This is a genomic window from Brevibacterium ihuae, assembly GCF_900184225.1.
GTDB classification, from domain to species: domain Bacteria; phylum Actinomycetota; class Actinomycetes; order Actinomycetales; family Brevibacteriaceae; genus Brevibacterium; species Brevibacterium ihuae.
The window spans coordinates 1,258,297-1,486,490 of sequence record NZ_FXWZ01000003.1 but is presented as its reverse complement, the minus strand read 5'-3'; the positions used below and the strand labels follow the sequence as shown (position 1 = coordinate 1,486,490).

Genomic DNA, 228,194 nt, shown 5'->3' with positions numbered 1-228,194 from the left:
GACGATCCGCCGGAGCTCGAAGAGCTGATCAGGCCCGGCCATCGCCCGCCTCGATCCCGGTCCGTCGCACAGCCGCACCGGTCCCGCACCGGGGCACGGGTCGCGGCGCTGGATTCATCGAGCGCTCCGCGCGAGCTCGAGGAGGGAGCGGAGCCGCTCGGTCCCGTCGCCGGCGGCGAGCTGCGGACGCAGGGCGGCGAGTGCACCGCTGCCGTCGGCGAAACCCGCGCGGAGGCGCGCCAGCGCGGGTGCGGGAGCACCGGTGAGCCCGGCATCGAGCGCGGGCGGCGTCCCCTCAGCGCGTCCATCGCCGTGCTCGGATCGTCCGCGGGGCCGCGACAGGCGCATCGCGTCGAGCTCGCCGATGCGGTCGATGACCGGGCCGACACCCGCCCAGACGGCGGCCCGGTCGCCGCTCTCGCCGCCGGGGGCGAGGGCGGTGAGCAGCAGGACCACTGCCACGGAGAGGCCGGCGGCGGCCTGCGCCCAGTCGCCGACGAGCAGGGCGGCGATCGCGAGGGTGACCGCCACTGCGATGACGGTGACCGTGTAGGCGTCGGCGACGCTGCGCAGCTCCTCGTACCAGGCATCCGCCACCACATCGTCGATCGCGGCCCGGATCCGGCCGGCGGCGTCCTCGGCCGCGCGCTCGGCCTCGTCGACGAGCGCATCGAACTCGGCCCGGAGGTCGCTGAGCTCGGCCTCGTCCCGCTCGCGCTCCCGGTCGGAGTCGAGGCGCTCCTGCCCCGGAGCCCGTCCGGAATCCGAGCGACCCGCAGACCGGGATGCGGAGCGCGTTCCCAGCGCCCGGGCCTCCTCGACCTTCTCCTCGGCCCGTGCGATGAGGGGGTCCACGTCGTCGATGAACGCACCGAGCGCGGCAGCTGCGGCGGTGAATCGCGGATGCGTGTCCTCGAGGGACCGGTGGATGCGCGCCGCGGTCCCCGCGAACTGCGTCGCGGCCGCGGATTCCCAGGTCGAGGCGTGCATGAGATTCGACAGGTGGGCGGCGGCGTCGGCGATGAGATGACCGGTGCGCGCGAGGTCGTCCTGCGCCACGGCGAGCGCCTCGATGTCGACGGGGAACGGGGATTCGGGGGTTCCCGCTGGGCCGCCCGGGTGGAGCGGGGACCAGGTCATGTCAGCCTGCTTTCGGGGAGTCGGCTCGGTTCGGGGATGGTGTCGTGGTCGGGGTGCGGATCAGTCTACCCGGCGCCGCCGGGACAGGAGGGGGCTCGGCTCACTCCGGGGCGGACCAGCCCTGCGCGGTCTCGAGCTCCAGGGTGCCGATCGTGGCCAGGAGAAGACGGACCAGCGGTTCGAACGCCGACTCCTGGACCGTGGTCAGATGGAAGACGAGCGCGCGCGTCGATCCCGGGACGGGAACGGTGACGGTGAAGGAGCAGCGGAGCTTCGACCGTGCTCGGATGTGCGCCCGCTCATCGCCGTCGAGTCGCGCATACTTCGCGGACAGCTCGGACGGCAGAACCGCCATCGCCTCGGCCTCGAACTCCTCATCCGTCGAGAACCCGTGATCCTCGTCGAGGGACTTGCGGGCGGTGGCCGTGGCCCACCCGCCGGTCTCGAGCTCGAGCACCGTGTGTCGTTCCCCGGCCTCGGCGTCCCGGTTGGCACGCTGGACGTACTCCTCCGCCTGTGCCCGATCCTGCAGGTCGAATCGGGTCGAGCTGAGGATCACCGATCCGGAGACGTAGGCGCCGTCGATCTGCAGATCGAGCAGGAAGAACTCCTCGGCATCCGCCGCGTATCCCTTCCGGAATGCCTGCTCGAGATGCTCCTGAGCGCGTCGGCGGGCCGACGCCGTCACGTCGCGCGGCTGATCGGACGAACGGCGGAGGAGGAACGTCCGGAGGAACTCCGCGCGCTCGTCGGGCTCGGCGGGCACGCGCAGGTACGCCCGCGGGATGAGGAAGCGGTAGGAATCGCTGCGCACCCGTCGCGCCTGGAACAGCGCGATCGGCTCACTCATCGCCGAACTCCACCCGCAGTGCTCCGGCGAGATCGGAGAGGCCCGGACTCAGCAGCGCCTCGGTGACGAAGCTCGAGAACTCGGCGGTCATGAGTGCGAAGATGCCGTCCCGGAGCGCCCACAGGTGGACGAGGTGGATGAACACATCGTCCGCCTCAGGTCCGTCCGCAGGTGCGTCGCCGGCGGTCTGCACGCTCTTGATGCGGACGCACTCGCCCATGACGGTGTCGAGGACGTCGACGACCGGAGCGAGAACTCCCTGCTCGGATTCCGACGTCATTGCTGCCGCTGCGCTGTCGAGCGTGTGGTCCGGACCGAAGTTCGCCAACCACACCGTCGGTGCGGCCATCGGAATGCCGTCGCTCCCCTCGGGCGCGAAGAACGCCTGACCGAGGAGCAGCGAGCTGCCATCGGCGGATTCGGTCGTCCGCGCTCGTGCGATGATGCCCGCGCACCCGTCGGCGACCTGGTCGAGGACGCCGCTCGGCGGAGCGTGGCCGAGCGCAGACCATGCGAGGCGTTCGAGCTCCGCCCGCAGCAGCGCGGGATCGTCGATGGCGTCACCGGTGAGCATCGCCCACTGGGACCGGAGCGCTTCCGGCACCTGCACCGAGCAGACTGCGGTCACGTGAAGAGACCCTTGATCCCGCGGAGGATCCCGATGAGGCGGGACGTGTCCGTCCACTCGATCCCGTCGAGGACCTGATACCCGCCGACGACCGGGTTGGCGATGAACGAGATCCGGGTCGCGTTCGCCGCCGCGTTGGCGCTGCTCGTCGTCTGCGCGAGGTTCCCGAGGATCTCGTTGACATCGGCCAGGCGCGTCGACCGACTGATGTAGCTGAGGTTCGCGAGGTCGTCGAGAGCGCTCGCGTTGGTCATCGAACCGGCCCGGAGGTTGTCGAGCAAGGTCTGGGGCCGGGCGATGCGCTCGAGGAAGATGTTCCCCATCCGGGTGGTCGGCGAGTTGACGACGAACGTGGCGACATCATCGATCATGCTCGTCGACGCCGGGGTCATGGAGTTGACGAAGTTCAGCCGGAAGTTCTGGAACGGCGTGAGGATCGCATGACGACCCGTCGTGGGCCGCAGGAGGTTGAGCACGAAGTCGTCGACGACATTGCTCGAACCGCCGATCGTCCCCTTGACCGACGCGATCTTCAGCGCGCTGAACGCGCCGAGGCCGGCGAGTGCGACGCCGACACCGGCGAGGATGACCTCGGTGAGCGTCGCATCGTGGTTCTGGTACTGCCACAGGGTGATGACGAAGACCGCGAGGGCGATCACCAATCCGATGACGGCGAGCACCCACCCGCCGAAGATGAACGCTGCGATCGCGACGATGATCCCGACGACGAGGAGCACGATCTTGAGCACTTCGAGGAACGGCCGGAGGAAATCGTAGAGCCCGTCCTTGACGTCGTCGTCGATCGCCTGCTGGATGGCATCGGCGGCGACCTGGGCGGCCCTCTCGGCATCCTCGACCAACCCGTCGAACTCGCGCTGCAGACGGTCGAGATCGGCCTGCGCGTTCTCGCGCGCAGTGTTGGACGCCTCCTGCTCGGGCGTGAGCGGATCGCCCCCGGACGCGGTCTGCTCCGGATTGGAGGCGATCGTGGACTCCGCTTCCTGCGCTTCGTCGACCTTGGCCCGGGCACTCGCGAGGAGGGAATCGTCGACCTCGCCGAGGAAGGAGGTGAGCGCAGCCGCCGATTCGGTGAACCGGGGGTGCGTCTCATCGAGCTTCTTCTGGAGCTTGCCGGCGGTGTCCTTGTAGGCGTCGGCCGCCTTCGACGTCCACGAATCGCCGTCGGTGAGGTTGCGGAGCATGTTCGCCGCTTCGAGGATGAGTTCGCCTGTGGTCTGCAGCTCGTTGCGCGAGATCTCCAGCTGTCCCCGATCCGCAGGGAACGGCGATCCCGGTGTGCCCTCGGCACCTCCTCCGTGCAGAGGCGTCCATTCAGCGGTCATGGGTGTACTCCTGATCGAGGGGATGGGGGATGAGGGGGCGCGGGCGGATCGTCAGCGATGGTCGATGACCGTCGAGGGTCACTTCTCCCGCAGCTTGGTCACGCCGTTGTCGTCATATTCCTCGAGCTGCGCCACGATATCCGCCAGGCTCGTGTGCGCGCCTTCGAGATCCTCGAGCTGCTTCGCACGGTTCCTGCTCCAGTTGTCGGAGAAGTCGTTGAGCGCCCCGGCCAGCGAGGAGTACCCCGCCGCCGCAGCTGCCGTGTCCATGCTGCCGTCGATGCCGGAGTAGTCACCGTGGATGGTCTGGAGATTGGAGACCAGATTGTTCAGACTCTCCAGGTCGTAGTGAATGGTCATCGGCACCCCTCAGTACGGACGGATCGGGAATCGGACTGACGGTGACCAACGTAGCAAAGCGCCGCGGCGTTCCCTCTGTGACTGTTCGAAGAATCCCACGTCCCTGCGTGAACACTCGATGAACGGACCACCCGCCTTCTCGATCATTACACTCGTGATCCCAGCCCCCCGCTCGCGTCCGGGCCACCGGTCGGCGGCGTCGGTCGCGGCGACAGCACACCCTCACCCAGGAGAACGTCGCGCTCGGCAGCTTCGTCGCCTCCCTCGCCTCCGTCGGTGCTGTCGCCGCAGGGCTCGGCGCCGCACTCGGGCTCGTCGTTCTCGCTGCGACCGTGTTCACCGGACCCGACCTGAGGTTCGCCCTTCCGCCGGGTATCGCCGCCATCGCTTCGATCTGCTGCCTGCTCGCACTGGTCGTGCTCTCCATCCCCTTCACGCTCTGGGCCGTCGGTCGTGATCGCCGTCTGCTCACCGAGCTCGCGCGGGGACCGGAGCGGCACGAGGAGATGCTCGGCCTCCGGGGCAGGAACGCGTTCGTGGCCGGCATCGCCTACGCGGTCCCGCTGTTCTTCCTCGGATGCACCGCGGTCACCTACGGCTGGCATCTGCTCCGGGGAGGCGACTGGAACGTCTGGGCGATGATGTGAACTGCGCGAGCACGGACACAGCAGGGTCGAGGACCGAGCATCTGCTGCTGCGGATGTGACGTTCCGAGAACCCGCACATCATGCGCTGCCGAGCCCGTCCGTCCCGCGGAGCATGATCTCAGCCGCCGCCGAGCTCCCCGCCGTCCTCCGGCGGACCGGGCTCGCCAGGCGGCGGGTCCGGCTCCCGCGGGTCCGCCGGACCGGGGTCGACAGGCGGGTCCGCCGGCCCGGGATCGGGAACTCCGGGCTCACCGGGACCGGGCTCCCCCGGCTCCCCGGGATCCTCGGGCAGGTCCGGGCGCGGCGGCGCGGGCGACCCCGGCGCCTCGGTGCCGCCTCCGTCCTCGACGTCGTCGTCATCGCGCGGGACATAGCCGGAGTCCGGCTGGTCGTCGACCTCGCGAACCCCTTGGAACGGGCGGGCGCGGCCGTCCCCCGAGGCGCGCAGCTCGCGCACCCCGACCATCGACAGCAGGCTCGCCGACGTCGACATCTCCACGTGCACCGCGACGATGAGCGGCTGGTCCCCGTCGTCCGGATCGGGCAGGATCCCGCGGAACTCGCACGAATCGACCGCGCCGTCGGCGACGACGGCGTCGCAGTAGACGTCGACCTCGTTCTCCACCCGCTCCGGGATGAGCACGAGCTGGGTGCGGGACGGATCGATCTGCGAGGCTCCGGCGCGCGCGGCCTCCTGGGCGTAGGCGATCGCCCGGGCCCGGAGGTCGAGCTGGCGCCCCGCGTCGATGACGAGCCCGCCGAGCAGCAGGATGACCATCGCCATGACTGGCAGGACCGGCGAGATCGATCCGCGGTCGTCACGCGGCCGCACGCTCACGGGGTCACCCCCTCGATGCCGCGGTTGGGATCGAGCGGCGAGGTGAACTCGCTCGTGAAGGTCATGCTCCCCGGCAGGAAGCCGAGGACGTCGACCATCGGGTAGTCGCAGCTCGCCCGCACGGTCACCGGTCGACCCGGCTGGAAGGTCGCGATCCGCTCGACCCGCAGCGTATCGGCGCATCCCTCCGAGGCCCGCCCGGTGGCCAGCGACAGGCTGCGCTGGGCGGCGTCGTAGGCGTCGTACACATTGCGCTCCTGGGTCGCTGCGCGGGCGGCGTCGCGCACGCCGGCATCGAAGTTCGCCGACACGATCGACACCCGGGCGAAGGCGAACACGAGGGCGAGCACGGCGAGCAGCATCGGGAGGATGAGGACGAGCTCGATCGACATCGATCCGCCGTCCGCGCGCCTTCCCCGGCTCGCCGCAGCGTCGGCCGCGCTCACGGTGCCGCCCCGGTGTCGCTCTCGAAGCGCTCGATCTGACCCGACGCCTCGCCGGTGGCCCGGAGGTCGAGGCCCGGGACGAGGGTGATGACGGTGCCGGTGACCTGCACCGTCACCTCGCCGGTCTCCGCGTCGTAGTCCGACACGACTTCGGGTCCCATGAGGGATTCGCCGCCGAGGCGCTGGGCGAAGGTCTCCGTGTACTCGAGCACGGCCGGGGACCCGGCGGCATAGGACTCGGCGTCGGGGAAGAGCCGGAGCTGGGACAGCCCCTCGCGAGCGGCCTGCACGGCGATGTTGCGGCCGTAGAAGTAGAGGCCGGCCTGGATGGAGAAGAAGATGATGACGATGAGGACCGGCCCGAGGAAGGCGAGCTCGATCGCCGAGGCCCCCCGGTCCCCGCGCCCGAGCTCCCTGGCCCGCCGGATGACGGATCGCCGCGCCGACGGGCGGTCGCGCAGGGCGCGACCGCACCGGTGCGCGGTGCGGCGGGTGCGGGGCGGGGAGGTGCGGATCATCGCGGAGGGGATGCGGCGGTGCGGAACCCGGAGCTCAGCACTCCTGGCCGGAGGTGGCGCTGTTCGCGCAGTCCTCGAGCTGGCTCGAACGCTCGCGGACGATGTTGAGCACGATCGCCGCGACCACGGACACGGCGATGACGAGCACCGCGGTGATGACGACCCACTCGATCGCGGAGGCACCGCGGTCGTTGCTCTCGCGGAGTCGCCGGACGGTGCCGCGCCAGTTCATCACGTCGTCGAAAAGCTTCATCGAGGGTGTCCAATCGTGTCGGGGATGGGGGTCGGTGCGCGTCGCCGCGATCCACTCAGCAGTGTGGTCGACGGTCGGCTCATCCGCAAGAAATCCTAATGGACCGGGGGTGAACTCTGCTCCCGGGCCCGCGGTCGGAGCCGCCGGGACGATCGCTCCCGCTCGGATCGCTCACAGGCTCAGCAGCTGGCCGATGGCCGGATAGGCGAGGAAGAGGAGGAAGCCGGCGCTCAGCAGCATCTGGGCGAGCAGCATCGACTGCGAGCGCTCCCCTTCCTTGCCCTCGACCTCGGACAGCTCCTTGGCGCGCAGGGTGTCGGCGCGGGCGGAGAGCGAGGCGCGGATCTTCGCGCCGTCGTTCGCCGCCAGGCCGAGCGCCCCGGCGAGGTCGGAGAGCTCCTCGACGCCGGTCGCCTCGCCGAGCTCGCCGAGCGCCTCCCACGGGCTCACCCCGAGCAGGCGCGCGTTCGCGAGCGCCTGCCGGATCCTCACGAGGGCCCAGTGCTCGCTGATCGTCGCGGCGGCGAGGAGCGCCTCGGGAAGGCCGCGGCCGCCGGACAGATTCATCGACACGAGATCGAGGAAGATGCCGACGACCTTCCGGAAGTCCTTGCGCCGCTTGGCCGCCTCCTGCTTGAGGGACAGGTACGGGATCGCGAGGCCCAGCCCTCCGAGCACGAGGGCGAGCAGCATCGGGATGGCCCCGGGCATGCCGACGCCGGCGAGCTGGGCGATGCCCCACAGGATCGGGGCGAGGAGGAAGAGGAACAGCCCGGTGAAGAGCGAGGACGCGAGGAAGCCGCCGGGCGACTTCGACATGATCGCGAGGTCCTTGCTCACCGCTCCGAGCGTCCAGCCGCGCTCGGCCGCCATGGTCTCGAGCGCGTCAGCGGTGCGGCGGTACACCCCGTCCGCCCAGGACCGGGTGCGGCTCGACGCCTGCTCCATGTCGGTGAGCACCGAGGTCCGCATCGACTTCCGTCCGGCGTCGATCCGGGCGACGAGGGAGGCCACTCCCGGCTTCGGGTGGTAGAACACCCGGACGAGCAGGTACACGCCGAGTCCGACGACGGCGCCGGCGAGCATCGTCCACACGAGCGTCACGTCACCTCACCACCAGGAAGCGGTCGCGCGGTTCGGGCTCGCCGAGGCGCCGCAGCCACCACAGCCCGCCGATCATCAGCCCCGCGACGATGACGAGGACGACCTGTCCGAGCAGGGTGCCGTAGGGCTCGACGTAGTCGCGGTTGAACAGCGTCATCCCGCCCATGACGCCGAGGACGATGACGAGGACGATCTGCACGCTGCGGCGGATCCCTGCGCGCGAGGCGTCGACGCGACGGCGCATGTCGAGCTCGTTGCGGGTCGAGCGCGCGAGCGCGGTGAGGACGTCGCGCAGGCCCGGGCCGCGCAGCCGGGCGTTGAGGACGAGCGAGGCGACGATCATGTCCGCGCTCGGGTCGTCGAGGTCGTCGGCGAACTTCTGGAGCGCGTCCGGCAGCGGCTCGCGCACCCGGAGCCTGTCGACGAGGAGGTTGAGCTGCGGCCGGATGACCGGCGGGGTGGCCCCCACGCTCGCCGGGATGGCCTGCTCGAGGCCGACAGCTCCGGCGATGGTGTCGCGCAGGGACTCGGTCCAGGTGGCGAGCGCCTCGAGACGGAGGATCGCCTGCTTCTCGATCTTCGCGTTGCCGGCGATCCGGTCCCAGAACGCGGCGATGAGGCCGACGACGACCGCCGGCACCAGCCAGCGGGTGAGGAGGAGGACGACGAGGAACGCGAGCCCGCCCCACAGCACACGGGCGGACAGCGGCCTGGCACCGACCTTCTTCACCCGACGGCGGCCCGGCCGGCTCGGGTCCCCGACCGGCCAGCCGGCGATCGAGACGACGAGGAGGAACAGGGCGAGTCCGAACAGCGCTCCGGCGCCGAGCGCGGCCGGGACCTGCCAGCCGATGCCCTCGAGCCCGGGGATCATGTCACCACCGCCCGGTGATCTGCGGCTCGTAGCCGTGGGCGGCGAGGTCGGCGGCGGCCTCGATGGGCGCATGCGCCACCGCCGTGCCCTCGGGGCCGGGGGCGAACACCTCGCTCGACAGCACGCGGCCGTCGATGCCGGTGACCTCGCGGATCGACTCGACGACGCGCCGGGTGCCGTCGGCGAACTGCGCCCGGCGCATGAAGACGACGTAGTTGATCGACCCCGCGATGAGCATGTGGGTGGCTTCGACCGGCAGGTTCTCCTGCGCCTGGAGGGCATAGGTCGCGATCCGGTTGAAAACCTCCATCGACGAGTTCGCGTGGATCGTCGACAGGGACCCGTCGTTGCCCTGGCTCATCGCGTTGAGCATGGTGACGATCTCGTCGCCGAGCACCTCGCCGACGATGACGCGGGAGGGGTTCATCCGCAGCGAACGGCGCACGAGCTCGGCCATCGTCACCCCGCCCACGCCCTCGGAGTTCGGAAGCCGCTCCTCGAAGGCGACGACGTTCGGGTGGAGGTCTTCGAAGCTCTCGAGACCGAGCTCCATCGCGCGCTCGACGGTGATGAGACGCTCGGCGGGCGGGATGCAGTTGGCGAGCGCGCGGAGCATCGTCGTCTTGCCGGCGTTGGTCGCCCCGGCGATCATGATGTTCTTCCGCGCCGCGACGGCGGCGGTGAGGAACTCCGCGACGTCCGGGGTCATGGTGCCGGTGGCGACGAGGTCGGAGAGGAACACCTTGCCCAAACGGGCCCGGCGGATGCTCACCGCCGGCCGCGTGCACACCCCCATGACGGCGGACATCCGCGAGCCGTCGGGCAGCCGGAGGTCGAGCTGCGGGTTCGCGGCGTCGAAGGGGCGCGAGGACAGCCCGACGTTGGAGGCGAGGATCTGGATGAGCTCGACGAGTTCGTCATCGGACTCCGCAACGGGGTCGTGCATCTCCTCCGTGCCGTCGGCGTAGCCGACGAACACCTGGTCGCAGCCGTTGATGTCGATGTTCTCGACGTCGGGGTTCTCGAGGAGCGGCTGCAGCCGACCGACCCCGAACAGCGCGGCGTGGATCGCCTGGGCCACCTCGCCCTCGGATTCCGGGGAGGGAGGAGTGCGCCCGGAGGAGATCTCCTCACGCGCGTGGTCCTCGAGCACCTGGATGATGAGCGAGCGGGCGTACTGCCGCTCGTCCTCCGAGGACATCGCCGCGCGGCCGGCCATCTCGTCGGCGCGGCGCTGCTGGTTGAGCCGGTCGGCGACGCGGCCGCGCAGCATCCTCACCAGGTCGTTGCGATCCGCGGTCATGCGCGATCCCTCCTCTCACGGCGGGTGGGGTGCGGACCGGGCGGGGGCGCACTCGGCCGCGCCCCGGGACACCGTGCGCCGGGTCCGGGGGGCTCTGCGGCGGAGCTGCGGCACCCTGCGGCGCCTGCGGGGTCGACGGCCCGCGATCGGGGGTGGGGGCCGGATCCACCGGTGCGGATTCCCGCTCCTGCTCACGCTTCGCCCTGCGGTTCTTCATCCCCGTGCGCCGGGACGATGCCGGGATCGCGCCCGCATCGATCATCTGCTGCCGGTCGATCCGGATTCCCGCGGTGCGGGCGATCGCCTCGACGATCGGCATCCCCGAGCGCACGAGCTCGGTGCGTTCGGGCCGGTTGATCACGCTGCCCTCGAACATGCCCACGCCCTTCGGGTCGAGCGCCAGATGACCGAGGAACTCGGTGGTGCGGAGCACGTCCTCGCCGAGCGCGGCGTAGGCGGACCGGGCGTCGGCGGAGTCCCGCGCCGGGGCCACGACGACGACTCCGATGGCCGGCCCGGAGGCCGGGGAGGCCGCCTGCAGCCGGAGGATCCGGCGACGCAGGTGGAGGACGTCCGAAGGTCGCGGCCGGAGGACGAGGACGAGGGCGGCGGATTCGCGCAGGAGCGGGAAGTGCGGCGCGCCCGACCACACGCTTCCGAGGTCGGCGATGACGTCATGGCTGGTCAGTCGGGTGAAGGCCTGTCCCAGAGCCGGCCAGAGCTGCTGCACGGCCTGCGCCTGTTCGGGTTCGGAGAGCCCGGCGATGAACTCGGTGCCCCCGAGGATTGTCTGCGCGTGCTCGCCGACCGCGTCGGGGGAGATCTCCTTGCGGGCGAGGGGGAGGAGCGAGAGGAGTCCGCGGTCGGGGTCGACCGGACCGCCGGCGTCGAGCGGCATCCGGTAGGAGATGTCGCCGCCGCGGATGTCGGCGTCGACGAGGAACGCGGTGCGGGGCCACAGCGCGGCGGTGAGGAGGGCGAGGGTGGTCGCGCCGGGCGAGCCCTTGGCCGAGGCGAGGGAGACGAGTGCCATCGCGGCGCCTCAACCGGCCTGGAGGTCGACGCCGGGCTGCGTGCCCTGCGCGAGCTTCGTCGCGGCGACCTGGCCGGCGGCCGCGAGCGGCACGACGGTCGTCGCCTGATCGGAGCCGACGAGGACGGAGACGCTGAGGTTCCCGCCGGCGTCGCCGACGGACACGACCCGCGCCGCCTCGACGAGCACCTGTCCCGAAGAGCCTCCGGCCTCGGCGCCGGCGCCCTGGTAGAGCCGTACGACATCCCCGGACGCCAGCGGGTCGCTGGGGCGCTGGGTGGGGGTGAGGACGAGTCCGACGACCTCGCCGTCGGCGGGCATTGCGGAACCGGAGACGAACATGTCCTGGTTGACGACGGTGCCCTGCGGGATGAGCGACACGGCCTGCGAGCCGACGAAGTTCTCGAGCGAGGACGCCGGGATGATCCCTGCGGCGTCCGTGCCCACGCGGGCGGTGGTGAAATCGGCTTCGGTGATCGTCTGTCCCGGCCGGATGTCCCCGGCTGCGACGAGCACGTCCGCGCGGCTTCCCGCGCTGAAGGCGATGAGGGCGCTGCCGATCGCGCCGGCGAGGATGAGGACGATGGCGAGGGCCATCATGAGCGGGCGGCGATCGCGGCCGGCGGCGGGGAGCCTGGCCGCCTTCGGAGCAGGTGCGCTGGCGGGGGGATTGGGGGCCATGACCCCCAGGGTAATGCACGCGCGCCGTCGGGCGAATCCGGCCCCGGACGCGGCCGTTCCCCAGCGGCGAACAGGAGGCGAACGCAGGGGAACGGGACGCCCGGGGACGGTCCGGGGACCCGGGCGTTGCCGCCCCGCCCCGCACTCGGTACCATCAGCGGTGGAGCCCGGCGACAGGGCTCGCGGACGAGGGAGCAGTACCCGCACCACGACAAGACTGACTCACGGGAGAGTCCGTCATATGGCATGGTTCGTCCTCATCGCCTCCGGGATGCTCGAGGCCGTCTGGGCCGGAGCGCTCTCGGCTTCGCGCGGCTTCACCCGGTGGCAGCCCGTCCTTCTCTTCCTCGTCTCCGTCACCCTGAGCATGACCGGCCTCGCCTGGGCGATGACCTCGCTGCCCACGGGGACCGCCTATGCGGTGTGGGTCGGCATCGGCGCTTCGCTCGCGGTGCTCTGGGGGTTCGTCACCGGCCAGGAGCGCGCGACCGTCGCCCGGGTGCTGCTCCTCGTCCTCCTCATCGGGTCCGTCGCCGGACTCAAGGCGGTGAGCTGAATGCCGTGGCTCGTCCTGCTCATCAGCGCCGTGTTCGAAGCCGTGTGGGCGACCGCGCTCGGGATGTCCGACGGCTTCCGCGAGCCGGTGCCCACGTTCGTCTTCGCGGTCACCGTGATCGTCAGCATGCTCGGGCTGGGCTGGGCGGCGAAGCACATCCCGATCGGCACCGCCTACGCGGTGTGGACCGGCGTGGGTGCCGCACTCACCGTGGGCTTCGCGATGGCCACCGGTGCGGAGAGCATCTCCGCGGGCAAGATCGTGTTCCTCTGCGGAATCATCGGCGCGGTCATCGGGCTCAAGCTCGTCCCGAGCCCGCCCGCGGCGGATCCGCCTGCCGACCGATGACGCCCCTTCCCTCGCTCGACAACTCGCCGGACAGCGCGGCCCATCCCACCGGACGCGCGAGAAGTGGATCGCGGCGCCGGTATGCTCGAGGGATGACGCGTCCCGGAACCTCGTGGGCCGAGGTGCAGGGACGCTGGTGGTCCACCGATACTCTCCGCATCCTCGCCGTGCTCAGCGTGCCGGCGGCCTGGTGGTACGCCGGATTCGCCTCGGGCGCCTGCCTGTTCCTCGTGGTCGGCGGCGTCACGCTGGTCCGCTTCCTCGTACTGCCGCGCCTGCTCGACGGGGTGTGCCAGATCGTCTTCCTCGCCGCCGCGTGGGCCGCGGTGACCGGCCTCTACCAGCGCATCGGCTGGCTCGATATCCCCGCGCACGCGCTCGCCACTGCAGCCGCGGTCGTCATCGCGTGGCGGCTCGTCCTCCTGCGCGACCCCGCACACCGCATCTCAGCTCTCGGACGCGGCGCCCCGCAGGATGCGCTCGATGCATCTGCAACCGCGAGATCTGCGGGCGATGTCGCCCGCCGACCCCTGCCCTGGTGGTCGCTGCTGTGGAATCTCCTCGCGCTCTCGGCCTTGCTGAGTGTGCTGTGGGAGTTCGGGGAATGGGCGGGATTCGTCTTCATCTCCGAGGAGATCGGCGTCGGCTACCACGACACCATCGGCGACCTCGCCGCCGGGACGCTCGGCGGCGCGGGCCTCGCGCTCCCCTGCGCCCGGCACCTCGAGGACCGCGCAGCGACCGGACCGAACCCCGGGACCCGGGGCCGGAATGGTGCGCGCGCCGATCCCGCACCCGCCGCCGGATCAGCCTCGGCCACGCGCACCGACCCGGACGGTTCCCGCTCATGACCGCCGCGGTGTCCGTGATCATCCCCGTGCTCGACGACGCCCGCGCGCTCGCCGGCTGCCTCGCCGCACTCCGTGCGCAGACAGTGCGGCCGACTGAGATCATCGTCGTCGACAACGCACCTCCCGGGCCGCCCGACCCGACCACGGCCGAGGTGGCCCGCACCGGCGGCGCCCGCGTGATCCGGGAGATCCGGCCGGGAGTGGCCGCGGCCTCGGCGGCGGGGTACGACGCCGCGCGCGGAACGATCCTCGCCCGCCTCGACGCCGATTCCCGACCGCAGCCCGACTGGATCGAGGTCATCGTCAGCGAGATCGACGACCGCGGCCTCCACGCGGTTACCGGGCCCGGTCGCTTCTACGACATCCCCGGGGTCCGCGGCCGGATCGCCGCTGCGGCCTACCACTGGTCCCTCACCCTCGGCGTCGGCGCGGCGATGGGCAATGTCCCGCTGTGGGGGTCGACGATGGCGCTCCGACGCGAGGTGTGGCTGCGGGTCCGCGACCGGACCCACCACGCTGACCCAGCGGTCCACGACGACCTCGATCTCGCGTTCGCGCTCGGTCCGCTGGCCCGGATCGGCTGGAGCCGGAACATGGAGGTGGGTGTCGAGGGCAGGACGTTCGGATCCGTTCGGGCGCTTTCCGCCCGCGTGCGGCGGACGCTCTACACGTGCCGGCTCCACTGGGACCGGCAGAGTGCGGGCGAGCGCCTGCTCTGCGGAGTGACCCGCGGGCGCATCTTCCACAAGCCCGAAATCGCCCTCGTGTCCTGATGCCGTCCCGCGACCCCCGAAACCCGGTGGGCGCGGACGACGGACGCTCGAACCGCGGACGCTCACCCGCTCAACTGTGCAGTATCTGAAACCGAGCGCGCAATTGCGCGCGGATCAGCACATACCCCGCAGTACGCCCAGCGCAGGCAGCTGGCCGGCACCTCGGCTCCGGCGGCGCCTCGGTCACTGCTCGCACACCGTCAGACTGCGCGCACCGGAGCTTCGGCAGCTTCCGGCACGCAGTCGCCGCAGTGCGGATGGCGGCCGGCCTCCGTGCAGGACTCGCAGCGGAGGAAGAGCTTCCGGCATTCCTCGTTCGCGCAGTTGACGAACAGCGGCGTCGATCTGCCGCACTCCACGCAGCGACCCAGCGATTCCGCACCCTCACCGAACTCCATGTGCATCCTCTTGTCGAACACGTAGAGCGAACCGCCCCACAGACCGGCGTTGCCGAACGACTCGCCGTAGCGGACGATCCCGCCGTCGAGCTGATACACCTCGGAGAAGCCGCGGTTCCTCATGAGCACGCTGAGGACCTCACAGCGGATCCCGCCGGTGCAGTAGGTGACGACGGGCCGGTCCTTGAGCTCGTCGTACTTGCCGGACTCGATCTCGGCGATGAAGTCGCGGGTGGTGTCCGTGTCGGGGACGACCGCATCCCTGAACCGGCCGATCCGGGCCTCCATCGCATTGCGGCCGTCGAAGAACACGACCTCGTCCCCGCGCTCCTCGACGAGCCGGTGGAGCCGGCCGGGGCTGAGGTGCTCGCCGCCGCCCTGCACCCCGTCCTCGGTGACGGTGATCTCATCCGGGGCGTGGAAGGTCACGAGCTCGGGCCGCACCTTGACGCTGAGGCGCGGGAAGTCGTCGCCGGTTCCGCTGGACCACTTGATGTCCGCGCCCCGGAACGGTGCGTAGCTCTTGGTGATCCGCACGTAGCGCTTGACGTCGTCGATGTCCCCGCCGAGCGTGGCGTTGATCCCCTGGTGGGAGACGATGACCCGGCCGGTGAGTCCGCAGCCCTCGGCGAGCGCGTGCTGCCACAGGCGCACCGCCTCCGGGTCGGCCAGCGGGGTGAAGACGTAGAAGAGCACGATCTTGGAGAGGGACATGGGCCCATTCTAGGGAGCGCGGGCGCGACGGCGGTCAGCTGAAGCGGACGGTCGAGGCGATCGCGAGGAACAGCCGGCCGAGCGCATCGGCAGCCGGTCGAACCGAGGTCGAGAACGCGAGGAGGAGAGTGGCGTCGGTCCCCGGTACGGGCACATGGACATCGACGTGCCGCGACCATCCGGTCATATCGGTCAGGGCGCTGCGTGCGGCGTCGTCGACATCCGCATACCAGTCCTGCGCGCGGATGAAGGACAGCGTCGCCGATTCGACCGGTGAGCGGTGCTCGCGGTCATAGATCACAGCTGCTCCCGTGCCCCACGCGAACTCCACCGGCTCTTTGGCGATCAGGCCCGGTTCGGAGACCCCGTCGAGGAACGCCTCGCGGATCTCCGTGCGGGAGATGTCGACGGGCTGGAGCGAGACGAGGCCCGAGGCCGAGAGCGGGCGGCCTGCGACCTCCATCGTGCAGAGGAGCATCTCGACGGCGTGCGCCTCCGCGGCGTCGGACACCTGCGCGAGCAGGTCGCCGCGCAGAGCGCGCCGGATATGTGCCGTCCGGTCCCGCGAGAACCCGCTGTAGACCGCGCGCAGGAACGCGTCGATCTGCGCCGGAGCACGCTGGGGATCAGCGGAGATCCGATGCCAGTCGTCGGGCAGCACGAGCTCGAGGGTGGGGAGCGGTCCGCGATCGGGAGATGACATCACAGGCTCCTCCGATATCGACTCCGACGCCACCGATCACCCCGGCACGACACCGGTCCGCGACCGGGCCCGACCGCATGGTGGCACACGAACCCGCAGATCAGACGGGGTGCCCTTGCGGGCGAGATCCATTGCGCGCTCATCACCGACCACTATAGTGGGCTGTGTTCCCCTCGATCCCCACCCGGAGACACAGCGATGACGAAGAAGTACGACGTCGACGACCTCAACGGAATCTCCGAAGGGCTGTCGACCCTGAGCGGAGACCTCGCCGGTCTGTCCGAGGACTCCGGGAAGGCGCAGGGTGCGCTCTGGTCTCCGCCCATCGTCGGGGCCGTGCAGGAGTTCACCGACAACTGGGACAAGCACCGAATGGAGATCACCGAGAGCCTCGACGTCGCCTCCCAGGCGCTCAGCGACATCGCCGGGGCTTACGACGCCTACGACACCGACGCCGCGGGGAAGCTCGACGAGGAGTGATCACCCCTTCCTCGAACCTCCCCTCTCATCCTCCCCTCCCCAGGAGCCGACCATGACTGAACCGACCGACTGGACTCCCCTCTTCCCCTACGATCCGTTCGAGGCCGCGAACCCCGACACCGTCGCCGAGTTCGCCGAGGAGCTCGAGGCGACGCGGAAGCGGATCGAGGAGAGCGTATGCGAGCTCCGGAAGCTCGAGAGCGCCGAGCACTGGAGCACCGAGGCGGCCGATGAGTTCCGCGACAAGGCTCGGACGACCCGCGAATCGATCAGCCGGGCCGAGGGCCGCTACTCCACGACGAAGACCAACCTCGACGCCTGGGCGGAGACGCTCCGGGAGGGAAAGACCACCGCCGAGGGGCACCTCGCCGAGGCGAAGGAGAACCAGCAGGTCCTCGACTCCACCCCCGAGCCCGACGACGGCGGGCTGTTCACGCCGAAGGACCTGACACCGGAGGAGGAGGCGGACAAGCAGGCCCGCGAACAGGCGGAACAGCGGATCGAGGAGCTGCGCCAGAACGTCTACGGCGTCCTCGCCGGCCTTCATGAGGAAGCTCGGGTACTCGCGGAGAACATCCGGCGGGGTGCCGATGACGAGCTCACCGACAGCTTCTGGGACAACATCCAGCAATGGATCCAGGAGAATGCCGGCTGGCTCCGCGCAGTGGCGGAGGTCCTCAGCTGGGCGGCGGCGATCGTCGGGATCATCGCGATCTTCGTCTCCGGGGCCTGGATCGTCGCGCTCGTCATCGGCATCGCGAGCCTCGTCGTGACGCTCGTCCTCTTCGCCGGGGGCGAGGCATCTCTGGCCGAGGTCGGACTCGCGATCTTCGGCGTCGTGACCGCGGGGATCGGCAAGGCCGCGTCGAAGACCGCGACCACAGCCTTCAAGTCGGTCGCCGGACCGCTGCAGAAGACCCGCGGCGCAGCTGCGATGAAGACCGTCCTCGGAGCACCGCGGAACGTCTTCGGCCGCATGCCGGGGGGAAGGCAGATCGTCTCCGGCTGGCGACACCTGGTGTCCGGGCCGCTGGCCAGCCGGGCAGCGCAGAAGGCCGTGCCGGGCGAGCTCCTCGAGCAGGCCGGGAAGGTCCCGGTCAGTCGGTTCGTGTTCGGATCCCGCGAGACCGCTCAGCGCTTCCACATCGCCAAGGACTGGATGCGGAACCACCAGCACAGCTCGGCGCACATCCGGCAGATCGTCACGGAGCTCGGCGAGGGCGGTTCGCCCCACCTCCGCACGGCCGGTGAGACCCTGCGGAACGCCACGCGGGTCCAGGGGATCAACAACGTCGTCACCACGACGAAGTCCGGAATCGACATCAGCCAGGCCGACCACTCCGATCCCAAGCAGATCGTCAAGGACATCAACCAGATCCTCAAGCTCATCAAGATCGGCATCGGGAAGTGAGTCCGTCCATGCAGTTCGCCGCGACGATCCCCGAGGCCTGGCTCGACCTCCCGCTCGAGGCGGACGCTCCGCACACCTGGATGGAGAACACCCTCGTCCCGCGGCTGTCGCCCGGCGCGGACCCGGAGGCGACCCGGGTGCTCGTCGAGGCCTGGGCCGGGACGATCGAGGACATCCGCCGCACCCGGCAGCAGCCCACTTCCGTCACCGCGGCCGCATGGGCGCTGTGCCCGGCGTTCGCGGAGGCCGAGGCGACCGTGGAGCCCGCCGATCTCATCCCGGTGACCGTCGCCCGCCTCGAGGCGCAGCACTGGACTGGCACCCGGGAGAGCTTCGTCGACGCACTCGTCGTCCCGGACGCGGCGCGCTTCCGCGAACCGGCGATCAGCGAGCTCGCCGACGAGCCGCTGCCGTGGGTCCGCATCGAGCAGACGGTCCTCGGCCCCTCCACGGGCGACGACACCGATCCCGGCACTGCGGAACCCGCAGCGGATGCGGCCGCCGTCTCATCCTCGCTTGTCTACGTCGCGGAGATCGGTGAGGAGACCCTCGCCGTCGTCTCCGCCTGGTTCGAGAACCCCGCATACCTCGTCCTCTACGGCGGTGCGGTCGACGACGCCGTCCGCAGCCTCCGCTTCGCCCCGGATCCCGCAGCGTGAGCACCGGCTCCCCACACCCCGCGCAGCTCGTCCCCACCGGCCTCAGCGGTGCTGCGGTCGATTCCGTTAGGGGCATGCGCGTCGAGGTCGACAGTAGCGGGGCGATCCTGCTGCGCACTCCGGACTCCGAGCGTCGGCTCGCCGAACACCCGGAGATCACCGGGGTCCGGCTGCTCACCGACCTCCCGCCGTCCGAGCACCCCGCCGCGCGGCAGCACCACTCCGATTTCGATCGCACCGCCCTCCTCATCTCTCTCACCGAGGGCCGATCGATCGCGTTCCGGCTCAGCGAGTGGCTCCCCGCCGTGCAGTGGGAGTCGCCCCACCCACCCGTCGACTTCGCCGGATTCACCGCTTTCGCGCGCGCCCTCGGGCACGCACTCCCGTCGGCACCGAGCACGACCGGCGCCGGATCACCGATCCCCGACACCGGTTCCGCAGACCCCGCGCCCGCTCCGGTGCCCGCGGCGTCGATGATCTCGCCGCTCCCCCGCCCGCCGGCCTCCCATGCCGCATCCACGGTGCTCGCAGCCGGCGGGATCGTCGGTCTGCTGCTCGGCCTCGGCCTGGGACTTCTCGGCCTCACCGGCACCGCGCAGGCCGTGCTGTGGTGCGCCGCCGCGCTGAGCCTGGCGACGAGCGTCGCTGTCCAGAGCAGCATCCGACACCGGAACCGCTCGGCATTCCGGTCACCCCATCCGCCCGCGGACTCCCAGCGGATCCTCCCCCGGCCCGCACCGGAGTTCGGCGCCGACGCGGTCGAGGAGGTGTTCGCCTCCCCGGAGTGGATCGTCGTCCGGGCGTACCCGGCGCGCTCCGAGACGTGGATCCCCGGCCCGGTCCGCGGCGGGGCCCAGGCGCTCCGTGCGCTGGCCGATTCCGCGGGTGTCCTGCGCCGTCTCGTGCTCGTCGATGCCACGGGCGCGGAGCTCTGGGAGCCGATCGTCGAGCTGTGGACCGCTCCGGAGAACGCCGACGCCCTCCTTGCGGAGTTCGCCCGCGCCGGGCTCGAGGTGCGACGAGGCCGGATGGAGGAGCATCCGCGCTCATTCACCGTCGACCACGGCCCCATCGCCGATGCCGCGGAGATCGCGCGGAGCTCCGCCTTCACCCGCGGCCCCACCCTCATGGGAGCGGCGATCGGTCTCGCCGTCCTCGCGGCCGTCTCGTTCACCGTCTGGTCGTGGGCGACGATCCCGCTCGCGCTCGTCGCGCTGTTCGGCGGCATCGCCCTCGCGCGCACCGACGTCGAACGCACCCGGCCCGGATGAGCGCGCACCCGAGGCGGCGGGACCGCCGCGCGGAGGTCCGCCGGGATTCGCGCACCCGTCGGGCGTCTGCCGGGAGCGCGGCGCCGCGGTGACCGGGGCCGGAGCCGCGGTCACGCCGCGGACCCGCCCGGCTCAGCCGCGGGCGGCGTCCATCCGCTCCCGCGCGATCTCCTCGGCGACCTCGGTGGTGGTCCGCCCCTCGTGCTCGGCCTGTTCGAGCACCGCGGTCACCCGCCCCGCGAGGGTGAGGACGTTCTCGCGCGACGCCTCGAGCGTCGGCGCGGAGTAGATCATCGTCGCCGCCGCCATGACTCCCCCGGCGTTGGCGAGGAAGTCCGGCACGAAGGTGATCCCGCGGTCGCGGAGCATCCGCCCGTGCTCCGGGGTCGCGAGCTGGTTGTTCGCGATCCCGCTGACCAGCCTCGCCCGGATCTCCCCGACCGTCGCATCATCGATCACCCCGCCCATCGCGCACGGTGCGAACACGTCGACGTCCTGGGAGTGGATGTCCTCCGGGGCGACGGCCGCCGCGCCGCAGGCCTCGACGACGGCGTCCACCGCGGCCTGCGACACGTCGGCGACGACGAGCTCGGCACCCGCTTCGTGGAGCAGCCGCGACAGCTCCCGGCCCGTGCCGCCGAGGCCCTGCACCGCGACGCGGACCCCCTGCAGATCCCGCCCGTCCCACACGTGGGCGACCCCGGCACGCAGGGCGGTGTACGCGCCGAGCGCGGTGAACTGGGAGGCGGTGACGCCGGCGGGGAACTGGCTCGCCCGGGCGAAGATGAAGTCGCACTCCTCGGCGAGGACATCGGCGTCCTCGGGCCCCACCCCCATGTCGATCGCGGTCCAGAACCGGCCGGCGAGCGCCTGCACATGGCGCGAGAAGGCGCGGAGCACCTCGGCCTTGTCCGGTCGGTGCGGGTCCGCGATGATCACGCACTTGCCGCCGCCGAGCGGCAGACCGGCGATCGCGTTCTTGTAGCTCATCCCCCGCGACAGGCGCAGGACGTCGGTGAGCGCCTCCTCCTCCGAGGCGTACGGGTGCATCCGGCAGCCGCCGGCGGCCGGGCCGAGAGCGGTGTCGTGGATCGCGATGATCGCGCGGAGATCCGTGGCCGGGTCGTGGCAGAAGATCACCTGTTCGTGGTGGTCGAACTCGGGATGGGAGAAGAGGTTCACGGACTGCTCCTTCGTGCGGGTGCGGGGCGGCCGGGAGAGCGATCCGTGCCGCGGACGGACGCTGGCTCCGAGGTTACCCGCGTCGGCGGCCGCTCCGGCGTCGCGCACGCCGGAGCGGGCCGGCCCGAGGCGGACGGCACCGGACGCACGCGGGCCGATGGCGCCCGGCCGTCGGCGGTACGATGGACGCGGCGCTGTCTTCACGAAAGGACCACCCGAAGGATCATGACGAACACGCACGCGACCCCGGCCGCCACGAAGGTCAAGGAGACCGTCGAGTTCGCCGCCGCGAACCCCGACGTCGAACAGCCGTTCGCCGAGCTCGGGCTCAAGGAGAACGAGTACGCGAGCATCAGGGAGATCCTCGGCCGGCGCCCCACCTCTGCAGAGCTCGCGATGTACTCGGTCATGTGGTCCGAGCACTGCTCGTACAAGTCCTCCAAGGTCCACCTCCGCAAGTTCGGCGACTACGTCACCGAGGACATGAGGAAGAACCTCCTCGTCGGCATCGGCGAGAACGCCGGCGTCGTCGACATCGGCGACGACTGGGCCGTGACCTTCAAGGTCGAGAGCCACAACCACCCCTCCTACGTCGAGCCCTACCAGGGTGCTGCGACCGGGGTGGGCGGCATCGTCCGCGACATCATCTCGATGGGCGCCCGCCCCGTCGCGGTGATGGACCAGCTGCGCTTCGGCGCGATCGACCACCCCGACACCGCCCGCGTCGTCCACGGCGTCGTCGCCGGGGTGGGCGGCTACGGCAACTGCCTGGGGCTGCCGAACATCGGCGGCGAGGTCGTCTTCGATTCCGTCTACCAGGGCAACCCGCTCGTCAACGCCCTCGCCGTGGGTGTGCTCCGCCAAGACGACATCCGGCTCGCGAACGCCTCCGGCGTGGGCAACAAGGTCGTCCTGTTCGGGGCGCGGACCGGCGGCGACGGGATCGGCGGCGCCTCGATCCTCGCCTCGGAATCCTTCGACGACACCAAGCCGTCCAAGCGGCCGGCCGTCCAGGTGGGCGACCCGTTCGCGGAGAAGGTCCTCATCGAGTGCTGCCTCGAGCTGTTCGCCGCCGAGGTCGTCGAGGGCATCCAGGACCTCGGCGCCGCCGGCATCAGCTGCGCGACCTCCGAGCTCGCCTCGAACGGCGAGGGCGGCATGCACATCGCGCTCGACGACGTGCTCCTGCGCGACCCCTCGCTCACTCCCGAGGAGATCCTCATGAGCGAGTCCCAGGAGCGGATGATGGCGGTCGTCACGCCGGAGAAGCTCGACGAGTTCCTCGCGATCACCGCGAAGTGGGATGTCGAGACGAGCGTGCTCGGCGAGGTCACCGACACCGGCCGTCTCGTCATCGAGTGGCACGGCGACGTCATCGTCGACGTGCCCCCGCGCTCCGTCGCCCACGACGGACCGGTCTACGAGCGCCCCTATCACGAGCCTTCGTGGACGGAGCCCACCCGCGCGAACACCGTCGCTGCGGCCGGCCTGGCCCGGGCGGAGTCCGACGCGGAGCTCCGCGCCACGCTGCTGCAGCTCCTCGGGTCCCCGAACCTCGCCTCGAAGTCGTGGGTGACGAACCAGTACGACCGCTACGTCCAGGGCAACACCGCCCTCGCGTTCCCCGACGACGCCGGGGTCATCCGGGTCGACGAGGAGACCGGGCTCGGCGTGGCGATCGCCACCGATGCGAACGGCCGCTACTGCTACCTCGACCCCGCGGTCGGCGCGCAGCTCGCGCTCGCCGAGGCGCACCGCAACGTCGCGACCTCCGGCGCGCGGCCGATGGCCGTGACCGACTGCCTGAACTTCGGCTCGCCCGAGGACCCGGAGATCATGTGGCAGTTCGCGCAGGCCGTCGAGGGCCTGGCCGTCGGCTGTCAGGAGCTCGGCATCCCGGTGACCGGCGGCAACGTGTCGCTGTACAACCAGACCGGCGGCGTGGCGATCCATCCGACCCCGGTCGTCGGCGTCCTCGGCGTGTTCGACGACGTCACCCGCGCCGCGCCGTCGGGCTGGCAGGATGCCGGCCAGACGGTCTACCTGCTCGGCGCCACAGCGGACGAGCTCGACGGCTCCGCCTGGGCCGATGTCGTCCACGACCACCTCGGCGGCGTGCCCCCGCAGTTCCGCCCGGCCGCGGAGAAGGAGCTCGCCGAGATCCTCATCAACGCCTCGCGCGACGGCATGATCGACGCCGCGCACGACCTGTCCGAGGGCGGGCTCGCCCAGGCGCTGGCCGAGGCGTGCCTGCGCCGCGGGATGGGGGCGCGGGTATGGCTCGACGAGGTCGCCGAGCGCGACGGGGTCGACCTCTTCACCCTGCTGTTCTCCGAGTCGACCGCCCGCGCGATCGTCGCCGTCCCCCGCTCCGAGGAGGTGCGGTTCACCGACATGTGCACCGCCCGCGGCTTCCCCTTCGCCCGGATCGGCATGACCGACGCCGGCGAGGGCGAGGACGGCGCGGCGCTCGAGCTCGTCGATCGCTTCACCATCCCGGTCACCGAGCTCGCAGAGACCCATCGCGCGACGCTCCCCGCCCACTTCGGCTGAGCGGACACCCCTCGGCGCCGCGGGCATCCTTCGGCACCCTCCGGCACCTTCGTCGAGTGGTCATGTTCGGACGATTTCGGGCTCGAAACCGTCCGAACATGACCACTCGACGCATGGCACGTGGGCGGGCCGAAGTACTGGGACCCGGTGAGGTCGCTCAGTCCTCGGCGCTGCGGTACCGGATCTTCGCGCTGCCGGTGCGGGAGGACAGCGTGCCCTCCGGCAGGTGCGGCCGGCCGCCCCGAGCGGACGCGGCGGTGCTCCCGTCCTGCTCCGGGTCCTCGACGTAGGGGTCGGCGAGGACCGGTACGTCGTCCGCCGCCTCGGGCTCGACGACCGTGTCCGAGGTGTCGTGCTCGTCCTCGTCCCGGCGCCGGGCGTACTCCTCCGGCGGGAGCACCTTCTTCCAGCGGCGCGTCCGCATGGGCGGGAGCTCCCCGGCGTCCTCGCGCAGCGCGCGGTAGAGGGCGTACATCTGGAAGTACCCCATGACGAAGAACGGCAGCCCCACGAGGATGATGGTCTTCTCGAGCGCCTCGAGTCCGCCGCTGCCGGAGAACACGAGCAGGGTCGCGGTGATGACGCCGATCGACAGCGCCCAGAAGATCCGCTGCCCGAGCGGATTGAAGTCCTCGTGCCCGTTGGTCATGGTGTCGGTGACGAGCGCTGCGGAGTCGACCGAGGTGATGAAGAAGACCCCGACGAGCAGGATCGCGATGATCGACAACGCGAACGAAAGCGGGTAGTGGTCGAGGAAGGCGAACAGCGCACCCGGGATGTCGCCGTCAGTGACGACCCGGTCGACGAGGCCGCCCTCCCCGTTGAGCTCGATGTCGAAGGAGGCGAAGCCGAAGATCCCGAACCAGATGACGGAGAATCCCGAGGGGATCGCGAGGACGCCGGAGACGAACTGGCGGATCGTGCGGCCCTTGGAGATCCGGGCGATGAAAATCCCGACGAACGGCGACCACGTGATCGTCCAGGCCCAGTAGAACACCGTCCACCCGCTCTGCCAGCCGGTGTCGGCGAAGGTGTCGTTCCAGAACGCGAGCTCGGGGAGGTTGACGAGGTAGCTGCCGAAGGCCTCGATCGTCCCCTTGAGCATGAAGAGCGTCGGCCCGACGACGACGATGAATATCAGCAGCCCGATTGCGACGACGATGTTGACGTTCGAGAGCACCTTGATGCCCTTGTCGAGGCCGAGCGACACCGAGACCAGTGCGACTGCGGTGACGACGCCGATGATGATGAGCTGCCAGCCGGCGTTCTCCGGGATCCCGAACAGCTGGGACAGGCCGCCGTTGATCTGCAGGGTCCCCAGGCCGATCGACACGGCGATGCCGAACACGGTGCCGACGATCGCGACGACGTCGATGGCCTTGCCGATCGGGCCGTGGATCCGCTCGCCGAGGATCGGCTGGAAGATCGAGCTCACGCGCGGCGGCAGGTTGCGCTTGTGGATGAAGTACGCGAAGCACAGGGCCGGCAGGGTGAAGATCGTCCATGTGTGGAGCGTGAAGTGGTAGAGCGTGAAGTTCATCGCGTCGGCAGCGGCCGCGGGGGTTCCCGCCTCGATGCCGAGGGACGCCCCGCGCGGAGGTGCGCCGAAGTGGCTGATCGGTTCGGCCACGCCCCAGAACATGAGGATCGTGCCGATGCCGGCGGCGAACAGCATGGCGAACCAGGCGAGCCCGCTGTGCTCGGGCGGCTCGTCGTCCGGGCCGAGCTTGACCCTGCCGAACCGTCCGACGCAGATGAAGAGGAGGAACACGAGGAAGACGGACACGCCGAGGACGTAGAACCAGCCGAGGTGGGCGAGCAGCCAGTCGGATGCGGCGGTCACCGCGTTGTCGAGCGGATCGGTGAAGAGGATCGTCGCGGCGGCGAAGAGGATGATGATCGCCGCCGAGGTGAAGAAGATGACGGGCGAGGTCCGGAGTCGGAGGGCATCGTGCAGTCGTGTGAGCATCGTTTCGTCAAGTCCTGGTGTCGTCGTTCGGTCATCGCTCAGCGTTCTGCGGACCGGTGCCCGGACCGCACCGGGTCCACGCTACTCGGCGGTTCAAAAGGCGCAACCCGGTTCGCCCGGATGTTGCAGGCCTGTGACCTCAGGAGCGATCACCGACGGCCTTCCGCAGCGGCGGACTCACCTCGCGGCGATGTGCGCGAAGATCCAGCCCATCGCGTACACGAAGACCTCGACGGCGAGCGCGACGAGCCCGATCGTCACACCGACCACGGCGCCGCCCCAGACGGTCCCGAGGATCCCGCCGAGCACCGCGATGCCGGCGACCCACGGCAGGGAGCCGACGTAGATCATCGCCGCCCGGTGCCCGAGCTGCCAGGCCTCCGGCGAGCGCAGCGTCGTCGAGGTGCGCATCCCGCCGGAGCCATCCGGACCGAGGTCGCCCCGCGCGGCGGCGCGCACAGGGCGATAGATCACGACGGCCAGCCACACCACGGCGGCGAAGAGGACGACGAGCCCGAGGAGCGGGCCGAGACCGATCCCCGCACCGTTCACGAGGCGGCCCCGTCCGCGGAACCGATCTGCGCCGTGTCACCCTTTGCCGCGTTCCCGCCTGGTTCCTCGGCGCCGGCCTCGTCCCCGTCGGACGCGCCCGCGGGACGCGGGTCCGCGCCGGCGAGACCGAGCACGTCGAGCGTCCACGCGAAGTCGAAGGCGGTCTCGCGCCACGCGTCGTAGCGTCCGGAGGCGCCGCCGTGGCCGGCGTCCATCTCCGTGCGCAGCAGCGCGTCCGCACCCACCTCACGGAGCCGGGCCACCCACTTGGCAGGCTCGACGTAGAGCACCCGGGTGTCGTTGAGCGAGGTCAGCGCGAGGATCCGGGGGTACTCCTGCTCGGTGACGTTCTCGTACGGCGAGTAGCCGCGCATGTACGCGTACACCTCGGGGTCGTGGAGCGGATCGCCCCACTCGTCCCATTCGATGACGGTGAGCGGCAGCTCGGGCATGAGGATCGAGGTGAGCGCGTCGACGAACGGCACGTGCGCACTGATCCCGGCGAAGCGATCGGGGGCCATGTTCGCGACCGCGCCCATGAGCAGCCCGCCGGCCGAGCCGCCCATTGCGACCATCCGCGCCGGTTCCGCGCGACCGGCGGCGATGAGGTGGTCGGCCACGGCGACGAAGTCGGTGAAGGTGTTCTTCTTCGTCAGCGTCCGACCCTCCTCGTACCAGCGGCGCCCCATCTCCCCGCCGCCGCGGACGTGCGCGATCGCGTACACCACCCCGCGGTCGAGGAGCGAGAGCCGCGCCACGGAGAAGTAGGGGTCCATGCTCGCCTCGTAGGAGCCGTACCCGTAGAGCACCGTGGGGGCGGGGCGGCCCTCCGGGACCGCATCGCTGCGCCACACGAGCGATACCGGGATCTCGGTGCCGTCCTCGGCGCGCGCCCAGACGAGCTCCTGCTCGTAGTCGGCGACGTCGACCCCGCCGAGCACCGGCTGCCGCTTGAGCACGGTCCGTTCGCCGGTGGCGATGTCGTGGTCGAAGACGACCGACGGCGCCACCATCGAGGTGTACCCCAGGCGCAGGCGCGGCTGGGCCCATTCGGGGTTCGCCGCGACGCCCATCGTGCCGATCGGCTCGTCGGCAGTGATCTCGACCAGCGGCGAGAACGGCGTGTGCGGCTGACCCTCGAGCGTGCGACCGTCCTCGGGGTCCGGCTCCGGTTCGCCGTCGGGTCGGGGCGAGGGGATCCGGGCACCGCGGTCGGCCTCGGCTCCGGGCCTGGAATCGCCGAAGTCCGCGATGAGCTCCTCGGGGCTCTCGTCGTGGACCTCGATGACCCCGACGCGCGCGAATCCGCCTTCCCGGTAGGACACCGCGAGGTGGGTGCGGAAGGCGTCGACGTCCTCGATCCGACGCCCCTCGACATCCGGCAGGACCTCCCGCCCCTCCGATTCCGGATCGCTCACCGGGACATCGGTGATGTCGAAGTCCGCGCGGTCCCGGTTGTGGACGATGAGGAAACGGTCCTCACCGGACACGATCGCGTGCTCGACGGAGTACTCGACGCCCTCCCGGCGCGGCCACACCGGGCGCGGGGTGCCCGTCGGGTCGAGCGCGTCGAGGAACCACCAGCCGGTGGTGATCTTCGACGCCGTGACGAAGAACAGGTAGCGCTCCGAGCGGCTCACCCCCATGCCGACGACGTACCGCTCGTCGGACTCGGAGAAGACCTGCACGTCCTCGCTCACCGGGGTCCCCACACGGTGGCGCCACACCGTGTCCGGCCGCCAGGCGTCGTCGACGGTGGTGTAGAATACGTACTCGCCGCTGACGTCGAAGCATGCGCCCGCGAAGGTGTCGGGGATCTCGTCGGGCAGGTCCTCACCGGAGGCGATGTCGCGGATCCGCAGGGTGTAGCGCTCGTCGCCCGAGGTGTCCGCCGACCACACGAGCCGGCTGCCGTCCGGGGACACGGAGTACGAGCCGAGGGAGAAGAACGGGTGCCCCTCGGCCTCGACGTTCGAGTCGAGGACCACCTGCTCGCCCGGCAGCGGCGCCCCGTCCCCGACGGCAGGGGGCGTCCAGTCTGCGGGGTCGGCGACGGGGACCCGGCAGCGCGCGGCATACGCCTTGCCCGCGGTCGTGCGGGAGAAGTACCACCAGTTCCCGCGGCGCACGGGCACGGAGAGGTCGGTCTCCTTGACCCGGGTGCGGATCTCCTCGAAGATCGCCTCCCGCAGTCCCTCGAGATGCGCTGTGCGCTCCGCGGTGTACGCGTTCTCCGCCTCGAGGTGCGCGATGACCTCCGGCGACTCCTTGTCGCGCATCCACTCGTAGTGATCGACGAAGGTGTGGCCGTGGTGCGTGCGCTCGTGCTCGACCCGCTCGGGCACAGGGGGCGAGGAGGGGTTCTGCGATTCCAACATGGTCTCAGCCTAGCGAGCGCCCCGGACCCGACCCGGGTACAGACAACTCACATTGTGGAGTGGAAGACTCGGTACCCCGACGACGAAAGGCGACAGCCATGGGAATCCTCAACCGCATCCTCAACGGAGTCTCCTCGAGCCGCCGAGGCCGTCCGACCGGCCGCCGGGGCGGAACCGGAGGCGGACTGGGCGGAATGCTCCGCCGCGCGGCCTCGAACCCGCAGAATCGCCGCAAGGCCCAGCAGTCGTTCACGAACTTCCGCAACCGCCGCCGCCGCTGAGCAGACCCCGACTCACCACCGGCCCGCCGTCACCTGTGACGGCGGGCCGGTGTCGTCGTGCCTCACGTCCACGTCATCGGCATGCGGATCGGCGCTCACAGGCTGTCCCGCACGCGCCGCTCGAAGCTGCGCACGTGCTGCCGGGCGATCCGCGCGGCACCCTCCCCGTCGCCGTCGGCGATCGCGCCGAGCAGCTCGGCGTGCTCGTGGACGTGCCCGGACAGGTGCGGCAGCCGGTCGAGGACGAGGCTCCAGATCCGCGTCGCGAGGTCGTCGAGGCGGACGAGGGTGTCGGCGAGGTGCCGATTCCCCGTCGACCGGTAGATGAAGCGATGGATCCGGAGGTCGGCGGCGAGGAGCGTCCGCCGGTCCTCCTCGTCGGCGAGCGCCGAGAGGTCATCGATGAGCCGGCGCGCCTCCGCGGCGACCTCGGGATCGGGGTTCTCCGCGGCCCGGCGGGCGGCGAGGGGCTCGAGGTGCTCGCGCACCTCGGCGATCGCGGCGAGATCGGTGATGTCGACGGCGGCTGCGAAGGTGCCGCGCCGCGGATAGCTCACCACGAGGTGGTCGGCGGCGAGCCGCTTGAGCGCCTCGCGCACCGGGGTGCGGCCGACGCCGAGCTCCGCGGCGAGCGCCGCCTCGTTCACCGGGTCCCCGGGTCGGATGTCGAGCATGATGAGCCGGTCGCGCAGCGCTTCGTAGGCCTGCTGCGCGAGTGATCGCCGGTCCGCTCCGTGCGCCGTCGCCGGTTTCGTCATCCGCGTCTCCCTCCGCTCGTACCGTTCGTGTCCGCGGGACCGTTGACACGCCCCACCACCCATCCTAGGCTGATCCCATACTGATATATCAGTTGTCGACGTCACGCCGTCCGATCGGAGCCTCTCATGGCCGACCGTCTCCCGGAGCATCCCAAGTTCCTCTGGCGCAATCCCGAGCCCCGCCCCTCCTACGATGCGATCATCATCGGCGGCGGCGGGCACGGACTCGCCACCGCCTACTACCTCGCGGTCAACCACGGGATCACCCGCACCGCGATCCTCGAGAAGGGCTGGCTCGCGGGCGGCAACATGGCGCGCAACACCGCGATCATCCGCTCGAACTACCTGTGGGACGAGTCGGCGGCGATCTACGAGCACTCCCTCAAGCTGTGGGAGGAGCTGCCCGCGGCGCTCGACTACGACTTCCTCTTCTCCCAGCGTGGGGTGATGAACCTCGCCCACACCCTCCACGACGTCCGCGAGGGTACCCGGCGGGTGGGCGCGAACGTCCTCAACGGCGTCGACGCCGAGTGGCTCGACCCGCAGCAGGTCAAGGAGCTGTGCCCGATCATCAACACCTCCCCCGACCTCCGCTACCCGGTCCTGGGCGCGACCTACCAGCCGCGCGGCGGGATCGCCAAGCACGACCACGTCGCCTGGGCGCTCGCCCGGCAGTGCGACGCGATGGGCGTCGACATCATCCAGAACTGCGAGGTCCAGGGCTTCCTCACCGAGGGCGACCGGATCACCGGGGTGGAGACGAACCGCGGGCGGATCGGCGCGGGGACTGTGGGGATGGCCGTCGCCGGCGACAGCTGGGACCTCGCGCGGCGCGCCGGCATCCGCCTGCCGATCCAGTCCCACCCCCTCCAGGCCCTCGTCTCCGAGCTGTTCGAGCCCGTCCACCCGACGGTCGTCATGTCCAACCACGTCCACGTCTACGTGTCCCAGGCGCACAAGGGCGAGCTCGTCATGGGCGCCGGCGTCGACGGCTACACCGGGTTCGGCCGCCGCGGGAGCTTCCACATCATCGAGGAGCAGCTCGCCGCCGCGGTCGAGCTGTTCCCGATCTTCGCCCGCGCGCACGTGCTCCGCACCTGGGGCGGCATCGTCGACGTCACGCTCGACGCCTCGCCGATCATCAGCCCCACCCCGCTCGAGGGCTTCTACGTCAACGCGGGGTGGGGCACCGGCGGCTTCAAGGGCACCCCGGCCTCGGGCTGGACCTTCGCCCACACCATGGCCACCGGCAGCCCCCACCCGCTCAACGCCCCCTTCACGCTCGACCGGTTCGAGACCGGCCGCCTCATCGACGAGCACGGCGCCGCCGGCGTTGCGCACTGACCCTTCCGCCGCACCCCCAGGAGTTCCCGTGCTGCTCATCGAATGCCCCTACTGCGGACCGCGCGACGAGACCGAGTTCCGCCACGGCGGACAGGCGCATGTCCCCTATCCCGCCGACCCGGACGCGCTGAGCGACCGGGAATGGGCGGAGTACCTCTTCTACCGCGATAACCCGCGCGGCACCATCGCCGAACGCTGGCTCCACACCGCCGGCTGCCGGAAATGGTTCAACAGCATCCGCGACACGGAGACCTATGCGATCTCCGCGGTGTACCCGATCGGCGCCGAACGACCCGCCGGCCCGGCCGGCGACCGTTCCGGTTCCGATCCGACACCGGACCACAGCCCCAAGGGCAGCCCGGTCGCGCAGGCGATCGCCTCCTCGGGCTCGCACGCGCGGACCGCTCCCGCCCATACCTGGCCGAGCTCGCCCGGCACCCTGCCCGCACCGGGAACGGAGGACCCGCGATGACCGGGACGACCGCCCGCGGCCCGCACCGCCTCTCCGCCGAGGCGGTGCCGCACGCCCGCATCGACCGCACTGTCGTGCTCTCCGGCGAGCTCGCCGGCCGCCCGCTCCCCGGCCACCCCGGTGACACGCTCGCGTCCGCAACCCTCGCCTCGGGGATCCTCCGCTGCGGCGATTCGCTCTACCGCGCCCGCCCGCGCGGGATCATGACCGCCGGGGTCGAGGAGCCCAATGCGCTCGTCACCGTCGCCCCGCGCCGGGACCCCGAGGTCGCCGAATCGATGCTCACCGCGACGACCGTCGAGCTCATCGACGGCCTCCGCGCCGACTGGGTGTCCGGGCAGGGCGTGCTCGACCCGAACCCGGACGGGGCCGAGTACGACCACGTCCACGTCCACACCGACGTGCTCGTCGTCGGCGCCGGTCCCGCCGGGCTCGCCGCCGCCCGGGCCGCCGCCGCATCCGGTGCGCGGGTCATCCTCGCCGACGACCAGCCCGAGGCCGGGGGCTCCCTGCTCTCGATGCGCGCGGAGCACGTCGCCGGCACACCGGCCCCGGACTGGATCGCTGCGACCGTCGCGGAGTTCGACGCCGCACCGGAGGCGACCCGCCTGCAGCGCACCTCGGTGATCGGCAGCTACGACTCGAACCACTTCGTCGCCGTCGAGAGGCGCGCCGATCACCTCGCGGGTCCGGTGCCCGCGGGCATCTCGCGCGAACGGGTGTGGCACATCCGGGCCCGGCAGGTAGTCCTCGCTACCGGAGCCCTCGAGCAGCCGCTCGTGTTCGCCGGCAACGACCGGCCGGGCGTCGTCCTCGCCGGTGCAGCCCGCACCTACCTCAACCGGTACGCGGTCGCCATCGGCCACCGGATCGTCGTGGCGACGACGAACGACTCCGCGTACGCCGCCGCCGCCGACCTCCACGCCGCCGGGGTCGAGGTCGCCGCGATCGTCGACTCCCGGCCCGAGCTCTCCCCCGCCGCGGGCGCGGTCCGCGACCGCACCGGCATCCCGGTCCACACCGGATCGGCGGTGACGAGCACCCGGGCCGACGCCGACGGCAGCCTCGCCGGCCTCACCGTGCACGCGCTCGACTCCGCGGCGCAGCCCATCGGCGCACCGCTCGACCTCACCGCCGACGCGCTCGCCGTATCCGGCGGCTGGAGCCCGGCGGTCCACCTGCACAGCCAGCGCGGCACGGTCGAGTGGAGCCCCGAGCTCGCCGCCTTCGTCCCCGCGGAGCCGGTGCCCGACCAGCACGTCGCCGGCGGGATCACCGGCGCCCACGACGTCGCCTCGGCCGCCGCCCAGGGAGCCGAGGCCGGCGCGCGCGCCGCCCGGGACGCCGGCTTCCCGGCCCCCGGGGACGCGGACGCAGCCGGCGCATCCGACCCGGCCCCGGGGGTCGCAGTTCCTGCTCCCGCCTCGGCGGTCCGTCCGCTGTGGGCGGTCCCGGCGGAGCCGACCTCGGTCCCGGTGTTCGACAACCCGGTTGCCTGGGACGACCACTACGTCGACCTCCAGCGCGACCAGACCGTCGCGGACGTCCTCCGCGCCACCGGTGCCGGGATGCGCAGCGTCGAGCACATCAAGCGCTACACCTCGATCGGCACCGCGCACGACCAGGGGCGGACGAGCGGCCTCACCGCCGCCGGGGTCATCGCCCGGGCCCTCGGCGCGGACGATCCCGGTGCCATCGGCACCACCCGGTTCCGCGCGCCGGCGGTGCCCGCCTCCTTCGCGGCGCTCGCCGGCCGCCGCCGGGGCGACCTCTTCGAACCGGCGCGCACGACCTCGATCCATCCGTGGCACGTCGACCACGGAGCGGTGTTCGAGGACGTCGGGCAGTGGAAGCGGCCGCGGTACTATCCGCAGCCCGGGGAGGACATGGACGCCGCAGTGCTCCGCGAATGCGCCGCGGTCCGCGATTCCGTGGGATTCATGGACGCCTCGACGCTGGGGAAGATCGACGTGCGCGGCACCGATGCCGCGGAGTTCCTCAACCGGATCTACACGAACGGCTACACCAAGCTCGGGATCGGCCGCGCCCGCTACGGAGTGATGTGCACTCCCGACGGGATGATCTTCGACGACGGCACGGTGTTCCGGATCGCACCGGATCACTTCGTGCTCACCACGACGACCGGCGGGGCGGCGACCGTCCTCGACTGGCTCGAGGAGTGGCTGCAGACCGAGTGGCCGGATCTCGACGTCACGTGCACCTCGGTGACCGAGCAGCTCGCCACCGTCGCCGTCGTCGGTCCGCAGTCGCGTGCGGTCGTCGGCGCGCTGGCTCCGGACCTCGACGTGTCCCGGGAGGAGTTCCGGTTCATGGACATCCGCGACACCGTGCTCGACAGCGGGATCCCCGCCCGGATCTGCCGGATCTCGTTCTCCGGAGAGCTCGCCTACGAGATCAACGTCGAGGCGTGGTACGGGCACGCGGTGTGGGAGGCGGTCGCCCGGGCCGGCGCACCCTTCGGCATCACGCCCTACGGCACCGAGACCATGCACGTGCTCCGGGCGGAGAAGGCGTTCATCATCGTCGGCCAGGACACCGACGGGACGGTCACCCCGCAGGACGCGAACATGGAGTGGATCGTGTCGACGAAGAAGCCGTTCATCGGCAGCCGGTCCTTCACCCGGGCGGACAACGTGCGCTCCGACCGCCGGCAGCTCGTGAGCATCCTGCCCGCCGACCCGGACCGGCTCGTGCCCGAGGGCTCCCAGCTCATCGGCCGCGACACCCCGCTCACCCCGGAGGCGGGTCCCGTGCCGATGGAGGGGTTCGTCACCTCGAGCTACCGCAGCGCCGCGCTCGGACGGACGTTCGGCCTCGCGCTCGTGCGCAGCGGCCGCGCGCGGATCGGCGAGACGCTCCGCGCCTTCGTCGACGGCGACCTCGTCGACGTCACCGTGGGCGACCCCGTGCTCTACGACCCGGAAGGACACCGCCGCGATGGCTGAGACCACCCCCACCCCCACCGCGTTCCCCACGGTCGAGCGCCCCCCGGTCCACCTGCGGCGCAGTCCGCTCGCCCACCTCGCCGAGGCCATGGCCGCCGGCGGCACGGACGCTCGTTTGGAAGCCCGCGCGGGCGACACCGTGCTCACCCTGCGCGAGGTGCCGTTCCTCACCATGGTCGGGCTGCGCGCGGCACCGGGGAGCGCCTCGGCCCGGGCGCTCGCCGAGGCGCTCGGCACCCGGCTGCCGGAGCGCGTCGGCGAGGTCACCGGCACCGGAGAGGCCGCCGTCCTGTGGCTCGGGCCCGACGAGCAGCTCGTCATCGCCGCCCCCGACCTCCCGCTCGGCACCCGCCTGCGCGAGGCGCTCGACGGCCTCCCGGGGGCGGCCGTCGATCTGTCGGCCAACCGCACGACGCTCGAGCTCAGCGGGCCGCGCGCCGCAGACGTCCTGCGGAAGACGGTCCGCCTCGACCTCCACCCCCGCGCGTTCCCTGCCGGCACCGCGGTCTCGACGCTCCTCGACTCGGTGCAGGTCATCCTGTGGCGCACGACGGAGCACACCTTCCGGGTTCTGCCGCGCGCCTCCTTCGCCGAGCACGTCGCCCGCGTCCTGCTCGACGGGATGCGCGAGTTCACCGCTCCGGGAGGTGCGTGACCACCATCCATCCACAAGCCGAAGCGGCTGATTGCACTTTTGCCGCGAATGCATAGACTTGATCCGTCAGACCAGACGACCGACGAGTATCGCAGCGCACAGTTGCGCCCGTGTGCTCACCGTTGAAAGCAGTCCCCATGCATACTTTTGCCCCGGTGCCTGTCCGGCGCCCGCTCCCCCTGAGAATCCTCGCGATCGTGGCCGCCCTCGCCGTTGCGGCCGGGATGTTCGCCCTCGGCGCCTCGCCCGCCCTGGCCAAGGTCCTCGACAACCCCTTCGGCAACTGGTCGGAGCGCAACGGCGATCAGAACCCGATCACCATCACCACCGACACCGGCGACCTCAAGCTCTGGGAGCGCGCGGACGTCAGGGCGAACTGGGACATGACCGGCCTCGATCCGGAGGTCGGAGACACCTTCTCGCTCACGCTGCCGCCGGAGTTCGGCATCGGCGGGGACACCTTCACCCTCACCGCACCGGGCGACGAGAACTCCGGCGACGAGCGCTACGACATCGCCACCTGCCGGGTCACTCCGCCCAGTGGCGACACCCCCGCAGTCGTCACCTGCACGCTCATCGCGGATGAGGACCACGGCGACTACTGGTCGACCCACTCCAACATCTCCGGGAGCATCGCCCTCGACGTCCAGGCACGGGAGGAGACGACGGAGAGCGAAGTCGACTTCGGAGTCGGCGACGACACGATCTCCGTCCCGCTGCCGGGCGAGGAGATCGGCCCCCCGAACGTCGGACCCAAGCCCGATGAGATCACCAAGAACGGCTGGTTCAACAACGACCGGAGCCAGGTCACCTGGCGCGTCTACATCCCCGGTGAGGCGATCGACGACTCCGCTCTCACCGTCATCGACTCCCTCCCGGAGGGTCTGAACTTCGACGGCCTCGAGGTCGTCACGTTCGAGGACACCCAGGACGGCTGGGCCGACTACATCAACGGCAATCGCGACACCCGGCTCACCGAGGGCACCGACTACACGGTGACGGAGAGCGGTCGGAACGTCACCGTCGAGATCGCGGAGCCCGATCCCACCCGGTTCTACGCCATCGAGATCTGGACGACCGTCGACCCCGGCCTCACCGTCGAACCGGGTGACCAGTTCACCAACACCGTCGACGTCAACGGCGTCCGCGACGTGTCGACCGTCGAGTACCGGACCGCCGGCTCCGGCCAGGGCCAGGGGTACCAGAACGGCTTCCGGGTGACGAAGGAGTTCGCCGGTGTCGACACCGAGACGATCGGCGACGCCGTGTTCACTGTCGAGTACTCCTACGTCCCGGGCAACCTTCCGCCGACCGAGGAGAACACCCGCGGAGGCGAGCTGATCCTGTCGGCTGAGAACGAGTGGACCGCCGGCTTCGCACCGATCCCGACCGGGACCGAAGTCACCCTGAGGGAGATCGATACGCCGACGATCCCCGGCATCACGTGGGAGGACCCGGTGTTCTCCGGCGAGGGCGTCACGGTCAACGACGACGGCTCGGCGACCTTCACCATCGTCGAGGACGCCGAGGTGGCGATCACCCTGACGAACACCGCCGCCGCCTCCACGCCGACCCCGACCCCGTCGGAGACCCCGAGCGACGTCGGAGACCCGAGCGACGCCCCGACGGTCACCCCGGTTCCGACCCCCTCGGACACGCCGAGCGATGCTCCGTCCGCGTCCCCGACCCCGTCGGACGACGCGACCAACCCCGGCGGACCGAACCCGGAGAACCCCGGCGGACCGAACCCGGAGAACCCCGAGAACCCGGAGAACCCCGGCGGACCGAACCCGGAGAACCCCGGTGGCCCCGGTGACGACGACCGCGATTCCTCGCTCCCCCGCACGGGAGCCGAGGCCACCGCAGCGCTCATCGGCATCGGTGTCCTGCTCCTCGCGATCGGTGGAGGTGCGCTCGCCGTGAGCCGCCGCACCCGCACCGAGGTCTGATCGGCGGCGCCCGCACCGCTCGGACGAGCGAGGCGGGCGCCACGACCGGAACAGGTACGACCGAGGCCCGGGATCCCCAGCGGATCCCGGGCCTCGGTCGTGTCGTGTGGTCGCGCTGCCCCGGTCGTGCGCTGCCTCGCTCGTGTCGGCCGGCACTCCCCTGCCCCGGCGGCATCCGATGAGGGCTCGGCCCCGAGCACGTCGTCCAGGGGCAGCCGCTCACTCGGAGACGGCGTCGAACACCTCGCCGGCGCCGGACTTGGGACGGCCGTCGGAGTAGAGGATGCCGAAGTCCTGCTCCGAGCTCCCGCGGTCATCGCGCAGCTGGTACACGAGGATGGCCTGCGGTCCGGCCGCGTGGAGGGCGCGCACCGCAGCGGACACCCCCGCACCCTGCTGATCCGGGGTGAAGCACTCGGGACAGGTCTGCAGGCCGACCTCGGCGATGATCACCGGTTTGTCGTAGCGCGACCGCATCTGCTCGACGAGCCCGGGCAGCCGGTCGAGCGCCTGCGGGTCGAGCTGGGGATAGGCGCTCACCGCCAGCGTGTCGAGTCCGTGGGCGGTCGCGTCGAAGAACTCCTGCCAGTAGGCACCGGTCGACCCGTCGATCGGATAGCCGCTGACGTTGGTCGTCACCTGTCCGGCGGGATCGTGCTCCCCGATGATGCGCGCGGCGGCCTCCAGCCGGTTCCCGAGATCCGCGTAGTAGGCGGGGCGCCGGCTCTCCGGGATCTCGGCGCGGGTGCGGTAGTGGAGCCCGTCGGGCTCGTTGAAGATCTGCCAGACCGTGACCTCGCCGGCGAAGGTCTGTGCGAGCCCCTCCCAGTACGCGGCCATCGAGCGGGTGTACTCCGCGTCCGACACCGGCCGCGGGTCGCCGTCGGTGCTGATGAGGTAGACCTCGAGGCCGGCGTCGCGCGCATGCCGGGCGGCGCGCACGACGGTGTCGAGGCCGCTCGGGTCGAAGCGCACCCCGTCCTCGCCGCCCCATTCGGCGACGACGACCTCGGCGCGCACGCCGAAGCGGATCCAGGTGCCCCCGCCGTCGACGATGCGATCGACATCGGCCCTGAACGCCGAGAGCGACGGATCCTCTCCCGGGGCCGCGACGGTGAACCCGGCGCCCGCCCCGGCGGCACCGGGACGGCCGTCCGCGCCCCCGGGTGCGACGCTCAGGGCTGCGAGCAGACAGGCGGCCGCGCCGAGGGCGAGTCCCCACCCCCGGCGCGCACTCCGCCCGTCCGTCATATCCTCATGCTCGCATCCGCTTCGAACGCGCGTACAGCCGGTGCGCAGTCCGGTGGACCCGCCCGCCGGGGACCGCCGCGGCGAGCGACAGCGCGGCCTTCCCGTCCCCGGCGCGCACGGCGGTGAGCAGCGTCCGCGGGCCCGCAGCCCGCCGGCACCACCGCGTGACGTCGCGGCGCAGCGGTGTGTCGCGGTCCTCGAGCGCCGCCTTGTTGAGCAGCTGCGAGATGACGAGGACCTTCGCCAGCTCGACGAGCTCGGCGCGCTCGTCATCCGAGCACTGCCCGACGAGCGCGGCGTCGAGCTCGCCGGGGAGCAGGGTGAGATCCCAGATCGACTCCCGGAGTGCCCCGGACACCGAACCGGGATGGATGACGTAGTCGTAGAGGCCGTCGTCGACGTAGGCGACGACCGCGTCATCGACGAGGTTCCGGCACAGGAAGACGATGTCGCTGTAGGCGTTGCCCACCGGCGCCGGAGCGGTGAGCGACGTGCGCCGCAGGAGCATGTGCTGGTTGGCGACGATCGCACCGGAGACGATGAGGCGGATCGCCGTGAGCCCGTCGCTCACCTCGCACCCGGGGCGGAAGGCGAGGCTCGAGCGGACGCCTGCGGTGTCGACGGTGGCGATCCGGCCGAACACCATGTCGGCTCCCGCGCGCTCGCCGGCGCGGACATGGGCGGCGAGGTAGTCCGGCCGGACGGTGTCGTCCTCGTCGACGAAGGTCAGCCAGGTGCCGCGGGCATGGGCGACGGCGGTGTTCGTCATCCCCCCGTAGCCGGCGTTGCGGTCGTGCCGGAGGAAGCGGATCCGGGGGTCGGCCGGGAGGAGTGCTGCGACATCGATCCCGGTGTCGGAGCCGTCGTCGATGACGAGGACCTCGAGGTCCTGGACGGTCTGGGAGAGGATGGAGCTCAGCGCGCGTTCGAGCCCGTCGACGGAGTTGTAGACGGGCACGATGACGCTGACGAGGGGATGGTTCACGGGGATGGCTCCTTGTCGGTCGGGCCCCCGCGGGGATCGACGGGGGCGGTCCGCGGGACGGGTGCGGAGTCGCGGGAGGCCCGGCGACGGTCGGCGAGGAACAGGCAGAGCTGGAGGACTTCGGTGAGCACGATGGCGCCGGCGGCGCCGGCGGCGCCCCACATCCAGCCCGCGACGGCGACGAGGAGGACGTGGACGGCGGCGGCGGTCGCGGTGATGCGGGCGACCGGAGCGAAGCGGTGGCGGGCCTGGGCGAAGAGGATGAGCACGCCCGTCCCGCCGGCGAAGCACAGCCCCGCGCCGATGAGCTGGGTGACGAGGATCGCGGGGTCGAAGCCGGGGCCGAGGTAGAGCGGGATGAACCACGGAGCGATGACGGCGAGGGTGAGTCCGCCCAGGCCGTAGGCACCGGCGATCCCGCTGCCGATGAGCCGATGCAGGCGCGCACCCTCCGGGCCGTCGTCGGCGCGGGCGAGGCGCGGCAGCATGACGTTCCGGACCCCGTGCATGACTCCGCGTCCGGCGTTGCCGAACCGTTCTGCGGCACCGAGGAATGCGACCTGCGGCGCGGTCGACACGAAACCGAGGACCACCGCATTCGCCGATCCCATGCCGAGCAGCGCCATGTTCGACACGAACAGCAGCCGGCCGTCGGCGAGCGCGGACCGGACCCCGCGCGCCGACGGTCGGCACCGGGCGAGCGTGCCCGAGCGCAGCAGCGGAGGCCACGCGAGGAGCGTGCCGATGACGAGGGGCAGGAGCTGCCATACGAGGGCGAGCGGCAGATCGGAGGAGTCGCTCACGGTGAGGACGAGCCCGCTGAGGGCGAGGACCCGGCTCGCCGCCATGGTCACCGCGAACGTCCGGACCCGGCCGAGTCCCTGGAGCAGCCAGTCGGGATAGGCGAGGCTCAGCCCGATGCAGCCGAGGCCGAGCAGGTAGAGCAGCCAGTCGGGTCGCAGCTGCGGGAGGAGCACGACGAGGATCCCGAGGCCGAGCGCCGCGCCGAGGAACAGCACGAGCTTCGCCGCGAGCGTGTCCGCGACGATCGCCCCGCGGACCCGGGGGTCCGCGGAGAGCGCGATCCGACGCATGGCGGAGATGTTGAAGCCGAAGTCGACGACGTACGTGACGACCTGGAGGACGGCCAGGGCGAACACGAGGCGCCCGAAGTCGGCCGGACCGAAGGCCCGGGAGAGCAGTGGGAGCGAGACGAGAGGATAGAGGAAGGACAGCACGTAGGCGAAGCCGACCACGAGGGCGTCATGGCTCACCGCGCGCAGCCGGGTGTCGGCGCCCGCGGGCGGGGTGTCGTGCTGTCGACCGGTCACCGTCGGGGCCACCTCCCGCGCGTCGACATCCGCACGACCTGGAACGCCTCCGCGGCGCGCATGCTCTGCTGGCTCCCGCGGAACACCGCGAGCGCCTCGAGCGCCTCGAGCGTCCGCGGTCCCGGGTGCTCCTGGAGCTGGGACCGGAAGCACGCGAAGGCGTCGAGCTTGGCGCGCAGGGTGTCGCCGATGTCGACGAACCACGTCGGCGCGAAGGTCGGCTCCGCCCCGGGGGCGTTCCAGAAGGTCTCCGAGACCGTCTCGTAGAGCGCGACGAGACCGATGTCGGTACCGGGACCCACGGGACGGGCGGCGACCATCGCGGCGTCGAACACCGCGCGGTGATCGACATGGCGGTCGGGGAACGGGGCGAGCACGACGTCGGGCCGGAGCTCGCGCGCGCAGCGCTCGACCCCGCCGTTGAGCTCGGCCACCGGCAGCCGGGCGACCTCGACGGAAGGCAGGTCGAGGAACTCGCTGTGCGCGACTCCGAGCACTCGATGCGCCTCGCGGGCCTCGGCCTCGATCTCTGCGGCGAGCCCCTCCCGATAGAGCGGCGGCAGATCGGAGCACACGGTGAGGACGACCACCGTCGCGCCGGCGGCGGACCAGGCGGCGATCGTCCCGCCGCAGCCGAGCACCTCGTCGTCTGGGTGAGGCGCGATGACGAGGACGGTGTCCGGGACGGGATCGACGGGTGTCATCGAACACCTCCTGACGGTCGGGCCGGGTCGGCGAGCAGCGTGTCGAGGCGGTCGCACACGGTGCGGCAGCCGGCGTCGCCCACCGATGCGCCGGCGGGCACGAGGAGGCCGCGGCGGTAGAGGTCCTCGGACACCGCTCCCCCGTGGACGGGGTGGGCGGCGCGGTCGGCGTACACCGGCTGGAGGTGCATGGGTGCGAACATCGGCCGGGACTCGATCCCGGCCTCGTCGAGGGCGGCCATGAGCTCGGCCGGTGCGAGGGGGCACACCGCTGGATCGAGGAGGAGCGCGGTCATCCAGCAGTTCTCCCGGTCGTCGTCGTGCGGATCGCCGAGCACCGTCACCCCCGGCCAGGCGGCAGCGCGCTCGCGGTAGAGCTTCCGGTGCCGGCGCTTCGCCGCGATGAACTCGTCGAGGCGGGCGAGCTGGGCCCGGCCGAGCGCGGCGAGGAGATTCGACAGCCGGTAGTTGTACCCGATCTCCCGGTGCTCGTAGTGCGGCACCGGTTCGCGCGCCTGCGTGGACAGGTGGCGGACGTACGCCGCGGTCTCCGCGTCGTCGGTGAGGACGGCGCCGCCGGACGAGGTGGTGACGATCTTGTTGCCGTTGAAGGACACCGCGGCGAGCTCGCCGAACGAGCCGGCCGGGCGGCCGTCCCGCTCGGAGCCGAGGGACTCGGCGGCGTCGGACACGAGCACGGCCCCGTGGGCGGCGGCGACCGCGGCGAGCGCAGCGTAGTCGCACACGTGACCGAGCAGATCGACGGCGACCACCGCGCGGAACGGATCGCCCGCCGCGTGCGCCCGGGACAGCACGGAATCGAGGAGCACGGGATCGAGCGCTCCGGACCCGTCGCAGTCGACGAACTCCGCCCGCGCCCCGCTGTGGGCGATCGCATTCGCGGAGGCGACGAAGGTCAGGGTCGCGCATGCCACCCGGTCCCCGGGGCCCACCCCGGCCGCGCGCAGCGCGAGGTGGAGGGCCGCGGTCCCCGAGGACAGCGCGACGGCGTGGGACCGGCCGGTGCGCCGGGCGAGCTCCGCCTCGAACTCCGCGAGGTCCGGTCCGGCGGGTGCGACCCAGCCGGAGTCGAGGGCGGCGAGCACCGCGTCCTTCTCCGCACCGCCGACGACGGGCTTCGACAGGAGGATCCGGTCCATCACAGCGCCGCCCGGGCCGAACCGGCAGGGCCGTCGGAGGGGTTCTCCGTGCTCCGTCGCCCGCCGGACGGATCAGTCGCCCGTCCGGGTGCTCCCTCCGCGGCCGAGACGTTCCCGGCCGACCCGTTCGCTCGGGGCAGCCGGTGCACCGTCGCATCGGGTCGCTGCGCCGTGTCGAGCACGGAGACGGTGCCGTCGATCGGACCCGTCCCGGACACGAACTCCGCGGCGCGCTCGTCGGCGGAGAAGCCGGCCGACGGACGCAGACCCTCGATGCAGCGCTCGAGCTCGTCGAGCCCCGCCTGGGCAGCGGGCAGATCGGCGGGCGCGAGCGGCTTGACCCGCATGTGCCAGATCCGCTCGTTGTCCCCGCGGACGTGGTCGTCGCCGGGGACGAAGAGGTCCTCGTGGAGCTTCTCCCCCGGACGCAGGCCGGTGTAGACGATGTCGCACATGCGACCGGACAGGAACATCATGCGCCGGGCGACGTCGACGATCCGCACCTGCTGACCCATGTCGAGGATGAGCGTATCGCCGCCCGACCCCTCGGACGCCGCCTCGAGCACGAGGCTGCACGCCTCCGGGATGGTCATGAAGTACCGGGTGACCTCCGGATGGGTGACGGTGAGCGGACCGCCGGCGGCGATCTGGTTCTGGAAGGCGAGCAGCACCGAGCCGCGCGAGCCGAGGACGTTGCCGAAGCGCACGGACACGTAGCGGCGGCCGGTCCGGCGGGCGAACTCGCCGGTCAGCCGCTCGGCGATGAGCTTGGTCCAGCCGAGCCAGCTCGTCGGCGCGGCGACCTTGTCCGTCGACACGTTGACGAAGGTGTCGACCCCGACCTCCTCGCACGCCCGCAGGACGTTGAGAGTGCCGTGGACGTTGGTCTTCCACCCCTCGGCGGGGAACGACTCGAGCATCGGCAGGTGCTTGAGCGCCGCCGCATGGAACACGACCTCGGGCCGGTAGCGCTCCATGACCGCGTCGAGCGCCTCCCGGTCCCGGATGTCGACGAGTGCGAGGTCGGGGGCGTCCATGAGGGCGCGGCCGTACAGGGTGAGGCTGAGGGAATGGAGGACGGATTCGTCGCGGTCGAGCATGACGAGCTCGGCCGGCCCCTCGCGGTGGATCCGCCGGCACAGCTCGGAGCCGATCGACCCTCCGGCACCGGTGACGAGGACCCGTCGGCCCCGGACGAGCGCGGATGCGCCGGCCGAGGCGACGGGCAGCTCGACGCGGTCCATGAGGTCCTCGACGTCGATGTCGCGGATCGAGGCGAGATCGACGGTGTCGGACATGAGCTCGGTGAGCGAGGGCACCGTGCGGATCCGCACGTCGGTGCCCTCGAGCTGCGCGGTGAGCTTGGTGAAGAGCGCGACCGGTGCGTTGGCGATCGCGACGAGGACCCCGTCGGCGCGGGTGGAGGCGACGACGGAGGCGAGCGCGTCGCTCGTCCCCTCGACCGGCACCCCGTGGAGGCGCAGGTTGCGCTTGGCGGTGTCGTCGTCGACGAGTGCGACGGGGATGTAGGCCGAGCGCCGGTCGGCGATCATCTGGGAGATGAGCGACTCGCCGAGGGCGCCGGCTCCGACGACGACGATCCGCCGGCCCCCGCGGGGGCGCCGGTCCCGGTGGACGACGATGCTCACCACCTGGCGGGCGAAGATGATGATGACCCCGGCGAACAGGGACACGAGCAGCATGCGGACGAGCTCGAGCCGGCCGAGGGCGAGGAGCTCGATTCCCGCGCACAGTGCGAAGACCGCGGTGACGGTCGCACCGACGCGGAGCAGCTCTGCACCCGAGGCGATCCGGTAGCGGTTGTCGTAGAGGCCGAGCACGGCGCCGATGACCAGCTGGCCCGCGAGCGACATCGCGAGGAACTCGAAGGGCAGGGCGTCCCCGGCCAGTCCGGTGATCGCGGCGGTCGCGAGCAGCCAGGCGATGACCCAGGCGACGACGTCCATGCCGCCGAGGATGACGAAGCGCGCGAGCGGCGAATTGCGCTCGATGTTCCAGCGGCGCAGGAAGCGCGGCCAGTACGGCTCTTTCACGAGTGGTCCCTTCGTGGTTCTCCGTGCGCGGTCCCGGTGGGCACGCGCACGCTGGTGCAGATGATGATCAGGAGGTGGAGCGGGCGGACCCGGACGACTGCACGGCTCCCCGCACCGGTGTCGATGCGGCCCGCATCCGCTCGCGTGCCGCGTCGACGGCGGAGGCGAGAGGTTCGGCCCCGTACACGCAGACCGCGGAATCGGCCGCCGCGAGGAGCGCGGGGGCGCTCCGCGAGCCGCCGAGGTCGTCGACGACGAGGAGGGCGAGGTCACCGGTCCGCCGGACGGACTCGAGAGCGGATCCCGCGGCATCCGCGGTGAGAGCCGCCGGCCGCTGGCCCCCGGCGGAGGCCGGGACGAGGTCGCCGACGTCGAGGACGCGCACCCCGATCCCGAGGTCGCCGGCCGCTCGGCCGAGGGTCCACGCCGCCTGCCGGGGGTCGGCACCGACGTCGGCGCCGACGACGGCGACGATCTCGCCGCGGGCGGCGGGGTCGGCGAGGCCGAGGTCGGTGAACGCCGATACAGGGTCATCGGAGATCCCGGACCGGCCGTGGTCGCGCCGCGCGCGCCGGTTCGGCACGCCGCCGAGGCTGCCGACGACGCGGGCGCCGAGCCGCTCGCCCACCGAGTCCGCGGTGTAGAGCCGGGGGCGGCGCGACCCGAGGACGAGGGCGAGGAGGACACCGAGGACCGCACCGCCGAGGGCGCCGGCGAGCACCGCGGTGAGGAGGAACGGGGCGACGGGAGCCTGCGGCAGGGTCGCCTGCTGGGCGATCTCGACCGCGGTCCCGAGGTCGGACGGGTCGTCGGCGGTGAGCCGGTCGGCCGCCGCCTCCGCGACGGCGTCGGTGAGGGCGCGGGCGGCCTCCGGATCCGCCGCGCTGCCGGTGACGGTGAGGATCGCGGACCCTTCCGGATTGGCGATCACCACGTCCTCGGCGGGATCGGCCGCGGCACCGGAGTCCGCGAGCGCTTCGGCGGCGTCCTCGCTCACCCGGGCGGACCGGGCGTACTCGAGATAGGTCGCCATCCGGTCCTCGGGCATGGCCCCGGGCACCGGCTCCTCCTCCGTCGAGGCGACCCAGAGGAGCGCCTGCGATTCGTAGGTGCGCGGGAGCAGGAAGTACGCCCCGAGTCCGATGAGGGTCCCGAGGAGCACGCACGCGATGATGTGCAGCGCGTGCGCGCGGAGGACGGTGAGAGCACGATCGACGGTCATGGTGTCCTTTCGCCGGCGGCGAGCGAGCGGTAGGCGGTCAGGGAGCGGTCAGCGAGATCGGCCGCATCGAAGGCCGCACGGGCGCGGGCGGCGGCCGCGGCGCCGAGCCGGGAGCGCAGCGCGGGGTCGGAGAGGACCTCGATGAGCGCGGCGGCCAGTGCGACCTCGCCGGTGACGAGGCGTCCGGTGACGCCGTCGTCGACGATGTCGCGCAGGCCGGTGACGTCCGAGGCGATGACGGGCACGCCGAGGGTCTGCGCCTCGAGGACCGACATCGGCATCCCCTCCCCGGCGGAGGTGAAGAGCACGGCGTCCGCGCGGGCGAGCTCGGCGACGAGTACGGCGTGCGGCATCCAGCCCGAGACCTCGATCCCGTCGCCCAGCCGTGCGCGGTCGCCGTCGCCGAGCCAGCGGAACCGGACCGGGCCGAGCGCCGCGCGCACCCGCCGCGCGACCGCGGCGAACTGCTCGGGCTGCTTCTGCCCCTGGATGCGGCCGATGTGGACGACGAGCGGCGGACCATCCTCTCCGTTCCGGTCAGCGGCGGGTGCCGGAACCTCGGCGGTCTCCCCGGGCGTGCGCCCGACGGTGCGCTGGAGGGCGGCGACGTCGACGGAGTTGCGGAGGACCGCGGTGCGGACACCGGGGATGGCCCGGCGGGCGACCTCGGCCTCGGATTCGGAGACGAGCACGAGGCGGTCCCCGGCGCGCGCCCCGATCCGTTCGAGAGCACGGTAGACGGCGCGCGGCCCGGCACCGAAGTCGGACCGGTCGAACGCGAAGCAGTGGGGGCTGTAGACGGTGCGGTCCCGGTGGCCGCGCAGCGCCGCGACCGGCCGACCGAGGAATCCCGCACGGGAGGAGTGGAGGTGGACGATGTCGAATCCCTCCCTCCCGAGGGTGCTCCACAGCCGTCCGGTGAGGCCCGCGATCGCGGTGCGCCCGCCCCGGTGCCAGCGCCGGACCTCGACGGCCGGGCCGGTGAGCTCGGCAATGCCCGCCGGGGTCGGCGAATCGGGTCGGGGCACGTAGCCGAGGACGACGCGCTCGATGTCCGGATGCGCGGCCTGCGCCCGGGCGAGCGTGGTCACGGCGGTGAGCACCCCGGCCGAGGCGGCGTCGGTGACATGGAGGATCCTCATGGCGCGGCCTCCCGGGACGCGGGCGCGTGCCACCCGGACGGCGCATCACCGGCGGCGGCGTGAGAAGGTGCCGACGCCCCGTACCCGCGCGCGGCGGCCGCGCGGGCGGCACGCAGCCGGCGGTTCGTCGCCGTGGCCGGATGGCGGGCGACGACGACGACCATGAGCGGGAGCATCGGAGCGAGATGCTTGAGGTACGAGCCGTAGTCGGGTTCGAAGATCGCCTGGACGACGAGCAGCGCCAGGAGCAGCGCGGCGGCACGGGCCCGGAGCACCGGATCGGCGGCGTCCACCTCGCGCGGGCGCCGCCGGCAGGCACCGGTGGCGATCGCCGTGAAGGTGCACGCCCAGAGACCGAGGATGAGCAGACCGGCCGCGGTGTGGTAGACGGCTCCGCTCGTGAGCAGCCCCACGGGGACCACGAGGAGGAGGAGCACGAGGAGTGTGCCGAGCACCGCCGACACCGGCCCCTCGCCGGGCAGCGGCGCGGTGATGAGGGTGGCGACGTTGACGTCGGCCCGCTCCGCGTTGAGCCACGCGCGCTGACCGTCGAGATCGGTGCCGAGGGCGAGGACGAACACCGGCTGCGCGACGACGTACACCGCGAGCGCGAGCACCGGCAGCCACAGCGGGTTCCGCAGGCGCGGGAGGACCCACCGCCAGGCGACGTAGAGGACCGCGACGAGCACCCAGTACGGACGCATCGTCGCCGCATAGCCCAGACAGGCGAGCACGACGAAGAGGTCCCCGCCGCGCCGTCCGCCCCACACGAGCAGGCCGACGACGACGAGAGCGGTGACGAACTCCTTGCTGTACTGCGCGAGGTAGGCGACCCCGACGAGGAGCGCGGCGCCGAGCAGCAGCGCGTCGACGATCCCGATGTGGGCGAGGCGCTCGAACCCGATCGCGAGTGCGAGGGCGAGGACGAGGACCGCGACTCCGAGCAGCGCGGCGGCCTCGGGAGCGCTCCCCACGCCGATCGCGCGGTAGAACGCGGCGATCGCCTGGAACGAGGTGTTCTCCGGCGACACCTCGGGATCGTGGATCACGCGCTCGATATGGCCGTGGTCGAGGAGGAAGCGCGCGGGCAGGAAGGCCTGGGCGAACAGCGACGCGAGGAGCGCAGCGCCGGCGAGGAGGACGACGAGGAGCTGGGAACCGGTCACGCGCACGAGGACTCCCGGAGGGATCGGCGACCGTGCGCTCCGGTGGCGGACCGCGCCTCGCCGAGGTCGAGCACGGCGCTCCGGAAGTCCCGGACGAAATCGGGGACGCGGATCGCGCGGGCCCGGGCGCGGGCGGAGCCGAACGCCGCGGGATCGTCGACGAGGTCGGTGATCCGGTCCGCGGCGCGGTGGAGGTCGGCCTCGGTGACGTGCACCCGGTCCCCTGCGACGCGCCCGACGTGGATCGCGCCGTGCCCGTCGCGGGTCGTCGTCCCGACGTCGCCGACCGGGGTGACGACGGGCACGAGACCGACCGCGGACGCCTCGGTGGCCGACATCCCGAGCCCCTCGTGGTCGCTCAGCTGGACGAACAGATGACCGGTGCCCACCTGGCGGGCGAGCTCCGCCCGGTCGAGCGGACCGTGCCACGTGATGCGCTCGGCGACGCCGAGCTGTCGGGCGCGCTCGCGCAGCGGATCCCATTCCCCGTGGTCGGGGCCGACGAGATCGAGGGCGAATCCGCCCGGACGCCGCGCGTCGAGCAGCGCGAGCAGGTCGACGGTGCGGTCGAGCCGCTTCTGCCGGGCGAGCCGCCCCCAGAAGAGGAGCCGCACCGGGGACCCCAGGGGCGCCGGGTGCGGTACGTCGAGCGGCGCGGCGACCGGCCGGACGACGGCGGTGCGGCCCTGCAGCCGCGCGGGCACGAGAGCACGGCGGGCGGAATCGGAGTCAGCGAGGATCCCCGCCGCGCGCGGCAGGGCGAGACGATGCACGAGGGCGTCGAGGCGGTTGGTCCAGCGCGTGTTGTGGAGGTAGACCGCCCATGCGGTGCGCGCGGCGGGGAGGTTCGCCGCGAGTCCGACGAGCGAGGAGCGCCACAGGGAGGTGATGAGCACCTCGGGCTGGTCGGTGCGGAGTGCGCTGACGCACCGGGCGAGGGCACGGGGCGAGTCGAGCCCGCCCGCGGTGAGATCGGGATCGAAGGCCCGCGCACCGCGGGGAGCGGTGTCGGCGAGCGCCCACAGCCGGTAGTCGAGGTCGGGATCGCCCCGCAGCGCGCTCTGCAGTCGCGCGGCTGCGGTCTCCACTCCCCCGAGATCGGTGCTGTGCACGAGATGCACAGCACGGAGCCGCGCCATCAGACCGCCCCGGCTGCACGCACCACTGCGTTGAAGGTGCGGCACAGGATGACGAGGTCGAAGCCGAGCGACCAGTTGTGCGCGTAGTAGACGTCGAGCTCCTGCGCCTGCTCCCACGACAGGTCGGAGCGGCCGCTCACCTGCCACAGACCGGTCATCCCGGGCAGCACGCCCAGGCGGTGGTCGGCGGTGCCGGTGTAGAGGGCGACCTCCTCGGCCCGCTGGGGGCGCGGACCGACGAGACTCATGCTGCCGCCGAGGACGTTGAACAGCTGGGGGAGCTCATCGAGCGAGTAGCGCCGGAGGAACGCGCCGAGGCGGGTGATGCGCGGGTCGTTCGCGACCTTGAACAGCGGGGTGCCGTCGGTCTGCTGCTCGGCGAGGAGGCGGGCGAGTGCGGCGTCGGCATCAACGATCATCGAGCGGAACTTCATGATGCGGAAGGGCACGCCGTCCTTGCCGATCCGCTCCTGGAAGAAGAGCACGGGGCCGGGCATGGTGATGACGATGGCGAGCGCCACCGCGATCATCACCGGGGAGAGGACGAGGACGAGCGCGGCGGCGACGACGATGTCGAAGGCGCGCTTGGCGCCGCGCACTGCGAGCGACGGCTCCGGGGGCTCGACGACGAGAGCGGGCCGGCCGGGGTGGGAGATCACGTGCGCCCGGCCGGCGCTCAGCGCCGTCGTGCCGAGCCGGAGCGCCACGGGAACCCGCCGCCTGCGCAGCCGCCAGCTCAGCTCGGTGGCCGCCTCGGGATCGATCTCGCAGCCGATCTCGACGTGGGTGATGTCGTTGTCCTCGACGACAGGCACGACCGCGGCGGCGACCGCTCCCGGGTCCTGGCGCAGGTCCGCGCCGAGCGCGACGACGACCGTGGGCGATGCCGACTGCGCCGAGTCGCGGGGCCCGGACTCGTCGACGACGAGGGCGACGCGGGGCTTGAGGAGGATCGCGATCGCCGACCGGGCGAGCCCGATGACGAGCACGAGGAGGATGAGGCCGTTGACGAGGGAGGGGATGTCGGCGAATCCGACCGTCTCGGACAGCGGCTGCACGCCGAGGAAGGCGAAGCCGAGGGCGGCGGTGACGGTACCGGCCATGACCGGTGGCCGGAACGCCCCGCCGATCCCGCGGCGGATCTGCGTCCCGCCGAGGGTGAGGAGCAGTACGAGGAAGCCGCCGCCCCACAGCACGACCGTCGCCGGCGTGCGGCTGGTCAGGGCGATGAGCACGGTGGTGACGAGCCCGAGGCAGAGGGAGGAGATGACGACCGCCGCACGGGTGCGGGTGATCGCCGACGCCCGGCCGACCGGCGCCGTGGGGCGCCGAGAGCCGGGTCGGGGGGATGGTCGGCGGGTGCCGAGGGGGTCGTATCCGAGGTCGAAAGCAGCGATGGGGAACCTCCGGCTCGAATGTGGGGACAGGGGAGCCTTGTCCGCGCTGGGACCAATTCATCGTGCCAGATCAGTACTACGCGAACCGGACATTTGAGTCCTGGACTACTGAATCGAGTAGTTCGGGTACGAGAAGGTAACTACGCAGAACGGGTGCGTACGGGCCGTTCGGAAGCGGGAGGTGCAGCCGCTCGGCTGTGCGCGGGGGCCGCTCAGTCGCGGGAGGAGACGGAGGGGAGCTCGGTGCGCTTGCGGAGTCCGAGCTTCCGCAGCAGCCGGTAGACATGGCCCTCGACGGTCCGCACGGAGAGCTGCAGCTCCTCGGCGATCTCCGCGTTCGACAGCCCGGCGAGCACGCGGTCGCGCACCTCGTGCTCCCGGCGGCTCAGGCACGCGAGCGCCCGGTCGTCGGCCCGCACCGACACCGTGAGCGCCTGGTCGGAGAGATCGCTCGGGAGAGGCAGCGGATCCATCTCGCGGGCCACCCGACGGCATGCGATCGCGGTGAGCGGATGGGTGTTCCACAGCTCGCCGGCGAGGTCCTCGAGCTCCTGCGGGCTCCCCTCCTCGAGCGCTTCCCCGAGCCGCGCGAGGAGGACCGCGGCGGGATCGGTGGCTCCGGCGAACGCGCGCATCCGCGCCGTGTCCTCGAGCGCGCCGCAGCCGGCGGCGAGCAGGAGGATCCGGCACTCGATGTCACGGCTGCCGGAGAGCAGCGCGACGTCGGCGAGGGCGAGCAGCTCGCCGGCGTCGACCGGGGCGACCTCGGCCATCGACAGCGCGACGTCGAGCTCGACCCGGGCGAGCAGCCACTGGCGGCGCGCCCCGCTGGAAGAACAGCGTTCGAACCGGCGGGAGAATTCCTTCACCGCGTCGCGATCGTCGTCGACGGCCGCCGCATATGCCGAGGCTGCGAGGGCGGCCGCGAGCAGCTGGCACGGGTCGGACTCCTCGAGGACGGCGACGGCCGAGCGCAGCGCGGCGCGCGCGGCGCGCGGGTCGGCGGCGGCGAGCGCGCGCCGCGCACGGATGATGTCGAGCGCTCCGGATCCGTTGGCCGCCGCATCGAGGTCCCCCACCCACCGGTCCGACAGCGCGGCGTCGAGCTCGGTGTAGCGGCCCAGCCGCCCGAGTGTCTCAGCCCGGAGCGTCCAGACGAACCCCGGAACCCGGAAGCACTCCCAGCCGCCGACGTCGATGCGGTCGAAGAGGGCGGCCGCCTGTTCGGAGTCGCAGCGGCCGACGGCGGCGACTGCGGTGATGAAGTCGAGGGCGGAGCGGAGCACGCGCGGCATCGCGGCGCGGTCTCCGGCCGCGGCCGCGTCGCCGAGGTCGGGCTTGGCCGGCACCTCGCCGAACATCGTCGCGAACGCGGTTATCACCTCAGCGGCGGGGGCGGCCCAGGGTCCGGTCCCGGCGGATCGGATCCGCTCACTCCAGCCGATGAGGTGCTCCGCGAGGACGACGGCGGACTCGCCGAGGAGGAGCTCCGCGCGGAGTGCGGTGAGTGCACCGTGGAGGAGCCGGCCGACGTCGGTGAGATCGTCGCGGAGCCGCCTGACGATGTCGACCGCTTCGAGAGGCCTCCCGCCGTCGCAGTAGAGATGCGCGAGCGCGAGAGCGAAATCGGCGTCGTTCTGCTCGAGCGATTCGACGAGCCGGGTGGCGAGCGCGAACCGCCCGCGGCGATGGGCCTGACGCGCGACCTCATGACGATGCTCGGACGACGACTCCACTCCGCTCTCGAGGCTCCAGCGGGTCCACGCCTCGGCGAACTCCGCCGCGGGGTCGGGAGTCGCGACGTGCTCGGCGAACTCCCGGAACAGTCGGGCCCGGGCACGCGGAGAGATGCCGGCGCGCAGGATCGCGGCGAGGAGCGGCTGCGTCACGTGCACCGTCGGCTCCGACCCCGCGTCGAGGGTGAGCGTCCCGGCCTCCACGAGCAGGTCGGTCGCGTCCCCCCTCCCGGTGGCGAGCAGTGCGGAGACCGGCAGGCGGCCGGCGAGCGCCACCGGCACGAGGGCGTCGCGGAGATCACCGGCAGGGACCTCGAAGCCGTCCGCGCACAGCTCGACCGCAACCACGTCGAGCGCGAGGCGGGCGCCCCGCAGGACCCATGCCCCGTCGTGCTCGATGAGGTGTCCGTTGCGCCGGGCGGCGTCGACGAGCGCGAGGAGGGAGCCCGGATTGCCGCGCGCGTGGACGGCGAGCACACCGAGGACGTGTCCGCACACCGTCCCTCCGAGGCGCTGTTCGATGAGCCCACGGATCGCGCTCTCGTCGAGCGGAGCGAGCCGGATGCGTTCGAACTCGAGGCTGTAGACGAGTTCGACGAACTGCGGGACGAGTGGGGGGAGCAGCCGGGACGAGATGAGCAGGCGGATCGCCCCGATCGAGGCGTAGTGCCCGATCGCCTGCGCCGAAGGCGGATCGAGGAAGCATGCATTGTCGACGACCACGAGCGGACGCGCCTGCCCGGCGAGGTCGAAGACCCGATCGAGCCCCGGAAACGGGTCACCGGTCGCGAGGTCCGCGGTGTCGAGGATCGCCGCGAGCGCACCGTAGGGGTGCGCGGTGAGGACGCGGTCCGCGGCGATCCAGTGCTTGGGACCGTCCTCCGCGTCGTACACGGCGGTGACGAGCGCGGTCTTGCCGGCCCCGCTCTCCGCTTCGACGAGGGCACCACCGGGAGAGGTCTCGAGCGCCGCGCGGAGCAGGTCGAACTCCGCGTCGCGGCCGGCGAGTCCCGTCATCGCCGCACCTCCGTCCCGGTGATGCCGAGGGCGGCGCCGAGCGCGCTCCGATCGGTGACGTGGAGCTTGCGATAGATCCGGCTCATGTACCACTCGACGGTCTTGGGCGACAGGTGCGCCATCCGCCCGAGCTCGGCATTGCTGGTGCCGCGGGCCGCACCGCGCGCCAGCCGGCGCTCGAGGTCGCTCAGGCCGGCGCGTCCGGCGCTCGGTGCGGAGCCGGCGAGGAGCCGCTGCCGGCTGTTCCGGAGCACTCGCCGGGATTCGCGGGCGAGATCGTGCTCGCCGGAGTCGAGCGCGCGCGCGAGGGCGACCTCGGCGATCTGCCGTGACCAGCCGACCTCGTTGAGATCGGCCGCAGACCGCGCGGCCTCGAGGAGGAGCGGGACGTCGCCGTCGCCGAAACCCGCGGCGAAGCACTGGACGAAGTAGCCGAAGAGCGCGTCGATGCCGCCGGCCACGCCGGCGAGCTCGACGGCCGCGGAATCGTCCCCGAGGACCGCGGCGTCGACGAAGCACCGCGCAGCCGGCAGCGCCGCTCCCGTGCGGAGGGCGGCGAGCCCGAGCTCACGGAGCCGCACTCGTGCATCCTCCGGATCGAGCACCGCATCCGCGAGGTGCTCGAGGCGGACCGCTTCGTGGTCGAGGAGCCACGAGACGGCCGGTCGCTCGCCGGCGGACGGGACGCGATCGGCGTCGGCCGGAAGGCCCGCACTGCGGAGCACGTACCGCAGGCCTGCGATCACCGCGCCGAGCCCGCCGAGCGGGTCGGAGACGCGCATCGTGGCGTGCATGCAGCGCAGCGCCTCGATCGCATCGGAGGTCGCACCGGCGTTGAGCGACCAGCGGGCCCGGGCGATGAGCACCGGGAGATGGGACACCGAATCGGGCCGGAGGATGTGTCCTGTCGGCTCCCAGATCCCGGCGAAGCTCAGCGCGGCGAGGGCATGGACGCGGGCGATGTAGCTCTCGGCCGGGGACACCTCCGGGTGCTCCGCGACGCGCAGCGCGCGGCCGCAGTCCCGCAGCCCCTCGTCGAGCCTCCCCAGCGTGATGAGGGCGAGCCCGCGGAGGGCGTGCGTGCGTGTCCGGATCCCCGGGGGCAGCCGGTCCGATGCGAGCACCCGGTCGGCGCGGGAGGCGGACTCGGCGAAGTGCCCGCACCGCAGCTCCCAGTTCGTGCGGGCGACCTCGATGACGGTTCTTCCCGCATCGGACACGGCGGCGTCGAGGTGGGCACTCGGCCACGCGGGCTCCGCCGTCTCGGTGACCTCGCGGGCACCGAGCTCGACGGCACGCAGCCGAGGCAGCAGGCCGAGGACGTCGTCCGGCGACCCGGCTGCGGGGTGCCCTGCGGCGCGATCGTCCGGTATCGGATCGACGGCATCCGCGTGGTCCCCGTCGGCGCGGTCCGCGTGGTCCCCGTCGGCAGTCGCGAGGAGGATCGCCTCGGCCTGGGCGGTGAGCTCGCGCGCCGTCGCGCGATCGCCGAGCTCGACCCGGGCACGCGCGTGCTCGATGAGCAGTCCGGGGTGGACGAGACCGTTCGGCGGAGGATTCGCTGCGAGATCGAGCACGGTGGTCCAGCGTCCCAGGTCGCCGGCCACCGCGGCGGCCCGGGCGAGCACCGAGGGATCGACCTCGCCGCCCACCCGCACGGCCCATTCGGCGAAACCGAGCAGAGTCTCCCCCGCGAGCTCGCCCCAGGGAAGACGTTCCGAGCACTCCTCCCACAGCACCCGGCACTGCGCCGGGGGATCGACCGCTGACACGACACGGCTCATCACCCGGTCCCGCGCGGTGAGCACCGGGTCGAAGGACTGGTCGGCGGTGAGCAGCCCGGATTCGACGAGGGCATCGATGTCGCTGCACGGGACGAGGCGCTCGAGGAGCGAGGTGGGGACGGCATGAGCGAGGCAGACGATCCGCAGGACGCGGTGGAGGTCCGGAGCGACGCGGGCGAGCCGCTGCTCGACGTGATCGCGGCCGAGGGTCGAGAGGTCGGTGCGGTCGGTGAAGGTGAACACTCCGTGGTCGATGGCGATCGACCGCCGGGCACGGTGCCCGTGGAGCGCAGCGAGGACGAGCCGGGGGTTGCCTTCCGTGCACTCGTGGACCTCTTCGACGGAGCCGCACGCCACCGCACCGCCGAGCCGCTGTTCGAGCAGCTCCCTGGTCTGGTCGGGGGTGAGCCCCGTGACGGCGATGCGGTGGAGCCGGCCGGCGGCGCACAGACGGGTGACGAGATCGATCGGCGGGGCGGCGGTCTCGGAAGCGATGACGAGACGGATGTGCCCGTGGATCACGAGCTGGGTGAGCGCGGAGAGCGAGTGCGCATCGACGAGGTGAGCATTGTCGACCGCGACGACCGGGCGGAGTCGGCGCGCACCGCCGGGAGCGCGCAGCCGGTCACGCAGGGCGACGATGACGGCTGCGGCATCACCCGCGAGCGCCATCTCGCAGGCGCCGGCGAGCAGGAGGCGGAGGACCCCGTAGGGACGATCGGACTGCATCGAGCTGCCGGCCACCCGGACGATCTCGACGGCGGGTGCACCGGGCGGCTCATCATCGCCGTCGACTGCGGTCGGATCGATCTCGACCTGGTACTCCGGGTCGAGCACGGCTTCGATGAGACTCGACTTGCCCGCCCCCTCGGCCCCGGTGACGAAGACCCCGGCGAGCGAGTCGTCGGCGAGCGCGGCCCGCGCCTCGGCGACGAGTGCGTCGCGTCCGATGAGGCGGTGGGCGGCCGTGGTGCTGCAGGCGGTCCGCACCTCTGCCATGCTCGCCTCCTCCCACCGGGCCGACGTGACGGGGTGCCCGACTGTCGATGGTCATCATTCAAATGTGGCCTACATCATATGTACCGGCGGGTATCTCCGCAAATGTCCGAACTCCGCATGAAAGGGCCACCGAGCGGCGCCGGGGAGACGAAGCCGTCGAACCGGGGAGACGAAGCCGTCGAACCGGGGAGACGAAGCCGTCGAGTGGTCATGTTCGGTCGAATACTCGCGAGTATTCGACCGAACATGACCACTCGACGGTGGGGCGTCCAGGAGGGTGGGAGGGGGTGAACCGGCTCTCAGTCGAGGAGGTCGTGGCGGACGATCGACTGCTCGCGGTCCGGTCCGACGCCGATGACCGACATCCGGCAGCCGGACATCTCCTCGAGCGCGAGGACGTACTTCTGCGCGTTGACCGGCAGGTCCTCGAAGGTCCGGGCACCGGTGATGTCCTCGGTCCAGCCGTCGAAGTGCTCGAGGATCGGCTTCGCGTGGTGGAAGTCGCTCTGGCTCACCGGCATCTCGTCGTGGCGCACGCCGTCGACGTCATAGGCCACGCACACCGGGATCTGCTCGATGCCGGTGAGGACGTCGAGCTTGGTGAGCACGTAGTCGGTGAAGCCGTTGACCCGGCTGGCGTAGCGGGCGATGACCGCGTCGTACCAGCCGCAGCGCCGGGCGCGCCCGGTGTTGACGCCGAACTCGCCGCCGGTCTTCTGCAGGTGGACGCCCATGTCGTCGAACAGCTCGGTGGGGAACGGTCCGGAGCCCACGCGCGTGGTGTAGGCCTTGACGATCCCGACGACCCGGGAGATCCGGGTGGGGCCGATGCCCGAGCCGACGACCGCGCCGCCGGCTGTCGGGTTCGACGAGGTGACGAAGGGGTAGGTGCCGTGGTCGACGTCGAGCATGGTGGCCTGTCCGCCCTCCATGACGACGACCTCGCCGGCGTCGAGCGCCTTGTTGAGCAGCAGGGAGGTGTCGGTCACCATCGGCCGCAGCCGGTCGACGTACTCGAGGAAGTACTCGACGATCTCGTCGACCTCGACCGCGCGGCGGTTGTAGACCTTGAGGAGGAGCTCGTTCTTCTGCCGCAGCGCTCCCTCGACCTTCTGCCGGAGGATCGACTCGTCGAAGATGTCCTGCACCCGGATGCCCAGTCGGCCGGCCTTGTCCGAGTACGTGGGGCCGATGCCGCGGCCGGTGGTGCCGATCGCGCGCTTGCCGAGGAACCTCTCGGAGACCTTGTCGAGCACCTGGTGGTACGGGGCGACGAGGTGGGCGTTGGCGGAGATCCGCAGCTTCGAGGTGTCCGCGCCGCGGGATTCGAGCATCTCGATCTCCTCGAACAGCGCCTCGAGGTTGACGACGACGCCGTTGCCGATGACCGGCGTCACCGACGGCGAGAGGATGCCCGCCGGCAAAAGCTTGAGCTCGTACTTCTCCCCGGCGACGACGACCGTGTGCCCGGCGTTGTTGCCGCCGTTGGGCTTGACCACATAGTCGACGCGGGTGCCGAGGATGTCGGTGGTCTTGCCTTTGCCTTCATCGCCCCACTGGGCGCCGACGACCACGATTGCTGGCATGAGCTCTCATCACCTTGGAAGTTGCGGGCAGCCTGCACGCAGGCCTGACCACGACAGTCTACCGGCGGTCCGGGCCGCTCCTGCCGTCGCCCGCCGCCGTGCCCGCGCGGTCGCGCGGGAGGACCGCGCGGAGGCCGCGGGCGCACAGGTACACCCACAGCGGGCAGCCGCCTGGATTCAGCTCCGAATCAGATCGGTTCGGCGGCGATGCGGTCGATCGCCTCGGGATCGGATTCGCGGAGGAACTTCTCCACCCGCGCGGCCTCGTCCGCCTCGCCGATGGACGCCGCGGCCCGGCCGAGCGCGTAGAGCGCGCGGAGGAATCCGCGGTTGACCTCGTGCGCGTACGGGATCGGTCCCGCCCCGCGCCAGCCGGCCTGCCGCAGCGCGTCGAGGCCGCGGTGGTAGCCCACCCGGGCATAGGCGTAGGAATCGACCTTCCGCCCCTCGCTGAACGCCTCGTCGGCGAGCAGTGCCCACGCGAGCGAGCTCGCGGGCAGGTCGTGGGCGACGTCGATCGGCTCCTCGCCGGCATCCATCCGGCTCTTCGCCTCGACGTCGGGGTGGTCGTTCGGCAGGTGGGTGGGCTGGGGGCCGAGCTGTGAGGCGTCGAGGCCTCCGATGTTCACGGGGTTCCCGATGGGCTGGTTCATGGTGTCCTCCTGTGGGTGTGCGACGGGTGGCCGCAGCGAGCGGCTGCGGCATCCCCGCCGGTCGGGGTTCGGGTGGTCAGTCGGTCCGCACGTTCGAGGGCTGGATAGCGAACGGGTTCGCGGCCAGCGCTCCGAAGGCGCCGCGCTCCGCGAGGTCCGCGAGGGCGTCCTCGGATTCCACGCCGGTCACCCAGACGCGAACATCGGAGCCGAGCCAGTCGTCGAGCGCAGGATCGTCCGCGGGCAGCGCGGCCATGGTGATTCCGGCGGCGAGCAGCTCCTCGGGCGAGGTCCCGGACGGGTCGCCCGAGTAGAGAGCGGTGGCATCGCGGCCGACGGCGGCCTCGAGGACGCCGAGGTCGGAGGACCGCACGATCACCCCGTCCGTCCGGCCTGCCTCCTGCACGGGGTCGAGGACAGCGGGAACGTGGTCGGCGACGACGATCTCGGGCATGAGCACCGTCTCGTCACCGAACTCCTCGAGCGCGTCCTCCCAGGTGATCGGCGTGCCCTCACGGGTGGTCTCCGCAGACTCGGCCCCGCCGCCGTTCCCGGCGTCGTCGAATGCGGTGAGCGGTGCGGGGCGGACCCGCGCGTCGGCGAAGGTCGCGGCGTCGACCTCGGCGAGCGGGCGATCGAGGCCGAGCTCCTCGTGACCGGTCTCCGGATCGGCGACGACGATCGTGCCGTCGGACAGGGCGGCGATATCGACCGCGGGCAGGTAGCCGAACTTGACGTTCTCCGTGATCGCCTCGGCGGAGTTCGCGGGATAGATCCCCTCGCCGGCGCCGAGAGCTCCGACGACCGGGCTCTCGAGCGCATCGACGGTGAGCGGCTCCGGCTGGCGGACCACGCTGACGACGACGAGCGCGATGACGGCGAGGAGCGCGAGCGCCCCGGCGATGAGCGGGGCGGGGAACCGGCGAGCGCCGGCCGCCTCATCGGTCGACTGCGGATCCGCCGGGACGCTTCCCGCCGGCTGCCGCCCAGCAGGGTCGGCAGGGTGGTCCCGATGGCGCCGACGGCCGCTCTTCCGCTGGGCGCTCACGGGCGCATCCCCTCCGGCACTGCGGAGTCGGCGATGTCGGCGAGCCCGTAGCTCGCCCGCCAACCGAGCACCTCGTTGATGGCGCTGACGTCGGCGACGAGCTGCGGCGGGTCGCCCGCACGGCGAGCGGCGATCTCCGGGGTGAGGTGACGGCCGAGGGCGCGCGACATCGCATCGATGACCTCGAGGACCGAGGCGCCCCGCCCGGTGCCGACGTTGAACACGGACTCCGCGATCTCCCCGGCCCCGAGGTGGTCGAGGGCGGCGATGTGGGCGTCGGCGAGATCGGCGACGTGGACGTAGTCGCGGACGCAGGTGCCGTCCGGAGTGGGGTAGTCGTCGCCGAACACGATCGGCGCCTTCCCGGCGGCCACCCGGTCGAGGATGATCGGCACGAGGTTCATCACCGCCGTGTCGGCGAGGTCCGGCCAGCCCGCTCCGGCGACGTTGAAGTACCGGAGCTTGATGGCCTTGAGCCCGTGGCGCGCGGCGTTGTCGATCATCCACTCCCCCACGAGCTTCGTCTGGCCGTAGGGATTGATGGGGCGGCACTCGGTCTTCTCGCTGAGCAGGCCGCTGTCGGGCATGCCGTAGACCGCCGCGGAGGACGAGAACACCATGGTGTCCACTCCCGTCGCTTCCATCGCGCCGAGGAGGTTCGCCAGCCCGTCGACGTTGTTGCGGTAGTACCAGAGCGGGCGCTCGACGGATTCGCCCACCTGCTTCTTCGCCGCGAAGTGGATGACCGAGGTGACGTCGTGCTCCTCCATGACCGCGCGCAGCCGGGATTCGGCGTCCGGGGCGGACAGGTCGAGCTCGACGAGGACGGCGTTCGGCACCCGCGCGGGAATCCCATTGGAGAGGTCGTCGACGACGACCACCTGTTCGCCGCGCTCCTCGAGGAGGCGGACGACATGGGAGCCGATGTACCCGGCTCCGCCGGTGACCAGAGTGCTCATGTGCGCGTGCGCCTTTCATCCGTGGAGGTGGTGCGCGGTCGTGGGGGCCGCGCCCAGGTGGTGCCGCAGGTCCTGCCTTCGAGGATAGTCGCCGGGTCGGACACCGCGCCCGTGACCCTCAGCGGCTGCGGTCGGCTGCGGATCCCGCCCCGGCGAGCAGTCCGCGCAGGAACCCCGCGCCCCAGCTCAGATGCATCGTGGGCAGAACGAGCGCGAACCACGCCCGCTCCCGCCTGCCGCAGTCCTCGGCCCGGCCGGCCGCGGTGACGATGCCTGCGACGTAGGCGAGGCTCGGCACGTGGACGAGCGAGGTGAAGCGGCGGAGGAACCGCGGCCAGGTCCGTGTCGAGCCGGAGAGCTGGAGCAGGGCCTCGACGACCGAGGCGGCCACGCCGAGCACCAGGAGGGGCGGCGCGAAGTAGCGCCACGAGTTCTTGGTGCCGTGGCGGCGGATGAGCTCCGCCCGCCAGATCCCCGTGGCGTGGAACTGCTGGGCGATCTTCTTCCACGTGGTCCGTGGCCAGTACGTGACCTCGAGGCGCGGGTCGAACCACACGAGCCCGCCGGCCTCGCGGATGCGGAGGTTGAGCTCCCAGTCCTGCCCGCGGCGCAGCGAGGGATCGAAGCCGCCGAGGTGATCGAACACCTCCCGGCGGAACACACCGAGGTAGGCGGATTCGGACTCCTGCGGCTGGTCACCGGTGTGGTACGCCGGGCCGCCGAGCCCGATCCGGGACATGTAGGCGCGCGCGACGGCCTTCTGGAACGGGGTGCGGCCGCGGGCGAGCATGAGGCCGCCGCAGTTCGCCGCTCCGGTGTCGCGGAGCACCTCGATCGCGGTGTCGGTGTAGTCGCCGGTGAGCTCCGAGTGGGCATCGACGCGGACGACGACGGGATGCGCGGTGGCCCCGACGGCGAGGTTGAGGCTCGCGGGCGTGTCACCGGCCGGGTTGTGGACGACCCGGATGCGGGGGTCCGTGCCGGCGAGCGTGGTGACGATCGACGTCGTCTCATCGGTGGACGGGCCTAGGGCGACGACGATCTCCTTGTCGCCCGTGTACTCCTGATCGAGGATCGTCGTGATCGCCGCGGAGATGTGCTCGGCCTCGTTGAGCACCGGCATGATGTACGAGACTCCGGGCTGAGCCGGGAGCGGGGGCAGTGCGTCCGCGCTGAGCGGCTGGGATCGTCTGGGCACGGATCGATTCTCCCACAGCGCAGATGAGGGGCATCTGAGACGGATCTCAGATGCCCCTCATGCGATCACCGGTGCTTCTCATACTGCTTGACGACCGAGTCGGTGTCCCCGTCGGCGCGCAGCTCGCCCTTCTCGATCCAGATCGTCCGGTTGCACGTATCCCGGATCGATCGCATCGAGTGCGAGACGAGGAACACCGTGCCGGCGCGCTCGCGGATGTCGCGGATGCGCTTCTCGCTCTTCTTCTGGAAGTCGCGGTCGCCTACGCTCAGCGCCTCGTCGACGATAAGGATCTCGTGCTGCTTGGCGGTCGCGATCGCGAACTTGAGCCGCGCGGACATGCCCGAGGAGTACGTCCGCATGGGCATGTCGATGAATTCCTTGAGTCCGGTGAACTCGACGATCTCGTCGTACTGCGCCTCGATCTCGGCCCGCTCCATCCCCATCGCCAGACCGCCGAGGATGATGTTGTTGCCCCCGGACAGGTCCGGGATGAGCGCGGCACCGACACCGAGCAGGTTGGGCCGCGACTTCGCGTAGACCGCGCCGCGGGTGGCCGGGGTGAGCCCGGTGATCGTGCGCATGAGAGTGGACTTGCCCGAGCCGTTCGTGCCGATGACGCCGATCGACTCGTTCGCGTTCGCGACGAAGGACACACCCTTGAGCGCGTGGACCGTGCGCATGGTCCGGCCGCGCTGGAGCAGACCGCTCGTCACGCTCGGCTTGAGGCGCTTGCCGGTGGCCAGGGTGCGGAACTCGACATGGACCTCGTCGCAGATGACGACGGGCTGGCCCTCGGCCGGCTTCTCAGTGCTCTCGGCCATAGCGCTCCTCCGCCTTCCAGAAGAACACGGCGCCGACCACCGGGACGACGACCGCCCAGATCGCGAGCTTCCACCAGTAGTCCCACGGGATCGAGTACTCGTCGAGCAGGATGCCGCGCGCGATCGCGAGCACCTCGTTGAGCGGATGCCAGGCGTAGATCGCCTGGAGGGTGGGATAGGGCTCGAGCACGGTCCGCGGGTCGAAGAACACGCCCGAGGTGTAGAAGATCAGGCGGGAGATGAACGGCACGAACTGGCTGAGGTCGCGCACGTGCACGGTGAGCCGGGCGAAGATCAGCGCCACTCCCTGATTGAACAGGTAGAACAGCGCGATGAGCGGGATGAAGAGGAACCAGTACAGGTTCGGCCGGGCGCCCCAGAGCATGGTGAGGACGAACATCAGCAGCAGCGTCGGCATGAAGTTGAGGAGGTTCTGGAGCACCGTGGCGATCGGCAGCACCATCCGGGGGAACGGCAGCGACTGCACGAGCGCGGTGTTGCTGATGATCGACTTCGCCCCGCCGTTCATCGAGGTGTTGAAGAACTCGAGGAAGAACACGCCGATGATGAGGAAGGGGACGAAGTTCTCCGGCCGCTGCCCGGCGAGGATGAGGCCGAACACGAGCCCGTAGACCATCGCGGAGAAGATCGGTCGGAGCACCACCCACAGCATGCCCAGGCGGTTGCGCTCGTTCTCGCTCTGGATCCGGTACTTGGCCAGGGAGAACGTGAAATCCCGCCGGTGCCAGACCTCGGCGAGGTAGGCGAAGAACGATGGCCGGGCGCCGACCCGCTCGAGCGAGTTCACGGCGGCCAGTTCGGACATGCTCATAGACAGCTGAACACTCTCCAACGGGGACGGTGACCCGCCAAGTCTACGCGATCGGAGGCCTGCGACCGGGCAGGCGCGAGGCGGCGACGAGGTCGAACCCGGGAGCGCTCACCTGAGCCCGGGTGGGTACGGTGCCGGACGCGAGGAGCCGGCGGGCCGCGAGGTGCGGCTTGGGCGGCCCCAGGGTCTCGACGCCGACGAGCGGGGCGTCATCGGCCGCCGAGGCGAACAGTGCCACCTGCCCGCGCCCGGTGCTCAGGTCGCCGAGGACGACGGGCTCGCCCTGGCTCGCCTCGGCGGACAGGCCTGCAGTGAAGACGCGCACTGGGCCCTGGAAGCTCCAGTGCCAGGGGAGGTCGCTCCAGGCGGCGGTCGGCGCGGAGTGGCCCGGCTCCACGTGTTCGGAGGGGCCTGGCTCGGCGGGGCCCGGTGATTCGGCGTGGGTCGATGCGGCACCCAGGAACCGACCGAGCCACTCCCCCTGCGAGGCGGCCACCGGTTCGGATTCCTGGGGGCCGTAGGCCGCCATCGGGCCGTGCGCCACCTGCCCGCAGTCGCCGATCGCGTAGACCGCCCCCAGCGGGGCGCCGCCCGCAGCGAGGACCCGGAGGTGGGCGTCGGTGAGGAGCGCGCCCGTGCTCGTGCGCTGGACGCCACGGCCGGCGAAGTCCGTGGCGGCCTGCGCTCCGACGGCCGTGATCCAGAAGTCGCGGGCGACGTAGTCGACCGGTGTGGAGTGCGGGACGAAGCGGACGCCGGCGGATTCATGGAGCGCCATGACGGCGTCGCTCAGCGGTGCGCTGAGCCGGGGCATCGGGCGCGGCCCGTTGAGGTGCACGGTCGCCGTATGGCCGGCGTCCACCGCACCGCGGGCGAGCTCGAGCGCGAGGAAGCCGGAGCCGATGATGCCGATGTCCACGGGGGTGTCCTGGGCGGAACCGGAGCGGAGCGCCGCGAGGTGCTCGCGGATCGCCTGTGCGTCGGCGGCGGAGTGCAGAGTGAAGGCGGGGCCGCCGGGCAGGTCGATGTCGAGGATCCGGGCGGCGGATCCGGTGGCGATGACGATGGCGGAGCCGTGGACCCACTCCCCGGTGTCGAGCCGGACAGAGCGGGTGTCGAGGTCGAGCTCGACGGCTGCGCCCTGAAGAAGTACGACGCTCGAGCCGCTGGACACGGCATGGCCCGGAACGGAGTCTGCGGCGGCCGGGTCCACACTGTGCACGGTGAGCGTCAACGATTCCGCGAAGAGCGCCTTCGACAGCGGCGGCAGCTCGACGCCGGGCGAACCGTCGGGGGAGAGGACGACGACCGGTGCGCCCTTGCGGGCAAGTGCACCGGCCACCCGAGACCCGGCCTCACCTGCGCCGACGACGAGCACCGCACCGCCGACGGAGTCAGGGTGCAGGCCCGGAACGGCAGCGGAGCGGGATTCATCGCACATGGCACACCGACACTACCTGAGTTGGCCTCGCCGATCGTGACCGCGGTGCCTCTCCCCGCCCGTCGCGATCCGACGCCGACCTCGTCGCGACGACCGCTCAGATCACGCGCTCGTCGCGGGCCCGTTCGATCGCCTGGGTCCGATTGTCCGCTCCGAGCTTGTCGAAGATGTGCACGAGGTGGGTCTTGACTGTCGCCTCGGAGATGAACAGCCGGCGCGCCAGCTGGCGGTTGGTGGCACCGCCGGAGAGGAGTTCGAGGATCTCGATCTCGCGCGGGGTCAGGGCTTTCGCAGGGGAGGCGATCCGCTTCATCATCTGTGCGATGACGGACGGAGAGAGCACCGATCTCCCGGCCGCCGCGTCCTCCACGGCACGGGCGACTTCATCGGCCGGGCAGTCCTTGAGCAGGTAGCCGATGGCGCCGAATTCCTCGAGGCGCAGCAGCGCCTCCTCGCCCGTGCCGGCCTCGACCGCCACCGTCATGGTCTCGCGCCCGTCCACCAGGGCGCACAGACCTGCGCGCACGACGGGATGGTCATCGACGATCATCACCTGTACCCGCGGCACTGTGCCTCCCACCGGTGGATCGTGCGACGACGACGCTCGACGACCGATCTCCGCAGGGCCCGTCGCCCGTCTCTTCCGCGCGTCCGCACCCACCGGACCCGACGCGCCGAGCCGCCGATCCGCCGGCTCACCGCAGATGATACCTGCTGCCGCTCCGGATGAAGTCAACCGATCGGATGATCTCCACGTCGTCCGGATGATCCCTGCGGTTCAACCGGTGGGGCGATCCGCGCCCGCGTCCCCTCCACCATGATAAATGGACACCCGACATTCCTACCGACCTCGGAGAGCAGACATGTACCTGGCCTTCCGCGATATCGTCTTCGCGAAGGGGCGCTTCGCCCTGATCGGCGGCGTGGTCGCACTCATCACCCTGCTGCTCGTGCTGCTCACCGGTCTGACCGACGGACTGGGCCGGCAGAACACCTCGGCCCTGGAGAACCTCGGCGCGTCGCATATCGTCTTCGCCGCCCCGGACGACGACGGCGACGAGCCGTCGTTCACTGAGTCGGTCATCACAGCCGATGAGCTGCGGGCATGGAATGACGCAGCGAGCGGTCCGCGGGCTGAGCGCCTCGGTGTCACCCAGACCCGGGCCGAGGCCGCCGGCACCGGGGGCGGCTCGAACGGGCCGGCCGCTTCCGTCGCGGTGATGGGCCTGGAGACCGGCACCGCCCTGGCTCCCTCCCTGGAATCCATCGATGGCCGGACCCACCCGCTTGCAGGACAGGCCGTACTCAGCGAGGAAGCCGCGGCGGATCTCGCTGTTTCGCTCGGTGACACCATTCACCTGTCCTCGACAGAGCTCGACGTGGTCGGGATCGTCGGGGACGAATACTACAGTCACCTTCCGGTGGCGTGGACACCGATCGACGACTTCGCCGGCATCGCACATCTGGGCGATGGGCTCGAGGCGACAGCCCTCGCGATCCCGGCCGACCGCATCGCCGACTCGGCGGGTCCGCCCACCGAGGACACTCTCGCGTCGGCCGACGCGGCCGCCGGGACAGTGTCGAAGGACACCCGCACGGCCTTCTCCGCGCTGCCCGCCTACCAGTCCGAGCGCGTTTCGCTCCTCATGATGCAGGCATTCCTCTACGGCATCTCCGCCCTCGTCGTGGTGTCCTTCCTCACCGTGTGGACCATCCAGCGCACCCGGGATCTCGCCGTCCTCCGCGCATTGGGTTCCTCCCGCGGTTACCTCGTGCGGGACTCCATGACCCAGGCCGCCTTCGTCGTGCTCCTCGGAGCTGCGGCCGGAGGCGCAGCCGGCGCCGCCGGAGGAGCGGCGGTCGGCTCCGCAGTGCCGTTCGCGCTGACGCCGATGACCTTCCTCACGCCGGTGCTCGGCGTATTCGTCCTCGGTCTGATCGGGGCTGCACTGGCCACCCGGCGCGTGACCCGGATCGATCCCCTGCTCGCTCTCGGAGGGAACTGACCATGCACTCATCGACCCCTCCCCCGCACCCCACCGATCCGCTCCCGCGCTCCGGCTCGAGAACGTCAGCCTCGTCTACCCCGATTGCGTGGACGAGAACGGCGCACCCCGCACCATCCGCGCCCTGGACGCCGTCGATCTCTCCGCCGAGCCGGGAACCGTCACTGCTCTCGTGGGACCGTCGGGATCCGGCAAGTCCTCGCTCCTGGCCGTCGCGTCGACCCTCATCGGTCCGAGTTCGGGATCGATGCGCCTGGCAGGTCGCGAGCTCACCGGACTGCCGGAGAAGGACCGCGCGATGCTGCGGAGAACGCAGATCGGCACGATCTTCCAGCAGCCCAACCTGCTCCCGTAACTCACCGCGCACGACCAGCTCGTGCTCACTGAGCATCTGCGCGGGGCCCGGGGCCGGCAGCTGGCCCGTGCCGGCCAGCGGGCGCACGAGCTCCTCGAGGTCGTCGGTCTGGCCTCCGCCGCCGACCGGCGACCGCATCAGCTGTCCGGTGGTCAACGGCAACGGGTGAACGTCGCGCGAGCTCTCATGGGACGGCCGAAGGTCATGCTGGTCGACGAACCCACGTCTGCGCTCGATCACGACCGCTCGAGACCCATCATCGACCTCATCGTGGCGACGACCCGGCAGTTCGACACCGCAACGGTCGTCGTCACCCACGATACCGAGTTCGTACCTCTGGCCGACACAGCCTTGACGATCCGCGACGGCCGCCTGGTCTGACCTGTTCCCGGACCCGTGATCCGAGAGCTGCCGGTCGGGTCGAATCCCGCCCGGTGCGCAGAACCGATCACCGCGCGGAAAAAATCTCACGAAGTCCCGCATCCGGTCGGGGTTCGGCGAACTGGCACGATAGTTGGGGAGGCAGTGATGAGTGGAAGCGGAATCCCGCGCAGGCAGCCGCACCTCCGCCGGGAATGCGTGCGACGGTGTTGGGCCGCCTCGACGACCGGCGGCAGGACGCGCGCCGACAGCGTTCGACCGGGTGCCCGTCTGATCGACGTTCACGATCACCGTCGAGCCCGAGGGCGGGTCGGCGGCGCCGACCACGGATCCGATCGTGGCCATCCCGACCGGCTGATCCGCCGAATCGCCGCAGTGCACCGGCGGCATCGCCCGGCCGGCGCTCATTGCCGAACCGGCGTCCGCGTAATAGGTTGCTTCTACCCGAGGTGCTGGGCGCCCGCTCGGCGAGGGCCGCTGCGACTCGCATCGGCACCTCGGCCCTTCGACGACGAGGCGGCGGCCATGACGACATTCGGCATCGAGGAGGAGTACCTCCTCATCGATCGGGACACCGGACTGCCGGCCTCCCCCTCCCCCGAGCAGACGCGCACGCTCCACGCGCTCGAGGTCGCCGGCGGGAGCGCGACCGCCGAATGGTTCACCTGCCAGCTCGAGTACAACTCCCCCGTGCACACCGAGACCGGCCCGGCACTGTCCAAACTGCTCGGTTTCCGCCGCGCACTCGCCGCGACCGCGGACCGCATGGGGTTCGCTGTCGCGGCCCTGGGGACCGCACCGGACCACCCGCGCTCACCCTCCGAGGTGAGTCCCGGGGCTCATTACTCGGCCGTCGCCGAGCTCGCCCCGCGCTTCGCCGTCGACCATCATGTCAACGGCCTGCACGTCCACGTGGGTCTGGCCGACATCGCCACCGGCGTCCGGGCCCTCAACGGGTTGCGCCCCTGGCTGCCGGTGCTGGTCGCGCTCGGAGCGAACTCTCCCGTGTGGCAGGGCGCGGACACCGGGTTCGCGAGCTGGCGGACCATCCACTACCGGCGCTGGCTGGTCAACGGCATACCGCCGCGCTTCCACGACCTCGCTGACTACGAATCCCGCGTCGCCGCCCTCGTCGCACTCGACGCGGTCCCCGACCGCAACTGCCTGGGGTGGATCGTGCGGCTCTCCCCGCGCTACGGCACGCTCGAGATCCGCGCGTCCGATGCCCAGCTGCGGGCGGGGCAGACTGTTGCGCTCGCGAGCCTCGCCCGGGCCCTCGTGGTGATGTCCCTCGCAGCTCCCCTGCCCGGGGACCCGCCTCCGGAGCTGCTCGACACCGCGTGCTGGCAGGCGGCCCGGTTCGGGCTGTCCGGCACCCTGCTGGATCCGGTGAGCGGGACGCAGCAGCCTGCTGAGGCCGTGGTGCTCGGGCTGCTGCAGCGGGCACGTCCGCACTTCTCGGACGATGCGGATCGGGAGTGCGCGGAAGCCGGCATCGCGCGGTTGCTCGGCCAGGGCTCCGGGGCGGCGCGGCAGCGGCGCGCGCTCGGAGCGGGCGGGCTCCCGGGTCTGCTCGACTTCGCCGCCGCCGAGCTCACCGCTGCCGATGGGGAGTGAACCCCGCACCGCCATCTGCCACACCCCGGGGCTTCGCACCCGGGCCGCGGAATCTTCTCTATAATCAAGGTGCCTTGACTATTGAGACCATATTCTGCACCAGGGGGCAGACGATGAGCGAGACTCGATCCGCAGATCACCCGGCGGATGCTCCGCATCCCGAGGACGACCGGAAGCCCGACGATCCGACCGACCTCACGAAACCGTCGTGGAAGTACGTGCTCCGGACGACCATCCGCGAGTTCTCCGCCGACGGCTGCACGGACGTGGCCGCAGGGCTCACCTACCGCACCGTCTTCTCCGTGTTCCCTGGCCTCATCGCCCTGGTCTCGATCCTCAGCCTGTTCGGGCAGAGCGGGCAGACCGTCACCGCCGTCCTCGACCAGGTGCAGGGCGTGGTGCCGGGGGACACCTGGAACAGCGTGCGTCCCCCGCTCGAGTCGGTGCTCACCGCGCCGGCGCCCGGCCTCGGCCTGATCATCGGTCTGCTCGTCGCACTGTGGTCGGCCTCGGGGTATGTGAAGGCCTTCGGCCGCGCGATGAATACCATCTACGACGTGCCCGAGGGGCGTGGAGGCATCAAGCTCACCCTGCAGATGTACCTGCTCACGGCGCTCATCCTGGTGCTCGGTGCTGTCGCGCTGATGATCTTCGTGCTGTCCGGCCCGGTCGCCGAAGGAGTGGGCGATCTGATCGGCCTGGGTTCCGCCGCGGTGGGTGTGTGGAACGTGGCCAAGTGGTTCGTCCTGGCGTTCATCGTCGTCTTCGTCGTGGCGCTGCTGTACTACGCCACGCCGAATGTGCAGCAGCCGAAGTTCCGGTGGGTCAGCTTCGGTGCGCTGATCGCCATCCTCGTCTCCGTGCTCGCGACACTCGGGTTCTTCTTCTACGTGTCGAACTTCGGCAACTACAACGCGACCTACGGCGCGCTGGCCGGCGTCATCATCCTGCTGCTGTGGATCTACATCATCAATGCGATCCTGCTGTTCGGCGCAGAGGTCGACGCCGAGCTCGAGCGCGGACGCGAGCTGCAGGCCGGGATCCCCGCAGAGGTGGACCTGCAGCTGCCGCCGCGCGACACCGCTGCCAGCGACAAGAAGGCCAAGAAGTTCGACGAGGATGTGCGCCGTGCCCGCAGCCTGCGGGTGACCGCGGGCGGCACGCAGGAGCACCCCGTTGCAGCCGAGAGCGAGGAGACGGCTGCCGGAGAATCCTCCGTAACCTCGGAGGACGACCCGCGGCGGTGAGCAGCGCGGGGATGCCCCGCAGCGGGTGAGGCCCGCTCGGTGCGGGCCCGGGCGGGATGTGCTCCCGGCCCGGGCCCTCGCGTCCGATCACGGGCGGACGCCCTCGCTCACTTCAGGCGGTTGCCCGCCGAGCCGAGGTTCTGACACGCCTCGACGATGCGTTCGGCCATGCCCGCCTCGGCGGACTTGCCCCACGCCCGCGGATCGTACTGCTTCTTGTTGCCGACTTCGCCGTCGATCTTGAGCACGCCGTCGTAGTTCCGGAGCATGTGCTCGACGACGGGACGGGTGAAGGCGTACTGGGTGTCGGTGTCGATGTTCATCTTCACCACGCCGTGGCCCACCGCCGCGGCGATCTCCTCGGCCGTCGAGCCGGAGCCGCCGTGGAACACGAGGTCGAACGGCTTCTCCTTGCCGACCTCCGCGCCGACGGCGCTCTGGATCTCACCGAGGAGCTCGGGGCGGAGCTTGACGTTGCCCGGTTTGTAGACGCCGTGGACGTTGCCGAAGGTCAGGGCGGTGAGGTAGCGGCCCTTCTCCCCCGTGCCGAGCGCGCGGGCAGTGGCGAGTCCGTCCTCGGCGGTGGTGTAGAGCTTGTCGTTGATCGCGTTCTCGACGCCGTCCTCCTCGCCGCCGACGACGCCGATCTCGACCTCGAGCAGGGTGTTCGCCTTCGCCGACAGCGCGAGGAGCTCCTCGGCGATCTGCAGGTTCTCGTCGAGCGGCACGGCCGAGCCGTCCCACATGTGGGAGCCGAACAGCGGCTGCTCGCCGTTCCTCACCCGCTCGGTCGAGATCTCGAGCAGCGGCTTGACCCAGTGCTCGACGGCGTCCTTGGGCGCGTGGTCGGTGTGGAGGACGATGTTGACGTCGTAGCTCTTGGCGACCTCCTGGGCGAATACCGCGAAGGCCACGGCGCCGCGCACGCGGTCCTTGATCGTCGGGCCGGAGATGTACTCCGCGCCGCCGGTGGAGATCTGGATGATGCCGTCGGACTCGGCCTCGGCGAATCCGCGGATCGCGGCGTTGATCGTCTGGGAGGAGGTGCAGTTGACGGCGGGATAGGCGAAGCCGCCGGACTTGGCGCGGTCGAGAAGCTCGCTGTAGACCTCAGCAGTTGCAATGGGCATGTCGTCTCCTTGTTCCACCGGTGCCGCTCTCGGGATCGGCGGCGTACGGGTCCTGCTCCCGATGTTTTCACGTCAGACCGGCCGGTGCCAGTCATCGCGCGCACCCCGCTCGCGGGTCCCGGGAACCCGCGGCCGAGGCGCCCGCCCGGTTCCTCACCGAGCGGGCGCCTCGGGCCCGGGTCACCTGGGCCGGTTCACCCGGCCCGGGTCACTCGGGCGGCGGCACCGCGCGCTCGGCGCGCTCGGTTCCGCCGCCGGCTGCCCGCCGACCCCGGGTGAACGGACCGGTCGTGCGCGAGAGCCGGTAGTCGATCCGGTCATCGACGCGCGAGTCGACCTGGCGGCCGAAGGCGTCGTCGAAGTCCTCGGCGAGCTTGCCGCTGAGCATGGCGTAGCGCTCCTCGCGCTCGCGACGCTCGCGCAGGCCCTGATCGACCCGCAGGCTGCGGAAGGTGGCGACGCACATGAGGAGCATGACGACGCTGAACGGCAGCGCGGTGGCCAGCGCGGCGGCCTGGAGCGCCTGGAGCCCGCCGGCGATGAGCAGACCGATCGCGATCGCACCCTCGAGGAGGGCGAACATCACCCGCGACCACGTGGGCGGGTTCGGGTGTCCGCCGGAGGCGAGCATGTCGACGACGAGCGAGCCGGAGTCCGAGGAGGTGATGAAGAAGATCGCGACGAGGATGATCGCGGCCACCGACAGGATGGCGCCCAGCGGAAGTCCGGTGAGGACGTCGAACAGGGCGGCCTCGGCGACGACGCCGGCCTCCGGGTCGACGAGGTCGCCGGCGCCGAAGATCTGCCGGTACAGGCCGGCACCGCCCATGACCGCGAACCAGAAGAATCCGACGATCGTCGGCACGAGGAGGACGCCGGCGATGAATTCGCGCACCGTACGGCCGCGCGAGATCCGGGCGATGAACACGCCGACGAACGGCGCCCAGGAGATCCACCAGCCCCAGTAGAAGATCGTCCACGACGAGGCCCAGGTGGCGCCCTCTTCGCCGGTGTAGGCACCGGCGTCGAACGACATCTGGAACACGTTGGCGAGGTAGGCGCCGAGCGACTCGATGAAGTTCTGGAACAGGAAGAGCGTGGGTCCGAGGAGGAGCACGGAGATGAGGAGCGCGCCGGCGAGGCTGAGGTTGATGTTCGACAGCCAGCGGATGCCCTTGCCCAGTCCGGACACCACGGAGAGCGTGGCGAGGAGGGTGATGACGACGATGAGGATGACGAGGAGCACGGTGTCCGCGGTCTCGACGAGGCCGAGCGAGGACATGCCCGACGCGATCTGCTGCACCCCGAGTCCGAGCGAGGTCGCCACGCCGAACACGGTGCCGAAGATCGCGAGGATGTCGACGACGTCGCCCACCCAGCCCTTGACGCGGTCGCCGAACACCGGTTCGAGCGCCCAGCGGATGGAGATCGGGCGGCCGCGGCGATGGACCGCGTAGGCGAGCGCGAGGCCGACCACGGCGTAGATCGCCCAGGGGTGGAGGCCCCAGTGGACGAAGGTCTGCGCCATCGCCAGGCGCGCGAGCTCCGCCTCGTCCCCGGTCCAGCCGGGCTTGGGATCCGAGGTGGCGTAGGTCAGCGGCTCGCCGACGCCGTAGAACACGAGGCCGATCCCCATGCCGGCGGAGAAGAGCATCGCGAACCAGGACAGCAGGCCGAACTCGGGCTTCTCGTCGTCGTCGCCGAGTCGGATCCGGCCGAACTTCGAGAGCGCGATGCCCACTGCGAAGACGATGAAGCCGGTGATGATGAGCATGTAGTACCAACCGAGGTTCGTCACGATCCAGCCCTGCACCGCCTGGAGGACGGTGTCGGTGGGGCCGGGGGCGACGATCGCGATGACCGCGACGGCGAGGATGACGAGCATCGACGGCCAGAACACCGCCGGGGCGACGTTCCCGCGGCCCAGGCGCACGCCCTGGCGCTTGAGCTTCTCGGTGATCTGCTCGTCGGTGTCGTCGTCGGCGATCCTGCTGTGCTCGCCGCGCTCGGGAACGAGCGGGTCGGCGGCATCCGCGGCGCCGTCGTCCTCGCGCCGTCGGTCGGTCAGCAGCGTCCGACCGGAGTCGGCTCCCTCACCGCCGGCGGTGCCGTCCGGCACGTGCTGCCCTGCGGCCCCGGTCGCGGGGCTCGTCTCGTCGCGCGCGCCCTCGGGGTGGTCATCGGCTTCGGTCACATCGTCTCCTGGTTCTCGACTGCATCGGTTCCGTATGCCGCCGACCCTACTCGGGGAATTCACAGGATTCATCCTGCGGCCGCCTGCCGCGACCCGATCGTGACCTATCGCACGGCTAGAGTGCCCGGTATGGAAATCGTCGCCCCGGAACGCCCTGCTCCCCGTCGCACGGTGATCTCCTGGGCGCTCTGGGACTGGGGCGGCTCGGCCTACAGCGCGGTCGTCGTCACCTTCGTGTTCGCTCCGTACCTCACCTCCGGCGTCGCCGCCGACGAGACCTCCGGCAGCGCCGCGCTCGGTTGGACGACGGGAATCGCCGGCATCGTCGTCGCCCTCCTCGCCCCGGCCGTGGGCACCCGGGCGGACTCGAGCGGCCGCCACCGGCTGTGGCTCGGTGTCAACACCGCCCTCGTCGTCGGCTGCGTGCTCGGGATGTTCTTCATCGAGGACTCCCCCGGGTACCTGTGGCCGGGACTCCTCCTCCTCGGCCTCGCCGGGATCTTCTACGAGCTCGCCGAGGTGTTCTACAACGCGATGCTCACCCGCATCTCCACCCCGTCCACGGCCGGGCGGATCTCCGGGCTGGGCTGGGGGCTCGGGTACTTCGGCGGACTCGCGCTCCTCGTCATCCTCCTGTTCACCGTGATCCAGCCGGAGGTCGGGCTGTTCGGCGCCACCGACGAGGACGGTCTGCGCTACCGCATCGTGGCCGCCGCCTCCGGCGTGTGGTTCGCGGTGTTCGCGGTCCCGCTCCTCCTCTTCGCCCCGCGCGATGCGCGGCCGGGATCCGCTGAGCGCAGCGAACCGGCCGGCGTCGTGCGCCGGTGGGCGGCGGACTTCCGACGGGTCGTCGCCCGGATCGTCGACCTGTTCCGCACCGACCGCGAGACCCTCAAGTTCTTCCTCGCCTCGGCGGTGTTCCGTGACGGCCTCACCACGATCTTCGCCTTCGCCGGAGTCATCGCCGCCGGGTCCTACGAGTTCTCCGACGCGGAGATCATCTACCTCGGGGTGGCGGCGAACCTCGTCGCCGGCATCGGCGCGGTGTCCGCCGGGTTCTTCGACGACCGGTTCGGGCCGCGCGCGGTGATCATCGTCGGCCTCGTGTGCCTCATCGCCGGGTCGGTGCCGATCATCGTGAGCGACAGCCCCGCGGTGTTCTGGATCGCGGCGATGTGGCTGTGCCTCTTCGTCGGTCCGGTGCAGGCGGCGTCGCGCTCGTTCCTCAGCCGCATCACCGCACCGGAGCGGGCCGGGGAGAACTTCGGGCTCTACGCGACGACGGGACGCGCCGTGAGCTTCATCGGCCCCTTCATGTTCTCGACGTTCATCACGCTGCTCGGCTTCCAGCGGGCCGGCGCGATCGGGATCGCCCTCGTCCTCCTCGCCGGCCTCGTCCTGTTCCTCTTCGTCCGCACCCCGGCCGAGGTCCGGGCCGAGGACGGCTGAGCGCGAGACGGGCCATCGACCTGCCGTTTCTGCTCGATCCCACCATCGACCTGCCCTTTGTGCTCGATATTCGCGCCGAATCTCGAGCATGAGTGACAGCTCAATGCGGGAATCGAGCATGAGTGACAGCTCGACGCGGGTCAAGAGCGACCGCCGGGCGACGCACCTGGGGCGCGGGCCGGCACCGTGCGCCGCGCCCTTGACTTCGCTCCCGGACAGATGCTCAATGGCCCCATGACCTCTTCCGGAGCGGCACTCGACATGGAGGGGGTGACGAAGCGCTTCGGCACCGTCACCGCCGTCGACTCGCTGAGCTGGCAGGTGCCCGCTGGAGCAGTCGTCGGACTCATCGGCCCCAACGGAGCGGGCAATACCACGTGCAGTTTCTGACCCTATTAATCGGAGGTGGCTGCGGGTGCTGCGATGAACGTGTCGAGCGCGTAGATCGAGTCCGGCCTCCCCAGCGCCGGACCGCCGCAGATAGTGATCTAGAACGGCGGGAGCCTACGAGAGGGTCGGTATAACCATGCGTCATGGGCTCCGGGGAACCACCTACTGTGGTTCGAGCAACTTGCGCTGCTCGACGTCCCGTTCGCCGAGGCTAGTCAGAACGTGGCGGTCACCGTTGAGGTGGATCAGATCCTTGGCGTCCAGCGTGTCCAGGGTGCGCTTCAGGTTGGCTCGCATCGCTGCCCTCGCCCAGGATTGCAACTCGGTGAAAGTTGCACCCTCGGCACCGCGCCAGTAGAGCAAGGCGAGCATGTGGTCCGATGCCTTCAACTGCTTCAGCACGCGCGGGAAGCCGTCGAAGACCTGGATCAGCGGGACGTCCTTCGACACCAGGTCGACAATGATCCCGTGTGCCTCGGTGGCGGACACGTTGTGGTGGAGGCGCACAAGTTCGGCGAGCACCCACTCCATATTCCGAACGACCATCGTGGCGTCCTGTTGGTTCGGGTCGATGCCGTCGCCAAGGTGCGCCACGTCCCGCTTGTTCCGCACGTCGTAGATCAGACGGAGCGTGCGCGGGATGTGGAAGCGTACGCTTTCAGGCGCAGCCGTAGCCTGCTCTAACTTGCCCATCAGAGTCGGGACCTTGGGCAGGTTGCCGCCGAGCGGCGTGTACTGCTGCGTCGTCGCCCACTCGAGGATCCGGAACACGGCTTCTGAGAAGCGAGCGCCCTCGATTTCGGAGGGCCGCAGGTCGTCCCGGTAGAACCGCCGCTTCGTTTCGGCGAACGCCTCCAGCAGTTCCTTCACCAGTTCCGCGGGAATGCCCGCTGCGATGAAGCCCTGCTGGACGCGAACGTCGAGCGCGGTCACGACTCGCCCAGGACGCTGTCCACGAACGCGGGGAACCCGTTGATGCCACCTGACTTCGCCCGGATGTGGCGGTTGGTGCCGCTACCGATGATGAGGTAGCCGCTCAATACCTTGACCTGCGCCGAGAAGTTCGCCGAGTCGTAGCACTTGAGCCGTTGGGCCTCAGCCCGCACCAGTTCCAGCGACGTCTCGTTCTCGTCAAGACCGAAGCCGCGCACGATGGTGAGGATCTGCGCGATCGCCCGCGTCTTGTCGGCGTTGTTCTTGCCCAACTTGATGCCGGGGAGGCTGACCTTCAGGACCCCGTCGTCGAGGTGAACCAGTTCTTCCAGCTTTTCGCGGGAGACGCCCGTGTGCTGCTCGACCTTGTCGAGGATCGTGCTCTCAGCCTCGGTGATCTTGGACCCGTCGCCGTTGGAGCCCCCGCCGCTCGCGCCGCTCCCGGTGGACCCGCTCGTCGCGCCAGACTTCCCCGACTGGCCAGACGTACGCGGTGCGGCGGCAGGCGCAGCCGCACCTCCCTGAGTAGGGACGAGCAATCGCACCGCTTCGCGGAACGCAACTCCCTGAATATTCTCGGGCAGACCGGCATCCTCGACGGCAGTCCACGCCTTCTTGAGCGTCTCGCTCACGTCCATGCAGCACTCCTAACACTTGTGGACTCTCGAGAGTACCTGCCGCGACGGGATATGGCAAGAAGGTCCGTGGCGTGGCGTTTCCATGCATGCGCGCATACGACGCACAGCCGCGCGAACACGATGGATAAAGGCCCAGGTCAGATGTGCATTAAAAGAACAAAGAAGGAACCACGATCGATGGATCCATGACGGCATGGCGACGAGACGAGTCCATGAACACGTAGGATCCGAGGTGCGACACACAGTTTCTGTGGCAGAACAGAGTAGAACTGGCGAGTTCATGCAGTGCTGAGCGACTGATCCATGAGGACCATGTCCTTGTCTGCTCGCGAGTGTGCACGGTTCCATTCGGGCGATAACGCAGCGAGCCCCGACTCAAGAGGTGAGCGGGGGTTCGGGCGGTGGCGCGCAGCGGTCCGGTGGGCGCCCGATCAGCACCTGCGTCTCATCTGGCGGTGTGCCCGTCAGATGGCACGGCAGGGCCGTCCGGCGCGACCGCACCCTGAGCGCGGCGTGGCAGCGGCTGCAGTACTGGGCGGGCAACATGAAGCACTACGACCTCGGTCAGCTTGCCACCGATACGGTGTACCACGCGTAGTACTACGAGAGGTCGGCCACTGGCGGCTCGCCTGATCAGAGGCCACGTGTCGGCCGCTCCCGGTGTGGGCTGTCGCGCTGCGGTTCGCGCTCGAACGGGTCGAGTTGGCGTGTCCGCTGCCCGGCCTGCTGCCGGGTCTGCTTCTGCTGAGCGCGGTTGGTCTCGATGCGCCGGGCGGCGTCGGTCAACGGGAGGCTGCGGAGTTCGTCGGCCTCGGCGCGGATCAGCGCGGCTCGTCGGTGAGCGTCGTCGGCGTTGCGGTGCGGGTTGACCGCGCGCATGCCGAACTGGTCGCGGCGGGCTTGCTCGGCCCCGAACTCGCCGAGCAGCAATGCCATGCGCTCACGCCGGTGTCGCTGCTGGGTCACCTTCTGATCGGCGTGTGCCGTCTCGACGGCGCGGCCGGCGTCACTCACGCGGGGATCACCCTCGGCTCGGCGCGCTGCTGCCTGCGCCGCCCAGGCAGGGAGCGCTTCGGGAGTGCGGGGCGGCTCGGCATCCCAGACGTAGCGGACCTGCGCCCGGACGGTGCGGGTCTGTTCGGTCGCGGTGTGGTGCTCGGCGCGGGCCTTGCGCCTGCCGAACCGCCCCACCGTCGCGAGGCGCGCGTTCGCGGCCGCCTCGGTCTCGATGGCGGCGAGGTAAGCCGCACCGTCCGTCTCGGCCTGCATGGTCAGCTGCGTAGCGACCTTGGCGCGGAGGCCCACCGCCTCGTCCTCTGCCCTGCGGAGTACGGCGGTGTCCTCGTCGTCCTCGGCTCGGTGCGCGGCGCGCTGGGCGTCGAGGCGCGCGGCGGCTTCCTCCCACCGCTCCGCCTGCCGGTGGGCACGCTCGGCTTCCTTGTCGAGTCTGGCGAGTTCGTCGCTGACGAGCCGAACAGGGCCATCCGCCACGAGGCCGCGCACGGCCTCAACGTCCTGGGCGGTGGCGTGGTCGAGACCGCGGTCGGCAGGGTCGCGTTGCATCGCGTCGATGAACTGCGCCCGAGCCTCCGCGAGGTTCCCCGCGACGACGTGGAGGCGGTTCTGCTCGCGGCCTCGGGTCATGCCGACATAGACACCTGCCGCGCTCGTCGCGTCCGACAACACCGTGTGCGAGGCATCGACGGTCGCGCCCTGCACGCCGTAGGCAGTCGCGGCATACGACAGGTGCGCGTGCTCGGCCACGTACTCACTCGGCAGAACCACCGTGCGTAGGTGCTTCCGCTCACTGCCGATCTCTCGCGCGTAGACGGTGCCCTCGTCGGTGACGCGTTGCGCGATCCACTGTTGCCGGTTCGCCACGCCAAGGTCGCTGCTGTTCTTCCTCGTCTGGATCAGATCACCAGCACCGATGCTCAGACCGTCGCTGCCAGTCGCCGTCGCGGTGTCGTCGACCTCCCCACGCTCGACACGACAGGCACGGATGCGCTCGTTCAACTCGGCGGACTCGTCGTTCGTGGCAACCGTGATCGCCTCGCCGTCGTGGGCGTGAGTTGTGATGTGCTCGCGGGCCGCATCATCGTCGGCGTGCAGAGTCACGAAGTTCATCGCGGCGAGGCGGTCGAACACGTCGCCGGGGTGCTCCCGGTCACGCATCGCCAACGTCAGTGCCGCGTACTCGGGGTCGATGAAGCGGTGGAGTTCGGTCATGTCATAGGTACGGCCCCTGATCTGCGCGGCCATGTCGAGTACCCCGCCACGACCCACAGCGGGCAACTGTGCCCGGTCGCCCACCAGCGCGACCGACGCGCCCGCCTCGGCGGTGACGGTCAGGAGTGCGTGGGCGGTGTCTTGGACGAGCATCCCGGCCTCATCCACGATCACCCGCACGCCCCGAGTAAGTACCGCATTGCGCGGCGGGCCGCTGTAGATACTGCCGGTGTCGGGGTCGAGGTCGCCGGGGGCGAGTCGTGTCCATACGCCGTCGTCGTTCCATCGCCACCCATGCGCGTAGACGAGTGCGGCGACCGAGGTCGCAGGCACACCGTGAATCGCCCCGGGGATAATGGAGGCAGGGAGATTGGAAGAAGGAGTTTCTCTCATGCCAGTGAAGTACACCGACGAGCTCAGGGCTCGTGCAGTAGAGCTCGTCATTCACGCTCAGGCCGATCCCGCGACTGCCAACGGCTCGATTACTCGGGTCGCGAAAGAGCTCGGGTTGAGTAAGGAGACCTTGCGCGTGTGGGTGCGGAAGCACAAGGAATCCGGCAGGATCACACCGTCGGAGTCTGTGGATCTGGAATCGGAGAACCGACGCTTGCGGGCGGAGCTGGCCGAAGCCAGGCGAGCGAACGAGATCCTGCGCAGAGCATCGGCTTTCTTCGCGTCAGTACCAGAATGAGGGTATCCCGGCGGGGCTGGCTCGTTTATTCGCTGCTTTCGTAGCTTGTCCGCGATGTGCCGTCTCTCCGGGACCCGCGGTGCTGGAAGTGGGCGTGGCCTGATAGGAGCCTGCTGGTTCGACTGCCCAACTGAGGCGTGCCCGTCCGCGTTCGGCACCGCAGCTCGCGCAGTACCGGACTGGGAAGGGGACTGTCATGACTGTCATCGGTATCGACGCTCACAAGGACTGGCACACGCTCGTCGCGGTGGACGAGGTGGGCCGGAGAATCAAGGAACTCACGGTCGAAGCACGTGCCGTGGGGCATCGAAAGATCTTGACCTGGTTGGAAGGCTTCGAGACCGTCACCGTCGCGGTCGAGGACTGCCGCCACCTGACACGTCGGCTCGAGGCTGACCTGCTCGAGGCCGGACATCGAGTCGTTCGCGTGCACACCAGGTTGATGGCTGGCATGAGGCGCAGCAGCCGGGAACGCGGCAAATCGGACCCTATTGATGCGGAAGCCGTGGCCCGGGTAGCACTTCGCGAAGAGGGCTTGCCGACCGCTGAGCTGCCGGGTACTTCCAGGGACATCAAGCTTCTGTCGGACCATCGCAGGACCCTTGTTGCACGGCGCACGGCGATGCAGTCCAAGGCTCGCTGGTTCCTCCACGAAATCGATCCTGAGCTGGAGATTCCCTCTCGTGCTCTGCGCCGGTACCACCTCCTGGACGAGCTGATCGAGTACCTGGCGACAGCTGACGGAGCGGTCGCCGAGATCGCTCGCGACCTGCTGGTCGATATTCGCGAGCTGACCGTCAGGATCAACACGCTCGAGAGCCGCCTGAGCCGGCTGGTGCGGGCCAGTCATCCCTCACTGGTGGCCGTCCCGGGCATGGGAACCCTGGGCGCAGCGATGATCATTGGCGAGACAGCGGGGATCGCCAGGTTCCGCTCCCGCGATGCCTACGCGAGATTCAACGGGACCGCGCCGATCCCAGTCTGGTCAGGCAACAAGGTCCGCGTTCGACTCTCGCGTGGAGGGAACCGCACGATCAATACCGCCCTGCACATGGCTGCTCTCACTCAGATCCGGATGGGTGCGGAAGGCGCCACCTACTATGACAAGCTCATTGCCGCCGGCAAGACGCGCAAAGAGGCGCTGCGGCTCCTACGACGTCGACTCTCGGATCGCGTCTACGCCGCGCAGAGGGCCGACCTGGCCCCTGTCACCCAGACGCCCGAGGGTGGTGCTCCATTGGAGGGGCCGTCGACGATCGAACATCCTGCGTCGTTGATGCCGCTCATGGCCGCCTGAGCGATCCAACTTGACATAGGAGCATCGCGGAGCTCGACCGCCCATCAAGGTGATCGTCGACTTCATCGACGAGAATCGTGACGAGTTCGGAGTCGAGCCGATCGTGCGGGTCCTGCGCGGGACTGCTGCACGGATCGCTGTGAGCTCGTACTACGCGTACAAACTGCGCCGGCCCTCGGCCCGGGCTATTCGGGACTGCGATCTCATGGTCGTCATCCGGGACATCTACGAAGCGAACTACTCCTGCTATGGAGTGCGCAAGATGTGGAAAGCGATCAACCGTGATCACGCCGACCGGTTCGGGCCGGTGGCCCGCTGCACGGTCGAGCGTTTGATGCGCCAACTGGGCATCGATGGGGTGCGGCGCAAACGCAAACGTCCCAAGACGGCATCGGCCAGAGCCGAGGAGTGCCCGGAGGACCTCGTCGAGCGGGAGTTCACCGCGCCTGCACCGAACTGCTTATGGGTGGCCGATATCACCTATGTGCCGACGCGCTCGGGGTGGGTGTACACGACGTTCATCCTCGATGTGTTCCATCGCGAGATCGTCGGCTGGCAGGTGACGAACCATATGCGTGAATCCCTGGCCCGGGACGCGCTCACGATGGCTCTGGCGGCGAAGTACCGGGCCGGGCACGATGTATCCGGGCTCGTTCACCACTCGGATCGCGGAGTCCAGTTCCGCTCGATTCGCTATGGCGAGACGCTGGCCGAGTCTGCGATCGTGGCATCAGTGGGTTCGCGGGGCGATTCCTTCGATAACGTGATGGCCGAGGCGCTGAACTCGGTGTACAAGGCCGAACTGATCGACCGGCGGGAGTGGTCGGGAGTGGTCGGGAGTGATCGAAGTGATGGCCGAGACGTCGAAGTGGGTGGCTTGGTACAACCACGTCCGACTGCATTCGGCGCTGCACTACCGGCCGCCGATCGAGGCGCATTCTGATTGGATCAAACAGCAGACCACTACAGGCGTGGCCGCATAGGAAACCAAGAAAAGAAGCCTCTACCAAACCCAGGGCTTGACACCCGGTTCTGCGGGCTTGACGACGAGCGTGTCCACCAGGGCGGCGATGATCGCTCGCTTCTGCGGGATCGACCACTCCTGATCCCAGGCGTGCCGCAGCGCGGTTTCGTCGCCGATGGGTATGCCTTTCAACGCCGAGGACTTCGCGTTGCGCCCGAGGACGAGTTCGGCGTTGCTGATCGTCGCGGTGGCGGCGGTCTTCGCCGCGTGTAGCTCCGTGCGGGAGAGCAGCCCGGCTCCGTAGTCGCGGGCCATGTCCTCCATGCGCTGCCTCGCGGCGGTGATCTGCTCCATCGCCGCAAACACTCCCGCATCTTGACCCGGCGCGGTGGCGGGCATTGTGGTCGCGGCCAGGCGCGCGATCATGGCCTCGCTCACCAGTGTCTCGATGCCGTGGGCGGACACGACGAGTCCGCCCCGCTCGGGCCTTCCGGGGAGTGGCAGGCAGCGGTAGAAGCGTCGCTTCCCGATGGAGGTCTCGCCCCGGTGGAGACCCGAGGAGACGAGGGTGTTGCCGCACTTGGCGCAGGTGATCAGCCCAGCGAGGAGGCTCTTGGAGGAGCGGCCCACGCGCCGGTCGGGGTGGTTGAAGACCGCCCGGATACGCATCGTCTCTTCGGGGGTGATGATCGCCTCCCAGTTCCCCGGTCCGAGGATCGCCCGGTCCCGCCGCTCCCACGTCGCTGTCGTCTTGGAGGCCGGTTCGTAGGCCCGTTGCCCGGAGATGCGTGCCGAGCACAGGATCGAGCCGACGGTGCTCTCGTGCCACACGTTCAACCGGCTCTTCCCCTTCGACGGCGGTGTCGGGCCGTCGTCGCGGTTGAGCCACCTGGTGATCTGCCGCACCGACTGGCCCGCGAGGAACCGGTCGGCCATCTCCCGGATGACCGCTGCTTCCTCGGGGATGAGGACGCCGCCGATGCCGTACCCGTACTTCGGCCCGCCGTGCCAGTCACCACGTTCGGCCTTCTGCTGATTCGCCCGGCGGATGCGGTCGGCCTTGTGCCCGGACTCGTAAGAGGCGATCGCGACGAGCTGCCGGGCCATCAACCTGCCCTCGTGGGTGTTCAGGCCGAACGCGCCGCCCTTGACGGTCTCGATGCGGATCGGGTGGGCTTCCACGAGGTCGATGAGGTCTTCCAGCTCGCGGGGGCGACGGTAGAGACGATCCACATGCCACGCCACGATCCGCGACGGCCCCAGCTTCACCCGCTCCAACAAGTCGAGGTAGCCGGCGCGCTTCTTGCCCGAGTAGGCCGAGATGTCGTTGTCCATGAAGATCGCCGGATCGGTGATCCCGAGCCGAGCGCACATGTCCAGGCAGTCCTGCCGCTGCCGCTCGACCCCGGCCTCCGCACCGGTACGATCCTCACTGATGCGCAGGTACACCACCACCTGCTCCACGCCGTTGCTTGCTGTTGTGCCGTCCATGACGACCTCCCTTGTTGCCTGGTAGGTACGCCGGTCAAACCCGACACGTCGACAAGTCGACGACGATGCGGCTGCTCATCGACTACCTGCGCCCCACGACCGGGAGCATCCGGGTCCTCGGCGAGAACCCGCGCTCCGGCGGCCCGGCACTGCGCCGGCGACTCGGCTACCTGCCGGGCGAGCTCACCGCCGCCGGCACGGCGACCGGGCGGCAGGTCCTCGAGTTCTTCTGCCGGCTCAATGCCCCTGCGGCGATCGGGCAGATCGACGCGTGGTGCGAGCGCCTCGGCGTCGACCCGCACCGGCGGATCCGCACGCTGTCGAAGGGCAACAAGCAGAAGCTCGGCGTGATCCAGGCCTTCATCCACGAACCGGAGCTGCTCATCCTCGACGAGCCCACCTCGGGCCTCGACCCGCTGCTCCAGCACGAGTTCCTCACGATCACCCGTGAGGCGGCGGAGACCGGCGCGACGGTCCTCCTGTCCTCCCATGTGCTCGGCGAGATCGAGCACATCGCCGAGCACGCGGCGGTTCTCAACCGCGGACGCCTCGTGCGCGAGGCCTCCGTCGCCGACCTCCGCCGCGATGCCGGACACGATTTCAGCGCGCTCCTCCGCGAGCCCGACCGTGAGCTCCTCGCGAGGGAGTCAGAGCGACTGTTGGGCGCCGAGGTGGCCGCAGGTCTGAGCACCCGCGAGCTCGCCGCGGGGATCGTCGAGGTGACCGGGCAGGTCCCTGGGTCCGTCGAGGCCGACCGGGTCGTCGCCCTCCTCTCCGCGTTCGACGTCGTCGACTTCACGTTCCGGCAGCGCGATCTCGAGGACACGGTGCTCGATCTCTACCGGGAGCAGCCATGAGCGATCGACACTTCACCCAGGACAGCACCCCCGCCGCCGAGGCCCGCGTCACCGCTGGGACGCCGGGGACCGGCGGGGGGCTGACGCCGGGTGGGACGACGGAACAGGGCGGGCCACCGGCCTCGAATGAGCCGTCGGCACCAGCCGGAACCGCCCGGCGTGCCGCCCACGAACGTTCGGAGCGCCTCCACCGTGATGCCGCTCGGCGAGCTGCACCCCTCGCTCTGCTCCGCCTCACTCTGCGCAACGGGTGGCGGGCGCTGCTCCTGTGGTGCCTCGCGATCGCCGGGATCGGAACGCTCTACCTCGCGCTCTACGGCTCCATGGCCGAGGCCCTCACCGTCGACACCGCCCTCATGGAGTCGTTCCCGCCGGAGATCCTCAACGCCATCGGCGGAGCGGCCGCGCTCTCGTCGGGCGCGGGATACGTCCAGGCGACGTTCCTCGGTCTCCTCGGGTTCGCGGTGAGGTCGGTCGCGGCGATCGGCTGGGGAACGAAGGCGATCGCGGGACCGGAGGAGGCCGGGGACCTCGAGCTCCACCTCTCCCACGGGATCTCCCGCCTCGACTACGTCCTGCAGGCGACGGCGGCGGTCGTCGTCCGCTGCCTCGCGCTCGCCGCGACCGCGGCGCTCGTCATGGCGGTGCTCGACGGTCCGGGCGACCTCGGGCTCGAGACGACCGGGATCCTCGCGGCGGGGACCTCGTACTTCCTCCTCCTCGTCCTCGCCGGGTGCGCAGCGTTGGCGGGCGGCGCGGCCACGGGACGCCGGGTCGCGGCCACCGGGGCGGGCGCGGCGGTAGTCGTCGGGTCCTACCTGCTCAACGCCGTGGGGTCGCAGAGCGAGGACACTGCCTGGATGCTCGATCTGTCGCCGTACCGCTGGGCCTACGGCCACGAACCGCTCGCCGAGGGCTGGTCGGCCGCTCCCCTATGGGTGCTCCTACTGCTCGCGCTCGTGTGGGCGGCAGGAATCATCCGCTTCCTCCGCCGCGACCTCGGCCGCTGACGCGCGGCGGCACTGCGCGGGGCCGGCGTCGGACACCACCCGCACGGGCGTGACCGGGAGCACGGCACCGCCGCACCGTCACCGGACCCGGCACATGCGGGCACGGAGGCGGGGAGGCAGTGGCAGGTACGTGCTGAGCGGCTCGGCCCCTCCCGCACGAGGGAGTGTCGGGGACCGCGGGCTCAGTCGGGGACGTCGAGCGGCGCCTCCGGCTCCGGACCGCGGCGGAACCGGCGCCCGGAGACCTCGTCGGCGTCGAGGCGGACGAAGAACCGCTTGACGGTCGGCACGAACGGCCGGAGATCGAGCTCCTCGGCCGCATCGATCTCCGCCTCGGTCTCGAGCGTGCGCACCGGGCCGCGCACGATGACGCTCCACACCTCGTCCTCGGCGACGTCATCGACCTCGAACACCGCCCGGCCGGCGATGAGGCTGCCGGCGAGCTTGGTGCCCGGAGCGGTGCGGAAGGTGATCTCCCGTCCGGCCGCGTGGTAGTTGATGGGGAAGATCTCCACCTCGCCGCCGACGCTGAACACCAGCCGCCCGTAGTCCTTCCCTTCGAGGAGCGCGAGGCTCTCCTCCTCCGGCAGGTCCTGCACGGGATTCTCGCGGCTCATGGGTCCTCCTCGCTGGGGGGGTTCTCGAACACCTGCCCCCTCCTGCGGGGCGAGAGGCGCCCGGTGTGATGCACAGCACTCTAGCGCCGGCCGCCCGCAGGCGGGAGCCCATCCGCTCCGCAAGGCGATCCGTCTCGAAGTCGGCGCGGCCCAACGGTGCGGGACCTGCGGGCAACGACCGGCTACCAACCGGTAACCGTCAATTGTGACTGCCGCCACCCCACGCCGTACACTGGGGGCAGACCCCATCCCTGAACGATCGATCGAGGAAGATCCCATGGATAACCTGCTGAGCAAGGAAGAACTCGAGTTCGCACAGCACATGCGCGAGTTCTATCGCACCGAGATCCCCGAGGACATCCGTCGTCGCAATGCGATCGGCGAAGAGCTGAGCAAAGAGGACATGGTCACCTCGATGCAGATCCTCAACAAGCACGGCTACGCGGTGCCCAACTGGCCCGTCGAATGGGGCGGCCAGGACTGGACCCCCGTGCAGCGCCACATCTGGCTCGAGGAGATGCAGCTCGCCTCCGTGCCGTCCCCGCTCGCGTTCAACGCCTCGATGGTCGGCCCGGTGATCGCGACCTTCGGCAGCCAGGAGATCAAGGAGCGCTTCCTCCCGAAGACCGCCAACCTCGACATCTGGTGGAGCCAGGGCTTCTCCGAGCCGAATGCCGGGTCGGACCTCGCCTCGCTCAAGACCACCGCGGTCAAGCAGGGCGACAAGTACATCGTCAACGGCCAGAAGACGTGGACCACGCTCGGCCAGTACGGCGACTGGATCTTCATGCTCGTGCGCACGGATCCGAACGTCAAGAAGCAGGCGGGCATCTCCTTCCTCCTCATCGACATGACGACCCCGGGCGTGACCGTGCGTCCGATCCAGCTCATCGACGGCGGCCATGAGGTCAACGAGGTCTTCTTCGAGAACGTCGAGGTCCCGGTCGAGAACCTCGTCGGCGAGGAGAACAAGGGCTGGACCTACGCGAAGTTCCTGCTCGGCAACGAGCGCACCGGCATCGCCCGGATCGGCGCCTCGAAGGTCGCTCTCGCGCGCGCCAAGGCCTACGCCGCGACCACCCGCACCCCGCGCGGCACCCTGCTCCAGGACCCGCTCTTCGCGGCCCGCCTGGCCAAGGTCGAGGCCGAGCTCACCGCGCTCGAGTTCACCCAGCTGCGCATCCTGTCGACCCAGTCGGCCGGCTCCGACAAGCCCGACCCCCGCTCCTCGGTGCTCAAGCTGCGCGGCTCCAAGCTCCAGCAGGACATCACCGAGCTGCTCGTCGACGTGCTCGGCCCGCAGGCCCTCGACTTCGTCGACTCCCGCGAGGTCGCCGACGGCTTCACCACGCTGCCGCCCGGCGCCCCGGACGCCCTCAAGGCGTACTTCAACTACCGCAAGGTGACGATCTACGGCGGTTCGTCCGAAGTCCAGCGGTCCATCATTTCCAAGGCTCTGCTCGGCCTCTGAGCCACGACGCAATCGTAAGGAGAATCGCCCCATGGATCTCGAACTCAATGATGTCCAGCAGGAGCTCGGCTCGACCGTCGCCCGCCTGCTCAAGTCCAAGTACGACGCGGGCACCCGCGACGAAATCCTCGCCTCCGAGAAGGGCTGGAGCGAGGAGATGTGGAACCAGTACGCCGAGATCGGTCTCCTGGGTCTGCCCTTCGCCGAGGAGCACGGCGGCGCCGGAATGGGCTTCGCCGAGGTGGCCGTGGTCATGGAGGAGTTCGGCCGCGCCCTCGTGCTCGAGCCCTACCTCGCCACCGTCGTGCTCGGCGGCGGACTGGTGAATGCCGCCGGCACCGACGCGCAGAAGGCGGAGATCCTGCCCGGCGTGTCCGAGGGATCGACCTTCCTCGCCTTCGCCGGCCAGGAGCCGAACAGCCGCTACGACCTCACCGCCCCGGCGACCACCGCCGCCGTGTCCGGCGACGAGGCCACCCTCACCGGTGAGAAGTCCGGCGTGCTCGGCGGGGACGCCGCCACGCAGTTCGTCGTCTCCGCAGCCGTCGACGGCGGCGTGGGACTGTTCCTCGTCGACGCGCAGGCCGAGGGCGTGACCGTCGACGTGCGCACCCAGGCCGACGGCCTCAAGACCGCCTCGGTCCTCTTCGAGAACGCCCCGGCGACCCGCCTGGGCACCGGCGACGCGAGCGATGCGATCACCCGGGTCATCGACACCGCCAACGCCGCACTCGCGGCCGAGGCCGTCGGTGCGATGGAGGCCTCGCTCAAGATGACCGCGGAGTACCTCCACACCCGCGAGCAGTTCGGCGCGCCCATCGGCCGCAACCAGGTGCTCCAGCACCGTGCGGCCGACATGTACGCCACGCTCGAGGGCGCCAAGAGCATGGCGCTGTACTCCCGGCTCGCGGTCACCCAGGACGTCGACGGCACCTCGAAGTCGCGTCACACCGACGTCGTCGCCGCGAAGATCATCATCGACGACGCGGCCGAGCAGATCAGCCAGGAGTCGATCCAGATGCACGGCGGCATCGGCATGACGATGGAGTACCCCATCGGCCACTACGCCAAGCGCCTCACCGTCATCCCGCGCACCTTCGACGACCAGAAGTCGCTCACCGCGGAGCTCGCCGAGCTCGGCGGACTCATCGAGCCCGAGGCTGCCGACGTGAGCTGAGTCCCGCCGAGGTCCGCACGGGCCCAGTCGGAGCACGACAGAGCCCCTCGGAGACCCCGAGGGGCTCTGTCGTGCGCGCGGGCGATCCCGGCGGCCGGCGTCAGTGTCGTTGCATGGCAGTCAGGTCCGTTGCATGCAGGTCCGCAGGACGCCTGAGAGGCGGATGGCGAGCCTGCACCGCAACCCGGCACCGGACCCTGCGTGCCGGCCGCCGGGCCGGCCGGGCTCAGTGGCGCGGCGGGCGGAACCGGTCCTGCGGATCCTGGCCGGGAGGGTTCTGCCCCGGGAAGCCGCCCTGCTGGCCGGACGGGTACGGACCCGGCCCGTGCTGACCGGACGCGGGCTGACCGGGCATCTGCGTCCCGCCGTGCGGGTGACCTCCCGGGTGACCGGGGTTCGGCTGCCCGGTCGATGGACCGGCAGGTCCGCCGGAGCCGTACGGTCCCGGCTGCTGACTCCCCGCGCCGTACGGCCCGGGCTGCTGCTGGCCGGAACCGGGCTGCGGACCGGATCCGTACTGCCCCGGTGCGGGTCCGGAACCGTACGGACCGGGCTGAGCTCCCCCGTGCTGCCCCGGCACGGGACCGGAGCCGTACGGCCCCTGAGGACCGGACCCGTAGGGACCGGGTACCCCGCCCGAGGCGCCCGGGTATCCCTGTCCCCCGGGGCCACCGGGATATCCCTGCCCGCCGGGCGCGCCGTACTGAGCACCCGGAGCACCGAAGCCGACGCTCTGCTGCTGCCGCTTCTTCTTCCGCGACATCACGATGAGGACGATGACGAGCGCGGCGATGGCGAGGAGGACGACGGCTCCGACGACGATGAGGATCCACCAGGGGAAGCCGGAGGCCTCCGCCTGTGCGGTGAGCTCCTCGCCCTCGAAGGTCTGGAGGTCCCACGACGCGGTCGAGCCGTCGACCTGGGCTCCCGGTGCGTCGAGGACCTTGCCCGGGAAGGTGAAGGTCATCACCGATTCGTCGAGCATCGACCGCATGCTGTCGACCCCGCCGCCGCCGAAGCCGCCCGTCCCGCCGAAGCCGCCCGGCGAGGTCCCCATGTCGATCGCGGGCATGACCACCGGGTTCGGCATCGACATCGAGATCGTGCCGTCCTGCTCGGAGAGGGACAGCTGGGAGATGAAGCCGAGCTCGTCCTCGGTGAACTGCGAGGGATCGACGTCGTCGAGCGTGAACTCCACGCCGAAGTAGAGATCGTCGGTGACCTCCGCGAAGGTCACTCCGCGATCCGACATGTCAGGGATGTCCGCGGTCATCTCCGCGAGCGCGGTGTCCGGGGACTCGCCGAGGTCCTCGACGGCAGTCTTCTTCATCATCACCGACATCGTTCCGGAGAGCCGCAGCTCACGGCTGACGTCGACGTCAGCGTTGAGCTTGACGCAGCCGGTGAGGAGGACGAGCAGCAGAGCGAGGAGAGCGACCACGACCGGGCGGGAACGCCGCGGGACGACGACGCGGGAGTCGACCGGACGCAGGGACGGTGGGGAGACCGGGATCATGGCCGAACCTTTCGTCGATGAGTGCTGGCTCAAACCTATGCGGCAGGCGGCTTCCCGCGCCACCGTGAGCCCCGGGTCATCAGACGAGCCGGGCGGAGGAGCGGACGCGGCGAGCCCCTCGGGACCGGTCGGCACACATCGGAAGGAGGGCGGTCAGGATCCCGGTACGCGCTGGCCGAAGGCGTGCCGGCGGATCCACGCGTGCATCGCGATCGCGGCTGCGGCGGCCGCGTTCATCGAGCGCGTCGAACCGTACTGCTCGATCGACAGCACGGACTCGCAGGCGGCATGGGCTTCATCGGTGAGACCGGGGCCCTCCTGGCCGAACAGGAGCATGGCGGACTCGGGCAGGTCGAACGTCTCGAGCGGAACCGAGTCGGGGAAGTTGTCGACGCCGATGAGCATCAGACCGCGGTCGGCGCACCAGGCGGCGAGCGCCGCGGCGTCGGGATGGTGGTGGATGTGCTGGTACCGGTCGGTGACCATGGCGCCCCTGCGGTTCCAGCGCCGCCTGCCCACGATGTGCACGGCCGCCGCGTTGAAGGCGTTCGCGGTCCGCACCACCGAGCCGATATTGAGGTCGTGCTGCCAGTTCTCCACGGCGACGTGGAAGGCGTGGCGGGAGCGATCGAGGTCGGCGACGATCGCCTCGAGCCGCCAGTACCGGTAGGCATCGACGACGTTGCGCCGGTCGCCCTCGGCGAGGAGTTCGGGATCCCAGTGGTCGCCGTCGGGCCACGGCCCCTCCCAGGGACCGACGCCGACGGGCAGGCGCTCCGGGGAGCCGTCCTGCCCGTCGGTATGCGAGGTGGTCACCGCGCGCCCGGCTTCTTCCGCCTGGACGCCGCGGACGAGGAGCCGCCGGAGGTTGACTTCGTCGCCGCCGACTTCTTCGCGGTCGCGGATTCGCCGGACTTCGCGGTCGCCGCGCCGGACTTCGCAGCGGCTTTCTTCCCCGCCGTCGCCGACTTCGCACCGGAGGCGGTCTTCGCGGACGCCTTCGCAGCGGACTTCGCGGACCCAGCGGACTTCGCGGACTTCGCATCCTTCTCGTCCGCATCGGCGTCCTCGTCGGTGTCGGCCGCCGCAGCCGACTTCGCGTTCTTCGAGGACTTCGGCGTGGCTCCCGCGCGACCGGAGCCGCGGAGGAGATTGCGGCTGTAGGCGGCGGAGGCGAGCGCGAAGGCGATGAGGCCGGCCACGAGCACGGAGCCCAGCGCGATGAGCCCCTCCCACCACTCAGCCTGGGAGGCGAAGTAGCGCAGCGGGGTCGCCACCGGAGCGGTGAACGGGATCCACGAGAGCCACCGGAGCACAGCGAAATCGGCGAGGAAGAACAGCGGGGCGATCGCTCCGCCGAGGAGCAGGAGCACGACGAGACCGAGGCCGATCCGGCGTCCCCGGGGCTTCGCACCGGTCGCCGCCCAGAGGAACAGCGAGAGGAACAGCAGGTGGGCGAGGATGAATAGTCCGGCGAACCAGCCGAGACCGGGCAGCATCGAGACCGCGAGCGAGGTGCGCGAGGCGATCGACAGTCCGAGCAGCAGCACGCCGACGGCGATGACGAGGTAGCCGAGCGACAGGAGCGTCAGCCCGTAGACGCGGCCCCAGGCGGCGGATTTCGCAGGGATCGTCGCGGCGAGGATCTCCGCGATCCGGCTGCGCTTCTCCACCCGCATGTTCGCGTACAGCGCGGCACCGAGCGTGAGCACCGAGGCGATGAGGAGGAACGCCATGCCCCAGCCGAGCGCGGTGGCGACCTCGGTGTTGACCGCCGGGGGCTCGAGATAGGTCACCGGCATCTGCGGGGCGAACGTGTCGAGCACGGCCGTCGGCTCGCTGTTGAGGGCGACGATCGTGTCGTTGCCCTGACCGGTGACGTCCGGGATCAGCGCGGCGTCGACCTCGCCGCTGCGGACCATCTCCTGCGCGGCTTCGACGCTCTCCGCATCGACCACTCCCATGCCGAGCTGCTGCTCGAACAGGGGCGCCTGCTCGCCGATCCCGACGACGGCGATCGTCGAATCGGCACCGCCGCCGGTTCGCCCGGCGTTGCCGAGGCCGATGACGAGGGCCGCGAGCACGCCGAGGCCGACGATGAGGGCGGTGGCATAGAACAGCGGACTGCGCGAGGTCGTGGTGGTCTCGCGGTTGGAGACGAGCCAGGCGGCCTGCCGACCGGTGAGGTCGCGGAACTCCGAGACGAGGCCCGTGCGCGGCTCGGTCGCCGGGTCCTGACGCTCCTCGCGGAGCTCATAGGGCACGTCGTCGTCATCGTCGATGCTCGCGACCTCGATGTCGTCATCGGGATCCCCGGCAGCGTCGGCGTCGGCGACGGGCTCGTCGACGGCGGGGTCAGCCGGGTCGGCGGGATCCGCGGCGGCGGTCCCGGTCGCACCCGGCTCCGCGGCATCGGTGCCCGTGGTCTCGTCCTCGACGAGGAACTCGTCGTCCTCGAAGCTGCCGAGGTCGGAGGAGAGGTCGGCGTCCTTCTTCGGGCGACCCGTGTTCGCGTCCTTGGGATTCGTCATCACACCTTCTCCTTGAACAGTTCGGCGAGGCTCGGCTCGACGGTGGTGAAGCCGCGCAGGCCCGGCAGACCGCTCACCGCGGCGCCGGCGGAGTCGACATCAGCCGCCTCGACGAGCACCCGGGTCCCGGTGCGCCGGACGGAGGTGACGCCCGGGCTCGCGGCGAGGTGCGCCTCGGCGGCGGTGGCCGCGGACTCATCGGCGAAGTCGACGCGGTAGCTCCGGTGGTCGGCCCGGAGCTCGTCGAGCGTGCCCTGCTGGGCGATCGCCCCGTGGGAGAGGACGATGATGTCGTCGGCGGCGGCCTGGGTGAGATCCCAGCTGTCGGAGGTGAAGACGACGGGCACGCCGGAGTCGGCGTGGTCGCGGAGCAGGTCGAACACCTTCTCCGCGCTCGCGGCGTCGAGGCCGTCGAAGGGTTCGTCGAGGACGACGACGTCCGGGTCCGCGGCGAGGATCGCGGCGATGTCGACCCGGGCGACCTCGGTGCCCGACAGGTGCGACAGGGGCGCGTAGGCGCGGTCGGAGAGGTCGAGGCGCGCGAGCAGGGTGACCGCATTGCGCTCCGCGGCACCCATGGTCATCCCGTGCAGCCGCGCGAAGTAGACGATCTGCTCGAGGACCTTCATCGACGGGTAGCCGCCGCGCTCAGCGGGCAGGTAGCCGAAGTTCTGGCGGTCGCCGTAGCCGAGCTCGTGGCCTTCGAGGGTCACGGTGCCGGAATCGGGCTCGACGAGCCCCATGATGACGCGCGCGAGCTCGGTCTTCCCGGACCCGCGCGGTCCGACGATCCCGGTGATGCGCCGCGCCTGCGCGGTGAATGACACGTCCTTGAGCCAGGTCTTGCGACCCGACTTGAGCGTGATGCCTGTGAGTGTGAGCACTGATCGTCCTTCTTCTTCCCAGTGGCCGCGCACGAGTCCGACCGAACGGTGCGCAGAGTCAAGTGTGTCCCGAGGGTGGGACATGCCACAAACCGAGCACGGGTCCGATCGTCGATTCTCCGCTGATTCCCGGTTCCGTCCGCGGATCGGCCCCGCGGAACGGCTCAGTCGAGTCCGAGATCGGCGGTGGTGAGCGCGGTGAGGTAGGGAAGGCCCTCGGCTTCGACCCGCTCCCTGGCCCCGGTCCCGCGGTCCATGACCACGGCGACGGCGACGACCTCGGCGCCGGCTTCGCGGAGCGCCTCCACCGCGGTGAGCACGGAGCCGCCCGTGGTCGAGGTGTCCTCGACGGCGACGACCCGCTTGCCGGCGACGTCGGGGCCTTCGACGCGACGGCCCATCCCGTGCTTCTTGGCCTCCTTCCGCACGACGAAGGTGTCGAGCGGGGTGCCGCGCACCACGGACCGGTGCATGACGGCCGTGCCGACCGGATCCGCGCCCATGGTCAGGCCGCCCACTGCATCGATCCGGTCGAGGTAGCCCTCACGGCCGAGGAGGTCGAGGACGACGTCGCCGATGAGCGGTGCGCTCCGGTGATCGAGTGTGACCCGGCGGAGGTCGAGGTAGTAGTCGGCCTCCTTGCCCGAGGACAGCGTCACCCGGCCGCGGACCACGGCGAGCTCGTCGATGAGTTTCAGCAGCTGGGCGCGGGATTCCGCAGCGGAGGTCGGAGACATGCCCTCATTCTACGAGGACGACTGCGGAAGACTGCGCACCCGGGAAACATGGTGAATACAGAAGTCCCGGGGCGCGGATACCGCGACATCCCGGGACTTCTGCAGCACTCCCCTCGAGTACCCGGACGCATCCCCATACGTCCGCTTCATTCGTCCGATCCCCACCGGACGAATGATTCCATTCCACCACAGGAATCCGACGCGTGTAAACCAGGAGTTCACTTCATTCGGTTACTCTCAGGTAGTTCACAAGTTTGCATAGACAACTGCGCATCCGTGCGGGTGAGCGCGCCGCGGACCGGACCACCGCAGCCCCGGCGAGCGACCCCTACCCGCAAGTAGACGTCGCCGGTTCCCGGTTCGCCGTCCTCCCCGGTGAGCGGTTCGCGACAGGGCATCCTGCCGGATCGCACGGGGCCGCCGGCCCCGCTGTCAGGAAGGACGCCGGCGGGACCGCCGGGTCATTCGGACCGCCCGGAACCCGCTGCTCACGCCGCGGATGAGCGGCCGCGGCGCCGTCTGCGCGATGAGGTAGGCGATCTTGTACTGCAGACCGGGGACGGACACCGCCTTTCCCGCGCGGGCGTCGGCCAGCCCTTCGCGCGCGACGGTCCGGGCGTCGACCCAGGCCACCGACGGCAGCTTCGACATGTCCACGCGCATCCGGTCGTGGAACTCGGTGTGCACGTAGCCCGGCAGCACCGCGGTGGCGGTGACCGGCGTGCCGGCGAGCTCCCCGGCGAGGTTCTCGGTGAACACCATGGCCGCCGACTTCGCCGCGGCGTACGCCCCCATCGTGGTGAGCGCCGCCATCGAGGAGACGGTGATGATCCCGCCGCGACCGCGCTCGAGCATCCGCTGCGCGGCGTGCCACGAGATCTGCTGCACCGCGACGTTGAGGACGCGGTCGAGGGCGGCGAGCTCGGCCGGATCGCTGCGGAGCGCGGAGTACGGCAGGCCATAGCCGGCGTTGTTCACCACGACGTCGACCCGCTCGTGCCCGATGAACGCGACCACCGTCGCGATGCCCTGCTCGCTCGCGAGGTCCGCCGACAGGACGCGCACCGGCACCCCGAACTCGTCCTCGAGCAGATCGGCGGTCTCCTCCAGCCGGGGCAGCGTCCGGGCGACGAGCACGAGGTGGTAGCCATCGGCGGCGAGCGCCCGGGCGAACTCGAGGCCGATGCCGCTCGTGGCCCCGGTGACGAGGGCGACCGGGACGTCTGCCGGACGCAGGGCGGCGAACGGACGGGCAGACCTGCGGCGCGGTGCGGAATCCATGGGGACAGCCTACGACGCGCGCCGGACGCCGCAGGAGGCATACTCGCGGCTGGGTGGAAGCGTGCGGCAGGGCCGCCGGATACAGTGGGTGGCATGCGAATCGCCACATGGAACGTCAACTCGATCCGGGCCCGGGCGGACCGGATCGGCGCCTGGCTCGACCGCTCGGACACGGACGTCCTGGCGATCCAGGAGCTCAAGTGCCGCGACGACCAGTTCCCCGCCGAGGTGTTCTCCGACCGGGGCTACGAGGTCGCCTTCCACGGGCTCAACCAGTGGAACGGCGTCGCGATCGCGAGCCGCGTGGGACTGGCGGACGTCGAGATCGGGTTCCCCGACGTCCCCGGCTTCGGCGAGAGCGCCGACGTCGAGGCGCGCGCCATCAGCGCCGACTGCGACGGCGTGCGCGTCCACTCGCTCTACGTGCCCAACGGCCGCGAGCTCGACCATCCGCACTACGTGTACAAGCTCACGTGGCTCGAGGCGCTCCGCGCCGAGGTCGCCCGGACCCTCGCCGACTCCCCTGAGGCGCCCCTCGTGCTGTGCGGCGACTTCAACGTCGCCCCCGAGGACGACGACGTATGGGACATGGCCGAGTTCGAGGGCGCCACGCACGTCTCCGAACCCGAGCGCGCAGCGTTCGCCGCGCTCCTCGACAGCGGTCTCACCGACGTCGCCCGGCCGTTCACCCCGGGCCCCGGCGTCTACACGTTCTGGGACTATCAGAAGCTCCGCTTCCCCAAGAAGCAGGGCATGCGCATCGACTTCCAGCTCGCCTCCGCCGCCCTCGCCGAACGCGCCGCGGACGCCTTCGTCGACCGGGAGGAGCGCAAGGGCAAGGGAGCCTCCGACCACGCGCCGGTCGTCGTCGACTACACGGTGTGATCCCGCCGCCGCCCGTGTTCCAGTTCCGCCATACTCGCCGCCGCACGGTGGTAGGGCGGGCGAGCCGTGACCTAGGCTGGACGGCATGAGCTACCCCAGCGATCCCTACCGCCGTCCGAACCCTCCGCAGGTCAATCCGCAGCCGGGCTCGGGTCAGGGCGCGCAGCCGGGTCCTGGGGCACCGCATCCCGGCGCCCGGCCGGGCGGCCCCGCAGCCGGCCCGCAGTCCGGCGCTCCCGGCGCACCGTCCCCGGGCGGGCCTCAGCAGAGCGGTCCGTACGGCGCACGTCCCCCCGGACAGCCCGGACCGTACTCCGCTCCCGGCGGCCGGGGCCCCGCCGGCTCCGCACCCCAGGGCGCGCCGGTCGGCCCTCCGCACACCGGCTCACCCGGCCCCGGTCCGCACACCGGAGCTCCGGCAGGCTATCCCGGCGCCGCACCGACCGGGGCCGGCGGGCACGGATACCCCGGAGCAGCGGCCGGCGGCGGCTATCCCGGAGCACCCGCAGGACCCGGATACCCCGGTGGACCGGGCGGCCCGCAGCCGCCGCGGAAGAAGCGCACCGGGCTGGTCGTCGGCCTCGTCGTGGGCGGGTTCCTCGTCCTCGCGCTGCTCGTCGGCGGCGGACTGCTCGCCCGGAACCTCCTCTTCCCCGCGAACGAGCCCGAGCCGCCGGAGACCCCGGTCGCCCAGCCCACCGAGGAGCCTGCGGAGCAGCCCACGGAGGAGGTCACGCAGGCGGCGGGCAGCGAGCCCGACCTGGCCGTCGGCGACTGCATCGTCAACCCGGACGTCGCCGGGTCCCTGCAGACCGTCGACTGCGATGAGCCGCACTTCGCCCAGGTGTACGCGCAGCAGGAGGTCGAGGGCGACTCCTATCCCAGCACCGGGACCCTGACGGAGAGCGCCCAGTCGTTCTGCCAGTCCGGGACGGCCGGCGCCCTCGATCCTGCCAAGCTCAGCGACGACTTCACCGCGAGCTACGTCATCCCGACCGCGGAATCGTGGGGCACCGGCGATCGCCACATCCACTGCCTCGTCCACCGCACCGATGAGAGCGACTTCTCGGAGAATCTCCTCCCCAGCTCGTGACGGCCTGCGCGTCCGCACAGCGAGGAGCGTCCCCGCGGTGATGTCACCGCGGGGACGCTCCCTCTCCGTTCCGGAACCCGTTCCGGGTGCTGGCCTTGCTCAGCCCACCGGGGTGATGACGAGACCGCCGGCCGCGGGATCCGCGTCGCCGTCCGCCGGGCGATCGACCCGGATGGTGTCGCCGTCGTGGACGACGCCGCCGAGGATCTCCTTGGCGAGCCGGTCGCCGATCTCGCGCTGCACGAGGCGGCGCAGCGGCCGGGCGCCGTACGCGGGATCGTAGCCCTCGAGCGCCAGCCATTCCGAGGCCGCCGGAGTGATCTCCAGGGTGAGCCGGCGTTCGGCCAGCCGCTCCTGCATCGCCGCGATCTGCAGATCGACGATGCGGCTGAGGTCCTCCATGGACAGCGGGTCGAACATCACGACGTCGTCGAGCCGGTTGAGGAACTCCGGCTTGAACGCGCGGTGCACGACGTCCATCACCGCCGACTCCCGCTGCTCCTTCTCGAGCGACTGGTCGACGAGGAACTGCGAGCCGAGGTTCGAGGTGAGGATGAGGATCGTGTTGCGGAAGTCCACGGTCCTCCCCTGCCCGTCGGTGAGCCGGCCGTCGTCGAGCACCTGGAGCAGGATGTCGAACACGTCCGGGTGCGCCTTCTCGACCTCGTCGAGCAGCACCACCGAGTAGGGCCGGCGGCGGATCGCCTCGGTGAGCTGTCCGCCGGTCTCGTAGCCGACGTAGCCGGGAGGCGCGCCGACGAGCCGGGACACCGAGTGCTTCTCGCCGTACTCGCTCATGTCGATGCGCACGAGCGCGCGCTCGTCGTCGAACAGGAAGTCGGCGAGCGACTTCGCGAGCTCGGTCTTGCCCACACCGGTGGGACCGAGGAACAGGAAGCTGCCGGTCGGCCGGTCGGGATCGGACACGCCTGCCCGCGACCGCCGGATCGCGTCCGACACCGAGGCGACGGCCGAGGTCTGGCCGATGAGCCGCTGACCGATGATCTCCTCGGCGCGGAGGAGCTTGTCGCGCTCCCCCTCGAGCAGCCGGCCGGCGGGGATGCCGGTCCAGGCGGCGACCACCTCGGCGATGTCGTCGGCGGTCACCTGGTCGCCGACCATCGCACGGGCGGTTCCGGCCGCCTTCTCCTCCGCCTCGGCGGCGGCGATCTCCTGCTCGACGGCCGGGATCTCGCCGTAGAGCAGGCGGGAGGCCGTCTCGAGGTCGGTGTCGCGGCGGGCGATCTCGGCCTGCGAGCGCAGGTCGTCGAGCTTCTGCTTGAGCTCGCCCACCCGGTTGAGGCCGGCGCGCTGGGTCTCCCACGTCGCGTTGAGTCCCGCGAGCTCCTCCTGCTTGTCGGCGAGGTCCTCGCGGAGCACCGCGAGCCGTTCGACCGAGGCGGCGTCGCTCTCGCGCTCGAGAGCCATCTCCTCCATTTTGAGGCGGTCGACGGCCCGGGTGAGCTCGTCGATCTCGATGGGGGCGGAGTCGATCTCCATCCGCAGGCGGGACGCCGCCTCGTCGACGAGGTCGATCGCCTTGTCCGGCAGCTGACGGCCGGAGATGTAGCGGTTCGACAGGGACGCCGCGGCGACGAGCGCGGAGTCGGCGATCGTCACCTTGTGGTGCGCTTCGTAGCGCTCCTTGAGGCCGCGGAGGATCGCGATCGAGTCCTCGACGCTCGGCTCGCCGACGAACACCTGCTGGAAGCGGCGTTCGAGCGCGGGGTCCTTCTCGATGTTCTCGCGGTACTCGTCGAGCGTGGTCGCGCCGACGAGCCGCAGCTCACCGCGCGCGAGCATCGGCTTGAGCATGTTGCCGGCATCCATCGCGGAGTCGCCGGTGGCCCCGGCGCCGACGACGGTGTGGATCTCGTCGATGAACGTCACGACCTGGCCGTCGGAGGACTTGATCTCCTCGAGCACGGCCTTGAGGCGCTCCTCGAACTCGCCGCGGTACTTGGCGCCGGCGACCATGCCTGCCATGTCGAGGCTGATGAGCGTCTTGTTGCGGAGCGAGTCCGGGACGTCGCCGGCGACGATGCGCTGGGCGAGGCCCTCGACGACGGCGGTCTTGCCGACGCCGGGCTCGCCGATGAGCACCGGGTTGTTCTTCGTCCGGCGCGAGAGCACCTGGACCACCCGGCGGATCTCGGAGTCGCGGCCGATCACCGGGTCGAGCTTCCCCTCGCGCGCGGCGGCGGTGAGGTCGACGCCGTACTTCTCGAGCGCCTGGAAGGTGTCCTCGGGGTTCTCGCTCGTGACCTTGCGACCGCCGCGCACCTCCGGCAGCGCGGCGAGGAGGCCGTCGCGGGTGACCCCGTTGCGGCCCAGCAGGGAGCGAACCGGGCCGGAGTCGGCCGTGGCGGCGATGAGCAGGTGCTCGGTGGAGATGAACTGGTCGCCGAGGGCGGCCATCTCCTTCTCCGCGGTGGTGACGAGCTGGAGGCCGCTGCGGGAGAGGCTCGGCTGCGCCTGGTTGGTGCCGGACACGCTCGGCAGGCCGGCGAGGACCTGCTCGACCTCGGAGCGCACGGCGGCGGAGCTCGCGCCGAGATGCTCGAGGAGCGCGCCGGCGATGCTCTCCGGCTGGGTGAGCAGGGCGAGCAGGATGTGTGCGGGGTCGACCTGCGAGTGGCCCCGGTCCACGGCGTCCTTCACCGCGGCCGAGAGCACTTCCTGCGACTTCGTCGTGAACTGTGCGGTCATGGATGGTGTCCTTTCGAATCCGTGCCTTCTTCGGGCGTCTGATGGGACAACATCACCAGGGTTGAGTCTATTCCGCTCAAGTCTGTATCCGGACGGAAATTCGGTGCGCGGCGGCCGGATGTCGGGCACCGGCCGCCCGGGTGGGCAGATCGTGGCAGCTCCGGGAGGTGCGGGTGGCCCGGGACCGGACCGCTTCCGTCTCCTGTCCGGTTGCCTCAGGTCGCCCGGGCGACCTCGATGAGCGCCTCGGCGAGCGGGGTGGGGCGCGGCCCGCGCCACACCGCGCGGATCTCGCGGCCGAGGTCGAGGCCGACCACCGGGATCGCGATGAGATCGTCGCGCCGGAGCGGTCCGGAGATCACGAGCTCGCTCAGCACCGCGGGTCCCGCCCCGGCCGTGACGCTCGCGAGCACGGCGGCGTTGCTGCCCGACTCGAGCGCCGGCGGCACCGGATCGTGGGCGGCGAGCGCCTCGTCGAGCGTGACGCGCGTGCCCGATCCCGGCTCGCGGACGACGAGCGGCGTGGCCGCGAGCTCCGCCGGGGTGAGGCCAGCGGTGCGCTCGGCCCACGGGTGGGCGGGTGGCACGACGACCACGAGCCGGTCCCGGGCCACGACGCGGGTGCGGAGCTCCGGATGCGCGTGCGGGGTTTCGACGAATCCCAGTTCGCAGCTCCCGGAGGCGACGAGCTCGAACACGTGGGAGGAGTTGTGGACCCGGAGGCGCACCTCGGCCTCGGGGTGCCCGCGGCGCAGCTCGGCGAGCCACCCGGGCACGAGGTGCTCGGCGACGGTCATACTCGCCGCGAGGTCGAGGTGGGCGGCGCGCTCGGCCGACAGCGCCTGGGTGACGGAGACGAACTCGCGGCCGGCGGAGAGCACGCCGCGGGCCCAGTCGACGACGACCGCGCCTTCCTCGCTCAGTCGGGAACCGCCCGGCCGACGCACGAGCAGATCGACGCCGATCCGGCGCTCGAGCGCCCGGATCGCGCGACTCGCATTGGGCTGGGCCATCCCGACCGCACGGGCGCCGGCACCCAGGCTCCCGTGCTCACCGATCGCGGTGAGGAGCTCGAGGACCGCAAGGTCCGGCCAGCGCATCGTCATATCACCAGGATATGCCCGGATGCGGGAATCGGGTCTACCGGCGGCCTCCGGACTCAGAGAGGCTGGAACGCATGCCCTCGATCGCCCAGGCCCCGCACTCCCACGCCGGAGCGACCCGTCGCGTCGTCCCCGGTCTGGGGCTCGCCGCCGTCGGGGTCCTCGCGGCGCTCGGGATCGCCGCCCTCCTGCCGACGGTGAGCGTCCTGCTCATCGCGATCGTCCTCGGGATCCTCACCCGCAATCTTCTCCCCCTTCCCGAGCAGGTCGAGCCCGGGCTCGCCTTCGCCGCCAAGCGCCTGCTCCGGGCGGGCATCGTGCTGCTCGGGCTCCAGCTCGTGCTCGGCGACATCCTCGGTCTCGGCGCCGGGATCATCGTCACCGTCGTCGCGGTCGTCGCCGTGGGATTCGCAGTCACGCTGCTCGCCGGCCGGCTCCTCGGGCTGTCGGGGACGCAGACGCTGCTCATCGCCTCGGGGTTCTCGATCTGCGGGGCGGCCGCGGTGGCCGCGGTGGACGGCGTCGTGCGCACCGAGGACGAGGAGGAGGTCGTCACCGCAGTCGCGCTCGTCGTCGTCTTCGGCACGCTCATGATCCCCGCGCTCCCGCTCGCAGCGGCCGCCCTCGGCCTCGATGCGGATGTCACCGGACTGTGGGCCGGCGCCGCGGTGCACGAGGTCGCCCAGGTCGTCGCGATCGGCGGCACCCTGGGCGCGGCGGCCCTGAGCGCGGCCGTGCTCGTCAAGCTCGCCCGCGTCCTGCTCCTCGCGCCGGTGGTGCTCCTCGTCTCCGCCCATCGCCGCCGCACCCTCCGCTCGCGCGCGGACGGCGAGGCCGCGACCCTGCCGCCCCTCGTCCCGCTGTTCGTCGCCGGATTCGTCGCGATGGTCGCGCTCCGCTCCACCGGGATCGTGCCCGCCGCGGTCGTCGATGCCGCGGGACTCGTGCAGTCGGCGCTCCTCGCGGCCGCGATGTTCGCGCTCGGCGCCGGAGTCCGGCTGTCGCTCCTCCGCCGGGTGGGCGCCCGGCCGTTCGCGCTCGCCGCGATCTCGACCTTCGCCGTCGCCGCCACCGGGCTGAGCGGGGTGCTCCTCGCCTCCTGAGCGGGGCAGCGCGGCCTGTCGGGCAGTGCTGCGCGACTTCCGGAGCGCGGCAGTGCGGACTCCTGCACGGGTACCGCACCGCCTTCCATCCGGACGCAGTATGGCGGCGGACCGCTGACGGCGTCCGTGCCATCGGGCACACTGGATCCATGAGCGAAGAGATCGTCCTCCTCAGCGTCGAGGACACCGTAGCCACAGTCACCCTCAACCACCCCGCCACCCGCAATGCGCTCTCCCTCGAGCTCATGCGCTCCCTCATCGACACGTTCCGGGCGCTCGGCGAGCGCACCGACGTCCACGCGATCGTGCTCGCCGCAGCCGGGCACGTGTTCTCCTCCGGCCACGACCTCAAGGAGGTCGGCTGCGCCGAGCACCCCGAGCAGCAGGAGATCTTCGAGACCTGCTCCGAGCTCATGCTCCTCATCCAGGAGATCCCGCAGCCGGTCATCGCCCGGGTCCAGGGGGTCGCCACCGCAGCCGGCTGCCAGCTCGTCGCGACCTGCGACCTCGCGGTCGCCTCGAGCGAGGCGCGCTTCGGCACCCCCGGCGTGCGCATCGGGCTGTTCTGCTCGACCCCGATGGTCGCGCTCAGCCGCGCCGTCGACCGCAAGACCGCCCTGCGCATGCTCCTCACCGGGGACATGCTGTCCGCGGAGGAGGCGCTCGCCCGCGGCCTCGTGTCCGACGTCGCCGCCCCCGGCGAGCTCGAGGACGCGGCCGCCGCGCTCGCGGCCCGCGTCGCGCAGGCGTCCTCGGCGACGGTCGCGATCGGCAAGCGGGCGTTCTACGAGCAGATCCACCTGTCGACCTCGGACGCCTACTCCCGGATGAGCCGGGTGATGGCCGACAATGCGGTGATGCCGGACGCGCGCGAAGGCATCGACGCCTTCCTCACCAAGCGCGAACCGCAGTGGCGCGGCCGGTCCTGATGACCGGTGCACGCCGGCACCGCTCCTGAGCACCTGCGCGGCCCCGCGCCTCGTCGCCCGCGCACACCACCGTGCGCACGCGACCGTGCGACGCGGCACTCCGTGCAGGAGTGAGACCGTGTGACGCGGCGCTCCGCCCTGTCCTAGGATCGGAGCATCCCGGCCGCGGCGGACTCCGCGCGAGCACCCCGGCCGCAGCCCTTCCGCCACCAGCGTCAGGATCCCAGTGAAGTACGCAGACTCCGTTCTCGATCTCGTCGGCAGCACCCCGCTCGTCCGCCTCAACTCGGTCACCCGCGGCATCCGGGCCACCGTGCTCGCGAAGCTCGAGTACATGAACCCCGGCGGCTCGATCAAGGACCGGATCGCGGTGAGCCTCATCGCCGACGCCGAGGCCTCCGGACAGCTCCGCCCGGGCGGCACGATCGTCGAGCCCACCTCGGGCAACACCGGCGTGGGACTGGCGATGGTCGCCGCGATCCGCGGGTACGACGCGGTGTTCGTCACCCCGGACAAGGTCGGCAAGGGCAAGCGGGACCTGCTGTCGGCCTACGGCGCCGAGGTCGTCGTCACGAAGACCAACGTCGCCCCCGACTCCCCCGAGTCCTACTACGGCGTCTCCGATCGCCTCACCCGCGAGCGCGCGGGCGCCTTCAAGCCCGACCAGTTCTCCAACCAGGCCGGGCCCGCCGCCCACTACCGGACGACCGGACCCGAGATCTGGAACGACACCGAGGGCAGGGTCAGCCACGTCGTCATGGGGCCGGGCACCGGCGGCACGATCACCGGCACCGGCCGCTACCTCCACGAGGCGTCCGACGGCCGCGTGCGCGTCATCGCCGCCGACCCCGCGGGCTCGATCTACGCCGACCACTCCGCGCAGCTCCACGGCTACTACGTCGAGGGCGTCGGCGAGGACATGATCCCCGACACCTACGACCCGTCCGTGCCGGACGGCTTCGTCACCGTCGACGACGCCGCCTCCTTCGAGATGACGCGCAGGCTCGCCGTCGAGGAGGGGCTGCTCGTCGGCGGCTCGTCGGGCATGGCGGTCGTCGCCGCGCTCGAGGTCGCCCGCGACCTCGACGAGGACGCCGTCGTCGTCGTCGTGCTCCCGGACTCCGGCCGCGGCTACATCGACAAGATCTTCAACGACGAGTGGATGGACGAGCACGGCTTCGCCACCGCCGCCCGAACCGGCGGCGACGTCGTCCCGAGCGGCGGTGAGGTCGAGGACACCCGCGATGCGGGCCGGGCGAGCGGCACCGCCGTCGCGGACGTCGTCTCCGACCTCGGGCTCACGCCGGGTGAGTACGCCTGCACCGGACCGGACACCCCGCTTTCCCGCGCGGTGGCCGAGCTCTCCGGAGATGTGCTCCTCGTCGCGGACCCGGACGCCGCCACCGAATTCAACATCTACGGCGCCCTCGAGCGCACCGCGCTCACCTCCCTGCTCCTCGGCGACGCGCCGGTCGACGGCCGGACGGAGGTCGGGACCCTGACCGACTCGCTCATCGAGCTGCCGAAGGTCGGCACCCGCCAGGAGGCCGCGACGCTGCGCGAGAAGCTCCGCACCGCGCCCGCCGCCCTCGTCTACGACTCCGGGCGACCTATCGCCCTCATCGACCGCACCGCCTTCGCCCGCTGGGCCGCCGACCGAAAGGACTTCCAGTGACCGAGAACCCGATCGTCGACTCCTTCTCCACCAAGGCCATCCACGCCGGGCAGGACCCGGACCCGCGCACCGGTGCGGTGATCCCGCCCCTTCACATGAGCTCGACCTACAAGCAGGACGGGGTGGGCGGATTCCGCAGCGGCTACGAGTACTCCCGCAGCGCCAACCCCACCCGCGATGCTCTCCAAGCGCAGCTCGCCGCGATCGAGGGCGGCAGCCGGGCCTTCTCCTTCGCCTCGGGCCTCGCCGCCGAGGACGCGCTGCTCCGCGCGCTCACCGCGCCCGGCGACACCATCCTGCTCGGCAACGACGCCTACGGCGGCACCTTCCGGCTCATCAACGCGGTGTTCGGCCAATGGGGCGTCAAGCACTTCGCGGTCGACCTCACCGATGCGGGCACCGCCGCCGCGGCGATCGCCGCGCACCGTCCGAAGGTCGTCTGGGTGGAGACGCCCACGAATCCGCTCCTCAACGTCGTCGACATCCGCGAGACCGCGCGCCTGGCCCACGAGGCCGGGGCGATCCTCGTCGTCGACAACACCTTCGCCACCCCCTACCTGCAGAACCCGATCGCCCTCGGGGCGGACATCGTCGTGCACTCGGTGACGAAGTACCTCGGCGGCCACTCCGACGTCGTGGGCGGTGCGCTCGTGCTCGCCGACGACTCCCACGCGGAGGCGATCGGCTACATGCAGAACGCCGCCGGAGCGGTGTCGAGCCCGTTCGACGCGTGGCTGACCATGCGCGGGATCAAGACGCTCGCGGTCCGGGTCAAGCAGCACAGCGCGAACGCCGCGGCTCTCGTCGAGGCGCTCACGGGCCACCCGAAGATCGAGCGGATCCTCTACCCCGGCCTCGAATCGCATCCCGGCCACGCGGTCGCCGCCGGGCAGATGCGCGAGGGCCTGTTCGGCGGGATGATGTCGATCCAGGTGAGCGGCGGGCGCGCGGCAGCCCGGGACCTCGTCGCTCACACCGAGGTGTTCACGCTCGCGGAGTCGCTCGGCGGCATCGAATCGCTCATCGAGTACCCGTACGACATGACCCACGCCTCGGTCCAGGGCACCGACCTCGAGGTGCCGGAGAACCTCGTGCGCCTGTCCGTGGGGATCGAGGACGCCGAGGACCTCATCGCCGACCTCACCCGCGCCCTCGACCGCATCTGACCCGAACAGCAATTTCCGAAGGTTCCTGAGAGCCGATCCGCACTTCTTCGCAATCTCACGCGCGGTCGTCCAGCGCGGTCCTCAGCCGCCGGGCGCGCGGTCCGCGGCCGCGGGGCGTGGTCCACGAGCGCTGTCCTCGGCCGCCGGGCGCGCGCTGCCACGGACACACCGGCCAATGCCCTGCCCGGCAGCCCGAGCCGATTAGCCTGGGAGTGAAGAAGGGGAGTGCATGTCGATCGTCGTCACCGGAGCATCGGGGTTCATCGGGCGCGCCGTCGTCCAGCGGCTGCTGGACGAGGGCCGGCGCGTCGTCAGCCTGGGCCGCACCGACCCCGGGATTCCGGGCCTGGCGCACGTGACCTGGGATGTCCGTGAGGCCGCCGGCCCGGAGGTGCTCCGCGCGCTGCCGTACCTCGAGACGGTGATCCACTGCGCCGGGATCGTCGACGACTGGGCGGACGCGGATGAGCTCCACGCGGTCAACGTCATCGGGACACGGCACGTCCTCGACGCCTTCCCCGGTCAGCGCATCATCCATCTCTCCTCGACCGAGGTCTACGATCCGCAGCGGGACCACGACCGCCTCTACGAGGAGGCCGGCCCCGTCGCCGAGGCGCGCTACCCCTCGGGCCCGGAGCTCTCCAAGGCGCTCGCGGAGACCGTCATCCAGCGGGTGCGCCCGCAGACCCTCGTCCTCCGACCCTCCGTGGTCTACGGCCCGGGGGACACCACCCTGTTCCCCCGCCTGCGGGCGATCATCGAGGGCGGCCAGCTGCGGATCCCCGGCGGCGGGCGCAAGCGGATCACCCTCACCCACATCGACACCCTCGTCGAGGCCGTGCTCGCCGGGATCGCCCGGCCGGATGTCTCCGGCCCGATCAACGTCGGCGACCCCAAGCCCTATGTCCTCAAGGAGGCGCTCCTCACCTACCTGGCGCGCGCAGGCGAGGAGCGGGTCGTCCTCGACGAGGTGCCCGCGGACCTCGCGATGGCCCGGGCCTGGTATGCCGAACGGCGGGCGCGCAAGAAGGGCACCCGGCCCCCGATCACCCGCACCACGATCCGGCAGGTCATCCACGAGCGCACCTACGACCTCACCCGCCTCGAGCAGCAGCTCGGCTGCACCGGGGTGCAGCACCTGGCACCGCGCCGCGCCTGATCCGCCCCCGGGCGCCGAACCGGCGACGCCCGGGACACTCAGCGAAGGGAATCCGCCATGGACGAGCAGCAGACCCCGAATCCCGGCGCGAACGCGCGCACGGGCATGGACTCCGACGAACGCTCGGGAGCAGGCCCAGCCGGCGGCGGAACGGCCGGCGCGACGCTGAGCGAGGAGACGCGCTCCCGGATCCTGCGCGCCGTCGACGCCCGCTTCGACGACGAGGTCCGGTTCATCCAGGAGCTCGTCCGGCACCCGTCCCGGCGCACGGCGGAACGTTCCGCCCAGGACCTCATGGAACGCGCCATGGCGGAGCGCGGTCTCGAGATCGACCGGTGGGCGCTCGACCCGGTGGAGCTCTTCGCGCATCCGGGTGCCGGATTCGTCGAGGTGCCCTACGACGACGTGGAGAACGTCGTGGGCACGTATCGTCCGGTGACCGAGAGCGGGCGATCGCTCATCCTCAACGGCCACATCGACGTCGTCCCCGAGGGACCCGAGGACCAGTGGTCGCGCTCCCCTTGGGATGCGGAGGTCCGCGACGGCTGGTTGTACGGCCGCGGCAGCGGAGACATGAAGGCCGGCCTCGCGGCGAACCTCTTCGCGCTCGACGCGATCCGCGAGGCCGGGTTCGCCCCATGCGGCCGGATCCACGTCGAGTCCGTCGCCGAGGAGGAGTGCACCGGCAACGGCTCCCTGTCCGCGCTCATGCGCGGATACACCGCCGAGGCCGTGGTCATCCCCGAGCCCGAGGAGGACATGCTCGTCCGCGCGAACGTCGGCGTCATCTGGTTCCGCGTCCGCGTGACCGGGCGTCCCACGCACGTGCGCGAGATGGCCACCGGGTTCAACGCGATCGATGCCGCCTACTTCGTCGTCGGCGAGCTTCGCGCCCTCGAGGACCGGTGGAACGCGGAGAAGGCGCAGCACCGCCACTTCGAGGACCTCGACCACCCGATCAACCTCAACGTCGGGATGATCCGCGGCGGCGACTGGGGTTCGAGCGTGCCCGCCTGGTGCGAGGTCGACCTCCGGTGCGCGCTCTATCCCGGCACCAGCGCGGATGCCGGCTGGGCGGCCATCACCGAGGCGCTCGCCGCGATCACCGCGGACGCGAACGGGAATCCGATCACCGCCGCTGCGACCCGGACCGGCTTCTACGCCGAGGGCTACGTGCTCGAGGAGGGATCGGACGCCGAGGCGGTGCTCGAGCGCGCGCACCGCGCCGCGTTCGGGGCGGAGCTCGAGTCGTTCACCACCCCCGGGTACCTCGACGGGCGGGTGTTCGTCCAGTACGCCGACATTCCCACCCTGGTGTACGGCCCGATCTCCCGAGCGATCCACGGCAACGACGAATGCGTCGACCTCGAGTCGGTGCGGCGGATCACCGGATCGATCGCGCTCTTCATCGCCGAATGGTGCGGTATCGAGGAGCGCGCCGAGGGGGCCTGAACCACCCCCGGTCGCGGAACCGGCGAGGCCCGGGACGCCGTCAGCGACCGAACTCCGCCAGCGCCTCCCCGGTGAGGCGGAAGGTGTCCCATTCCTCCTGCGGGAACGCCCCGACGCTGCGGTAGAAGGCGATCGAGGGAGCGTTCCACTTGAGCACCGACCATTCGACGCGGGCGTAGCCGCGCTCCACCGCAGTGCGGGCGAGCTGCTGGAGCAGGGCCTTGCCGAGTCCGCCGCCGCGCGCCTCGGGCCGCACGAAGAGGTCCTCGAGGTAGATCCCGTGGACGCCCTCCCAGGTCGAGTAGTTGAGGAACCACAGCGCGAAGCCGTCGATCCGCCGCCCCGAGCCGGCGGGCGCCTCGGCGACGTGGGCGAAGATCGCCGGACGCGCGCCGAACAGCTGTTCGCGCAGCGTGTCCGCGGTGAGTTTGACCGTCTCCGCGGGCTCCTTCTCGTAGATCGCGAGCTCGACGACGAGGGCGTGGATCTCCTCGACGTCGGCGGGTTCGGCGGGGCGGACGACGACTGCGGTCATGGGTGGTCCTTCGGGTCGGGTCGGAGCGGGGAGAGAGCGGGTAGGGGACGCGAGCTCGGTGCGATGCCGCGCGGGCGGCGGCGCTGGCACCGTGATCACATCGGGGATCGCACCGGCCCGGCCACCGAGGTGCGGTCGACCGGGCCGGACGTGCGGCAGCTCCGCGAGCGGATCGCGGGACGCTGCGCGCAGCGGTGCGTCAGAGGCCGTCGTTGTAGCGCTCGGTGCGCTCGACGTTCCCGCCGCGGCCGTGCGGCGCGGCCGACGTCTCGCGGTAGGTCACCTCGGACCGGCGGCGCCGCGAAGCGAGGGTGACGAACCCGAGGATGAGGGCGAGGATGCCCACGCCGATGCAGATGTAGCCGACCATGGTGAGGTCCATGACGCTCCAGGCGTCCTGCACGGCGAACGCGAGGATGGCTCCGACGAGGATGAGGAAGACTCCGACTCCGAATCCCATGACTGTCTCCTGAACTGGGTGCACCGCAGAGGCTGGACCTCGATCCTCCCGGGCAGCGCCCTGGTTGGTTCGACCGTCCCCGGCGGGGACAATGCGCCTTACGGTGTAGTACGCCTCCACAGTATCCGCGACGCCGGGCCGCCTGACAACAGACACGGCGGTGAGCAGGCGGACCGGCGGCCGCGGACCGAGGAGCCGCAGACATCGCTTCCGCTCGCGGAGACGGCCCGTGAGATTGCGAAGAACTGCGGATCGGCTCTCAGGAACCTTTGGAAATTGAGGTCTGGGGTGGGGTGCGGATGTCGTCGAGCCAGGCGCGGGCCTCGTCGAACGCGGTGTCCGTGGTGCGCGGGTCGACGATCACCGTGTCCCCGGCGGCTGCGGGGTACGACCCGAGGAACTGCATCCGGCGCGCGACCCGGTGGACGCCCATGAGCGCCTCGGCCATCCGCGCCTCCGCGATGTGCCCCTGGAGGTCGATCGAGAACTGGTAGAGGCCCAGCCCGTCCCCGGTGGGACGCGATTCGATCCGCGACATGTTGACCCCGCGCGCGGCGAACTGCTCGAGGAGCTCGAGGAGCGCACCGGCGCGGTCGCTCGACAGCACCGCGACGATCGTCGTCTTGTCCGACCCCGTGGGCGCGGGCAGGTCGGCCGGGGTGCGCACGAGGACGAAGCGGGTGATCGCGTCGTCCCGGTCGCCGATGTCCTCGGCGAGCACCTCGAGGCCGTACCTCTCGGCGGCGAGCGCCGGGCAGATCGCCGCCTGGTACTCGACGTCGCCGGCGGCGAGGTCGCGGGCCGCGGCGGCCGTGGACGACGCCGGCAGATAGTGTGCGCCGCCGAGGTGCTCGCTGATCCACGCGCGGGTCTGCGCCTCGCCGTGGGGATGGGTGGAGAAGCTGCGCACCTCGTCGAGCGTCGTGCCCGGGCGCACCGCGAGGACGAAGGTCACCTGCACGAGCGTCTCCGCGACGATCTGCAGGTGCCCGTTGCGGGTGAGCGCATCGAGGGTGGCCGGCACCCCGCCCTCGAGCGAGTTCTCGATCGGCACGACCGCGCCGTCGAGCTCCCCGCGCGCGAGCCCGGAGAGCGCCGCCTCGGCGTTGTGCATGGGCACCCGGGTGGCGTCGGTGATGCCGCGCGCGGCGAGGAGCTGGATGAGCGCGGCCTCGGTGAAGGTCGCCTCCGGGCCGAGGTAGCCGAACGTCGTCATGACCGGGCACCGTCCTCGTCGACCGCGGAGCCGGGACCGGCTGCCGGGGTACCGGGACCCGCTGCCGGCGCTGTCGCGCCCCGGCTCCGCTTCCGCAGCCGGCGGACGAGGAGCGCCCGGGCGACATCGCGGTACTGGGCGGCGCGGTGGAGCTGGGCCTTGAGATCCTTGCCGGTGACGCGGTGGTGGAGGTCGCACTCGACCTCCTCGACGCGCAGGCCGGCGTTGATGACGTCGATCGTCATCCCGGTCTCGACACCCCAGCCGGCGGCGAACGGCAGGGCGGCGTCGAATGCTTCGCGGGTGAGGCAGCGCATGCCGGACAGCGGCTGGGTCGCCTCGAATCCGGCGAGTTCGCGGATCCCCCTCTTCGCCAGCCCGACGACGAATCCGAATCCGCCTCCGACGCGCTTCTGCGGGGGCAGGATCGCGATCGTCATGTCCGCTCGACCGGCGAGCACCGGAGCGGTGAGCGGCGCGGTGTTCGCCGCCGAGTCCTCGAGGTCGCCGTCGATGAACAGCAGGGCGCGGTGCCGCACCTTCTCGCCGGGAGCCAGTCCGGAGATCTCGCGATTGCGCACCGCGAACGCGCCGGTCATCATCGCCGCCGCCTTGCCGCGGTTCTTCCGGTGGGAGACGACCCGGGCGCCCGCCTCCGCGGCGAGCGCGGCGGTGTCGTCACCGGAGCCGTCGTCGACGACGAGCACGAGGTCGACGCCGGGGATCCGCCGCGCGGAGGCCACCGTGGCGGCGATGCGCCGCGCCTCGTCCTTGGCCGGGATGATCGCGGCGACCGCGACGGGCGCCGCGGGCACGGGCGCTCCGGGCTCCGGGTGTGCGCCGGTCATCAGCGGATGGTGAGCTGGCGGGAGACGACGCCGGCCTTCGCCCGCCGCTCCTCGAAGTCGAGGTTCCCCGTCTCCGCCATGGCCTCGGTGAGCTGCGTGTCGAACGCCGCGAGCGGCTCCTCGACCTCGTCGGGCTGGGTGCCGTCGGGCAGCTCCCACACCGGGATCACGATGCCGTGGGCGCGGAAGCAGCCGAGGTACTTGCCGATCCCGCCGAGCGTGTTGTCGCCGCGCGCGTGGAGGCGGGCGAGGCCGTTCATCACGGTGTCCTCGCCGTCCGTGCGGGCCCAGCGGACGTAGATCCGCCCGCCCATCTCGGTCCAGTACGCGGCATCGGCGGAGACGAGCTTCTCCGTCGGGCTGATGTTCTCGTTCGCCTGCTCGAGGGCGGCGGCGATGTCCTCGTCCTGCTGCGCGGTGTCCTCCGGCAGCCAGTAGTCGAAGGTCTCGCTCACGCTCACGGAGAACGGGACGGAGGTGTCGAGGATGTCCTGGAGGCGCGGACCCTCGCCCGGGTTCGAGTCGGCCTCGGCGTAGGCGCCGGGCTCGCGCTCCTTGACCGCGAGGACCGAAGCGGCGATGTCGCGCGAGGGGTCCGGGGAGGAGAACGGGACCTGGAGGCCGGCCATGATCACGCCGTCGGCGCGGTGGAGCGCCTGCCAGGCCGCCGGGAGGAGCGAGGCGAACGTGATCTCGTCGCCGCCGTACTCCTCGGTGAGCTTCGCGGTCGCCGTCGCGGCGGGCACGAGCTCGCGCAGGCACACGAGGTCGGCCTCGAACGGCAGCCCCTCGAAGGGGCGCTGGACGAAGGCGCCGGCCTGCGCCTTGGCGAGCCGCTTGGCGATGAGTTCTTCCTTGGACTTCTTGGACTTCTTACCCATGAGGTGCAGTCTACTGGGGCGGGTCAGTCCGACCGCGGCGACCCGTCGGAGTACTGCGCGGAGAGGTCCTCCCAGCCGACTGCCATCGCGTCCGTCCCGACGACCCGCTCGACGTCGATGCCGCGCAGCCGCAGGCTCAGCACGGCGAAGCACACGTGCCAGCCCTCGGCGGTCATCGCCGCCTCGGCGTCGGAGGCGAAGTCCTGTCCGATGCCGAGCGTGCACCCGTCCGGGCGCTCGACGATCGTCCAGGTGACGAGGCCGGGACCCCAGCGATGGGAGAGGTGGCGGGGCGCCTCGGCGGTGATGACGGTCGCGTCGACGGGGTCGTCACCGGGGTTCTCACGGGAGGCTGCGGGGCCCACGGAGTCGAGCGGTCGGTCCGGCACGATCGGCGACCACTGCGCGAGGAGCGCGGGGTCGGTGAGGTGGGCCCACACCTCGGCCGGGGAGGCGGTGAGCTCGAGGGTCTGGGCGAGCGCGAACGCCGGACCGGTGCGGTCTCCGGCCGTGATCAGCTCGGTGCGCAGCGGGAGCCCGTCGATCGCCTCGGCGACGCGGGTCCGGGTGGTGTCGGTGATCATGATGGGCCTTCCCTTCGATGACACCGCCAGCGTACCGGGACGGGCCGTCCGGGACCCGCGCCCCCTCAGCCGCGGGTGACGGTCGTGCGCACCGGCACCGGGTTCTCGATGATGTCGAGGACGGGGCAGTTGGCGTCGACGGCGGCGCGCAGCTCCTCGTAGCGCTCCTGGGTCTCCTCACCGTTGAGGGTGATGTGGATGCGGACCTCGGAGAAGCCCGGGCGCACCGAGTCGTCGGCACCGAGCAGGCGGGCGGCATCGAGGTCGGCCTCGGCGGTGACGGCGATCTCGTCGAACGGGATGCCGAGAGTCTGAGCGTAGAGCCGGTAGACCACGACCTGGCAGCCGGCGAGCGCGCCGAGCACGTAGTCGACCGGGCTCGGCCCGGCGTCGTCTCCGGCGAGGGCCGCGGGTTCGTCGACGATGAACGCGTGCCGGCCGGCGCGCACGGTGGTCGCGACGGTGCCGACGCCGGCTGCGGTCGCGCGACTGGTGAGGTGGGCGCTCGTGCGGTCGGCGGCGATGCGCTCGCCCCACTCCTGCCCGGCGCGGGTCAGGCGCTCGGCCCGCTCGGCGGCGGAGGTCGTGGGGACGGTGGTCGGGTGGGCCGTCTGGGCGGCCGGTGCTGTTGTCGTCATGGTGTCGATTCTCGCCGCCGAGGCGCGGGCGGGGTCGGAGTCCCGTCTTCTCCCGTAATCCGGCGTCACCGGATGTCATGTCCGGGCACGGCCGCTGCCGGCGGGGCGTGCTTCAGGGTGTGGGCTGTCCGACCGGGACCGGACGCACCGGTGGGCCCAGCCGGGTGTCGAATCGAGTGCTCGCCAACCGCCGCTCGGTGGCCGCCACGAGATCGAGGACTTCTGAGGCGATGTATGCGCGTCGACGCTTGCCGATCGATCGGGTCTCGAGGATTCCAGCGGCCTCGAGTTCGTCGAGCGCCTTGACCGCGGCTGCCGCGGTCACGTCATGGATCCGCTGCACGGTCGCCGGCGTGAGCACCGGCGATCCCGGGAGGTCCCGGAGCACGAGAGTCACGGCCGAATCGCTGCGCAGTCGGCGAGTCCTGCCTTCACGCCGGCGGTGCCCGTCCAGGCGCTCGTTCCACTGTCCGCGCAGCTCGTCGAGGTCCTCGGCGAAGCTCAGAGCCTGGATGCTCGCTTCGATCACCGCGTCGGCGAAGGTGGTGATCCACCGCTCCACGGCGTCGATGGCGTCGGAGGAACCGGGTGCACCGGCATGGCGGTAGGCGGTGAGCCCAGCGACGTACTCTCCGCTGAGCGTCGACAGCACGAGGCTGACCGGCAGCACTGCCCCGGAGGTCAGTCCGCGCCGGGCGAGCACCGTGTGGATGAGAGCACGTCCCACTCGACCGTTGCCGTCGGCGAAGGGATGGATCGTCTCGAACTGCGCATGGACGAGCGCCGCCTGGATGACCGGGGAGTGAGCCGCCCCGTTGAGGTAGGTGATCCAGTCGTCGAGCAGCCCGTGCACGCGCTGCGGCGCAGGGGGCACGAAGTCGGCGTCGAGCGGGTGACGGCCCGACCCGCCGATCCAGTTCTGGCGCGTCCGCACCCCGTGCATCCGGTGTGCATCCGGGAGCAGCGCGCGCTGCAGGCTGACCACGTCGTCGATCTGCACCGTCGGTGCGGCGACGAGAGCCGTGGTCGCGGACTTCACGATCGTCATATTGTTCGCGACGAGCTGCGCCTGCTCGCTGATCCCCGAGACATCCTCGGACAGACCGAGCTCCGCGAGCGCGACGTTCCGCGGATTCGGCGCGATCCCCTCGATGCGCGAGGAAGCAATCGCCTCCGAGCGCAGCAGGTACCGCGAGACTCCGGCCAGGTCCGCTCCCGCGCGCCGGTCGAGCCGGCGCACGGCCTGTTCGGCCTCGGCCACACGTGCGTCGACCTCGCGGCCGAGGACGAGCGGCATGCCCACGAGCGTGTCCGGAAGGTAGGTGCGGAAGCTCCCGGCCTTCCGGTCGCGCCGCGGGATGCCCGAAGTCTCAGCGGCGACCCATTCGGCCGACTCCCAGATTCCCACGTAGCTCCTAAAGTGAACGTTCGACCCCTGCTTGTTGAGTTTACGCCTTAAAGTAAACAACTGGAAGGGCGCCGGTCGGACGTCCGCCCCCGCGACGGCTGCCCCCTCCGCTCCGCCTCACAGCTCCGGCTGGGACCTCAGGTACCGCCCGAAGTGGGGCACGGTGAAGGCGATGCGGCCGCGCTCGGCGGAGAACACGAGTCCCTTCTTGATGAGGCCATCGCGGGCCGGGGACAGGGACTGCGGCTTGCGGCCGAGGTGCTCGGCGAGGTCCTTCGTCGCGACCCCGGCCGGGTCCGGTGCGACGCCCTCGCGGACCTCGAGATCGGCGAGGCCCTTCATGTACTCCCGCTCCGCCGGTGTGGCGCGCTCGTAGCGGGAGCCGAAGAAGCCGACGGCGAGCTCGTTCTGCGCCGCGGGTGCGGCGACGGTGATGTCCTCGGCGGTGATCGGGGACTTCGGGGCGACGTCCCAGGCCGCCTTGCCGTAGGCCTGGACGAAGTACGGGTAGCCGTCGGTCGCCTCGTAGAGGGCGGCGAGCGCCTCGGCAGTGAAGTCCGCGCCCTCGTCGAGCGCCGGGGTGCGCAGCGCGCGGTCCGCCTGCTCCCGGTCGAGCCGGTCGATGCGCCGGTAGTGGAACAGCCGCTCGGAGTACGACTTCGACGCCGAGAGCACCGCCGGCAGGTGCGGCAGCCCGGCCCCGACGACCACGAACGGCAGCCCGAGCTGTGAGATCTCATGGCAGGCGGCGCACAGCGCGGAGACGTCGGCGGGCTGCACGTCCTGCATCTCGTCGATGAACACCGCCACCCCCTTGCCGCCGTCCTGCGCGAGCCCGGCGATGTCGGTGAACAGCTCGACGAGGTCGATCTCGATATCGCCCGAGTCCGCCCGGCCCGTCACCGCCGGCGCGTCGATGCCCGGCTGCCACTTGTCGCGGAGCTTGGCGTCCTTGCCCGCGCTCCGCTGGGCGAAGGCCTTGAGGATGCCGAGGACGTGGGTGCGGGAGTCCTCGTCGCGGATGCCGAGCTCGCGCACCGCCTGGTGGAGGGCCGCCGACAGCGGGCGGCGCAGCTCGGAGTCCGGCCGCGCCTCGATCTTGCCGGTCCCCCAGCGCGAGCGCACCGCCGAGGAGCGCAGGCTGTTGAGGAGCACGGTCTTGCCGACCCCGCGCAGACCGGTGAGGACGAGGGAGCGCTCGGGCCGACCGCGCGCGATCCGCTCGAGCACGACCTGGAACATGTCGAGCTCGGTGTCGCGTCCGGCGAGCTCGGGCGGGCGCTGGCCGGCCCCGGGGGCATAGGGATTCCGAATCGGGTCCATGGGCACACGGTACCGGCCTCTAGCGCGCTCTAGCCCCAGCGACATACGGGGACCGCCGCCGAGGCGGGCGCCGGGACGCGGGCGCGGAGCGCCGCGCTACTGTGGCAGGCATGGCGATTCTCTTTCCCGGACTGCACAATGACGCGGTGAGGAAGCGGCACGTCCGCTGGGCGCAGGCGCTCGTGGACGACGGCCTGACCTTCGATCTCCTCGTCGACGAGGGCCGCGAGGAGGCGGCCGCGCTCGTCCGCGACGCGCTCGACGGCGCAGGCCCGGATCCGGCCGGACCGGACCCCGCCGAGCGGCCGTCCGCAGCCGCCGCATTCACCCTCGAGCCCCAGGACACGGGGCTCGTCGTCCGCGATGCCGCCGGCACCCTCGCAGGGGTTCTCGTCCTCACCGCGGTGAGCTACGACAACGGCACCGCACTCTTCGTGCGCGCGCTCGCCACCGCCCCGGGCTTCCGCTCGCGCGGTATCGCCACGGTGCTGCTCGGGCTCGCCCCGCAGGTCCTCGGCCAGGCCGGACTGTCCACCCGCGCTCTGCTCACCGGCGCCTGCCCGGAGTCGCTCACCGGCTTCGTCCACCGCGCCGGATTCGTCGTCCTCGAGCACGGGGACGAGCCCCCGTTCGCCTTCAGCGGGATCGAGGACGGGCTGCTCGCCACCTCGGCGACGGACCCGGGTGACCGCTGCTGGTTCTTCAAGGAGGTCGCATGAGACCCCGGCGCGGCGCGACGGGGGTCCGCTGATGCCCGAGGGCCACACGATCCACCGGCTGGCCTCCGCGTTCGACGAGGCGTTCCTCGGCGCCCGGCTCGCGCTGTCGAGCCCGCAGGGCCGGTTCGCCGCCGGCGCCGAGCGCCTGTCCGGGCAGTTCCTGGTGTCCTCGGAGGCCGTGGGCAAGCACCTCTTCCTCGGGTTCGCCCCCGGGGGGCGCGCGCTCGACGGCGGCTCCCCGGAGTCCTACATCCACGTCCACCTGGGGCTCTACGGCTCCTGGACCTTCGCCGGGGACGAGGCGTTCGCCCGGGTCCATGCGATCGGCGCGCCCCGCAGGCGCCTCGGCGAGCAGGAGAGCACCCCGGGCTCCTCGGGCGCGGGCCGAGGTGCGGGCCGAAAGGATTCCTGGCGTCACCTCGCTCCGGGGGAGAATGTGCGCCTGAGGGTCGTGGGACCGCACGGCCTCGCCGACCTCACCGGACCCACCGCCTGCGCAGTGATCGACCCCGTCGAACGCGCGGAGATCCTCACCCGGCTCGGCCCGGATCCCCTCCGCGCCGACGCCGAACCGCAGGCCTTCGTCGACCGGGTGCGCAGGTCGCGCACCGCGATCGGCGCCCAGCTGATGAATCAGGCCGTGGTCGCCGGGATCGGGAACATCTACCGCGCGGAGCTCCTGTTCCGCGCGCGGCTCGACCCGTTCGTCCCCGGCTCGGACCTCACCGCGAGCAACGTGGAGGGCCTGTGGGACGACCTCGTGCCCCTCCTCCGGTACGGTGCACGCACGGGCCGGATCGTCACCACGGAACCCGAGCACCGCGACATCCACCCGATCATCCGGGAGCGCTCGCGCGGCACCCGCCAGAACGGCGACGAGGACCCCGGCGTGGTCCCGAGGGAGAAGTCGTTCTACGTCTACCACCGGCAGGGGCTGCCGTGCCGCCTGTGCAACACCCCGGTGCGCGACGCCGAGATCGCCGGTCGCTCCGTCTACTGGTGTCCGCGCTGTCAGAGCGTGCGCAGGCGCCGCGCGCCGCGGCTCCGCGGAACCTGGCTCGACTGACCGGGCATCCGCGCGGCCGCCGCCGGGTCCTGCATACGTGGGCGAACGACCGCACGGGACCGGGCGACACCGCCCGACGCGGTCATACCCCCGGGCGACACCGCTCGGGGCGGTCATGACCGCGTCGGGCCGCACGTGCGCCGGCGCAGGCCGGGTCCGCCGTCGGTTCCGATTGACGCGCGGACCCGCGCACATAGGATGGTGAACAATCGTTCGGCACGGCTTCGAAGCGCCGTGTCCGCGCGTCCGCACCGCCCACCACTCGAAGGAGAGCACCCATGACCCGTCGGTTCGAGAACACCGTGGCCATCGTCACCGGAGCCTCGCGCGGCATCGGCCTCGGCATCGCCCAGCGCCTCGTCGACGAGGGCGCGAAGGTCGCGATCACCGCGCGCGGCCAGGAGGCGCTCGACGCCGCGGTCGAGACCCTCGGCGGCCCGGAGCACGCGATCGCCGTCGCCGGCAAGGCCGACCAGCCCGATCACCAGGACGAGGTCATCGCGAAGGTCACCGAGACCTTCGGCCCCGTCGACATCCTCGTCAACAACACCGGCATCAACCCGGTCTACGGCCCGATGATCGACCTCGATCTGGGTGCTGCCCGCAAGGTCGTCGAGGTCAACGACCTGTCCGCGCTGTCGTGGACGCAGAAGGTCTACCGGGCATCGTTCGCCGAGCGCGGCGGCCGGGTGCTCAACGTCGCCTCCGTCGCGGGCCTGGGCCAGCCGGAGAACATCGGCTTCTACGGCTCGTCCAAGGCGATGCTCATCCACATCACCCGCCAGCTCGCGATGGAGCTCGGTCCGGACGTCCGCGTCAACGCCGTGGCACCCGCCGTCGTCAAGACGAAGTTCGCCGAGGCGCTCTACGCGAAGGACGAGGAGGGGGTGGCCGCCGGCTACCCGATGAAGCGCCTCGGCACCCCGGAGGACATCGCCGCAGCGTCTGCGTTCCTCCTCTCCGAGGAGGCGAGCTGGATCACCGGCCAGGTGCTCGTGCTCGACGGCGGCAAGGGGCTCATCGGCGGGGTGTGACCCGCACGGACTCCTGTTCGCCCACGCTCGAGGCCGTCTGACCGTTTCCGGTGAGACGGCCTCGAGCGTGGGCGGCACCGGTCCCGCGCGGCTAGCGTGGGACCATCATGAGCCTTCTCCGCATGTCCGCGCTGGCGTCCGCGCTCGCCCTCTCGACCGTGCTCGGCGGGTGCACGCCCGGCGGGAACCGCGCGCCCGAGGACCTCGACCTCTCGCTCTACTCCGCAGCGCTCATCGGATCCGAGGCGGTGTCCGCGGAGGGGGACTCGGAGTACTCGCTGCTCATGATCCGCCCGGACGGCTCGTTCGACCGCTTCGAGCTGGGCAGGAGCGGCGCCGAGCTCGAACGGCAGGGCGACAGCCTGGTGCTCCTCATCGGCCGCACCCTCACCCGGTACGGACCGGATCCGGTGACCGAACGGTTGGGATCCTTCGGGGACACCGGCGACGGCAGCCTGCTCGGCCGGGAGGATTCGACGACGGTCGTCCGCGCGGGAGGGCCGGGCACCGAGGTCGTCGAGATCGGCGCGGACGGCGTCACCGCGGAGCACAGCGTCGAGGGCCGGCCGGTCGCCTCGGGCGCGTGCGGCACGATGACCGCCGTGCTCACCGAGGAGGAGGCCGCGGGCGACGCCTGGCAGCTCACGATGTTCCAGCAGGGTCGGTCGGACCGCCTGGCCGCGCCGATCGAATCAGGGATCCTCGAGGGCAGCACCGGGGATCTCCCCTGCATCGGCGGCCGGCTGTTCCTCACCGAGCGCGTCCACCCGGACGACGGTGTGGAGCAGGGCATCCGGATCCGCGCGATCGACACCGTCTCCGGATCCGTCGAGGAGCAGCTCGTCGACTCCGCCGGGGACGGATTCCTCGGCTTCGGCGAATCGCGCGGCGCTATCGCGGACGACACCGGGGATGCGCTCGTCTGGCTCGATCAGAACGGCACGTTCGAGCAGGTGCCGGCCGCCGAGGTCGACAGCGACCCGGAGCCGGTGCGCTCCCAGGTCCTCGAAGGTGACTTCTCCCCCGACACCGTCCACGGTGCATGGCTCGACGGCGCGGAGGCGGTCGTGGTCCATTGGGCGGAATCCGCCGAGCAGCTCGCCGGTGGCTCCCCCGTTCCGCAGCTCGAGTTCGTCGACCTCGCCGACCCGGCATCGAGCACGCGACTGACGGTGTCCGCGGAGCTCTCCGACTTCACCTTCCGGGGAGAGAACGCGGCCGTCGTCGACGCCGTCCGGCTGCCCTGACCGGGTCGTGCGGCGAGGCCTCCGGCGTCACTCCCCCGCAGCGGCCCCTGCGACGACCGCGAGGATCGCCTCGCCGTACTCGGCGCGCTTCTTGAGCCCGACGCCGCTCACCGTGCCGAGCGCACCGATCGAGGCCGGACGCGCCTCGACGATGCCCACGAGGGTCGCGTCGGAGAACACCATGTAGGGCGGGATCTGCTTCTCCCGCGCGGTCTCCGTCCGCCATTCGCGCAGCGCCTCGAACAGCTCCCGGTCCGCGCCCGCGAGCCCGTCCGCCGCCGAGGCGCGCGCACCCGACGAGCCGCTCGCACCTCGGGACCGGCGGGAGACCCGGGCGGGCTCCGGATCATCGCGCAGGTGCACGGTCTCCTCGCCGCGGAGCACCCCGGTGGCCCGCGGGCCGGGCACGAGGACGTTGTACTCGCCGGCCGCGGCGATGATGTCGGCGGCCATGAGCTGCCGGATGACCGTGCGCCACTGCTTCTCGCTCAGCTCCGTGCCCACTCCCCACACGCTGAGCTCGTCGTGCCGGGACTGCTCCGAGCGCAGATTGTCGCGGCCGAGCAGCACGTCGATGACCTGTCCGGAGCCGAACTGCTGGCCGCGCTCGCGGTCGAGCCGGATGAGCGCGGAGAGGAGCTTCTGCGCCGCGATCGTCGCATCCCATGTGCGCGGGGGTGCCAGGCAGGTGTCGCAGTTGCCGCAGGGGGTCGATTCCTGTCCGAAGTACCGGAGGAGCTGGACGCGCCGGCAGTCGACGGTTTCGCACAGCGCGAGCATCGCGTCGAGGTGGGCACGCTGGTTCCGCCGGAACTCCGGGGAGCCCTCCCCGGAGTCGATGAGCCGGCGCTGGTTGACGACGTCGCCGAGCCCGTAGGCCATCCACGCGGTCGCGGCGAGCCCGTCGCGCCCGGCGCGCCCGGTCTCCTGGTAGTAGCCCTCGATCGACTTCGGCAGGTCGAGGTGGGCGACGAACCGGACGTCGGGCTTGTCGATGCCCATCCCGAACGCGATCGTCGCGACCATGACGATGCCGTCCTCGCGGAGGAACCGGGCCTGGTTCCGGGCGCGATCGGCCGCATCCATGCCCGCGTGGTAGGGCAGCGCCGGGATCCCGCGGGCGTCGAGCGCCTGCGCGAGCGCGTCGACGCTCTTGCGCGACAGGCAGTAGACGATCCCGGCCTCACCATCGTGCTCGCGGGAGATGAAGTCGATGAGCTGCTTGCGCGGCTGGTCCTTGGGCACGATCCGGTACTGGATGTTCGGCCGGTCGAAGCTCGACACGAAGTGCCGCGCCCTCTCCATCCGCAGCCGCTCGGTGAGCTCCTCGTGGGTGGCGCGGGTGGCCGTCGCGGTGAGCGCGATCCGCGGGATCTCCGGGAACTCCTCGGCGAGGAGGGACAGCCCCAGGTAGTCGCGCCGGAAGTCGTGGCCCCATTGGGACACGCAGTGCGCCTCGTCGATCGCGAAGAGCGCCACGGGGGCGCGGTGGAGCAGGGCGCGGGTGCGCTCGAGGACGAGGCGCTCCGGGGCCATGTAGAGGAGGTCGAGCTCGCCGGCGGCGAACGCGGCCTCGACGGTGCGGGCCTCGTCGAGGTCGAGCGAGGAGTTGAGGAACGCCGCCCGGATGCCGAGCGCCTCGAGCGCGGCGACCTGATCGGCCATGAGGGCGATGAGCGGGGACACGACGATCCCGGTGCCCGGCCGCAGGAGCGCGGGGATCTGGTAGCACAGCGACTTGCCGCCGCCGGTGGGCATGAGGACGACCGCGTCCCCGCCCCCGGCGACGTGGTCGATGATCGCACCCTGGTCACCGCGGAAGTCCTCGTAGCCGAAGACCTCGGAGAGGATCCGGAGGGCCCCCGGGGAGCCGGGAGCCGGGGCGGATGCCGCGTCCCCGTCAGTCACCGACGCATCGCCGGGCACCGTGTTCCCGTCGGACACCGATGCCTCGCCGGGCACCTCGGGATCGCCGACGGCTGTCAGGGGTGCGGGCTCGCCGGGTGGCGCTGCGATGTCGTGGGGATGCGCGGCCTCGTCCATGCTCCCAGCCTACGGGTCGGCGCTGACGCATCGCGTGACGAGCTCCGCCGGCCAGGGACGAGAGCGTTCCCGGACACCCGCGGACCACCCCGTGCCGCCCCAGCGGCGCGTGCTGTCGGGCCTGGGTCCGCCTGCCTGATGCACCGGTCCGGGCGCACTCGCCTCGGCGGAGGCTGCCGGCTCAGGCCGGCTCGCGCACCGGCTCCACACGGCCGGCGGGGCCGCCGATGACCGTGGTGAGCAGGGCGACGAGCGCGACGACCGAGGCACCTGCGTACAGGAGGACCGGCGCACCGAGCGGGTAGATGAGCGCGGCCCACGCGTATCCGGTGGCCATGCCCATGAAGCGGGCGGTGTTGTGGAGGCCGAACGCCATCGAGTTCTTCGCCGCGAGCGAGCGCGAGATCGCGTAGGCCGCGATGCTCTGCCCGGCGTTGAGGCCGGTTCCGATGAGCAGGAGGAGCACGACGATCACCGCGACCTGGATCCCGGCGGAGTCCGGCTCCCGTGACGTCCACCAGCCGAGGACGAGCGGGGCGAGGATGAGCACCCCGAGGCCCGCCTCGATGACGGTGCGCATGGAGAGCTTCTCCGACAGCCACGCGGTGAACCTGCCGGACACCGCCATCGCGAACGCCATGGCGAACACGACGAGTCCCACGGGTCCGGGGGTGAGGCCCAGACGCTCACCGAGGTAGAGCGGCATGCTCACGAGGCACACCCCCATGATGAACATCGTCGACCCGGCCGACACCGTGCCGCGGATGTAGCGCTTCTCGAGCAGCGAGCGCGGTTCGAACAGGGTCTCCGGATACCGCGCCGCGAGGATGGCGTAGACGACGAGGCCGACCGAGGCGATGACCGCGACGACGATCTCGGTGAGCGGATCCGCCCGCTGACCGACGAGGGTGACGAGCAGCACCGAGGCGCCCATCGCGATCATGAGCACCGCCATCCCGACCCCGTGGATGGGGGCCCGTCGTCCGCGCACCTTGGGCACCGCGACCGCGATGACGACGGCGAGGATCAGGCACAGCGAGGCCTGGAGGATGAAGACGGCGCGCCACCCGAAGATCTCCGACACCACCCCGCCGACCGGCGGCCCGACGGCCTGCCCGACGCCGATCGCTGAGGCCCACGCCGCCATCGCCGCCTGCCCCTTCGAGGGCCACAGCGCGACGAGGGCGCGCTGCACGCCGGGCGGGAACGTCGAGCACGCGATCCCCTGCGCGACCCGGAGCAGGATGAGCATCTCGAGGTTGACCGAGAACGCGGCGAGCGCCTGCGCCACGACCATGACGGCGAGCCCGCAGAGCACGATCCGCACGGTGCCGAACCGGTCGCACAGCCATCCGGTGAACGGCACGAAGATCACCATGGACACGGTGAACGCCGACACCGCGAGCACGGTCTGGCTGTCGGTCGCCCCGAAATCCTGCTGGATCCGGTGGAGCGGGGCGTTGATGACGTTGCCGGACAGCGCGCCCACGGTCGTGGTGCCGAGCATCGCGAGGTACGCGAGTCTCCCCGGTTCGCGCTCCGGGGCGGAGGAGGACCCTGCGGCGTCGGTCACGCCCCTCAGGCCTCGGTGGGCGCGGCGCCCTGCTCCTCGTCGGGGCGGGTGTACTCCTCCTGCAGCCACCGGCGCACGAGCTCGGTGTCCTGGCCGAGGGCCGGCGGGGCGAGGTCGTAGACGACCGGCGACTTCGACAGCGAGATCGGATTGCGGACGGTGGGGATCGTGCGATCCCCGGTGGTCACCTCGACGACGGGTTCGAGACCGATCCGCTCGGCGAGCTGCACGCCCTGCTCGATCGTGTTGATCGGCGCGCAGGGCAGACCCGCGGCGGTGAGCAGCTCGTACCACTCCTGCGCCGTCCGGTGCGAGAGCGCCTCGATGAGGAGCGGTTCGAGCGCCTTGCGGTTGCTGTTGCGCGGGAAGGCGGTCGCGAAGCGCTCATCGGAGAGCCATTCGGTGCGCTCGACGGCATTCGCGAGCACCGCGAACTGGCGGTCGTTGCCGCACGCGATGATGAGGTCGCCGTCCTTCGTGGGCATCGGCTGGTAGGGGTAGAGGCTCGGGTGCTCGTTGCCCATGCGGTGCGGCACGACCCCGCCGGCCACGTACGCCGAGGTCTGGTTCGCCAGGCCCGACAGCGCGGACGACAGCAGGTTGGTGTCGACCTTCTGGCCCTCGCCCGTGCGGTTGCGGTGCTGGAGCGCGGCGAGGATGCCGATGGTGGTGTGGAGGCCGGTGATGACGTCGAAGATCGCGACGCCGCCGCGGTAGGGCGGGCCGTCGGCGTCGCCGGTGAGGCTCATGAAGCCCGACAGCCCCTGGACGAGCAGGTCGTAGCCCGGCTGCGGGTTGTTCGGTCCGAACCCGGTCACCGAGGAGTAGATGACGTTCGGGTTGGTCCGGGCGACGGTCTCGTGGTCGAGTCCGTACTTGACGAGGCCGCCGGGCTTGAAGTTCTCGACGACGACGTCGGCGCGGCGAGCGAGCTCGCGGGCGAGCTCGAGGTCGCCCGCGTCCCGGAAGTCGAGGACGACATCGGTCTTGTTGCGGTTGACCGACAGGTAGTACGTCGCGTCGTCCTCGCGCACCGGGGGCTTCCACAGGCGGGTGTCGTCGCCGCCGGGGCTCTCGACCTTGATCACCGTCGCGCCGAGGTCGGCGAGCAGCATCGTGGCGTAGGGGCCGGCGAGCACGCGGCCGAAGTCGGCGACGATGATGCCGGCGAGCGGACCGTTTCCGGTGCGCGAGAACGTCTCCCGCAGGTGCTGGGCCTTGCTGTCCTGAGCCGTGGTGACCACGTGTCTCCTCCTCGTGCTGCCCGCCGGAACTGCCGGCGAGCGATCGATCTGTCGGCCGGTACGGCCGTCTCGGGTGGATCCGCGCGCCCCGATCGCCCGGGTGCGCGCGGTGCGGGTGTCAGCGCAGATAGAGCCTGACGGTGTCGATCTCGTCGCGGAGCAGGCGCACCTGCTCGACGGTGGGCTCCGCCGTGGTCTGCACGTCCGGTGCCACGGCGAGGTCCCAGCCGGTGTTCTCCCGGACCTGTTCGACGGTGACGCCCGGATGGACGTGCGTGAGCACGAGCTCGCCGTACCTGTCGGTGCGCCGGAGCACGCCGAGCGGGGTGATGACGACGCTCACCCCGTGGCCGGCGGGCTGGATGCCCACCCCGGCCTCGCGGGCGCGGACGGGCGAGGGCGAGGTGACGAAGTCGACCTCGGCGGGGAACGCGGACGGATCGTGGCGCCGGATGATGACGAAGATCTCGCCGGCGTTGGCCATGATGTCCGTCGCTCCGCCCGATCCCGGGAGGCGCACCGACGGTCTGCCCCACTCGCCGATCACCGTGGTGTTGAGCGAGCCGTGCCGGTCGATCTGAGCGGCGCCGAGGAAGCCGACGTCGACATTGCCGCCCTGGAGCACGTAGCCGAACAGTGCCTGCATGTTCACGACCGCCTCGGCGCCGGACACGACGACGGAGTCGGCGATGCCCTCGGCCATCGCCTCCGGGTGGGCGCCGGAGACGCCGGATTCGTAGATCAGCTCGATGTCGCGGTTGATCGTGCGGTGCGCGAGGTCGACGGCGAGCGTGGGCAGGCCGATCCCGGCGAACACCGTGTGCTTGCCGGCGAGCATCTGGGCCGCCGCGCACACGATGAGCTCGGTCTGGGTGTAGTCCGGTGCGGTGGTCATGCCTGCCCTCCGTCTGCGGTGGTGTCCGGGGTGCCGCCTCCGACGTCGGTGCCCGCGGTGCGGGCCGCGGCGTGCTCCCCGGCCGAGGCGGCCGCGAGCTCGGTGCCGAGCAGCCGGCGGCCGTAGTCCACCGACCCCGAGGGCCGGGACCCCACGGCGAGGCCGGCCATCCGCTCGCGTCCGAGGACGTCGAGGTACTCGGCGTGGTCGGCGGTGGACCGCACGTGGGTGTCGAGCCACTCGCGGAGCCGCTGCGGGTCCTTGCTGATGGGCGACCACTCGCGGTAGAAGGCGCAGTCCCGGTCGTAGGAGCCCTGGACGTAGGACGGATGGGCGCCCTGCGGGACGACGCACACGGCATCGACGGCATGGGCGGGGATGAGGGTGCGGTTGGGGTCGGCGCGGATGACCTCGGGCTCGACGATCTCCTCGACGACGACGATCGCGCGCTTCGCGGCGTAGACGGCCTCCTGCTGGACCCCGGTGATCCCCCAGATCTGGGCGTTGCCGGCGGCGTCCGCGCGCTGCGCGTGGATGATCGTCACGTCCGGGTTGAGTGGCGGGACGACGTAGGTGGTGCCGCCGGAGTACGGGTCGGTGACGAGCTTGATGTTCGGGTTGATCGACGGGATGTCGGAGCCGGCGAAGGAGCGGATCGGCATGAACGGCAGGCGCGCGGCCCCGGCGTGGTAGCGGAGCACCATCGCGTGGTGGCTGTACTCCTCGACCTCGAGCGGCTCCGGGTCGTGCTGCTCGAGCCGGCGGCGGACCTCGTAGAGGCTGCCCGCAGAGCCGGAGGCGAAGAACGAGCACACGAGCTTCGAGATGCAGCCCGCGGCGAGCATCATGTCGCAGATGAGGTCTGGGGTCATACGGCAGAAGGTCAGATCGGTGATGCCCTGCCGGATGATCTCGTGGCCCGCGGCGAACGGGATGAGGTGGGAGAAGCCCTCGAGCGCGACGGTGTCGCCGGAATGGACGTGCGCGGCGATCGCGTCGGCGAGGTCGACCACTGTGTCTGTTTTCATGAGCACTTTCGCTGAGGTGTCCGATGGAGGCGCCCGCGATTCCGCGCCGCAGCGCAGGGCAGGACGAGAGCGGTACCGTGAGCTCCAGATTAAGTCATCGCCCGCACGAATACCACCCTCATTCTTCCCGGTTCGTGCAATAATTGGGCAGATCGCCACGGTCGGACCGGACCGGCCGAGGCCCGGCGGGCCGCACGCTCGATCGCCGTCGACCGCGCGTCGCGTCACCGACCATCCTCACACCCCCGAGCACCGCACACAAGGACGGGCAGCCCATGGAGATCCATCAGATTCGCGCATTCCTCGCCGTCGCCGAGGAGCTGCACTTCGGGCGCGCCGCCGACCGCCTCGGCATGGCGCAGCCGCCGCTGAGCCGCACCATCCGCCAGCTCGAGCGCGAGCTCGGCACGGACCTGTTCCGGCGCACCACCCGCTCGGTGAGCCTGTCGCCGGCCGGCGCCGCGCTCGTCGGACCGGCCCGGGCGGTCCTCGAGAGCACGCGCACCGCCCGCGAATCGATCAGGCTCGCCACCCTCGGCGACATCGGCCACGTGCGGTTCGGCTTCGCCGGCGCCTCGTCGAACAAGCTCGTCGCCAAGCTCACCTACGCCTCCCGGCAGCGCAAGCCCGGGATCACCCTCGACCTCGAGTCGACGACCTTCGCCAACGAGGCCCTCACCCGGGTCATCGACGGCAGCCTCGACCTCGCGCTCGTCCGCTGGCAGGCCAAGCCGCCGCGCATCTCCGGGCGACCGGTGATGATGGAGCGCCCGGTGGTCGCGGTGCACACCGATCACGCGTTCGTGGGCCGGAGCTCGATGGACATGGCCGACCTCGCCGAGGAGGACCTCATCCTCCTGCCCGCGGAGTCCGGCGCGAACATGCGCGACCTCATCGACCACTGGTGCTTCCGCGCCGGGTTCACCCCGAACGTCATCCAGGAGGCCCCGGACTCGTGGATCGTCATCGCCCTCGTGTCCGCGGGCCTCGGCATCACCATCACGTACGACTCGGTGGTCGCGAGCTTCAACGACCCCAACCTCGTGACGATCCCGCTCGACGTCGACCACGAGCCGATCAAGGTATACCTCGCCCACCGCGAGGACGACGACAACCCCGCCCTCCACGAGGTGCTCGCCGCCGCGGAGATCGCCCTGCCCACAGTGGGCTGAGGACGCCGGAGCGGGCCGAGCAGGGGATTCGAAGCCGGTCCGGGACCTCGCCTGCCTCGTCGACCTCGACCTGCCGATTCTGCTCGACCCCGCGTCGACCTGCCGCTCGTGCTCGAACCATGGCTCGAATCTCGAGCGCAAACGGCAGTTCGACGGTGAAATGACGCAGAAGCGGCAGGTCGACGGCCACGTTCCCCCTCGCCCCCGGCGCCACTCCCTCGGCCCCTCTGTCGCCGGGGTCGCACCGCGCCGTACGATGGGTTCCGACAGGGTGCGGGCGGCGGAGCCCGGAACCCACAGCGAGGTCCGAGGAGCGCCCATGGGTCCCACACCGACCGGTCAGCTGTCCGAGCGCCATCCGCTCACCGTGGAGATCGCGCGCGAGTTCGCCGTCGGCCCCGTCGAGCTGTGGGCTGCCGTCACCGAATCGAGCCGCACCGCCGCCTGGATCGGGCCATGGTCCGGGGATCCGAAGTCCGGGCGGATCGCGCTGCGCCTCAACGCGGAGGAGGGCGCCCCGGAGCAGACGGCGGACATCACCGACTGCGAGCCGCCGCACCACCTCGGCCTCATCATCGATGCCGGATCCGGACGGCCGTGGCACCTCACGGTCGAGGTCGCATCCGCGGCCGACGGCGCCCGGGTCACCCTCCTCCACCACCTCGACGATGCGGCCACCGCGGAGTTCGCCGGTCCCGGCTGGGAGTTCTATCTCGACCGCCTCGCCGCCGTCGTCACCGGTACCGCGGACCCCGCCGAGATCGAGTTCGAACCCGCCTACGTCCCGGGCATGTGCGCGCACTACCGGGCCCTCGTCCGTTCCGACGGCCGGCCCGAGGACTCCCCCGCACCGGATTGAGGGCCCCGCACCGCCGGCGGGGCGCACCGCCGGCCGATCCCGACACCCGGAACCCGTCACCCGCCCCTCTCGCCCGACCGCACTCCGGGCGGTCGTCGCCGACCCGATTACCCGTCGAAGAAGTATCAATCAAACGCGACTACCCCCTGGACAGGTATAGATAGCGCGTGACACAGTAGACACATACGGTTCACACCCCCGTCATCACCCATCGCCTCCAGGAGGGCACCCATGTCCGAAGACATCGTCATCTGCGAACCCCTGCGCTCCCCCGTCGGCGCCTACGGCGGCCAGTTCAAGGACATCGCCCCGGAAGAGCTCGGCACCCAGGTCGTCAAGGCCCTCATCGAGCGCACCGGCATCGCCCCGGACGTCATCGACGACGTGATCTTCGGGCAGTGCTACCCGCAGATGGAGGCCCCGGCGCTCGGCCGCGTCGTCGCGCTCAACGCCGGCCTGCCCACCACCGTCCCCGGCCGCCAGGTCGACCGCCGCTGCGGCTCCGCGCTGCAGGCAGTGATCGACGGCGTCTCCGCGATCGCCACCGGCGGCGCCGAGGTCGTCATCTCCGGCGGTGCCGAGACCATGAGCCGCGCGGCCTTCTTCAACGAGAACATCCGCTGGGGCATCCGCGGCGGCAACGTCGAGCTCAAGGACAGCCTCGTGCGCGGCCGCCTCACCGCCGGCGGCAAGCACTACCCGGTGCCCGGCGGCATGATCGAGACCGCGGAGAACCTGCGCCGCGAGTACGGGATCTCCCGCCAGGAGCAGGACGAGCTCGCCGTCGAGTCGCACCGCCGCGCCGCGGCCGCCACCGACAACGGGACCTTCGCCGAGGAGATCGTCCCGATCACCATCCCGGCCACCCGCAAGAAGCCCGAGCAGCAGATCACGCTCGACGAGCACATCCGCCCGGACGCCAACCTCGAGTCGCTGTCGAAGCTCAAGCCGATCATGGGCAAGCAGGACTCGGAGGCGACTGTCACCGCCGGCAACGCCTCGGGACAGAACGACGGCGCGGCCGCGACCCTCGTCATGACCCGCTCGAAGGCCGAGGAGCTCGGCCTCAAGCCGCTCGCCCGGTTCGTCAGCTGGGGCGTGGCCGGCGTCGAGCCGAACCGGATGGGCATCGGCCCGGTCCCCGCCGTCGAGAAGGCGCTCGGCCGCGCCGGGCTGTCGCTGTCCGACATCGACCTCATCGAGCTCAACGAGGCCTTCGCCGCCCAGGCGCTCGCCTGCACGCGGGAGTGGAACTTCGGCAAGGCCGACTTCGAGCGCACGAACGTCAACGGCTCGGGCATCTCGCTCGGCCACCCGGTGGGCTGCACCGGCGTGCGCATCCTCACCACCCTCGTGCGCGAGATGGACCGCCGCGGGGCCCGCTACGGCCTCGAGACCATGTGCATCGGCGGCGGCCAGGGCCTAGCCGCGGTGTTCGAGCGGATCGGGGCCTGATGGCTCTCGCGCCGCTTGCCGGGATCACCGTCTTCGAGAACGACTCGTTCGTCGCCGGTCCGTCCTCGTGCCTCGCGCTCGCCCAGCTGGGCGCCGAGGTCATCAAGATCGACCCGCTCCAGGGCGGACCGGACATCGACCGCTGGCCGATCACCCCGGAGGGGCGCTCGATCTACTGGGGCAGCCTCAACCGGAACAAGCGGTCGGTGGCGATCGACCTCCGGAGCGAGAAGGGCCAGGAGCTCGCTCAGGCGCTCATCACCTCGCCGGGTGAGAACGCGGGCGTGTTCGTCGAGAACAACGTCGGCCGCCCGTTCCTGTCCGACGAGGTGCTGCGCGGCAAGCGCGCCGACCTCATCCACGTCAAGGTCCAGGGCTCGGCCGACGGCGGCCCCGGCGTCGACTACACCGTCAACGCCGAGGCCGGCATCCCGCTCATCACCGGTTCGCCGGAGCTGGACGGGCCGACCAACCACGCCCTGCCCGCCTGGGACCTGCTGTGCGGTCAGGCCGCGGCCACTGCGGTGGTCACCGGGCTGCTCCACCGCCGGTCCACCGACGAGGGGCTGTACGAGGAGATCGCGCTCAAGGACATCGCGCTCGCCGCGATCGCGAACCTCGGGTGGTACACCGAGACCCTGCAGCCGGCGGGTGAGAGGGCCAAGCACGGCAACCACATCTTCGGATCGTTCGGCTCGGACTTCGCGACCGCCGACGGCCGGTACGTCATGGTCACCGCGATCACCAAGCGCCAGTGGGGCAACCTCGTCTCGGTCACCGGCCTGACCGACGTCGTCTCCGCCCTCGAGACCGCGCTCGCCACCGACTTCTCCCTCGAGACCAACCGGTACACGTACCGGGAGACCCTCGAAGCCCTCCTCAAGCCGTGGTTCGCCTCCCGCACGGCCGCGCAGATCACCGCCGACCTCGACGGGTCGGGAGTGCTGTGGGCGCCGTATGCCTCGGTCGGCGAAGTGGCGCAGGAGGTGCTCTCCGGGCAGGACGGTCCGGCCGGCCAGGGTGTGCTCCGCACGCTCGAGTCCGACGCGCTCGGCACCATGCTCGTGGGCGCCTCACCCATCCGGGTGAATGGGGAGTACCTCGCCGAGGACACCCCGACGGTCTTCGGGTCCGAGACCGACGCGGTGCTCACCGAGCGCCTCGGCTTGGGATCTGCTGAGATCGGCAGACTCCATGATGAAGGCATCATCGCCAGTTGATAACGTTAGAGAACCATCCCTTTCGAAGGTGCACGTCTTCGCGTTCGAACGGGTGCCAGGTTCTTCAGGAAGGATGAATCTCCACATGCGGATTGTCACTTTTGTCAAGTACGTCCCGGACGCAGCCGGTGACCGCTCGTTCGAGTCGGACAACACCGTCGATCGTTCGGTCGACGGCCTGCTCTCTGAGCTCGACGAGTACGCGGTCGAGGCCGCGCTCAAGATCGCCGAGGACTCCGACGACGCCGAGGTCATCGCCCTCACCGTCGGCCCCGACGACGCCGTCGACGCCGTGCGCAAGGCACTCCAGATGGGTGCGGACTCCGGCGTCCACATCCTCGACGACGCACTCGAGGCCTCCTGCGCCCTCGGCACCTCGAAGGTGCTCGCGGCCGCGGTGAAGAAGGTCGAGGAGGAAGAGGGACCGGTCGATCTCATCATCACCGGCCTCGCCTCCACCGACGGCCAGATGTCGGTCGTGCCGGTGCAGGTCGCCGAGCTCCTCGGACGCCCCGCCGCCACCCAGGCCTCGGCCCTCGAGGTCGACGGCGGCACCGCCAAGATCCGCCGCGACGGCGACACCGCCTCGCAGCACATCGAGGTCTCCCTGCCGGCACTCGTGTCGGTCACCGACCAGATCAACGAGCCGCGCTACCCCTCCTTCAAGGGCATCATGGCCGCGAAGAAGAAGCCGCTCGAGGAGTACGAGCTCGACGAGCTCGGCATCGACGCCTCCGAGGTGGGTGCCGCCGGCGCCACTACCGAGGTCGTCGAGCTGACCGAGCGTCCGCCCCGCTCCGCCGGTGAGATCGTCACCGACGAGGGAGACGGCGGCAACCAGCTCGTCGCATGGCTCGCCTCGAAGAAGCTCGTCTGATCCGCATCCGATACGCAGAGTCACCTCTGTGAGTAAGGGATTGAATACACACCATGTCTGAAGTTCTTGTTCTCGTCGACCATGTGGACGGCGACGTCCGCAAGTCCACCCTCGAAATGCTCACCTTCGCCAAGCGCCTCGGCGAGCCCACCGCGGTCTTCGTCGGCGATGCCGGCAAGGCCGAGGCCGCCGCCTCACAGCTCGGCGAGTACGGCGCGGAGAAGGTGCTCGTCGCCTCGGATCCGGCCTACTCGGAGTTCCTCGTGGCTCCGCAGGCCGAGCTCCTGGCGAACCTCATCGAGACCCGGCAGCCCGCCGGCGTGCTCGTGCCCGCCACCGCCGAGGCCCGTGAGATCGCCGCTCGTGCGGCCGTCCGCACCGGGTCGGGCGTCATCACCGACGCGAGCGACGTCGCCGAAGGCTTCGTCGCCACCCAGTCGGTGTTCGCCGGTTCGTACACCATCGCCGGTCGGGTCACCAAGGGCACCCCGATCATCGCCGTGAAGCCGAACTCGGTGGCCCCCGAGGCCGCCGCCGGCGCCGGTGCGGTCGAGACCGTCGACTTCGCCCCGAGCGATGCCTCGAAGACCGCCCGCGTCGTCTCCGTCGAGGAGAAGCCGCAGTCCGGTCGCCCGCAGCTCAACGAGGCCGCGATCGTGGTCTCCGGCGGCCGCGGCACCGCAGGCGACTTCGCTCCGGTCGAGGCGCTCGCCGACTCCCTCGGCGCCGCCGTGGGTGCGTCCCGCGCGGCCGTCGACGCCGGCTGGTACCCGCACGCGAACCAGGTCGGCCAGACCGGCAAGACCGTGTCGCCGCAGCTCTACGTGGCCGCGGGCATCTCCGGTGCGATCCAGCACCGCGCCGGCATGCAGACCTCGAAGAACATCGTCGCCATCAACAAGGACGACGAGGCACCGATCTTCGAGCTCGCCGACTACGGCGTCGTGGGCGACCTGTTCCAGGTCCTGCCCCAGGCGACCGAGGCGGTCAACGCCCGCAAGTGATGCGCTGAGCTGAGCCCCCGCGGCTCACTCGCCCACATCGCAGAATCCTGCGGTTCCTGAGAACGGAACCGCAGGATTCTGCAGTTTCACGCGGGCGCATGGCGAGTGCACGGGTTGTCTCGCCGCCGCCACCGCTGCGGAGGCGATTCGGGCGGCCGCTGCTGGGCCGTCCCGCTGCCTCTGCTGTGCCGGATCGGGCGGCTGCTGCAAGGCCGGATCGGCCGTGGCCGAGGCCCGGGTTCCGGAGCCCCGACCGCGGCCGCACGCTCAGGACAGCGAGGGCAGGGGGCTCCCGTGGTCGAACGGCACCCGCGCATCGATCGTGCCGTCGTGGCCGATGAGGGTGACCACGCCCTCGGCACCCCGGTCCGGGCCGGCCGCCACCCGCGCACCGGGGACGACGATGCAGTTGCGCAGGCGCACGCCCTGCTCGACGACGGCGCCGTCGAGCAGCACGGAGTCGCGCACCTCGGCGCCGGCCTCGACCCGGCAGTCGATGCCGATCACCGAGTGGACGACCGCACCGTCGACTGCGCTGCCCGCGCTCACCATGGCGCGCGCGACCTCGGCGGTCTCCCCCAGCCGGGCCGGCAGCCGCTGCGGCTGCGCCGACCACAGCCGCCAGTCCTCCCGATCGAGATCGAGCGAGTCGCCGTCGATGAGCTGGAGGTTCGCCGCCCAGTAGGACTGCAGGGTGCCGAGATCCATCCAGTAGCCGCCGAGGTCGTGGGAGACGACGGTGTGATTCTGCAGGAAGTGCGGCAGCAGCTCGTCGCCGTAGTCGGACAGCTGCCCCGTCCGCTCCTGCAGCTCCTCGAGCGCGTCGAAGAGCGCCGGGGCCCGGTAGAGGAAGATCTCGGTCGCGACATAGGAATCCGTCGCGCCTTCGGGCTTGTAGGCGAAGTCGGTGATCCGACGGTCGGAGCCGATCTCGACGACGCCGTAGCGCGACACGTCACCGGCCTGGTGGGTGGTCACCATCGTCAGGTCGGCCTCGTGCTGGAGATGCGTGTCGTAGACGTCGAGGAAGTTGAGGGTGTAGAGGTGGTCGGCGCTGAGCACGAGGACGTGCTCGGGATCGAACGCCCGCATCGCATCGAGCTGCCGGGCGAGCGAATCCGCGTTGCCCTGGGCGAAGCCCTCGCCATTGCCGCCCTCGAACGGCGGAGTGACGACGAGACCGCCGTGCGTCCGGTCGAGATCCCACGGACGACCGTTGTCGATGTAGAGGTTGAGCTTGTGGGGCTGGAACTGCTCGACCATCCACACATCCTTGATGTGGGAGTGGGCGAGGTTGCTCAGGGCGACGTCGATGAGCGTGTACGTGCCCCCGATCGGCAGTGCGGGCTTGGGCTGGTCGTGCGTGAGGCTGTCGAGCCGACTGCCCTTTCCGCCGGCGAGGACGAGTGCGAGGATTCGGGGGATGCGCACGGAGGGGACCGTCCTTCCAGTGGGAACGTACCTTGTCGGAACCTCACCCATCCTAGGGCTCAGGAGAGGCGGACGAGGCGGTTCCGCAGCCGTGAAATCGCCTAGACTTCCACTGTGAGCACCCAGTCGAAGCAGGACCCCCGCCAGGACCCTGCAACCGGACAGCACCCGGAGCGCGGCGCAGCGGACCGGAAGCGGGATGCCGGTTCCCGCGCAGGGACCGGCAGCACCGCCGAGCCCGCACCGCACAAGCTGACGAAGGCCTCGTGGAAGTATGCCTGGTCGCGCACCGTGCACCAGTACAAGCACAACCGCCGGCATCACACTGCAGCGACGCTGTCCTTCTACTTCATGCTGGCCCTGATCCCGGCGATCGTCGCGATCCTCTCGATCCTCAACGTCTTCGGCGAGGGCGAGCAGACCGTCACCCGGGTCATGGACTGGCTCTCCCAGGCGTCGGGCGAGGGGAACGTGCAGCAGCTCGAGCAGCCGCTCCTCGACCTGGCGCAGTCGCCCGCCGGCGGTGCCGCGTTCGGCATCGGCATCCTCGCCGCTCTGTGGTCGGCGAGCAAGTTCGTCCGCGCCTTCGGTGCGGCCGTCAACGACGTCTACAACATGGCCGAGGGCCGGTCGACGTGGGTGCGCTTCCTCCAGACCTATCTCGTCACCATCGTCGCGATCATCCTCGTCGTCGCGATCCTTCTGTGCCTGCTCGGCTCCACCGCACTGCTCGAACCGTTCGGGCTCGACGAGACCTTCGCGGCGGTGTGGCCATGGGTCCGCTTCCCCCTCGCGATCGTCCTCACCCTGCTCCTCATCACCCTCCTCTACGCGGGCACGAGCAACGTCCGCCGCGCGAAGTTCGCCCTGTCCACGATCGGCGCCGCCGTCGCTCTCGTCGCGTGGATCGTCCTCACCGGGGGCCTGTACCTCTACGCCGTCGTGTTCGGCGGGTTCGACTCGACGTACGGGGCCTTCGCCGGCGTGCTGATCTTCCTCTTCTGGCTGTGGCTGACGAACATGGCGCTCCTGTTCGGAGCCGAGTTCGACTCCGAGATCGAGAGGGCCCGACAGCTGCAGGCGGGCGTCCTCGCCGAGGACACCATCCAGCTCCCGCCCCGCTCGACGAAGAAGATCGTCGACGACGCCCAGGTGCATGCGCGCTTCCAGCGCAAGGGGCGCGCCCTGCGCGAGTCACGGGGCGCCTCCGACGGGGACGAGCATTCGCTGCCGGTATAGACTGGCGGGGAACCGGCAAGCGCATTCGCGCTCGATCGCGCGGAAGCAAGGGCGCTTGCCGTGGAATCGATGCGCCGAACGCGGCGCTGATCCCAGGGAGGGACAATGAAGAAGCGACTCATCCTGCTCACGGGCGTGGGCATCGGGTTCGTTCTCGGCTCGCGCGCCGGTCGCCAGAGCTACGAGAAGCTCAAGGCCCAGGTCGAGGAATGGTGGCAGGACCCGCGCGTCCAGGACTCCGTGACCAAGGCGACCGACACGGTCAAGGAGCAGGCTCCGATCGTGGCCGAGCGCGTCAAGGAGAAGGCTCCCGAGGTCGCCGGCCGCGTGCAGTCGGCCGCAGGTTCGGCCGTCGGCGCCGTGCAGGGCAAGGTCGAGGACGTCAAGACCAACCGGGAGCAGAAGAAGGCGGAGAAGTCCGCCGCCGCCGACTCCCAGGATCTCGACGCGAAGAAGGACGCCGAGGCGAAGGCCGCCACCGCTGCCACGCCGGCCGGCGGCAGCGTCGCGGATCCGTCGACCGGCGCCCAACAGGACACCGGGGTCGCCGCCGGAGCGGGCACCACCGCCGGCAGCGGCGTCACCACCCCGTCGGACAAGGCCACCGGCAAGGCGAGCGCCCCCGGGACGTCGACGGGAACCTCCTCGGACGCCGTCATCCTCGACGACACGATCTCCGACCCCTCGACCCCGCTCGAGGCCGAGGGTCCCACGACCCGCAACGAGAACTGACCGGTTCGCGCACAGCGCAGACCACGACGAGGCCCCGCCACCATCCGGTGCGCGGGGCCTCGCGCTGTGTGCACGCACTCCGTCCCGGCTCCGAAACCGGACATCGGGGCTTCCAGCCCAGGGCCCAAAGTTCCAGCTGGGAGCCCGGAAGCCGGAGCTGCCGACGGGCGCGGCTCAGAGCAGGGAGCTCGTCAGACGGCAGACGTTCTCGAGGTACTTCCGTCCGATCGACCGCTGCCGCCACGCCTCGACGTCGAGCTCGACGGAGTTCGCACGGTAGTCCTCGATCTCGAGCGCGTACATCCGGTCGGTGAACTCCTCGTCGACGATGAACAGCGTGACCTCCATGTTCATCGCGAAGGACCGCTCGTCCATATTCGAGGAGCCGATGAGCGTGACCTCGTCGTCGACGAGGAGGAACTTCGAGTGGAGCACCGTGGGCTCGTGGTACTGGAAGATCCGCACCCCCGCGTCGACGAGTTCGTCGTAGTACGACTCCTGCGCCTTCTGCGTGATCGCGTGGTCGCTCGTCGCGCCCACATAGAGGCGGACGTCGACCCCGGACAGCGACTCGGTGACGAGCGCGTGCATGAGGGATTCGTCGGGGACGAAGTACGGCGAGCACACGACGACGGTGTGGTTCGCGTTGTAGATGAGATGGTTGAACAGCCGCAGGTTGTTCTCGAGCTCGAACCCCGGCCCGCTCGGCACGACCTGCGCCATGATCCCGGTGTCGTAGGGGGATTCGACCTCGGAGTCGAACTCCTCGGTGAGCATGACCCCGGTCTCGGAGTACCAGTCCGAGGCGAACACCGCGTTGAGCTCCGCCACGACCGGCCCGGTGCACCGCACGGAGAGATCCTTCCACTCGAAGCCCTTCCGCAGGTTCGAGCGCTTGTTGTAGGTGCGGTGGATGACGTTCTGCGAGCCGGTGTAGGCCACGGCGCCGTCGACCACGAGGATCTTGCGGTGGTTGCGGAGGTCGGGCCTCTGGTACTCGAGCTTCCAGGGACGGATCGGCAGGCAGCGGCGCCAGCTCACCCCGGAGGCATTGAACATCTTGACGAGCTCCGCGTAGCCCGGATAGCCCAGCGAGCCGATGTGGTCGATGAGGATCCGGACCTTGACCCCGCGGGCGTGCGCCGCGAGGAGCGAGTCGAGGAGGGGCCGGGTCGCATCGTCGATCGCGACGATGTAGAACTCGAAGTGGACGTAGTCCGTGGCCTTGTCGACCTCGGCGGCCATGTCGAGCATGCACTGGTGGTTGTCCGGCTCGAGCGTGAAATCGTTGCCGTGCGTCATGGGAAGCGCGCCGAGCCGGTAGTTGAGCTGGGCGGAGGTCACGAGCTCCTCGCTCAGGTGGTCGTCACGCCCGAGGATCGCCTTCTCGTCGGACCGCTGCCGGATGATCTCATTGACCTCCCGCTGCTGGGCACGTCGGCTCTGCGGCAGCTTCGACGAGCCGAACAGGAGGAACGCGAGGATGCCGACGTAGGGGATGAGGAAGATCGCGAGCAGCCAGCCGAGGGCCACCGAGGGCTTCCGGCGGTACGGCACCCAGCCGAGCGCGACGATCCGGATGATGCCGTCGATGATGACGAGGACCGCGAGGACCCAGGTGGGCCATTGCGCGTCGACGGGGAAGAAGATGAAGGATTCCACAGGCTGTTCGTTCCTCAGGGTGCTCCGGTGGGGTTCCCACATCCTACTCCCGCGCCGCCCGGCACCCGCGCCGGCGACCGGAGAGCGGAACCACGGGAGCGCGCCCCGGTTCCCGGCCGGAACGCCGTCGACCCGGCGCTGGTGCTCGGAGTCCGGTGCGGTTCTCGAGCACGAGTGCCAGGTCGACGTGCGGAGCTCCGTGGCGGGGGCCGGGTGCGGTGCCCCGCGGCAGGAGCCGGGAGATCAGATGTGGCGGCCGCCGGCGATCTCGAGGACGGTGCCCGACATGTACGACGACATGTCCGAGGCGAGGAACAGCACGACCGAGGCGACCTCGCTCGGCTCGCCCGGGCGTCCCATCGGGATCTCGGCGAGCTTGGAGTCGATGACGTGCTGCGGCATCGCCGCGGTCATCGCGGTGTTGATGAAGCCGGGCTGGATCGCGTTGACGCGGACGTTCTTGAAGCCGACCTCCTTGGTCGCGGCCTTCGTCATGCCGACGATCCCGGCCTTGGCGGCCGAGTAGTTGGTCTGTCCGAGCATGCCGACCTTGCCGGAGATCGACGACACGTTGATGATCGAGCCGCCCTTGTCCTGGTCGCGCATGATGCCCGAGGCGGTCTTGAGCCCGTTCCAGGTGCCGCGCAGGTGGACGGCGATGACCTGGTCGAACTGCTCCTCGGTCATCTTGCGCATGGTCGCGTCGCGGGTGATGCCGGCGTTGTTGACCATGACGTCGAGGGAGCCGAACTTCTCCGTGGCGAGCGCGCAGAGCGCCTCGACCTCGCCGAGGTCGACGACGTTGCAGGCCTGGCCCACGGCGCGGTCGCCCACGCCGAGCTTCTCGGCGGCGGCGGTGACCGCCTCGGCGTTGAGATCGCCGAGGACGACGTTGGCGCCCTCGGCCACGAACGTCTCGGCGATGGCGTAGCCCAGTCCCTGAGCGGCGCCGGTGATGACGGCGGTGCGGCCTTCGAGCAGACCCATGATGTACTCCTTCGATCGGTGGTGCGGAAGCGGGTGCGGTGAGTGCGGTGGTGGTGCGGACGGGTGACGGACGGATTGCGGGAGGGAGCGGGGCCGGGCGCGTGCTCGGCCCCGCATTCCTCAGCGCCCGGTGAACTCCGGTGGGCGCTTCTCGAAGAAGGCGGTCTTGCCCTCGAGGAAGTCCGCGGTGAAGAACAGCTCGCGCTGCCCGGCGGCCTCGGCGGCGAGCGCCCCGTCGAGGCTCGGGGCGCCTGCGGACAGGGCCTCCTTGATCGCGCGGATCGGTCCTGGCGCCCGCGCGCCCATGCGGGAGGCGATCGTCAGGGCCGCGTCGAGCGCCTGCCCGTCCTCGACGAGCTCGTCGACGAGGCCGAAGCCCGCTCCGGCCTCGGCGCCGACGGGATCGCCGGCGAGCATGAGCCGCCGTGCTCGAGCGAGTCCGACCCGGGCCGGGAGCAGCGAGAGCAGCCCCCCGTCGGGCACGATGCCGAGCCGGGTGAACGGCAGCAGGAACTGCGCGCTGCGCCCGGCGACGATGACGTCGCACGCGCACGCGAGCCCCACGGAGGCTCCCGCGGCGGCCTTCTCGACCGCGGCGACGGTGACGACGGGCAGACCGCTGACGAGGCGGATGAACTCCGCGACGGCGGCCATCCGCGCATCGGACACCTCCGGGCTCTCCGGCGGCATCGAGGCGAGGTCGCCCCCGGCGGAGAAGACCCCGTCCGCTCCGGTGAAGACCACCGCGCGCACACCGTCCGGCAGCGGCGACAGCGCGTCGACGATCTCGGCCCGCATGTCAACGCTCAGGGGGTTGCGGCGCGCCGGCTCGTCGAAGGTGATCGTGAGGATCCCTGCGCTCAGGTCGGTGCGGACGAGGCCCATGCTCAGCGGCCTTCCTTGTGCGCGTCCTTGAGGAGCTGGCGCGCGATGACGAGCTTCTGGATCTCCGAGGTGCCCTCGTAGATCCGGAACAGGCGCGCATGGCGGTAGAAGCGCTCGACCGAGGTCTCGCGCATGTAGCCCATGCCGCCGAACACCTGGACGCCGCGGTCGGCGACGCGACCGAGCATCTCGGAGGCGAAGAGCTTGCAGGAGCTCGGACCGATCTTCTTGTCCGTGCCCTCGTCCCAGCGGCGAGCGGCGGCGAGCACCATCTCGCGGGCGGCGGACAGCTCGGCGTAGGACTCGGCGAGGAGCGCCTGGACGAGCTGGAACTCGCCGATCGCGCTGCCGCCCTGCTTGGCGACCTTGGCGTGCTCGATCGAGTCGTCGAGGATCCGAGTGGCCTGGCCGACGCACATCGCGGCGATATGGAGGCGCCCCTTGTTGAGGGAGGCCATCGCGGCCTTGAAGCCGACCTCCTCCTCACCGCCGACGAGGTACTTCGAGGGCACGCGGACGTCATCGAAGAAGATCTCGGAGGTCCAGGCGCCAGCCTGACCCATCTTCTTGTCGTGCGGGCCCACCGTGACGCCGGGGGCGTCGGTGGGGACGAGGAACACTGAGATCCCCTTGGTGCCCTTGGCCTCCGGGTTGGTGCGCGCGAAGACCATGAGGACGTTCGACAGCGCGGCATTGGTGATGAAGCGCTTGGCGCCGTTGATGACGTAGTCGTCGCCGTCCTTGACCGCCTTGGTGGTGAGGCCCGACGGGTCGGAGCCGGCGTCGGGCTCGGTGAGCGCGAAGGAGGCGACGACCTCGCCCGAGGCGATCTTCGGCAGCCATTCCTGCTTCTGCTCATCGGTGCCGTAGTTGACGAGCACCTGGCCGGCGATGCCGTTGTTCGTGCCGAACAGCGACCGGAAGGACGGGGTGGTGTAGCCGAGCTCGAACGAGAGCTTGGCGTCCTGGTAGGCGTTGAGGCCGAGCCCGCCGAACTCCTCGGGGATGGCCCAGCCGAAGAGTCCCATCTCGGCCGCGGCGTCGCGGATCTCCTTCGGGATCTCGTCGGTGTCCTCGATCTCGAGTTCGCGGGGGATGACGCGCTCGCGGACGAACTCGCGGACGGTGGACAGGATGTGCTTGAGATCGGAATCGTCCATGATCTGCCTTCTTTCGGGACGGGGCGGCACGCAGGGCGCCGTTCATGGGGTGGTTCGGCGGAGCGGAGAGAGCGCAGTGCCGCGCCGGCCGGTGCGGGACCGGCAGGCGCGGCGGCGGATCAGTCGTCCTCGATCATCAGGGTGACGGCCTCGGCGATGCACGCCGGACGGTCGGAGCCCTCGATCTCGATGACGTGATCCATGACGACCTGGATGCCGGAGCTCTTGCGGGCGATCTCCTTGAGGGAGACGACATCGCGGACCTTGGATCCGGCAGGCACCGGCTTGGGGAAGCGGACCTTGTTGAGTCCGTAGTTGATCTTCATCTTCATGCCGGAGACGTTCATCACCTCGGCGCCGAGCAGCGGCAGGAGGGAGAGGGTGAGGAACCCGTGGGCGATCGTGCTGCCGAACGGCCCGTCCTTGGCCTTCTCCTCATCGATGTGGATCCACTGGTGGTCGCCGGTGGCGTCGGCGAACTTGTTGATCCGGTCCTGGTCGACGGTGACCCAGTCGCTGGCCCCGAGCTCCTGCCCGATGTGCTTCTCGAGCTCTGCGATTCCCTGGAATTCTCGCACCATTGCGCGTCTCCTTGTCTGTGCGGCGGGAGTCCGAGCGGGGGCTGGCCCCGATCCGATTCTTACCTGAAAGCGCATCAATCGGGCCGGACTCATTGTGTTTTCTGCAACAGTCTAACCGGCTAGAGTGAACTTCGGTAGTACACCACCGGACTTCTTCGAAGGACTTCGCATGTCGAACACCGGCCAGTCGACCCCCGCCGCACCCGCGCGGCTCGACACCGCACAGGCCCTCCTGTTCGTGCCGGCGGCGCGGCCGGACCGCTTCGACAAAGCGCGGGCTTCGGGCGCGCATGCCATCATCATCGACCTCGAGGACGCCGTCGCACCCGAGGACAAGGCGAGCGCGCGCGACGCCGTGGGAGCCTGGCTCACCGCCGGCGACTGGCGGGACACCGCAGATCGCACCGCGGTCGTCGTGCGGATCAACGCCGCGGACACGGACTGGTTCCATCCCGACGTCGAGGCCCTCGCCGATGCCGCCGCACGCCTGAGCGCGGATTCCGACGGCCGCACGGGCCATTACGCCAGCTGCCCGTTCGGGATCATGATCCCCAAGTGCGAGTCCGAGGAGCCGGTGCACGAGATCCGCCAGCAGTTCACCCAGCACGGAGTCGCCGCACCGTACACGATCGGGCTCCTCGAGACCCCGCGCGGCATCGTCGCCGCGGAATCCCTCGCCCGGGCCCGCTCGGTGCACCGGTTCGCGTTCGGCAACTACGACCTCGGGCTCGAGCTCGATGCCCTCGTCGGCGCGGAGGAGACCGAGCTCCTGTTCGCCCGCTCCCGCGTCGTCATGGCCGCTCGCGCCTTCGGCATGCCGGGCCCCATCGACGGTCCGTGCGCCGACTTCTCCACCGAGGGGGCAACCGAGGCCTCAGCCGCGCGCGGTCGCGCGCTCGGCTTCGCGGGGAAGCTCGCGATCCACCCCCGGCAGCTCGCCGCGATCGACGCCGAGTTCGGCGACCCGGACGAGGACGTCGCCTGGGCCAGGCGCGTGGTCGCCGCTGCGGAGGACGCCGGCGGTGCCGCGGTCAACGTCGACGGCGCGATGGTCGACGCCCCGGTGCTCAAGCGCGCACAGCGGATCGTCGCCCGGTCCGGCCGCTGAGGCCCGAGCTCGGTCGTCGCCGCCAGGCCCCTCTCGCCGAAGCCCGTCCCGGAAGCTGAAGCGCGGCGCCGGACGGGACCGCGCTCGCCGTGGTCGTCGCGTGCCCGGGGCCCTCACCTGCCCGGATGACGGACCCGCGGCGTGACCTGGATCACCGCGCGAGTACAGTACGGATGGAGACCACCGGTCCGAGGGGGCTGCACCGAAGCAGTCCGCCGCGCCGGACCGGCAGAGCCGAAGGTGGAAGCATGGTGCGGGACCTGCACGACGAAGGACACGATCGATCCGACCGCGTGGGCACATCGCTCGCGAGCAACATCGCACCCCCCGGGGTGGAGATGCCGGTGAAGCCCGCAGTGAGCGTCATCGTCGGGCGCGACACCGCCGACGGCCTCGAGGTCTTCGTCCAGCACCGGGTCACCACCATGGATTTCGCCGCCGGCGTCCTCGTGTACCCCGGCGGGCGCGTCGACCCCCAGGACCACGAGATGGGTGCGGCGCTCGAGCTGCCGTCCGATATCCTCGACTCCCACGTCCGCGCCTGGTCGAAGACCGAGCTCGGCGGCGACCCGGAGTTCGCCAAGGCGCTCATCGCCACCGCACAGCGCGAGGTCGGCGAGGAGGCGGGCGCGACGATCGCGGCGACCGCGCTCAAGCCCTGGGCCAACTGGATCACCCCGCCCGGGCGCACCCGCCGCTTCGACACGTACTTCTACGTCGCCCGGGGTGAGGAGATCGGTGACCTGCGCCATCAGACGACCGAGGCCACGAACTCCGAATGGATGAACGTCGAGCACATCCTCGCCGAGGAGGCCGCCGAGCGCCTCAAGCTCATGCGCCCCACCCTCGTCCTCCTCAACGAGGTGCACCGCTTCGGTTCGGTCGAGGCGCTCATGTCCGCCGAGCGCGACATCGAGCCGGTGCGTCCGTTCGCACCGGGCAAGCACGGCTGACCGAGAGCCGTAGGTGTGGTGCGCGCGCGGATGGGGCAGACCCGCGCCGCGCGGTGGGGCCCAGCGGGCCTGATGGTCTCGGCGCCGGGCGGCCGACCGGATACACTGAGTGAGACCTGCGTCACGCTGCACGAAAGGGTCGCCGGTGAACCCGCCCCCGCCCCCGCCCCACGATCATTCCTCCGCCGATTCCGCGCCGCCGCATTCCGCTGACTCTCTCAGGCGCTCGGCGCCGCGTGCCTTCATGCGCCCGGAATCGGCGTCCCCGGCCGCGTCGCCGGGCGGGCCGGTGGACATCGGCACTCTGTGGGAGGCCGCGGTCCGCGACCGCGACCGTTCCCCGTTCCTCACCTTCATCACCCGCCCCGGCGACTCGAACACGTGGTCGTACCGGCAGTTCGGCCAGCTCGTCCGGCTCACCGCGGACCGTCTCCGCGCGGCGGGTGCCGCACCGGGACGCACGGTCCACCTCGACCTGCACAACTCCCCGGCCTTCATCATGTGCTGGCTCGCGTGCGCCTCGCTCGGTGCCGTCGCTGTGGGCTGCGAACCCGAGGCCGAGGTGCCGGAGCTCGTCGACCAGCTCGACCGCACCCGGCCGGTTCTCGGTGTGGTCGGTCTCGATCGGCGCTGGACGTACCGCAACGCGGTGAGCCGCTCAACGGTCCCCGAGCTCACCGTCATCGAACTCACGGAGGACGAGCCTGACACCCTGGCAGGTTCGCCGCTGCTCGGCGGAACGGCCCCCACCACCGCGGCGGAGGGTCCGGGAGCAGGTGCCGGCTCACATGAGATGCCGCCGGACGCGCTGTGCGCCTTCTTCACCTCCCCGGCCCATGCCGCGCTTCCCGCCGCGGCGCCGCCGCCGAACAGTCCTACGGCCGCCCCTCCCCCGGCACGGTCGGACGGGAGGGTGCTCACCCACGCGGCCTGCGCGGCGATCGCGCGTGAGCACGCGACGACGCACGGTCTCGATCCGAACAGCCGGTGGTTCATCACGGGAGACCTCCACGATCCCGCGACGCTGGCCGCGGAACTCACCGCAGTGATCACTGCGGGCGCCGCCGCGATCCTCGCCGCACGGTTCTCACCCGACACCTGGATCGATCAGACCGAACGGTTCGGAGCCACCCACACCCGATTCTCGGCGGGCCGGCTGAGCGCCCTCGTCGATGCGACGGCACGCGGGGGCGCTCCGGCACGCGGCGCTGAACCCGCCCGCCGGGACGACGATCCGGAGCGCGGTGACGCGGGCGCGGGCACCGCGGGTCTCGTGACCGATGTACCGCGCGCGAGCACTCTCGAGTCCGTCATCGTCGGCCCCGGTGCGGCCGACGCGGCGTTCGACCGGTTCGCGAAGCTCACCGGAGTGCGGCCCGTCGTCGCGAGCGGCACCGTCATCGCGGCAGCGGGCCTCCTTGCCCTGTCGTCGTCCTCAGAGGACATCCCCGCAAACGCGGGCACCCCAGTCTGAGACGCTCGCCAGCCATCTCTCTCGCGTGGGCGCGCACGAGTTCGGGTTCACGGCGGTGGGAAATCGGCGGCATCCCACGGAGCTGGCCGGTCACCCGGCGAGCGGAAGCACCCCCGCTTCGAAATCGAGGACCCACTGCTTGCGCGCATTCCCGCCGCGGTAGTTCCCGAAGGTGCCGTCGCTGCGCACGATGCGATGGCACGGCAGGACAAGAGGGATCGGGTTTGTCGCGCAGGCGGTGCCCACCGCGCGCACGGCCTTGGGGTTGCCCAGATGATCGGCCATCTCCGCGTAGCTCATCGTGGATCCGAAGGGGATGTCCGCGAGCGCCTGCTGGACGGTTGAGCGGAAGGCGCCGCGACTGAGCCTGAGGTCGAGGGCGACGTCGAACGTGCGTCGCTCACCTGCGAAGTACTCGCCGAGCTCGCGCACCGCCTGCGCGGTGATGCCGGCGTCCTCGACGATCACCGGGCCCACTGCGTCCGCCACCTCGGCGGCGACGGTGGCGAACTCCTCGGTGTCGAAAGCGATCCGGAGCAGCCCCCGCGCGGTGACGAAGACGAGCAGGTCACCCATGGGCGACTGCATGCGGGTGAACGCGGCGTCGACGAGCGGCGCGACATCGGAGCGTCGGATCACCGCGGCGTTGAGGTCCGCCACCATCGATTCCTCGAGCGCCGAGGCCGGGCCGGCGAGCGCCGCCTCCGGCCAGGCCGAATCGGTAGGAGCGGAACCTCGCGTGTCCTGTGTCATCATCGTTCCTCCGTCGTCTCCGTGTCCTCGATCGGCTCGCTTCGCCCGACCGTCCCCCTGCCTTCAACCGACTCCGCGGTCCGCCCTTCGCGGCTTCCCGGAATCCCGCGCCGCCGCGGACCCTCCCGCCGCGTCCTGCGCCAGCCGGATCGCTCCTGCGCCTCCGTGCCCGGCGGCGAGTCCTGGTGCCGCTCCGCTCGCTGCCGGACGACCATGATCCGCAGTGCGGCGATGCCGTCGGACGCGGCTCGCCGCACGGCGGCGGGAGAACCGCCGATGAGGGCGGCCACCTCGGTATAGGGCAGGCCCCACACATGGTGCCAGGCGATCGCCTCCCGCTGCCGGTCGGTGAGCAGCCAGAGCATGTCCAACACATCGATCTCTCGATCGGTCTCCCGTGCGGAGAGCAGTGCGCTTCCGTCGACGGTCGCACCGTCGGCAGTCCACCCGGGCTCCGGCAGGTGCTCGACCGGGATCGCCCGGCGGGCGTTCCTGCGGTGGACGTCGATGCAGGCATTGCGCGCGATCCGCACGAGCCAGGCCTCGATGTTGGCGTCGTCGGGCAGGGCCGCGTACCCGCTCAGGGCCGCGAGGAACGCCTCGGAATAGGCGTCCTCGGCATCGGCGAGCTGCACGTGCATGGACCGGCAGAACCGCAGGATGCGGACCGCGTACGTGCGGACCACGAGGTCGAACGGTGGCTTCTTCATCACCCTGCAGACGTCGGCCGGAGCTCAGATGTGAGGTGGGACCTCGAGGAGATGTCAGTCGTCGCCGAACAGCGCCTTCCCGACGGCATCGGAGATGTCGCCGGACCCCACCTGCGACAGGCCGCCGTCGACGAGGAACTGCGCGCCGGTGACATAGGCGCCGAGCGGGCCGGAGAGCACCGCGGCCATCGCCCCGATCTCCTCCTTGTCCGCGTACCGGCCGAGCGGCACAGCCTTCTTCCACATGTCGTCGCCGGTCGGGCCGGCCAGCCGTGCCATCCCCTCCGTCCCGGAGACCGGGCCGGGGACCAGGGAGTTCGAGCGGATCCCGTGGCGGCCCCATTCGACGGACAGGTCCTTCATGAGCATCTCGATGCCGGCCTTGGCCGCACCGACGTGCGCCTGGTAGCGGGTGGCCTTGAACGCCTGCGAGGCGGAGATGAAGAGGACCGAGCCGCGGGTGCGCTGCAGGTAGGGGAACGCGCACCGGGCGGTGTGGTAGGCGCCCATGAGATCGATGTCGACCACGGTACGGAAGGCGTTCGAGCTCATGTCCTCCGCCTTCGCGAAGAAGTTCCCGGCCGCGCCCGCGACCGCGATGCTGATGTCGCCGAGCTCGGAGGCGGCATGGTCCATGGACGCCTGGAGGGCGTCGATGTCGCGCACGTCGGCGGCGCGGTAGGCGACCTTCGCACCGAGGGCGGCGATCTCCTCGGCCGCCTCGGCGAGCTTCTCCTCGGTCCGTCCGCAGATCGCGACCGCCGCCCCGCAGCGGGCGAAGGCCTTCGCGATCCCGAGGTTGATGCCGGAGCCGCCGCCGGTGATGAAGGCGACCTGGCCGGCGAGCATGTCGGGCGCCAGGTGCCCGATCGGGTCGTGGACGGCCTCGGTCCCGGCTGCCTCCGGGGTGGTTCCCTGCTGTGCGCTCATCACTGTGCTCCCTTGCGTGCTGCGAGTGCGGCCATGCGCTTGTCGACGGCCTCGATCTGTTCGGGACCGCCCATGAGCTCGGCGATCACCTCCTGCTCCTTGTCGAACCCCTCGGCGAGGTCCGCAGTGCCGGCGAGGTCGACGAGCATCTTGGCCCGCACGAGCGCCGTGCGCGACTTGTCGGCGATGGCGCGTCCCACCTCGAGCGCGCGGGCCACCGGGTCCTCGACGACCTCGTCGGCGAGTCCGATCTCGCCTGCCCGCTCCCCGGAGAACACGTCGCCGGTGAAGATCAGGAGCTTCGCCTGCGACGGGCCGACGAGGCGCGGGAGCAGCTGGGTGCCGCACATGTCCGGGGCGAGCCCCCAGTTGATCTCCATCATCGACAGCTTGGTGTCCGGGGCCATGATGCGCACATCGGCGCCCATCGCGATCTGCAGACCGCCCCCGAAGGCGACTCCCTGGACACCGGCGATGACCGGCACCTCGATGACCTGCCAGATGTGGACCGCCTTCTGCGCGATCGCCTTGGCGGCGCCCATCCGTTCACCCAGGGACACCGCCGGATTCTTCTCCCCCGACTTCATCTTCCCGAACTCGCCGAGGTCGAGGCCGGCGCAGAATGCCCGCCCCGCCCCGCTGAGGACGACTGCGGCGACGGAATCGTCGCCCTGCAGCCGGGTGCCGATCTCGACGAGGTCCTCGAAGACATCGCGGGTGAGGGAGTTGAGCTTCTCGGGACGGTTGAGCTCGACGCGGGCGAGGCGGTCCTCGATCGTCAGGGTCACGGTCCCGTGGGATGCGGTCTCGGTCATCATGCTCCTTCGCAGTGACAGGTGAGTGGCAGGTGATCAGCGACGCGCATCCGATCGCGCGGCACTGGGGCGCACTCTCCGATCTTAAACCGAAACCGAACGATCGTTAAGAGGTGGGTGCGAATCGGGTCGACTCCCCCCGATCCGTGCACCCGCCCCGTAGTGACCGATCAGAGTGCAATTTCCGAAGGTTCCTGTGCGTGGAACCTTCGGAAATTGCACTCTACAGATCAGCCGATGAAGGCCGTGGAGAAGAACGGTACGAAGGTGACGATCGCGAGTGCCGTGAGGAGCGGAGTCATGGTCTGGAGTGTGATGTCGTATTCGTCTCCAGAGGTGCAACAGATAGAAGGATCAGCACAGCGAGCGATTCGAGATCGGAGCCGGACGTCGCGCACACCCAGCCCCTGGGGACATTTCGCAGGATTTCAGTATTCTTCTCTGAATGATACATGATCTTCGGGCCGGAGGATCCGCACCGTCGAATGACATGCCCCCACCGGACTGCACCCACCAGGGCGCGCACCCGCCTGCACCACCTCGGGAACCGCGCATCCATGACACCGGGACGATGACTTCGACCGAGGAGCCGAGGGGCTGGCAGCGAAGGCGCGAGAGCGCAGCGGGTGACGCGGCTTGAGATTGCACAAACGTGCGGATCCGCGTTCAGGAACCTTCGGAAATTGCTGTTTCAGTCGACGTCGATGTCGAAGGGGTCCTCGACCGGGCCGCCGGTGACCTGGGCGGCGAGATTGAGGAAGCCGTGGGCGATGTGCTCGCTCACCGTCCGCGCAGCCGCCTGCGGATCGACGGCCCGCACGGCCTCGACGATCGCGAGGTGCTCCCCCTTGACATCGCCGAGGCGTTCGGCGCTGTCGAGCGTGAGGTCCCACGGGAACGCCAACCACCGGGTCTCGATGTCGTCGCGGAGTCCCGGCAGGCCGCAGCGGTCGTAGAAGAAGAAGTGGAACTCCATGTTCTTCGCGTTCCGGGCCGCCGCATCGCCGGCCGCGGAGGCCTCGTCGAGCTCCTCGAGCAGCCGTTCGGCGGTCCGCAGCTCGTGCCGCGAGATCCGCGGGGTGGCGCGCTCCATCGCGTAGGCCTCGGTGAGGCGGCGCGTGATGTAGACGGCCTTGAGGTTCTCGAGATCGACCCCGGCGACCCGGACCCCGCGATGCGCCTCCGAGGTGACGAGCCCCTCCGCCTCGAGGGCGCGCAGGGCCTCGCGCACCGGGGTGATCGACGAGTCGAACCACTCGGCGACCTCGTCCTGGCGCAGCCGGGCGCCCCGCTCGAGCTCGCGGGCGAGGATCCGGCGCCGCAGACCGGCGATGATGACATCGCGCTTCGTCGCAGCCGGGGCTGCACCTCGGGTTGCGGTCACCGGTGACCTCCGCAGGAAGAATGGATGATCGAGGACGGACGATATGAAACCCGTCCCGTGCGCGTGCGCACACCCCTCGATCCTACCCTTCACCACCCCATTTCGGTAGTTCTGAGACATCTGTCTTGGAATCATGCATCATCTGTGGAATCATGTCTTCAAGTGGGTCGGACCGTCTCGTCGTCTCCCACGCGCGATCCGCGCCCCGGCGCCGCTCACCCGTGCACCGCGCCACCGCCGAGCCGCGGCTCCGGCCGGGCACCGCCGATCCTCACCGTGGAGGCACCATGACCACCGAGCTCCCGCTCGCAGGCATCACCGTCGTCAGCTGCGAGCAGGCCGTCGCCGCCCCGTTCGCCACGCGCCAGCTCGCCGACCTCGGCGCTCGCGTCATCAAGGTCGAGCGCCCCGGGGTCGGGGACTTCGCGCGCGGCTACGACACCACCGTGCACGGCCTGTCGAGCCACTTCGTCTGGATCAACCGCTCGAAGGAGAGCCTCGCCCTCGATCTCAAGGCCCCCGAGGCCGCGGACATCATGGACGACCTCGTCCGCGAGGCCGACGTCTTCCTCCAGAACCTCGCCCCCGGCGCCGCCGAGCGGCTCGGGCTCGGGGCCGAGCGCCTGCGCGGGGTCAATCCGCGCCTCATCCACGTCTCCGTCTCCGGCTACGGATCCGACGGCCCCTACCGCACCGCCAAGGCCTACGACGCGCTCGTCCAGTCCGAGGCCGGCCTCGTGTCGGTCACCGGCACCGAGGAGTTCCCCGCCAAGACCGGGATCTCCACCGCCGACATCTCCGCCGGCATGTACGCCTACGCCGGCATCCTCACCGCGCTCTACACGCGCGAGCGCACCGGCGAGGGCGCCTGCCTCGAGGTCAGCCTGTTCGACTCGCTCGTCGAGTGGATGGGCTTCCCCCTGTTCTTCACCCGCTACGGCGGCTCGCGGCCGGTGCGCGCGGGCACCTCGCACGCGGCGATCGCCCCCTACGGCACCTTCGCGTGCGGCGACGGCACGGACATCGTCCTCGCAATCCAGAACGAACGGGAGTGGGCGCGCTTTTGCGAGACCGTGCTCGCCCGCCCCGAGGTCGCCGTCGACCCGCGCTTCGACCGGGCCGCCCAGCGCTTCGCCCATCGCGAGGAGCTTGAGGCGCTCATCCACGCGGTGTTCGCCGCCTACACCGGGGACCGGTGCGAGCAGCTCCTCGCCGAGGCCCAGGTCGCCCACGCGCGCCAACGCGACATGTCCGAGGTCGCCGACCACCCGCAGCTCGTCGAGCGCGGTCGCTGGCGGCCCGTCGACACCCCGGCCGGTCCCATCGAGATGCTCCTGCCGCCGGTGACGATGTCCGGGGTCGAGTACCGGATGGACCCGATCCCTGCCGTCGGCGAGCACACCGCGGCGATCCTCGCCGACCTCGGACGCAGCCCGGAGCAGATCGTCGCCCTGCGCACCGACGGGACGGTGTGATGGCCGCGCCCGCACCGGAGTTCCGCTATTCGGAGATCCTCCCCACCGGCCGTTCCGCGGTGCCCATGCGTCGCCTCGACATCGCGGGCGTCGCACTCACCGAGGCCGAGGTGGCCGGCACCGCGCGGACCTTCCTCACCATCGAGCCGCACGTGTTCGAGGAGCTCGCCCGGACCGCGTTCACCGAGATCTCGCACTTCCTGCGCGCCGACCACCTCGCGAGCCTGCGGCGCATCCTCGACGACCCGGAGTCGAGCGACAACGATCGCTACGTCGCACTCGACCTCCTCAAGAACGCCGTCGTGTCCGCCGGGCGGGTCCTGCCGATGTGCCAGGACACCGGCACCGCGATCGTCTCCGCGAAGCGCGGCGCGGACGTCCTCACCGACGGCGCGGACGCCGAGCACCTGAGCCGCGGGATCCACGCCGCCTACCGCGACCTCAACCTCCGCTACTCGCAGCTCGCGCCCCTGTCCCTGTTCGAGGAGACGAACACCGGCACCAACCTGCCGGCGCAGATCGACATCGGCCTCGACGCGCACGCCGGCTACGAGCTCCTCTTCATGGCCAAGGGCGGCGGCAGCGCGAACAAGTCGTTCCTCTACCAGGAGACGAAGGCGATCCTCGACGAGCAGCGCCTGCTCGACTTCCTCGCGGACAAGATCTCCTCGCTCGGCACCGCCGCCTGCCCGCCGTACCACCTCGCGATCGTCATCGGCGGCACCACGGCGGAGGCGGCGCTCAAGACCGCGAAGCTCGCGAGCGCCCACGCCCTCGACACCCTGCCGGAGACCGGCGATGCCGCGACCGGCCACGGCATCCGCGACACGGCCTTCGAGGAGAAGGTCCTGCGGCTCACGCAGACGCTCGGCTACGGCGCGCAGTTCGGCGGCAAGCACTTCTGCCACGACGTCCGTGTCGTCCGGCTGCCGCGGCACAACGGCTCCCTGCCGGTGGCGATCGCGGTGAGCTGCTCGGCCGACCGCCAGCTCGTCGCCCGGATCGATGCGGAGGGGGTGTTCATCGAGGAGCTCGAGCACGACCCCGCCCGCTTCCTGCCGGCCGCCGGCACCGTGGAGGAGATCGAGTCCGGCGAGGTCACGCCGATCGACCTCGATCGCCCGATGGACGAAATCCGCGCCGACCTCTCCGCCCGGCAGGTGGGCGACCGCCTGTCCCTCACCGGCACGATGATCGTCGCCCGGGACATCGCCCACGCCCGTCTGCGCTCGATGCTCGAGGCCGGCGAGGAGCTGCCCGCCTACTTCCGCGACCACCCCGTCTACTACGCGGGCCCGGCGAAGACCCCGGAGGGCATGCCGAGCGGCTCCTTCGGCCCCACCACCGCGAGCCGGATGGACGCCTACGTGCGCGACTTCCAGGCGGTCGGCGCCTCGCTCGTCATGCTCGCCAAGGGTAATCGCTCCGCCGAGGTCACCGAGGCCTGCCGCGAGCACGGCGGGGTCTACCTCGGCTCCGTGGGCGGACCGGCCGCCCGTCTCGCCGCGGACTGCATCACCGAGGTCGAGGTGCTCGACATGGCCGACCTCGGGATGGAGGCCGTGTGGCGCATCCGGGTCGCGGACTTCCCCGCCTTCGTCGTCGTCGACGACAAGGGCACCGACTTCTTCGCCCGCACCCGCGACACCGGCCTGTCGCTGGGACGCACCCGCACCTCGGCCCGGGACGGTTCGATGATCTGAGCACCGCGATCCGACCGCCCGCGCACCACCGCCTAGTCTGAATACCGAACCCCACCCCGTGAGGAGCTCCCATGACCATCAGCAGCGAAGAGAAGATGATGATCACCACCGTCGCGGACTTCATCGACCGCGACGTCCGTCCCACCGTCAACGAGGTCGAGCACGCCAACGAGTACCCGACCCAGTGGATCGAGCAGATGAAGGAGATGGGCATCTTCGGTCTGGCCATCCCGGAGCCCTGGGGCTTCGGCAAGGTCTCGACCGAGGCCTACGTCCACATCACCCAGGAGCTCGCCCGCGGCTGGATGTCGCTCGCCGGCGCGATGGGAGGGCACACCGTCGTCTCCAAGCTCATCCTCGAGTTCGGCACCGAGGAGCAGAAGGAGAAGTACCTGCCCAAGATGGCCACCGGTGAGATCCGCGCGACCATGGCGCTCACCGAGCCCGGCGGCGGCTCGGACCTCCAGGCGATGCGGACCGTGGCGAAGAAGGACGGCGACGACTACGTCATCAACGGCACGAAGACGTGGATCACGAACGCCCGGAAGTCCGACCTGCTCGCGCTGCTGTGCAAGACCGACCCGGAGGCCGAGCCGCGCCACCGGGGCATCTCGATCATCCTCGTCGAGAAGGGCGAGGGCTTCAGCATCTCTCAAGACCTCCCCAAGCTCGGCTACAAGGGCGTGGAGAGCTGCGAGATCTCCTTCGACGGGCTGCGCCTGCCGCAGTCCCAGCTGCTCGGCGGCACCGAGGGCGTGGGGTTCAAGCAGATGATGAAGGGTCTGGAGATCGGCCGCATCCAGGTCGCCTCCCGCTCGCTCGGCGTGGCCCAGGCCGCGCTCAACGACGCGGTGAAGTACGCGCAGGAGCGCGAATCGATGGGCAAGCCGATCTGGAAGCACCAGTCGGTGGGCAACCACCTCGCCCGGATGGCCACCAAGCTCGAGGCGGCCCGCCAGCTCGTGCTCCATGCCGCCCGCACCTACGATTCGGGCGACCGGGTCGACATGGAGGCCGGCATGGCGAAGTACTACGCCTCGGAGATGGCCGCCGAGGTGGCCCTCGACGCGATCCGGGTCCACGGCGGCTACGGCTACTCGACCGAGTACGAGGTGGAGCGCTACTACCGCGACGCCCCGCTCATGATCGTCGGCGAGGGCACGAACGAGATCCAGCTCGGCGTCATCGCCAAGCAGCTCGTCAGCCGCAACAAGATCTGACACCTCCCACCCGACACAATGCAAAATCCTGCGGTTCCTGAGAACGGAACCGCAGGATTTTGCAGTCTCACGGGCCGCGCTGGGTCATGGATGGGGCAGTACCGCGGGCCGCGCCGGATCGCGGACGGCATGCATGCCCGGCCGGGGCGAACCGGACGGCTTCCCGCACCCCGGGGTAGGGGAAGCCCCCATGCCCGCAGGGTCTGCGGGGAGAAGAATCGAATCATGAGGAACCGGGATACGGACCCGGACCCCACCCGATTCGAGGAGCCACGATGAACGCCCCGACCTTCCCTCCCTCCGCCGACCCGCATCCCCGCGCGACTGGCCCCGCCGGCGGCACCGCCATCCCCGCCGATGCCGCGCCGGCCGGCCACGACGTCCCCGACGCCGAGGGGCGGATCCGCAGCTCGTACACCGCCGGCGGCCCCGAGGGGCGCGTCACCCATCACCCTCTGCCGCAGACCCACCCGTACGCCGGAGGGCAGCGCGCACACGGCTGGGACCGGCGCGATCAGCGGTCCTACCTCACCGCCGCCCTGCTCTCGATCCTCGTCGGAGCCTTCGGCGTCGACCGCTTCTACCTCGGGAAGATCGGCACCGGCGTGCTCAAGCTCGTGACCTTCGGCGGCTTCGGGGTGTGGTGGATCATCGACGCGGTGCTCCTCCTCGTCAACCAGACCCGCGACGCCGAGGGGCGCGAGCTCCACGGGTACGAGGAGAACCGGACCACCGTCTACATCGTCGCCGGGATCGTCGGCGGGCTCACGCTCATCAACGGGTTCTGGTTCCCGGTGTTCCTGATCTGACCCCCGGCCGGCCGAGCCCCCACCTCCGGCCGGCCCCGACCGGGGCTCCACCTCCGGGCCCCATCTCCCCTCCCGATCCCCGCACCCGCATCCACCATCCCCGAGGCGCCCGCCGGCACCCTGCCGGCGGGCGCCTCGGCGCGTGCCGAACGGGCGGATCGGGTTCACAACGGAGACGTGCAGGTCATCGCCCGCAGCGACCCCACCGCTGCGGGTCATCCGAAGGAGGACGCATCATGACCCGAACCGAGACCCATTCCGATCCCTATGCCCGGGCGGCCTCCCGCGCCGCAGAGGATCCGCAGGGCTTCTGGCTCGAGGCCGCCGAGCTCATCGACTGGACGACGAAGCCCACTCGAGCGCTCGACGACAGCCACGCCCCGATCTATCGCTGGTTCCCCGACGGCGAGCTCAACGTCTGCTACAACGCCCTCGACCGCCACGTCATCGCCGGCCGCGGGGAGGACACCGCACTCGTCTACGACTCCCCCGTCACCGACACCGTGCGCCGCTACTCCTACGCCGAGCTCACCGAGCTCACCGCACGCTTCGCCCGGGTCCTCGCCGACCGCGGCGTGGGCAAGGGGGACCGGGTGATCATCTACATGCCGATGGTCCCCGAGGCAGTCATCGCGATGCTCGCCTGCGCGCGCCTCGGCGCCGTCCACTCGGTGGTGTTCGGCGGCTTCTCCGCCCACGAGCTCGCCGTCCGGATCGACGACACCGCTCCGAAGGCCGTCGTCTCCACCTCGTGCGGGATCGAGCGCAATCGCGTCATCGAGTACAAGCCGCTGCTCGACCGCGCCCTCGAGCTCGCCGCCGAGACCCCGGAGTTCACCGTCATCGTCCAGCGCCCGCAGCACCGCTGTGCGCTCGTCGACGCGCGCGATCTCGACTACCAGGAGCTCATGGACGCGACCCCGGAGGGCGCGCCCTGCACCCCGGTGAAAGCGACCGACGAGCTCTACGTCCTCTACACCTCGGGCACCACCGGCCGGCCCAAGGGGATCGTGCGCGACGCCGGCGGCTACGCGACGGCGCTCGCATGGTCGCTGCCGAACCTCTTCGACCTCCATCCCGGCGACACGATGTTCACCGCCTCGGACGTCGGCTGGGTGGTGGGCCACAGCTACATCGTCTACGCCCCGCTCATCGGCGGTGTGACCACGGTGCTCTTCGAGGGCAAGCCGATCGGCACCCCGGATGCCTCGACGTTCTTCCGCATCGTGTCCGAGCACCGGGCGAACGTCTTCTTCGCCGCACCCACCGCGATGCGCGTCATCCGCAAGGAGGACCCGGACGGCGCGCTGATGAAGCAGCACGACATGTCGAGCCTCCGGGCGTGGTTCCTCGCCGGCGAGCGCCTCGACCCGGACACCTATGCATGGACGACGGAGAAGCTCGCGGAGGCGACCGGGCGCGACATCCCCGTCATCGACAACTGGTGGCAGACGGAGACCGGCTGGCCCATCGCGACGAATCCGATCGGCCTCCACCGGTTCCCGCTCAAGGCCGGCTCGCCCACGAAGCCCGTCCCCGGGTACCAGGTCGAGATCGTCGATGCCGCGGGCAGCCCGGAGCCGGCCGGCCAGGACGGCCTCGTCGTCATCCGGCTGCCGCTGCCGCCGGGCACGATGGCCACGATCTGGGGCGACGACGAGCGCTTCGTGTCCTCCTACCTCTCGGCGTTCGAGGGGTACTACCTCACCGGCGACGGCGGCTACCTCGACGAGGACGGCTACGTGTACGTCATGGGACGCACCGACGACGTCATCAACGTCGCCGGGCACCGCCTGTCGACGGGCACCATGGAGGCCGCGATCGCCGCCCACCCCGCCGTCGCCGAGTGCGCGGTGATCGGCGTCCACGACGAGACGAAGGGACAGATCCCGCGCGCCTTCGTCGTGCTCGCCGACGGCACGGAGACCGATCCCGAGGCGGTCGTCGCCGACCTCGTCGCGCTCGTCCGGAGCGAGGTCGGCCCGGTGGCCGCCCTCAAGCAGGTCGACATCGTGCCCGCGCTGCCGAAGACCCGCTCGGGCAAGATCCTCCGCAAGACCATGCGCGAGATCGCCGACCGCAGGGCCGACGTCGTCGTCCCGTCGACGATCGAGGATCCCGAGGTGCTCGAGCGGCTGCGCTCGGCGCTCGAGGGATGAGCCCGATGGGCGATCGACGGCGGACCGCGGGAGGAGGGCCGCAGCGCATGGCTGTTCTCACCGGACAGGGACGAGAATCAGCAGCTCTCGCCGAGAGAATTCTACTTCCGGGTGCGCTTCTGGTCAGACCTGCTCGACATCTTCCGGTGACCGGAGACCGCGCGGTCACGCGGGTTACGGGGTGCCGGATCGCAGCCGCGATCCTCCCTTCCGGCCGCGGAGCACGATGTCGCCGCTTCCGGCCTCAGAGCATGATGACGCCGCGCACCAGGGCAACGGCACCGCCCGCCCCGGCGAGCACGATCGCGAGTCGCCGGGCGACGACGACGGGGATCCGCTGCGAGAGCCACCCGCCGATCCGGATGCCGAGCACCACGGTGACGACGATCGCGGCGAACAGCTGCCAGGGCGGGAGCTGGTCGAAGGTCGTCGCACCGACGGCGACCTTGAGCACGATGGAGATCACCGCCATGGTCCCGAACGTCGGCTGCATCGTCGCGGCGAAGGACCGCTGGTCCCAGCGTGCGAACTGGGAGTAGATCACCGTCGCGGGCGCGGCGACACCGGCGCTCGCATTGAGAAAGCCTCCCACGAATCCCGTCGCCCCGGTGAGCGCGTGGGTGCGCACGTGCGGCACCCGCGGCATCCCGAAGGTCAGGACGAGCGCCATGAGGACGACCGCGCCGATGACGATGTCGAGCCATGCCCCATCGAGCTCGCGGACGAGGAGCGCCGCCGGGATCGCACCGAGGACCGCCGTGGGAACGAAGATCAGGTAGCGCTTCCAGTCGACCTCGCGGAACACCGCGATCATGATGAGGAAGCTCGACACGGCCGTCGCCGCGTTCGTGAGGAACACCCCGAGCGCCGGCCCGAGGAGCAGGGCGAGCACAGGCGCGACGACGAGACCGACTCCGGTGCCGGACAGCCGCTGGAGCACTGTGCCGATGAGGATCGCAGTGAGGGCGATGAGGACGACCGCCGTCGTCATCTCAGGCACCCCGGACGCCGGGGCAGGCAGAGCGCCGAGGACGGGGGCGGGGTTGGTCGCAGAGGGAGTCGCATCATTCCGCAGTCTACCGACGGCCGGGGTGGAATAGTCCGCCGTTCGGAACCGTTGTCCGAGGTGACAGCCGGAGAGCGCGTCCCGTGGCCATGGCGGGCCCGGGGCCGCAGCGCTCCGGATCCCGACCCGAAGGATATTCCAAGACTGCGCGTTTCACCGATTCGACCGTGATCATCACCGGCGCCGGCTCGGGCCTGGGCCAGGCGACCGCCGAGCGGCTCGCGGCCGAGGGCGCGAACCTCGTCCTCGTCGACATGAACGCCGAGGGGCTCGAGGCGACGAAGAAGCTCGTCACCACCGCTGCCCCGGAGGCCCGCGTCGAGCTCATCACCGCCGACGTCACCCGCCCGGAGGACGTCGAGAACTACGTCCAGGCCACGGTGAAGACCTTCGGCTCGATCGACGGCTTCTTCGGCATCCGGATCAACGCGATCGCCCCCGGCGCGATCATGACCGCGATGGTCGAGAACTCGCTCAAGCAGATGGATCCCGACAACTGGGAGGCCGCCGGCGAGCAGTTCGTGTCGGTCAACCCGATGAAGCGCTTCGGCAAGCCCGAGGAGGTCGCCGGCCTCGTGAGCTTCCTCCTCAGCGAGGACGCCGGCTTCATCAACGGCACCGTCGTCCCGATCGGCGGCGGCCAGCACGCGATGTACTGATCCGCAGGCATCGAACCGGGGAGGTCCGTCGTCGACGGGCCTCCCCGTTGTCGTTCCCGCGTCCGGAGCGGGCGGCCGGCGCTCCGACCCGCCCCTCCCGCACCTCGGCGGCGGGAATCACTTCTCGATCCGACGCACCATCTCCGGCGTGAGCTCGGACAGCCGCGCGGCGCCCATGAGCTGCATCGTCACCCGCATCTCGCGCTCGAGGATCTCGAGCACTTTGCGCACCCCCGCCTCGCCGGCGGCCATGAGCCCGTACAGGTAGGCGCGACCGACGAGCGCGAAATCCGCGCCGAGCGCGAGTGCGGCGACGACGTCGGATCCGCTCATGATCCCCGAGTCGAAGATGATCTCGACATCGTCGCCTGCCGCGCGACGCACCTCGGGCAGGGCGTCGAGGGTGACCGGCGCCTTGTCGAGCTGGCGCCCGCCGTGGTTGGAGACGACGAGTCCGTCGGCGCCGGCGTCGAGCGACCTGCGCGCGTCGTCGGCGGTGAGCACGCCCTTGACGAAGAGCTTCCCGGGCCAGATCTCGCGGATCCAGGCGAGGTCCTCGATGCTCAGCGTCGGATCGAACATCCCGTTGATGAGCGAGGCGAGGTCCGAGGTGCTCCCCGACAGCGACGCGAAGGTCAGCGGGTCCGTGGTGAGGAGGTCGAACCACCACTGCGGACGGTACGAGGCGTCGAGCACGGTGCCCAGGGTGAGCCGGGGCGGCACGGTCATGCCGTTGCGGGTATCGCGCAGGCGGAGACCGGCGACGGTGGTGTCGACGGTGACGAGGAGGGTGTCGAAGCCGTTCCTCCATGCCCGCTCGACGAGATCCTCGGACGCCGCGCGGTCGCGCCACAGGTAGAGCTGGAACCACCGCGCGGCGGAGGGGGCGACGGCGGCGACGTCCTCGACCGAGCGCGTCCCCATGGTCGACAGGGTGAACGGGATCCCGAAGTGCTCGGCCGCCCGCACGCCGGCGACCTCACCCTCGGTCTGCATCATCCGCGTGAACCCGGTCGGGGCGATCCCCACCGGCAGCGCGAACTCCCGGCCGGCGATCGAGGCGGTGAGGTCCACCTCGGCGCTGCCTGCGAGGATCGCCGGGGTGAGCACGAGCTCGTCGAACGCGGCGCGATTGCCGCGCGCGGTGTGCTCGGCCCCAGCCGCCCCGTCCACGTAGTCGAAGGCCGCACGCGGGGTGCGACGGCGCGCGATCGTGCGGAGGTCGTGGACGTCGCCGACCCGGCTGAGCCGCGCCTGCCGACGGTTCGGGGTGATGTCGAACTGCAGGAGCGGTGCGAGCTCCTGCCAACGGGGACGGCGTCGGGTGACAGCCATGATCCTCCTCTTCATCGGTGCCGGCCTGCCCCGGCCGAGGTGCGGTTGAGGTACGGCCGGCTCCGGTCGGACTGGCGGTGGCGGGCGGCAGCGGGCGGTGGGGTGGGACGGTGCGACGCATCGATCGGGTCGGTGGTGCCGTGGTGCCGTGGACACCACAGTACGGGGCCCCCGCCCCCGAGCGGCTCTCCGCACCTCGGGGGCGTATTCGCTGCGCCCCACCGTTGCACCCTGCCGAGCCGTCGGCGAGGATGAACCCATGACCACTGTCGTTCTCTTCCATTCCGCCGTCGGCCTCAACGACGGCATCCACCGCATGGCGAGCATCCTCACCGACGCCGGGCACACCGTCCACACCCCCGACTACTACGACGGGCGCGTCTTCGACTCGACCGAGCCGGGGATCGCCTACCGCGACGAGGTGGGCTTCCCCGAGCTCGCACGCCGCGCCTCGGCGGCCATCGAGGACCTCGCGGGTCCGCTCGTGTTCGGCGGGTTCTCCCTCGGAGCGGCGATGGCCCAGTCGATGGGCAAGCGCGATCAGCGGGCGGCCGGCGCCCTTCTCTTCCACGCCGGGGGCGTGCCGAAGCCCACGAGCTGGCAGTCCCACGTGCCGCTCCAGATCCACCACTCGGTGGATGATCCGTGGATCGACGAGGGCGCGCCGCAGATGCTCGTCCGGTCCGTCGCGGAATCCGGCGCCCAGGCCGCGCACTTCGTCTACCCCGGGAACGGCCACCTGTTCGCCGACCCGACGAACCCCGAGTACGACACCGCGAGCGCCGACCTCCTCTGGTCACGGGTCCTCGCGTTCCTCGACGCCGAGGTGTCCGCCGGCTGACGCAGCCGGCGACGGCCGCTCTCACACTGCAATTTCCGAAGGTTTCGCTCTCAGGAACCTTCGGAAATTGCTGTCTCGGGGCGGAGGATCGGGTCAGTCCATGACGAGGCCGTTGTCGACGACGAGGTTCTGCCCCGTCACCGCGCGCGAGGCCGGGGAGGCGAAGAACGTCGCCGCCGAGGCGAACTCCTCCGGCGTCGTCACATGGCCGAGCGGGGTGCCCGCCGCGATCGCGTCGAACACCGCCTCCGGGGTGGCCGAGGAGGCGTCGGTCGTCCGGAGCAGCCCGCCGGACACCATGTTGACCCGCACTCCCGCCGGCCCGAGGTCCTTCGCGAAGGTCCGGGTGATCGACAGCAGCGCCGCCTTGGCGGCGGTGTAGTCGTGGTACGGAACCACGGGATTCTGGAACAGGTTGGTGCCGATGTTGATGACCCGGCCGGAGCCGATCTCCCGGAATCCGCTCATCGCCGCCTGGATGACGTTGGTCGCCCCGCCCACGGTGCCGCGGTACTGGGCCTCGAGCGCGGCATAGGAGATCTCGTCGGCTCGGTCGCGCTCGTCGCCGTCGAAGGAGAAGTCGACGAGCGCGTTATTCACCACCGTCGACACCGGACGGCCGAACTCCGCGCGGACCGCATCGAACATCGCGACGACGGCGCGGAAGTCGGTGACGTCCGCCTCGACGGCGAGCGCATCGCCGCCGCGGGCGCGGATCGCCTCGGCGAGCTCGCGCGCGGCGTCCCCGCTGTGACGGTAGTTGATGACGACCGTCGCGCCCTCGTGGAAGAAGGCCTTGACGAGCGCCGCGCCGAGCCCTCGGGCGCCCCCGGTGACGAGGACGATCTGCTCGGAGAGCGGCATGGCGTTCGTGGTGTGCGCGTGGGCGTTCGACATGGTCGTCCCTTCGATTCGGCTCACTCCGGTGTGAGCGGGGTGGGTCACTGCCTCGAGCCTACCCGGCCCGGGCACCCGCGGAGCGCGGCAGGGGGTCGACGCACGTCGGGGTGCAGCGGGGATGTGCCCCCCCAGGAAGAGAGCGGGCGAGCCGGTCCGCGGACGAGGGCGGGACGGGCCGGCGTCCCGACCCTCAGCGACCCCGGCGCTCGGCCCGCAGCCGGTCCCGGCGCGAGGCGAAGACGAGCTCGGCGGACCCGTCATCCGGACCCGCCGGCAGCGATCCGCGATCCGGACCGGCCGGCTGCGATCCCGGTTCCGTCACGGCGGACCGCGGTTCCGACCCCGGATCCGGGAAGCCGAGCGGGGCCCCGGGAGCGGTGAACGGGGTGAGGACGACGAACCACAGGACGATGAGCAGGCCCGCGCCGATGAGGACGTTCGCCCAGGCCGGGAGCGCGAGCACCGAGGACTGCAGCCACGAGGCGACGGTCATCGAGAGCACCTCCGGCACGCCGATGAGCCCGTTGGTGAGGATGAAGACGAGGCCGACGACGATGAACACGAGTCCGCCGAGCGCCTGCGTGGTGTGGATCTCCCGGCCGGCGAGCGTCACGGTGCGCCCGCGCAGCCACCGCAGCCGGGAGGACCCGAGCTGCTGCCACACGGTGGCGATGACGAGCATGGGAGCCGCGATCCCGAGTGCGTAGACGAAGAGCAGGAGCAGTCCGGCACCGGCGGACCCGGCCGAGGCCGCCATGGTGAGGATCGGGCCGGTGCAGAACCCCGCGACTCCGGACACCGCGCCGAGCACATAGGAGCTCAGCAGGCCGGGCACCCCGGTGCGGCCCGTTGCACGGCCGGGCAGCCGTGCCCCGAGATCGAAGCCGATGCCGAGGACCTGGAGCACGCCGAATCCGACGAGCAGCAGACCGGACACGAGGATGACCGTCGACCGGTGCTCGGTGAGGAGTCCGCCGACGAGCCCCGCGCCCGCCCCGATCGGCAGGAGGACGCTGAGCAGCCCGAGGAGGAACACCCCGGTGCGCAGGAGCAACCGCCCCGTGCCGGCGGTGGTGAAGGCGAAGAACGCCGGGACGAGGAGCGCGCCGCACGGGCTCAGCAGCGCGAGCACGCCGCCGAGGAAGGCCGCGATGATGCCGATGCTCATGACCGGCCTCAGCCCGCTTCGGCCGGGTCCGCCGCGGGATCGGCGGCGGGATCGTAGGGCGCGGTCTCCGCCGCGAGCTCGATCGCGGCCTCGAACTCCTCGGCCGGCAGCGCCCCGGCGAGCGGCTGGCCGTTGACGAGGAAGCTCGGGGTGTTGAAGGCCCCGATCGCACTCGCCTCGTCGACGTTCGCCTCGACCCAGTCGGCCGCCTCCGCGGACTCCATGTCGGCGCTGAACGTCGCGGTGTCGAGACCGAACTGCTCGGCGACCTCGAGGAGCGCCTCCTCGGTGAGGTCGGCGGGGGTGAGCTGCTCCCCGTCGCCGTAGAGCGCGCCGTGGAACTCGTGGAACATGCTCTGCTGTCCGGCCGCCCAGGCCGCGCGCGCCGCCCGCTCGGAGTCCTCGCCGAAGAAGTCGAGGTCCCGCCACTCGATCCGCAGGGTCCCGGCGTTGACGTACTCCTCGATGAGCGCGATCTCCGTCGTCACCGCGTGCTGCGCACAGTACGGGCACTGGTAGCCGAGTAGACGACCATCGCCACCGGGGCGACCACCTGTCCGAGCGCGAACGGGTCGTCGGCGTCGCGCTTCGCCGTCGACTCGATGCGCTGCACCTCCTCGCCTGCGGGTTCGGCGGCGGGCTCGGCGGTCTGGCCCTCCGCGACCAGTGCGGCCTCGTCCTCGTCGATGACGAGGATGAAGACGGTGATGAGGGCGATGATGACGATATTGACAGGAATCGCCCAGAACCAGAACGGGCGGGAGGAGGCATGCATGGATGATCCGGGGTCGGGAACGGGTCCGTCCAGCGTACGGCCCGAGCCACGAGCGTGCATCCCGCCAGGACAGAGCCGGTGGGCGGGCCGAGCTCGCGCATCGGCGGGAGCCGATGACCGGGTCTGCTCCGTGCACCTGCGGGGCGCCGTCGGCCGGGTGATGCGCACCGGCAGGCGCCCGTTCCGCCGTGACCCCGATCACTGACGGGGACCCGTCATTCCGACAGCGCGCGTTGTCCTCGCGGACGCGGCGGACCGCATGGTCCCGGGGGCATTAGGATGGGGGAGGATCTCCGACCCCACCACCTGACTCGAACGGACCCTCTTGAACGGCAACTCGACCTTCCGGCACTCCAACGTCGCCCTCCTCTCGATCACCGAAGTCACCGCTCCGGTCGAAGTGAGATCGGAGGTGTTCGACGAGATGCTCGCCGACACCCTCGCTGAGCTCCGCCTGCCGAAGGGGCTCCTCCAGCGCGTGGCCGGCGTCCACGCCCGCCGGAACTGGGAGAAGCCGGGCGACTTCGCCACCGGGTCCGCCGAGGCCGGCCGCGCCGCGCTCGAGCAGGCGGGCATCTCCACCGATCAGGTCGGACTGATGATCAACGCCTCGGTGAGCCGCGAGAACCTCGAGCCCTCGGTGGCGACCCGCGTCCACCACGAGATCGGGCTCGGACCCCAGGCGATGAACTTCGACATCACCAACGCCTGCCTCGGCTTCGTCAACGCGATGACGGTGGCCGCGACGATGATCGATTCCGGTCAGCTCGATTACGCCGTCGTGGTCGCCGCCGAGGACGCCCAGCGCGTCCAGCAGGCAACCGTGGAACGGCTCGCGCGCCCGGGCATCAGCCGCCACGAGTACCTCAACGAGTTCGCCTCCCTCACCCTCGGCTGCGGAGCCGCGGCCGCCGTCCTCGGCCCGGCCGACCGGCACCCCGAGGGCCACCGCATCCTCGGCGGCGTGACCCGCGGCGCGACGTGGAACCACCAGCTCTGCGTGGGCGGCTTCGACGGCATGTTCACCGACACCAAGGGCCTGCTCGACAACGGCATGGAGCTCGTCACCTCCGCCTGGCACGAGGCGCTCGCCGACGGCTGGGACTGGCAGCACATGGATCGCTACATCATGCACCAGATCTCCGACGTCCACATGAAGTCGGTGGCCACCGCTGCGGAGCTCGATCCCACCCGCATCCCGAAGACCTACCCCGAGCTGGGCAACGTCGGTCCGGCCTCGCTGCCGATCACGCTCGCCCTCGAGGCGGAGAAGCTCCAGCGCGGCGAGCGCGTCCTCTGCGTCGGCGTCGGGTCCGGACTCAACACCGCGATGACGGAGATCATCTGGTGAGGTTCGATCCCGCTCCGGCGACGCTGCCCGGACCGCTGCCCGAATGGGACCCGCAGTGGTCCCGCCTGGTCACCGCGGACACCGTGGACGGGGAGCGCACCTTCCACGTCCTCGACACCCTGCCCGCGCTGCGGGCGGCCGGCCTCGAGCCCACCGGCACGATCCTCGCTCTCCACGGCAACCCGACGTGGTCGTACCTGTGGCGGCGCCTGGCGGCGGCGAGCCTGCACTCCGGATCCGGCCGCACCTGGCGGATCATCGCTCCCGACCAGCTCGAGATGGGCTTCTCCGAGCGCCTCGCCCACGACGCCCTGCCCACCACCCACGGCCCCGGCTACCGCCGGATCGCCGAACGGGTCACCGACTTCGACGCCGTCGTGCGCACCCTCCTCGCCGAGCTGCCGGACACCGCCGCAGCGGCGCACACCGGTTCCGAGTCCGGCCCGGGAACCACAGCCGACGACCACCCGATCGTCACCCTCGGACACGACTGGGGCGGCGTCCTGTCGCTCACCTGGGCCGCCCGGCATCTCGACATCGTCGACGCCGTCATCAGCCTCAACACTGCGGTGCACCAGCCGGCGGACACTCCGCTCCCGGCACCCCTGCGCGCGGCACTCGCCGGCCCCGTGCTGCCGACCTCGACCGTCCTCACCGACATGTTCCTGCGGGTCACCCTCGGCCTCGGCCAGGGGCCGCTCCGCAAGGAGATCAAGCAGGCGTTCCGCGCCCCGTACCGGACCGCGGCCGACCGGCGCGGCATCGGCGCCTTCGTCGCCGACATCCCCGCGCAGGAGACCCACCCGAGCTACGCCGAGCTCGAGCAGCTCGGGGAGGACATCGCCGGGATCGACGTCCCCGCGCTGCTCATCTGGGGGCCGAAGGACCCGGTGTTCGTCGAGCGCTACCTGCGCGATCTGCGCACGCGCCTGCCCCACGCCGACATCCACCGCTTCGAGAAGGCATCGCACCTCGTGAGCGAGGACGCCGACGTCGCTTCGCTCGTGCTGCGCTGGCTCGAGAACCGGTTCCCCGCCGACGCCGCGTCCCCGGCGCCCACGACGGCGACGGCGACGGCGACGGCGTCCGCCACGGCACCGGGAACCGCTGCGGGCGATGCCGAGCCCGCCGGACCGGACGCAGCCCGCCCCTCCGCGCCGGATGCCGATGACACGCCGCGGATGTTCGATGCGTTGCTCGCCCGCCGCGCCGATCGCTCGATCGCGAGCGTCGACATGTCCCAGAAGCCGCCGCAGGCGGTCACCTGGACGCAGCTCCACTCCGTCGTCGAGGGCATCGCCCACGGCCTGCGCGACCTCGGCCTGCGACCCGGGGACCGCGTCTCCCTGCTCGTCCAGCCGGGCAACAACCTCACCGCCGCGCTCTACGCGGTCCTCCGCGCCGGCGGCGTCGCCGTCGTCGCCGACGCCGGGCTCGGCGTCGCGGGCATGACCCGCGCCATCAGGGCCGCAGACCCGCAGTGGATCATCGGGCAGGTCCCCGGCCTCACGCTCGCGCGCACCGCGGGCTGGCCCGGTCGCCGGATCTCGGTGAGCCCGCTCGACGCGCTCGAACGCACCGCGCTCGGCGTGGAGACGTCCATCACCGAGCTCTCTCGCACCGCACCCGGCGCCCCGCTGCCGCGTCCGGCCGCGGACGACGACGCCGCGATCCTCTTCACCTCCGGATCGACCGGCCCGGCCAAGGGCGTGCGCTACACCCATGCGCGCCTCGGCGCCCTCGCCGGCATCCTGCAGACGCACCTCGGCGTCGAGCCGGGCTCGGGCCTCGTTGCCGGATTCGCGCCGTTCGCGCTCCTCGGCCCCGGGATCGGCGCGACGAGCGTCACCCCGGACATGTCGGTGACGAAGCCGCGCACGCTCACCGCGGCCGCGCTCGCCGACGCGATCATCGAGGCGGACTGCACGATGGTGTTCGCCTCCCCGGCGGCCTACCGGAACGTGTGCGCCACCGCCGGTGAGCTCACCGTCGAGCAGCGCGCGGCCTGCGACTCGATCACCCTCATCCTGTCCGCCGGCGCCCCGGTGCCGCTCAGCCTGATGAACGCGATCGCCGAGCTCTTCCCGAACGCGGAGATCCACTCGCCCTACGGGATGACCGAGGGGCTGCTCCTCACCGACATCGACCGCGAGGGCGTCGCGGCGGCCGCCGCGCAGTCGCGCGATCACGGCGTGTGCGTGGGCACCCCGGTGCCCGGCGTCGAGCTCGCCCTCGCCTCGATCGACGACTCCGGGGAATCCGCGGACACGCTCCTCACCGGCTCCGCGGCCGTCGACGTGCTCGGCGAGTTCGTCGTCTCCGCGGATCACGTCAAGGCCGGGTACGACCGGCTGTGGCTCACCGACGCGGATTCGAAGCGCGATGAGCTCGACGGGCGGACGTGGCACCGGACGAACGACATCGGCCACATCGACCCCGAGGGCCGCGTCTGGCTCGAAGGACGCCTCCAGCACATCATCACCACCGCGGCCGGCCCGGTGGGCCCGGGTGGGATCGAGGCGGTCGCCGACGAGGCCCCCGGCGTCCTCCGCAGCGCCGCCGTGGGCGTGGGTCCCGCGGGAACCCAGGCGGTGGTCGTGGTCGTCGAGGCCGACCCCGCCGCCCCCGCCGGAGCGAGGCAGAAGCCGGGACCGGCCGACATCGAGCTCACCGATGCGGTGCGCGAGGCCGTCGCGGAGCACTTCCCGCACGACATCGCCGCCGTCCTCGTCAGCCCGACCTTCCCGACGGACATCCGCCACAACTCGAAGATCGACCGCGCGCGGCTCGCCGCCTGGGCCGACTCCGTGCTCCGCGGCGAGCCCGTCGGCAAGCCCTGACAGCTCCGCTCCGCCACCGCCTGAGGAGGCATCAGTGAACGTCCTCATCACCGGCGCATCCGGCCTGCTCGGGTCCTCGGTCGCCGCCGCCCTCGTCGCCGCCGGTCACACCGTGACGACCCTGCAGCGACGTCCCTCCGGCGTCGACGGCGCCCGGGAGGTGCTCGGCAGCACGGCCGATGCGGCGACCGTCGCACGGGCGATGGAGGGTCAGGACGCCGTCATCCACCTCGCCGCGAAGGTCTCCATGGCCGGCGACCCGGCGGCGTTCGAGGCGGTGAACATCGAGGGCACGCGCATCGTCGTCGACGCCGCGCAGCGGGCCGGGGTGTCCCGCTTCGTCCACATCTCCTCCCCGTCGGTCGCGCACGCCGGCGACTCGCTCGTCGGCGCGCCCGCCGGTCCCGCCGATCCTGAACGGGCCCGCGGCGAGTACGCGCGCACGAAGGCGCACGGCGAGCTCATCGCCCTGGCCGCGGACTCCCCGGAGTTCCCGGTGCTCGTGCTGCGCCCGCACCTCATGTGGGGGCCGGGCGACACCCAGCTCACCGAGCGCATCGTCGAGCGCACCCGACAGGGTCGGATGCCGATCCTCGGGAGCGGAGCCGCGCTCGTCGACACGCTCTACGTGACGAACGCGGTCGATGCGATCGTCGCGGCCCTCGACGCCGTCGCACGCACCCACGGCGAGGCGCTCGTCGTCACCAACGGCCAGCCGCGTCCGATCGGCGAGTTCGTCTCCCGGCTGGCGCTCGCCGGCGGCGCTCCCCCGCCGACCCTGCGCATCCCGGTGGGCACCGCGCTCGCGGCCGGTTCGGCGGTCGAGAAGGTGTGGGGGCTCGGCGAGCACGACGACGAGCCGCCGCTCACCCGATTCCTCGCCGAGCAGATGTCGACGGCGCACTGGTTCGACCAGCGCCGCACCCGCGAGGTCCTCGACTGGACCCCCCGGGTGAGCATCGCCGAGGGCCTGGAGAACCTCCGGACCCACTACAGCACCTCAGCCTGACGAGACCCAGGTTCCCCCAGGTCCAGCCTCCCCCGGAACGTCGAGTGGTCATGTTCGGTCGGATACTCGCGAGTATTCGACCGAACATGACCACTCGATGCGCGACTACTTCCCGTACTCGTCGCGGAGCTTGTGCTTGAGGAGCTTGCCCGAGGCGTTGCGCGGCAGCTCGGGGACGATCTCGAGCCGGGTCGGCTTCTTGAAGCCCGCGAGCTTGTCGGACAGGAAGTCGCGCAGCTCCTCGAGCGTCGGCGGATCCTCCGGGTCGCTCGGGACGACGATCGCCACGGGCGTCTCGACCCAGGTCTCGTCCGGCGCACCCACGACCGAGGCGTCGGCGACCTTGGGATGTGCGGCGATCGCGTGCTCGACCTCGATCGAGGAGATGTTCTCGCCGCCGGAGATGATGAGGTCCTTCGCCCGGTCGACGACGTACATGAAGCCCTCCTCGTCGCGCTTGACGAGGTCGCCGGAGTGGAACCAGCCGTCGTGCGTCGCCGCCTCGGTCTCCGCCTCCTTGTTCCAGTAGCCCGCCATGAGCCCAGGCCCGCGGTAGACGACCTCGCCCATCTCGCCGACCTCGACGTCGTTGCCCTCGGCGTTGACGACGCGCACGGCGACCGGCCCGATCGCCTTGCCGATCGAGCCCATCTTGCGGATCGAGTCGTGGTTGTGGAGCTGCGCGGTCACCGGCGACATCTCGGTCTGCCCGAACGCCGCGCTGATCGTCGCGTTCGGGAAGGTGTCGGCCATGAGCTGGAGCGTCTGCTTGGAGGCCGGCGAGGCGCCCCAGGACAGGGTCTGGAGCGGCAGGTTCCGCTCCTTGATCCCGGGCAGGGAGCACAGCGCCTGCCAGATCGTCGGCACGAGGAACATCGAGGTGACCTGCTCGCGCTCGATCATGTCCGCGAGCTCCGGGATGTTCATGAGGACCTGCGGCGGCGCGAGGACGAGCCGCATCCCGGTGAAGAACGCCGGAGTGAGGAAGCCGACCGCGGCGATGTGGAACAGCGGCACGACGACGAGGTTCGCCTCCGGCGTCTCCGACGGCGGCTGGGCCGAGCGCAGGATCGGGATCATCTGGCTCGCGAAGTTGAGGTAGCTCAGCATGACGCCCTTGGGCGCCGCAGTGGTACCCGAGGTGTACATGATCATCGCGATCGAGTTCTCGTCGACGTCGACGTACTCCGCCTCGCCCCCGCCGGCGATGATCCCCGGCACGTCCTCGTCGAAGGACAGGACCTCGATGTCCGGGGCGGCTCCCGCGTCCCCGCCGATGCCGGCGACGGTCTTCGCACCGACCGCGTCGACGTACATCACCCGCGCTCCGGAGTCCTCGATGAAGTACGCGACCTCGCGCGGCACCGAGCGGACGTTGAGGGGCACGGTGATCGCCCCGATGGTGTTGATCGCGACCATCGCAGCGATGTACTCGGCCCGGTTGAGCGCGAGGATGAGGACCCGGTCGCCCGGCTGCACCCCGCGCCGCTGGAGATCCGCGGCCATCGCCTGCACCTGGGCGCGGAGCTCGCCCCACGACACGTGGCCGGCCTCCGAGGTGATGATGATCTCCTTGGGGCGGTCGATCGCGTGGAGCTCGAGCATGTTCATCCAGTGCAGTCGCCGCGAGTGGAACGGCTGGCGGTTCGGGATGGCGGGAATGGTCATATCGCACCTCTCATCACGTCGTCGTGGAGCACATCGGTGTGCTGTGGATCACAGCCTAAGGCAGGTCGGACGACCGAGCGTTCGAGTTTCGGTAAAAGTCCGGCAACGGTCCACGACGGCCGACGCCGAGGTCACAGGTGCGCGCCGCGGACCCTGGGCGGGCCCCGCGCGGCCTACTGTGCGAGACCGCCGAACAGGAGGGACACCGTCATCGCGACGATGACGGCGTTGAAGGCGAAGGCGAGGACGGTGTGCTCGCGGGCCGCCCGCCACCCGGCACGGGTCCGGATCCGCGCCCCGAGCGTCGAGGCCATCGTCGACATCATGAACGCCATGGTGAGGTAGTCGCCGAACACCGGCGGCTCGAGGAGATCGAAGTCGATCCGCTCCCCGCCCGTGTGGAGCCGCAGGTAGTGGAGGGCGTACGAGTAGACCATGACGAACCACGAGGCCGCGACGGTCGCCATCCCGAGGAGGATGAAGAGCGGGTCGGCGCGGAACGCCGCAGTCTGTGCGACCCCCAGAGTGAGCAGGGCGGCGACGAGTGCACCGGCCACGGTCCACGACCCCGCGCCGCCGTACCCCAGCAGCCGGGACCACAGCGTCGGCCGCCTCCGGCTCTGGGCGGCGGCGATCCGCACGAGCTCCTCGCGCCGGGGCCGGATGAATACCAGGTGGGTGAAGGTGACGTAGACGAGGACGAAGGCGACCCAGAAGATCATGTAGTACGGGATGAAGATGAGCTGGAAATACTTCTGCAGTCCGCCGTCGCCCACAGCCGCGGAGAGCGAGCCGTCGAACAGGCCGCTGATCGTCAGCGCGGTGGCAGCGGCGGCTCCGACGACTGCGGCGACGTTCGCGCGGAGCGTGTCGGAGAAGCGCCGGGGAACCTTCCCGTCCCCCTCCGCCGACGCCCGACGGGATCGCCGCGAGGGGCGATCGGGGTCGGCGGCGTCGCCGGTCACGGGGCTCCCGGCTCGTCGGTCCGCGGTCGCGCCTCGGGGTCGATCGGCCGGTTCCAGGAGCCGTCGCGCTTCTGCTGCCGGCGCAGCTCGCGCGCCTCCTCGCGGGCGGCCTCCTCGACCTTGAGGCGCCGGTCGCGCACCTCATGGTCCTCGCTCGGGCTCCGGTGCTCCCAGACGAGGAGCACCGCGACGAGCACGAGGCCGGCGATCGTGCCGAGGCCGAGGCTGCCCCACGGGCGCGGCAGGTTCCCGAACCCGGTGACGAGGTGCGCCCCGTAGGTGACGAGGGCGGCGGCGGCGATGGCGACGACATAGCGCATGCGCCCATCATTCCAAGGCGCCGCCCACCCGGCAAACATCCGGGAACCGGCGGTTCCGGCGCGCGCGGTGCGGGACACCGCCGGGACCCGCGGACGACACCCTCGCCCGGAGGCGAAACAGTCAATTGTGACCGGAATCACACTCCCCTACGGTGAAGACCACCGCCGCGTCCCGAAGGAGCACCCCGATGACCGCCGCCGAGGCCCCCGCATCCGCCCTCGTCCTCCGCGAGGACCACGACGGGTGGACGCTGCTCACGCTCAACCGTCCCGACAAGCTCAACGCCCTCACCGTCGCGATGTTCCGCGAGCTCCGAGCGCACGTCGAGGACCTCGCCGCCGACGCCTCGGTCGCGTGCGTGGTCCTGCGCGGCGCCGGGAAGTGCTTCTCCGCCGGCCACGACCTCGCCGACATCGCGGCGGGCGAATCGACGCCGTCCCGCGGCTGGCACAGCGAGACGCTGCGGATGCTCGAGCGGCTCCCCCAGCCGGTGATCGCCGCGGTGCACGGCCACTGCTACACCGGAGCGCTCGAGGTCGCCCTCGCCGCGGACTTCATCCTCGCCGCCGACTCCGCCCGGTTCGGCGACACCCATGCGAAATGGGCGCTCACCCCGGTCTGGGGGATGAGCCAGCGCCTGCCCCGCCGGGTGGGACCGGCCACGGCCAAGCGCCTGATGTTCACTGCGGACATGATCGACGCCGCCGAGGCGGTGCGGATCGGCCTCGCCGAGTACGCGGTCCCCGCACCCGAGTTCGACACCGAGATCGCCGCGCTCGCCGGCCGGATCGCTGAGAACTCCGCGTTCTCACACGCTGCGAACAAGCACCTCCTCCACACCACCGACGGGATGCCGCTCGACGCCGGGCTGCAGTACGAGGTGCTCGAATCGCGGGGCAAGGGCCCCGATGCCGGCGACCGGATCGCCGCGTTCACCCGCAAGGACTCCTGAGCAGCACGGCTCGGCGTCCGCCCGGCCCAAGAGCTGCTCGGCTCCGCACCCCTCCGGGCCGGGCGCGGGACAGCCGTCAGCGCGATGACGCCCGCCGCGCCCCCGTGCTGTGCCGATTCTCCCAGCGGCCCTGGCTACCATGGGGCGGATGTCCCCGCGCACTCCCGCCCGCCGCACTCCGGCGCGCCGCACCGATCAGCGATCGTCGGCGCGGAGCACCGGCACGTCCGGCGTTCGAGGGTCCGCAGGAGTCCGCACCGCCGCATCCGTCGCCGCGGGTCGCCGGGACGCACGTCCGGCCGACCGCACGAGCTCCGCGCGGCAGACCGCCTCCCGCGACGGCGGGACCCGCACCTCTGCGCCGCGCACAGCGGGCTCGCGCAGCGCCCCACGTCGCACGGCGTCGACCCGGAGCGCACCCCGCGCGGGCACCGCACGGCGCCGCCGTCGAACCCGCCGCGCCGGCCACGTCCGCGGCTCGGCCATCGGCCTCGTGGTGGCCGCCGGCTTCCTCGTCGCGGTCATGGCCCTGAGCTGGGCGTCCGATGCGCTCCTCGGCCCCTCGCCCTCCCTCATCCGGCAGTGGGAGGATGGCAGCGTGGACCGACTCAGCAGCGCCCAGATCGACAATGCGCGAACGATCATCGCCGTGGGCCGCGGTGCCGAGCTGTCCGACGACGCGATCACCATCGCCCTCATGACGGCGATGCAGGAGAGTTCGCTGCGCAACCTCGACCACGGGGACCGCGACTCCCTCGGCCTGTTCCAGCAGCGCCCGTCCCAGGGGTGGGGAACCGCGGATCAGGTGCAGGATCCCGTCTGGGCGGCCAAGGCGTTCTACGGCGTCAATCCCGAGGTCGCGAACCCCGGCCTCGCGCACATCCGCGACTGGGAGTCGATGAGTCCGACCGAGGCGGCCCAGGCCGTCCAGCGCTCGGCCTATCCGGACGCGTACGCGCAGTGGGAGGGCCTCGCGCTCGAGCTCCTGTCGACCCAGACCGGAGTCCGACCGATCGTCTGAACCCCCGGACCGACAGTCCGACCCCCCGACCACCTGAACCCCCGGACCGATCATCCGGCCCCACCCGGACCGATCGCGTGGGCGCACCCGGGCCGATCGCGTGAGCGCACCCGGATCGCACCCCGCGCCGCACGGCCGGGCACGACCGCCCACCTTGCGACGATCCCGCTCACCGGACCTCGCATCAGCGGCTCCTCGCCGCCGGCCGCGAGAGGTGTACCATTCCGTCCATGACTCATCCGCCGGTCACCCCCGCCCGTCCGGGCACCCACGTCGCCGAGCCCGTCGATCCGAGCACCGGACCGCACGACGGACTCCATCACGTCGACGACATCGCCGCGATCGAACGGACCGCCGAGGTCTTCAAGGCCCTCGCCACCCCCTCGCGCCTGCGCATCCTCCTCGTCCTCTCCCACGGACGATCGACGGTGACGAACATCGTCGAGCTCACCGGCCTGTCGCAGCCGCTCGTGTCCCAGCACCTCAAGCTCCTGCGCGGGCTCCACCTCGTGAGCGTCCAGCGCTCGGGCCGCGAGGCGATCTACAGCCTCAAGGACGACCACGTCGCCCACATCATCCTCGACGCGATGGAGCACTCGACCGAAGCCGTCGAGGACTGAACCGGGGCGGGCTCGGCACCGGGCCCCGGGCGACCACGCTGTCGCCGGCCGAGCGCCGAGGCCCGGACGACCGCCCGTCGCCGGCCGAGCGCCGCTCACCGCACCGGCGTCGTCGCGGCTCAGCGCCGGGAGAGCATCCGGCGACCGCCGGACACCCACCACACGCTCAGCGCCACGAGCCCCATGCCGACGAGCTGTCCGAGCGCGGGCTCGTCGCCGGCGAGCAGCACGCCCAGGACGAGCGCCGAGAGCGGCTGGAGGAGCATGAGGGAGGCGCCCACCTCGGCGCGCACACCGGTCGCCGCAGCGCTGAGCAGAAGCCACGGGAGCACCTGGCCGAGCAGCGCGAGCGCCACGAGCCAGCCGACCATGTCCGCGGTCGGCACGAGGAGCAGGGAGCCGGTGACCGCGCCGTAGACGCCGACCGTGGCCGCCGCCGCGCTCGTCGACACCGCGACCGGAACCGCGATGAACCGCGCGTCGATCACCCGGCAGCGGTGGTTCCCGTAGAGGTACACGCCGTAGCACACCCCCGCGAGCACGCCGAGGATGCCGCCGCGCAGGGGGTCGACCGCGAACGGGTCGGCGCCGAGGATCCCCGCGGCGAGCACGAGGCCCACGACCATGACCGGCAGCGCGACGAGGAACTGGACCGAGGGTCGGTCGCGGTGGAGCAGCCACAGCAGCCCGGGGAACACGAACACCTGGGTGCTGATGAGGAGGGTCGAGACCGCCGCACCGGTGTCGAGCACGGCCTGGGCCCACATGATGAAGTCCGCACCGAGGAACACGCCCCCGGCGGCGGCGACCCCGAGCATCGCTCCGCGCGGGCGGCCCCGCCGGCGGACCTCGAGGAGCGCGAGCGGCAGGAGCACGAGCGCGGCGAGGAAGCAGCGGTGGAAGGCCGCGGTCGTCGCGTTCGCACCGGAGACGGCGACGAACACCGCCGAGGAGCCGAGCAGCACCGCCCCCACCACGACGAGCGCGGGTGCGGGCAGGGTGCGGGTCATGCGTGCGCGGCGGAGCCCGCCCGGCTCGCGAGGCGCTCCTGGAAGCGCCGGACCCGGCCGAGCGCCTCGTGCGTCCGCTCGGGTCCTGCGGCGAGCGACAGCCGGACCCAGCGGTTCCCGTGGACGGAGTCGAAATCGAGACCCGGGGTGAGCGCGACGTGCTCCTCCTCGAGGAGCGCGGCGCACCACGCGGTGGCGTCGGGGTACGGGCCGAGCACGCCGTCGATCCGCGCGTACATGTAGAACGCCCCGTCGGCCGGCGCGATGTCGCGCCAGCCGAGCTCGTCGAGCGCGTCGAGGACGTACTGCCGGGCCGCGGCGAAGCCGGCGACCGCGTGCTCGCCCTCCGCGTAGGCGGCATCGGTGAACGCCTCGATCGCGGCATGCTGGGCGGGCACCGGCGGGCACAGCGTGAGGTTCCCGGTGATCGCGAGGCACGGTTCGACGAGGTCCTGCGGCAGGATCGTCCAGCCCAGCCGCCACCCGGTCATGCCCCAGAACTTCGAGAACGAAGAGATGACGACCGCATCCTCGTCGAAGGCGAGCGCCGTCTCGCCGGTCGAGTCGGTGAAGGTGATGCCGTGGTAGATCTCGTCCGAGATCAGCCGCACATCGTGCTCGCGGCACCAGTCGGCGAGCTCACGCATCTGCGCCGCGTCGAGCATGGTGCCCGTGGGGTTCGCCGGGGAGGCGACGAGCAGCCCGGACAGCGGCGCCTCGGCGTGTGCGCGGTCGAGGAGCTCGACGGTCGGCTGGAACCGCTCCTCGACCCCGCAGTCGAGCTCGACGACCTCGCAGCCGAGCGCGGCGAGGATGTTCTTGTACGCCGCGTACCCCGGCCGCGCGAGGGCGACGCGGTCGCCGACGTCGAACAGGGCGAGGAAGGTCATGGTGAAAGCGCCCGAGGAGCCGGTGGTGACGAACACCCGCTCGGGCGGGACATCGAGCCCGTACCAGCGCCGGTAGTGGCCGGCGATCGCCTCGCGCAGCGGACGGATGCCCTGGACTGGGGAGTACCCGAGCTCGGTCCCGTCGGTGAGCACTTCGGCGGCGCGCGCCCGGACCCCGGCCGGCGCGCCCTGGGCGGGCTCGCCCACGCACAGGGAGATGACCTCGGCGCCAGCGGCCCGGAGCTCGGCGACGCGCTCGATGATGTTCATCACCGCGAAGGCGGGCACGCCGCGGGCGCGGTCGGAGATCCTGGGCGGCCGCGCGGCACCGGGCGCCGCGGCGGGATCCGAGGACTGCGGGGCGAGCGGGGCGGTCCCCGTGCGCGGGGTCGCCGCGGCGGAGGGGGTCGAGTCGTTCATGCCCTCACTGTGCCACACGCGCACCGGCCCGTCACCCGCGCGGCACCGCCACCCCGCGCGCCGGTTCAGACGTCGCCGACGGGCCAGGTGTGGACCGGCTCCTCGGTCTGCTGATGGGTGAGGTAGAGCTCCATGACGCGGGCGAGCGCGGCCCGGCGCTCCGGGGTGTCCGGCTCCGTGACGCGCGGCTTGAGGGCGTTGAGGGTGCGCAGCTGCCAGGTGGCGCCGTTCTGCCGGGTCCGGGCGCGCTCCTCGATGATCGACATGTAGTGCTCGATCATGTCCTCGTCGGCCTCGAGCATCGCGAGACCCCGGCGGGCGCGCGGGGCGAGCACGGTGCGCACGAGCTCGGCGACGTCGACCCGGCCGGCCTTGGGCCACACGACCCGGGAGTACAGGCCGGAGCGGGCCGCGGAGAAGAAGTTCGATTCCGCATCGGCGAACGACAGGCGGGACCAGACGGGCCGGTTCTCCTCGGTGAGGAACTTGACGAGCCCGTAGTAGAAGGCGGCGTCGGCGACCATGTCGGCGACCGTCGGCCCGGCCGGCAGCAGCCGGTTCTCGACCCGGATGTGCGCGAGCTCGTCCTCCGCGGGCGCGTAGATCGGGCGGTTCCACCGCCACACCGTGCCGTTGTGGAGGTTGAGGGCGTGGAGGGTGGGGGCGCTGCCCTGCATGACCGGGGTGCCCGCGTCCTCGCGCGACTCCGGCAGCATCGGCGGGAAGTAGCGGACGTTCTCCTCGAAGAGGTCGAACACGCTCGTGATCCACCGTTCGCCGAACCACACGCGCGGGCGCACCCCCTGGGTGACGAGCTCCGGGGTGCGGGTGTCGATCGACTGGCTGAAGACCGGGATGCGGTTCTCGTGCCACAGTTTGCGCCCCATGAAGAGCGGGGAGTTCGCGCTGAGCGCGACCTGGATCCCGGCGATCGCCTGCGAGGCGTTCCAGGCTCCGGCGAACCGGTTGGGGGCGACCTGGAGGTGTAGCTGCATCGAGGTGCAGCTCGATTCCGGGGCAATGTCCGCGAAGTCGTGCTGGTAGTACTCGCGGTCGGTGATGTCGATCCGCACGAGCTCGCCGCGGGCATCGAGCACGGCGTTGCTCAGCGCCCGGTACCGGTTCTCCTCGGTCATCCACGCGGGGTCCTCGAGGAACTCGGTGGTGAGGGTCGGCAGGGTGCCGATCATCCCGATCCGGGCGCCCTGCGCCCGGGCGCCGGCGTGGGCGGCGGCGAGGCGGGCGCGCAGCCCGGACTCGAGCTCGCGCAGCCCCGTGCCGGAGACCTGGAGGACGGGATGGTTGAGCTCGATGTTGTACGAGCCGATCTCGCTCTGGAACTCCGGGGAGTCGATCGCCTCGAGCACCTTCTCGTTGACGCGGTACGGCTGCATCTCCTCGTCGACGAGATTGAGCTCGAGCTCCATCCCGATCGTCCCGTGGTCGACGAAGGTCGCCTCCTGGAGGTAGGAGTCGAAGGTCTCCAGGTCGGCGTTGAGGAGTTCCCGGTAGCGCGTGCGCTGCTCGGGGGTGTATCGCTGTGAGGAAACGGCATCGCCCATGGGAACAGACAACCACACCTGCGCCCGGATGGCACCGGTGAATCACGGAGCGGACACGGAATGAGACCCGCCGGGACGCCCGCGGGCGCGACCCCGGCGATCCCGGCATCCCCGCCGGCGGTGCGGTCACGGCCCCGCCCGCGCGAGCCGCTCCCGCCTCCTCGGCAGCAGTACGCCCACGGCCGGGTCCGTCCCGCGGCCGACGGACTACAGTGGCAGTGCATCGATCCACCGCCGGGGCACCCGCCCCGGCGCGCCCGCCGCCCCGCCGGTCCCGCGGCCCGTGCGCCGCAGCGGACCGGGACCGCCGACGCCCAGGAGGCCCCGTGCCGCACGCACCCCTCGCCGAACTCGACCGTCCCGCCCTCGTCGCCGCCGCGCAGGACGCCCTGCCCCACATGCTCGCCGACATCGAACGGGTGATCTCGATCGAGACCCCGAGCGACGACACGGATGCCGTGGCCCGCGGGGCCGCCGACTTCGCGGCCCTCATCGAGGAGCGCCTCGGCGTCGCCCCGGAGTCGCTCGTCGTCGACGGCACCACGCATCTGCGGCTGCGCTTCGGCTCCGGGCCGACGCGGGTCGTGCTCGTCAACCACCAGGACACCGTGTGGCCCCACGGCACCCTCGAGCGGCTGCCGTTCAGCACCGCGGACGGGGTCCTCCGGGGGCCGGGCAGCTTCGACATGCTCACCGGCGCGATCATGAGCGTGTGGGCGACCCGGATGCTGCTCCAGGCCGCCGGCGTCGCGGTCCCGCCGACCGACGGCGCTGCGGGTGATGCAGGCGCGGCAGAGGGGTTGCCGGCCGCCGAGGTGCTCGCGGGTCTGTCGATCCTCGTCACCGGCGACGAGGAGATCGGCTCGGTGACGTCCTCCGATCTCATCCGCGCCGAGGCGCGCGAGGCCCGTGCGGTGTTCGTCATGGAGGCATCCGCCGACGGGGCGCTCAAGCTGTCGCGCAAGGGCACGTCGATGTACACGGTCCTCGTCCACGGGAAGGCCGCGCACGCCGGGCTCGAGCCGGAGAAGGGGATCCACGCCGGGCTCGAGCTCGCGCATCAGATGCAGGTGGTCGCCGAGCTCGCCGACGCGGAGGCGCAGACGACGGTGACGCCGACGAAGTTCTCCGGCGGGACGACGACGAACACCGTGCCGGCGCTCGGGCAGTTCGACATCGACGTCCGCGCGCTCACCGCCGAGGAGCAGCAGCGGGTCGACGACGCGATCCGGGGCCTCTCCCCGCGCATCGAGGGCACCCGGATCGAGGTGCGCGGCGGGATCAACCGGCCGCCGTTCGAGAAGGAGATGTCGGCCGCGCTGTTCGAGCGGGCGGTCGCCCTCGCCGCCGACCTCGGGATCGAGCAGCCGCGCGGAGTGCCGGTGGGCGGCGCCTCGGACGGCAACTTCACCGCCGGCGACGGCATCCCCACGCTCGACGGGCTCGGCGCTGTGGGCGACGGCGCGCATGCCGAGCACGAGCACGCGATCATCGAGCACATCCCGCCGCGCACCGCGCTGCTCGCCGCCCTCATCGCCGACTCCCTCTCCGAAACATCAATTTCCGAAGGTTCCTGAGAGCGAATCCGCACTTCTTCGCAATCTCAGGCGATGATCCGGCCGAGGTCGGATTCGAGCTCGGCCGGGGTCCGCGCGGTGAACAGCCAGTCGCGGAACACCGCGTCCGGGGCGATCCGGGTGCGTTCTGCGAGATCGTGCTCGCGGACGAGGTACCAGCGGTAGCCGTGCGGGGCGAGGAGCGCCTCGAGTTCCCGGCCGTCGGCCTGCCCGTGGAGCACCTCGCAGAGGATGTCGGGTCGGTACCGGGCGAGGAGTTCCTGACCGTGCGCGAGCACGGCGTTCTCCGCTCCCTCGACGTCGATCTTCATGACGACCCGCTCCCGCCCTGCGGCAGCGAGTCCGCCAACGGGCCCGCCGTCGATCGCACCATCGAGACCGCCACCGTGGGCGCCGTCGAGCAGGTCGTCGAGAGCGGTGAAGACGACCTCGTCCCCGTCGTCGAACTCCATCGACGCGGAGTAGAAGGACGGGAGCGCCGACCCGCCCTCGCCGCTCGGGACGCGCATCCGCATTCCCGAGGCGCCCACCCCGGTCGGGTGGACCTCCACCCGGTGAGCGATCCCGTTGCGCTCGAGGTTCCGCTCGAGCCCGGCGACGACTGCCGGGATCATCTCGAAGGCATGGGCCCGGAGCCGGGGGTTCGCCGCCGCGGCGGCCACCGTGAAGACGCCGGTGTAGGCGCCGACGTCGAGGAGGACGTCGGCCGTGCGGGCGAGCGCGGTGACGATGTCGAGGGCGAGTGCATCAGCGGGATCCGGGCGCCGGCCCCGCCCCCAGTAGAACTCCTTGGCGATCTCGCACCGCGCCGGATCGACGAGCACGAAGCGGGCGCCGGCGGCGGTGCCGGCCACCTCGGCGAGTCCGGCCGGGGCCGGCAACCGGCCTGCGCGGACCCCGGGGACGGTGCGCGCCGCGAGACGCAGCGCGGGATGGAGGGGACGGGCGGCCAGCGCGGTCTTGACGAGCGGTTTGAGGCCGAACCACCGCTGCCTGCGTCCTCGGAACGTGCTCCTGTAATCCGCCATCGGATCTCTCCCGCATTCCCGCGCGAGCGTCGCCCGCGCTGCTCGGTGAACTCGGATCGCTGTCCTGCCACGGTACTACGCACCGACCGCTCCCGCTGTCCGGTCACCCCGGACCGACCGGGTGCGCGGATCGCCCGCCCACGCCCGACGCCCTCACTGGACCCGCTCCCGGTCCCCTGCTCCCGCGGCGGCGACCGGCCCGGTTGCTAGGCTGGGTGGCAGCCGTCGTCCGCACCTCGGCCCGAGCAGCCGTGCGCCTCCCGCTGCACGCCCCGCTCCCGGTCCGGCGCGGACGCGCCCAACGCACCTGCGACGAAGGAAGTGCCCTCCCATGCAGCTCACCGCTCTCCGCCTCCACCGCGTCTCGATCCCGCTCGTCAGCCCCTTCACCACGTCGTTCATGACGGAGACCGAGAAGGACTGCTACCTCGTCGAGGCGACCTTCGACACCGAGAACGGCGAGGTCACCGGCTGGGGCGAATCCGTCGCGATGATCGCGCCGCTGTACTCCGACGAGTACGTCGACGGCGGAATGGCGGTGACCCGCGACTGGCTCGCACCGATCCTCTACGGCGTCGAGGATCTCACCGCGGAGACCGTGGGCTGGCACCTGCGGCACGTCATCGGCCACCGGATGTCGAAGTCGGCCCTCGAGATGGCCGTCATCGAGGCCCAGCTCAAGTCGCACGGACAGTCGTTCAAGGAGTACCTCGGCGGCGTCGTCGACACGATCCCCTCGGGCGTCTCCGTGGGCATCCAGGACTCCGTCGCGGACACCGTGCGGGTCATCGGCGAGTACCTCGAGGAGGGCTACGCCCGGATCAAGCTCAAGATCAAGCCCGGCGCCGACATCGAGCCGGTCGCCGCCGTCCGCCGGGAGTTCGGCGACGACTTCCTGTTCCAGGTCGACGCGAACGCCGCCTACACCCTCGTCGACGCCGCGCACCTGAAGAAGCTCGACGACTACGGCCTCCTCCTCATCGAGCAGCCGCTCGGCGAGGCCGACATCCGCCAGCACTCCGAGCTCGCGAAGCTCATGGACACGCCGATGTGCCTCGACGAGTCGATCGTCTCCGCCGAGGCGGCGGCCGACGCGATCGCGCTCGGCGCCACCTCGGTCATCAACATCAAGCCGGGCCGGGTGGGCGGCTTCATCGAGGCCAAGCGCATCCACGATCTCGCCGCCGCCCACGGCGTCGCGGTCTGGCACGGCGGGATGGTCGAGACCGGGCTGGGCCGGGCGGCCAACGCCGCCATGGCCTCGCTGCCCGGCTTCACTCTGCCCGGCGACGTGTCCGGCTCCAAGCGGTTCTTCCACGAGGACATCACCGAGGAGATCGTCATGCACGACGGCGTCGTCGACGTCCCCACCGGGCCCGGCTTCGGCGTGACGATCGATCCGGCGCAGCTCGCCAAGTTCACCACCGACACCGTGGAGATCACCCGGAAGTGAGCGGCCGCCCATGACCCCGTACGGCACCGCAGCGCCCGCCCCGAGCGCCGAGGGGACCCGCCCCTTCGCCGCGGCCCTCGCCCGCGCGCACTCCGCCGGCCGGGCGCTCGTGCTCGACGGCGCCTCGGGCACCGAGCTCGAGCGGATGGGCGCCGACGTCTCCGGCGACCTGTGGGCCGCCGCTCTCCTCGACACCGACCCCGCACGCGTCACGGCGATGCACCGGGCGTACCTCGAGGCCGGGGCCGAGATCCTCGAGTCGATCACCTACCAGGCGACGGTCCCCGGGCTCGTCGCCGCCGGGCACTCGGCCGCCCGCGCCCGGGAGCTCCTCGTCCGCTCGTGGCACCTCGTCGGCGCGGTGGTCGACGGGCACACCGGCCCCCACGGCGCACCGGTGCTCGCCGCGTCGTCGATCGGCCCGTACGGGGCGTACCTGGCCGACGGCTCCGAGTACACCGGGGCCTATCCGGCCGGCATCGACGGCGAGGATCTCGCGGAGTTCCATGCCGAGAGGATCGATCTCCTCGCCGCAGCCGGCTGCCGACTGTTCGCCTGCGAGACGATCCCGCACGCCGCAGAGGTCACCGCCCTCGTCGCGGTCATGGACGCGCACCCCGATGCCGAATGGTGGCTCAGCCTCTCGATCCGCCGCGACGGCGCGGGGCGGATCCTGCTCGCCGACGGGACCCCCGTGTCCGAGGTGCTCGCCGGGCTCCCCGCCCCCGGAGCAGCCGGTGCGCCGGCGGCGGTGGGCATCAACTGCTGCCCCGCGGCACTCGTCGCCCCGGCGCTCGCAGAGATCGCAGCCGGCGGGTACGCGGCCCTCGCGTACCCGAACTCCGGGGAGATCTACGACGCGGCCACGGGCACCTGGTCCCCGCCGGCGGACGGCCCGGAGGACTCGGGCGGCCCGGAGAGCACGGGCGGTCGGGAGAACGCGGGCGGTCCGGTCGGTGCGGAGGCCTCGGCACCGACACCGCGCGGCGACCTCGCCGCGGCAGCGGCGCTGTGGGTGGGGGCAGGTGCGGTCATGGTCGGCGGCTGCTGCCGGACCGCTCCCGAGGACATCGGCGCGCTCGCCGCAGTGCTCTGACGGCCGCCGGCTTCTGCCAGCTCCCGGCGCTGACGGCCCCCGGCGCCGACGGATCCCGCCGGATGCGGCCCCGGACCGCTGGACTGACGGGCCGGCGCCGGTCCTCCGGGCCGGCGCCGGTCCGCCGGCTCCGCGCCGCAGCGGCGCCCGCCTCAGCCGATGTTCTGCGCGACCATCGTCTGCAGGCCGTACCCGATCCCCCCGTGCTCATCGGTGAGCTCGGTATGGACCACACCGCCCTGACCGGGGGTGACGATCGACTGGGAGTTCATCCGGATCCACTCCCCCGAAGGCTCGCGGTCGAGCACGACGTGGAGGTCGCAGTTGATGAGCCGGTGCTGCTTCGGGTCGACCGGCAGGCTCACGCCGCCGCCGGAGTCGGCGAGGACGAGCGCGCGCTGCCAGCCGGTGGGCTCCTCGCCCTCGACGAGGGCATTGCGCTGCCGACCCCACACGAGCGCGGGCTTCCGGTCCCCGCCCTCGATGAACCGCCATTCGACGGCGGTGCCGTATCCGCCGGTGTGCGCACCGGGGATCGTGCTCGTCAGCTTCGCTGCGGGCAGATCCCCCGGCCGGATCCGGGGGTCGCCGGGATCGCGGCGACCCGGTACGAGCGGATAGTCCGCGGGCGCGGCGAGGATCCGCCAGGCGCGGGCGAGGAGCGCGGGCCGTCCGCCGGCCGAGGCGGTCGCGGCGACGAGCTCCATCGAGCGTCCGCTGCGGAGCACCTCGGTGGTGATCTCGAGCTCGGCGACCGGGACCGGTCCGAGGATGTCGATGCGCACGTCGGCGAGCCGCTGACCCTCCTTCGGATCGACGGCGAGCATCTGCCGGGCGAGGAGTGCGGACGGCGGACCGGCGTGCTGGAACTCCGGGCTCCACGGGCCCGCAGTCATCGGTGTCGATTCGAACCGGGTGTCGTCGAGCTGGCGGTAGAAGGCCTCCATGGGCAGTGCTCCTCACGTAGTCGGGCGGGCTTCCCCCAGCCTAGGCGACGCCGCGGCGAGGGGTGATGCAGGTCTCACCGCCGACCGGCACCTCGGCTCCGGCCCCGATCCCGCAGAGCTCGCCGGCGTCGACCGCGCGCTCGAGCTGGAGCGTCGCATGGGCGAGCGAGGGGTCGAAATGGGCGGCGAGGCACGCGCGCAGATCGCGGAGGACCTCCGGGGCTCGCCCGTCGCCGAAGCAGGCCTCGTCGACGACGACGTGCGCGGTGATCACCGGCAATCGCGAGTCGATCGCGGCGACATGGAGGTCATGGACCCCGCGGACGTGCGGACGCTCCGCGAGGTGCCGGCGCACCTCGGCGAGGTCGATCTCCTCGGGCACGCTCTCGAGGAGGATCCGCAGCACGGCGCGGAGGATGAGCAGCGCCCGGGGCAGGATGACGAGCGCGATGACGATCCCGCCGACCGCATCGGCCCGGGCCCACCCGGTGGTCCACAGGACCACGGCCGCGACGATCACCGCGAGGGAGCCGAGCGTGTCGGCGGCGACCTCGAGGAACGCGGCCCGGAGGTTGAGGCCGTCCTGCCGATGGGAGCGGAGGATGAGGAGCCCGGCGATGTTCGCGGCGAGGCCGAGCGCGCCGAACACGAGGAGCAGCCCGCCGGGGACCTCGGGCGGCGCGGCGAGCCGCCGGATGCCCTCGACGAGGCCGTAGACCCCGACCGCCGCGAGCAGCGTCGCCTGCGCGCCTGCGGCGAGCACCTCGACGCGGCGCAGGCCCCAGGTCCGGCGCGCGGTCGCCGGACGCCCGGCGAGCCCGACGGCGACGAAGGCCATCGCGAGGCCGCTGACATCGACGACCATGTGGGCCGCATCGGCGAGGAGGGCGAGGGAGCCGGTGACAAGGGCGCCGATGATCTCGGCGACCGCGACCGCTCCGGTGAGCGCGAGGACGATCCCCAGCCGCGTGCGGCTGCTCGCCGCGCTGCCGTGATCGTGCGTCGTCGCCATCGGATGCTCCTCCCTGTCGCGGCTCCCATTATATATCAACGCATGATTATACGTCTATGCATCGGGCGGGGAATGACGGTGCCCCCGCTGATCGGATCAGCAAGGGCACCGTCGGGAGGCGGGGGTTCGGCGCCTCAGCGCTCGTCGTCGTCCGCGGGGCCCTCGGACCCGGGACCCTCGGTGTCGTCGGATGCACTGCCCTCGGAACCGTCGACGGTCGGTCCGTGCCCGCTCCGGCGGCCGCGCAGGGCCTCCTCGATGAGGGCGTTGACGTCGATCCCGGTCGAGCGTCTCACGTCGTCGCCGAGCCTGCCGAGTCCCGCGGCGAAGTCCGCGCCCGTGGCGCCGCGCGGGTCGGCGTCGCCGCGGACGTCGGTCGGGGTGACCTCGTCGTCGCGCTCGGTGCGAGAGCCGTCCCGGCCGTCCGGCGCGCCGCTGCGTGCACCGGTCGTCCCGGCGGTGTAGCGCTCGATGATGTCGGAGATCGCACTCGCGGCATCCGCGGCGCTGCGCGGCGCTCCGTCCGCGCCGGTCCCGAACCCGCCGGACTTCCCCGAGGCCCGCTTGACCATGTCGGCGAGGTCGACGCCGGTGGTGCCGCGGAGCACCTCGAGCACCGAGGCGAGGTTCGACGACATGCTCTGCGCGAGCTTCGACTCGCCGTCGGTCGACACGATCGACAGGTCCTTGATGTTCGCATAGGGCTCGACGAGCTTGCCCGCGAGGCTCGGCAGGGTGCGGAGCACCTGGTTGAGCACGGCGGCGTCGTTGAAGTGCGCGTAGGCGGCGGCCTGCTTCTCGAGCGCCTCCGCCTCGGCCGCGCCCTGAGCGCGCCGGGCCTCGGCCTCGGCCTCACCCTTCGCCCGGATCGCGGAGGCCTCGGAATCACCCTCGAGGCGCACGGCCTCGGCATCCTTCGAGCGGCGCGCGAACTCGGCCGCGGCGTCGGCCTCACCGCGCGCCCGGGTGGCGGCGGCCTCGGCCTCACCGGCGAGGCGCACAGCCTCGGCGTCCTTGGACCGGCGGGCGAGCTCGGCGGCGGCCTGCGCCTCACCCTCGAGCTTGACGGCCTCGGCCTCTTTCTCACGGCGGTGGAGCGCGGCCGCCGCCTCGGCGCGACCGCGCGCGTCGATCTCGTAGGCCTGCGCGTCGGCCTCGGCCTGCCGACGGTACTTCTCCGCATCCGCCGGGCGCTTGACCTCGGCCTCGAGCTGCTCGGCCCGGAGCTCGGCCTGCTCCTTGGCGACGATCCGCTCCTTCTCGAGGAGCTTCTGCTGCTCAGCGGCCGCCGACAGCGGGCCGGCGTTGTCCGCCACGGCCTGGCGGACGTCGGCGTCCTCCTTGAGCTCCGCCCGGCGGATCGCGAGCTGCTGCTGCTGCTCGGCGATCGCCTGGTCGGTGAGCGCCTGCTGACGCTGGGTCTCCTCGTTCTGCAGGGCTTCGGCGACCGCGGCCTCGCGGTGGGCGTTGGCCTCTGCGATCGCGGCGTTCTTCGCGACCTCGGCAGCCTGCGGGCGACCCCAGTCGCGCAGGTAGGAGCCCTCGTCCTCGACCGCGGAGATCTGGAAGGTGTCGATGACGAGACCCTGGTTGTTCATCGAGTGGGCCGATTCCTCCTGCACCTGGGCGGCGAAGGAGGCCCGGTCCTGGATGATCTGCTCGACGGTGAGCGTGCCGACGACCGCGCGCAGCGTGCCGGACAGGATCTCCTGGCTGTAGTGGTCGATCTGCGCCTGCTGGTCGAGGAAGCGCTGGGCGGCCCGCCGGACGTCGTCGACGTTGCCGCCGACCTTGACCTGGGCGACTCCGCGCAGTCGCAGCGCGATGCCGTTCTTCGAGATGCCGTCGATCTCGACCTGGATCTGCCGCGAGGACAGCGACATGACGAAGGCCTTCTGGACGATCGGGTAGACGACGGCGCGCCCGCCGATGACCACCCTGCCGCCCTGGGCGACGTCCTCGCTCGAGGAGCCGCGGCCGGTGATGATGAGCGCCTCCGAGGGTGACGCGATGCGATACGAGCGGAGCAGGACGAAGATCCCGAGGAGCACGACGAGGACGATCGCCGCGATGATGACGAGGACGAGGGGATCCGGCATGAGCGCGGCCTTTCACGGGGCGGAACGACGGTGTGCTCCCCACTATGCCACGCCGGCGCCGCGGCCGGCCTGGCCTGAACCGCAGCCCCGGAGTGCGACTCCCGAGCTCCCCGGGCGCCCGATCGTATACTCGTACCCAGTCGAACCGCCCATCCGGTGAGCCTCTCCGCAGGCGCGCTTCCCCTCACCTCCCACCCGTCGAGGAGAGCCCATGACGACGCTGCTGGCCAGCTGGATGACCCCGGAGGCCAACCGCTGGGGATTCACCCATGTCCGCGAGATCATCCCCACCGCCCGGGTGGCGCGCGGGCACAGCACGTTCGAGCTCGGCGCAGCCGGGCGCAGCGCGGTGACGCTCGATACGCCGCTCCGCCGCAGCGGAGTCCCCGTCGGGACGTACCTCGACAGCACGGCCACCGACTCGATCGTCGTGCTCTCCGGGGGCGAGCTCGCGTTCGAGTGGTACGCCGAGGACCTGTCCGCCCACGACCTGCACATCAACTTCAGCGTCACGAAGTCGCTCACCGGTCTCCTCGGAGGGATCCTCGCGGCCGAGGGCGCGTTCGCCTTCACCGATCCGGTGACGCAGTACGTCCCGGAGGTCGAGGGGTCCGCGTTCGACGTGGAGATCCAGTCGCTGTTCGACATGGCGGTCCCGCTCGCCTTCTCCGAGGACTACGAGATGGGCGACCCGCGCATGATCGAATACCGCCGCTCGACCGGCTGGATCCCGGGCGGGAGCGACGGGCTCCATGCGTTCCTGCCCACCCTCGAGCGGCGGGCGCCCGAGGGCTCCGAATACCACTACGCGTCGCCGACGACCGACATGGCCGGATGGATGCTCGAACGCATCACCGGACGACGCCTGGCGGATCTGTACTCGACGTACATCTGGCAGCCGATCGGCGCGGAGTCCGACGCGGACCTCACCCTCGACGCCCACGGCGCGGGGCGGGCGGCCGGCGGCCTCTCCTGCTCGACCCGCGACCTCGCGCGCCTCGGCCACCACCTCGCGGCCGGCAGAGCACCGGTTCCGGAGGGTTTCGTGCGCGATCTCTTCACCGGCGACGCCGCGCGCTGGCGGGCGGGCGGGCACATCCGCGACTTCTCGAACGGCACCTACCGGAACTTCTGGTACATCCCCGACGTCGACGCCCCGGTCCTGCTCGCCGTGGGCATCCACGGCCAGGCCCTCTACATCGACCTCGACCACGGCGTCGTCATCGCCAAGCACAGCTCCTGGCCCGCGCCCACCGACGACGCGATGCGCACCGCACAGTTCCGCGGTCTCGAGGACATCGCGGCCGCGATCATCGGCGGTCGGCAGTGATGACGGGTCGACACGGGGCGAGCGGGGAGGCCGCGACCGTCGTGCCGGACGGGCCGTTCCGCGGCCTCTCCGCCTACCCGCTCACTCCGCTGCGCGCGGACGTGCTCGACGGAGAGGCGCTGCGCACGATGGTCCGCCGGCTGGCCGCCGACGACGATGGCACCCAGGTCGTCGACAGCATCGGCGCGCTCGGCTCGACCGGGTCGTACGCGTACCTCGACCGGCAGGAGTGGACGACGGCGCTGCGCACGATCCTCGAGGAGGCCCGCGACATCCCGGTGATCGCGGGCATCGGCGCTCTGCGCACGCGCGAAGCCGTCGCCCGGGCGCGCACCGCCGAGCAGCTCGGCGCGGCCGGCCTGCTGCTGGCCCCGGTGAGCTACCAGCCGCTCCGCGAGGCCGAGGTCATCGGCCTGTTCACCGCGGTCGCCGAGGCGGTCGCGGTGCCGATCTGCATCTACGACAACCCCGGGACCACCGGTTTCCGGTTCTCCCTCGATCTCTACGGCCGGCTGGCGCGGATCCCCGGGGTCATGGCGGTGAAGATCCCGCCGACCGCCGGCACCGAGGTGCCGCCCGGGGAACGGCTGGCGCGGATCCGCGCCGCGGTGGGCCCGGAGTTCTCGATCGGGATCAGCGGGGACGCGGCCGCGGCGGCCCATCTGGCCGCGGGTGCCGATGCGTGGCACTCGGTGGTCGGCGGCCTGTTCCCGCGCGCCGCGCGCCGACTCTTCGACGGCGCCCGCGCCGGCGGGGTGCCGCCGGACGCACTCGCGGTGCTGTGGCCGCTGCTCGCAGCCCACGGCAGCGTGCGCGTCATCGCCGCGGCCGCAGCGGAGCTCGGGCTCGTCGGGCAGGACTGCCTGCCGCACCCGCTCCTCCCCCTCGACGGCGCGGACCGGGATGCCGTCGCCGCGGCGGTGCGCTCGCTCGGGACGGGCTGAGCGCACGGCGCCGACGCAGACGCGGGGCGCGTGAGCCGGCGGGACAGGGGACCCGGCGGGCACCTCGGCGGCGGGTGCCGCGCACCCCGATGACGAGCGGCGCGGGCCGGTCAGCCCTTGGGGATCGGCGGGCCGAGGATGAGGAGCACGGTGAAGAGCAGCGCCACCCCGATGAAGCCGACGACGACGGCGAGCAGCGGATGGGCGATCGCCCACGCGCAGAGCCGCTCGAACCAGTTCCGGGGCGCACGACCGCCGGGAGCGAGCTGCCAGTCGCCGTCGAGCAGGCCGCGCCGGCGCGCATCGATCTCGAAGGGGATCGTCGCGTACGGGATGACGGCGCTGAACAGGCCGACGAGCGTGCGGCCGAACCGCCAGCGCTGCGAGGTGCCGACGAGGACGGTGACGACGCAGTAGGTGAGGAACACGAATCCGTGGATGCCGCCGCCGATCCGCACCCCCGCCTCGGTCGTCTGGGTGACGTACTTGAGGATGAGGCCGATGATGAGGAGCGTCCAGGTGATCGCCTCGGCGATCGCGAATACGGTGAAGAGCTTCTTGGGAGTCACCCGGACAGTATCGCCGGTTCGGCTGAGCGATGCATCAACCGAACGGTCGATCCCGCTCCGGCAGCGGAACGCCGCCCGTGAAACAGCAATTTCCTGCGGTTCCGCTCTCAGGAACCGCAGGAAATTGCTGTTTCGGGGGGTGGGCTCGGAGGATCAGCCCTTGCCGCCGACGGTGAATCCGACCTCGACGGCGGAGTCACCGGTGTCGACCGTCACGGTGTAGTCGCCGGGCAGGCCGCGGACGGCGCTCGGGTCGATGTCCGTGACGGTGAACGTCGCGGTACCGGTCTCATCGGCGGTCGCGGTGCCCGCGGCCGGCGTCTTCCCCGGCTTCGTGCGGCCGTCGGCCGTGAGGGTCCAGTCCACGGTCTGACCGGGCTCGAGGTTGGTCACGGTGACCTCCACGCCGGACTTCCTGAGGTCCTTCACGGAGATGCGATCCGCGTCGACGGATGCGACCGGGTCGAGATCGTAGGCGACGACGTGGGCCGCGTAGCCCATGGCCGGGACCATGATGTCCATGGCCTCGGTGCTGACGTTCTCGAAGGTGTCGTCGATCGTGTGGTAGTTCCGGTCCTGCTGGACGCCGGCGGTGCCGCCGAACAGCTCCTGCTGCTCCTCGGTCTTGATCGCATCGGCCCCGGTGAAGAGTCCGGACACCGGGATGCCGTTGTCGATGAACGCCTGGTAGTCCGAGCGCCCGGAGAACTCGGTGCCGACGTGCGGCTGGTCGACCGAGTCGAAGTAGCCGGTGAAGATCTGCTCGAGCTCGACCGAGCCCTCCGGCACGTTGACGCCGTCGGGGATCGGGACGTCGGACCCGTCGGAGTCGAGGGTGCCGATGACGTAGTTCTCGGATCCGATCATGTCGTAGTTGAGGTACGAGGAGATGCGCTCCCGCTCGGCCTCGGACAGGGCGTTGACGTACTCGGTGGAGCCGACGAGCCCGATCTCCTCCGCTCCCCAGAAGCCCAGGCGCACCTGGTTGTCGACCTCGTCCGACTGCTCGGCGAGCGCCTCGGCGACGGCGAGCAGGCCGGCGACGCCGGAGGCGTTGTCGTTGACCCCCGGGCCCTCGGCGACGCCGTCGAGGTGCGCGCCCATCATCTGCACGTCGTCCGGGTCGCCGGCAGTGGTCTCGGCGATGACGTTCCACGTCTCGACGTCCTCGAAGGTCGTCTCCACCGTGAGGTCGGCGAGCACCGGTGCGTCCCCGGCGGCGAGGATCTGCTCGCGCAGCGCGTCGCCCTCGGCGAGCTCCAGCGATGCACCGGCGATGTTGCCCTCGATGCGGTCGCCGACGGTGCCGTTGAGCGGACCCTCGGAGTGGTTGTAGATGACGACCGCGGCGGCGCCCGCCTCGGTGGCCGCGGTGACCTTCTCGCCGAAGGCGCAGACGCCGCGCTGCACGAGGACGATGGTCCCGGCGTTCGCATCGCTGTAGTCGCCCGCCTCGCAGCCGAGCTCGCCGCCGGCCTTGTCGCCGTAGGCGTCGTCGGTGGGCAGGGTGACCGCGGTGTCGGTGAGCGGCGCTTCGGTGCCCTCGGCGTTGGACAGCGTCGAGAACGTCTCCTGCGCCTCGCCCTCCACGCTGAAGGAGACCTCGCCGAACGTCTGGGTCGGAACGGTGAACTCGTGCCGCGAGACCTCGAATGCGCCGGTCGCCTCGAGCACCTCCTCGACGTACTCGCTCGATGCGGCGTAGCCGGGGGTGCCGACGGCCCGGTACCCCTCGTCGGCATGGGCGAGGGCGATGTCGGAGAGCTCCTCGAGGTGCGCGAGGGCGGCGGCGCCGGTGACGCCCATATCGGTGTGCTCGGTGACGGGAGCCGCGAGCACGGGGGCGGCGGTGGTGAGCCCGAGCGCGGCGGCCGCGGTGACGGCGAGCGCGCTGTGCGTCAGTCTTCTGGACATGTCAGCCTTTCGATGCGAATGGTGCTTCTCTGTCGTGCAGTGCAGTGCCTGATCGATCGAGCAGGGCGTGACGCCATGTCACGTTTTGGTGACGGGCGTCACATGGTGCACCACGGTAGTACACAGATAATCGTCAGATTCGGGCGTAAAGTCACGAATAGGTAACGAACAACGGGCCGGAGTCCCATTCTTCAGGACAGATGTCACGGAACAGCCACCCCATCCGCCGGTGCGCTCACGGCAGCCCGGGTATGCACTCCCGCTCCCGGATGGAAGAGTGGGGGCATGGCACAGCCCTCTTCGCACACCTCCGGCCCCACCGCGCCGAACGACGATCTGCTCAGCACCGAGGACTTCCTCAGCCTGCCCCGCACGACCCTCGCCGAGCACGACCGCGGACGGATCGAGAGCACCCGCATGGGAGCGGTCGAACTCCTCGTCCTCCGGTTCGACGACGCCGTAGCGGTGGTGTCCCGGTTCGGCGCGCAGGTGCTCACCTACCGCCCGCACGCCGCCGAGCCGGACACCCTCTTCACCTCCTCGCTCGCCCACCTCGACGGTCGCGCGGCGATCCGCGGCGGGATCCCCGTCTGCTGGCCGTGGTTCGGGCCTGCGGCCGAACCGCAGCACGGCTGGGCCCGCCTGCACCCCTGGGACGTCGAGGCGCTCGCGGTGGACGACGCCGGCGCCGAGGTGCGCCTGGGCTTCGCCCATCGCGGAGGCGCGGCCGGGCTCACCGTCCGACTCGACGACGCCCTGACCGTCGAGCTCACCCACCGCGCCGATCCGGACCCGGCGGACACCGGGGCGGCCGTGCCGGTCACCGCCGCCCTCCACGCCTACCTCCGGACGGGCGATCCGACGCGCACGACGGTGGAGGGCATCGGGAGCGCCCCGCTGCCGATCCCCGCCGCCGGACTCGACGAGGTCTATCCGCTCACGGGCGGATCCGCCCACCGCACCCTCACCCTCGACGACCCGACGCTGGGTCGCCGCCTGCGGATCCGTACCGACGCCTCGGACGCGGTGGTGTGGAATCCGGGGAAGCCGCTCGGCGACACCACGCCGGATGCCCACCGCGGCTTCCTCTGCGTCGAGCCGACGCGGATCTCCCGGCCGCTCGCCCCCGGCGACACGCTTCGCATGCGACTCACGGCGGATCGACCGGGCAGCTGAGTCCGGCGGGAGGCGCCGGGCGCGATCCGCGCCCGGCGCCTCCCGCGCGCCCGACGCCACCCCCGCGGACGGCACCTCCCGCGCGCCCGATGCCTCTCACGCGCCCGGTGGCTCCCACGCACCCGCGCACCGGGCGTCGGCCCCGGCGCTCCCCACCGCACCGCCGGTCGCTCATTCAAGTAATTGCGCAAGTATTGAAAATATGCGCCGGGGTTTCTATGCTGGGGCCGTGCCCGAACGCAGATCCGTCCCCCAGGAGCCCTCCTACAAGCTCATCCACCGGTGGCAGCGCCACCTCGCCAACGAGCGGCTCGAGGAGCGCGTCTACCGCAGCCTCGCCGCCCGCAAGACCGGCCAGGAGGCGGAGATCCTCCTCGCCCTCGCCGACGCCGAGCACCGGCACCAGCAGCACTGGATCACCCTGCTCGGCGATCACTCGCACAAGCGCCGCCTGCCCGACCTCGGCACCCTCATCCTGTCGGCGCTCGGCCGCATCTTCGGCTCGATCTTCGTCCTCGCCCTCGCCCAGCAGTCCGAGACGAGCTCGCCCTACGACGAGGACTGGTACGCCACCGACGCGATGGCCGCCGACGAGAAGATCCACGCCGAGGTCATCCGCGCCCTGGCCGCCCGCTCCCGCGCCAAGCTCTCCGGCAACTTCCGGGCCGCGGTGTTCGGCGCGAACGACGGGCTCGTCTCCAACCTCGCGCTCGTCCTCGGCGTCGGGGCCGCGGGGGTGTCGACCGGCACGATCCTCCTCACCGGCATCTCGGGCCTGCTCGCGGGCGCACTGTCGATGGGCGCCGGCGAGTACGTCTCCGTCCGCTCCCAGCGCGAGCTGCTCGAGGCCTCGACCCCGGACCCGGGATCGCGCGACGCGATCCGCGCCCTCGACATCGATGCCAACGAGCTCGCGCTCGTGTTCCGCGCCCGCGGCATGGACTCCGACGCCGCCGAGGCCGCCGCGGCCGAGGCGATCCGCACGGCCGGACGGCCCGGGGACGGTCACGTCCTCCACATCCCGATCGACGGTGAGCACGAGGAGCTCGGCACCGGCCTCGGTGCGGCGTCCTCGTCCTTCTGCTTCTTCGCCTCGGGCGCGATCATCCCGATCCTCCCCTATATCTTCGGGCTCACCGGCTATCCCGCGATCCTCCTCGCCGCGGGCCTCGTCGGACTCGCGCTCCTCTTCACCGGCGGCGTCGTCGGCGTGCTGTCGGGCCGCGCCCCGCTGCCGCGCGCGCTGCGCCAGCTCGCGATCGGCTACGGGGCGGCCGGGGTGACGTTCCTCCTCGGCCTGCTGTTCGGCACCGCGGTCGCCTGAGCCGGTACTCTCGCTCGCATGACCCATTGCTCGCTCAGCGACGAGGCGCGCGCCTATCTCGCCGAGAACGCCCGCCGCAATCCGCTCCCCGCGGAACAGCTCACCCTCGCCGCGGCCCGAGCGGCGGCGGTCGACCTCGGCTGGCGGCAGTCCGCACCGGTGCCGGTCGCCGAGGTCCGCGACACCTTCGCCGTGGGACCGCACGGGTACGTCCCGGTGCGCATCCACGTCCCGCACCGACGCGAGCCGACCGGCGGCACGGGAGTCGCTCCCGGCGGTGCGCCCGCCCTCCTCATGCTGCCCGGCGGCGGCTGGGTCACCGGCACCGCCGACATCGCCGACGTGGCAGCCCGGCGGCTCGCCCGCGACACCGGGGCGGTCGTCGTCACGGCGACCTATGCGAAGGCGCCCGAGCACCCGTTCCCCCTCCCGCTCCTCGACTGCGTCGCCGCCTTCCAGTGGATGGTCGACCGCGCGAGCACCCTCGGGATCGACCCCGGTCGGATCGGCATCATCGGCGACTCCGCCGGGGGCAACCTCGCGGCCGCGACCGCGCTCGCCCTGCGCGACTCCGTCGAACTCGGCGGCCACCGCTGTGCGAGCACCCACGCTCCTGCGGCCCTCGTCCTCCTCTATCCGGCCACCGACGCCGGACAGGACACCGACTCCTATCGCGAGTTCGGCACCGACCACGGCCTCACCGCGGACCGGATGGCCTACTACTGGGACTGCTACGCCGGGCCGGACACCCGGTTCCACCCGCTCGCCTCCGTCGGCCGGGCCGCTCTCCACGACCTCCCGCCCACCGTCGTCGTCACCGCCGGCTGCGACGTCCTCCGCAGCGAGGGCGAGGCGTTCGCCGCCGGTCTCGCCGCAGCGGGAACGCCGTGCGAGCTCTGGGAGTACCCGCACACCGTGCACGGCTTCGTCCATTCCGACGGGGTCCTCGCCGACGCGGACGCGCTCCTCACCCGTCTGGGCCGCGCCGTCCCCGGACTGCTCGGCGGCTGAGCCGGCCGGACCGCCGCCGGCGCACGGGGGTGACTCCGAGCCCTGCCCCGACGGGTCGCCTCCGAACGAACTGCGCGGTATGTGCCGATCTGCGCGCAATGACGCGCAGATCGGTGGATACTGCGCAGTCGGGCGCGGGAGCGGCGAGGGAGCGCCGCGCAGCCGGGCGCGGCGCTGCGGAATAGGATGAGCCCATGGCAGCCGCACCCGCTCCCGATTCGCTCGCGCTCCTCGACCTCGCGCGCGCCGAATTCACGCTCGTCGACCCCCGCGACCCCCACCTGCGCGTCGACGATCTCGCCCCGCACCGCGGCGACGGGATCTTCGAGACCGTCCTCGTCACCCGCCGGGGCGCCGCCGACCACGTCCACGCCCGCGACCTCCACTTCACGCGGTTCCGCGCCTCGGCGGCGATGCTCGAGCTCCCCGCTCCGGATCCCGACCTGTGGCACGCCGCGCTCGACGCCGTCGTCGCCGAGCACCGGGCCGCCCGCGGCGACGACGAGCCCTTCACCGTCCGCTACACCCTGTCCCGCGGAGTCGACGCACCGGTCGGCTGGGCGCTGACGATCCCGCTCGACCCGAAGTACGTCCGCCAGCGCGCGCAGGGCATCGCGGTCGTCACCCTCGACAAGGGCTACCCGGCCTACTTCGGACAGATCGCGCCGTGGATGCTCATCGGCGCCAAGACCCTGTCGTACGCGACGAACCAGGCCGCCGGGCGCTGGGCCGCCGCGCACGGCGCCGAGGACGTCATCTACCTGTCCCACGACGGCCGGGTGCTCGAGGGACCGAGCGCGAACGTCGTCATCCGCCGCGGCGGCGAGCTCCTCACCCCCGATCCCAAGGCCGGGCTGCTCCACGGGACCACCCAGCAGACGATCTTCTCCCACGCCGCCGAGGCCGGCCTCCTGTGCTCCTACACCGACCTCACCGTCGACGACCTCATGAGCGCCGACGGCGTGTGGCTGACGTCCTCGGCGCGGGTCAGCGTGCCGGTCACCGCCCTCGACGGCGCCGCGCTCACGTACGACGAGGAGTTCTCAGCACGGATGCGCACGTGGGTGCTCGGGGACCCGGGCACGGTCTAGGCTGGACCTCATACATCGAACTCGATTCCGGAGGAGATCACTCGCATGGGCGGAAAAATCGCATGGCAGATCATCGGCGTCGGCGGCGCGACCCTCGCCGCGCTCGCGGCGCGCAAGGTGCTGGGCATCGTGTGGGAGAAGACCACCCACAAGCCGGTCCCCCTCAACACCCAGGACGACGAGGTCGGCCTGTCGGAGGCCATCGCATGGACGATCGTCTCCGGCGTCGGCGTGGCCGTGGCGCGGCTCGTCGTGGAGCGCTACGCCGCGACCACCGTGCGCAACACCTGGGGTGAGAACGCCCTTCCGAAGAAGCTCCAGAGCGCTGCCCGCGTGAGCGCGGACGACGACCGGCGCTGATCCCACCACCGTCCCGGGGGTCGTCGGCCGTGTGCCGACGGCCCCCGTCCGCGTCTCCGGTCCGCGGGCATCAGCCCAGGTCATGACGGATTCTTAACGTGCGTTCGACAGGCTGGTTACGCTACCCTGAGCGGAACAGTAGAATTGCCCCACAACTGTATCCGTGCCCGACTTCCCCTCGGGCCCCTTGGGAGGTTCCATCATGCACGCCCTCCAGGTCGTCGCGATCGTCATCGGCGTCATCGCGACCATCGTCGGCTGGTCGTTCTTCCTGACCCGGGTCGGGAAGTTCGTCGGCTTCTTCAAGCTCGGCGCCCCGACCGGCGCCGGGGAGCGGACCTCCCAGGCGGGTCTGCGGACCGCGACCCTGGTCAAGGAGTTCCTCGGCCACACCCGGATGGCGCGCCTCCCGATCGTCGCGATCGCGCACTGGTTCACCATGATCTCCTTCGGCGTGCTCGTGCTCACGCTCGCCCAGGCGACGATGCAGCTCTTCGACCCGCATGCGGTCCTCCCCCTCATCGGGCACTTCTTCCCGTACGAGTGGATCACCGAGTTCTTCGCCGTCACCGGACTGCTCGGCATCATCGCGCTCATCATCATCCGCCAGCGCAACCACCCGCGCGACCTCAACCGCAAGTCGCGGTTCTTCGGCTCGAACTTCTGGCAGGCGTACTACGTCGAGTTCACCATCCTCATGGTCGCCCTGTGCATCGCGCTGCTCCGCGGCCTCGAGTACGTGCTCCAGGGCCGTGCGGGCCAGGAGAACCTCCTCCTCCACTTCCCGCTGACGTTCTGGATCGGGGAGCTGTTCTCCGGCCTGTCGACCGGGGCGATCGAGGCGCTCGTCGTCGTCATCGCGCTCATCAAGATCCTCGTGTCCTACGCCTGGATGGTCACCGTCGCGCTCACCCCGACGATGGGCGTGGCCTGGCACCGCTTCCTCGCGTTCTTCAACATCTGGTTCAAGCGCCACGCCGACGGCCGCACGAGCCTCGGTGCCCTGCAGCCCATGAAGAACAAGGGCGAGGACATCGACTTCGAGGCCATGGAGGACATGGACGAGGACGCCGTCATGGGCGTCGGCAAGATCGAGGACTTCACGTGGAAGGGCCTCCTCGACTTCTCCACCTGCACCGAGTGCGGTCGCTGCCAGAGCCAGTGCCCGGCCTGGAACACCGAGAAGCCGCTGAGCCCCAAGCTCATGATGATCAATCTCCGCAACCACGCCGACGCCAAGGCGCCGTGGCTGCAGGCGGCCAGGAAGGCCCAGGCCGAGGCGGTCCCGCCGGAGCCGCTCGCCGAGGACGCGGACAAGAAGGCCAAGAAGGCCCACGCCAAGGAGATGGCCGCATACCAGGGCATCACCGATCCGCACGAGAACCTCGACCTGCTCGGCACCCTGTCGCAGTCCGCCCAGACCGAGGCCGTGCGCCCGCTCGTCGGAGCGCAGGACGTCGAGGAGCTCGCCGAGATGGGCGTCATCGACCCCGACGCGCTGTGGTCGTGCACCACCTGCGGCGCGTGCGTCGAGCAGTGCCCGGTCGACATCGAGCACGTCGACCACTTCGTCGACATGCGCCGCTACCAGGTGCTCATCGAGTCGGCCTTCCCGACCGAGCTCTCCGGCCTGTTCAAGAATCTCGAGAACAAGCAGAACCCCTGGGGCATGTCCCAGCGCAAGCGCATGGAGTGGGCGAAGAACCTCGACTTCGAGATCAAGCAGGTCGGCGCCGACATCGAGGACCTCGGCGAGGTCGAGTACCTGTTCTGGGTCGGCTGCGCCGGAGCCTTCGAGGACCGCGCGATGAAGACCACCCAGGCGATCGCCGAGCTGCTCCACACCGCGGGAGTCGACTTCGCCGTGCTCGGCGACGGCGAGTCCTGCACCGGCGATCCGGCCCGCCGGGCCGGCAACGAGTTCCTCTACCAGATGCTCGCGCAGGCGAACGTCGAGGTGCTCAACGAGATGAAGGCCCGCAAGATCGTCGTGTCGTGCGCGCATTGCTTCAACACCATCGCCAACGAGTACCCGCAGATCGGCGGGAAGTTCGAGGTCGTCCACCACACGCAGCTGCTCAACAAGCTCGTCCGCGAGAAGCGCCTCACCCCGGTGGCACCCGCCGCCGGCGAGACGGTGAGCACGCCGGTGACCTACCACGATCCGTGCTACCTCGGTCGCCACAACGGCATCTACACCCCGCCGCGCGAGCTCATCGGCTCGCTGCCCGGCCTCGAGTACCGCGAGATGGAGCGCTCGCAGGAGCGATCGTTCTGCTGCGGCGCCGGCGGTGCTCGGATGTGGATGGAGGAGACCATCGGCTCCCGCATCAACGTCAACCGCACGCGCGAGGCGGTGGCCACCGGCGCCGAGCAGATCGCGGTCGGCTGCCCGTTCTGCCGCGTCATGCTCTCCGACGGTCTGACCGCCGAGCAGTCCGAGGGCAATGCCTCCGAGGGCGTCGAGGTGCTCGACGTCGCCCAGATGCTCCTCGCCGGCGTCCGCCGCGGCCAGGGCGGCCAGGGCGGCGAACGACGCGCGGAGGAGCCCGCGCCGGCCTGATCGACCGGACCGGGAACCCGACGCACGAAGGATCCCCCGCTCGGCCCGCACTGCGGGTCGGACGGGGGATCCTCGGCGTCCGGGCGCCGGAGCGACCTCAGACGAAGGGGAGGGTGACCGGCCCGAGGCCGGCGAAGTCCGCCCGGACCACGTCTCCGGGGGCGACCGGGATCGCGGCGCACACGCTGCCGAGCATGACGACGGACCCGGCGCGCATGACGGTGCCGCGGGAGCCGAGCGCGTTCGCCAGCCACACGAGCGCGTTGAGCGGGTCGCCGAGCACCGCGCCGCCGGCTCCGGAGGCGACGACGCGGCCACCCACCTGGACCACGCAGCCGGTGAGGATCGGATCGATGTCGCTCCACGCCCGCGGGCGCGAACCGAGGACGACGGCGCCGAAGCTCGCATTGTCCGCCACGGAGTCCGCCACCGTGATCCGCCAGTCGGCGACGCGGGAATCGATGACCTCGATCGAGGCGAGCGCGCAGTCGATGGCGGCGAGCGCCTGCACCGCGGTGACGCCGGGTCCGGCGAGATCGCGTCCGAGGACGACGGAGATCTCCGGTTCGATGCGCGGGGCGATGAAGCGCTCCGCCTCGACCGGGGTGCCGGAGAGCAGGAAGCCGCTCGCCGGGAGAACGCCGAAATCGGGTTCGTCGACGCCGAACTGGTCCTGCATCGCCTTCGAGGTCAGCCCGATCTTGTAGCCGAGGACCGGGTCGCCGGCGGTCTCCCAGGCCTCGACCTGCAGCCGCTGGACGGCGTACGCGTCGTCGAGATCGAGGCCCGGGTGCGAGGCGCTCGGCGGGGCGATGGGCTCACCGCTGCGGTAGGCCTCGGCGAACTGCGCGGCGAGCTCCGCGCGGGTGGTCTGCTCGATCATGTCCGATCCTCCTCGATCGATCCACCGGTCCGCCGCGGGCGCGGCGGCCGGAGCGTCAGTCGGCGCCGAGCGCGTCGAGGGCGGCGCGCACCTGCGGCACGGTGAGCTGCCCGGGAGCGGAGAGACGGCCGACCGCGGCGAAGGTCGCGGCGGATCCGAACTCGCTGCCGACGAGCCGGGTCGCCTTGCCGAGCTCGCCCATCGAGATCGCGACGACGGGGATCGGCAGGGTGGCCTGGGCCCGGTCCCCCACGCTGAGCACCTCGAGCACATCGGTGCGGTGCTCGGGCATGACGGCGATCTTCGCGACGTCGGCCCCGGCCCGGTGCATCGTCGACATCAGGCGGAGCAGGTGCTCGGCGGGCGGCGTGCGCTCGAAGTCGTGGAACGAGGCGAGCGCGGACACGCCCGCGTCATGGGCGCGGGCGATGAGCGCCTCGGCGGTGGTCCGCTCGAACTCGATGTCGACGGCCTCCGGGCCGAGCTCGATGAAGGTGCCGACGAGTCCGGCGTAGGCCTCGTCGGTGAGCGCGGCCGCGCCGCCCTCGCCCCGCGTCCGGACGGTGACGAGCACCGGCTGAGCGGTGTTCGCGCGGAGCGCCTCCCAGCCGGCGCGGACCCGGTCGCGGATCCCTTCGAGCTCGTGGGGTTCGAGGACGTGGTCGACCGCGCCGAACTCCGCGAGGGCGTCGACGCGCCATTCGATGACGTCGACGCCCTCCGTCGCCGCGCAGCGTGCGGACTGCTCGCCGAGCTCCTCGGGGTCGACGGCGGAGAGGGGGACGATGACGGCGGGGAACGTGTCCGCGGGGACGAAGGGCAAGGACTTCATGGCACCACTGTAGAGCGGGCCGCCGCTCATCCGCACCGCGTGCTCACCCCTCGAAGAGCCGGCTGCCGACGTAGTCGCCGTCCGCGACGCCCGGCGGGATCGCCCACACCGTCGAGCCGATCGGCGTCGTCCACTGATTGAGCAGGTCCATGCCGTCGAGTCGGCGCTGGATCGGGAGGAACTGCCGCTCGATGTCGGCCTGGTACGAGGCGAACATCAGACCCACCGTGCTCACCTGCCGGGAGCCCGTCGGTCCGGTGCCCGCGGCGTCGGCGGTCGGCACCGCGTGGTAGTTGTACACCCGTCGGAAGATCTGCTCCTCCGGTTTCCGCTCGTTGCGCGACCGCGCCACGTGGCTGGCCGGCGAGATCACCGTGAGGCCGCGCGCATCGACGGCCGCGAGGTCGGGGACGTCGTGCTCCTCGCGTCCGGTGAGGGGCGCCCCGCGTGCCAGGTCGCGCCCGACCGCGAACTCGCGGGCCGGCCGGTCCGCCTCGTCCCAGGTCTCCATGTCCATGGCGATGTCCCGGAGGACGAGCGTGGTGCCGCCGTCCCGCAGCCACGCGGGGTGTCGTGCGCCGAGGTCGAGCGGCGGCTCCCCGCGGGCGGAGAACACCGGCGTCGCCTGTCCGGTGGTCTCACCCCAGACGAGCCGGGCGAAGTCCTCGGACCTCGGTCCGGGATTGGCCGTCCCGTCGACCTGGCCGAACATGTTGCGCTGGGTGGTGCCCAGCGGCCGCGAGCCGTAGGCTCGCCGGAATGCGGTGCGGGGCCACGCGACGCGGGCGAAGGCGCGGGAGTCCTTGAGCAGCATGCGCGCGGCGTGCGACACGGCGAGCGCATCGTCCCCGCAGATCTGGAGCAGCAGGTCACCCCGGCTGCGGTCCGCCTCGAGCCGATCGATCGAGAACTCCTCGAGCGGGTGGAGCCAGTCGGGGACGTGCCGTCGCCCCGCGCGGGCGACGAGCGCCTCGCCGAACCCGAAGGTCACGGTGAGGCGGGCCGGGTCGGGGGTGAGCTCGGGCTCGGGGTCCGCGAGGGGCGCGGTGCCCCGGGTGAGCGCGGCGGCGTCGTCGGTGAGCAGACGGAGCATGTTCACCGTCCGCCGGGCATCGATCGCCTCCACGAGGTCGAGGCCGATGAAGAGGGCGTGCGCCTGCGGAACGGTCTCCACCCCCGCCTGGTGGCGGCCGTGGAAGGGTTCGAGCTGTGCGCCGTTGAGGCCGGAGGTATCGGGCCGGGGGGCCGGGGCCGGCGCCGGATCCCGCTGAGCGAGGAATCCGGCACCGACCCCGGCGCCGACACCGAGGACCGAGGCGCCGAGCACGTGTCGACGTCCGATGTCCATGGTCGATCTCCTTGTCGTGTCGGGTGGGCGTTCGCGATCAGTGATCGTGGTCGCCGTGACCGCCGTCGGTGTCCTCGGAGTCCTCGCCCTCGGAGGCGCCGTCCTCACCGCCGTGGCCCTGGACGTACTCCTCCTGTGCGCCGGTGAACTCCTTCGCGACGACCGTCGTCTCGATGTCCCCGGCGTCGGTGGTCAGAGTGATCGCCACCTCGTCGCCCGGCACGATCGGCTCCTGGAGGTCCATGAGCATGACGTGGTCGCCGCCCGGTTCGAAGGTGAGCTCTCCTCCCGCCGGGACGACGAATCCGCCCTCCTTCTCCTGCATCATCGTGCTGCCGCCGTCGTCGCTCACGGTCTCGTGGAGCTCGGCGAAGCCGGCCACGGGGCTCGCGGCGCCGGTGACGCTGATGTCGTTCTCGGAGTCGTTGCGGAGCGTGCCGAACGCGCCGGTCATCCCCTCGTCGGCCGCCTTGACCCAGGCGTCCTCCCAGACGAGGGAGGCGTCCTCCGCCTCCGATTCGGAGCCGATGGGGGCGGCCGCGCTCTCCGACGCGGCGGCCGTGCTCTTGTTCTCCGCGGTCGCATCGCCGCCCCCGCCGCAGGCGGCGAGTCCGAGGACGAGAGCGATCGAGGTCGAGGTGAGGATGGTGCGTGACAGTGCTGACATGATGTGTCCTTCCGATGCGAACGGATCGGTCGCCGAGCGCGGCGGCCGGTCGAGCACGACGGCTGCCGCAGCGGGGACCCCGGCGGGGTGCGCGGAGCATCGGCCGCAGGGCGAGCGGTCCGTTCGGTGAGTGATGGGAGCACCCGAGCGGGTGCGCATGTGCCCGAGCGCGGAGAGCGTCAGGCGGGAAGGAGCAGCGGAGGTCCGCGGCGGAAGCGCGAGTCGACGACCGCGGCCGTGACGGCCCGCACCTCGGGATCGCGGGGGATGCTCCGGACGCGGCGCACCGGGGGCACGCCGCCGGACAGGAACAGGAGCGCGAGGGGGCCGAGCAGCCCCTCGTGGAGCGCGAGCACCATGGTCTCGCCGTATCGCAGGAACGCGACGGTGACGACAGCGGCCGCGACGTGGGCGGCGATCATCGCCGCGTCGAGGGATCCGCCGGCGGCTCCGGAGAGGTGGGGAGCGGCGTGATGGGCACCGTGATCCGCCGTCCCGAGCGAGAAGAGCACCGACCCGGAATGCATGCTGCGGACGACGAGGGGCCCGGCGGAGAACACCGTCATGGTGCAGTGGAGGAGGATCTGTGCGAGCGCCACGACGACGCCGAGCGCGAGCGGCCCGAGGCGCCTGCCGGCCAGCAGCACGCCGACCCACAGGGTGAGGACGAAGCTCACGCCGACGGCGAGCACGGAGCCGGCCCCGCCGGCCTCGGCGTGGAATGCGAGGGCGGTGAGGGTCGCGATGAGGGCGGCGGCGGTCGAACGCCACAGGCGTGCTCGACGCTCCATTCCCGCCCCCTCCCGTGTCGTCATCGCGGTGCCGGTCCCGATTCTACCGCCGGTAGAACCCCTCCCGCACTTCCCAGGCGACCGGAAAGCGCTCCCTCGCACAGGGCGGGCGCACCGTCGCGGATCCGAGGCCCCACCGTCGGGCCTCATTCTCGGGCGGCGACGCCACCCGGCTCTCCGCGGCGACCGGGAGTAACGATCGAGTAACGCCCCTTATCGATCATCGTTCCTGGTGAGGGGCGTTCCTCGGCGATCCGGGGGACGCCGGCCACCGCTGTGGCACACATAATCGCCGGTGCTCCGTGACAGCGGTTCGATAGTGTCGTGGGACAGAGGTCGCACCCCGGGTCGATGCCCATACCTCCGTGCGCCCCCGGCCCCCGGACGCCGACCACCGGCTGCAGCTGACGCCGCGCTCGCCGACGGCCGACCTCGATGCACGTCGCCGACAGGAAGGACCCGCCACCATGGCAGTCGTCCGTGCCTCCCACGTCTACAAGGTCTTCGGCCGCAACGGCCGTGAGGTCGTCGAGAGGCTCGAGGCCGGAAGCTCCCGCGACGAGCTCAGACGCCTCGGCACCGCAGCAGTCATCGACGCGAGCTTCGAGGTCGAGAAGGGCGAGAGCTTCGTCGTCATGGGCCTGTCGGGCTCCGGCAAATCGACCCTCATCCGGATGATCAACGGACTGTGGGCACCGACCTCCGGCACCGTCGAGGTCGCCGGTGAGGACATCTCGCACATGCCGGCGGCCCGGCTGCGGAAGCTGCGGGCGGAGAACATCGCCATGGTGTTCCAGCACTTCGCGCTCCTCCCCCACCGGACGGTCCGGGAGAACGCCGCGTACGCACTCGAGATCAAGCAGGTTCCCACGTCCCAGAGGCTCGAGCGGGCCGACCACTGGCTCGAGGTCGTCGGGCTCGACGGCTGGGGGGACAAGTATCCGGGGCAGCTCTCCGGCGGCATGCAGCAGCGCGTCGGACTCGCCCGGGCGCTCGCTGCGGAGACCGACATCCTCCTCATGGACGAGGCGTTCTCCGCCCTCGACCCGCTCATCCGGCGCGAGATGCAGGATCAGCTCGTCGAGCTCCAGTCCACGCTCAACAAGACGATCGTCTTCATCACCCACGACCTCAACGAGGCGATGTACCTCGGTGACCGCATCGCAGTCATGCGCGACGGCCGCATCGTCCAGATCGGGACCGCCGAGGACATCCTCACGAACCCGGTCGACGACTACGTCGCGAGCTTCGTCCAGGACGTCGACCGGACCCGCGTCCTCACTGCGTCGTCGATCATGCAGAAGCCGCGAGCGGTCGTCACCGACACCGCCGGACCACGCATGGCGATCCGCGTCATGGAGGACACGAAGGCCTCCGGCCTGCTGGTGACGAGCCGCGACCGACGACTGCTCGGCCAGGTGAGCGACCGGTCGGCGGTCGCCGCCGCCCGGGAAGGCGTCACGGACCTCCGCAGCGTCTACACCACCGAGAACGTGCTCACCGTGCGACCCGACACCCCGATGTCGGAGCTCTTCGCGCAGAGCTCGTCCTCACCGGTGCCGCTCGCCGTCATCGACGAGCAGGACCGCCTGGTCGGAGTGATCCCGCGCATCGCACTGCTCAACTCGATGGCCTCGGTCAGCCCCACCACCGGAGAGCTGCCGATCACCCGCCTGTCCGACACCATCGACGAGAAGGGAGTCTGAGCCGTGGAGTTCGACGTCCTCAATCCCCGGATCCCGTTCGGCCGCTGGATCGAAGCGTTCATCGACTGGTTCACCGACACCTTCGGCTTCCTGCTCAGCCTGCTGTCGTTCGTCCTCGGAGGCCTCTACGACCTCTTCTTCTGGGCGCTCAACACCCCGATCTACCTCGTGATGATCCTCGTCTTCGCGGCCATCGCCTGGCTCGCGAGCGGCTGGAAGCTCGCGCTGTTCACCGCGCTCGGCTTCTATGCCATCCGTGCGCTCGACCAGTGGAGCAACTCGATGTCGACGCTCGCACTCGTGCTCGTCGCAGTGCTCATCGCCGTCGCGGTCTCCGTGCCGCTCGGCATCCTCGCCGCGAAGTCGAACATCGTGTCGACGATCGTCAAACCGATCCTCGACTTCATGCAGTCGATGCCGGCCCTGGCCTACCTCGTCCCGATCATCGTGATCTTCGGCATCGGACAGGTGCCCGGCGCGATCGCGACGATCATCTTCGCGCTGCCCCCGGGCGTGCGCCTCACCGAGCTTGCGATCCGGCAGGTCGACCCCGAGGTCGTCGAGGCCGGGCACGCGTTCGGCGCCTCCGGAGGGCACATCCTCACCCGGATCCAGCTGCCGCTCGCCATGCGCACGATCATGGCCGGCATCAACCAGGTCATCATGCTCGCCCTGTCCATGGTCGTCCTCGCCGGCATGGCGGGTGCGCAGGGCCTCGGCGGTGCGGTGATCTCGTCCATCAGCTCGCTCAACATCGCCCTCGGCGTCGAAGCCGGTCTGGCCGTGGTCATCATCGCGGTCTTCCTCGACCGCGTGACCGCCGCTCTGGGCAGGCGCACTCCGCTGGAGCGCGCGCAGGCGGCCTGAGCCGCGGCTGACCGGCCGCACCCCCCCTGCTATCGGAACAGAATCGCAACACACTCGAAGGAGCACCGATGAAACTCACGAAGATGACGAAGGTCGGCGGCGTTCTCGCCGCCTCCGTGCTGGCACTGACCGCCTGCGGCGTGTCCAATGAGGGCGGAAGCACCGGCGGCGGAGGCGGGGACGAGGCCGCCGGCGGCTCCGAAGTCGACTGGTCCGACTGCACCCCGGGCGAGGAGTCCGCGGACACCGCCTCGATGGACGCCGACTCCGAGACCGAGATCACCGTCGGCGCCTTCGACGGCTGGGACGAGTCCTTCGCGGCCGCCCACCTGTACAAGCATGTCCTCGAGCAGGACGGCTACACCGTCGACATCCAGTCGTTCCAGGCCGGACCCGGATACACCGGGCTCGCCGAGGGCGACATCGACGTGATCATGGACGGCTGGCTGCCGCTCACCCACGCCGACTACCTCGAGCAGTACGGCGAGGACCTCGAGGCCCAGGGCTGCTGGTACGACAACGCCAAGCTCACGATCGCCGTCAACGAGGACTCGCCGGCCCAGACGATCGCCGACCTCGCCGAGATGGGCGACGAGTACGGCAACCGCCTCGTCGGCATCGAGGCCGGAGCCGGTCTGACGAAGACCACGGAGGAGGCCGCGATCCCGACCTACGGCCTCGAGGACTACGAGTTCATCGTCTCCTCCACCCCGGCGATGCTCTCCGAGCTCCAGAAGGCCACCGACGAGGGCGAGAACATCGCCGTCACGCTGTGGCGTCCGCACTGGGCCTACGACGCGTTCCCGGTGCGCGACCTCGAGGACCCCGAGGGCGCGATGGGTGAGGCGGAGCTCATCTACAACTTCTCGCGCACCGGATTCGGCGAGGAGCACCCGAAGGCGGCGCAGCTGCTGAAGAACCTCGTCATCGACGACGAGTCCCTGTCGAGCCTCGAGAACGTCATGTTCTCCGAGGAGAACTACGGCGGCGAGGACCTCGACGCCGCGGTCGAGGAGTGGGCCGGCGACAACCAGGAGTTCTTCGACAACTGGACCGCGGGCACGATGGCGGGCTGAGCTCCCGCCGCCGCGCGGCCACGGTCTGCGCGATCGCACCGGCCCCGCAGCATCCATGCTGCGGGGCCGGTCCGCGTCCGGGGTGCGATCGCTCAACCGGACCCGGACGCTTCCGCCGGACCGGCGGGCAGCTCCCTACATCCGCAGCCAGATGTCGGCGACGGCCTTGACCATGGCGCCGCTCGACTCGGCGTCGGCGAGCCAGTCCACCGGGGCGCCGCCGAGCTCGCGCGTGCCGTCGGCGAGGACGATGACGTCGAAGTTGCAGGCGAGTCCGGCCATCGCGGTGTGCCGGACGGATTCCTGGACGTCGACGCCCCCGATGATGATCCGGTCGACGGCGAGATCGTGGAGACCGGCGGCGAGATCGTCGACGCCATCGAACGCATCTGCGGACTCCGAGACGAGACCGAGGTCCTCACCGACCTCGAACAGCGATTCCGGCTGCTCGGGAGCACCCGGGGGAACCGGAGCGGAGACGAAGACCACCACGCCGCCGGTCGTCCGGGCGCGCGAGACGAGATCGCCCAGGACAGCGGTGAGCCCCGCCTGAGCGGCGCGGGTCTCCTCGGTGTTCATCACCATGAGTGCATCCATGCGATTAGCATGCCATAGGGACGGATGAGCGCCCGCCGCAAGGAGGATGACCACGATGGCCGAAGACCGTGCTCCGCACCGCTCGTTCGCCCTCTACGCGGAGGGCAGGGTGGTCGCGAACCCCTCGTCGATCCGGGAGGCCGCACAGGCCCTCGCGCAGGCGCACAGCGATCCCGCGGCCCCGCCGTTCCTCTGGGCGGACCTGCTCCACCCCGGGCCGGATGAGCTCGGCGAGCTCGCGGAGTGCTTCGACCTCCACCCCCTCGCGGTGGAGGACGCCGTCGAGGCGCACCAGCGGCCGAAGTACGAGCACTACGGCACGACGGATTTCATGGTGCTCCGGCCGGTCGCATCTCCCCCGCCGCGCCGCCCGGCGGGCACCCCGGGGGACCCGGGGGACGAGCTCGCGCTCGGTGAGCTCCACCTCTTCCTCGGGGCGTCCTTCATCATCACCGTGCGGAGATCGACAGCCCTCGACATCGCGGCGGTCAGGGACGTGTTCGACGACGATCCCCGCTTCCTCGAGCACGCCCAGTTCTCCGCGCTCTACCGGATCCTCGATCGCGTCGTCGACGACTACGAACCCGCGCTGCGGGCGCTCGAGGACGACGCCGACGTCCTCGAGGAGCGCCTGTTCGGCAGCGGCCCCATCGGCTCCCAGGAGATCTACCGGCTGTCGCGCGATCTCATCGAGCTCGATCGCGCGATCAACCCGCTCGCCGCCGTCATGGGCGCGGTGTTCGCCGCCGTCGAGCGGCACACCGTCCCGCCGGACCTCGCACGCGGGCTGCGCGACGTCGCCGACCACGTCCACACCGCCACCGACCGGATCGAACGGCTGCGGAGCCTGCTCCGCGAGATCTTCACCGTCAACGCCACGCTGATCTCCGAGCGGCAGAACGAGGACATGCGGGCGATGAACGAGCTCTCGATCCAGCAGAACGACCAGATGAAGAAGATCTCGGCATGGGCCGGCATCCTCTTCTTCCCGTCCCTCGTCGCGGGCACCTACGGCATGAACTTCCAGCACATGCCCGAGCTCCACTGGCTCCTCGGGTACCCGTTCGCGCTCGGCCTCATGCTCCTCGGCTGCGTCGTGCTCCACCGCGTGTTCACGCGGGTGGGCTGGCTCTGAGTCGCAGTCGCGCCGGGGCGGGCACCGGCGCCGGCCGCCGGCTCATCGGTCGCCGAGGAGCGCATTCCCCTGCTCGAGAAGGGCCTCCACCGTGCGCGCGACGAGCGGTCGCTCCTGCGCGCCGCGCCGGATCGCGGCGACGACCCGACGATGCGGCGCGGCGGGGCCGGCCACGGGCACGCGGACGACGCGGTAGTCGCTCGAGATCCGCGCGAGGCGAGGGACCAGTCCGACTCCCAGACCGTTCTCGATGAGGGTCGCCTCGGTGTCCCATTCCGCGACCTCGTGCGCCACCCGCGGAGTCGTTCCCGCCGCGGTGAACGCCGCGAAGAACAGCGCCCGGTAGGGCGTTCCGGGCCGAGCGGCGATCCACGGCTCCGCGCTGACTTCTGCGAGCGGGATCGACTCGCGGCCCGCCAGGAGGTGATCGGCCGGCAGCATGACATCGAGCGGATCGTCGAGGAGGTCGATCTGCTCATAGCGCGGATCATCGGCCTCGGTGTTCGCCTGCATCGACACGACGATCGCGAGGTCGAGGCGGTCGGCGAGCAGGAGATCGAAGCAGCGCTGCGGATCGGCTTCGACGATGGTGAGCCGGAGACCCGGCTCCTCCTCCCTCAGACGCACCGCGACGGGGGTGAGCAGCGCGGCGGTGGCAGTGGACATCCCCCCGAGGCGCAGCTCCGCCGCCTCCGGCGCGCTGCCGGCGGAGAGCGAGCCGCGCACCGCTTCCCACTGCGCGAACAGGGCGTCCGAGCCGTCGACCAGCCGTCTGCCGGCCGCAGTGAGCCGGAGACCGCGCCCATCCTTCTCGACGAGCCGCAGGCCCAGCTCCTTCTGCAGTCCTCTGAGGTGGGCGGACACCGCGGAAGGGGAGTAGTCGAGCGCCTCCGCGGCGGCGGTCACCGACCCGCAGGCGGCGAAAGTGCGGAGCACAGTGAGCCGATGGTCGATCATGCACTTATTCTGCACGATATCGTTGCAGATTGTGCGCTGTTCTTCACTCTTCTGTCCTCGTACGCTGATTGGAGAGCGGCTCAGCCGGCCGACTCCGCCCGTGCATTCGACCCCCGGAGCACCGACCATGACACTCGACTCGGTTGAGAACACCGCGCCGTCCCCGCACCGCCCGTTCCTTCGCACTGCGCTGCGCACCCCCGCCGGATCCTCCTCCCTCGCCCGTCTGCGCGACCTCCTCGACCGCCGTCGCCGGTGGACCTCGCTCGAATCGGCCTTCTACGCGGATGCGGAGATCTTCGCGCACGACATCGCCGGGATCTTCGACCGCCACTGGTTCTTCGCGGCGTCGGTGGCGGAGATCCCCGAGCCCGGGGACTTCGTCACCATCGACGTCGGCGATCGCTCGGTCATCCTCATCCGCGACGACGACGGAGGGGTGAATGCGCTCCGCAACGTCTGCCGCCACCGCGGTGCCCGCGTTCTCACCGAGCCGAGCGGAAGCGTCGGAAACCTCGTGTGCGCCTACCACTCGTGGACCTACGGCCGCGACGGCTCCCTCCTCCACGCCGCGGCGGCCGGCCCGGAGCTCGACCCGAGCTGCTTCGGCCTCCGTCGGGTCCACAGCATGACCGTGGCCGGTCTGATCTTCCTCTGCCTCGCCCCCGAGCCGCCCACCGACTTCGCGGAGGTCGCGGAGATCTTCGCGCCGTTCGCCGAGCCGCACGACATCCCGCGGACGAAGGTGGCCCATCAGCAGGAGATCATCGAACAGGGCAACTGGAAGCTCGTCATGGAGAACAACCGCGAGTGCTATCACTGCGACGGCCACCCGGAGCTCGCGTGCTCGTACTTCACCACGTGGGGCCTCGCGGAGCACGAGGTGCCCGCGCACCAGATGGACATCTGGCACCGTTCGGTGCTCGCCGATCATGCACTGCGCGAACGCTGCGAGCGCTACGGCATCCCGTGGGAGGTCTACGATGCACCGGACGCCCGGGAAGCGGGAATCCGGATGGGGCGCGATGCGCTCGACGGCGCCGGGGAGTCGTTCTCGGCCACCGGACGCCGCCTGAGCGAGAAGCTGCTCGGCGACCTCCCCGACTTCCGGCTCGGCGACGGCTCGCTCCACCTCCAGCCCAACTGCTGGTTCCATCTACTCGCCGATCACGTCATCACCTTCGCCGCATTCCCGATGAGCGAGAACCGCACCCTCGTGCGGACCACCTGGCTCGTCGCGGACGATGCGGTCGAGGGAGTCGACTACCGTACCGACGAGCTCACCCACGTGTGGCGGCAGACCAACCTCCAGGACTCCGAGTTCGTCGCCCTCACCCAGCGCGGCGTCTCCGATCCCGGACATCTGCCGGGGCCCTACACCCCGACCGAGCACCAGGTCGAGGCCTTCGTCAACTGGTACACGATGCGGATGCAGGAGTACGCCCGATGACCGCGGAGATCGACAGCCTCGTCGTCGCACCGGCGCCCGTGCAGGACCACGTCTGGTGGCGGAGGATCGACCGCCGGACCCCGGTCCGCCCCGGGATCCGGATGCCCTGGGTGGACGGAGCCGCGTCCTCGGCCGCCGTCCCGGATCCGATGGTCGCGCATGAGTTCGCCATCGAATGCGTCGCCGTCACCCCCGAGACCCCCGGGATCACGAGCTTCACCTTCCGCCGTCGCGACGGAGTCGCACTCGGGTTCCGGCCCGGCCAGTACCTCAATGTCGCGTTCCCCGTCGACCCCGACGGCGGCCTCCGCGAACGGAACTACTCCCTGTCCTCGTCGCCCGTCGACCCGTCGGCGTTCCGGTTGACGATCCAGCGTGAGGACACCGGCGCGGTCTCCCGCTGGGCGCATGAGCACGTGCGTCCCGGGACCGCGCTCGAGGCGCTCGGACCGCTCGGCGGCTTCCATCTCCCCGATGTCGACCGGCGCGCGCGATATCTGCTGCTCGCCGGCGGAGTGGGCATCACCCCGCTCATCTCCATGGCACGCACTCTCCATGCCCTCGACGGCACGGCGGACGTCGTCGTCCTCTACCACGCGAGCACCCCGCGCGACTTCGCCTTCGCCCGGGAGCTCCGCATCCTCGACGAGACCGACCCGCGCTTCACCGTCGGCTTCAGCCTCGGCGATCGCCCCTCCCCGGAGTGGCGGGGTCTCACGGGCCGGATCAGCGCGGAGTCCCTCGACGCGCTCGTTCCGGATGCCTGCGGCCGCAGGGTCTACGCCTGCGGCCCTGCGGGATACCTCGAACGCACAGCGGCCGCGGTCGAGGCGGTGGGCGTCTCACCGCTCGCGTTCTTCACCGAGTGCTTCGACGACACGGCGCCGGAGCCGCGGACCGAACAGTCGCAAGCGGCTGAGCCGCAGACGACGCAGCGCCCGGTGACCACGGGACCGGGCGCGGTGAGCAGCGCAACGGCGGCAGCGGCCCCGGCGGACGCACCGACCGCATCCGCCTTACCCGCACCAGCTCCATCCGCACCGCCCCGGACGCCCGCCCCGGTGCGCGACGTCGCCGACACCCGGCACTGGGTGACCTTCGCCCGCACCGGCACCTCGGCCCCGGTGGAAACAGCGGACTCGCTGCTGCAGGCCGGGCGCCGAGCCGGTGTGCCGCTGCGCTCGAACTGCTCCTCCGGGATGTGCGGCACATGCAAGGTCGGCCTCCTCGCCGGGGAGGTGACGATGGACCACTCCGGCGGGATCCGCCGCCGTGAGATCGACGCGGGCACGATCCTCCTGTGCTGCTCGACCCCGGAGGGCGACGTCGTCGTCGACGCCTGAGGCGACGCGGGACGGTGCATCCGATTCCGTCCGCCTCGGCGCCGAACCGGCATATCATCGTGACCAGGGTCCGACCCGGGAGGCTTCGCACTCCGTTCCGACCCGGACCACCGGCCGACCACCGCAGAGGAAGCACATGACCACCGAGAATCTCCGTCGGACGCTGAAGTCCGGCGGCCTGTCCCTGGGCACGTTCGTCCTCGAGTTCGCGAGCGAGGGCATCGGCGCCCTCACCGCGCGCGCCGGAGCGGACTGGGTGCTCTACGATCTCGAGCACACCGGCTGGTCGCTCGACCGGATCCGCCCAGCTCTCGCCGTGTCGCGACGCGAGGAGATCGCCTCGTTCGTCCGCGTCATCGGGCCGCACCAGCACCTCGTCACCGGCGCCCTCGACGCCGGCGCCGAAGGCATCATGATGCCCTACGTCGAGTCCGCCGCGCAGGCGGCGACCATCGTGTCCTGGATGAAGTACCCGCCGCAGGGGGTGCGCGGCTCCGCGATGGGGATCGCGCACGACCTCTACACCGGCGGTGCACCCGGGCCCAAGCAGGAGGCGGCGAACGCCTTCACCGTGTTCCTCCCCCAGATCGAGACCCCGGGTGCGGTCGAGCAGGCGGCGGAGATCGCCGCGGTCGACGGCGTCGACGTCCTCTTCGTCGGCCCGATGGATCTGAGCACCAACCTCGGAGCGCCGGGCGACTTCACCACGTCGGAGTTCACCGATGCGCTCACCCGGGTGGGCGAGGCGGCCCGGGGGGCCGGCAAGGCGGCCGGCATCTTCTCGGTCAACGACGACCTCACCCGGCGGGCGATCGATGCGGGTTTCCAGGTGATCTCGCACACCGCCGACTTCGCGATCTACCAGAGCGCGCTCGCGTCCAAGGTCCGTGAGATCCGCTCGTGGGGACCGGCCATCGAGTCCTGAGGACCGGTCGGAGCGGCGTCAGACCCAGTCGGGCATCGGCACGAAGTGCCCGTCGACCTCGACGAACTCGGCCGCCGGAGCGAGGAGCTCCCGGCCGTCGGCGTCGTCGGTCCGGGTGCTCGCGGAGTACCGGATCGAGTAGAGACGCCCCTCCGCCGTGTAGCCGACGAGCGCGCCGTACATCATCGTCTGCACCTGGCCGGCGAAGATCTCCTGCGGCGACAGATCGATCTGGTAGCTCCAGAAGTAGCCGTTGCCGAGCTGCCCCTTGCGCTCGGCGAGCCTCGTCGTCCCGGTCTCGGTGTAGCTGTAGTTGCGGGACGTCTCGATGTGGTCGACCGCGGACTCCGCGTACGCATCCGAGGTGCAGTAGACCTCGATCGACGGCTGGTCCAGCGCCGGGGTCTGCGCGGTGAACGCGACATAGGACTCCGAGGAGGTGTTGACGGTGAACGAGTCGGGGAGGACGACCTGGATCGGCACGGCGCAGCCTCCCTGGAACGGCACGTGGGTGAGCGTGTACCCGTCGGGGATCACCGGCCCGGTCTCCGTGGGCGTCGGCTCCGGTCCGGCGGTCTCCGCGACGCGCACGCCCATCGCCCCGCTCCCCTCCTCGGAGGTGCGGACCTGGAGCGCCCCGCAGCCGGCGAGGAGCACGGCTGCGCCGGCGGCGAGCACGACCCTCAGCGTTCGACGCATCAGGACTCGCCCCGGGGCGGCGTCGGGCCGTCCGGCGCGGCATCGGCGGGCGGGGGGACGGCGAGCGCACCCGGGTACGGTTCGGCGCCCCAGGGGTACGGTCCCGCAGCCCAGCAGCCGGTCGGCTCCCCGCCCCCGGCCTCTCCGGCGCCGGAGGCACCGGAGAGGCCGGGGGCGGGGAGCCGACCGGCTGCTGGGCTGCGGGACCGTACCCCTGGGGCGCCGAACCGTACCCGTGGGGTGCCGAACCGTACCCCTGCGGGCCGGGTACCGCACCGGGCGCCTGCGGCGGCCCGGAACCGTACCCCTGCGGAGCGGAGCCGTAGCCCTGGGGCGCCGATCCGGGTCCCTGCGGCACCGGGGCCGCACCGGGCCGGCCGTCACCCGGGAAGGCCGGCGGGCCGGCGGGCCGCGGCGGGTTGGAGGGCTGGGAGGGCCCGGGGGCGAAGGGCACCTGGTCGCCGAAGGTCTCGCCGGTCGCGGAGTCGTGGAGCTCCCCGTTGACGCGCTGCAGGCGGCGCTTCGAGGTCCGGCGCGGGGAGCCCATGATCCGTCCGTCGAGCTCCGCCTGGGACGGCTGCCGGGGAGGGAGGAAGCCGCCCTCGGCACCGCGGCCGGCGTTGAAGGGCTGGACCGGGGCCGAGGCGGCGGCCGCCTGCGCACCGGCGTCGCAGTGCGGGGCCCCGGGGGCCTGGGCGTCGCCGAGCACCGGCAGCACGAGCCGCACCGAGGTGCCGACGCCCTCCTGGCTGAACAGCTCGACCGAGCCGCCGTGGCGGGCGATGATCGAGCGCACGAGGGAGAGTCCCATGCCGGACCCCGCGACGGAGCGCACGCGCTTGCCGCGCGACAGCTCGTCCCACACGACGTCCTGCTCATCGGCGGGGATGCCCTGGCCGGTGTCGGCGACCTCGACGACGACCCAGCGGTGATTGCGGATGATCTGCTCGTTCGCGCGGAGCTCGACGACATCGGTGTCGGAGGAGTACTTGATCGCGTTGCCGAGCAGATTGAGGATCGCCGACAGGAGCAGGTCCTCCTCGCCGGCGACGTCGGGGATCTTCCACGGAGCGCGCGCCACGGTGGCGACGATCATCCGGTCCTCGGCGCCCGGGGCCGTGCGGGCGTCCTCGACCGCCTGGTGGATGAGCCGGTCCATGTCGACCCGGGTGAACTCGATCGTGCGCGATTCGACGTCGGCGAGCTTACGCAGGTCCGCGAGCAGGCGGGCCACCCGGCGGGCCGAGGTGTCGATCTGCCGCACGACCGGAGCGATCTCGTCCGGATTCGGCTGCGCGTCGCGGATCATCTCGCGCACCGTCGCCGCCGAGGTCCGCAGAGCGGTGAGCGGGTTCTTGAGCTCATGGTCGAGGCGGATGAGCATCCGGTTGCGGCGGGTGAGCGCGTCGCGCTCGGCAGCCTGCCGGCTCTCCGCGACGAGAGCGGCCTCGCGCCGACGCCACCAGCGCCACACGAAGAACGCGGCCGCCGCGAGGAGTGCGAGCCCGACGAGGATGAGGACGAGGAGCAGCCAGATGCGGATCTCGAGGACGAGGAAGCTGTTCATCGGCCGCCCAGATCCTCGGCACCGCGCACTTCGGCGACGAAGCGGTAGCCGCGGCCCTGCACGGTGGCGATCCAACGCGGGTTCGCCGCGTCCTCGCCGAGCACCCGGCGGAGCTCGGCGACCCGCGAGTCGACGGCGCGGGTGCCGACGGCGTCGTCGAAGCCCCACAGCACCTCGAGCAGGCGCGTGCGCTCGATGAGCTCGTCCTGATGGACCATGAGGTACTCGAGGAGCGTGAACCCCTTCGGAGTGACGACGAGGCTGCGGTCGTTGATCCAGGCGCGGCGCCCCACTCGGTCGAGCTTGAGGCCGAAGGTCGAGATCAGCACCGGCGCATTGGCCAGCGGCGGGCCGTCGTTCCGGGTGCGGCGGAGCACCGCGCGGATCCGGGCGACGAGCTCGTGCGGGTCGAAGGGCTTGTTGAGGTAGTCGTCGGCACCCTCCTCGAGCGCCATCGCCCGTTCGACCGCCTCCCCCACCTGGGTGAGGAGGAGCACGGGAACCCAGTTCTCCTCCGCACGGAGGGTGCGGAGGACCTCACGGCCGTCGGCGCCCGGCATGAGGACGTCGAGGACGCACACATCGGGCCGGTGGCGTCGGATCTCGTCGAGCGCGAGCCGGCCGTCGGGGGCGCTGATCACCCGGAAGCCCGAGCGGCTGAGGAACGGGACCACGGCGCCGAGCACATCCGGCTCGTCGTCGGCGACGAGCACGAGCGGGCGATCGTCCTGGGTGAACGGAGAGGTCATGTCTGCGGGTCCTTCCGCGAGGAACGGGCCGAGCGCTGGGCGGAATCGCGAACCTCGGCGCGCGACACTGCATCCGCCAGCTCATCTCGGTACAGCATAGATCGACGGAGCCGCTTGGTGCGGTAGCCGGCTCGTCCCACCATGTGGGTGCCCACCGGCGTCGTGGCCATCTGGAAGGACACGACGAGGAACATCGTGGTGATCGGCCCCCAGTGCGGGATCTGGATCGCGACGGCGACCATCATGAGGATGAGCCCGAGGATCTGCGGCTTCGACGCGGCGTGCAGGCGGCTCATGAGGTCGGGGAAGCGTGCGAGCCCGATCGCTGCTGCGAGCGACAGCGCGGCGCCGCCGGCGACGAGGACCACCGAGATGATGTCCGCGATCATGGGCGATCTCCTTCGGTGTCCTCGCGGAACAGCGGTCCGACGCTGTGCCGCGTGCCGGGTGCGGCGGAAGGGGGTGCCGGTTCCACGCGGTCGGCCCCGTCCGCGGGGCCGTCGGCCGGTCCTGGGTCCTCGGCCGATCCGGTGCCGATCTCGGCCTCGCCGGGGGGCCGCGCGGGCTCCTGGGCGATCTCCTCGGCAGGGTCGCCGAACTCCTCGGCCGGGCCGCCGGCCGCCGGGTCGGACGTCACGGAACCCGAGTCGAGCGAGATCTCCTTCCCCGACACCGCGGGGCCTGGGCTCACCTCGTCCTGGACGACGTCCTCGTCGACGGACCCTGCGGCTCGCCGTCCGAGGAGCGTCGCCGCGCTCTCCTCCGCATCCGCCCCGGAGCCGCCCGCGCTCCCCCGCTCCTCGAAGTGCGTCGAGCCGATGACCGGAGCGGCGTTCTCCGACCGCGACACATAGCGCGAGACGCTCACCGATCCGAGGAAGCCCAGACAGGCGAGCGACAGGAGGACGGGCAGCAGATCGACCCGGCCCATGAGTGCGATGTACCCGCCGAACCCGCACATGAGCGTCGCGAGCAGCACGTCCGATGCCATCATCCGGTCGAGGATCGATGGGCCCTTGACGATCTTGTACACCGCGACGACGATCGCCACGAAGAAGAGCAGGCCGATGACCGGTCCGGCGATCCGCAGGATGTCCGCGTCGACGATCGGGGCCGTCGAGAGTCCATTCATCGTCGTGCCTCCTGCCCCGTATGGCGGATCGTCCGGCTCGCGAGCACCGGCTTCTTCCCGTTCTCCGACCGCCATTCGTTGAGCACGGTGAGGTCGTGCGCGGAGCCGAAGGTCGCGATGAGCAGGTGTTCGATCCGGTAGATCTGCTCGCGGGAGCGCGCGATGGCCTCCTCCGTCGAGCAGTCGAGGACGTGGACGTAGATCACCGAGTGCGGGCGGTCGACCTCGATGCAGATCGACCCCGGGATGAGCCCGAGGACCACGGAGACGGCGGTGATGAGGAGGTCGGACCGGGTGTGGAGATCGATCTCGATGACGCTGCCGGCGCTCACCCCGCGCCGTCGGAGGGCCGACCAGCTCACCTCGATCGATGCGATGACCATCGACGCGGTGAACCAGCCGACGAAGAGCGCGGCGTAGTACGGGTTGAAACGGCCGGACAGCTCGATCGGCGGCAGGTAGAACATCCGGATGACGATGATGCCGAGAACGATCCCGGTGATGATGTTGAGGATGGAGAGATCGTCCCAGAGCAGGATCCACAGCACGCAGAGCGCGAGGACGTGGAGCGTCTGATGGAGCAGTGAGCGACGGACGCGCTGGCGGCGGGTCATGATCCGGCCTCCTCTCCGAGGACGGAGGAGACGTAGGTCGAGGGGCTGCGGAGGTTCTCCGCCGCCCGCGCGCTGATGTCCCAGATGGTGCCGGCGAATACGGTGACGAGCACGCTCACCGCCACCATGAGCGTCGCCGACACGATCATCGTGCGCGGCATCGTCTGGGTGCCCTGCCACCGCTGACCGTCGGCGAGCGCGGCCTTGCGCTCCTCGAACTCCTCCACGAGGTCCTCGGTGGGCTCCTCGGCGTCGTCCGGATCGCGCCAGAACGCGAGGTTCCAGGTCTTGCCGATGACGTAGAGGGTGAGCAGCGAGGTGAGCGCACCGGCCGCGACGAGGACGAAGATCAGCCAGTCGCGGGTCTCGAACCCGGCCTGGAAGAGCGCCGCCTTGCCGATGAATCCGGAGAACGGCGGGATGCCGGCGAGATTGAGGGCCGGGATGAAGAAGAGCATCGACAGCCCCGGGGCGAGCACCGCGAGCCCGCCGAGCTTGCGGATCGAGGTGGTCCCGTTGCGCTGTTCGACGAGGCCGATCGCGAGGAACAGCGCACTCTGCACGATGATGTGGTGCACGGTGTAGAAGATCGCAGCGGTGAGGCCCTCGACGGTGCCCATCGCGACGCCGAAGATCATGTACCCGATGTGCGAGATGAGCGTGAACGAGAGGAGGCGCTTGATCTCCGACTGCGCGATCGCGCCGAGGATCCCGACGATCATCGTGAGCGCGCCGACGACGAGGAGCGGGGTGCGCAGGTTCGACTCCGCGAACAGCACGGTCTCGGTGCGGATGATCGCGTAGATGCCGACCTTGGTGAGCAGGCCGGCGAACACCGCGGTCACCGGCGCCGGAGCGGTCGGGTAGGAATCGGGGAGCCAGAACGCGAGCGGGAACACCGCGGCCTTGATCCCGAACGCGATGAGCAGGGTGACGTGGAGGATGAGCTGGATGTCCTCGGGCAGCTCGCCGATCCGCACGGAGAGCTGGGCGATGTTCACCGTGCCGGTGGCGGCGAACACGAAGCCGATGCCCATGAGGAAGATGAGCGAGGACACGAGCGAGATGACGATGTACGTCACTCCCGCGCGGATCCGCTGGGCGGTCGCGCCGAGGGTGAGGAGCACGTACGAGGCGCCGAGGAGCATCTCGAAGCCGACGTAGAGATTGAACAGGTCGCCGGCGATGAACGCCGCGGCGACGCCGGCGCAGAGGATGAGGTACGTCGGGTTGAAGACGCTCACCGGGGTCTCGTTCGCGGTGTCCGCCATCTCCTGGCCCACCGCGTAGACGAGGACGAGGAGTGTGACGATCGCGGACACGACGAGCATGACCGCGCTGAGCCGGTCGACGGCGAGCGCGATCCCGAAAGGCAGCTCCCAGCCGCCCACGGCGACCACCTGCGTACCCCGGGAGTCGACGCCGAACAGCAGGACGAGGTCGATCGCGAGGACGATCGCGAGCATCGCCACGGTGACGGCCGTCTGTCCGCGCCGACGACCGGAGAGCATGAGGGTGATCCCTGCGCCGATGAGCGGCAGGAGCACCGGGAGGGGGACGAGCACTCCGAGCATCAGGTCCTCCTTCCTCGGTCGTCGTCATCGGCATCGGACGGCGCGGTCGCCGCCGTGTGCGCGGGCAGCTCCGCACCCTCGGCGCGGGAGTCCACCGGTTCGTGCGCGACCCCGCGGGCGCCGGGGGGACGGGCGTCGGCGCCGGTGGACTGCACTGTGCGCGCGTCTTCCTCGGCGCGGTCGTCCGCAGCCCGTTCCGCGGGTGTCCCGTCCTCATCGAGGTCGAGCGCGCCCTCGATGGGCGTCCGCGCCTCGTCGCCGAACTCGGTGTCGTCGTACTCCCCGCTCGTGCCCGCCTCGTCGCCGGAGCCGCGGCCCTTGGCGAGCGCGATCCGCACGTCCTCGATGTCGTCCTCGAGGTTCTCGTTGCGGACCAGGCGCCACGACCGGTAGATCATCGCGAGGAGGAACGCGGAGAGCGCGAAGGTGATGACGATCGCGGTGAGGACGAGTGCGTGCGGCAGCGGATCGCTCATCCCGTCGGCGGACAGGTTCTCGCCGTCGGTGAGCGGCGGGCGCCCGGGCGGGCCGGAGGACAGCACGATGAGCATGTTCACCGCATTGCCCATGAGGAGGAATCCGAGCAGCACCCGGGTGAGCGACCGGTCGAGCATGAGGTAGAGGCCGCACGCGAACATCACGCCCATGGCGAGGAGGAGCACGAAGGAGGTCGTCACAGTCGACTCCCCCCTGCCGGGCCGTCGACCTCGACGTCGTCCATCCGGCCGAGGATGGCGTGGAGCTCAGTGGTGTCCGGTCCGCTGTGCTCGGCGCCGGAGAGGGATTCGGCGAGCCGCTCCTCGTCCGCCTCCTGATGCCGATCGACCCCGGCGCCGAGGCTGCGGAGGATGTCGAGCATGAGTCCGATGACGACGAGGTAGACGCCGACGTCGAAGATCGTCGAGCTACCGAAGGAGACGTAGCCGAGCACCGGCAGCTCAGTGCTCCAGTAGGCGGATTCGAAGATCGTGTCGCCCCACAGGAAGCCGCCCAGCGAAGTGCCGGCGGCGAGCGCGAGGCCGAGGCCGAGCAGCAGGCCGGCGTCGATCGGAGCGGCCTCGGCGAGCTCGTGCCGGCCTGCGGCGAGGTAGCGCGCGACGAGCGCCATGCCGGCGACGAGGCCGGCGGCGAAGCCGCCGCCAGGGAGGTTGTGCCCGGCGAACAGGAGGTAGACGGAGAACACGAGGATGGGGTGGAAGAGCAGGCGGACGAGCACCTCGAGGAGGATCGAGCGGTTCTTCGGGGCGAGGGCGCGGCCGGCGAGCAGCCAGGCGCTGCGCTTCTCGTCCGAGGTCCGGGATTCGTCGGAGGAGCGCATGGGGGAGAACAGCTCGTCCTCGACCAGCCGGGTGCGCGCGGTCAAGGTCTCGGGCCGATGGCTGCGGAAGCGCTGGGGCCGTCCCTCGCGTCCGCGGACGAAGATCAGGCTCGCCACGCCCGTCGCCGCGGCGACGACGACGGACAGCTCGCCGAGGGTGTCCCACGCGCGGATGTCGACGAGCGTGACGTTGACGACGTTCTTGCCGTAGCCGTACTCGTAGGCGAGGAACGGGAACATCTCCGAGATCGGCTCGGCGATCCGGGCACCCAGGGCGACATAGGCGACGAGCATCATCATGATGCCGAAGGCCGCGGCGATGAGGCCCCGCAGCGAGGGCGAGAGGCGGCTCTCGGACTGCCCCATGCGGGCGGGGAGGCGGCGGAGCACGAGGACGAAGACGACGATGGTGATCGTCTCGACGAGCACCTGGGTGAGGGCGAGGTCGGGCGCACCCTGCATCGCGAAGAACGCGACCATGGTGTAGCCGGTGACGCCGACGATGACGACGGCCGCGAAGCGCTTCTGCGCGCGGGTCGCCGCGATCGCCGCGATGATGATCGCGGCCGCCACGATGATCTGGAGCGGGGAGTCGGCCACCTGGATGCCGGAGGGCCAGGTGTCGTTGAGGAGGAGCGCCGTGGCCACCGAGCCGATGAACACGATGTAGATGACGCCCTGGTAGAACGGCATCGAGCCGCGCTGGGTGCGGGCCGTGACATAGGCCGCGAAGCTCTCGAGTCCGGCGATCGACCGTCGGTAGAGGCCGTGGAAGTCGATGCCGTCGGGCATCGCGGCCTGGAAGATCGAGACCTGACGCGCGAAGAAGAACATCAGGAGACCGAGTGCGAGATTGCCCGCCGAGAGCAGGAGCGCCGGTTCGAGCCCGTGCCACAGTGCGAGGTAGTAGGGCTTCGACTCGCTGCCCGGGAGGCGGGAGGACCAGGTCGCGATGACCGGGTCGAGCCACGAGGAGGCGAGGCCGGCGATCACGGTGAGCGCGGCGAGCAGATAGGGCACCGACTTGAAGAGGCCGCTCTCCTTGGCCGGCTCGATCGGCTGCACTCCGGGCTTCGTCGCGAAGGCTCCCCAGACGAAGCGGGCGGAGTACGCGACGGTGAGGACCGAGCCGAGGAAGATCCCGATCACCGCGATCACGCCGGCCTTCGATCCGTCGGCGAGGAGCGTGGAGTACACGGCCTCCTTCGCGACGAAGCCGAAGAGCGGCGGGATCCCGGCCATCGACGCGGCTGCGATGAGGGCGGCGACGAAGAGCCCGCGCGAGCGCGCCCCGTACCCGCTGAGCTTGCGCAGGTCACGCGTGCCGGCCCGGTGATCGATGATGCCGACGATGAGGAAGAGCGCGGACTTGAAGAGGCCGTGGGCGAGCAGCAGGGTCGTCGCGGCCAGCGTGATGTCGCGAGTGCCGAAGGAGCTCACGATCATGAGGAACCCGAGCTGGGAGACCGTGCCGAAAGCGAGGACGAGCTTGAGGTCGAACTGCCGGAGGGCCTGCCAGCCGCCCATGAGCATCGTCGTGATGCCGAGGGTGAGGAGCACCGCGGTCCATCCGGGCATCGCGTGGAACCCGGGAGCGAGCCGGAGGACGAGGTAGATGCCGGCCTTGACCATGGCCGCGGCGTGGAGGTAGGCGCTCACCGGCGTGGGGGCGGCCATCGCACCGGGGAGCCAGAAGTGGAAGGGGATGAGCGCGGACTTCGAGACCGCGCCGACGAGGATGAGCATCACCGCAGCGATGACGAGACCCTCGTTGATCCCCGTGCTGTAGCCGATCTCGACGATCGTCGAGATCCGGCCGGTGCCGAGGACCACGGTGAGGAGGATGACGCCGACGAGCATCGCGAGCCCGCCGGCGGTGGTGACGACGAGCGCCTGGAGGGCGGCGCGCCGTGACTGCTGGCGGCTGGTGTACTGGCCGATGAGGAGGTAGGAGAACACCGTCGTGCCCTCCCAGAAGATGAAGAGGAGGAGCATCTCGTCGGCGAGGACGAGACCGTACATCATGCCCGCGAACGCCATGAGCACGCCGGCGAAGCGTGCGAGTCGCGGTTCGTCGTCGGCGAAGTAGCGTGCGCAGTAGACGAGGACGAGGGCGCCGACACCGGTGACCAGCAGGCTGAGCAGCCAGGACAGCGGGTCCATGAGGAAGACGACCTCGAGGTTGAGCGCAGGCAGCCAGGAATAGCTCTCGATCCAGTCGCCGCCGCCGGCGAGGAATGCCGACAGCCTCTGCAGGGAGAGGACGAGTCCGGCCGCGGGCACGGCGGCGAGGATGAGGAAGGCGTTGCGGCCGAGCAGGCGGAAGAGGGGAACGGCGAGGAGCGCGGCGACGAAGAACGCCCCCACCATCACCGTCATTCGCAGCTCCTCGATCCTCCTGTGCCCTCAGAGCATTTTTCCACAGATCGGGAGCGATCTCGAAGTCGATCCGGCATGTGACGTGTGATAATACCCAGCCATCGGATCGTACGGCGGCACCCTCGCGCACCCGGCGGAGGTGCTCGCCAGGAGGGTTGCGGAACCGGCCGACGGCCGCCCCCCCCCTCAGCCCAGCTGGTGCTCCCCGACGAGGAAGCCGTCCTCATCGACGCCCACCCCTGCGGTGAGTCGGAGGACCTCGGCGGCCAGCCGGTCGAGCCGGAGCGCCGCAGCGGTGCGGATCCGCCGCAGCTCGTCGTCGATGTCGGGGAGGTACCGTCGCTGCTCGGTGTCGACCCAGCGGAGGTGATACATCACCTGGGGAGGATCGACGTGCGCGGCGACCGCCCGGGGCAGCGCCTCCTCCACGACGACGCCGATCTCGATGAGTCCGGCGCGCGGGCCGAGCGAGTCGAGCGGGACCTCGACGGCGTACCCGTCGCGCACCTCCGGGTCGTGCTCGGAGATCAGGTGCGCGACGTCCTCGAGCACCTCGGGCGGGATCGGCTCCGGTTCGCGGATCCCGGCATCGACCTCGGTGAGCCGGGTGCGGAGGACCTCGGGAGTGAGCCAGTAGGGCGAGTACACGAAGACGTCGACGTGCGCCTCGGGGTCGGGGACGAGGATCCGGGCGGGCGCTTCGGCGGCGGCGGCGAGCGCGGCGCGCGAGGCTGTGGGCGACTCGAGTGCGAACGGGTCGACCGGCTCGTCCGCGAGGCGGACGGCGACGTGGAGCCGCCGGGCGAGGGCGATGAGCAGGTCGAGGGAGCGGCCCTCCTCCCGGTTGGGGAGCCCTGCGGGGAACGCGCGATGGAGACCGTCGGCGTCGGTGAGCCAGGAGGGCGGCGGGGCCGGCTCCCGATCGCGGGGGCACACGAGCGCGAACACCCGGGTCGCCCAGTCCGGCACGCCGAGCCGCGCGCGGTGCGCGGCGGGGACGAACATCGGGCCGTGGAGCCGCGAGTGGCGGGTGAGGCGCCACTCGAGGACCTCGTGGCCGAGCGCCGGGTCCTCGGGTGCGACGATCACCGGCTCCGCGAGCGCCGGGAAGTGGTTGGTGATGAGGGCGATGACATCGCTCGCCTCGATCTCGTCGTCGAGCAGGAGGAGGTGTCGGGCGGCGAGCGCCTCGAGCGATCGGGGGTCGCGGGCGTCGTGCGCACCCGCCATCAGGGCATGCCCTTGCGGAACCCGACGTGCGCCCGCGAGGCGGTGGGCCCGCGCTGCCCCTGGTACCGGTTGCCGGTCGCGGGATCGGAGCCGTACGGCCGTTCCGCGGCGGAGCTCAGCGCGAAGAAGCACATCTGCCCGATCTTCATCCCCGGCCACAGGATGATCGGCAGGGTGGCGACGTTCGACAGCTCGAGCGTGACGTGCCCGGTGAAGCCGGGATCGATGAACCCGGCGGTCGAGTGGGTGAGGAGGCCGAGGCGGCCGAGCGAGGACTTGCCCTCGAGCCGCGCAGCGACGTCGTCGGGCAGGGTGATGAGCTCGAGGGTCGAGCCGAGGACGAACTCGCCCGGGTGGAGCACGAAGGGCTCGTCGGGATCGACCTCGACGAGTCGCGTCATCCCCGGCTGCTCCTGCGCGGGATCGATGACGGAGTATTTGTGGTTGTCGAACAGGCGGAAGAACCGGTCGAGCCGGACGTCCACGCTCGAGGGCTGCACGAGGGTGTCGTCGTAGGGCTCGAGACCCACCCGGCCGGCGTCGATCTGGGCGCGGATATCGCGATCGGAAAGCAGACTCACACGGACAATCTACCGTCGATCAGGCAACGATTCGATCACTTTCGGCCGCCGGAATCGGGGATGTCCCGGGCATTCGCTCAGAGAATGCTCTACAGTGGAACCTGTTATACGCCCGCGCCGATGGTGCCTTCCCCCTTAACCGAAGGGCCGGGAGTAACACTGTCGCCTTCGC

General features: G+C 71.1%; 201 protein-coding genes, 3 pseudogenes and 1 riboswitch (1 of these 205 running past the window's edge). Of the genes and pseudogenes, 85 read left to right on the top strand and 119 right to left on the bottom strand.

The genetic code is table 11. The features are described 5' to 3' along the window. The 6 genes from C1A17_RS11950 to C1A17_RS11925 form a co-directional block, all read right to left on the bottom strand. Positions 1-42, bottom strand: partial view of a hypothetical protein gene (locus tag C1A17_RS11950; RefSeq protein WP_101653185.1) — the beginning only. It extends 726 nt beyond the left edge of the window; only the first 42 of its 768 coding nucleotides appear in the window; it begins with the start codon at positions 40-42; its stop codon lies off the left edge, out of view. A 72-nt stretch (positions 43-114) separates the two neighbouring features. Then, positions 115-1,140 carry a hypothetical protein gene (locus C1A17_RS11945; protein ID WP_101653184.1) on the bottom strand — a complete coding sequence of 342 codons (1,026 nt, stop codon included), beginning with the start codon at positions 1,138-1,140 and terminating at the stop codon, positions 115-117. A 100-nt stretch (positions 1,141-1,240) separates the two neighbouring features. Beyond that, the gene (locus C1A17_RS11940; RefSeq protein ID WP_101653183.1) at positions 1,241-1,990 is read right to left on the bottom strand and encodes a hypothetical protein; all 750 of its coding nucleotides are present in this window, start codon (positions 1,988-1,990) and stop codon (positions 1,241-1,243) included. Beyond that, positions 1,983-2,618 (bottom strand): hypothetical protein, encoded by a 636-nt coding sequence (locus tag C1A17_RS11935; protein WP_101653182.1) that lies wholly within the window; start codon positions 2,616-2,618, stop codon positions 1,983-1,985. The genes C1A17_RS11940 and C1A17_RS11935 overlap by 8 nt, the downstream gene beginning before the upstream one ends. Further along, a complete protein-coding gene (locus tag C1A17_RS11930) occupies positions 2,615-3,961 on the bottom strand; it encodes an AAA family ATPase (protein ID WP_101653181.1) in 1,347 nt (448 codons plus the stop codon). Before C1A17_RS11930 ends, C1A17_RS11935 begins: the two co-directional genes overlap by 4 nt. Before the next feature lie 78 nt (positions 3,962-4,039). After that, positions 4,040-4,321, bottom strand: a complete 282-nt coding sequence (locus C1A17_RS11925; RefSeq protein ID WP_101653180.1) for a hypothetical protein — start codon at positions 4,319-4,321, stop codon at positions 4,040-4,042. A 332-nt stretch (positions 4,322-4,653) separates the two neighbouring features. On the opposite strand from C1A17_RS11925, the gene C1A17_RS11920 reads away from it, so the two are divergent. Beyond that, a complete protein-coding gene (locus tag C1A17_RS11920; protein WP_101653179.1) occupies positions 4,654-4,968 on the top strand; it encodes a hypothetical protein in 315 nt (104 codons plus the stop codon). Between the two features lie 118 nt (positions 4,969-5,086). Here C1A17_RS11920 and C1A17_RS14110 read toward each other — a convergent pair whose 3' ends face one another. The 8 genes from C1A17_RS14110 to C1A17_RS11880 form a co-directional block, all read right to left on the bottom strand. Further along, entirely contained in the window at positions 5,087-5,800 is a 714-nt protein-coding gene (locus C1A17_RS14110) for a TadE/TadG family type IV pilus assembly protein (RefSeq protein ID WP_281258725.1), read from the bottom strand. Between the two features lie 2 nt (positions 5,801-5,802). Then, positions 5,803-6,198, bottom strand: a complete 396-nt coding sequence (locus C1A17_RS11910; RefSeq protein WP_101653178.1) for a TadE/TadG family type IV pilus assembly protein — start codon at positions 6,196-6,198, stop codon at positions 5,803-5,805. Positions 6,199-6,248: 50 nt separating this feature from the next. Beyond that, the gene (locus C1A17_RS11905; RefSeq protein ID WP_101653177.1) at positions 6,249-6,770 is read right to left on the bottom strand and encodes a TadE family protein; all 522 of its coding nucleotides are present in this window, start codon (positions 6,768-6,770) and stop codon (positions 6,249-6,251) included. Between the two features lie 34 nt (positions 6,771-6,804). Then, positions 6,805-7,023, bottom strand: coding sequence for a hypothetical protein (locus C1A17_RS11900; RefSeq protein ID WP_101653176.1), 219 nt, complete (start codon positions 7,021-7,023; stop codon positions 6,805-6,807). Positions 7,024-7,194: 171 nt separating this feature from the next. Next, the gene (locus C1A17_RS11895; protein ID WP_245873733.1) at positions 7,195-8,127 is read right to left on the bottom strand and encodes a type II secretion system F family protein; all 933 of its coding nucleotides are present in this window, start codon (positions 8,125-8,127) and stop codon (positions 7,195-7,197) included. A 1-nt stretch (position 8,128) separates the two neighbouring features. Next, the gene (locus C1A17_RS11890; RefSeq protein WP_101653175.1) at positions 8,129-9,001 is read right to left on the bottom strand and encodes a type II secretion system F family protein; all 873 of its coding nucleotides are present in this window, start codon (positions 8,999-9,001) and stop codon (positions 8,129-8,131) included. Position 9,002: 1 nt separating this feature from the next. Then, positions 9,003-10,304 (bottom strand): TadA family conjugal transfer-associated ATPase, encoded by a 1,302-nt coding sequence (locus C1A17_RS11885; RefSeq protein ID WP_101653174.1) that lies wholly within the window; start codon positions 10,302-10,304, stop codon positions 9,003-9,005. 1,042 nt (positions 10,305-11,346) lie between these two features. Continuing rightward, entirely contained in the window at positions 11,347-12,018 is a 672-nt protein-coding gene (locus C1A17_RS11880; RefSeq protein WP_101653173.1) for an SAF domain-containing protein, read from the bottom strand. 160 nt (positions 12,019-12,178) lie between these two features. Then, positions 12,179-12,245, top strand: a riboswitch (guanidine-III (ykkC-III) riboswitch). A gap of 14 nt (positions 12,246-12,259) precedes the next feature. On the opposite strand from C1A17_RS11880, the gene C1A17_RS11875 reads away from it, so the two are divergent. The 4 genes from C1A17_RS11875 (at position 12,260) to C1A17_RS11860 (ending at position 14,546) form a co-directional block, all read left to right on the top strand. After that, positions 12,260-12,574, top strand: coding sequence for a DMT family transporter (locus tag C1A17_RS11875; RefSeq protein WP_101653172.1), 315 nt, complete (start codon positions 12,260-12,262; stop codon positions 12,572-12,574). Further along, a complete protein-coding gene (locus tag C1A17_RS11870; protein WP_101653171.1) occupies positions 12,575-12,922 on the top strand; it encodes a DMT family transporter in 348 nt (115 codons plus the stop codon). 92 nt (positions 12,923-13,014) lie between these two features. Beyond that, positions 13,015-13,773 (top strand): hypothetical protein, encoded by a 759-nt coding sequence (locus C1A17_RS11865; protein WP_101653170.1) that lies wholly within the window; start codon positions 13,015-13,017, stop codon positions 13,771-13,773. Continuing rightward, positions 13,770-14,546, top strand: a complete 777-nt coding sequence (locus C1A17_RS11860) for a glycosyltransferase family 2 protein (RefSeq protein WP_101653169.1) — start codon at positions 13,770-13,772, stop codon at positions 14,544-14,546. The genes C1A17_RS11865 and C1A17_RS11860 overlap by 4 nt, the downstream gene beginning before the upstream one ends. 200 nt (positions 14,547-14,746) lie before the next feature. On the opposite strand, the gene trhO is transcribed toward C1A17_RS11860, so the two are convergent. Then, entirely contained in the window at positions 14,747-15,658 is a 912-nt protein-coding gene (trhO, locus tag C1A17_RS11855; protein ID WP_101653168.1) for an oxygen-dependent tRNA uridine(34) hydroxylase TrhO, read from the bottom strand. Between the two features lie 34 nt (positions 15,659-15,692). Then, positions 15,693-16,361: a hypothetical protein gene (locus tag C1A17_RS11850; protein ID WP_101653167.1), complete on the bottom strand. Its 669-nt coding sequence runs from the start codon at positions 16,359-16,361 to the stop codon at positions 15,693-15,695. A 198-nt stretch (positions 16,362-16,559) separates the two neighbouring features. Between C1A17_RS11850 and C1A17_RS11845 the strand changes: the two genes are divergently transcribed. From C1A17_RS11845 to C1A17_RS11830, 4 genes are read left to right on the top strand one after another with little or no spacing between them, the layout of a single operon-like run. Beyond that, complete coding sequence (locus C1A17_RS11845) at positions 16,560-16,841, top strand: hypothetical protein (protein ID WP_101653166.1); 282 nt, start codon at positions 16,560-16,562, stop codon at positions 16,839-16,841. A 52-nt stretch (positions 16,842-16,893) separates the two neighbouring features. Further along, the gene (locus C1A17_RS11840; RefSeq protein ID WP_101653165.1) at positions 16,894-18,252 is read left to right on the top strand and encodes an AAA family ATPase; all 1,359 of its coding nucleotides are present in this window, start codon (positions 16,894-16,896) and stop codon (positions 18,250-18,252) included. A gap of 8 nt (positions 18,253-18,260) precedes the next feature. After that, a complete protein-coding gene (locus tag C1A17_RS11835; protein ID WP_101653164.1) occupies positions 18,261-18,911 on the top strand; it encodes a hypothetical protein in 651 nt (216 codons plus the stop codon). After that, a complete protein-coding gene (locus C1A17_RS11830) occupies positions 18,908-20,182 on the top strand; it encodes a hypothetical protein (protein WP_146000631.1) in 1,275 nt (424 codons plus the stop codon). The genes C1A17_RS11835 and C1A17_RS11830 overlap by 4 nt, the downstream gene beginning before the upstream one ends. A gap of 132 nt (positions 20,183-20,314) precedes the next feature. Here C1A17_RS11830 and C1A17_RS11825 read toward each other — a convergent pair whose 3' ends face one another. Further along, a complete protein-coding gene (locus C1A17_RS11825) occupies positions 20,315-21,364 on the bottom strand; it encodes a Glu/Leu/Phe/Val dehydrogenase dimerization domain-containing protein (protein ID WP_101653162.1) in 1,050 nt (349 codons plus the stop codon). 225 nt (positions 21,365-21,589) lie between these two features. Here C1A17_RS11825 and purL point away from each other — a divergent pair, with 225 nt between their 5' ends. Further along, entirely contained in the window at positions 21,590-23,917 is a 2,328-nt protein-coding gene (purL, locus tag C1A17_RS11820; RefSeq protein ID WP_101653161.1) for a phosphoribosylformylglycinamidine synthase subunit PurL, read from the top strand. Between the two features lie 157 nt (positions 23,918-24,074). On the opposite strand, the gene C1A17_RS11815 is transcribed toward purL, so the two are convergent. The 3 genes from C1A17_RS11815 to C1A17_RS11805 form a co-directional block, all read right to left on the bottom strand. After that, positions 24,075-25,886 carry a BCCT family transporter gene (locus C1A17_RS11815; RefSeq protein WP_101653160.1) on the bottom strand — a complete coding sequence of 604 codons (1,812 nt, stop codon included), beginning with the start codon at positions 25,884-25,886 and terminating at the stop codon, positions 24,075-24,077. Between the two features lie 177 nt (positions 25,887-26,063). Further along, positions 26,064-26,438: an SdpI family protein gene (locus C1A17_RS11810; RefSeq protein WP_101653159.1), complete on the bottom strand. Its 375-nt coding sequence runs from the start codon at positions 26,436-26,438 to the stop codon at positions 26,064-26,066. After that, the gene (locus C1A17_RS11805; protein WP_101653158.1) at positions 26,435-28,816 is read right to left on the bottom strand and encodes a S9 family peptidase; all 2,382 of its coding nucleotides are present in this window, start codon (positions 28,814-28,816) and stop codon (positions 26,435-26,437) included. Before C1A17_RS11805 ends, C1A17_RS11810 begins: the two co-directional genes overlap by 4 nt. A gap of 98 nt (positions 28,817-28,914) precedes the next feature. On the opposite strand from C1A17_RS11805, the gene C1A17_RS11800 reads away from it, so the two are divergent. Next, positions 28,915-29,097 (top strand): hypothetical protein, encoded by a 183-nt coding sequence (locus C1A17_RS11800; RefSeq protein WP_101653157.1) that lies wholly within the window; start codon positions 28,915-28,917, stop codon positions 29,095-29,097. Between the two features lie 95 nt (positions 29,098-29,192). Here the strand turns inward: C1A17_RS11800 and C1A17_RS11795 are convergent, their stop codons facing one another. After that, positions 29,193-29,855: a GntR family transcriptional regulator gene (locus C1A17_RS11795; protein ID WP_101653156.1), complete on the bottom strand. Its 663-nt coding sequence runs from the start codon at positions 29,853-29,855 to the stop codon at positions 29,193-29,195. 126 nt (positions 29,856-29,981) lie between these two features. Here C1A17_RS11795 and C1A17_RS11790 point away from each other — a divergent pair, with 126 nt between their 5' ends. From C1A17_RS11790 to C1A17_RS11770, 5 genes are all read left to right on the top strand, one after another. Next, on the top strand, positions 29,982-31,199 hold the full coding sequence (locus C1A17_RS11790; protein ID WP_101653155.1) for a sarcosine oxidase subunit beta family protein: 1,218 nt from the start codon (positions 29,982-29,984) through the stop codon (positions 31,197-31,199). Positions 31,200-31,227: 28 nt separating this feature from the next. After that, positions 31,228-31,671 (top strand): sarcosine oxidase subunit delta, encoded by a 444-nt coding sequence (locus C1A17_RS11785; RefSeq protein ID WP_101653154.1) that lies wholly within the window; start codon positions 31,228-31,230, stop codon positions 31,669-31,671. Then, positions 31,668-34,637, top strand: coding sequence for a 2Fe-2S iron-sulfur cluster-binding protein (locus C1A17_RS11780; RefSeq protein WP_101653153.1), 2,970 nt, complete (start codon positions 31,668-31,670; stop codon positions 34,635-34,637). The genes C1A17_RS11785 and C1A17_RS11780 overlap by 4 nt, the downstream gene beginning before the upstream one ends. Next, the gene (locus C1A17_RS11775) at positions 34,630-35,292 is read left to right on the top strand and encodes a sarcosine oxidase subunit gamma (protein ID WP_101653152.1); all 663 of its coding nucleotides are present in this window, start codon (positions 34,630-34,632) and stop codon (positions 35,290-35,292) included. Before C1A17_RS11780 ends, C1A17_RS11775 begins: the two co-directional genes overlap by 8 nt. A 197-nt stretch (positions 35,293-35,489) precedes the next feature. After that, the gene (locus C1A17_RS11770; protein WP_101653151.1) at positions 35,490-37,241 is read left to right on the top strand and encodes a DUF5979 domain-containing protein; all 1,752 of its coding nucleotides are present in this window, start codon (positions 35,490-35,492) and stop codon (positions 37,239-37,241) included. A gap of 219 nt (positions 37,242-37,460) precedes the next feature. Here C1A17_RS11770 and C1A17_RS11765 read toward each other — a convergent pair whose 3' ends face one another. The 22 genes from C1A17_RS11765 to C1A17_RS11660 all read right to left on the bottom strand — a co-directional run bounded on the left by C1A17_RS11765 (position 37,461) and on the right by C1A17_RS11660 (position 65,419). Then, positions 37,461-38,492: a glycoside hydrolase 5 family protein gene (locus tag C1A17_RS11765; RefSeq protein WP_101653150.1), complete on the bottom strand. Its 1,032-nt coding sequence runs from the start codon at positions 38,490-38,492 to the stop codon at positions 37,461-37,463. A 4-nt stretch (positions 38,493-38,496) separates the two neighbouring features. After that, on the bottom strand, positions 38,497-39,477 hold the full coding sequence (locus C1A17_RS14270) for a glycosyltransferase family 2 protein (RefSeq protein ID WP_180953322.1): 981 nt from the start codon (positions 39,475-39,477) through the stop codon (positions 38,497-38,499). Continuing rightward, positions 39,474-40,808, bottom strand: a complete 1,335-nt coding sequence (locus C1A17_RS11755; protein WP_180953321.1) for a lipopolysaccharide biosynthesis protein — start codon at positions 40,806-40,808, stop codon at positions 39,474-39,476. The genes C1A17_RS14270 and C1A17_RS11755 overlap by 4 nt, the downstream gene beginning before the upstream one ends. Beyond that, positions 40,805-41,512 (bottom strand): PIG-L deacetylase family protein, encoded by a 708-nt coding sequence (locus C1A17_RS11750; RefSeq protein WP_101653148.1) that lies wholly within the window; start codon positions 41,510-41,512, stop codon positions 40,805-40,807. Before C1A17_RS11750 ends, C1A17_RS11755 begins: the two co-directional genes overlap by 4 nt. Continuing rightward, positions 41,509-42,672, bottom strand: a complete 1,164-nt coding sequence (locus tag C1A17_RS11745; protein ID WP_101653147.1) for an aminotransferase class I/II-fold pyridoxal phosphate-dependent enzyme — start codon at positions 42,670-42,672, stop codon at positions 41,509-41,511. The genes C1A17_RS11750 and C1A17_RS11745 overlap by 4 nt, the downstream gene beginning before the upstream one ends. Further along, positions 42,672-44,726 carry a polysaccharide biosynthesis protein gene (locus tag C1A17_RS11740; protein WP_101653146.1) on the bottom strand — a complete coding sequence of 685 codons (2,055 nt, stop codon included), beginning with the start codon at positions 44,724-44,726 and terminating at the stop codon, positions 42,672-42,674. The genes C1A17_RS11745 and C1A17_RS11740 overlap by 1 nt, the downstream gene beginning before the upstream one ends. 67 nt (positions 44,727-44,793) lie before the next feature. Continuing rightward, the gene (locus C1A17_RS11735) at positions 44,794-45,948 is read right to left on the bottom strand and encodes a Wzz/FepE/Etk N-terminal domain-containing protein (protein ID WP_101653145.1); all 1,155 of its coding nucleotides are present in this window, start codon (positions 45,946-45,948) and stop codon (positions 44,794-44,796) included. Continuing rightward, on the bottom strand, positions 45,945-47,090 hold the full coding sequence (locus C1A17_RS11730; protein WP_146000630.1) for a glycosyltransferase: 1,146 nt from the start codon (positions 47,088-47,090) through the stop codon (positions 45,945-45,947). Before C1A17_RS11730 ends, C1A17_RS11735 begins: the two co-directional genes overlap by 4 nt. Then, the gene (locus C1A17_RS11725) at positions 47,087-48,256 is read right to left on the bottom strand and encodes a hypothetical protein (RefSeq protein ID WP_146000629.1); all 1,170 of its coding nucleotides are present in this window, start codon (positions 48,254-48,256) and stop codon (positions 47,087-47,089) included. The genes C1A17_RS11730 and C1A17_RS11725 overlap by 4 nt, the downstream gene beginning before the upstream one ends. Next, positions 48,253-49,368, bottom strand: a complete 1,116-nt coding sequence (locus tag C1A17_RS11720; RefSeq protein WP_180953320.1) for a glycosyltransferase — start codon at positions 49,366-49,368, stop codon at positions 48,253-48,255. Before C1A17_RS11720 ends, C1A17_RS11725 begins: the two co-directional genes overlap by 4 nt. 26 nt (positions 49,369-49,394) lie before the next feature. Beyond that, positions 49,395-50,630, bottom strand: coding sequence for a sugar transferase (locus tag C1A17_RS11715; RefSeq protein WP_245873730.1), 1,236 nt, complete (start codon positions 50,628-50,630; stop codon positions 49,395-49,397). 374 nt (positions 50,631-51,004) lie between these two features. After that, positions 51,005-53,545: a LuxR C-terminal-related transcriptional regulator gene (locus C1A17_RS11710; RefSeq protein ID WP_101653141.1), complete on the bottom strand. Its 2,541-nt coding sequence runs from the start codon at positions 53,543-53,545 to the stop codon at positions 51,005-51,007. Beyond that, positions 53,542-56,328, bottom strand: coding sequence for a helix-turn-helix transcriptional regulator (locus tag C1A17_RS11705; protein ID WP_101653140.1), 2,787 nt, complete (start codon positions 56,326-56,328; stop codon positions 53,542-53,544). Before C1A17_RS11705 ends, C1A17_RS11710 begins: the two co-directional genes overlap by 4 nt. Positions 56,329-56,627: 299 nt before the next feature. After that, the gene (locus C1A17_RS11700; protein ID WP_101653139.1) at positions 56,628-57,914 is read right to left on the bottom strand and encodes an adenylosuccinate synthase; all 1,287 of its coding nucleotides are present in this window, start codon (positions 57,912-57,914) and stop codon (positions 56,628-56,630) included. A gap of 188 nt (positions 57,915-58,102) precedes the next feature. After that, positions 58,103-58,567 (bottom strand): DUF3151 domain-containing protein, encoded by a 465-nt coding sequence (locus C1A17_RS11695; protein ID WP_101653138.1) that lies wholly within the window; start codon positions 58,565-58,567, stop codon positions 58,103-58,105. A 76-nt stretch (positions 58,568-58,643) separates the two neighbouring features. After that, positions 58,644-59,615, bottom strand: a complete 972-nt coding sequence (locus C1A17_RS11690; protein ID WP_101653137.1) for a PI-PLC domain-containing protein — start codon at positions 59,613-59,615, stop codon at positions 58,644-58,646. Further along, positions 59,612-60,574: a UDP-glucose 4-epimerase GalE gene (gene galE, locus C1A17_RS11685; protein WP_101653136.1), complete on the bottom strand. Its 963-nt coding sequence runs from the start codon at positions 60,572-60,574 to the stop codon at positions 59,612-59,614. Before galE ends, C1A17_RS11690 begins: the two co-directional genes overlap by 4 nt. A gap of 118 nt (positions 60,575-60,692) precedes the next feature. Further along, complete coding sequence (locus tag C1A17_RS11680) at positions 60,693-61,772, bottom strand: glycosyltransferase family 2 protein (RefSeq protein ID WP_101653135.1); 1,080 nt, start codon at positions 61,770-61,772, stop codon at positions 60,693-60,695. A 65-nt stretch (positions 61,773-61,837) separates the two neighbouring features. Then, entirely contained in the window at positions 61,838-62,596 is a 759-nt protein-coding gene (locus C1A17_RS11675) for an ABC transporter ATP-binding protein (protein WP_101653134.1), read from the bottom strand. After that, positions 62,580-63,428 (bottom strand): ABC transporter permease, encoded by an 849-nt coding sequence (locus C1A17_RS11670; RefSeq protein WP_101653133.1) that lies wholly within the window; start codon positions 63,426-63,428, stop codon positions 62,580-62,582. The genes C1A17_RS11675 and C1A17_RS11670 overlap by 17 nt, the downstream gene beginning before the upstream one ends. A gap of 43 nt (positions 63,429-63,471) precedes the next feature. Then, positions 63,472-64,869, bottom strand: a complete 1,398-nt coding sequence (locus tag C1A17_RS11665; RefSeq protein ID WP_101653132.1) for an FAD-dependent oxidoreductase — start codon at positions 64,867-64,869, stop codon at positions 63,472-63,474. 97 nt (positions 64,870-64,966) lie between these two features. Continuing rightward, a complete protein-coding gene (locus tag C1A17_RS11660; RefSeq protein WP_101653671.1) occupies positions 64,967-65,419 on the bottom strand; it encodes a response regulator transcription factor in 453 nt (150 codons plus the stop codon). Positions 65,420-65,732: 313 nt separating this feature from the next. On the opposite strand from C1A17_RS11660, the gene C1A17_RS11655 reads away from it, so the two are divergent. The 4 genes and pseudogenes from C1A17_RS11655 to C1A17_RS11640 all read left to right on the top strand — a co-directional run bounded on the left by C1A17_RS11655 (position 65,733) and on the right by C1A17_RS11640 (position 70,475). Further along, on the top strand, positions 65,733-66,875 hold the full coding sequence (locus C1A17_RS11655; RefSeq protein ID WP_101653131.1) for an ABC transporter permease: 1,143 nt from the start codon (positions 65,733-65,735) through the stop codon (positions 66,873-66,875). A 10-nt stretch (positions 66,876-66,885) separates the two neighbouring features. Next, positions 66,886-67,611, top strand: a pseudogene (locus C1A17_RS11650) (ABC transporter ATP-binding protein). Positions 67,612-68,136: 525 nt separating this feature from the next. Beyond that, positions 68,137-69,228, top strand: a complete 1,092-nt coding sequence (locus C1A17_RS11645; protein WP_101653130.1) for a carboxylate-amine ligase — start codon at positions 68,137-68,139, stop codon at positions 69,226-69,228. 113 nt (positions 69,229-69,341) lie between these two features. Further along, positions 69,342-70,475, top strand: coding sequence for a YihY/virulence factor BrkB family protein (locus C1A17_RS11640; protein WP_101653129.1), 1,134 nt, complete (start codon positions 69,342-69,344; stop codon positions 70,473-70,475). Positions 70,476-70,582: 107 nt separating this feature from the next. On the opposite strand, the gene fbaA is transcribed toward C1A17_RS11640, so the two are convergent. Together fbaA and C1A17_RS11630 are read right to left on the bottom strand one after the other, a co-directional pair. Further along, complete coding sequence (gene fbaA, locus C1A17_RS11635) at positions 70,583-71,605, bottom strand: class II fructose-bisphosphate aldolase (RefSeq protein WP_101653128.1); 1,023 nt, start codon at positions 71,603-71,605, stop codon at positions 70,583-70,585. Positions 71,606-71,813: 208 nt separating this feature from the next. After that, positions 71,814-73,799 carry a BCCT family transporter gene (locus C1A17_RS11630; RefSeq protein WP_425427306.1) on the bottom strand — a complete coding sequence of 662 codons (1,986 nt, stop codon included), beginning with the start codon at positions 73,797-73,799 and terminating at the stop codon, positions 71,814-71,816. Between the two features lie 129 nt (positions 73,800-73,928). Between C1A17_RS11630 and C1A17_RS11625 the strand changes: the two genes are divergently transcribed. After that, complete coding sequence (locus C1A17_RS11625) at positions 73,929-75,248, top strand: MFS transporter (protein ID WP_101653126.1); 1,320 nt, start codon at positions 73,929-73,931, stop codon at positions 75,246-75,248. Positions 75,249-75,482: 234 nt separating this feature from the next. Further along, positions 75,483-75,638 (top strand): hypothetical protein, encoded by a 156-nt coding sequence (locus C1A17_RS14265; RefSeq protein WP_180953319.1) that lies wholly within the window; start codon positions 75,483-75,485, stop codon positions 75,636-75,638. 162 nt (positions 75,639-75,800) lie between these two features. Here C1A17_RS14265 and C1A17_RS11620 read toward each other — a convergent pair whose 3' ends face one another. Together C1A17_RS11620 and C1A17_RS11615 are read right to left on the bottom strand one after the other, a co-directional pair. Next, positions 75,801-76,571, bottom strand: coding sequence for a hypothetical protein (locus tag C1A17_RS11620; protein ID WP_101653125.1), 771 nt, complete (start codon positions 76,569-76,571; stop codon positions 75,801-75,803). Beyond that, a complete protein-coding gene (locus C1A17_RS11615; protein WP_101653124.1) occupies positions 76,568-77,209 on the bottom strand; it encodes a hypothetical protein in 642 nt (213 codons plus the stop codon). Before C1A17_RS11615 ends, C1A17_RS11620 begins: the two co-directional genes overlap by 4 nt. 457 nt (positions 77,210-77,666) lie before the next feature. On the opposite strand from C1A17_RS11615, the gene C1A17_RS14260 reads away from it, so the two are divergent. Further along, complete coding sequence (locus C1A17_RS14260; protein ID WP_180953318.1) at positions 77,667-77,807, top strand: hypothetical protein; 141 nt, start codon at positions 77,667-77,669, stop codon at positions 77,805-77,807. Between the two features lie 35 nt (positions 77,808-77,842). On the opposite strand, the gene C1A17_RS11610 is transcribed toward C1A17_RS14260, so the two are convergent. Beyond that, entirely contained in the window at positions 77,843-79,831 is a 1,989-nt protein-coding gene (locus tag C1A17_RS11610; protein WP_245873722.1) for an ATP-dependent DNA helicase, read from the bottom strand. Between C1A17_RS11610 and C1A17_RS11605 the strand changes: the two genes are divergently transcribed. The 4 genes and pseudogenes from C1A17_RS11605 (at position 79,830) to C1A17_RS14835 (ending at position 82,409) form a co-directional block, all read left to right on the top strand. Then, positions 79,830-80,129, top strand: a complete 300-nt coding sequence (locus C1A17_RS11605; protein WP_180953317.1) for a transposase — start codon at positions 79,830-79,832, stop codon at positions 80,127-80,129. The genes C1A17_RS11610 and C1A17_RS11605 overlap by 2 nt on opposite strands. Before the next feature lie 196 nt (positions 80,130-80,325). Further along, positions 80,326-81,426, top strand: a complete 1,101-nt coding sequence (locus tag C1A17_RS11600) for an IS110 family RNA-guided transposase (RefSeq protein ID WP_101653121.1) — start codon at positions 80,326-80,328, stop codon at positions 81,424-81,426. 49 nt (positions 81,427-81,475) lie between these two features. Continuing rightward, a pseudogene (locus tag C1A17_RS11595) lies at positions 81,476-82,240 on the top strand (IS3 family transposase); the annotation flags it as partial. Between the two features lie 37 nt (positions 82,241-82,277). Further along, on the top strand, positions 82,278-82,409 hold the full coding sequence (locus C1A17_RS14835) for an integrase core domain-containing protein (RefSeq protein WP_101653119.1): 132 nt from the start codon (positions 82,278-82,280) through the stop codon (positions 82,407-82,409). Positions 82,410-82,429: 20 nt separating this feature from the next. Here the strand turns inward: C1A17_RS14835 and C1A17_RS11585 are convergent, their stop codons facing one another. After that, entirely contained in the window at positions 82,430-83,881 is a 1,452-nt protein-coding gene (locus C1A17_RS11585; RefSeq protein ID WP_101653118.1) for a recombinase family protein, read from the bottom strand. Between the two features lie 65 nt (positions 83,882-83,946). On the opposite strand from C1A17_RS11585, the gene C1A17_RS11580 reads away from it, so the two are divergent. Continuing rightward, entirely contained in the window at positions 83,947-84,738 is a 792-nt protein-coding gene (locus C1A17_RS11580; protein ID WP_101653117.1) for an ABC transporter ATP-binding protein, read from the top strand. Continuing rightward, entirely contained in the window at positions 84,735-85,748 is a 1,014-nt protein-coding gene (locus C1A17_RS11575) for an ABC transporter permease subunit (protein WP_101653116.1), read from the top strand. Before C1A17_RS11580 ends, C1A17_RS11575 begins: the two co-directional genes overlap by 4 nt. 182 nt (positions 85,749-85,930) lie before the next feature. Here the strand turns inward: C1A17_RS11575 and C1A17_RS14255 are convergent, their stop codons facing one another. Next, positions 85,931-86,365 (bottom strand): pyridoxamine 5'-phosphate oxidase family protein, encoded by a 435-nt coding sequence (locus tag C1A17_RS14255; RefSeq protein ID WP_180953316.1) that lies wholly within the window; start codon positions 86,363-86,365, stop codon positions 85,931-85,933. Positions 86,366-86,642: 277 nt separating this feature from the next. On the opposite strand from C1A17_RS14255, the gene C1A17_RS11565 reads away from it, so the two are divergent. Then, positions 86,643-87,836, top strand: coding sequence for an acyl-CoA dehydrogenase family protein (locus C1A17_RS11565; RefSeq protein ID WP_101653114.1), 1,194 nt, complete (start codon positions 86,643-86,645; stop codon positions 87,834-87,836). 31 nt (positions 87,837-87,867) lie between these two features. Then, positions 87,868-89,013 carry an acyl-CoA dehydrogenase family protein gene (locus C1A17_RS11560; protein WP_101653113.1) on the top strand — a complete coding sequence of 382 codons (1,146 nt, stop codon included), beginning with the start codon at positions 87,868-87,870 and terminating at the stop codon, positions 89,011-89,013. A 226-nt stretch (positions 89,014-89,239) separates the two neighbouring features. Here C1A17_RS11560 and C1A17_RS11555 read toward each other — a convergent pair whose 3' ends face one another. From C1A17_RS11555 to C1A17_RS11530, 6 genes are all read right to left on the bottom strand, one after another. Further along, on the bottom strand, positions 89,240-90,529 hold the full coding sequence (locus C1A17_RS11555) for an LppM family (lipo)protein (protein ID WP_101653112.1): 1,290 nt from the start codon (positions 90,527-90,529) through the stop codon (positions 89,240-89,242). A gap of 153 nt (positions 90,530-90,682) precedes the next feature. Further along, positions 90,683-91,345: a TrmH family RNA methyltransferase gene (locus C1A17_RS11550; protein ID WP_101653111.1), complete on the bottom strand. Its 663-nt coding sequence runs from the start codon at positions 91,343-91,345 to the stop codon at positions 90,683-90,685. Continuing rightward, the gene (locus tag C1A17_RS11545; RefSeq protein ID WP_101653110.1) at positions 91,342-93,060 is read right to left on the bottom strand and encodes an ABC transporter permease; all 1,719 of its coding nucleotides are present in this window, start codon (positions 93,058-93,060) and stop codon (positions 91,342-91,344) included. Before C1A17_RS11545 ends, C1A17_RS11550 begins: the two co-directional genes overlap by 4 nt. Then, a complete protein-coding gene (locus tag C1A17_RS11540) occupies positions 93,060-93,944 on the bottom strand; it encodes an ABC transporter ATP-binding protein (RefSeq protein WP_101653109.1) in 885 nt (294 codons plus the stop codon). Before C1A17_RS11540 ends, C1A17_RS11545 begins: the two co-directional genes overlap by 1 nt. A gap of 164 nt (positions 93,945-94,108) precedes the next feature. Continuing rightward, the gene (gene pyrE, locus C1A17_RS11535) at positions 94,109-94,681 is read right to left on the bottom strand and encodes an orotate phosphoribosyltransferase (RefSeq protein WP_101653108.1); all 573 of its coding nucleotides are present in this window, start codon (positions 94,679-94,681) and stop codon (positions 94,109-94,111) included. A gap of 432 nt (positions 94,682-95,113) precedes the next feature. Then, complete coding sequence (locus C1A17_RS11530) at positions 95,114-95,962, bottom strand: SDR family NAD(P)-dependent oxidoreductase (RefSeq protein ID WP_101653107.1); 849 nt, start codon at positions 95,960-95,962, stop codon at positions 95,114-95,116. Between the two features lie 93 nt (positions 95,963-96,055). Here C1A17_RS11530 and C1A17_RS11525 point away from each other — a divergent pair, with 93 nt between their 5' ends. Both C1A17_RS11525 and C1A17_RS11520 read left to right on the top strand, forming a co-directional pair. Next, positions 96,056-96,847 carry an exodeoxyribonuclease III gene (locus C1A17_RS11525; RefSeq protein WP_101653106.1) on the top strand — a complete coding sequence of 264 codons (792 nt, stop codon included), beginning with the start codon at positions 96,056-96,058 and terminating at the stop codon, positions 96,845-96,847. Between the two features lie 85 nt (positions 96,848-96,932). Beyond that, on the top strand, positions 96,933-97,940 hold the full coding sequence (locus C1A17_RS11520) for a septum formation family protein (RefSeq protein WP_101653105.1): 1,008 nt from the start codon (positions 96,933-96,935) through the stop codon (positions 97,938-97,940). A gap of 99 nt (positions 97,941-98,039) precedes the next feature. Here C1A17_RS11520 and clpB read toward each other — a convergent pair whose 3' ends face one another. Then, positions 98,040-100,649 (bottom strand): ATP-dependent chaperone ClpB, encoded by a 2,610-nt coding sequence (clpB, locus tag C1A17_RS11515; protein WP_101653104.1) that lies wholly within the window; start codon positions 100,647-100,649, stop codon positions 98,040-98,042. A gap of 215 nt (positions 100,650-100,864) precedes the next feature. Then, complete coding sequence (locus C1A17_RS11510; RefSeq protein WP_101653103.1) at positions 100,865-101,755, bottom strand: LysR family transcriptional regulator; 891 nt, start codon at positions 101,753-101,755, stop codon at positions 100,865-100,867. Positions 101,756-101,826: 71 nt separating this feature from the next. Here C1A17_RS11510 and C1A17_RS11505 point away from each other — a divergent pair, with 71 nt between their 5' ends. The 6 genes from C1A17_RS11505 (at position 101,827) to C1A17_RS11480 (ending at position 109,236) form a co-directional block, all read left to right on the top strand. Then, on the top strand, positions 101,827-102,855 hold the full coding sequence (locus C1A17_RS11505; protein WP_101653102.1) for a YeiH family protein: 1,029 nt from the start codon (positions 101,827-101,829) through the stop codon (positions 102,853-102,855). A gap of 149 nt (positions 102,856-103,004) precedes the next feature. Beyond that, complete coding sequence (locus C1A17_RS11500; RefSeq protein ID WP_101653101.1) at positions 103,005-103,784, top strand: enoyl-CoA hydratase; 780 nt, start codon at positions 103,005-103,007, stop codon at positions 103,782-103,784. A 226-nt stretch (positions 103,785-104,010) separates the two neighbouring features. After that, entirely contained in the window at positions 104,011-105,459 is a 1,449-nt protein-coding gene (locus tag C1A17_RS11495; RefSeq protein WP_101653100.1) for a pyridoxal-phosphate dependent enzyme, read from the top strand. Continuing rightward, on the top strand, positions 105,456-106,625 hold the full coding sequence (locus tag C1A17_RS11490; RefSeq protein ID WP_245873720.1) for a cystathionine gamma-synthase: 1,170 nt from the start codon (positions 105,456-105,458) through the stop codon (positions 106,623-106,625). Before C1A17_RS11495 ends, C1A17_RS11490 begins: the two co-directional genes overlap by 4 nt. Positions 106,626-106,854: 229 nt before the next feature. Next, positions 106,855-107,784 (top strand): NAD-dependent epimerase/dehydratase family protein, encoded by a 930-nt coding sequence (locus C1A17_RS11485; RefSeq protein ID WP_101653099.1) that lies wholly within the window; start codon positions 106,855-106,857, stop codon positions 107,782-107,784. Between the two features lie 105 nt (positions 107,785-107,889). Further along, on the top strand, positions 107,890-109,236 hold the full coding sequence (locus tag C1A17_RS11480) for an ArgE/DapE family deacylase (protein ID WP_101653669.1): 1,347 nt from the start codon (positions 107,890-107,892) through the stop codon (positions 109,234-109,236). 40 nt (positions 109,237-109,276) lie between these two features. Here the strand turns inward: C1A17_RS11480 and C1A17_RS11475 are convergent, their stop codons facing one another. The 9 genes from C1A17_RS11475 to C1A17_RS11435 all read right to left on the bottom strand — a co-directional run bounded on the left by C1A17_RS11475 (position 109,277) and on the right by C1A17_RS11435 (position 117,129). Further along, positions 109,277-109,771 (bottom strand): GNAT family N-acetyltransferase, encoded by a 495-nt coding sequence (locus C1A17_RS11475; protein ID WP_101653098.1) that lies wholly within the window; start codon positions 109,769-109,771, stop codon positions 109,277-109,279. A gap of 199 nt (positions 109,772-109,970) precedes the next feature. Then, positions 109,971-110,231 carry a DUF6458 family protein gene (locus C1A17_RS11470; RefSeq protein ID WP_101653097.1) on the bottom strand — a complete coding sequence of 87 codons (261 nt, stop codon included), beginning with the start codon at positions 110,229-110,231 and terminating at the stop codon, positions 109,971-109,973. A gap of 259 nt (positions 110,232-110,490) precedes the next feature. Further along, positions 110,491-111,447: a prephenate dehydratase gene (gene pheA, locus C1A17_RS11465; RefSeq protein WP_101653096.1), complete on the bottom strand. Its 957-nt coding sequence runs from the start codon at positions 111,445-111,447 to the stop codon at positions 110,491-110,493. Beyond that, on the bottom strand, positions 111,444-112,295 hold the full coding sequence (locus C1A17_RS11460) for a glycosyltransferase family 2 protein (protein ID WP_101653095.1): 852 nt from the start codon (positions 112,293-112,295) through the stop codon (positions 111,444-111,446). Before C1A17_RS11460 ends, pheA begins: the two co-directional genes overlap by 4 nt. Next, positions 112,295-113,176: a DUF5926 family protein gene (locus C1A17_RS11455; RefSeq protein WP_101653094.1), complete on the bottom strand. Its 882-nt coding sequence runs from the start codon at positions 113,174-113,176 to the stop codon at positions 112,295-112,297. The genes C1A17_RS11460 and C1A17_RS11455 overlap by 1 nt, the downstream gene beginning before the upstream one ends. A 23-nt stretch (positions 113,177-113,199) precedes the next feature. Then, positions 113,200-113,760: an SRPBCC family protein gene (locus C1A17_RS11450; RefSeq protein ID WP_101653093.1), complete on the bottom strand. Its 561-nt coding sequence runs from the start codon at positions 113,758-113,760 to the stop codon at positions 113,200-113,202. Between the two features lie 65 nt (positions 113,761-113,825). After that, on the bottom strand, positions 113,826-114,398 hold the full coding sequence (locus tag C1A17_RS11445) for an OsmC family protein (protein WP_101653092.1): 573 nt from the start codon (positions 114,396-114,398) through the stop codon (positions 113,826-113,828). A 112-nt stretch (positions 114,399-114,510) separates the two neighbouring features. Next, a complete protein-coding gene (locus C1A17_RS11440; RefSeq protein WP_245873716.1) occupies positions 114,511-115,806 on the bottom strand; it encodes a Fic family protein in 1,296 nt (431 codons plus the stop codon). 117 nt (positions 115,807-115,923) lie between these two features. Next, complete coding sequence (locus tag C1A17_RS11435) at positions 115,924-117,129, bottom strand: ATP-binding protein (protein WP_101653091.1); 1,206 nt, start codon at positions 117,127-117,129, stop codon at positions 115,924-115,926. Between the two features lie 110 nt (positions 117,130-117,239). Here C1A17_RS11435 and C1A17_RS11430 point away from each other — a divergent pair, with 110 nt between their 5' ends. The 4 genes from C1A17_RS11430 (at position 117,240) to C1A17_RS11415 (ending at position 121,195) form a co-directional block, all read left to right on the top strand. Continuing rightward, entirely contained in the window at positions 117,240-117,848 is a 609-nt protein-coding gene (locus tag C1A17_RS11430) for a GNAT family N-acetyltransferase (RefSeq protein WP_101653090.1), read from the top strand. Between the two features lie 31 nt (positions 117,849-117,879). Next, positions 117,880-118,914 carry an Fpg/Nei family DNA glycosylase gene (locus tag C1A17_RS11425; protein WP_101653089.1) on the top strand — a complete coding sequence of 345 codons (1,035 nt, stop codon included), beginning with the start codon at positions 117,880-117,882 and terminating at the stop codon, positions 118,912-118,914. Positions 118,915-119,192: 278 nt separating this feature from the next. After that, on the top strand, positions 119,193-119,948 hold the full coding sequence (locus C1A17_RS11420; RefSeq protein ID WP_101653088.1) for an SDR family oxidoreductase: 756 nt from the start codon (positions 119,193-119,195) through the stop codon (positions 119,946-119,948). A 107-nt stretch (positions 119,949-120,055) separates the two neighbouring features. Then, complete coding sequence (locus C1A17_RS11415; RefSeq protein WP_146000626.1) at positions 120,056-121,195, top strand: hypothetical protein; 1,140 nt, start codon at positions 120,056-120,058, stop codon at positions 121,193-121,195. 27 nt (positions 121,196-121,222) lie between these two features. On the opposite strand, the gene recQ is transcribed toward C1A17_RS11415, so the two are convergent. The 5 genes from recQ to C1A17_RS11390 all read right to left on the bottom strand — a co-directional run bounded on the left by recQ (position 121,223) and on the right by C1A17_RS11390 (position 127,978). After that, positions 121,223-123,238: a DNA helicase RecQ gene (recQ, locus tag C1A17_RS11410; protein WP_101653086.1), complete on the bottom strand. Its 2,016-nt coding sequence runs from the start codon at positions 123,236-123,238 to the stop codon at positions 121,223-121,225. A gap of 181 nt (positions 123,239-123,419) precedes the next feature. Then, a complete protein-coding gene (locus tag C1A17_RS11405) occupies positions 123,420-124,811 on the bottom strand; it encodes an MFS transporter (RefSeq protein ID WP_101653085.1) in 1,392 nt (463 codons plus the stop codon). Between the two features lie 5 nt (positions 124,812-124,816). Then, on the bottom strand, positions 124,817-126,055 hold the full coding sequence (locus C1A17_RS11400; RefSeq protein ID WP_245873712.1) for a CaiB/BaiF CoA transferase family protein: 1,239 nt from the start codon (positions 126,053-126,055) through the stop codon (positions 124,817-124,819). Between the two features lie 118 nt (positions 126,056-126,173). Then, positions 126,174-126,950 (bottom strand): CoA-transferase subunit beta, encoded by a 777-nt coding sequence (locus C1A17_RS11395; RefSeq protein WP_101653084.1) that lies wholly within the window; start codon positions 126,948-126,950, stop codon positions 126,174-126,176. Then, positions 126,947-127,978: a CoA transferase subunit A gene (locus C1A17_RS11390; protein WP_101653083.1), complete on the bottom strand. Its 1,032-nt coding sequence runs from the start codon at positions 127,976-127,978 to the stop codon at positions 126,947-126,949. Before C1A17_RS11390 ends, C1A17_RS11395 begins: the two co-directional genes overlap by 4 nt. Before the next feature lie 275 nt (positions 127,979-128,253). Here C1A17_RS11390 and C1A17_RS11385 point away from each other — a divergent pair, with 275 nt between their 5' ends. The 6 genes from C1A17_RS11385 (at position 128,254) to C1A17_RS11360 (ending at position 134,565) form a co-directional block, all read left to right on the top strand. Next, on the top strand, positions 128,254-129,150 hold the full coding sequence (locus C1A17_RS11385) for a LysR family transcriptional regulator (RefSeq protein WP_101653082.1): 897 nt from the start codon (positions 128,254-128,256) through the stop codon (positions 129,148-129,150). A gap of 319 nt (positions 129,151-129,469) precedes the next feature. Beyond that, complete coding sequence (locus tag C1A17_RS11380) at positions 129,470-130,009, top strand: SRPBCC domain-containing protein (RefSeq protein ID WP_180953315.1); 540 nt, start codon at positions 129,470-129,472, stop codon at positions 130,007-130,009. Between the two features lie 231 nt (positions 130,010-130,240). Next, entirely contained in the window at positions 130,241-131,464 is a 1,224-nt protein-coding gene (locus C1A17_RS11375) for an acetyl-CoA C-acetyltransferase (RefSeq protein WP_101653080.1), read from the top strand. After that, a complete protein-coding gene (locus tag C1A17_RS11370; protein WP_180953314.1) occupies positions 131,464-132,684 on the top strand; it encodes a CoA transferase in 1,221 nt (406 codons plus the stop codon). Before C1A17_RS11375 ends, C1A17_RS11370 begins: the two co-directional genes overlap by 1 nt. A gap of 85 nt (positions 132,685-132,769) precedes the next feature. Continuing rightward, positions 132,770-133,561 carry an electron transfer flavoprotein subunit beta/FixA family protein gene (locus C1A17_RS11365; RefSeq protein WP_101653665.1) on the top strand — a complete coding sequence of 264 codons (792 nt, stop codon included), beginning with the start codon at positions 132,770-132,772 and terminating at the stop codon, positions 133,559-133,561. A gap of 53 nt (positions 133,562-133,614) precedes the next feature. Continuing rightward, positions 133,615-134,565, top strand: coding sequence for an electron transfer flavoprotein subunit alpha/FixB family protein (locus tag C1A17_RS11360; protein ID WP_101653079.1), 951 nt, complete (start codon positions 133,615-133,617; stop codon positions 134,563-134,565). A 267-nt stretch (positions 134,566-134,832) separates the two neighbouring features. Here C1A17_RS11360 and C1A17_RS11355 read toward each other — a convergent pair whose 3' ends face one another. Next, positions 134,833-135,996 carry a glucose-1-phosphate adenylyltransferase family protein gene (locus C1A17_RS11355; RefSeq protein ID WP_101653078.1) on the bottom strand — a complete coding sequence of 388 codons (1,164 nt, stop codon included), beginning with the start codon at positions 135,994-135,996 and terminating at the stop codon, positions 134,833-134,835. A gap of 114 nt (positions 135,997-136,110) precedes the next feature. Between C1A17_RS11355 and C1A17_RS11350 the strand changes: the two genes are divergently transcribed. Both C1A17_RS11350 and C1A17_RS11345 read left to right on the top strand, forming a co-directional pair. Next, the gene (locus tag C1A17_RS11350; RefSeq protein WP_101653077.1) at positions 136,111-137,235 is read left to right on the top strand and encodes a YihY/virulence factor BrkB family protein; all 1,125 of its coding nucleotides are present in this window, start codon (positions 136,111-136,113) and stop codon (positions 137,233-137,235) included. 105 nt (positions 137,236-137,340) lie between these two features. Continuing rightward, positions 137,341-137,967, top strand: a complete 627-nt coding sequence (locus C1A17_RS11345) for a hypothetical protein (protein ID WP_101653076.1) — start codon at positions 137,341-137,343, stop codon at positions 137,965-137,967. 174 nt (positions 137,968-138,141) lie between these two features. Here the strand turns inward: C1A17_RS11345 and cls are convergent, their stop codons facing one another. The 5 genes from cls to C1A17_RS11320 form a co-directional block, all read right to left on the bottom strand. Then, the gene (gene cls / locus C1A17_RS11340) at positions 138,142-139,671 is read right to left on the bottom strand and encodes a cardiolipin synthase (RefSeq protein ID WP_101653075.1); all 1,530 of its coding nucleotides are present in this window, start codon (positions 139,669-139,671) and stop codon (positions 138,142-138,144) included. 201 nt (positions 139,672-139,872) lie between these two features. Further along, positions 139,873-140,616, bottom strand: a complete 744-nt coding sequence (gene fabG / locus C1A17_RS11335) for a 3-oxoacyl-ACP reductase FabG (protein WP_101653074.1) — start codon at positions 140,614-140,616, stop codon at positions 139,873-139,875. A gap of 120 nt (positions 140,617-140,736) precedes the next feature. Further along, the gene (locus C1A17_RS11330; RefSeq protein WP_101653073.1) at positions 140,737-141,501 is read right to left on the bottom strand and encodes an enoyl-CoA hydratase-related protein; all 765 of its coding nucleotides are present in this window, start codon (positions 141,499-141,501) and stop codon (positions 140,737-140,739) included. Positions 141,502-141,503: 2 nt separating this feature from the next. Next, positions 141,504-142,661 carry an acyl-CoA dehydrogenase family protein gene (locus C1A17_RS11325; RefSeq protein ID WP_101653072.1) on the bottom strand — a complete coding sequence of 386 codons (1,158 nt, stop codon included), beginning with the start codon at positions 142,659-142,661 and terminating at the stop codon, positions 141,504-141,506. 119 nt (positions 142,662-142,780) lie between these two features. Further along, the gene (locus tag C1A17_RS11320) at positions 142,781-143,242 is read right to left on the bottom strand and encodes a MaoC family dehydratase (RefSeq protein WP_425427304.1); all 462 of its coding nucleotides are present in this window, start codon (positions 143,240-143,242) and stop codon (positions 142,781-142,783) included. A 169-nt stretch (positions 143,243-143,411) separates the two neighbouring features. On the opposite strand from C1A17_RS11320, the gene C1A17_RS11315 reads away from it, so the two are divergent. From C1A17_RS11315 to C1A17_RS11305, 3 genes are all read left to right on the top strand, one after another. Continuing rightward, on the top strand, positions 143,412-144,350 hold the full coding sequence (locus C1A17_RS11315) for an HpcH/HpaI aldolase/citrate lyase family protein (protein WP_101653071.1): 939 nt from the start codon (positions 143,412-143,414) through the stop codon (positions 144,348-144,350). Positions 144,351-144,598: 248 nt separating this feature from the next. Beyond that, a complete protein-coding gene (locus C1A17_RS11310; RefSeq protein ID WP_101653070.1) occupies positions 144,599-145,303 on the top strand; it encodes an NUDIX hydrolase in 705 nt (234 codons plus the stop codon). Positions 145,304-145,592: 289 nt separating this feature from the next. After that, positions 145,593-146,777, top strand: coding sequence for an AMP-binding protein (locus C1A17_RS11305; protein ID WP_180953313.1), 1,185 nt, complete (start codon positions 145,593-145,595; stop codon positions 146,775-146,777). A 90-nt stretch (positions 146,778-146,867) separates the two neighbouring features. On the opposite strand, the gene C1A17_RS11300 is transcribed toward C1A17_RS11305, so the two are convergent. The 5 genes from C1A17_RS11300 to C1A17_RS11280 all read right to left on the bottom strand — a co-directional run bounded on the left by C1A17_RS11300 (position 146,868) and on the right by C1A17_RS11280 (position 151,369). Next, positions 146,868-147,530: a methylated-DNA--[protein]-cysteine S-methyltransferase gene (locus C1A17_RS11300; RefSeq protein WP_101653068.1), complete on the bottom strand. Its 663-nt coding sequence runs from the start codon at positions 147,528-147,530 to the stop codon at positions 146,868-146,870. Beyond that, positions 147,530-148,240: an RNA polymerase sigma factor gene (locus tag C1A17_RS11295; protein WP_101653067.1), complete on the bottom strand. Its 711-nt coding sequence runs from the start codon at positions 148,238-148,240 to the stop codon at positions 147,530-147,532. Before C1A17_RS11295 ends, C1A17_RS11300 begins: the two co-directional genes overlap by 1 nt. A gap of 54 nt (positions 148,241-148,294) precedes the next feature. Then, positions 148,295-149,170, bottom strand: a complete 876-nt coding sequence (locus tag C1A17_RS11290; RefSeq protein WP_101653066.1) for an SDR family oxidoreductase — start codon at positions 149,168-149,170, stop codon at positions 148,295-148,297. Further along, complete coding sequence (locus C1A17_RS11285) at positions 149,170-149,985, bottom strand: crotonase/enoyl-CoA hydratase family protein (protein ID WP_101653065.1); 816 nt, start codon at positions 149,983-149,985, stop codon at positions 149,170-149,172. The genes C1A17_RS11290 and C1A17_RS11285 overlap by 1 nt, the downstream gene beginning before the upstream one ends. A gap of 691 nt (positions 149,986-150,676) precedes the next feature. Then, complete coding sequence (locus C1A17_RS11280; protein ID WP_180953312.1) at positions 150,677-151,369, bottom strand: GntR family transcriptional regulator; 693 nt, start codon at positions 151,367-151,369, stop codon at positions 150,677-150,679. 287 nt (positions 151,370-151,656) lie between these two features. On the opposite strand from C1A17_RS11280, the gene C1A17_RS11275 reads away from it, so the two are divergent. The 5 genes from C1A17_RS11275 (at position 151,657) to C1A17_RS11255 (ending at position 158,735) form a co-directional block, all read left to right on the top strand. Beyond that, the gene (locus C1A17_RS11275) at positions 151,657-152,844 is read left to right on the top strand and encodes a CaiB/BaiF CoA transferase family protein (RefSeq protein WP_101653063.1); all 1,188 of its coding nucleotides are present in this window, start codon (positions 151,657-151,659) and stop codon (positions 152,842-152,844) included. After that, positions 152,844-154,547: a FumA C-terminus/TtdB family hydratase beta subunit gene (locus C1A17_RS11270; RefSeq protein WP_101653062.1), complete on the top strand. Its 1,704-nt coding sequence runs from the start codon at positions 152,844-152,846 to the stop codon at positions 154,545-154,547. The genes C1A17_RS11275 and C1A17_RS11270 overlap by 1 nt, the downstream gene beginning before the upstream one ends. Before the next feature lie 71 nt (positions 154,548-154,618). Continuing rightward, positions 154,619-155,767, top strand: coding sequence for an acyl-CoA dehydrogenase family protein (locus C1A17_RS11265; RefSeq protein ID WP_101653061.1), 1,149 nt, complete (start codon positions 154,619-154,621; stop codon positions 155,765-155,767). A gap of 275 nt (positions 155,768-156,042) precedes the next feature. After that, entirely contained in the window at positions 156,043-156,576 is a 534-nt protein-coding gene (locus tag C1A17_RS11260; protein WP_101653060.1) for a TM2 domain-containing protein, read from the top strand. Between the two features lie 236 nt (positions 156,577-156,812). Then, positions 156,813-158,735: an acetate--CoA ligase gene (locus C1A17_RS11255; protein WP_101653059.1), complete on the top strand. Its 1,923-nt coding sequence runs from the start codon at positions 156,813-156,815 to the stop codon at positions 158,733-158,735. A gap of 244 nt (positions 158,736-158,979) precedes the next feature. On the opposite strand, the gene C1A17_RS11250 is transcribed toward C1A17_RS11255, so the two are convergent. Beyond that, positions 158,980-159,726 carry a sulfite exporter TauE/SafE family protein gene (locus C1A17_RS11250; RefSeq protein ID WP_101653058.1) on the bottom strand — a complete coding sequence of 249 codons (747 nt, stop codon included), beginning with the start codon at positions 159,724-159,726 and terminating at the stop codon, positions 158,980-158,982. 242 nt (positions 159,727-159,968) lie between these two features. Between C1A17_RS11250 and C1A17_RS14715 the strand changes: the two genes are divergently transcribed. Beyond that, complete coding sequence (locus C1A17_RS14715) at positions 159,969-160,460, top strand: SDR family oxidoreductase (RefSeq protein WP_281258707.1); 492 nt, start codon at positions 159,969-159,971, stop codon at positions 160,458-160,460. Positions 160,461-160,577: 117 nt separating this feature from the next. Here C1A17_RS14715 and C1A17_RS11240 read toward each other — a convergent pair whose 3' ends face one another. Further along, complete coding sequence (locus C1A17_RS11240) at positions 160,578-161,795, bottom strand: alpha-hydroxy acid oxidase (protein WP_101653056.1); 1,218 nt, start codon at positions 161,793-161,795, stop codon at positions 160,578-160,580. 259 nt (positions 161,796-162,054) lie between these two features. On the opposite strand from C1A17_RS11240, the gene C1A17_RS11235 reads away from it, so the two are divergent. Next, positions 162,055-162,636: a dienelactone hydrolase family protein gene (locus tag C1A17_RS11235; RefSeq protein WP_101653055.1), complete on the top strand. Its 582-nt coding sequence runs from the start codon at positions 162,055-162,057 to the stop codon at positions 162,634-162,636. 93 nt (positions 162,637-162,729) lie between these two features. Here the strand turns inward: C1A17_RS11235 and C1A17_RS11230 are convergent, their stop codons facing one another. The 4 genes from C1A17_RS11230 to C1A17_RS14245 all read right to left on the bottom strand — a co-directional run bounded on the left by C1A17_RS11230 (position 162,730) and on the right by C1A17_RS14245 (position 165,479). Further along, positions 162,730-163,533: a 3-oxoacyl-ACP reductase gene (locus tag C1A17_RS11230; RefSeq protein ID WP_101653054.1), complete on the bottom strand. Its 804-nt coding sequence runs from the start codon at positions 163,531-163,533 to the stop codon at positions 162,730-162,732. Positions 163,534-163,726: 193 nt separating this feature from the next. Next, complete coding sequence (locus C1A17_RS11225; RefSeq protein ID WP_101653053.1) at positions 163,727-164,704, bottom strand: cytochrome c biogenesis CcdA family protein; 978 nt, start codon at positions 164,702-164,704, stop codon at positions 163,727-163,729. 8 nt (positions 164,705-164,712) lie between these two features. Further along, positions 164,713-165,192 (bottom strand): DsbA family protein, encoded by a 480-nt coding sequence (locus C1A17_RS14250; protein WP_180953311.1) that lies wholly within the window; start codon positions 165,190-165,192, stop codon positions 164,713-164,715. Beyond that, entirely contained in the window at positions 165,189-165,479 is a 291-nt protein-coding gene (locus C1A17_RS14245; protein WP_180953310.1) for a hypothetical protein, read from the bottom strand. Before C1A17_RS14245 ends, C1A17_RS14250 begins: the two co-directional genes overlap by 4 nt. Positions 165,480-165,804: 325 nt before the next feature. Here C1A17_RS14245 and C1A17_RS11215 point away from each other — a divergent pair, with 325 nt between their 5' ends. From C1A17_RS11215 to C1A17_RS11205, 3 genes are read left to right on the top strand one after another with little or no spacing between them, the layout of a single operon-like run. After that, positions 165,805-166,830 (top strand): 3-oxoacyl-ACP synthase III, encoded by a 1,026-nt coding sequence (locus C1A17_RS11215; RefSeq protein ID WP_101653051.1) that lies wholly within the window; start codon positions 165,805-165,807, stop codon positions 166,828-166,830. Then, positions 166,827-169,670, top strand: coding sequence for an alpha/beta fold hydrolase (locus tag C1A17_RS11210; protein ID WP_180953309.1), 2,844 nt, complete (start codon positions 166,827-166,829; stop codon positions 169,668-169,670). Before C1A17_RS11215 ends, C1A17_RS11210 begins: the two co-directional genes overlap by 4 nt. 34 nt (positions 169,671-169,704) lie before the next feature. Next, the gene (locus tag C1A17_RS11205) at positions 169,705-170,679 is read left to right on the top strand and encodes an NAD-dependent epimerase/dehydratase family protein (RefSeq protein WP_180953308.1); all 975 of its coding nucleotides are present in this window, start codon (positions 169,705-169,707) and stop codon (positions 170,677-170,679) included. A 105-nt stretch (positions 170,680-170,784) separates the two neighbouring features. On the opposite strand, the gene C1A17_RS11200 is transcribed toward C1A17_RS11205, so the two are convergent. The 3 genes from C1A17_RS11200 to C1A17_RS11190 all read right to left on the bottom strand — a co-directional run bounded on the left by C1A17_RS11200 (position 170,785) and on the right by C1A17_RS11190 (position 173,632). After that, positions 170,785-172,347: an AMP-binding protein gene (locus tag C1A17_RS11200; protein ID WP_101653048.1), complete on the bottom strand. Its 1,563-nt coding sequence runs from the start codon at positions 172,345-172,347 to the stop codon at positions 170,785-170,787. A gap of 173 nt (positions 172,348-172,520) precedes the next feature. After that, entirely contained in the window at positions 172,521-173,312 is a 792-nt protein-coding gene (locus C1A17_RS11195; RefSeq protein ID WP_101653047.1) for a DUF1345 domain-containing protein, read from the bottom strand. After that, the gene (locus C1A17_RS11190) at positions 173,309-173,632 is read right to left on the bottom strand and encodes a hypothetical protein (protein ID WP_101653046.1); all 324 of its coding nucleotides are present in this window, start codon (positions 173,630-173,632) and stop codon (positions 173,309-173,311) included. Before C1A17_RS11190 ends, C1A17_RS11195 begins: the two co-directional genes overlap by 4 nt. A gap of 188 nt (positions 173,633-173,820) precedes the next feature. Between C1A17_RS11190 and C1A17_RS11185 the strand changes: the two genes are divergently transcribed. The 3 genes from C1A17_RS11185 to C1A17_RS11175 all read left to right on the top strand — a co-directional run bounded on the left by C1A17_RS11185 (position 173,821) and on the right by C1A17_RS11175 (position 176,226). Further along, the gene (locus C1A17_RS11185; protein WP_101653045.1) at positions 173,821-174,585 is read left to right on the top strand and encodes an enoyl-CoA hydratase/isomerase family protein; all 765 of its coding nucleotides are present in this window, start codon (positions 173,821-173,823) and stop codon (positions 174,583-174,585) included. 148 nt (positions 174,586-174,733) lie between these two features. Next, positions 174,734-175,606 carry a hypothetical protein gene (locus C1A17_RS14770; RefSeq protein ID WP_342750313.1) on the top strand — a complete coding sequence of 291 codons (873 nt, stop codon included), beginning with the start codon at positions 174,734-174,736 and terminating at the stop codon, positions 175,604-175,606. A 230-nt stretch (positions 175,607-175,836) separates the two neighbouring features. After that, positions 175,837-176,226 (top strand): metalloregulator ArsR/SmtB family transcription factor, encoded by a 390-nt coding sequence (locus C1A17_RS11175; RefSeq protein ID WP_101653044.1) that lies wholly within the window; start codon positions 175,837-175,839, stop codon positions 176,224-176,226. A gap of 119 nt (positions 176,227-176,345) precedes the next feature. Here the strand turns inward: C1A17_RS11175 and C1A17_RS11170 are convergent, their stop codons facing one another. The 3 genes from C1A17_RS11170 to C1A17_RS11160 form a co-directional block, all read right to left on the bottom strand. Further along, positions 176,346-177,236 (bottom strand): DMT family transporter, encoded by an 891-nt coding sequence (locus C1A17_RS11170; RefSeq protein WP_101653043.1) that lies wholly within the window; start codon positions 177,234-177,236, stop codon positions 176,346-176,348. After that, on the bottom strand, positions 177,233-178,546 hold the full coding sequence (locus C1A17_RS11165) for a pyridoxal phosphate-dependent aminotransferase (protein ID WP_101653042.1): 1,314 nt from the start codon (positions 178,544-178,546) through the stop codon (positions 177,233-177,235). Before C1A17_RS11165 ends, C1A17_RS11170 begins: the two co-directional genes overlap by 4 nt. A gap of 65 nt (positions 178,547-178,611) precedes the next feature. Then, positions 178,612-180,108 (bottom strand): glutamate-cysteine ligase family protein, encoded by a 1,497-nt coding sequence (locus C1A17_RS11160; RefSeq protein ID WP_101653041.1) that lies wholly within the window; start codon positions 180,106-180,108, stop codon positions 178,612-178,614. A gap of 326 nt (positions 180,109-180,434) precedes the next feature. Here C1A17_RS11160 and C1A17_RS11155 point away from each other — a divergent pair, with 326 nt between their 5' ends. Then, the gene (locus tag C1A17_RS11155) at positions 180,435-181,685 is read left to right on the top strand and encodes a M20 family metallopeptidase (RefSeq protein ID WP_342750312.1); all 1,251 of its coding nucleotides are present in this window, start codon (positions 180,435-180,437) and stop codon (positions 181,683-181,685) included. A 26-nt stretch (positions 181,686-181,711) separates the two neighbouring features. Here the strand turns inward: C1A17_RS11155 and C1A17_RS11150 are convergent, their stop codons facing one another. Further along, positions 181,712-182,713, bottom strand: a complete 1,002-nt coding sequence (locus C1A17_RS11150) for an FkbM family methyltransferase (RefSeq protein WP_101653040.1) — start codon at positions 182,711-182,713, stop codon at positions 181,712-181,714. A gap of 331 nt (positions 182,714-183,044) precedes the next feature. On the opposite strand from C1A17_RS11150, the gene menC reads away from it, so the two are divergent. Next, entirely contained in the window at positions 183,045-184,166 is a 1,122-nt protein-coding gene (menC, locus tag C1A17_RS11145; RefSeq protein WP_101653039.1) for an o-succinylbenzoate synthase, read from the top strand. Positions 184,167-184,176: 10 nt separating this feature from the next. After that, entirely contained in the window at positions 184,177-185,262 is a 1,086-nt protein-coding gene (gene mmuM, locus C1A17_RS11140) for a homocysteine S-methyltransferase (protein ID WP_101653038.1), read from the top strand. 152 nt (positions 185,263-185,414) lie between these two features. On the opposite strand, the gene C1A17_RS11135 is transcribed toward mmuM, so the two are convergent. From C1A17_RS11135 to C1A17_RS11125, 3 genes are all read right to left on the bottom strand, one after another. Beyond that, on the bottom strand, positions 185,415-186,209 hold the full coding sequence (locus tag C1A17_RS11135) for a thioesterase family protein (RefSeq protein ID WP_101653037.1): 795 nt from the start codon (positions 186,207-186,209) through the stop codon (positions 185,415-185,417). A 40-nt stretch (positions 186,210-186,249) separates the two neighbouring features. Next, complete coding sequence (locus tag C1A17_RS11130; protein ID WP_101653036.1) at positions 186,250-187,221, bottom strand: cation diffusion facilitator family transporter; 972 nt, start codon at positions 187,219-187,221, stop codon at positions 186,250-186,252. A 134-nt stretch (positions 187,222-187,355) separates the two neighbouring features. After that, entirely contained in the window at positions 187,356-189,320 is a 1,965-nt protein-coding gene (locus tag C1A17_RS11125; RefSeq protein WP_101653035.1) for an SPFH domain-containing protein, read from the bottom strand. Between the two features lie 211 nt (positions 189,321-189,531). Between C1A17_RS11125 and C1A17_RS11120 the strand changes: the two genes are divergently transcribed. Next, positions 189,532-190,650: a serine hydrolase domain-containing protein gene (locus C1A17_RS11120; RefSeq protein WP_101653034.1), complete on the top strand. Its 1,119-nt coding sequence runs from the start codon at positions 189,532-189,534 to the stop codon at positions 190,648-190,650. After that, complete coding sequence (locus tag C1A17_RS11115) at positions 190,650-191,594, top strand: dihydrodipicolinate synthase family protein (protein WP_101653033.1); 945 nt, start codon at positions 190,650-190,652, stop codon at positions 191,592-191,594. The genes C1A17_RS11120 and C1A17_RS11115 overlap by 1 nt, the downstream gene beginning before the upstream one ends. 110 nt (positions 191,595-191,704) lie before the next feature. Here the strand turns inward: C1A17_RS11115 and C1A17_RS11110 are convergent, their stop codons facing one another. Together C1A17_RS11110 and C1A17_RS11105 are read right to left on the bottom strand one after the other, a co-directional pair. Then, positions 191,705-192,163 (bottom strand): DUF3817 domain-containing protein, encoded by a 459-nt coding sequence (locus C1A17_RS11110; protein ID WP_101653032.1) that lies wholly within the window; start codon positions 192,161-192,163, stop codon positions 191,705-191,707. A gap of 153 nt (positions 192,164-192,316) precedes the next feature. Continuing rightward, positions 192,317-194,077: a M20/M25/M40 family metallo-hydrolase gene (locus C1A17_RS11105; RefSeq protein ID WP_101653031.1), complete on the bottom strand. Its 1,761-nt coding sequence runs from the start codon at positions 194,075-194,077 to the stop codon at positions 192,317-192,319. Positions 194,078-194,362: 285 nt separating this feature from the next. Here C1A17_RS11105 and C1A17_RS11100 point away from each other — a divergent pair, with 285 nt between their 5' ends. The 6 genes from C1A17_RS11100 (at position 194,363) to C1A17_RS11070 (ending at position 201,602) form a co-directional block, all read left to right on the top strand. Continuing rightward, positions 194,363-195,253 (top strand): aldose epimerase family protein, encoded by an 891-nt coding sequence (locus C1A17_RS11100; protein ID WP_101653030.1) that lies wholly within the window; start codon positions 194,363-194,365, stop codon positions 195,251-195,253. A gap of 202 nt (positions 195,254-195,455) precedes the next feature. Continuing rightward, entirely contained in the window at positions 195,456-196,577 is a 1,122-nt protein-coding gene (locus C1A17_RS11090) for a VIT1/CCC1 transporter family protein (protein ID WP_101653028.1), read from the top strand. Between the two features lie 18 nt (positions 196,578-196,595). Further along, on the top strand, positions 196,596-197,588 hold the full coding sequence (locus C1A17_RS11085; RefSeq protein ID WP_101653027.1) for an alpha/beta hydrolase: 993 nt from the start codon (positions 196,596-196,598) through the stop codon (positions 197,586-197,588). Positions 197,589-197,782: 194 nt separating this feature from the next. Then, positions 197,783-198,679, top strand: a complete 897-nt coding sequence (locus C1A17_RS11080) for an aminodeoxychorismate lyase (RefSeq protein WP_101653026.1) — start codon at positions 197,783-197,785, stop codon at positions 198,677-198,679. 45 nt (positions 198,680-198,724) lie between these two features. Continuing rightward, positions 198,725-199,039, top strand: coding sequence for a DUF4235 domain-containing protein (locus C1A17_RS11075; RefSeq protein WP_101653025.1), 315 nt, complete (start codon positions 198,725-198,727; stop codon positions 199,037-199,039). 202 nt (positions 199,040-199,241) lie between these two features. After that, positions 199,242-201,602 (top strand): (Fe-S)-binding protein, encoded by a 2,361-nt coding sequence (locus tag C1A17_RS11070; protein ID WP_101653024.1) that lies wholly within the window; start codon positions 199,242-199,244, stop codon positions 201,600-201,602. Between the two features lie 97 nt (positions 201,603-201,699). Here the strand turns inward: C1A17_RS11070 and C1A17_RS11065 are convergent, their stop codons facing one another. The 5 genes from C1A17_RS11065 to C1A17_RS11045 form a co-directional block, all read right to left on the bottom strand. Further along, complete coding sequence (locus tag C1A17_RS11065) at positions 201,700-202,485, bottom strand: 2-keto-4-pentenoate hydratase (RefSeq protein WP_101653023.1); 786 nt, start codon at positions 202,483-202,485, stop codon at positions 201,700-201,702. Between the two features lie 55 nt (positions 202,486-202,540). Further along, positions 202,541-203,317, bottom strand: coding sequence for a type I 3-dehydroquinate dehydratase (aroD, locus tag C1A17_RS11060; RefSeq protein ID WP_180953307.1), 777 nt, complete (start codon positions 203,315-203,317; stop codon positions 202,541-202,543). 43 nt (positions 203,318-203,360) lie between these two features. Further along, complete coding sequence (locus tag C1A17_RS11055) at positions 203,361-204,665, bottom strand: Dyp-type peroxidase (protein WP_101653021.1); 1,305 nt, start codon at positions 204,663-204,665, stop codon at positions 203,361-203,363. A gap of 37 nt (positions 204,666-204,702) precedes the next feature. Next, positions 204,703-205,332 carry a copper chaperone PCu(A)C gene (locus tag C1A17_RS11050; RefSeq protein WP_101653020.1) on the bottom strand — a complete coding sequence of 210 codons (630 nt, stop codon included), beginning with the start codon at positions 205,330-205,332 and terminating at the stop codon, positions 204,703-204,705. Between the two features lie 179 nt (positions 205,333-205,511). After that, positions 205,512-206,123: a hypothetical protein gene (locus C1A17_RS11045; protein ID WP_101653019.1), complete on the bottom strand. Its 612-nt coding sequence runs from the start codon at positions 206,121-206,123 to the stop codon at positions 205,512-205,514. 467 nt (positions 206,124-206,590) lie between these two features. Between C1A17_RS11045 and C1A17_RS11040 the strand changes: the two genes are divergently transcribed. From C1A17_RS11040 to C1A17_RS11030, 3 genes are all read left to right on the top strand, one after another. Next, the gene (locus C1A17_RS11040) at positions 206,591-207,829 is read left to right on the top strand and encodes a quaternary amine ABC transporter ATP-binding protein (protein WP_101653018.1); all 1,239 of its coding nucleotides are present in this window, start codon (positions 206,591-206,593) and stop codon (positions 207,827-207,829) included. Between the two features lie 3 nt (positions 207,830-207,832). Next, positions 207,833-208,696, top strand: coding sequence for an ABC transporter permease (locus C1A17_RS11035; protein ID WP_101653017.1), 864 nt, complete (start codon positions 207,833-207,835; stop codon positions 208,694-208,696). Positions 208,697-208,764: 68 nt separating this feature from the next. After that, positions 208,765-209,772: a glycine betaine ABC transporter substrate-binding protein gene (locus C1A17_RS11030; protein ID WP_101653016.1), complete on the top strand. Its 1,008-nt coding sequence runs from the start codon at positions 208,765-208,767 to the stop codon at positions 209,770-209,772. Between the two features lie 135 nt (positions 209,773-209,907). On the opposite strand, the gene C1A17_RS11025 is transcribed toward C1A17_RS11030, so the two are convergent. Next, positions 209,908-210,369 carry a cysteine hydrolase family protein gene (locus tag C1A17_RS11025; RefSeq protein ID WP_101653015.1) on the bottom strand — a complete coding sequence of 154 codons (462 nt, stop codon included), beginning with the start codon at positions 210,367-210,369 and terminating at the stop codon, positions 209,908-209,910. A 55-nt stretch (positions 210,370-210,424) separates the two neighbouring features. On the opposite strand from C1A17_RS11025, the gene C1A17_RS11020 reads away from it, so the two are divergent. Beyond that, positions 210,425-211,504 carry a magnesium and cobalt transport protein CorA gene (locus C1A17_RS11020; RefSeq protein WP_180953306.1) on the top strand — a complete coding sequence of 360 codons (1,080 nt, stop codon included), beginning with the start codon at positions 210,425-210,427 and terminating at the stop codon, positions 211,502-211,504. Between the two features lie 42 nt (positions 211,505-211,546). Here C1A17_RS11020 and C1A17_RS11015 read toward each other — a convergent pair whose 3' ends face one another. Further along, positions 211,547-212,461 carry a LysR family transcriptional regulator gene (locus C1A17_RS11015; protein WP_101653013.1) on the bottom strand — a complete coding sequence of 305 codons (915 nt, stop codon included), beginning with the start codon at positions 212,459-212,461 and terminating at the stop codon, positions 211,547-211,549. Between the two features lie 127 nt (positions 212,462-212,588). Between C1A17_RS11015 and C1A17_RS11010 the strand changes: the two genes are divergently transcribed. The 3 genes from C1A17_RS11010 (at position 212,589) to C1A17_RS14620 (ending at position 216,179) form a co-directional block, all read left to right on the top strand. Continuing rightward, the gene (locus C1A17_RS11010; RefSeq protein WP_101653012.1) at positions 212,589-213,911 is read left to right on the top strand and encodes an aromatic ring-hydroxylating oxygenase subunit alpha; all 1,323 of its coding nucleotides are present in this window, start codon (positions 212,589-212,591) and stop codon (positions 213,909-213,911) included. Continuing rightward, the gene (locus C1A17_RS11005) at positions 213,908-215,254 is read left to right on the top strand and encodes a flavin reductase family protein (RefSeq protein ID WP_101653011.1); all 1,347 of its coding nucleotides are present in this window, start codon (positions 213,908-213,910) and stop codon (positions 215,252-215,254) included. The genes C1A17_RS11010 and C1A17_RS11005 overlap by 4 nt, the downstream gene beginning before the upstream one ends. 136 nt (positions 215,255-215,390) lie before the next feature. Further along, positions 215,391-216,179, top strand: a complete 789-nt coding sequence (locus C1A17_RS14620; RefSeq protein ID WP_101653010.1) for an HpcH/HpaI aldolase family protein — start codon at positions 215,391-215,393, stop codon at positions 216,177-216,179. 18 nt (positions 216,180-216,197) lie between these two features. Here C1A17_RS14620 and C1A17_RS14615 read toward each other — a convergent pair whose 3' ends face one another. The 11 genes and pseudogenes from C1A17_RS14615 to dcd form a co-directional block, all read right to left on the bottom strand. Beyond that, a complete protein-coding gene (locus C1A17_RS14615; RefSeq protein ID WP_245873706.1) occupies positions 216,198-216,878 on the bottom strand; it encodes a hypothetical protein in 681 nt (226 codons plus the stop codon). Positions 216,879-217,644: 766 nt separating this feature from the next. Further along, positions 217,645-218,262, bottom strand: a pseudogene (locus C1A17_RS14610) (sensor histidine kinase); the annotation flags it as partial. 179 nt (positions 218,263-218,441) lie between these two features. Continuing rightward, positions 218,442-219,194: a response regulator transcription factor gene (locus tag C1A17_RS10990; protein ID WP_101653009.1), complete on the bottom strand. Its 753-nt coding sequence runs from the start codon at positions 219,192-219,194 to the stop codon at positions 218,442-218,444. Continuing rightward, on the bottom strand, positions 219,191-219,583 hold the full coding sequence (mnhG, locus tag C1A17_RS10985; RefSeq protein WP_101653008.1) for a monovalent cation/H(+) antiporter subunit G: 393 nt from the start codon (positions 219,581-219,583) through the stop codon (positions 219,191-219,193). The genes C1A17_RS10990 and mnhG overlap by 4 nt, the downstream gene beginning before the upstream one ends. Continuing rightward, positions 219,580-220,326 (bottom strand): monovalent cation/H+ antiporter complex subunit F, encoded by a 747-nt coding sequence (locus C1A17_RS10980; RefSeq protein WP_180953305.1) that lies wholly within the window; start codon positions 220,324-220,326, stop codon positions 219,580-219,582. Before C1A17_RS10980 ends, mnhG begins: the two co-directional genes overlap by 4 nt. Beyond that, positions 220,323-220,940 (bottom strand): Na+/H+ antiporter subunit E, encoded by a 618-nt coding sequence (locus C1A17_RS10975; protein WP_101653006.1) that lies wholly within the window; start codon positions 220,938-220,940, stop codon positions 220,323-220,325. The genes C1A17_RS10980 and C1A17_RS10975 overlap by 4 nt, the downstream gene beginning before the upstream one ends. Then, the gene (locus tag C1A17_RS10970) at positions 220,937-222,514 is read right to left on the bottom strand and encodes a Na+/H+ antiporter subunit D (protein WP_101653005.1); all 1,578 of its coding nucleotides are present in this window, start codon (positions 222,512-222,514) and stop codon (positions 220,937-220,939) included. The genes C1A17_RS10975 and C1A17_RS10970 overlap by 4 nt, the downstream gene beginning before the upstream one ends. Beyond that, positions 222,514-223,191, bottom strand: coding sequence for a Na(+)/H(+) antiporter subunit C (locus tag C1A17_RS10965; protein WP_101653004.1), 678 nt, complete (start codon positions 223,189-223,191; stop codon positions 222,514-222,516). Before C1A17_RS10965 ends, C1A17_RS10970 begins: the two co-directional genes overlap by 1 nt. Further along, positions 223,188-226,211: a Na+/H+ antiporter subunit A gene (locus tag C1A17_RS10960; protein ID WP_101653003.1), complete on the bottom strand. Its 3,024-nt coding sequence runs from the start codon at positions 226,209-226,211 to the stop codon at positions 223,188-223,190. The genes C1A17_RS10965 and C1A17_RS10960 overlap by 4 nt, the downstream gene beginning before the upstream one ends. Positions 226,212-226,397: 186 nt before the next feature. Next, positions 226,398-227,441: a hypothetical protein gene (locus C1A17_RS10955; RefSeq protein WP_101653002.1), complete on the bottom strand. Its 1,044-nt coding sequence runs from the start codon at positions 227,439-227,441 to the stop codon at positions 226,398-226,400. Next, on the bottom strand, positions 227,441-228,022 hold the full coding sequence (gene dcd, locus C1A17_RS10950; RefSeq protein ID WP_101653001.1) for a dCTP deaminase: 582 nt from the start codon (positions 228,020-228,022) through the stop codon (positions 227,441-227,443). Before dcd ends, C1A17_RS10955 begins: the two co-directional genes overlap by 1 nt. Positions 228,023-228,194: the final 172 nt, after the last annotated feature.

Bases quoted from the DNA above. Each gene is read 5' to 3' on its own strand.
- C1A17_RS11945 (WP_101653184.1), bottom strand. From the start codon at position 1,140: ATGACCTGGTCCCCGCTCCACCCGGGCGGCCCAGCGGGAACCCCCGAA.
- C1A17_RS11940 (WP_101653183.1), bottom strand. From the start codon at position 1,990: ATGAGTGAGCCGATCGCGCTGTTCCAGGCGCGACGGGTGCGCAGCGAT.
- C1A17_RS11930 (WP_101653181.1), bottom strand. From the start codon at position 3,961: ATGACCGCTGAATGGACGCCTCTGCACGGAGGAGGTGCCGAGGGCACA.
- C1A17_RS11925 (WP_101653180.1), bottom strand. From the start codon at position 4,321: ATGACCATTCACTACGACCTGGAGAGTCTGAACAATCTGGTCTCCAAT.
- C1A17_RS11910 (WP_101653178.1), bottom strand. From the start codon at position 6,198: ATGTCGATCGAGCTCGTCCTCATCCTCCCGATGCTGCTCGCCGTGCTC.
- C1A17_RS11905 (WP_101653177.1), bottom strand. From the start codon at position 6,770: ATGATCCGCACCTCCCCGCCCCGCACCCGCCGCACCGCGCACCGGTGC.
- C1A17_RS11900 (WP_101653176.1), bottom strand. From the start codon at position 7,023: ATGAAGCTTTTCGACGACGTGATGAACTGGCGCGGCACCGTCCGGCGA.
- C1A17_RS11890 (WP_101653175.1), bottom strand. From the start codon at position 9,001: ATGATCCCCGGGCTCGAGGGCATCGGCTGGCAGGTCCCGGCCGCGCTC.
- C1A17_RS11885 (WP_101653174.1), bottom strand. From the start codon at position 10,304: ATGACCGCGGATCGCAACGACCTGGTGAGGATGCTGCGCGGCCGCGTC.
- C1A17_RS11880 (WP_101653173.1), bottom strand. From the start codon at position 12,018: ATGGCCCCCAATCCCCCCGCCAGCGCACCTGCTCCGAAGGCGGCCAGG.
- C1A17_RS11875 (WP_101653172.1), top strand. From the start codon at position 12,260: ATGGCATGGTTCGTCCTCATCGCCTCCGGGATGCTCGAGGCCGTCTGG.
- C1A17_RS11870 (WP_101653171.1), top strand. From the start codon at position 12,575: ATGCCGTGGCTCGTCCTGCTCATCAGCGCCGTGTTCGAAGCCGTGTGG.
- C1A17_RS11865 (WP_101653170.1), top strand. From the start codon at position 13,015: ATGACGCGTCCCGGAACCTCGTGGGCCGAGGTGCAGGGACGCTGGTGG.
- C1A17_RS11860 (WP_101653169.1), top strand. From the start codon at position 13,770: ATGACCGCCGCGGTGTCCGTGATCATCCCCGTGCTCGACGACGCCCGC.
- trhO (WP_101653168.1), bottom strand. From the start codon at position 15,658: ATGTCCCTCTCCAAGATCGTGCTCTTCTACGTCTTCACCCCGCTGGCC.
- C1A17_RS11850 (WP_101653167.1), bottom strand. From the start codon at position 16,361: ATGTCATCTCCCGATCGCGGACCGCTCCCCACCCTCGAGCTCGTGCTG.
- C1A17_RS11845 (WP_101653166.1), top strand. From the start codon at position 16,560: ATGACGAAGAAGTACGACGTCGACGACCTCAACGGAATCTCCGAAGGG.
- C1A17_RS11840 (WP_101653165.1), top strand. From the start codon at position 16,894: ATGACTGAACCGACCGACTGGACTCCCCTCTTCCCCTACGATCCGTTC.
- C1A17_RS11835 (WP_101653164.1), top strand. From the start codon at position 18,261: ATGCAGTTCGCCGCGACGATCCCCGAGGCCTGGCTCGACCTCCCGCTC.
- purL (WP_101653161.1), top strand. From the start codon at position 21,590: ATGACGAACACGCACGCGACCCCGGCCGCCACGAAGGTCAAGGAGACC.
- C1A17_RS11815 (WP_101653160.1), bottom strand. From the start codon at position 25,886: ATGCTCACACGACTGCACGATGCCCTCCGACTCCGGACCTCGCCCGTC.
- C1A17_RS11805 (WP_101653158.1), bottom strand. From the start codon at position 28,816: ATGTTGGAATCGCAGAACCCCTCCTCGCCCCCTGTGCCCGAGCGGGTC.
- C1A17_RS11800 (WP_101653157.1), top strand. From the start codon at position 28,915: ATGGGAATCCTCAACCGCATCCTCAACGGAGTCTCCTCGAGCCGCCGA.
- C1A17_RS11795 (WP_101653156.1), bottom strand. From the start codon at position 29,855: ATGACGAAACCGGCGACGGCGCACGGAGCGGACCGGCGATCACTCGCG.
- C1A17_RS11790 (WP_101653155.1), top strand. From the start codon at position 29,982: ATGGCCGACCGTCTCCCGGAGCATCCCAAGTTCCTCTGGCGCAATCCC.
- C1A17_RS11780 (WP_101653153.1), top strand. From the start codon at position 31,668: ATGACCGGGACGACCGCCCGCGGCCCGCACCGCCTCTCCGCCGAGGCG.
- C1A17_RS11775 (WP_101653152.1), top strand. From the start codon at position 34,630: ATGGCTGAGACCACCCCCACCCCCACCGCGTTCCCCACGGTCGAGCGC.
- C1A17_RS11765 (WP_101653150.1), bottom strand. From the start codon at position 38,492: ATGACGGACGGGCGGAGTGCGCGCCGGGGGTGGGGACTCGCCCTCGGC.
- C1A17_RS11750 (WP_101653148.1), bottom strand. From the start codon at position 41,512: ATGACACCCGTCGATCCCGTCCCGGACACCGTCCTCGTCATCGCGCCT.
- C1A17_RS11745 (WP_101653147.1), bottom strand. From the start codon at position 42,672: ATGGACCGGATCCTCCTGTCGAAGCCCGTCGTCGGCGGTGCGGAGAAG.
- C1A17_RS11735 (WP_101653145.1), bottom strand. From the start codon at position 45,948: ATGACCGTCGATCGTGCTCTCACCGTCCTCCGCGCGCACGCGCTGCAC.
- C1A17_RS11730 (WP_146000630.1), bottom strand. From the start codon at position 47,090: ATGAGGATCCTCCATGTCACCGACGCCGCCTCGGCCGGGGTGCTCACC.
- C1A17_RS11710 (WP_101653141.1), bottom strand. From the start codon at position 53,545: ATGACGGGACTCGCCGGCCGCGACGCGGAGTTCGACCTGCTCCGCGCG.
- C1A17_RS11705 (WP_101653140.1), bottom strand. From the start codon at position 56,328: ATGGCAGAGGTGCGGACCGCCTGCAGCACCACGGCCGCCCACCGCCTC.
- C1A17_RS11700 (WP_101653139.1), bottom strand. From the start codon at position 57,914: ATGCCAGCAATCGTGGTCGTCGGCGCCCAGTGGGGCGATGAAGGCAAA.
- C1A17_RS11695 (WP_101653138.1), bottom strand. From the start codon at position 58,567: ATGAACCAGCCCATCGGGAACCCCGTGAACATCGGAGGCCTCGACGCC.
- galE (WP_101653136.1), bottom strand. From the start codon at position 60,574: ATGAGCACTCTGGTCACCGGCGGAGCCGGGTACATCGGCTCCCATGTC.
- C1A17_RS11675 (WP_101653134.1), bottom strand. From the start codon at position 62,596: ATGGCCGAGAGCACTGAGAAGCCGGCCGAGGGCCAGCCCGTCGTCATC.
- C1A17_RS11670 (WP_101653133.1), bottom strand. From the start codon at position 63,428: ATGAGCATGTCCGAACTGGCCGCCGTGAACTCGCTCGAGCGGGTCGGC.
- C1A17_RS11665 (WP_101653132.1), bottom strand. From the start codon at position 64,869: ATGTGCGATGAATCCCGCTCCGCTGCCGTTCCGGGCCTGCACCCTGAC.
- C1A17_RS11660 (WP_101653671.1), bottom strand. From the start codon at position 65,419: ATGATCGTCGATGACCATCCCGTCGTGCGCGCAGGTCTGTGCGCCCTG.
- C1A17_RS11655 (WP_101653131.1), top strand. From the start codon at position 65,733: ATGTACCTGGCCTTCCGCGATATCGTCTTCGCGAAGGGGCGCTTCGCC.
- C1A17_RS11645 (WP_101653130.1), top strand. From the start codon at position 68,137: ATGACGACATTCGGCATCGAGGAGGAGTACCTCCTCATCGATCGGGAC.
- C1A17_RS11640 (WP_101653129.1), top strand. From the start codon at position 69,342: ATGAGCGAGACTCGATCCGCAGATCACCCGGCGGATGCTCCGCATCCC.
- fbaA (WP_101653128.1), bottom strand. From the start codon at position 71,605: ATGCCCATTGCAACTGCTGAGGTCTACAGCGAGCTTCTCGACCGCGCC.
- C1A17_RS11625 (WP_101653126.1), top strand. From the start codon at position 73,929: ATGGAAATCGTCGCCCCGGAACGCCCTGCTCCCCGTCGCACGGTGATC.
- C1A17_RS14265 (WP_180953319.1), top strand. From the start codon at position 75,483: ATGACCTCTTCCGGAGCGGCACTCGACATGGAGGGGGTGACGAAGCGC.
- C1A17_RS11615 (WP_101653124.1), bottom strand. From the start codon at position 77,209: ATGGACGTGAGCGAGACGCTCAAGAAGGCGTGGACTGCCGTCGAGGAT.
- C1A17_RS11605 (WP_180953317.1), top strand. From the start codon at position 79,830: ATGCCAGTGAAGTACACCGACGAGCTCAGGGCTCGTGCAGTAGAGCTC.
- C1A17_RS11610 (WP_245873722.1), bottom strand. From the start codon at position 79,831: ATGAGAGAAACTCCTTCTTCCAATCTCCCTGCCTCCATTATCCCCGGG.
- C1A17_RS11600 (WP_101653121.1), top strand. From the start codon at position 80,326: ATGACTGTCATCGGTATCGACGCTCACAAGGACTGGCACACGCTCGTC.
- C1A17_RS14835 (WP_101653119.1), top strand. From the start codon at position 82,278: ATGGCCGAGACGTCGAAGTGGGTGGCTTGGTACAACCACGTCCGACTG.
- C1A17_RS11585 (WP_101653118.1), bottom strand. From the start codon at position 83,881: ATGGACGGCACAACAGCAAGCAACGGCGTGGAGCAGGTGGTGGTGTAC.
- C1A17_RS11580 (WP_101653117.1), top strand. From the start codon at position 83,947: ATGCGGCTGCTCATCGACTACCTGCGCCCCACGACCGGGAGCATCCGG.
- C1A17_RS11575 (WP_101653116.1), top strand. From the start codon at position 84,735: ATGAGCGATCGACACTTCACCCAGGACAGCACCCCCGCCGCCGAGGCC.
- C1A17_RS14255 (WP_180953316.1), bottom strand. From the start codon at position 86,365: ATGAGCCGCGAGAATCCCGTGCAGGACCTGCCGGAGGAGGAGAGCCTC.
- C1A17_RS11565 (WP_101653114.1), top strand. From the start codon at position 86,643: ATGGATAACCTGCTGAGCAAGGAAGAACTCGAGTTCGCACAGCACATG.
- C1A17_RS11560 (WP_101653113.1), top strand. From the start codon at position 87,868: ATGGATCTCGAACTCAATGATGTCCAGCAGGAGCTCGGCTCGACCGTC.
- C1A17_RS11555 (WP_101653112.1), bottom strand. From the start codon at position 90,529: ATGATCCCGGTCTCCCCACCGTCCCTGCGTCCGGTCGACTCCCGCGTC.
- C1A17_RS11545 (WP_101653110.1), bottom strand. From the start codon at position 93,060: ATGACGAATCCCAAGGACGCGAACACGGGTCGCCCGAAGAAGGACGCC.
- pyrE (WP_101653108.1), bottom strand. From the start codon at position 94,681: ATGTCTCCGACCTCCGCTGCGGAATCCCGCGCCCAGCTGCTGAAACTC.
- C1A17_RS11530 (WP_101653107.1), bottom strand. From the start codon at position 95,962: ATGGATTCCGCACCGCGCCGCAGGTCTGCCCGTCCGTTCGCCGCCCTG.
- C1A17_RS11525 (WP_101653106.1), top strand. From the start codon at position 96,056: ATGCGAATCGCCACATGGAACGTCAACTCGATCCGGGCCCGGGCGGAC.
- C1A17_RS11520 (WP_101653105.1), top strand. From the start codon at position 96,933: ATGAGCTACCCCAGCGATCCCTACCGCCGTCCGAACCCTCCGCAGGTC.
- clpB (WP_101653104.1), bottom strand. From the start codon at position 100,649: ATGACCGCACAGTTCACGACGAAGTCGCAGGAAGTGCTCTCGGCCGCG.
- C1A17_RS11510 (WP_101653103.1), bottom strand. From the start codon at position 101,755: ATGACGATGCGCTGGCCGGACCTTGCGGTCCTCGAGCTCCTCACCGCG.
- C1A17_RS11505 (WP_101653102.1), top strand. From the start codon at position 101,827: ATGCCCTCGATCGCCCAGGCCCCGCACTCCCACGCCGGAGCGACCCGT.
- C1A17_RS11500 (WP_101653101.1), top strand. From the start codon at position 103,005: ATGAGCGAAGAGATCGTCCTCCTCAGCGTCGAGGACACCGTAGCCACA.
- C1A17_RS11485 (WP_101653099.1), top strand. From the start codon at position 106,855: ATGTCGATCGTCGTCACCGGAGCATCGGGGTTCATCGGGCGCGCCGTC.
- C1A17_RS11480 (WP_101653669.1), top strand. From the start codon at position 107,890: ATGGACTCCGACGAACGCTCGGGAGCAGGCCCAGCCGGCGGCGGAACG.
- C1A17_RS11475 (WP_101653098.1), bottom strand. From the start codon at position 109,771: ATGACCGCAGTCGTCGTCCGCCCCGCCGAACCCGCCGACGTCGAGGAG.
- C1A17_RS11470 (WP_101653097.1), bottom strand. From the start codon at position 110,231: ATGGGATTCGGAGTCGGAGTCTTCCTCATCCTCGTCGGAGCCATCCTC.
- pheA (WP_101653096.1), bottom strand. From the start codon at position 111,447: ATGACGACGTTCGGCTACCTCGGCCCGGAGGCGACCTTCACCGAGGCC.
- C1A17_RS11460 (WP_101653095.1), bottom strand. From the start codon at position 112,295: ATGACCGGCGCACACCCGGAGCCCGGAGCGCCCGTGCCCGCGGCGCCC.
- C1A17_RS11455 (WP_101653094.1), bottom strand. From the start codon at position 113,176: ATGGGTAAGAAGTCCAAGAAGTCCAAGGAAGAACTCATCGCCAAGCGG.
- C1A17_RS11450 (WP_101653093.1), bottom strand. From the start codon at position 113,760: ATGATCACCGACACCACCCGGACCCGCGTCGCCGAGGCGATCGACGGG.
- C1A17_RS11445 (WP_101653092.1), bottom strand. From the start codon at position 114,398: ATGACGACAACAGCACCGGCCGCCCAGACGGCCCACCCGACCACCGTC.
- C1A17_RS11435 (WP_101653091.1), bottom strand. From the start codon at position 117,129: ATGGACCCGATTCGGAATCCCTATGCCCCCGGGGCCGGCCAGCGCCCG.
- C1A17_RS11430 (WP_101653090.1), top strand. From the start codon at position 117,240: ATGGCGATTCTCTTTCCCGGACTGCACAATGACGCGGTGAGGAAGCGG.
- C1A17_RS11425 (WP_101653089.1), top strand. From the start codon at position 117,880: ATGCCCGAGGGCCACACGATCCACCGGCTGGCCTCCGCGTTCGACGAG.
- C1A17_RS11420 (WP_101653088.1), top strand. From the start codon at position 119,193: ATGACCCGTCGGTTCGAGAACACCGTGGCCATCGTCACCGGAGCCTCG.
- C1A17_RS11415 (WP_146000626.1), top strand. From the start codon at position 120,056: ATGAGCCTTCTCCGCATGTCCGCGCTGGCGTCCGCGCTCGCCCTCTCG.
- recQ (WP_101653086.1), bottom strand. From the start codon at position 123,238: ATGGACGAGGCCGCGCATCCCCACGACATCGCAGCGCCACCCGGCGAG.
- C1A17_RS11395 (WP_101653084.1), bottom strand. From the start codon at position 126,950: ATGACCACCGCACCGGACTACACCCAGACCGAGCTCATCGTGTGCGCG.
- C1A17_RS11390 (WP_101653083.1), bottom strand. From the start codon at position 127,978: ATGAAAACAGACACAGTGGTCGACCTCGCCGACGCGATCGCCGCGCAC.
- C1A17_RS11385 (WP_101653082.1), top strand. From the start codon at position 128,254: ATGGAGATCCATCAGATTCGCGCATTCCTCGCCGTCGCCGAGGAGCTG.
- C1A17_RS11380 (WP_180953315.1), top strand. From the start codon at position 129,470: ATGGGTCCCACACCGACCGGTCAGCTGTCCGAGCGCCATCCGCTCACC.
- C1A17_RS11375 (WP_101653080.1), top strand. From the start codon at position 130,241: ATGTCCGAAGACATCGTCATCTGCGAACCCCTGCGCTCCCCCGTCGGC.
- C1A17_RS11370 (WP_180953314.1), top strand. From the start codon at position 131,464: ATGGCTCTCGCGCCGCTTGCCGGGATCACCGTCTTCGAGAACGACTCG.
- C1A17_RS11365 (WP_101653665.1), top strand. From the start codon at position 132,770: ATGCGGATTGTCACTTTTGTCAAGTACGTCCCGGACGCAGCCGGTGAC.
- C1A17_RS11360 (WP_101653079.1), top strand. From the start codon at position 133,615: ATGTCTGAAGTTCTTGTTCTCGTCGACCATGTGGACGGCGACGTCCGC.
- C1A17_RS11345 (WP_101653076.1), top strand. From the start codon at position 137,341: ATGAAGAAGCGACTCATCCTGCTCACGGGCGTGGGCATCGGGTTCGTT.
- cls (WP_101653075.1), bottom strand. From the start codon at position 139,671: ATGTGGGAACCCCACCGGAGCACCCTGAGGAACGAACAGCCTGTGGAA.
- fabG (WP_101653074.1), bottom strand. From the start codon at position 140,616: ATGGGTCTGCTCGAAGGCCGCACCGCCGTCATCACCGGCGCCGCTCAG.
- C1A17_RS11330 (WP_101653073.1), bottom strand. From the start codon at position 141,501: ATGGGCCTCGTCCGCACCGACCTGAGCGCAGGGATCCTCACGATCACC.
- C1A17_RS11325 (WP_101653072.1), bottom strand. From the start codon at position 142,661: ATGGACGATTCCGATCTCAAGCACATCCTGTCCACCGTCCGCGAGTTC.
- C1A17_RS11320 (WP_425427304.1), bottom strand. From the start codon at position 143,242: ATGGTGCGAGAATTCCAGGGAATCGCAGAGCTCGAGAAGCACATCGGG.
- C1A17_RS11315 (WP_101653071.1), top strand. From the start codon at position 143,412: ATGTCGAACACCGGCCAGTCGACCCCCGCCGCACCCGCGCGGCTCGAC.
- C1A17_RS11310 (WP_101653070.1), top strand. From the start codon at position 144,599: ATGGTGCGGGACCTGCACGACGAAGGACACGATCGATCCGACCGCGTG.
- C1A17_RS11300 (WP_101653068.1), bottom strand. From the start codon at position 147,530: ATGACACAGGACACGCGAGGTTCCGCTCCTACCGATTCGGCCTGGCCG.
- C1A17_RS11295 (WP_101653067.1), bottom strand. From the start codon at position 148,240: ATGAAGAAGCCACCGTTCGACCTCGTGGTCCGCACGTACGCGGTCCGC.
- C1A17_RS11290 (WP_101653066.1), bottom strand. From the start codon at position 149,170: ATGAGCGCACAGCAGGGAACCACCCCGGAGGCAGCCGGGACCGAGGCC.
- C1A17_RS11285 (WP_101653065.1), bottom strand. From the start codon at position 149,985: ATGACCGAGACCGCATCCCACGGGACCGTGACCCTGACGATCGAGGAC.
- C1A17_RS11275 (WP_101653063.1), top strand. From the start codon at position 151,657: ATGACCACCGAGCTCCCGCTCGCAGGCATCACCGTCGTCAGCTGCGAG.
- C1A17_RS11270 (WP_101653062.1), top strand. From the start codon at position 152,844: ATGGCCGCGCCCGCACCGGAGTTCCGCTATTCGGAGATCCTCCCCACC.
- C1A17_RS11265 (WP_101653061.1), top strand. From the start codon at position 154,619: ATGACCATCAGCAGCGAAGAGAAGATGATGATCACCACCGTCGCGGAC.
- C1A17_RS11260 (WP_101653060.1), top strand. From the start codon at position 156,043: ATGAACGCCCCGACCTTCCCTCCCTCCGCCGACCCGCATCCCCGCGCG.
- C1A17_RS11255 (WP_101653059.1), top strand. From the start codon at position 156,813: ATGACCCGAACCGAGACCCATTCCGATCCCTATGCCCGGGCGGCCTCC.
- C1A17_RS11250 (WP_101653058.1), bottom strand. From the start codon at position 159,726: ATGACGACGGCGGTCGTCCTCATCGCCCTCACTGCGATCCTCATCGGC.
- C1A17_RS11240 (WP_101653056.1), bottom strand. From the start codon at position 161,795: ATGGCTGTCACCCGACGCCGTCCCCGTTGGCAGGAGCTCGCACCGCTC.
- C1A17_RS11235 (WP_101653055.1), top strand. From the start codon at position 162,055: ATGACCACTGTCGTTCTCTTCCATTCCGCCGTCGGCCTCAACGACGGC.
- C1A17_RS11230 (WP_101653054.1), bottom strand. From the start codon at position 163,533: ATGTCGAACGCCCACGCGCACACCACGAACGCCATGCCGCTCTCCGAG.
- C1A17_RS11225 (WP_101653053.1), bottom strand. From the start codon at position 164,704: ATGAGCATCGGCATCATCGCGGCCTTCCTCGGCGGCGTGCTCGCGCTG.
- C1A17_RS14245 (WP_180953310.1), bottom strand. From the start codon at position 165,479: ATGCATGCCTCCTCCCGCCCGTTCTGGTTCTGGGCGATTCCTGTCAAT.
- C1A17_RS11200 (WP_101653048.1), bottom strand. From the start codon at position 172,347: ATGACCATTCCCGCCATCCCGAACCGCCAGCCGTTCCACTCGCGGCGA.
- C1A17_RS11190 (WP_101653046.1), bottom strand. From the start codon at position 173,632: ATGCGCTATGTCGTCGCCATCGCCGCCGCCGCCCTCGTCACCTACGGG.
- C1A17_RS11185 (WP_101653045.1), top strand. From the start codon at position 173,821: ATGACCGCCGCCGAGGCCCCCGCATCCGCCCTCGTCCTCCGCGAGGAC.
- C1A17_RS14770 (WP_342750313.1), top strand. From the start codon at position 174,734: ATGTCCCCGCGCACTCCCGCCCGCCGCACTCCGGCGCGCCGCACCGAT.
- C1A17_RS11175 (WP_101653044.1), top strand. From the start codon at position 175,837: ATGACTCATCCGCCGGTCACCCCCGCCCGTCCGGGCACCCACGTCGCC.
- C1A17_RS11170 (WP_101653043.1), bottom strand. From the start codon at position 177,236: ATGACCCGCACCCTGCCCGCACCCGCGCTCGTCGTGGTGGGGGCGGTG.
- C1A17_RS11165 (WP_101653042.1), bottom strand. From the start codon at position 178,546: ATGAACGACTCGACCCCCTCCGCCGCGGCGACCCCGCGCACGGGGACC.
- C1A17_RS11160 (WP_101653041.1), bottom strand. From the start codon at position 180,108: ATGGGCGATGCCGTTTCCTCACAGCGATACACCCCCGAGCAGCGCACG.
- C1A17_RS11150 (WP_101653040.1), bottom strand. From the start codon at position 182,713: ATGGCGGATTACAGGAGCACGTTCCGAGGACGCAGGCAGCGGTGGTTC.
- menC (WP_101653039.1), top strand. From the start codon at position 183,045: ATGCAGCTCACCGCTCTCCGCCTCCACCGCGTCTCGATCCCGCTCGTC.
- mmuM (WP_101653038.1), top strand. From the start codon at position 184,177: ATGACCCCGTACGGCACCGCAGCGCCCGCCCCGAGCGCCGAGGGGACC.
- C1A17_RS11135 (WP_101653037.1), bottom strand. From the start codon at position 186,209: ATGGAGGCCTTCTACCGCCAGCTCGACGACACCCGGTTCGAATCGACA.
- C1A17_RS11130 (WP_101653036.1), bottom strand. From the start codon at position 187,221: ATGGCGACGACGCACGATCACGGCAGCGCGGCGAGCAGCCGCACGCGG.
- C1A17_RS11125 (WP_101653035.1), bottom strand. From the start codon at position 189,320: ATGCCGGATCCCCTCGTCCTCGTCATCATCGCGGCGATCGTCCTCGTC.
- C1A17_RS11120 (WP_101653034.1), top strand. From the start codon at position 189,532: ATGACGACGCTGCTGGCCAGCTGGATGACCCCGGAGGCCAACCGCTGG.
- C1A17_RS11115 (WP_101653033.1), top strand. From the start codon at position 190,650: ATGACGGGTCGACACGGGGCGAGCGGGGAGGCCGCGACCGTCGTGCCG.
- C1A17_RS11105 (WP_101653031.1), bottom strand. From the start codon at position 194,077: ATGTCCAGAAGACTGACGCACAGCGCGCTCGCCGTCACCGCGGCCGCC.
- C1A17_RS11100 (WP_101653030.1), top strand. From the start codon at position 194,363: ATGGCACAGCCCTCTTCGCACACCTCCGGCCCCACCGCGCCGAACGAC.
- C1A17_RS11090 (WP_101653028.1), top strand. From the start codon at position 195,456: ATGCGCCGGGGTTTCTATGCTGGGGCCGTGCCCGAACGCAGATCCGTC.
- C1A17_RS11085 (WP_101653027.1), top strand. From the start codon at position 196,596: ATGACCCATTGCTCGCTCAGCGACGAGGCGCGCGCCTATCTCGCCGAG.
- C1A17_RS11080 (WP_101653026.1), top strand. From the start codon at position 197,783: ATGGCAGCCGCACCCGCTCCCGATTCGCTCGCGCTCCTCGACCTCGCG.
- C1A17_RS11075 (WP_101653025.1), top strand. From the start codon at position 198,725: ATGGGCGGAAAAATCGCATGGCAGATCATCGGCGTCGGCGGCGCGACC.
- C1A17_RS11070 (WP_101653024.1), top strand. From the start codon at position 199,242: ATGCACGCCCTCCAGGTCGTCGCGATCGTCATCGGCGTCATCGCGACC.
- C1A17_RS11065 (WP_101653023.1), bottom strand. From the start codon at position 202,485: ATGATCGAGCAGACCACCCGCGCGGAGCTCGCCGCGCAGTTCGCCGAG.
- aroD (WP_180953307.1), bottom strand. From the start codon at position 203,317: ATGAAGTCCTTGCCCTTCGTCCCCGCGGACACGTTCCCCGCCGTCATC.
- C1A17_RS11055 (WP_101653021.1), bottom strand. From the start codon at position 204,665: ATGGACATCGGACGTCGACACGTGCTCGGCGCCTCGGTCCTCGGTGTC.
- C1A17_RS11050 (WP_101653020.1), bottom strand. From the start codon at position 205,332: ATGTCAGCACTGTCACGCACCATCCTCACCTCGACCTCGATCGCTCTC.
- C1A17_RS11045 (WP_101653019.1), bottom strand. From the start codon at position 206,123: ATGGAGCGTCGAGCACGCCTGTGGCGTTCGACCGCCGCCGCCCTCATC.
- C1A17_RS11040 (WP_101653018.1), top strand. From the start codon at position 206,591: ATGGCAGTCGTCCGTGCCTCCCACGTCTACAAGGTCTTCGGCCGCAAC.
- C1A17_RS11030 (WP_101653016.1), top strand. From the start codon at position 208,765: ATGAAACTCACGAAGATGACGAAGGTCGGCGGCGTTCTCGCCGCCTCC.
- C1A17_RS11025 (WP_101653015.1), bottom strand. From the start codon at position 210,369: ATGGATGCACTCATGGTGATGAACACCGAGGAGACCCGCGCCGCTCAG.
- C1A17_RS11020 (WP_180953306.1), top strand. From the start codon at position 210,425: ATGGCCGAAGACCGTGCTCCGCACCGCTCGTTCGCCCTCTACGCGGAG.
- C1A17_RS11015 (WP_101653013.1), bottom strand. From the start codon at position 212,461: ATGATCGACCATCGGCTCACTGTGCTCCGCACTTTCGCCGCCTGCGGG.
- C1A17_RS11010 (WP_101653012.1), top strand. From the start codon at position 212,589: ATGACACTCGACTCGGTTGAGAACACCGCGCCGTCCCCGCACCGCCCG.
- C1A17_RS11005 (WP_101653011.1), top strand. From the start codon at position 213,908: ATGACCGCGGAGATCGACAGCCTCGTCGTCGCACCGGCGCCCGTGCAG.
- C1A17_RS14620 (WP_101653010.1), top strand. From the start codon at position 215,391: ATGACCACCGAGAATCTCCGTCGGACGCTGAAGTCCGGCGGCCTGTCC.
- C1A17_RS14615 (WP_245873706.1), bottom strand. From the start codon at position 216,878: ATGCGTCGAACGCTGAGGGTCGTGCTCGCCGCCGGCGCAGCCGTGCTC.
- C1A17_RS10990 (WP_101653009.1), bottom strand. From the start codon at position 219,194: ATGACCTCTCCGTTCACCCAGGACGATCGCCCGCTCGTGCTCGTCGCC.
- mnhG (WP_101653008.1), bottom strand. From the start codon at position 219,583: ATGATCGCGGACATCATCTCGGTGGTCCTCGTCGCCGGCGGCGCCGCG.
- C1A17_RS10980 (WP_180953305.1), bottom strand. From the start codon at position 220,326: ATGAATGGACTCTCGACGGCCCCGATCGTCGACGCGGACATCCTGCGG.
- C1A17_RS10975 (WP_101653006.1), bottom strand. From the start codon at position 220,940: ATGACCCGCCGCCAGCGCGTCCGTCGCTCACTGCTCCATCAGACGCTC.
- C1A17_RS10970 (WP_101653005.1), bottom strand. From the start codon at position 222,514: ATGCTCGGAGTGCTCGTCCCCCTCCCGGTGCTCCTGCCGCTCATCGGC.
- C1A17_RS10960 (WP_101653003.1), bottom strand. From the start codon at position 226,211: ATGACGGTGATGGTGGGGGCGTTCTTCGTCGCCGCGCTCCTCGCCGTT.
- C1A17_RS10955 (WP_101653002.1), bottom strand. From the start codon at position 227,441: ATGGCGGGTGCGCACGACGCCCGCGACCCCCGATCGCTCGAGGCGCTC.